The sequence below is a fragment of the Geobacillus sp. PLS 41 genome (assembly GCF_056494105.1).
Map to the genome: position 1 here is coordinate 1837373 of NZ_CM151395.1, position 228343 is coordinate 2065715.

At 53.8% G+C, this 228343-nt stretch carries 221 protein-coding genes, 5 tRNA genes, 2 rRNA genes, 12 pseudogenes and 1 riboswitch (2 of these 241 cut by a window edge); of the genes and pseudogenes, 200 read left to right on the plus strand and 40 right to left on the minus strand.

The annotated features are described in order from the left end of the window. The 34 genes and pseudogenes from ACVX3G_RS09165 to ACVX3G_RS09330 form a co-directional block, all read left to right on the plus strand. Window positions 1-1444, plus strand: the 3' portion of a protein-coding gene (locus ACVX3G_RS09165; protein WP_014196240.1) for a cytochrome c biogenesis ResB family protein. Its footprint begins 221 nt before the window's first position; only the last 1444 of its 1665 coding nucleotides appear in the window; its start codon lies beyond the left edge, outside the window; it ends in the stop codon at window positions 1442-1444. Next, on the plus strand, window positions 1431-2618 hold the full coding sequence (ccsB, locus tag ACVX3G_RS09170; protein ID WP_011231762.1) for a c-type cytochrome biogenesis protein CcsB: 1188 nt from the start codon (window positions 1431-1433) through the stop codon (window positions 2616-2618). The genes ACVX3G_RS09165 and ccsB overlap by 14 nt, the downstream gene beginning before the upstream one ends. Before the next feature lie 78 nt (window positions 2619-2696). Next, complete coding sequence (locus ACVX3G_RS09175; protein ID WP_479454605.1) at window positions 2697-3440, plus strand: response regulator transcription factor; 744 nt, start codon at window positions 2697-2699, stop codon at window positions 3438-3440. After that, a complete protein-coding gene (locus ACVX3G_RS09180) occupies window positions 3440-5233 on the plus strand; it encodes an ATP-binding protein (protein ID WP_014196238.1) in 1794 nt (597 codons plus the stop codon). The genes ACVX3G_RS09175 and ACVX3G_RS09180 overlap by 1 nt, the downstream gene beginning before the upstream one ends. Before the next feature lie 139 nt (window positions 5234-5372). Beyond that, the gene (gene nagA, locus ACVX3G_RS09185; RefSeq protein WP_014196237.1) at window positions 5373-6575 is read left to right on the plus strand and encodes an N-acetylglucosamine-6-phosphate deacetylase; all 1203 of its coding nucleotides are present in this window, start codon (window positions 5373-5375) and stop codon (window positions 6573-6575) included. Beyond that, entirely contained in the window at window positions 6566-7327 is a 762-nt protein-coding gene (nagB, locus tag ACVX3G_RS09190; protein ID WP_014196236.1) for a glucosamine-6-phosphate deaminase, read from the plus strand. The genes nagA and nagB overlap by 10 nt, the downstream gene beginning before the upstream one ends. Continuing rightward, window positions 7324-8055, plus strand: coding sequence for a GntR family transcriptional regulator (locus ACVX3G_RS09195; protein ID WP_014196235.1), 732 nt, complete (start codon window positions 7324-7326; stop codon window positions 8053-8055). The genes nagB and ACVX3G_RS09195 overlap by 4 nt, the downstream gene beginning before the upstream one ends. Next, window positions 8055-8153: pseudogene (locus ACVX3G_RS09200) on the plus strand (PTS transporter subunit EIIC); the annotation flags it as partial. The gene ACVX3G_RS09195 and the pseudogene ACVX3G_RS09200, both read left to right, overlap by 1 nt. A gap of 140 nt (window positions 8154-8293) precedes the next feature. After that, complete coding sequence (locus ACVX3G_RS09205; protein ID WP_190304854.1) at window positions 8294-9541, plus strand: RNA-guided endonuclease InsQ/TnpB family protein; 1248 nt, start codon at window positions 8294-8296, stop codon at window positions 9539-9541. Window positions 9542-9604: 63 nt separating this feature from the next. Further along, window positions 9605-10306 (plus strand): annotated as a pseudogene (locus tag ACVX3G_RS09210) (glucose PTS transporter subunit EIIB); the annotation flags it as partial. Between the two features lie 49 nt (window positions 10307-10355). Then, complete coding sequence (locus ACVX3G_RS09215) at window positions 10356-11273, plus strand: DUF7916 family protein (protein WP_014196233.1); 918 nt, start codon at window positions 10356-10358, stop codon at window positions 11271-11273. Window positions 11274-11499: 226 nt separating this feature from the next. Further along, window positions 11500-11892 carry a sensor histidine kinase gene (locus ACVX3G_RS09220; protein WP_014196232.1) on the plus strand — a complete coding sequence of 131 codons (393 nt, stop codon included), beginning with the start codon at window positions 11500-11502 and terminating at the stop codon, window positions 11890-11892. Next, window positions 11876-11986 carry a helix-turn-helix domain-containing protein gene (locus ACVX3G_RS09225; RefSeq protein WP_227016043.1) on the plus strand — a complete coding sequence of 37 codons (111 nt, stop codon included), beginning with the start codon at window positions 11876-11878 and terminating at the stop codon, window positions 11984-11986. Before ACVX3G_RS09220 ends, ACVX3G_RS09225 begins: the two co-directional genes overlap by 17 nt. After that, on the plus strand, window positions 11986-13275 hold the full coding sequence (locus ACVX3G_RS09230) for a hypothetical protein (protein WP_025039354.1): 1290 nt from the start codon (window positions 11986-11988) through the stop codon (window positions 13273-13275). The genes ACVX3G_RS09225 and ACVX3G_RS09230 overlap by 1 nt, the downstream gene beginning before the upstream one ends. Before the next feature lie 81 nt (window positions 13276-13356). Continuing rightward, complete coding sequence (locus ACVX3G_RS09235) at window positions 13357-14262, plus strand: acetamidase/formamidase family protein (RefSeq protein ID WP_011231752.1); 906 nt, start codon at window positions 13357-13359, stop codon at window positions 14260-14262. A 13-nt stretch (window positions 14263-14275) separates the two neighbouring features. Then, window positions 14276-15640, plus strand: a complete 1365-nt coding sequence (locus ACVX3G_RS09240) for an APC family permease (protein ID WP_011231751.1) — start codon at window positions 14276-14278, stop codon at window positions 15638-15640. A 184-nt stretch (window positions 15641-15824) separates the two neighbouring features. After that, complete coding sequence (locus ACVX3G_RS09245; RefSeq protein WP_020278285.1) at window positions 15825-16439, plus strand: PH domain-containing protein; 615 nt, start codon at window positions 15825-15827, stop codon at window positions 16437-16439. Window positions 16440-16776: 337 nt separating this feature from the next. Further along, window positions 16777-16975, plus strand: a riboswitch (cobalamin riboswitch). A 141-nt stretch (window positions 16976-17116) separates the two neighbouring features. After that, window positions 17117-18076, plus strand: coding sequence for an ABC transporter substrate-binding protein (locus tag ACVX3G_RS09250; RefSeq protein WP_011231749.1), 960 nt, complete (start codon window positions 17117-17119; stop codon window positions 18074-18076). Further along, complete coding sequence (locus tag ACVX3G_RS09255) at window positions 18042-19097, plus strand: FecCD family ABC transporter permease (RefSeq protein ID WP_011231748.1); 1056 nt, start codon at window positions 18042-18044, stop codon at window positions 19095-19097. The genes ACVX3G_RS09250 and ACVX3G_RS09255 overlap by 35 nt, the downstream gene beginning before the upstream one ends. After that, on the plus strand, window positions 19094-20566 hold the full coding sequence (locus ACVX3G_RS09260; RefSeq protein WP_011231747.1) for an adenosylcobinamide amidohydrolase: 1473 nt from the start codon (window positions 19094-19096) through the stop codon (window positions 20564-20566). Before ACVX3G_RS09255 ends, ACVX3G_RS09260 begins: the two co-directional genes overlap by 4 nt. Next, a complete protein-coding gene (cbiB, locus tag ACVX3G_RS09265) occupies window positions 20563-21537 on the plus strand; it encodes an adenosylcobinamide-phosphate synthase CbiB (protein ID WP_011231746.1) in 975 nt (324 codons plus the stop codon). The genes ACVX3G_RS09260 and cbiB overlap by 4 nt, the downstream gene beginning before the upstream one ends. Further along, entirely contained in the window at window positions 21494-22564 is a 1071-nt protein-coding gene (gene cobD, locus ACVX3G_RS09270; RefSeq protein ID WP_025039355.1) for a threonine-phosphate decarboxylase CobD, read from the plus strand. Before cbiB ends, cobD begins: the two co-directional genes overlap by 44 nt. Then, a complete protein-coding gene (locus ACVX3G_RS09275) occupies window positions 22561-23118 on the plus strand; it encodes a bifunctional adenosylcobinamide kinase/adenosylcobinamide-phosphate guanylyltransferase (protein WP_011231744.1) in 558 nt (185 codons plus the stop codon). Before cobD ends, ACVX3G_RS09275 begins: the two co-directional genes overlap by 4 nt. Beyond that, window positions 23115-23903, plus strand: a complete 789-nt coding sequence (locus tag ACVX3G_RS09280; RefSeq protein ID WP_011231743.1) for an adenosylcobinamide-GDP ribazoletransferase — start codon at window positions 23115-23117, stop codon at window positions 23901-23903. The genes ACVX3G_RS09275 and ACVX3G_RS09280 overlap by 4 nt, the downstream gene beginning before the upstream one ends. Next, a complete protein-coding gene (locus ACVX3G_RS09285) occupies window positions 23861-24493 on the plus strand; it encodes a histidine phosphatase family protein (RefSeq protein WP_014196225.1) in 633 nt (210 codons plus the stop codon). The genes ACVX3G_RS09280 and ACVX3G_RS09285 overlap by 43 nt, the downstream gene beginning before the upstream one ends. After that, on the plus strand, window positions 24445-24861 hold the full coding sequence (locus ACVX3G_RS09290; protein ID WP_014196224.1) for a bifunctional adenosylcobinamide kinase/adenosylcobinamide-phosphate guanylyltransferase: 417 nt from the start codon (window positions 24445-24447) through the stop codon (window positions 24859-24861). Before ACVX3G_RS09285 ends, ACVX3G_RS09290 begins: the two co-directional genes overlap by 49 nt. Window positions 24862-24875: 14 nt before the next feature. Then, window positions 24876-25454, plus strand: coding sequence for a cob(I)yrinic acid a,c-diamide adenosyltransferase (locus ACVX3G_RS09295; protein ID WP_011231740.1), 579 nt, complete (start codon window positions 24876-24878; stop codon window positions 25452-25454). Continuing rightward, the gene (locus tag ACVX3G_RS09300; RefSeq protein ID WP_014196223.1) at window positions 25451-25939 is read left to right on the plus strand and encodes an ECF transporter S component; all 489 of its coding nucleotides are present in this window, start codon (window positions 25451-25453) and stop codon (window positions 25937-25939) included. Before ACVX3G_RS09295 ends, ACVX3G_RS09300 begins: the two co-directional genes overlap by 4 nt. Further along, window positions 25932-26648 (plus strand): AIR synthase family protein, encoded by a 717-nt coding sequence (locus tag ACVX3G_RS09305; RefSeq protein ID WP_014196222.1) that lies wholly within the window; start codon window positions 25932-25934, stop codon window positions 26646-26648. The genes ACVX3G_RS09300 and ACVX3G_RS09305 overlap by 8 nt, the downstream gene beginning before the upstream one ends. 113 nt (window positions 26649-26761) lie before the next feature. Beyond that, window positions 26762-27307, plus strand: a complete 546-nt coding sequence (sigX, locus tag ACVX3G_RS09310) for an RNA polymerase sigma factor SigX (RefSeq protein ID WP_011231737.1) — start codon at window positions 26762-26764, stop codon at window positions 27305-27307. After that, a complete protein-coding gene (locus tag ACVX3G_RS09315; RefSeq protein ID WP_011231736.1) occupies window positions 27285-28379 on the plus strand; it encodes a GerMN domain-containing protein in 1095 nt (364 codons plus the stop codon). Before sigX ends, ACVX3G_RS09315 begins: the two co-directional genes overlap by 23 nt. 193 nt (window positions 28380-28572) lie before the next feature. Further along, window positions 28573-28971, plus strand: a pseudogene (gene tnpA / locus ACVX3G_RS09320) (IS200/IS605 family transposase). Between the two features lie 4 nt (window positions 28972-28975). Further along, window positions 28976-30031 (plus strand): RNA-guided endonuclease TnpB family protein, encoded by a 1056-nt coding sequence (locus ACVX3G_RS09325; RefSeq protein ID WP_479454534.1) that lies wholly within the window; start codon window positions 28976-28978, stop codon window positions 30029-30031. Between the two features lie 421 nt (window positions 30032-30452). After that, window positions 30453-31265, plus strand: a complete 813-nt coding sequence (locus ACVX3G_RS09330) for a histidinol-phosphatase (RefSeq protein ID WP_011231732.1) — start codon at window positions 30453-30455, stop codon at window positions 31263-31265. A 261-nt stretch (window positions 31266-31526) separates the two neighbouring features. Here the strand turns inward: ACVX3G_RS09330 and serA are convergent, their stop codons facing one another. The 3 genes from serA to ACVX3G_RS09345 all read right to left on the minus strand — a co-directional run bounded on the left by serA (window position 31527) and on the right by ACVX3G_RS09345 (window position 34239). Then, on the minus strand, window positions 31527-33101 hold the full coding sequence (serA, locus tag ACVX3G_RS09335) for a phosphoglycerate dehydrogenase (RefSeq protein ID WP_012820732.1): 1575 nt from the start codon (window positions 33099-33101) through the stop codon (window positions 31527-31529). A 221-nt stretch (window positions 33102-33322) separates the two neighbouring features. Then, window positions 33323-33826, minus strand: a complete 504-nt coding sequence (locus tag ACVX3G_RS09340; RefSeq protein WP_011231730.1) for an inorganic diphosphatase — start codon at window positions 33824-33826, stop codon at window positions 33323-33325. Between the two features lie 164 nt (window positions 33827-33990). Then, window positions 33991-34239, minus strand: a complete 249-nt coding sequence (locus ACVX3G_RS09345; protein ID WP_011231729.1) for a ferredoxin — start codon at window positions 34237-34239, stop codon at window positions 33991-33993. Window positions 34240-34492: 253 nt separating this feature from the next. Here ACVX3G_RS09345 and ACVX3G_RS09350 point away from each other — a divergent pair, with 253 nt between their 5' ends. The 5 genes from ACVX3G_RS09350 to ACVX3G_RS09370 all read left to right on the plus strand — a co-directional run bounded on the left by ACVX3G_RS09350 (window position 34493) and on the right by ACVX3G_RS09370 (window position 38690). Beyond that, a complete protein-coding gene (locus ACVX3G_RS09350; protein ID WP_025039222.1) occupies window positions 34493-35539 on the plus strand; it encodes a YpbB family protein in 1047 nt (348 codons plus the stop codon). After that, window positions 35527-37050: a RecQ family ATP-dependent DNA helicase gene (locus tag ACVX3G_RS09355; protein ID WP_014196219.1), complete on the plus strand. Its 1524-nt coding sequence runs from the start codon at window positions 35527-35529 to the stop codon at window positions 37048-37050. The genes ACVX3G_RS09350 and ACVX3G_RS09355 overlap by 13 nt, the downstream gene beginning before the upstream one ends. Beyond that, complete coding sequence (locus ACVX3G_RS09360) at window positions 37034-37618, plus strand: CPBP family intramembrane glutamic endopeptidase (RefSeq protein ID WP_011231726.1); 585 nt, start codon at window positions 37034-37036, stop codon at window positions 37616-37618. The genes ACVX3G_RS09355 and ACVX3G_RS09360 overlap by 17 nt, the downstream gene beginning before the upstream one ends. Next, window positions 37615-38145 carry a LysM peptidoglycan-binding domain-containing protein gene (locus ACVX3G_RS09365; RefSeq protein ID WP_011231725.1) on the plus strand — a complete coding sequence of 177 codons (531 nt, stop codon included), beginning with the start codon at window positions 37615-37617 and terminating at the stop codon, window positions 38143-38145. The genes ACVX3G_RS09360 and ACVX3G_RS09365 overlap by 4 nt, the downstream gene beginning before the upstream one ends. A gap of 98 nt (window positions 38146-38243) precedes the next feature. Then, a complete protein-coding gene (locus ACVX3G_RS09370) occupies window positions 38244-38690 on the plus strand; it encodes a YpbF family protein (RefSeq protein ID WP_011231724.1) in 447 nt (148 codons plus the stop codon). A 25-nt stretch (window positions 38691-38715) separates the two neighbouring features. Here ACVX3G_RS09370 and ACVX3G_RS09375 read toward each other — a convergent pair whose 3' ends face one another. Genes ACVX3G_RS09375 through ACVX3G_RS09385 form a run of 3 tightly spaced genes read right to left on the minus strand, consistent with a single transcriptional unit; the run spans window position 38716 to window position 39807 of the window. Then, entirely contained in the window at window positions 38716-39285 is a 570-nt protein-coding gene (locus tag ACVX3G_RS09375) for a manganese catalase family protein (protein WP_011231723.1), read from the minus strand. 34 nt (window positions 39286-39319) lie between these two features. Continuing rightward, window positions 39320-39580 (minus strand): spore coat protein CotJB, encoded by a 261-nt coding sequence (locus tag ACVX3G_RS09380; protein WP_014196218.1) that lies wholly within the window; start codon window positions 39578-39580, stop codon window positions 39320-39322. Continuing rightward, on the minus strand, window positions 39577-39807 hold the full coding sequence (locus tag ACVX3G_RS09385) for a spore coat associated protein CotJA (protein ID WP_014196217.1): 231 nt from the start codon (window positions 39805-39807) through the stop codon (window positions 39577-39579). The genes ACVX3G_RS09380 and ACVX3G_RS09385 overlap by 4 nt, the downstream gene beginning before the upstream one ends. 103 nt (window positions 39808-39910) lie before the next feature. On the opposite strand from ACVX3G_RS09385, the gene ACVX3G_RS09390 reads away from it, so the two are divergent. The 13 genes from ACVX3G_RS09390 to rpsA all read left to right on the plus strand — a co-directional run bounded on the left by ACVX3G_RS09390 (window position 39911) and on the right by rpsA (window position 51527). Next, window positions 39911-40303, plus strand: coding sequence for a hypothetical protein (locus ACVX3G_RS09390; protein ID WP_014196216.1), 393 nt, complete (start codon window positions 39911-39913; stop codon window positions 40301-40303). A gap of 157 nt (window positions 40304-40460) precedes the next feature. Continuing rightward, entirely contained in the window at window positions 40461-41051 is a 591-nt protein-coding gene (locus ACVX3G_RS09395) for a genetic competence negative regulator (protein ID WP_011231720.1), read from the plus strand. A gap of 160 nt (window positions 41052-41211) precedes the next feature. Continuing rightward, window positions 41212-42483, plus strand: coding sequence for a Glu/Leu/Phe/Val family dehydrogenase (locus tag ACVX3G_RS09400; protein ID WP_011231719.1), 1272 nt, complete (start codon window positions 41212-41214; stop codon window positions 42481-42483). A gap of 89 nt (window positions 42484-42572) precedes the next feature. After that, window positions 42573-43565 (plus strand): YpdA family putative bacillithiol disulfide reductase, encoded by a 993-nt coding sequence (locus ACVX3G_RS09405; RefSeq protein WP_014196215.1) that lies wholly within the window; start codon window positions 42573-42575, stop codon window positions 43563-43565. A 218-nt stretch (window positions 43566-43783) separates the two neighbouring features. Further along, entirely contained in the window at window positions 43784-44755 is a 972-nt protein-coding gene (locus ACVX3G_RS09410) for an asparaginase (protein WP_014196214.1), read from the plus strand. A gap of 88 nt (window positions 44756-44843) precedes the next feature. Continuing rightward, window positions 44844-45521: a glutamic-type intramembrane protease PrsW gene (gene prsW, locus ACVX3G_RS09415; protein ID WP_012820744.1), complete on the plus strand. Its 678-nt coding sequence runs from the start codon at window positions 44844-44846 to the stop codon at window positions 45519-45521. A 90-nt stretch (window positions 45522-45611) separates the two neighbouring features. Next, window positions 45612-46406 (plus strand): spore cortex-lytic enzyme, encoded by a 795-nt coding sequence (sleB, locus tag ACVX3G_RS09420; protein ID WP_011231715.1) that lies wholly within the window; start codon window positions 45612-45614, stop codon window positions 46404-46406. Between the two features lie 15 nt (window positions 46407-46421). Then, complete coding sequence (gene ypeB, locus ACVX3G_RS09425; protein ID WP_014196213.1) at window positions 46422-47765, plus strand: germination protein YpeB; 1344 nt, start codon at window positions 46422-46424, stop codon at window positions 47763-47765. 153 nt (window positions 47766-47918) lie between these two features. Next, window positions 47919-48587: a flagellar brake protein gene (locus ACVX3G_RS09430; protein ID WP_014196211.1), complete on the plus strand. Its 669-nt coding sequence runs from the start codon at window positions 47919-47921 to the stop codon at window positions 48585-48587. A 53-nt stretch (window positions 48588-48640) separates the two neighbouring features. Then, window positions 48641-48820, plus strand: a complete 180-nt coding sequence (locus ACVX3G_RS09435) for a YpfB family protein (protein ID WP_011231712.1) — start codon at window positions 48641-48643, stop codon at window positions 48818-48820. A 99-nt stretch (window positions 48821-48919) separates the two neighbouring features. Continuing rightward, on the plus strand, window positions 48920-49594 hold the full coding sequence (gene cmk, locus ACVX3G_RS09440; protein WP_011231711.1) for a (d)CMP kinase: 675 nt from the start codon (window positions 48920-48922) through the stop codon (window positions 49592-49594). Further along, window positions 49591-50184 carry a lysophospholipid acyltransferase family protein gene (locus ACVX3G_RS09445; RefSeq protein ID WP_014196210.1) on the plus strand — a complete coding sequence of 198 codons (594 nt, stop codon included), beginning with the start codon at window positions 49591-49593 and terminating at the stop codon, window positions 50182-50184. The genes cmk and ACVX3G_RS09445 overlap by 4 nt, the downstream gene beginning before the upstream one ends. 179 nt (window positions 50185-50363) lie before the next feature. Continuing rightward, on the plus strand, window positions 50364-51527 hold the full coding sequence (gene rpsA, locus ACVX3G_RS09450; RefSeq protein WP_014196209.1) for a 30S ribosomal protein S1: 1164 nt from the start codon (window positions 50364-50366) through the stop codon (window positions 51525-51527). A gap of 174 nt (window positions 51528-51701) precedes the next feature. Here rpsA and ACVX3G_RS09455 read toward each other — a convergent pair whose 3' ends face one another. Further along, the gene (locus ACVX3G_RS09455) at window positions 51702-51836 is read right to left on the minus strand and encodes a YpzI family protein (protein WP_013144883.1); all 135 of its coding nucleotides are present in this window, start codon (window positions 51834-51836) and stop codon (window positions 51702-51704) included. Window positions 51837-51961: 125 nt separating this feature from the next. On the opposite strand from ACVX3G_RS09455, the gene ACVX3G_RS09460 reads away from it, so the two are divergent. From ACVX3G_RS09460 to ypjB, 36 genes and pseudogenes are all read left to right on the plus strand, one after another. After that, window positions 51962-52558: a YphA family membrane protein gene (locus ACVX3G_RS09460; RefSeq protein ID WP_014196208.1), complete on the plus strand. Its 597-nt coding sequence runs from the start codon at window positions 51962-51964 to the stop codon at window positions 52556-52558. Next, on the plus strand, window positions 52555-53457 hold the full coding sequence (locus tag ACVX3G_RS09465; RefSeq protein ID WP_025039224.1) for a YIEGIA family protein: 903 nt from the start codon (window positions 52555-52557) through the stop codon (window positions 53455-53457). The genes ACVX3G_RS09460 and ACVX3G_RS09465 overlap by 4 nt, the downstream gene beginning before the upstream one ends. Further along, window positions 53447-53632 (plus strand): capping complex subunit for YIEGIA, encoded by a 186-nt coding sequence (locus tag ACVX3G_RS09470; RefSeq protein WP_033007640.1) that lies wholly within the window; start codon window positions 53447-53449, stop codon window positions 53630-53632. The genes ACVX3G_RS09465 and ACVX3G_RS09470 overlap by 11 nt, the downstream gene beginning before the upstream one ends. A 208-nt stretch (window positions 53633-53840) precedes the next feature. Beyond that, entirely contained in the window at window positions 53841-55151 is a 1311-nt protein-coding gene (gene der / locus ACVX3G_RS09475) for a ribosome biogenesis GTPase Der (RefSeq protein ID WP_013144887.1), read from the plus strand. Between the two features lie 573 nt (window positions 55152-55724). Next, window positions 55725-56759: an NAD(P)H-dependent glycerol-3-phosphate dehydrogenase gene (locus tag ACVX3G_RS09480; RefSeq protein ID WP_011231704.1), complete on the plus strand. Its 1035-nt coding sequence runs from the start codon at window positions 55725-55727 to the stop codon at window positions 56757-56759. Window positions 56760-56940: 181 nt separating this feature from the next. Beyond that, window positions 56941-57144 (plus strand): DUF2768 domain-containing protein, encoded by a 204-nt coding sequence (locus ACVX3G_RS09485; protein WP_011231703.1) that lies wholly within the window; start codon window positions 56941-56943, stop codon window positions 57142-57144. Window positions 57145-57161: 17 nt separating this feature from the next. Further along, window positions 57162-57884, plus strand: coding sequence for a hypothetical protein (locus tag ACVX3G_RS09490; protein WP_025039227.1), 723 nt, complete (start codon window positions 57162-57164; stop codon window positions 57882-57884). A gap of 156 nt (window positions 57885-58040) precedes the next feature. Next, window positions 58041-59519: a stage IV sporulation protein A gene (gene spoIVA, locus ACVX3G_RS09495; protein WP_011231701.1), complete on the plus strand. Its 1479-nt coding sequence runs from the start codon at window positions 58041-58043 to the stop codon at window positions 59517-59519. Between the two features lie 529 nt (window positions 59520-60048). Continuing rightward, on the plus strand, window positions 60049-60321 hold the full coding sequence (locus ACVX3G_RS09500; protein WP_008879623.1) for an HU family DNA-binding protein: 273 nt from the start codon (window positions 60049-60051) through the stop codon (window positions 60319-60321). 128 nt (window positions 60322-60449) lie between these two features. Next, complete coding sequence (gene folE, locus ACVX3G_RS09505) at window positions 60450-61016, plus strand: GTP cyclohydrolase I FolE (protein WP_011231699.1); 567 nt, start codon at window positions 60450-60452, stop codon at window positions 61014-61016. A gap of 12 nt (window positions 61017-61028) precedes the next feature. Further along, window positions 61029-61253, plus strand: coding sequence for a trp RNA-binding attenuation protein MtrB (gene mtrB / locus ACVX3G_RS09510; RefSeq protein WP_011231698.1), 225 nt, complete (start codon window positions 61029-61031; stop codon window positions 61251-61253). Window positions 61254-61368: 115 nt separating this feature from the next. Continuing rightward, complete coding sequence (locus ACVX3G_RS09515) at window positions 61369-62148, plus strand: heptaprenyl diphosphate synthase component 1 (protein ID WP_015375274.1); 780 nt, start codon at window positions 61369-61371, stop codon at window positions 62146-62148. 4 nt (window positions 62149-62152) lie between these two features. Further along, window positions 62153-62857, plus strand: coding sequence for a demethylmenaquinone methyltransferase (menG, locus tag ACVX3G_RS09520; RefSeq protein ID WP_015375273.1), 705 nt, complete (start codon window positions 62153-62155; stop codon window positions 62855-62857). Between the two features lie 15 nt (window positions 62858-62872). Further along, window positions 62873-63835, plus strand: a complete 963-nt coding sequence (hepT, locus tag ACVX3G_RS09525; RefSeq protein WP_025039231.1) for a heptaprenyl diphosphate synthase component II — start codon at window positions 62873-62875, stop codon at window positions 63833-63835. Between the two features lie 98 nt (window positions 63836-63933). Then, window positions 63934-64383 carry a nucleoside-diphosphate kinase gene (ndk, locus tag ACVX3G_RS09530; protein WP_013524132.1) on the plus strand — a complete coding sequence of 150 codons (450 nt, stop codon included), beginning with the start codon at window positions 63934-63936 and terminating at the stop codon, window positions 64381-64383. Window positions 64384-64455: 72 nt separating this feature from the next. Then, window positions 64456-65226, plus strand: a complete 771-nt coding sequence (locus ACVX3G_RS09535; protein ID WP_015375271.1) for a CheR family methyltransferase — start codon at window positions 64456-64458, stop codon at window positions 65224-65226. A 100-nt stretch (window positions 65227-65326) separates the two neighbouring features. Continuing rightward, a complete protein-coding gene (aroC, locus tag ACVX3G_RS09540) occupies window positions 65327-66493 on the plus strand; it encodes a chorismate synthase (RefSeq protein WP_011231692.1) in 1167 nt (388 codons plus the stop codon). 2 nt (window positions 66494-66495) lie between these two features. Beyond that, window positions 66496-67635, plus strand: coding sequence for a 3-dehydroquinate synthase (gene aroB / locus ACVX3G_RS09545; protein WP_479454535.1), 1140 nt, complete (start codon window positions 66496-66498; stop codon window positions 67633-67635). Continuing rightward, entirely contained in the window at window positions 67592-67972 is a 381-nt protein-coding gene (gene aroH / locus ACVX3G_RS09550) for a chorismate mutase (protein WP_015375269.1), read from the plus strand. The genes aroB and aroH overlap by 44 nt, the downstream gene beginning before the upstream one ends. 234 nt (window positions 67973-68206) lie before the next feature. Then, a complete protein-coding gene (trpE, locus tag ACVX3G_RS09555; RefSeq protein ID WP_011231689.1) occupies window positions 68207-69733 on the plus strand; it encodes an anthranilate synthase component I in 1527 nt (508 codons plus the stop codon). Further along, window positions 69727-70746, plus strand: a complete 1020-nt coding sequence (gene trpD / locus ACVX3G_RS09560) for an anthranilate phosphoribosyltransferase (protein WP_015375268.1) — start codon at window positions 69727-69729, stop codon at window positions 70744-70746. The genes trpE and trpD overlap by 7 nt, the downstream gene beginning before the upstream one ends. Next, window positions 70739-71515 carry an indole-3-glycerol phosphate synthase TrpC gene (gene trpC / locus ACVX3G_RS09565; RefSeq protein WP_033005824.1) on the plus strand — a complete coding sequence of 259 codons (777 nt, stop codon included), beginning with the start codon at window positions 70739-70741 and terminating at the stop codon, window positions 71513-71515. Before trpD ends, trpC begins: the two co-directional genes overlap by 8 nt. Next, window positions 71502-72145: pseudogene (locus tag ACVX3G_RS09570) on the plus strand (phosphoribosylanthranilate isomerase). The gene trpC and the pseudogene ACVX3G_RS09570 overlap by 14 nt, the downstream one beginning before the upstream one ends. Before the next feature lie 359 nt (window positions 72146-72504). Then, complete coding sequence (trpB, locus tag ACVX3G_RS09575; protein ID WP_013524128.1) at window positions 72505-73719, plus strand: tryptophan synthase subunit beta; 1215 nt, start codon at window positions 72505-72507, stop codon at window positions 73717-73719. Further along, window positions 73703-74509 (plus strand): tryptophan synthase subunit alpha, encoded by an 807-nt coding sequence (gene trpA / locus ACVX3G_RS09580; protein ID WP_015375265.1) that lies wholly within the window; start codon window positions 73703-73705, stop codon window positions 74507-74509. The genes trpB (ACVX3G_RS09575) and trpA overlap by 17 nt, the downstream gene beginning before the upstream one ends. Before the next feature lie 31 nt (window positions 74510-74540). Further along, window positions 74541-75638 (plus strand): histidinol-phosphate transaminase, encoded by a 1098-nt coding sequence (gene hisC / locus ACVX3G_RS09585; RefSeq protein WP_060788370.1) that lies wholly within the window; start codon window positions 74541-74543, stop codon window positions 75636-75638. 87 nt (window positions 75639-75725) lie between these two features. Further along, entirely contained in the window at window positions 75726-76829 is a 1104-nt protein-coding gene (locus ACVX3G_RS09590) for a prephenate dehydrogenase (protein WP_013144904.1), read from the plus strand. A gap of 27 nt (window positions 76830-76856) precedes the next feature. Continuing rightward, complete coding sequence (aroA, locus tag ACVX3G_RS09595; protein WP_033012338.1) at window positions 76857-78140, plus strand: 3-phosphoshikimate 1-carboxyvinyltransferase; 1284 nt, start codon at window positions 76857-76859, stop codon at window positions 78138-78140. A gap of 288 nt (window positions 78141-78428) precedes the next feature. Beyond that, window positions 78429-79685, plus strand: a complete 1257-nt coding sequence (locus ACVX3G_RS09600; protein WP_033012346.1) for a tetratricopeptide repeat protein — start codon at window positions 78429-78431, stop codon at window positions 79683-79685. Between the two features lie 56 nt (window positions 79686-79741). Next, entirely contained in the window at window positions 79742-80275 is a 534-nt protein-coding gene (locus tag ACVX3G_RS09605) for a ReoY family proteolytic degradation factor (RefSeq protein ID WP_013144907.1), read from the plus strand. Window positions 80276-80363: 88 nt separating this feature from the next. After that, the gene (locus ACVX3G_RS09610; RefSeq protein WP_020278315.1) at window positions 80364-80819 is read left to right on the plus strand and encodes a YpiF family protein; all 456 of its coding nucleotides are present in this window, start codon (window positions 80364-80366) and stop codon (window positions 80817-80819) included. Window positions 80820-80963: 144 nt separating this feature from the next. Next, the gene (locus tag ACVX3G_RS09615) at window positions 80964-81473 is read left to right on the plus strand and encodes a Rieske (2Fe-2S) protein (RefSeq protein ID WP_011231677.1); all 510 of its coding nucleotides are present in this window, start codon (window positions 80964-80966) and stop codon (window positions 81471-81473) included. A gap of 3 nt (window positions 81474-81476) precedes the next feature. Beyond that, on the plus strand, window positions 81477-82151 hold the full coding sequence (gene qcrB / locus ACVX3G_RS09620) for a menaquinol-cytochrome c reductase cytochrome b subunit (RefSeq protein WP_011231676.1): 675 nt from the start codon (window positions 81477-81479) through the stop codon (window positions 82149-82151). 49 nt (window positions 82152-82200) lie between these two features. Next, window positions 82201-82965, plus strand: a complete 765-nt coding sequence (locus ACVX3G_RS09625; protein WP_011231675.1) for a menaquinol-cytochrome c reductase cytochrome b/c subunit — start codon at window positions 82201-82203, stop codon at window positions 82963-82965. A 78-nt stretch (window positions 82966-83043) separates the two neighbouring features. Beyond that, a pseudogene (lhaT, locus tag ACVX3G_RS09630) lies at window positions 83044-83663 on the plus strand (lipoprotein heptaprenylglyceryl N-acetyltransferase LhaT). A 348-nt stretch (window positions 83664-84011) separates the two neighbouring features. Next, window positions 84012-84800 (plus strand): sporulation protein YpjB, encoded by a 789-nt coding sequence (gene ypjB / locus ACVX3G_RS09635; RefSeq protein ID WP_013524124.1) that lies wholly within the window; start codon window positions 84012-84014, stop codon window positions 84798-84800. A gap of 137 nt (window positions 84801-84937) precedes the next feature. On the opposite strand, the gene ACVX3G_RS09640 is transcribed toward ypjB, so the two are convergent. Continuing rightward, window positions 84938-85810: a YitT family protein gene (locus ACVX3G_RS09640; protein WP_011231672.1), complete on the minus strand. Its 873-nt coding sequence runs from the start codon at window positions 85808-85810 to the stop codon at window positions 84938-84940. Between the two features lie 160 nt (window positions 85811-85970). Between ACVX3G_RS09640 and ACVX3G_RS09645 the strand changes: the two genes are divergently transcribed. The 18 genes and pseudogenes from ACVX3G_RS09645 (at window position 85971) to nth (ending at window position 101977) form a co-directional block, all read left to right on the plus strand. Then, window positions 85971-86306, plus strand: a complete 336-nt coding sequence (locus ACVX3G_RS09645) for a nucleotide pyrophosphohydrolase (protein ID WP_011231671.1) — start codon at window positions 85971-85973, stop codon at window positions 86304-86306. Next, a complete protein-coding gene (dapB, locus tag ACVX3G_RS09650; protein WP_013524123.1) occupies window positions 86303-87100 on the plus strand; it encodes a 4-hydroxy-tetrahydrodipicolinate reductase in 798 nt (265 codons plus the stop codon). The genes ACVX3G_RS09645 and dapB overlap by 4 nt, the downstream gene beginning before the upstream one ends. 31 nt (window positions 87101-87131) lie before the next feature. After that, complete coding sequence (locus ACVX3G_RS09655) at window positions 87132-87566, plus strand: methylglyoxal synthase (RefSeq protein ID WP_011231669.1); 435 nt, start codon at window positions 87132-87134, stop codon at window positions 87564-87566. A 5-nt stretch (window positions 87567-87571) separates the two neighbouring features. Then, window positions 87572-88282 (plus strand): bacillithiol biosynthesis deacetylase BshB1, encoded by a 711-nt coding sequence (gene bshB1, locus ACVX3G_RS09660; protein WP_033012340.1) that lies wholly within the window; start codon window positions 87572-87574, stop codon window positions 88280-88282. Beyond that, on the plus strand, window positions 88279-89415 hold the full coding sequence (bshA, locus tag ACVX3G_RS09665; protein WP_020278320.1) for an N-acetyl-alpha-D-glucosaminyl L-malate synthase BshA: 1137 nt from the start codon (window positions 88279-88281) through the stop codon (window positions 89413-89415). Before bshB1 ends, bshA begins: the two co-directional genes overlap by 4 nt. Then, window positions 89412-90626: a CCA tRNA nucleotidyltransferase gene (locus tag ACVX3G_RS09670; protein WP_014196193.1), complete on the plus strand. Its 1215-nt coding sequence runs from the start codon at window positions 89412-89414 to the stop codon at window positions 90624-90626. The genes bshA and ACVX3G_RS09670 overlap by 4 nt, the downstream gene beginning before the upstream one ends. Then, window positions 90584-91573, plus strand: a complete 990-nt coding sequence (locus ACVX3G_RS09675; RefSeq protein ID WP_015375256.1) for a bifunctional biotin--[acetyl-CoA-carboxylase] synthetase/biotin operon repressor — start codon at window positions 90584-90586, stop codon at window positions 91571-91573. Before ACVX3G_RS09670 ends, ACVX3G_RS09675 begins: the two co-directional genes overlap by 43 nt. 266 nt (window positions 91574-91839) lie before the next feature. Next, window positions 91840-92679, plus strand: coding sequence for a 3-methyl-2-oxobutanoate hydroxymethyltransferase (gene panB, locus ACVX3G_RS09680; RefSeq protein WP_011231664.1), 840 nt, complete (start codon window positions 91840-91842; stop codon window positions 92677-92679). After that, complete coding sequence (panC, locus tag ACVX3G_RS09685; RefSeq protein WP_014196191.1) at window positions 92676-93578, plus strand: pantoate--beta-alanine ligase; 903 nt, start codon at window positions 92676-92678, stop codon at window positions 93576-93578. Before panB ends, panC begins: the two co-directional genes overlap by 4 nt. Continuing rightward, window positions 93560-93943, plus strand: coding sequence for an aspartate 1-decarboxylase (panD, locus tag ACVX3G_RS09690; RefSeq protein WP_013144919.1), 384 nt, complete (start codon window positions 93560-93562; stop codon window positions 93941-93943). The genes panC and panD overlap by 19 nt, the downstream gene beginning before the upstream one ends. Window positions 93944-93990: 47 nt before the next feature. Further along, on the plus strand, window positions 93991-96720 hold the full coding sequence (dinG, locus tag ACVX3G_RS09695) for an ATP-dependent DNA helicase DinG (protein WP_020278322.1): 2730 nt from the start codon (window positions 93991-93993) through the stop codon (window positions 96718-96720). Window positions 96721-97056: 336 nt separating this feature from the next. After that, complete coding sequence (locus ACVX3G_RS09700) at window positions 97057-97227, plus strand: YpmA family protein (RefSeq protein WP_011231659.1); 171 nt, start codon at window positions 97057-97059, stop codon at window positions 97225-97227. 5 nt (window positions 97228-97232) lie between these two features. Then, window positions 97233-97708, plus strand: a pseudogene (locus tag ACVX3G_RS09705) (cell wall elongation regulator TseB-like domain-containing protein). A gap of 21 nt (window positions 97709-97729) precedes the next feature. Next, on the plus strand, window positions 97730-98911 hold the full coding sequence (locus ACVX3G_RS09710) for a pyridoxal phosphate-dependent aminotransferase (protein WP_020278326.1): 1182 nt from the start codon (window positions 97730-97732) through the stop codon (window positions 98909-98911). A 24-nt stretch (window positions 98912-98935) separates the two neighbouring features. After that, on the plus strand, window positions 98936-99076 hold the full coding sequence (locus tag ACVX3G_RS09715) for a hypothetical protein (protein WP_020278327.1): 141 nt from the start codon (window positions 98936-98938) through the stop codon (window positions 99074-99076). A 28-nt stretch (window positions 99077-99104) separates the two neighbouring features. Continuing rightward, a complete protein-coding gene (gene asnS / locus ACVX3G_RS09720; RefSeq protein ID WP_020278328.1) occupies window positions 99105-100433 on the plus strand; it encodes an asparagine--tRNA ligase in 1329 nt (442 codons plus the stop codon). Between the two features lie 67 nt (window positions 100434-100500). Beyond that, on the plus strand, window positions 100501-101202 hold the full coding sequence (locus ACVX3G_RS09725; RefSeq protein WP_020278329.1) for a DnaD domain-containing protein: 702 nt from the start codon (window positions 100501-100503) through the stop codon (window positions 101200-101202). A 103-nt stretch (window positions 101203-101305) separates the two neighbouring features. Further along, window positions 101306-101977: an endonuclease III gene (nth, locus tag ACVX3G_RS09730; protein WP_014196182.1), complete on the plus strand. Its 672-nt coding sequence runs from the start codon at window positions 101306-101308 to the stop codon at window positions 101975-101977. Between the two features lie 103 nt (window positions 101978-102080). On the opposite strand, the pseudogene ACVX3G_RS09735 reads toward nth, so the two are convergent. Both ACVX3G_RS09735 and recU read right to left on the minus strand, forming a co-directional pair. Next, a pseudogene (locus tag ACVX3G_RS09735) lies at window positions 102081-104772 on the minus strand (PBP1A family penicillin-binding protein). 33 nt (window positions 104773-104805) lie between these two features. Then, entirely contained in the window at window positions 104806-105408 is a 603-nt protein-coding gene (recU, locus tag ACVX3G_RS09740; RefSeq protein ID WP_011231652.1) for a Holliday junction resolvase RecU, read from the minus strand. Between the two features lie 224 nt (window positions 105409-105632). Between recU and ACVX3G_RS09745 the strand changes: the two genes are divergently transcribed. Together ACVX3G_RS09745 and ACVX3G_RS09750 are read left to right on the plus strand one after the other, a co-directional pair. Next, window positions 105633-105875, plus strand: a complete 243-nt coding sequence (locus ACVX3G_RS09745) for a hypothetical protein (RefSeq protein ID WP_020278332.1) — start codon at window positions 105633-105635, stop codon at window positions 105873-105875. Between the two features lie 116 nt (window positions 105876-105991). Beyond that, complete coding sequence (locus ACVX3G_RS09750; RefSeq protein WP_015375251.1) at window positions 105992-106375, plus strand: YppE family protein; 384 nt, start codon at window positions 105992-105994, stop codon at window positions 106373-106375. An 81-nt stretch (window positions 106376-106456) separates the two neighbouring features. Here ACVX3G_RS09750 and ACVX3G_RS09755 read toward each other — a convergent pair whose 3' ends face one another. Together ACVX3G_RS09755 and ACVX3G_RS09760 are read right to left on the minus strand one after the other, a co-directional pair. After that, a complete protein-coding gene (locus ACVX3G_RS09755; RefSeq protein ID WP_013144930.1) occupies window positions 106457-106627 on the minus strand; it encodes a hypothetical protein in 171 nt (56 codons plus the stop codon). Between the two features lie 120 nt (window positions 106628-106747). Continuing rightward, a complete protein-coding gene (locus ACVX3G_RS09760) occupies window positions 106748-106948 on the minus strand; it encodes a YppF family protein (protein ID WP_011231648.1) in 201 nt (66 codons plus the stop codon). Between the two features lie 192 nt (window positions 106949-107140). On the opposite strand from ACVX3G_RS09760, the gene ACVX3G_RS09765 reads away from it, so the two are divergent. Next, a complete protein-coding gene (locus ACVX3G_RS09765) occupies window positions 107141-107485 on the plus strand; it encodes a YppG family protein (RefSeq protein ID WP_013144931.1) in 345 nt (114 codons plus the stop codon). Between the two features lie 83 nt (window positions 107486-107568). Here ACVX3G_RS09765 and ACVX3G_RS09770 read toward each other — a convergent pair whose 3' ends face one another. After that, window positions 107569-107823 (minus strand): sigma-G-dependent sporulation-specific acid-soluble spore protein CsgA, encoded by a 255-nt coding sequence (locus tag ACVX3G_RS09770; RefSeq protein ID WP_015375250.1) that lies wholly within the window; start codon window positions 107821-107823, stop codon window positions 107569-107571. Further along, entirely contained in the window at window positions 107823-108008 is a 186-nt protein-coding gene (locus tag ACVX3G_RS09775) for a hypothetical protein (RefSeq protein WP_011231645.1), read from the minus strand. Before ACVX3G_RS09775 ends, ACVX3G_RS09770 begins: the two co-directional genes overlap by 1 nt. A gap of 83 nt (window positions 108009-108091) precedes the next feature. Between ACVX3G_RS09775 and ACVX3G_RS09780 the strand changes: the two genes are divergently transcribed. Next, complete coding sequence (locus ACVX3G_RS09780) at window positions 108092-108253, plus strand: hypothetical protein (protein WP_015375249.1); 162 nt, start codon at window positions 108092-108094, stop codon at window positions 108251-108253. A gap of 115 nt (window positions 108254-108368) precedes the next feature. Here the strand turns inward: ACVX3G_RS09780 and ACVX3G_RS09785 are convergent, their stop codons facing one another. Next, a complete protein-coding gene (locus ACVX3G_RS09785) occupies window positions 108369-108833 on the minus strand; it encodes an Hsp20/alpha crystallin family protein (protein ID WP_011231644.1) in 465 nt (154 codons plus the stop codon). A gap of 231 nt (window positions 108834-109064) precedes the next feature. Here ACVX3G_RS09785 and ACVX3G_RS09790 point away from each other — a divergent pair, with 231 nt between their 5' ends. The 7 genes from ACVX3G_RS09790 (at window position 109065) to ACVX3G_RS09820 (ending at window position 116284) form a co-directional block, all read left to right on the plus strand. Beyond that, window positions 109065-109187, plus strand: a complete 123-nt coding sequence (locus tag ACVX3G_RS09790) for a hypothetical protein (RefSeq protein ID WP_013524106.1) — start codon at window positions 109065-109067, stop codon at window positions 109185-109187. 167 nt (window positions 109188-109354) lie between these two features. After that, the gene (locus ACVX3G_RS09795) at window positions 109355-110029 is read left to right on the plus strand and encodes a response regulator transcription factor (RefSeq protein ID WP_033012343.1); all 675 of its coding nucleotides are present in this window, start codon (window positions 109355-109357) and stop codon (window positions 110027-110029) included. Further along, window positions 110026-111423: a HAMP domain-containing sensor histidine kinase gene (locus ACVX3G_RS09800; RefSeq protein WP_011231641.1), complete on the plus strand. Its 1398-nt coding sequence runs from the start codon at window positions 110026-110028 to the stop codon at window positions 111421-111423. The genes ACVX3G_RS09795 and ACVX3G_RS09800 overlap by 4 nt, the downstream gene beginning before the upstream one ends. A 17-nt stretch (window positions 111424-111440) precedes the next feature. Then, the gene (locus tag ACVX3G_RS09805) at window positions 111441-111596 is read left to right on the plus strand and encodes a hypothetical protein (protein ID WP_011231640.1); all 156 of its coding nucleotides are present in this window, start codon (window positions 111441-111443) and stop codon (window positions 111594-111596) included. A 15-nt stretch (window positions 111597-111611) separates the two neighbouring features. Beyond that, window positions 111612-112166 (plus strand): glycerol-3-phosphate responsive antiterminator, encoded by a 555-nt coding sequence (locus tag ACVX3G_RS09810; RefSeq protein ID WP_011231639.1) that lies wholly within the window; start codon window positions 111612-111614, stop codon window positions 112164-112166. 158 nt (window positions 112167-112324) lie between these two features. Beyond that, window positions 112325-113983 carry a glycerol-3-phosphate dehydrogenase/oxidase gene (locus ACVX3G_RS09815; RefSeq protein WP_020278340.1) on the plus strand — a complete coding sequence of 553 codons (1659 nt, stop codon included), beginning with the start codon at window positions 112325-112327 and terminating at the stop codon, window positions 113981-113983. Window positions 113984-114094: 111 nt separating this feature from the next. Then, entirely contained in the window at window positions 114095-116284 is a 2190-nt protein-coding gene (locus ACVX3G_RS09820; protein WP_020278341.1) for an alpha-galactosidase, read from the plus strand. Between the two features lie 58 nt (window positions 116285-116342). Here the strand turns inward: ACVX3G_RS09820 and ACVX3G_RS09825 are convergent, their stop codons facing one another. Continuing rightward, window positions 116343-117125 carry an EcsC family protein gene (locus ACVX3G_RS09825; protein WP_318549665.1) on the minus strand — a complete coding sequence of 261 codons (783 nt, stop codon included), beginning with the start codon at window positions 117123-117125 and terminating at the stop codon, window positions 116343-116345. A 200-nt stretch (window positions 117126-117325) separates the two neighbouring features. Between ACVX3G_RS09825 and ACVX3G_RS09830 the strand changes: the two genes are divergently transcribed. From ACVX3G_RS09830 to ACVX3G_RS09845, 4 genes are read left to right on the plus strand one after another with little or no spacing between them, the layout of a single operon-like run. Then, entirely contained in the window at window positions 117326-118510 is a 1185-nt protein-coding gene (locus tag ACVX3G_RS09830; RefSeq protein WP_144329657.1) for a galactokinase, read from the plus strand. Further along, window positions 118507-119493 (plus strand): UDP-glucose 4-epimerase GalE, encoded by a 987-nt coding sequence (gene galE / locus ACVX3G_RS09835; protein ID WP_011231634.1) that lies wholly within the window; start codon window positions 118507-118509, stop codon window positions 119491-119493. Before ACVX3G_RS09830 ends, galE begins: the two co-directional genes overlap by 4 nt. Window positions 119494-119495: 2 nt before the next feature. Next, window positions 119496-121022, plus strand: coding sequence for a UDP-glucose--hexose-1-phosphate uridylyltransferase (gene galT, locus ACVX3G_RS09840; RefSeq protein WP_011231633.1), 1527 nt, complete (start codon window positions 119496-119498; stop codon window positions 121020-121022). 56 nt (window positions 121023-121078) lie between these two features. Beyond that, window positions 121079-122101, plus strand: a complete 1023-nt coding sequence (locus tag ACVX3G_RS09845; protein WP_318549658.1) for a LacI family DNA-binding transcriptional regulator — start codon at window positions 121079-121081, stop codon at window positions 122099-122101. A gap of 16 nt (window positions 122102-122117) precedes the next feature. Here ACVX3G_RS09845 and ACVX3G_RS09850 read toward each other — a convergent pair whose 3' ends face one another. Together ACVX3G_RS09850 and ACVX3G_RS09855 are read right to left on the minus strand one after the other, a co-directional pair. Then, window positions 122118-122561, minus strand: coding sequence for an Hsp20/alpha crystallin family protein (locus tag ACVX3G_RS09850; RefSeq protein ID WP_011231631.1), 444 nt, complete (start codon window positions 122559-122561; stop codon window positions 122118-122120). A gap of 64 nt (window positions 122562-122625) precedes the next feature. Beyond that, the gene (locus ACVX3G_RS09855; protein ID WP_011231630.1) at window positions 122626-122916 is read right to left on the minus strand and encodes a hypothetical protein; all 291 of its coding nucleotides are present in this window, start codon (window positions 122914-122916) and stop codon (window positions 122626-122628) included. 709 nt (window positions 122917-123625) lie between these two features. Here ACVX3G_RS09855 and ACVX3G_RS09860 point away from each other — a divergent pair. From ACVX3G_RS09860 to ACVX3G_RS09900, 9 genes and pseudogenes are all read left to right on the plus strand, one after another. Then, window positions 123626-125183 (plus strand): 16S ribosomal RNA (locus ACVX3G_RS09860). Window positions 125184-125526: 343 nt separating this feature from the next. After that, a 23S ribosomal RNA gene (locus tag ACVX3G_RS09865) occupies window positions 125527-128456 on the plus strand. The 16S and 23S rRNA genes sit together here with 4 tRNA genes alongside, the layout of an rRNA operon. Window positions 128457-128512: 56 nt before the next feature. Continuing rightward, window positions 128513-128584, plus strand: a tRNA-Gly gene (locus ACVX3G_RS09870). 10 nt (window positions 128585-128594) lie between these two features. Continuing rightward, window positions 128595-128668 (plus strand) — tRNA-Arg (locus tag ACVX3G_RS09875). 102 nt (window positions 128669-128770) lie between these two features. Next, a tRNA-Gly gene (locus tag ACVX3G_RS09880) sits at window positions 128771-128841 on the plus strand. 177 nt (window positions 128842-129018) lie between these two features. Beyond that, a tRNA-Arg gene (locus ACVX3G_RS09885) sits at window positions 129019-129095 on the plus strand. A 923-nt stretch (window positions 129096-130018) separates the two neighbouring features. Then, window positions 130019-130581, plus strand: a pseudogene (locus ACVX3G_RS09890) (LysE family transporter). A 335-nt stretch (window positions 130582-130916) separates the two neighbouring features. Further along, window positions 130917-131201 carry a hypothetical protein gene (locus ACVX3G_RS09895; protein WP_011231627.1) on the plus strand — a complete coding sequence of 95 codons (285 nt, stop codon included), beginning with the start codon at window positions 130917-130919 and terminating at the stop codon, window positions 131199-131201. 233 nt (window positions 131202-131434) lie between these two features. Continuing rightward, window positions 131435-134248 carry a tetratricopeptide repeat protein gene (locus tag ACVX3G_RS09900; RefSeq protein ID WP_021321523.1) on the plus strand — a complete coding sequence of 938 codons (2814 nt, stop codon included), beginning with the start codon at window positions 131435-131437 and terminating at the stop codon, window positions 134246-134248. A gap of 103 nt (window positions 134249-134351) precedes the next feature. On the opposite strand, the gene ACVX3G_RS09905 is transcribed toward ACVX3G_RS09900, so the two are convergent. After that, on the minus strand, window positions 134352-135593 hold the full coding sequence (locus tag ACVX3G_RS09905; protein WP_011231625.1) for an aminopeptidase: 1242 nt from the start codon (window positions 135591-135593) through the stop codon (window positions 134352-134354). 321 nt (window positions 135594-135914) lie between these two features. Between ACVX3G_RS09905 and ACVX3G_RS09910 the strand changes: the two genes are divergently transcribed. Beyond that, window positions 135915-137351: a sodium/proline symporter gene (locus tag ACVX3G_RS09910; protein ID WP_014196165.1), complete on the plus strand. Its 1437-nt coding sequence runs from the start codon at window positions 135915-135917 to the stop codon at window positions 137349-137351. Window positions 137352-137496: 145 nt separating this feature from the next. On the opposite strand, the gene hpaB is transcribed toward ACVX3G_RS09910, so the two are convergent. Next, window positions 137497-138942, minus strand: a complete 1446-nt coding sequence (gene hpaB, locus ACVX3G_RS09915; RefSeq protein ID WP_014196164.1) for a 4-hydroxyphenylacetate 3-monooxygenase, oxygenase component — start codon at window positions 138940-138942, stop codon at window positions 137497-137499. A 475-nt stretch (window positions 138943-139417) separates the two neighbouring features. Between hpaB and ACVX3G_RS09920 the strand changes: the two genes are divergently transcribed. The 8 genes from ACVX3G_RS09920 to ACVX3G_RS09955 all read left to right on the plus strand — a co-directional run bounded on the left by ACVX3G_RS09920 (window position 139418) and on the right by ACVX3G_RS09955 (window position 146083). Continuing rightward, entirely contained in the window at window positions 139418-139933 is a 516-nt protein-coding gene (locus ACVX3G_RS09920; RefSeq protein ID WP_011231622.1) for a DoxX family protein, read from the plus strand. Window positions 139934-140170: 237 nt separating this feature from the next. Continuing rightward, window positions 140171-141838, plus strand: a complete 1668-nt coding sequence (locus ACVX3G_RS09925) for an AMP-binding protein (protein ID WP_020279268.1) — start codon at window positions 140171-140173, stop codon at window positions 141836-141838. Between the two features lie 58 nt (window positions 141839-141896). Next, a complete protein-coding gene (locus ACVX3G_RS09930) occupies window positions 141897-143444 on the plus strand; it encodes an acyl-CoA carboxylase subunit beta (RefSeq protein WP_014196163.1) in 1548 nt (515 codons plus the stop codon). 314 nt (window positions 143445-143758) lie between these two features. Then, window positions 143759-144043 (plus strand): autorepressor SdpR family transcription factor, encoded by a 285-nt coding sequence (locus ACVX3G_RS09935; RefSeq protein ID WP_011231619.1) that lies wholly within the window; start codon window positions 143759-143761, stop codon window positions 144041-144043. After that, a complete protein-coding gene (locus ACVX3G_RS09940; protein WP_014196162.1) occupies window positions 144030-144677 on the plus strand; it encodes an SdpI family protein in 648 nt (215 codons plus the stop codon). The genes ACVX3G_RS09935 and ACVX3G_RS09940 overlap by 14 nt, the downstream gene beginning before the upstream one ends. 22 nt (window positions 144678-144699) lie before the next feature. Then, window positions 144700-145482, plus strand: a complete 783-nt coding sequence (locus tag ACVX3G_RS09945) for a YhfC family intramembrane metalloprotease (protein ID WP_042382290.1) — start codon at window positions 144700-144702, stop codon at window positions 145480-145482. Then, the gene (locus ACVX3G_RS09950) at window positions 145479-145844 is read left to right on the plus strand and encodes a VOC family protein (RefSeq protein WP_014196160.1); all 366 of its coding nucleotides are present in this window, start codon (window positions 145479-145481) and stop codon (window positions 145842-145844) included. Before ACVX3G_RS09945 ends, ACVX3G_RS09950 begins: the two co-directional genes overlap by 4 nt. A gap of 101 nt (window positions 145845-145945) precedes the next feature. Continuing rightward, the gene (locus ACVX3G_RS09955) at window positions 145946-146083 is read left to right on the plus strand and encodes a hypothetical protein (RefSeq protein WP_011231615.1); all 138 of its coding nucleotides are present in this window, start codon (window positions 145946-145948) and stop codon (window positions 146081-146083) included. Between the two features lie 46 nt (window positions 146084-146129). Here ACVX3G_RS09955 and ACVX3G_RS09960 read toward each other — a convergent pair whose 3' ends face one another. Continuing rightward, window positions 146130-146312: a small acid-soluble spore protein H gene (locus tag ACVX3G_RS09960; protein WP_011231614.1), complete on the minus strand. Its 183-nt coding sequence runs from the start codon at window positions 146310-146312 to the stop codon at window positions 146130-146132. A gap of 206 nt (window positions 146313-146518) precedes the next feature. Between ACVX3G_RS09960 and bioF the strand changes: the two genes are divergently transcribed. Then, on the plus strand, window positions 146519-147691 hold the full coding sequence (gene bioF, locus ACVX3G_RS09965) for an 8-amino-7-oxononanoate synthase (protein WP_011231613.1): 1173 nt from the start codon (window positions 146519-146521) through the stop codon (window positions 147689-147691). A 92-nt stretch (window positions 147692-147783) separates the two neighbouring features. Here bioF and ACVX3G_RS09970 read toward each other — a convergent pair. After that, window positions 147784-147857, minus strand: a tRNA-Pro gene (locus tag ACVX3G_RS09970). Window positions 147858-148223: 366 nt separating this feature from the next. Continuing rightward, window positions 148224-148685 carry a Uma2 family endonuclease gene (locus ACVX3G_RS09975; protein ID WP_014196158.1) on the minus strand — a complete coding sequence of 154 codons (462 nt, stop codon included), beginning with the start codon at window positions 148683-148685 and terminating at the stop codon, window positions 148224-148226. Between the two features lie 147 nt (window positions 148686-148832). Here ACVX3G_RS09975 and ACVX3G_RS09980 point away from each other — a divergent pair, with 147 nt between their 5' ends. The 8 genes and pseudogenes from ACVX3G_RS09980 to ACVX3G_RS10015 all read left to right on the plus strand — a co-directional run bounded on the left by ACVX3G_RS09980 (window position 148833) and on the right by ACVX3G_RS10015 (window position 157150). Next, complete coding sequence (locus tag ACVX3G_RS09980; RefSeq protein WP_014196157.1) at window positions 148833-149408, plus strand: Uma2 family endonuclease; 576 nt, start codon at window positions 148833-148835, stop codon at window positions 149406-149408. Between the two features lie 165 nt (window positions 149409-149573). Beyond that, window positions 149574-150500 (plus strand): glutaminase A, encoded by a 927-nt coding sequence (gene glsA, locus ACVX3G_RS09985; RefSeq protein ID WP_021321807.1) that lies wholly within the window; start codon window positions 149574-149576, stop codon window positions 150498-150500. 13 nt (window positions 150501-150513) lie between these two features. After that, the gene (locus ACVX3G_RS09990) at window positions 150514-150918 is read left to right on the plus strand and encodes a hypothetical protein (RefSeq protein ID WP_014196154.1); all 405 of its coding nucleotides are present in this window, start codon (window positions 150514-150516) and stop codon (window positions 150916-150918) included. 432 nt (window positions 150919-151350) lie between these two features. Beyond that, a complete protein-coding gene (locus tag ACVX3G_RS09995) occupies window positions 151351-152667 on the plus strand; it encodes an ABC transporter substrate-binding protein (RefSeq protein WP_014196153.1) in 1317 nt (438 codons plus the stop codon). Window positions 152668-152849: 182 nt separating this feature from the next. Beyond that, window positions 152850-154157, plus strand: coding sequence for a carbohydrate ABC transporter permease (locus tag ACVX3G_RS10000; protein ID WP_021321806.1), 1308 nt, complete (start codon window positions 152850-152852; stop codon window positions 154155-154157). A gap of 13 nt (window positions 154158-154170) precedes the next feature. Beyond that, entirely contained in the window at window positions 154171-154998 is an 828-nt protein-coding gene (locus ACVX3G_RS10005) for a carbohydrate ABC transporter permease (RefSeq protein WP_014196151.1), read from the plus strand. A 268-nt stretch (window positions 154999-155266) separates the two neighbouring features. Continuing rightward, window positions 155267-155720: pseudogene (locus ACVX3G_RS10010) on the plus strand (MaoC/PaaZ C-terminal domain-containing protein). 134 nt (window positions 155721-155854) lie between these two features. Further along, on the plus strand, window positions 155855-157150 hold the full coding sequence (locus tag ACVX3G_RS10015; protein WP_021321804.1) for an MFS transporter: 1296 nt from the start codon (window positions 155855-155857) through the stop codon (window positions 157148-157150). 94 nt (window positions 157151-157244) lie between these two features. Here the strand turns inward: ACVX3G_RS10015 and iscB are convergent, their stop codons facing one another. The 3 genes and pseudogenes from iscB to ACVX3G_RS10030 form a co-directional block, all read right to left on the minus strand. Beyond that, on the minus strand, window positions 157245-158498 hold the full coding sequence (gene iscB / locus ACVX3G_RS10020) for an RNA-guided endonuclease IscB (protein ID WP_223812651.1): 1254 nt from the start codon (window positions 158496-158498) through the stop codon (window positions 157245-157247). Between the two features lie 222 nt (window positions 158499-158720). Beyond that, window positions 158721-159173: a GNAT family N-acetyltransferase gene (locus ACVX3G_RS10025; protein ID WP_014196147.1), complete on the minus strand. Its 453-nt coding sequence runs from the start codon at window positions 159171-159173 to the stop codon at window positions 158721-158723. A 30-nt stretch (window positions 159174-159203) separates the two neighbouring features. Beyond that, window positions 159204-159620, minus strand: a pseudogene (locus ACVX3G_RS10030) (RpnC/YadD family protein); the annotation flags it as partial. A 395-nt stretch (window positions 159621-160015) separates the two neighbouring features. On the opposite strand from ACVX3G_RS10030, the gene ACVX3G_RS10035 reads away from it, so the two are divergent. From ACVX3G_RS10035 to ACVX3G_RS10055, 5 genes are all read left to right on the plus strand, one after another. Next, window positions 160016-161029: a LacI family DNA-binding transcriptional regulator gene (locus tag ACVX3G_RS10035; RefSeq protein WP_014196145.1), complete on the plus strand. Its 1014-nt coding sequence runs from the start codon at window positions 160016-160018 to the stop codon at window positions 161027-161029. Between the two features lie 141 nt (window positions 161030-161170). Continuing rightward, window positions 161171-162250, plus strand: coding sequence for a Gfo/Idh/MocA family protein (locus tag ACVX3G_RS10040; protein WP_014196144.1), 1080 nt, complete (start codon window positions 161171-161173; stop codon window positions 162248-162250). A gap of 118 nt (window positions 162251-162368) precedes the next feature. Continuing rightward, on the plus strand, window positions 162369-163118 hold the full coding sequence (locus ACVX3G_RS10045) for a ThuA domain-containing protein (RefSeq protein WP_011231598.1): 750 nt from the start codon (window positions 162369-162371) through the stop codon (window positions 163116-163118). Continuing rightward, entirely contained in the window at window positions 163115-164269 is a 1155-nt protein-coding gene (locus tag ACVX3G_RS10050) for a Gfo/Idh/MocA family protein (protein ID WP_014196143.1), read from the plus strand. The genes ACVX3G_RS10045 and ACVX3G_RS10050 overlap by 4 nt, the downstream gene beginning before the upstream one ends. A gap of 35 nt (window positions 164270-164304) precedes the next feature. After that, window positions 164305-165276: a sugar phosphate isomerase/epimerase family protein gene (locus ACVX3G_RS10055; protein WP_014196142.1), complete on the plus strand. Its 972-nt coding sequence runs from the start codon at window positions 164305-164307 to the stop codon at window positions 165274-165276. A gap of 183 nt (window positions 165277-165459) precedes the next feature. Here the strand turns inward: ACVX3G_RS10055 and ACVX3G_RS10060 are convergent, their stop codons facing one another. The 5 genes and pseudogenes from ACVX3G_RS10060 to ACVX3G_RS10080 all read right to left on the minus strand — a co-directional run bounded on the left by ACVX3G_RS10060 (window position 165460) and on the right by ACVX3G_RS10080 (window position 168696). After that, window positions 165460-165936 carry a CBO0543 family protein gene (locus tag ACVX3G_RS10060; protein ID WP_014196141.1) on the minus strand — a complete coding sequence of 159 codons (477 nt, stop codon included), beginning with the start codon at window positions 165934-165936 and terminating at the stop codon, window positions 165460-165462. Between the two features lie 140 nt (window positions 165937-166076). Beyond that, window positions 166077-166427: a hypothetical protein gene (locus tag ACVX3G_RS10065; RefSeq protein WP_011231594.1), complete on the minus strand. Its 351-nt coding sequence runs from the start codon at window positions 166425-166427 to the stop codon at window positions 166077-166079. Window positions 166428-166529: 102 nt separating this feature from the next. Continuing rightward, a complete protein-coding gene (locus ACVX3G_RS10070) occupies window positions 166530-167585 on the minus strand; it encodes an RNA-guided endonuclease TnpB family protein (RefSeq protein WP_014196139.1) in 1056 nt (351 codons plus the stop codon). A gap of 4 nt (window positions 167586-167589) precedes the next feature. Continuing rightward, window positions 167590-167987: pseudogene (gene tnpA, locus ACVX3G_RS10075) on the minus strand (IS200/IS605 family transposase). 250 nt (window positions 167988-168237) lie between these two features. After that, entirely contained in the window at window positions 168238-168696 is a 459-nt protein-coding gene (locus ACVX3G_RS10080; protein ID WP_025039170.1) for a CBO0543 family protein, read from the minus strand. 198 nt (window positions 168697-168894) lie between these two features. Here ACVX3G_RS10080 and ACVX3G_RS10085 point away from each other — a divergent pair, with 198 nt between their 5' ends. The 5 genes from ACVX3G_RS10085 (at window position 168895) to tnpB (ending at window position 175552) form a co-directional block, all read left to right on the plus strand. Then, entirely contained in the window at window positions 168895-169221 is a 327-nt protein-coding gene (locus ACVX3G_RS10085; RefSeq protein WP_011231590.1) for a nucleoside triphosphate pyrophosphohydrolase, read from the plus strand. Beyond that, window positions 169214-171661 carry a DEAD/DEAH box helicase family protein gene (locus tag ACVX3G_RS10090; protein WP_025039172.1) on the plus strand — a complete coding sequence of 816 codons (2448 nt, stop codon included), beginning with the start codon at window positions 169214-169216 and terminating at the stop codon, window positions 171659-171661. Before ACVX3G_RS10085 ends, ACVX3G_RS10090 begins: the two co-directional genes overlap by 8 nt. 375 nt (window positions 171662-172036) lie before the next feature. Continuing rightward, a complete protein-coding gene (locus tag ACVX3G_RS10095; protein ID WP_011231588.1) occupies window positions 172037-172828 on the plus strand; it encodes a putative hydro-lyase in 792 nt (263 codons plus the stop codon). Window positions 172829-173066: 238 nt separating this feature from the next. Continuing rightward, window positions 173067-174230, plus strand: coding sequence for a tryptophan synthase subunit beta (gene trpB, locus ACVX3G_RS10100; RefSeq protein ID WP_014196133.1), 1164 nt, complete (start codon window positions 173067-173069; stop codon window positions 174228-174230). Window positions 174231-174439: 209 nt separating this feature from the next. After that, the gene (tnpB, locus tag ACVX3G_RS10105; RefSeq protein ID WP_011231586.1) at window positions 174440-175552 is read left to right on the plus strand and encodes an IS200/IS605 family element RNA-guided endonuclease TnpB; all 1113 of its coding nucleotides are present in this window, start codon (window positions 174440-174442) and stop codon (window positions 175550-175552) included. Between the two features lie 197 nt (window positions 175553-175749). Here tnpB and ACVX3G_RS10110 read toward each other — a convergent pair whose 3' ends face one another. The 3 genes from ACVX3G_RS10110 to ade all read right to left on the minus strand — a co-directional run bounded on the left by ACVX3G_RS10110 (window position 175750) and on the right by ade (window position 179782). Beyond that, window positions 175750-176664, minus strand: a complete 915-nt coding sequence (locus tag ACVX3G_RS10110) for an exosporium glycoprotein BclB-related protein (RefSeq protein ID WP_014196132.1) — start codon at window positions 176662-176664, stop codon at window positions 175750-175752. A gap of 19 nt (window positions 176665-176683) precedes the next feature. Beyond that, entirely contained in the window at window positions 176684-177838 is a 1155-nt protein-coding gene (locus tag ACVX3G_RS10115) for a tetratricopeptide repeat-containing glycosyltransferase family 2 protein (protein WP_014196131.1), read from the minus strand. Window positions 177839-178048: 210 nt separating this feature from the next. Then, a complete protein-coding gene (gene ade, locus ACVX3G_RS10120) occupies window positions 178049-179782 on the minus strand; it encodes an adenine deaminase (protein ID WP_014196130.1) in 1734 nt (577 codons plus the stop codon). Between the two features lie 194 nt (window positions 179783-179976). Between ade and ACVX3G_RS10125 the strand changes: the two genes are divergently transcribed. The 20 genes and pseudogenes from ACVX3G_RS10125 (at window position 179977) to ACVX3G_RS10220 (ending at window position 193648) form a co-directional block, all read left to right on the plus strand. Further along, a complete protein-coding gene (locus ACVX3G_RS10125) occupies window positions 179977-180606 on the plus strand; it encodes a YhbD family protein (protein WP_014196129.1) in 630 nt (209 codons plus the stop codon). Window positions 180607-180610: 4 nt separating this feature from the next. Continuing rightward, window positions 180611-181315, plus strand: a complete 705-nt coding sequence (locus ACVX3G_RS10130) for a polymer-forming cytoskeletal protein (protein WP_020278569.1) — start codon at window positions 180611-180613, stop codon at window positions 181313-181315. A 5-nt stretch (window positions 181316-181320) separates the two neighbouring features. After that, entirely contained in the window at window positions 181321-181890 is a 570-nt protein-coding gene (locus ACVX3G_RS10135; protein ID WP_307894757.1) for a polymer-forming cytoskeletal protein, read from the plus strand. Window positions 181891-182059: 169 nt separating this feature from the next. Beyond that, a pseudogene (locus ACVX3G_RS10140) lies at window positions 182060-182973 on the plus strand (MFS transporter). Between the two features lie 442 nt (window positions 182974-183415). Then, a complete protein-coding gene (locus ACVX3G_RS10145; RefSeq protein ID WP_014196123.1) occupies window positions 183416-183784 on the plus strand; it encodes a YidH family protein in 369 nt (122 codons plus the stop codon). Window positions 183785-184000: 216 nt separating this feature from the next. Next, complete coding sequence (locus ACVX3G_RS10150) at window positions 184001-185263, plus strand: glycoside hydrolase family 18 protein (protein WP_023633459.1); 1263 nt, start codon at window positions 184001-184003, stop codon at window positions 185261-185263. Window positions 185264-185720: 457 nt separating this feature from the next. Further along, on the plus strand, window positions 185721-186110 hold the full coding sequence (locus tag ACVX3G_RS10155) for a DsrE/DsrF/DrsH-like family protein (RefSeq protein WP_011231562.1): 390 nt from the start codon (window positions 185721-185723) through the stop codon (window positions 186108-186110). Between the two features lie 23 nt (window positions 186111-186133). Beyond that, a complete protein-coding gene (locus ACVX3G_RS10160) occupies window positions 186134-186379 on the plus strand; it encodes a glutaredoxin family protein (protein WP_013145011.1) in 246 nt (81 codons plus the stop codon). 46 nt (window positions 186380-186425) lie between these two features. Then, a complete protein-coding gene (locus tag ACVX3G_RS10165; RefSeq protein ID WP_014196120.1) occupies window positions 186426-187553 on the plus strand; it encodes an MBL fold metallo-hydrolase in 1128 nt (375 codons plus the stop codon). 88 nt (window positions 187554-187641) lie between these two features. After that, the gene (locus ACVX3G_RS10170; protein ID WP_014196119.1) at window positions 187642-188211 is read left to right on the plus strand and encodes a class I SAM-dependent methyltransferase; all 570 of its coding nucleotides are present in this window, start codon (window positions 187642-187644) and stop codon (window positions 188209-188211) included. An 89-nt stretch (window positions 188212-188300) separates the two neighbouring features. Next, window positions 188301-188693 carry a hypothetical protein gene (locus tag ACVX3G_RS10175; protein WP_014196118.1) on the plus strand — a complete coding sequence of 131 codons (393 nt, stop codon included), beginning with the start codon at window positions 188301-188303 and terminating at the stop codon, window positions 188691-188693. Further along, a complete protein-coding gene (locus ACVX3G_RS10180) occupies window positions 188660-188920 on the plus strand; it encodes a metal-sensitive transcriptional regulator (RefSeq protein WP_011231557.1) in 261 nt (86 codons plus the stop codon). Before ACVX3G_RS10175 ends, ACVX3G_RS10180 begins: the two co-directional genes overlap by 34 nt. 108 nt (window positions 188921-189028) lie before the next feature. Beyond that, a complete protein-coding gene (locus ACVX3G_RS10185; protein ID WP_013145016.1) occupies window positions 189029-189256 on the plus strand; it encodes a sulfurtransferase TusA family protein in 228 nt (75 codons plus the stop codon). 53 nt (window positions 189257-189309) lie between these two features. Then, window positions 189310-189792, plus strand: a complete 483-nt coding sequence (locus ACVX3G_RS10190; protein WP_013524024.1) for a DsrE/DsrF/DrsH-like family protein — start codon at window positions 189310-189312, stop codon at window positions 189790-189792. A gap of 15 nt (window positions 189793-189807) precedes the next feature. After that, window positions 189808-190173: a rhodanese-like domain-containing protein gene (locus tag ACVX3G_RS10195; RefSeq protein ID WP_014196117.1), complete on the plus strand. Its 366-nt coding sequence runs from the start codon at window positions 189808-189810 to the stop codon at window positions 190171-190173. A 12-nt stretch (window positions 190174-190185) separates the two neighbouring features. Further along, a complete protein-coding gene (locus ACVX3G_RS10200) occupies window positions 190186-190482 on the plus strand; it encodes a rhodanese-like domain-containing protein (protein WP_025039175.1) in 297 nt (98 codons plus the stop codon). Window positions 190483-190505: 23 nt separating this feature from the next. Further along, the gene (locus tag ACVX3G_RS10205; RefSeq protein ID WP_013145020.1) at window positions 190506-191075 is read left to right on the plus strand and encodes a sulfurtransferase TusA family protein; all 570 of its coding nucleotides are present in this window, start codon (window positions 190506-190508) and stop codon (window positions 191073-191075) included. A 48-nt stretch (window positions 191076-191123) separates the two neighbouring features. Then, window positions 191124-192260, plus strand: a complete 1137-nt coding sequence (locus tag ACVX3G_RS10210; protein ID WP_014196115.1) for an MBL fold metallo-hydrolase — start codon at window positions 191124-191126, stop codon at window positions 192258-192260. Between the two features lie 72 nt (window positions 192261-192332). Further along, the gene (locus ACVX3G_RS10215) at window positions 192333-193115 is read left to right on the plus strand and encodes a sulfite exporter TauE/SafE family protein (protein ID WP_011231550.1); all 783 of its coding nucleotides are present in this window, start codon (window positions 192333-192335) and stop codon (window positions 193113-193115) included. A gap of 149 nt (window positions 193116-193264) precedes the next feature. After that, a complete protein-coding gene (locus ACVX3G_RS10220) occupies window positions 193265-193648 on the plus strand; it encodes a DUF302 domain-containing protein (RefSeq protein ID WP_013145023.1) in 384 nt (127 codons plus the stop codon). A 174-nt stretch (window positions 193649-193822) separates the two neighbouring features. Here the strand turns inward: ACVX3G_RS10220 and desB are convergent, their stop codons facing one another. After that, entirely contained in the window at window positions 193823-194941 is a 1119-nt protein-coding gene (gene desB / locus ACVX3G_RS10225) for a Delta(10) desaturase DesB (RefSeq protein ID WP_014196113.1), read from the minus strand. A gap of 280 nt (window positions 194942-195221) precedes the next feature. After that, window positions 195222-195635: an EamA family transporter gene (locus ACVX3G_RS10230; RefSeq protein WP_025039176.1), complete on the minus strand. Its 414-nt coding sequence runs from the start codon at window positions 195633-195635 to the stop codon at window positions 195222-195224. A 132-nt stretch (window positions 195636-195767) separates the two neighbouring features. Here ACVX3G_RS10230 and ACVX3G_RS10235 point away from each other — a divergent pair, with 132 nt between their 5' ends. The 12 genes from ACVX3G_RS10235 to ACVX3G_RS10290 all read left to right on the plus strand — a co-directional run bounded on the left by ACVX3G_RS10235 (window position 195768) and on the right by ACVX3G_RS10290 (window position 209540). Then, window positions 195768-197333: a plasmid pRiA4b ORF-3 family protein gene (locus ACVX3G_RS10235; protein WP_014196111.1), complete on the plus strand. Its 1566-nt coding sequence runs from the start codon at window positions 195768-195770 to the stop codon at window positions 197331-197333. Between the two features lie 293 nt (window positions 197334-197626). Continuing rightward, window positions 197627-198478 (plus strand): Cof-type HAD-IIB family hydrolase, encoded by an 852-nt coding sequence (locus tag ACVX3G_RS10240; RefSeq protein WP_014196110.1) that lies wholly within the window; start codon window positions 197627-197629, stop codon window positions 198476-198478. 185 nt (window positions 198479-198663) lie between these two features. After that, on the plus strand, window positions 198664-200058 hold the full coding sequence (locus tag ACVX3G_RS10245) for a hypothetical protein (RefSeq protein WP_025039177.1): 1395 nt from the start codon (window positions 198664-198666) through the stop codon (window positions 200056-200058). A 319-nt stretch (window positions 200059-200377) separates the two neighbouring features. Further along, window positions 200378-201220 carry a citryl-CoA lyase gene (locus ACVX3G_RS10250; protein ID WP_014196107.1) on the plus strand — a complete coding sequence of 281 codons (843 nt, stop codon included), beginning with the start codon at window positions 200378-200380 and terminating at the stop codon, window positions 201218-201220. A 9-nt stretch (window positions 201221-201229) separates the two neighbouring features. Then, complete coding sequence (locus ACVX3G_RS10255; RefSeq protein ID WP_014196106.1) at window positions 201230-202657, plus strand: aldehyde dehydrogenase family protein; 1428 nt, start codon at window positions 201230-201232, stop codon at window positions 202655-202657. A gap of 17 nt (window positions 202658-202674) precedes the next feature. Then, on the plus strand, window positions 202675-203673 hold the full coding sequence (locus tag ACVX3G_RS10260; RefSeq protein WP_014196105.1) for a zinc-dependent alcohol dehydrogenase: 999 nt from the start codon (window positions 202675-202677) through the stop codon (window positions 203671-203673). Beyond that, a complete protein-coding gene (locus ACVX3G_RS10265) occupies window positions 203670-205433 on the plus strand; it encodes a thiamine pyrophosphate-binding protein (protein WP_020278591.1) in 1764 nt (587 codons plus the stop codon). Before ACVX3G_RS10260 ends, ACVX3G_RS10265 begins: the two co-directional genes overlap by 4 nt. A gap of 30 nt (window positions 205434-205463) precedes the next feature. Further along, the gene (locus tag ACVX3G_RS10270; RefSeq protein ID WP_014196103.1) at window positions 205464-206300 is read left to right on the plus strand and encodes a sugar phosphate isomerase/epimerase family protein; all 837 of its coding nucleotides are present in this window, start codon (window positions 205464-205466) and stop codon (window positions 206298-206300) included. 49 nt (window positions 206301-206349) lie between these two features. Next, window positions 206350-206637: a hypothetical protein gene (locus ACVX3G_RS10275; RefSeq protein ID WP_128723154.1), complete on the plus strand. Its 288-nt coding sequence runs from the start codon at window positions 206350-206352 to the stop codon at window positions 206635-206637. Continuing rightward, the gene (locus tag ACVX3G_RS10280; protein ID WP_020278593.1) at window positions 206570-207586 is read left to right on the plus strand and encodes a TRAP transporter substrate-binding protein; all 1017 of its coding nucleotides are present in this window, start codon (window positions 206570-206572) and stop codon (window positions 207584-207586) included. The genes ACVX3G_RS10275 and ACVX3G_RS10280 overlap by 68 nt, the downstream gene beginning before the upstream one ends. Before the next feature lie 79 nt (window positions 207587-207665). Continuing rightward, a complete protein-coding gene (locus tag ACVX3G_RS10285; RefSeq protein WP_014196101.1) occupies window positions 207666-208256 on the plus strand; it encodes a TRAP transporter small permease in 591 nt (196 codons plus the stop codon). Further along, window positions 208257-209540, plus strand: coding sequence for a TRAP transporter large permease subunit (locus ACVX3G_RS10290; protein WP_014196100.1), 1284 nt, complete (start codon window positions 208257-208259; stop codon window positions 209538-209540). Window positions 209541-209642: 102 nt separating this feature from the next. Here the strand turns inward: ACVX3G_RS10290 and ACVX3G_RS10295 are convergent, their stop codons facing one another. After that, window positions 209643-210959, minus strand: a complete 1317-nt coding sequence (locus ACVX3G_RS10295) for an MFS transporter (RefSeq protein ID WP_014196099.1) — start codon at window positions 210957-210959, stop codon at window positions 209643-209645. Window positions 210960-211462: 503 nt separating this feature from the next. Here ACVX3G_RS10295 and ACVX3G_RS10300 point away from each other — a divergent pair. From ACVX3G_RS10300 to ACVX3G_RS10325, 6 genes are all read left to right on the plus strand, one after another. Further along, complete coding sequence (locus ACVX3G_RS10300; protein WP_014196098.1) at window positions 211463-212221, plus strand: IclR family transcriptional regulator; 759 nt, start codon at window positions 211463-211465, stop codon at window positions 212219-212221. Window positions 212222-212233: 12 nt separating this feature from the next. Beyond that, window positions 212234-213007: a type I 3-dehydroquinate dehydratase gene (aroD, locus tag ACVX3G_RS10305; RefSeq protein ID WP_014196097.1), complete on the plus strand. Its 774-nt coding sequence runs from the start codon at window positions 212234-212236 to the stop codon at window positions 213005-213007. 24 nt (window positions 213008-213031) lie between these two features. Then, window positions 213032-214231 (plus strand): CaiB/BaiF CoA transferase family protein, encoded by a 1200-nt coding sequence (locus ACVX3G_RS10310; protein ID WP_014196096.1) that lies wholly within the window; start codon window positions 213032-213034, stop codon window positions 214229-214231. A gap of 174 nt (window positions 214232-214405) precedes the next feature. Next, window positions 214406-215434, plus strand: a complete 1029-nt coding sequence (locus tag ACVX3G_RS10315; RefSeq protein WP_033025632.1) for a LacI family DNA-binding transcriptional regulator — start codon at window positions 214406-214408, stop codon at window positions 215432-215434. 16 nt (window positions 215435-215450) lie between these two features. Further along, window positions 215451-216017, plus strand: coding sequence for a shikimate kinase (locus tag ACVX3G_RS10320; protein ID WP_014196094.1), 567 nt, complete (start codon window positions 215451-215453; stop codon window positions 216015-216017). Window positions 216018-216227: 210 nt separating this feature from the next. Further along, window positions 216228-219482: a hypothetical protein gene (locus ACVX3G_RS10325; protein ID WP_025039179.1), complete on the plus strand. Its 3255-nt coding sequence runs from the start codon at window positions 216228-216230 to the stop codon at window positions 219480-219482. 134 nt (window positions 219483-219616) lie between these two features. Here the strand turns inward: ACVX3G_RS10325 and ACVX3G_RS10330 are convergent, their stop codons facing one another. Beyond that, complete coding sequence (locus tag ACVX3G_RS10330) at window positions 219617-220060, minus strand: hypothetical protein (RefSeq protein ID WP_014196092.1); 444 nt, start codon at window positions 220058-220060, stop codon at window positions 219617-219619. A gap of 153 nt (window positions 220061-220213) precedes the next feature. On the opposite strand from ACVX3G_RS10330, the gene ACVX3G_RS10335 reads away from it, so the two are divergent. From ACVX3G_RS10335 to ACVX3G_RS10345, 3 genes are all read left to right on the plus strand, one after another. Then, complete coding sequence (locus ACVX3G_RS10335; protein ID WP_014196091.1) at window positions 220214-222250, plus strand: glycosyltransferase family 39 protein; 2037 nt, start codon at window positions 220214-220216, stop codon at window positions 222248-222250. 242 nt (window positions 222251-222492) lie between these two features. Continuing rightward, entirely contained in the window at window positions 222493-223455 is a 963-nt protein-coding gene (locus ACVX3G_RS10340) for a glycosyltransferase family 2 protein (protein WP_014196090.1), read from the plus strand. After that, window positions 223427-223831, plus strand: coding sequence for a GtrA family protein (locus ACVX3G_RS10345; RefSeq protein WP_014196089.1), 405 nt, complete (start codon window positions 223427-223429; stop codon window positions 223829-223831). Before ACVX3G_RS10340 ends, ACVX3G_RS10345 begins: the two co-directional genes overlap by 29 nt. Window positions 223832-223922: 91 nt before the next feature. Here ACVX3G_RS10345 and ACVX3G_RS10350 read toward each other — a convergent pair whose 3' ends face one another. Then, complete coding sequence (locus ACVX3G_RS10350) at window positions 223923-225167, minus strand: glutamate-5-semialdehyde dehydrogenase (protein ID WP_014196088.1); 1245 nt, start codon at window positions 225165-225167, stop codon at window positions 223923-223925. After that, window positions 225164-226288 carry a glutamate 5-kinase gene (gene proB, locus ACVX3G_RS10355; RefSeq protein ID WP_011231534.1) on the minus strand — a complete coding sequence of 375 codons (1125 nt, stop codon included), beginning with the start codon at window positions 226286-226288 and terminating at the stop codon, window positions 225164-225166. The genes ACVX3G_RS10350 and proB overlap by 4 nt, the downstream gene beginning before the upstream one ends. A 520-nt stretch (window positions 226289-226808) precedes the next feature. Between proB and ilvD the strand changes: the two genes are divergently transcribed. Continuing rightward, a protein-coding gene (gene ilvD, locus ACVX3G_RS10360; protein WP_023633537.1) for a dihydroxy-acid dehydratase crosses the window boundary here: on the plus strand, window positions 226809-228343 show its 5' portion. Its footprint extends 145 nt past the window's final position; only the first 1535 of its 1680 coding nucleotides appear in the window; it begins with the start codon at window positions 226809-226811; the stop codon falls past the right edge of the window.

Here is a 228343-nt window from a genome sequence, read left to right on the forward strand (position 1 = left end):
GCTCATCGCTTCGGCGATCGGCACGATTTTCCCTCAGCAAATGTATATTCCGCCGAACGTCGATCCGGCGGAGTATTATAAGCAGCAGTACGGCTGGGCAGGGAAGCTGTATTATGAGCTCGGCTTTAACAACTTGTACGGCTCATGGTGGTACATTTTGCTCATCGCCTTAATCGGCGTTTCGCTTGTCATTTGCAGCTTGGACCGGGTCGTTCCGCTTTACCGCGCCTTGAAGCGGCAAGGGGTGAAGCGCCATCCGCGCTTTTTAGAGCGGCAGCGGTTGTTTGGCGTCTCGCATGTGAGCGATCTCGACAAGACGATGGCTGTGTTGAAAGAACGGCTGGCTGCGCGGCGCTACCATGTCCGCGAGGAAGACGGGCATTTGCTCGCTGAAAAAGGGCGGTTTTCCCGCTGGGGGCCGTACGTCAATCATATCGGCCTCATCATTTTCTTGATCGGGGCGATGCTTCGTTCCGTTCCCGGCATGTACATCGATCGGGTGATGTGGATTCCGGAAGGGGAGACGAAAGAAATTCCTGGGACGAACGGCCGCTACTTTTTAAAGAGTGAAAAATTTATTTTTGAAACATATGAGAAAGGCAAAGACAACGAAGTGTTCAACGCTGCCATCGACCGCGTCGGCAACGGGATGATCGCCAAAAACTATCAAACAAACGTCGTGTTGTATAAGCGTGTCGGTCCTGTGATCCCCGGCGCCAAGCCGAAGCTTGAAAAAGTGAAGGAGTATCCGATTCGCGTCAACGAGCCGCTGGAGTTCGACCATTATGCGCTCTACCAAGTCGATTTCCGCTTGAATGAGCCGAAAGCGATGTCATTTCAGTTGGCGGACAAGCAGTCGGGGGAAACGTTCGGCACGGTGACGGTCGACTTGTATGATCCGAAAGAGTCGTACAATCTCGGACATGGGTATCGCGTTGAGCTATTAAGCTATTTTCCTGATTTTGAGTTTGATGAAGACGGCAATCCGTCAACGAAGTCGCGCGTGCCGAACAATCCGGCGTTCGTGTTCAAAATGTACGCGCCGGACCGTCCGAAAGGGGAAGTAAGCTTTGTCGCCATCCAGCAGACGATCGAACCGTTTGGCAACAACAAATACAAAATGGCGTTCGCGGGGCTTCAAACCCGCAATGTCTCCGGTTTGACCGTCCGCCGCGACTTTACGCTTTGGATTTTAGGGGTAGGCGGCGCGATTTTCATGATCGGGCTCATCCAAGGGATGTATTGGAACCACCGCCGCATTTGGGTGCAGCGGGTAAACGGTGAGCTATGGATTGCCGCGCACACGAATAAAAACTGGTTCGGCTTGAAAAACGAGCTGCGCCGTTTGCTTGACGGCACCGGCGTCATGATGCCGGCTGATCAGCTCGAAAACGACAAAAAAGCCGGACAAGGGGGACAAGTCCATGGACATGGTACAGCTTAGCAGCACGTTGCTATATATCGCGTTCGTTCTATATTTAATCGGCACGTTCTTTTTTGGCGGAGCCATTCGCGACAAGCGAAAAGAACGGCAAGAGAAGGATCGTTGGTCGCAGCTTGGCATCTCCGTGACGATCATCGGCTTTCTCGCCCAAGTCGGCTATTTTGTGACGCGCTGGATCGCCGCCGGGCACGCGCCCGTGAGCAACTTGTTCGAGTTTACGACCTTTTTCGGCATGATGCTGGTTGCTGCTTTCATTATTATTTATTTCATTTACCGGCTGAGTGTGCTCGGCTTGTTTGCGCTGCCGGTCGCGTTGCTTGTGATTGCTTACGCAAGCATGTTTCCGCGGGAAATTTCGCCGCTCATTCCCGCCTTGCAAAGCGATTGGCTGCACATCCATGTGACGACGGCGGCGGCTGGTGAAGCGATTTTGGCCATCAGCTTTGTCGCTGGGCTCATCTATTTGATTCGCGTCGTCGATCAATCGAAGCCGTCGAAACGGACGTTTTGGCTCGAAGTGGTCATGTTTTGCTTAATTACCACGCTCGGCTTTGTCATCGTTTCGACAGCGTTCGGTCTTTCTGGGTATGAAGCGAAGTTCACGTGGGTGGACAAAAACAAGCAGACGGTTGAGGTCATCTACGATATGCCGGCGCTCGTTGGGCCGCACAAAGGGGAGCTTATGAAAGAAAGCGCCGGCCGCATGGAGCCGCTTGTTGAGATGCCGGCGATCATCAATGCAAGAAAGCTCAATACGGTCATCTGGTCGCTCATAGCCGGAACGGCGCTGTACATCATGCTTCGGCTTCTCTTGCGCAAGCGCGTTGCCGCCGCGCTCAAGCCGCTCGTGAAGAACGTTAACTTGGATTTGACCGATGAGATCAGCTATCGGGCGGTGGCGATCGGCTTTCCGGTGTTTACGCTCGGGGCGCTCATTTTCGCGATGATTTGGGCGCAAATCGCCTGGACGCGTTTTTGGGGCTGGGACCCGAAAGAAGTATGGGCGCTTATCACTTGGCTGTTTTACGCTGCCTTTTTGCACCTTCGTTTGTCAAAAGGCTGGCATGGTGAAAAGTCGGCATGGCTCGCCGTCATCGGCTTTGCCATTATTATGTTTAACTTAGTGGCGGTCAACCTCGTCATTGCGGGATTGCACTCGTACGCCGGAACATAATGGAAAACAACCGGATGCTCTGTTGGCGAGCATCCGGTTTTTCGGTAAACTAGAAAATAGGGAGTATTTCCATTGATGATGGGAGGGTGCAAAGCATTGGAAAAACAAGAAAAAACCGTCCGTATTTTAGTGGTTGACGATGAAGAGCGCATCCGGCGGCTCTTGAAAATGTATTTGGAGCGGGAAAACTATGTGATCGATGAGGCCGGTGACGGCAATGAAGCGTTGGAGAAGGCGTTGACGAATGATTATGATGTCATTTTGCTCGATCTGATGCTGCCGGGCAAAGATGGAATTGAGGTGTGCAAAGAAATCCGCGCGCAAAAAACGACGCCGATTATGATGTTGACGGCAAAAGGCGAAGAATCCAACCGCGTGCAAGGGTTTGAAGTCGGCACGGATGATTACATTGTCAAGCCGTTCAGTCCGCGCGAAGTCGTGCTGCGCGTAAAAGCGCTGTTGCGCCGCGCGGCGAACGCCGCCTACGCGCCGGTGGAGACGACGGCGAAAGACGTGCTTGTGTTTCCGCATTTGACGATTGACAACGATGCCCACCGGGTGACGGTCGACGGCAAGGAAGTCAGCTTAACGCCGAAAGAATATGAGCTGCTTCTCTTTCTGGCCCGCTCGCCCGACAAAGTGTTCGACCGCGAACAGCTGCTCAAAGAAGTATGGCATTACGAGTTTTTCGGCGACTTGCGCACGGTCGACACCCACATTAAACGGTTGCGCGAAAAGTTGAATAAAGCGTTGCCGCAGGCGGGAAAAATGATCGTCACCGTCTGGGGCGTCGGCTACAAATTTGAGGCAGTGAGCGACTAATGTGGCTGTTTCGCAGCGTCGTCGGCAAGCTATGGTTTACGATTTTGTTGCTCGTTTCGTGCGTGCTGTTTATTTTAAGCATTTTGCTTATTAAATTTTTGGAAGATTATTATGTGCAGGAAGCGGAAAACGACTTGACCCGCCTGGCGACAAAAGTGGCCGAGGTGATGCACGATTACCGCGACGAGCAGCTTGCCCGCTCGATCGCTTGGACGCTTGTGGACAATCGAACGAAAGCCGTCATCGTCGCCGATGAGTCGCACTATTGGTATTCGCCTGGCGATGCTGGGTTGGACAATATGCCGCTGTCGTCGATTCGCCAAGATCGGGACTTGCGGCGTGTGCTGACAGATGGGAAAACGGTGAAAAAGCGTTTGTATATGCCGGAGCGGCATCCAAAAGAAAAGCTGCCCCGTGATATGATCATTGTCGGCGTGCCGATGTCGATGCCGGATGGCAGCCGAGGAGCTGTGTTTATCTATCAGTCGCTCGAGGCGATCGCCGACGCGACGGAGCGGACGAAAGAGTTAATTTTTCTCGCCGCGTTTATCGCCATTGTCATGACGACGTTTTTTGCCTTTTTCTTGTCGACGCGCATCACCGCTCCGCTCCGGAAAATGCGGCAAGCCGCGTTCGAAATGGCGCGGGGCCATTTCGATATGAAAGTGCCGATTTTAACGAACGATGAGATCGGTGGGCTGGCGATGGCGTTCAACCAAATGGGACGGCGTCTGCAGTTTAACATCAACGCCTTAAACCAGGAAAAAGAACAGCTCGCCAGCATTTTAAGCAGCATGGCCGATGGCGTCATTACGTTTAACCGCGACGGGGAAATTTTGATTACGAACCCGCCGGCTGAGCGGTTTTTGCAGGCGTGGTATTTTGAGCAAGGGAACGACGCGGAAGCGATGGCGCCGTTGCCGCCGCAAGTGAAAGAGCTGTTTGCCCGCGTCGTTCGCGAGGAGAAGGAGCAATCGACCGAAGTGACGCTGCAGGGGCGGACGTGGGTTATTTTAATGACGCCGCTGTACGGCAAAACGATGGTGCGCGGCGCGGTGGCTGTTTTGCGCGACATGACCGAAGAGCGGCGGCTTGACAAGCTGCGCAAAGACTTTATCGCCAACGTTTCGCACGAATTGCGCACGCCGATTGCCATGCTCCAAGGCTACAGCGAGGCGATCATCGACGATATCGCGGCGAGCGAAAAAGAGAAGAAAGAGATGGCGAAAGTCATTTATGACGAGTCGCTGCGCATGGGCCGCCTTGTTAACGATCTGCTTGACTTGGCGCGCATGGAAGCTGGCCATATCGAGCTAGAGTACGAACAAGTCAAGCTTGTTCCTTACATCGAGCGGGTGATCCGCAAGTTTTACGGGCTGGCGAAAGAAAAGCAGATTGAGCTGACAGCCGAGTTTCGCGATCGGGACATCGAAATCGCTCTCGATCCGGATCGGATCGAACAGGTGCTGACGAACTTAATTGACAACGCCATCCGCCATACGGAATCGGGCGGCACAGTTCGCCTCATCATCGAACCAAGCGGCGACGGCGTGACGATCCATGTCCAAGACTCTGGTTCCGGCATTCCCGAAGAGGATTTGCCGTTTGTGTTTGAACGGTTTTACAAAGCCGATAAAGCGCGCACGCGCGGCCGTTCCGGCACCGGGTTAGGCCTTGCCATCGCCAAAAACATCGTCGAAGCGCATAAAGGGCTCATTACCGTTCACAGCAAACTGAACGAAGGAACGACGTTTTCGTTTTATTTGCCGGCCCGCGGACCGAAAGGAGCGTAGCGCCGTTTGGAAGAGCGGGGAAGCCACGGCTTCCCTGCTTCTTTCATACTGAAGCGAACTGGTTGACGGATTTGTTTTAGTGGTATAGACAACTAGAATATATAATGTTATAATGAGAGACAGAAAGTGGGGAATCGCGATGAAGCGGTGGATATTGAAAAATGCCGCGGTGTATGCAGAAACAGGAAACATTGAACAAGGGTATGTGCTGATCGAAGGGGAAAAAGTGGCCGCGATCGGGCCGATGTCGTCGTGCCCAACTGATGCAGGGGCGGAAGTGATCGAGCTTTCCTCACGGTTTTCCATCGTGCCGGGATTCATCGATGTCCATATTCATGGGGCGGCTGGGGCGGATGTCATGGATGCGACCCCGGAGGCGCTTTACAAGATGGCCAACGCCTTGCCGGCGGAAGGGACGACGAGCTTTTTGGCGACGACGATGACAGCGCCAAGCGAACAAATCGAAGCCGCGCTTCGCAACGTCGCTCGCTATATGGCGGAGGCGAACAGGCCGGGAGCCGCCGAAGTGCTCGGTGTTCATCTGGAAGGACCGTTTTTGTCGCCGAAGCGCGCCGGAGCGCAGCACCCGCGCCATCTCGCCGATCCGGACATCTCACTGTTCCAGCACTGGCAAAAGGCGGCGGGCGGCCATATCCGCCTTGTCACGCTTGCCCCAGAGCGGAACGGGGGGCTGGAACTTGCCTCCTACTTGAAACAGACGGGTGTGATCGCTTCGATCGGCCATTCCGATGCCGTTTACGACGAAGTAAAAGCGGCGGTCCATGCAGGGGTGACGCATGCGACCCACCTGTTCAATGGGATGCGCGGCATCCATCACCGTGAACCGGGTGTCGCCGGTGCTGTGCTTATGTTTGAAGAAGTGATGTGCGAGCTGATCGCCGACGGGTTGCACGTTGCGCCGCCGATGGTCCGCTTCGCTTACCGGAATAAAGGAAGCGATGGGCTCATATTAATCACCGATGCCATGCGGGCGAAATGTCTAGGTGATGGGCGATATGAACTTGGCGGCCAAGAGGTGACTGTTCGGAGCCAAGAGGCGCGGCTTGCCGATGGCACGCTGGCGGGAAGCGTGCTCAAGCTTGGCGAGGCCATCCGCCGTGTGCTCGACTATACGGGTTGCACGTTGGAAGAGGTGATCCGCATGGCGAGCTGGAATCCGGCGAAACAGCTTGGCGTGCTTGATCGGAAAGGCAGCTTGCGGCCCGGCAAAGACGCCGATGTCGTCGTGTTGAATGAACGATATGAAGTCATGATGACGTTTTGCCGTGGCGCCCTTGCCTATCGCAAGCAGGATGAAAGGGGTGAAGAGCGATGGCTTTGAAGCTTTTGAAAGCTGCTGACTACGCAGAGATGAGCCGCCAAGCGGCGGACATCATCATCAAACAAGTCAAGGAAAAGCCGACCGCCGTTCTCGGCTTGGCGACCGGCTCGACGATGCTCGGCGTGTACCGCGAATTGGCCGCCGATCATCGTCAGAATGGGACATCGTATCGGCTCGTGCGCACGTTCAATTTGGATGAGTATGTCGGGCTCGGTCCGGATCATCCGAACAGTTATCGCCATTATATGAATGAGCATTTGTTTTCAAAGCTTGACATCCCGCTTCACGAGACGCATGTGCCGAACGGCTTGGCCGCTGATCTTGACGAAGAATGCCGCCGCTACGAACGGCTCATCGATGAAGTGGGCGGCATCGATTTGCAGCTCTTGGGCATCGGCCGCAACGGCCATATCGGGTTCAACGAGCCTGGGACGCCGTTTTCGACAGCCACCCACGTCGTCGAGCTGACCGAGTTGACACGGGAAGCGAACGCCCGCTTTTTCCCATCGCTTGATGACGTGCCGCGCTATGCCATTACGATGGGGATTGCGACCATTTTGCGCAGCCGCCGCCTCGTGCTGTTGGCGTCAGGGGAGGAAAAAGCGGAGGCCATGGCCCGGCTTCTCGAAGGCGTTGTCACACCGGACTTGCCGGCTTCAGCGCTTCACCTTCATCCGGACGTGACGATCATCGCCGACCGAGAGGCGCTCTCGCTCATTCCGAAGGAAAAGCGGCGGGTGGATGCGCCATGATCGATAAACAATCGCCGATTCCGATTTACTATCAGCTCGAGCAATATATAAAAGAAAAGATTGAAAAAGGAGAATGGCAGCCGGGCGAGATAATCCCGTCTGAGCGCGAGTTGGCGGAAATGTATGACATCAGCCGAATGACCGTTCGGCAGGCGGTCAACAATTTAGTGAACGATGGCTATCTCATCCGCCGGCGCGGGAAAGGAACATTTGTCGCCGCCCAAAAAATCGAGCAGCCGCTGAAAGGGCTGACGAGCTTTTCCGAAGATATGCGGGCGCGCGGCATGGAGCCCGGCACGATCGTCCTTAGCTTTGAGACGGTTCCGGCTTCCGAGAAGCTCGCTGAAGGACTTGGCGTCGCGGAAGGCGATGACCTTTACGAAGTCCGCCGCCTTCGGTTGGCCGACGGCTTGCCGATGGCGCTCGAGACGCTCTATATCCCTGTCTGTCTTGTTCCGGAACTGACGCGTGATGTTGTAAGCGGTTCCGTCTATGAATTTATCGAAAAAGAAAAAGGTCTGGTCATCGGCTCTGCAGTTCAAACATTGGAAGCCTCGGTCGCCCGCCAGGTGGAGGCGGAGCATCTGAAGATGAAAGAAGGAGCGCCGGTGCTGCTGCTTGAGCGCCGCACGCAACTTGTCGACGGCCGGCCGCTTGAAGTCGTCAAATCGGTGTACCGCGGCGACCGGTACAAATTTATGATTGAGATGAAAAGGGGAGGATCATGATGTTAGGGTTTTTGCAGCGGCTAGGAAAAGCGTTAATGCTGCCGATTGCCGTATTGCCGGCGGCGGGATTGCTGCTTCGGCTCGGTCAGCCTGATTTATCTTAATTAGGCGAGAAGACTCCCACTTCAACGAAGCGAAGCGGAGTAAGTGGGAGATGAATCGCCTTAACTATATTTTGCTGAAAATAGGATAGATTCAGTAAAATATAGTATCATATAGTTAGATGGGAGGTGAAAACATGTATTTTTGTATCAAACAACAGCTAAATGGTTTGACCAAAGAAGAATACTTGACTCTTCGAGAACTGTGCCATATTGCCAAGAACATGTACAACGTCGGATTGTACAATGTCAGACAATACTATTTTGAACACAAGGAATTTCTTAATTATGAGAAAAACGATCATCTTGCCAAAACTAACGAAAACTATAAGCTGTTAAACAGCAACATGGCACAGCAAATTTTAAAAAAGGTCAATGAAGCCTTTAAATCTTTCTTTGGTTTGATCATTCTTGCCAAACAAGGAAAATATGACCACAAGGCTATCAGTATTCCAAAATATCTTAAAAAAGATGGCTTTCATTCACTGATCATTGGCCAGATTCGTATAGACGGCAACAAATTCACGATACCGTATTCTCGCCTATTTAAAAAGACTCACAAGCCTATCACGATAACGATTCCGCCTGTGTTACTGGACAAAAAGATTAAGCAGATTGAAATCATTCCTAAGCATCATGCCAGGTTCTTTGAGATTCAGTACAAATATGAAATGCCTGAAGATCAAAGAGAATTAAATGACCAAAAAGCACTGGCAATTGATTTAGGATTAAACAATTTTGCCACTTGTGTCACATCAGACGGCAGATCATTCATCATTGATGGGCGGAGATTAAAAAGTATAAATCAATGGTTTAACAAAGAAAATGCCAGACTTCAAAGCATAAAAGATAAGCAAAAAATCAAAGGCACCACTCGTAAACAGGCTTTGCTTGCTATGAATCGCAATAATAAAGTGAATGATTATATCAACAAGACTTGCCGTTACATCATTAACTACTGTATTGAAAATCAAATTGGCAAACTTGTCATTGGCTATGCGGAAACATGGCAACGCAATATTAATCTAGGAAAAAAGACAAATCAAAACTTTGTCAATATTCCTCTCGGTAACATAAAAGAAAAACTAGAATATCTTTGTGAATTTTACGGCATTGAATTCTTGAAACAGGAAGAATCATATACGTCTCAAGCCAGCTTTTTTGACGGCGATGAGATTCCTGAATATAATGCCGACAATCCAAAAGAATATAAGTTCAGCGGCAAACGTATTAAGCGCGGCTTGTATCGAACAAAGTCTGGCAAACTAATTAATGCTGATGTCAATGGCGCATTAAACATCTTAAAGAAAAGTAAAGCTGTAGACCTGAGTGTCTTATGCTCTAGCGGCGAAGTGGACACGCCTCAAAGAATAAGGATTGCTTGAAGCAGTCAAACTTCTTTGGAAGCCCCCACTTCAAATTTTCGCTAGAAAATTAAGTGGGGGTAGTTCACGGCCGGCTTCTTCCCGATCATGATGTTTGGCCTGCCCGCGGCAGCGCTGGCGATGATCGCGGCGGCGAAAAAAGAGCGTCGCAAAGCGGTCGCCGGCGCGCTCCTTGGCGTGGCGTTGACGTCGTTTTTAACCGGGATTACGGAGCCAATTGAGTTTCTATTCATGTTTTTATCGCCATTGCTCTACGTTGTCCATGCCGTGTTGACCGGCTTGTCGCTCGCAGTGGCGACAATGCTTGACATCCACCACGGGTTTACGTTCTCGGCCGGGGCGATTGACTTTTTCTTAAACTACGGCATTGCGAAAAAACCGTATTTGTTGATTGTTCAAGGTCTTGTATATGCTGTCGTCTATTTCGTCGTCTTCTATTTCCTCATTACGAAGCTCGATTTGAAAACGCCGGGGCGTGAAGATGAGGTAGAGGGAGAGTTTGCCGACAGCGGTGCGGCGCAGTTGGGCGTCAAATACGAGGACCTTGCTGCAAAATATATCGAGGCGTTAGGAGGAAAAGATAATCTCGCGCAAATTGACAATTGTGTCACACGCTTGCGCCTAAAAGTGAAAGACATGTCAAAAGTCAACGAAGCAGAATTGAAACGTTTGGGAGCGAAAGGCGTGCTTCGCCTCAACCAAACGGATTTGCAAGTGGTCGTTGGCACGGATGTCGAATTTCTGGCCAACGCTATGAGAAAATAAGGAACAACGAAGCCGTTCTTTTAAGGGACGCCAGAAAGGGGGAGCTCCGGTGAAGCGGCTGTTGGATTGCAACGCCTCCGATTTTCGTCGGATGACAGGAAAACAGTTAAAACAATCGATTCAAGCGTCAGAAGGCAGGGTGATCGTCGCGGAAGTCGTCGGGGAATTCGCGCCGCTGTATCCGGCGGTCACCAACGCTGAACTGGCCACGGCGTTTGGGGCGGATTTGCTGTTGTTGAATTGGTTCGATGTGTTCCGGCCGGTTGTGAACGGGTTGGACACGAACGAACCGAATCAAATGGTGGAACGGTTAAAGCAGTTGACAGGGCGCCCGGTTGGCGTCAATTTGGAGCCGGTTGACCCAAATGCAAAACAGCTTGAGGAGCTTGCGACGCTGCCAAAAGGGAGAATGGCAACGGCCGAGTCGCTGCAACAAGCAAAACAGCTAGGATTTGATTTTGTTTGCCTAACCGGAAACCCGAAAACAGGCGTGACGAATGATGAGATTGTGAAAGCCATCGAAACGGCGCGGTCCATTTTAGGCGAGGATGCTCTCGTGATGGCTGGGAAAATGCACGCGGCAGGCGTTGCCGATGAAGCGGGAAGCGGGATCGTATCGGAAGAAGTGGTGGTGCGTTTCATTCACGCTGGTGCGGATGTCGTTTTGATGCCGGCTCCTGGAACGGTGCCGGGGGTGACATTAGACAAGACAGAGAAGCTTGTTCAGGTGGCGCATGAACATGGGGCGCTTGCGATGCTGACGATCGGCACAAGCCAAGAAGGAGCTGACGAGAGTACGATTCGTCAAATCGCGCTTGCAAGCAAAATGGCTGGGGCGGATCTACATCATATCGGCGACGCTGGCTATCATGGCATCGCTGTTCCAGAGAATATTATGGCGTATTCGATCGCCATTCGCGGCAGACGCCATACGTATATTCGCATGGCAAGATCGCCGTTGAGATAAAGTGGAATATGATCAGTCGGTCCCAAAAGCATTCGCTTTTGGGGCGTTTTTTTTGCCGGGAGAGGATAGGATGGGAGCCAAGATGATGGAAAAATAAGTTTGCGGATGTGGGAAACATTTGCCTTGTACCGCCGCCTCTATTTATTTTGTGATCAAATGAAAGAACAAATTTGTGATAAAATGAAAAAACAAATGGGAAAGCATTGCGAGTGGCGGGGAGAATATGATGATTGCCGAGCCATTATTTCATCTCATTCTCATTTTCAGCGTATTGTTGCCGCTTGTATCGTTGACAGTGTTGGCGCTGTTGGGGGTAGCAGAAAAAGAAGTGGATTATTGGCAGTTGGAACATGCGCGCCTTCGATTGGAAAAAGAACTTCAAGAAAGCAAGTATATGCAGCTCCATCAACAAATCCGACCGCATTTCTTTTTCAATGCGTTGAACGCTTTCTTATCCTTGGCGCGCTTAGGAAAAAATGAAGAAATGATTCGGGGAATGGAGCATTTTGCGCTGTTTTTGCGTGATAGCTATGAGACGAAACAGCCGCTTATTCCGTTCAAACAAGAATGGGCGCATACAAGCAACTATCTAAGCGGGGTCCATGGCACGCATTGCTGAGGAGACAGGATTTTCCAGTCAACATCATTTCAGTCATTTGTTTCGAAAATATGTCGGCATCCCGCCTACGAAGTATAAGGAGACCAATGGATAATGGACTGGTATATGCTTTTATTCATGGCATGCGTACTGCTGCTTGCTGCTGTGCCGCATATTGGTCGCCGCAGTTTTATCGGAGCGGAGGCGCTTGGATTAAGCAAGGGGGTCAATGCTCTGTTACTGCGTTTTGCATCCGGGGAGCTGCTGTTGTTTGGATGCTATGCTTTTATTCATGGCGGAGTGGCGGCGGGGGTGGTGACGGCTATGGCGGTATGGGCCGCCGTTTTTGTGCTTTGGCGTTCAGCAGCGGCCGTGCGCTATCGTTCCCTAACAAAGGAAGGGGATCGCTGGCCGGACTGCTGTTTTACGGCGCGGGCTTTGTTTTTCTTTCGGTTTTTTGTTCGCCTTCTTTCGATCGGCCGGCTGCTTACCGTTGTCGTGTTATGTGCCTATTTGTTGCAGCAACTCTTTCGTTTTTCTCCGACTTTTTTATTCATTTGGTTCGTCTATGTGTACGTGTTTACCGTGCTCGCCGGTTGGTTGGGGATGCGGAAAATCGGAACGGTTCTGCTATACATTGTTTATATAGTGATGGGAATGGTTCCGTTTGCCTATTATCTAACGGGCGGTGTGGCGCGGCAATATGAGATGATTGTACGAACTGTCCCAGCTTCCCTCGATGTGAACATGGTTTCGTTGTTCGTGTTGTTTTGGGCTGTGCTGGCGGCGGCTGCCGGGCAATGGTTGGCCGACGAGTATGTATGGGATATTGCATCAATATTGAAAAAAGAACGCGTTGCGCTGACGTTTTCTATGGCCGCGTTTTGCCTTGCTCCGCTTCCGTTGGCCGTTGCAGCCTTATGCGTCCCGTATGCGGCGGCCGCTTCGACTGCCGCCATACTGAAACGGTGGCTGCTTCATTCTTCTGTCTTGATTGCTTGGCCGCTTACTATTGCCTTGCTGGCGGCGTTGTCACTCAGCTTATCCCTTTCCTTGCATTCCGTTGTGCAAATTTTTTGGCACAGGTGGAGCAGGCATCTCTCATGGACATATGTCATCTCTTTTTTGCTTGTACTAGCCCTCTTTTTTATTGCTCCTCTTCTTCCGATGCGGATGGTCATGTTTTCGACCGCCTTGCTTGCCTCCTCGTGTTTTGGGTTGGCTGCTTTACGGACAGGAGAGAAACCGATGGGGGTTATAGGCATGATCGGATGGGTATGTTTGTTTGCTATCGCCTGGCGATGGGGAATGCGCCATAATGTGCTGGAGGCCATAGCATGGAATGGGATTGGCGGTTTCTTGTTTACTCAGATTTATCTATTAATTCAAAAAATAAAGAAGTAACAAAAATGAATCAAAAAAATGCAAAACAGTTTGTTTGCTCCCTGTTATAATGAGACAAAAACGAAAGGGAGGAAAGCGGACATGTCATTTGTTCCATGCACAACGGCCATTTATTCATTTAGCAAAAACCACCAACCGGTTCGAACAGTCCAGTCAGGGGAAACGTTTGTCATCGAAACGTACGACTGTTTCCAAAATCAAATTACTTCAAGCGAAACGCCGTTTGACTCGATCGATTGGAATCATATCAATCCGGCGACCGGACCGATCTATATTGAAGGGGCGGAACCCGGTGACATTTTAGCGGTAAAAATTGAACAGATTCGCCTCAAAGGACAGGGGGTCATGGCTGTCGGCCCAGGGCTCGGGGTGCTTGGCGACCGGATTCCGCAGTTTGAGGCAAAAATGATTCCAGTAGAAGAAAACCGGGCCGTATTTGACGAGCATCTTTCTATTCCATTAAATCCAATGATTGGCGTCATCGGGGTAGCGCCGAGCGGTGAGGATGTGTCGTGCGGAACGCCCGGGCCGCATGGCGGCAATATGGATACAAAGCTCATTACAACAGGGGCAACCGTTTACTTCCCGGTTTTTGTCAAAGGGGCGTTGTTCGCATTAGGCGATTTGCATGCGGCGATGGGGGACGGCGAAATCGGCGTGTCTGGTATCGAAATTTCGGGGGAAGTGACGGTCACCGTCCGGGTGATGAAAGGATATTCGCTTAACCATCCACTGTTGCAAAACGATGATGGCATTGCGACGATCGTCTCGGCCAAAACGTTGGATGAGGCGGTCAAACAGTCGGTTGAGGAAATGGTTAATTTGCTGTTGCCGCACACTCCGTTGACGCTGAACCATTTGACGATGGTGCTTAGCGCTGCCGGTCAGACACAAATCAGCCAAGTCGTTGACCCGCTCGTCACGGCGCGTTTCTTTGTACCGCGATTTGTGCTTGAAGCGTATGGCATCCGCCTGTTTGAGGATTGAGGAGGGAACGGCGATGGCGCAACTTGAAACGAACACATCGGTCGAGTCGCTTGGTTATAAACAGGAATTAAAACGGTCGCTCACATTTGTTGATTTGTTGATTTACGGAATGGTGTTCATGGTGCCGATCGCTCCTTTCGGCATTTACGGGTATGTAGCGCAAGGGTCAAAAGGGATGGTCGCCTTAGCATACTTAATCGGAATGGTGGGGATGATTTTCACCGCCTTGAGCTACGCCAGAATGGCCGAGGCGTTTCCAATCGCTGGTTCCGTGTATTCCTACGCCCAGCGGGGAATGAATGAATATGTCGGTTTTATGGCAGGCTGGGTCATTTTGCTTGATTACATTTTCGTTCCGGCTCTTCTCTATTTGGTCAGCGCTGCTGCCTTAGCCGATATTGTGCCGCAAGTGCCGATTTCCGTGTGGCTCGTTCTGTTTATTGCCATGAATACGGTCATTAATATTCTCGGGATCGAGATGACGGCCAAAGCGAACAAAGTGATTGTTGTTTTAGAGCTCATCGTCCTTGCAGTGTTTGTGATCACAGGAATTATTGCGATTATAAAAGGTGTCAATGGAGCGCAGTTTACGTTCAAACCGCTGTACGATCCTAATCATTTCAGCGCGGAGACGGTGATGGGGGCGGTGTCGGTGGCCGTCTTGAGCTTCCTTGGTTTTGATGCGGTGTCGACGCTGGCTGAGGAAACAAGGGACGGGAAATCATCGATCGGCAAAGCGATCATTTTCGCTTTGCTCGTTGTCGGTGCGCTTTTCATCGTGCAAACATGGGTCGCCGCTCTCATTTGGCCTGATTATACGACGTTTAAAAACGCGGACGTGGCGTTTTATCAGATTGCGGAGCTGGCAGGCGGACCATGGCTGAAATGGACAACGATCGTCGCCACCGCGCTTTCGTGGGGGATCGCGAACGCGCTCGTCGCCCAAGCAGCCATCTCCCGCATTTTGTACAGCATGGGTCGCGACCGTAAACTGCCCAGTGTGCTGGCTAAAGTGCATCCGAAATTTCAAACGCCATACGTCAGCACATTGCTTGTCGCTGTGATTTCGCTCATTGTCACGACGGTGTTCGCCTCACAAATTGATAAACTCGCTTCGCTTGTCAACTTTGGCGCCCTGACGGCTTTCCTCTTTTTGCATGTGTCGGTGATGAACTATTTCTTGCGCAAACAAAAGAGTAACGATTATATTAATCATCTCTTGTTTCCGCTCATCGGTTTTGTTATCATCGGCTATGTATGGATGAATCTGGACCCGCTCAGCAAAAAGCTAGGATTGATTTGGATCGCGATTGGACTCGTTTATCTGGTCTTTTTGCGACTCACGAACAAAGACTCCCGTCTAAGCGGGGAACTGTAGTTGCTTGTAAGGCCTGACGCCGTCATAAAAGGCGTTGGGTCTTTCGTTTTTTGCCGACGATGAAACATTTTTTCGATCGCGACGTATTACGAATGAGAGTACGGCGCCTTGTTAAGGCAAAACACCGTTCATCCGCAATAGGCGGGCGCCGATAAAACATGGAAGGAGCCGGGGGAACATGAGCATGTTTGGAAAAGTCGCCGCCGATGTGCTTGGGCTAAGCGACATCGGCTCGGTTATTCAACCGAAAGACTATGACAAAGTAGATGCCGATGATTATGTGATGCACGAGGATGGAGAAAAAATCTATTTTCTTATCAAATCGAAATCGGATGAGTATTGCTTCACCAACCGCGCGCTCATTCATCTGGACGGCACGAGCGCTGCGAGCAAAAAACGGACGCTGCGCCGCTACGATTACTATAAGCATCCGATTTCCGACGTGTCGCTCGAAACAGCCGGGACGGTCGACTTGGACGCGGAAATCAAATTTAAAATCGGGTCGCACTGCTATTCGATTGATGTGCATAAAAAGCATATTGAGGAATTGAAAGATTTGTATAAATCGCTGCTGGCGATCGCGGAGATTTGCCATGAAAACGAAATGAAATTCCACTATGCTGAGCGGAGTTTGGAACTGGCGGTCAAGGTGTTTGCCAACATGCGCGGCGACGGCGTCAATGTGTCGGCGGATTTTCAGGCCGTGAATGAATACGCTTTTTGCTGGCTGACGGAAGCGAAAAAGAACTATACGGTGAAGGATTTCGGGTTTGTGTTTGACAAATATATTCAACAGTGACGAGATGAAGGTTGTATCGGGGAAAGACGCCGTGCCAGAGGTGGGGCGTCTTTCCTAATTTTTTTAGCGACATATGGAAAAGGAACGTTTCTCCGCAGCCGGAAGAAACTCAAAAGATGAGGTTTGTGGGAATCGATGAATAGGCAACATGGCGGCATTTGACATCGCGGAGCTCGATGCAACGGCGCATGCGGCGTTCCGTACAAAACACGGACACTGGAGCCGAGCTGCCTGACCGCAAAAGTGATCGATGACCGCCTGCCGCCAGCCCACTGTAAATTCACAGTTGTCAAATGCCAGGCCTTGCTTTAATATAAAAATGTCCATATCCGATAACTAAATCAACTCGCAGCAAGGCGCCGAAAAGGCTTAATAGGGAATCCGGTGGGAATCCGGAGCTGTCCCCGCAACTGTCAATGCGGACGAAATGAAATCGCCACTGTACGGACGGATGGCTTGCGCTGTTTTCCGTACGGGAAGGCTTCAGAGTAGGATGAAGCATGAGCCAGTAGACCTGCCTTGCTTGCCGCAGTTTCCGAATCTTCGGGGGGTGAGACGCGGAAACAGTCGCATAGGGCATTGTTGTGCCCATTGGCGGTCTGTTTCGCGCTCATTCCCAGATTTAGGCGGAATGGGCGTTTTTTATTGTACATACATCACTGAAGGGGGAATGACGGATGAAACGTTGGACATGGCCGGCGGTGGTGGCGGTGTTCTTCCTTCTGGCCGCCGTGCTGGTCGGCTGCAGCGGTGGAGCCAATAGCAACGCCCAGCCAGCGAAAAAAGAAGAACCGAAAACGGAACAAGCGGCGTTTCCGGTGACGGTGAAAGACGGGCTTGGCGAGGATGTCACGATCAAAGCGGAACCGAAAAAGATCGTCTCGCTCATCCCAAGCAATACGGAAATCGCCTATGCGTTGGGGTTGGGCGATAAGATCGTCGGCGTCAGCGATTTTGACAATTACCCGGAAGACGTCAAAACGAAAACGAAAATCGGCGGCATGGAATTCAACGTCGAGAAAATCATTTCGCTCAAACCGGATCTTGTCTTGGCCCACGCGTCAAGCGCCCATAACTCGCGCGATGGCCTCAAGCAATTGAAAGACGCCGGCATCACCGTGCTTGTCGTGAATGACGCGAAGTCGTTCGACGATGTGTATGCGTCCATCGAATTGATCGGCAAAGCGACCGGGGCGTCGGACAAAGCGAAGCAAGTGATTGATGAGATGAAAGAGAAGCTTGCGCAAATTCAAGAAAAAGCGAAACAAATCCCGGCGGACAAACAAGCGAACGTCTGGATTGAAGTGTCGCCGCCGCCGCAGCTGTATACGGCCGGCAAAGGGACGTTTATGGATGAGATGCTTCAAGTGATTTCAGCGAAAAACGTCGCCGGCAGCTTGGAAGGCTGGCCGATGGTGACGGAAGAAAAAGCAGTGGCCTATAAGCCGGATGTGATCATCACGACATACGGCGGAGCGAAGCAAGTGTTTGCGCGCGCTGCTTGGAAAGACGTGCCGGCGGTGAAAAACAAGCGGGTGTATGACGTCAACACCGACTTAGTAAGCCGCCCGGGTCCGCGCCTTGTCGAAGGGGTCGAGGAACTTGCCAAAGCCGTTTACCCGGATGTGTTCAAGTAAAACGTGGATGTATATATTGGCCGTCACGGCGGCCATGTTATCGTTGCTCGTAGGGATATCGACAGGATCGCTGTCGATTCCCTTTTCTTCTATTGTTCGCATTCTTGCGTCCGAATGGTTTGGTATGCCGCTTCCGTCTGACATTCCGGCCGATTGGGTGCCGATCGTGATGGCGATCCGCTTGCCGCGCGTCGTGCTCGCTTTTTTGGTCGGGGCGTCATTGGCGCTGGCTGGCGCGGCGTTCCAAGGGTTGCTGAAAAATGCGCTCGCCGATCCGTACACGCTCGGCGTCTCGTCCGGCGCCTCGGTCGGGGCGGTGCTCGTCATCTTTCTCGGCTGGCAATGGCCGCTCTTTGGCACGTTCACGCTGCCGATCGTGAGCATTTTATGCGGCATGGCGACGCTTGTCGCCGTTTTGGCGTTCACTCGCGCGGTTGAGCCGCAGCTGTCGGTTGAGACGATCATTTTAGCCGGCATTATCTTCGGCGCGTTTTTCAGCGCCTTCATTTCACTGATGATCGCTTTGACCGGGGAAGAATTGCGGCAAATCATCTCATGGCTGATGGGAAGCGTCGCGATGCGCGGCTGGAAATACAGCGGGCTTTTGTTGCCGTTTTTTCTCATCGGCGCGGCGGTGCTTCTCGCCAACGGCCGCGAGTTGAACGCGTTTGCTTTTGGCGAGGCGGCGGCGCTTCATGTCGGCGTTGATGTTACGCGCCGAAAAGTCATCATTTTGACGGCGGCGGCGCTGCTCACCGGCGCGGCGGTGTCGGTGTCCGGGACGATCGGTTTTGTTGGGCTCGTTGTTCCGCATATGGTTCGGCTTGTGTGCGGGCCAAACTATCGGGTGCTGCTGCCGCTGTCTCTCTTGTATGGCGGTGCGTTTCTTGTGCTTGCCGATGTGGCGGCGCGGACGATCATTGAACCGCGCGAACTGCCGATCGGCGTCATCACCGCGCTGATCGGCGCCCCGCTATTTGCCGTCTTGTTTTTCCGAAAAATGAAGCGAAAGATGGGATGATGATGCTTGAGGTGCGGGCCGTATCGCATCGGTATGGACCAAAGCAAGTGCTTGATCGTGTGACGTTTTCCGTGGAAAAAGGGGAGCTGTTTGGCATCGTCGGGCCGAACGGCAGCGGAAAAACGACGCTGCTGAAACTCATTTGCAAAGAGCTTCCGCTTGCCAGCGGTGAGATCAAGATTCATGGCCAGCCGCTTTTGGCGCTGTCTGCGAAGCAATGGGCGCGGTTTGCCGCTGTCCTGCCGCAGACGGCGGAGGCGGCGCCCGGCTATACGGTGAGAGAAACGGTGGCGCTCGGCCGCTACGCCCATCAGCGCGGCTTGTTTCCGACGTGGACGAAAGAGGATGAAGCGGCGGTTCAAGAAGCGCTTCGTGCGGTCGGCTTGGCTGACAAAATCGATGAGCCGCTTGAGCGGCTAAGCGGCGGCGAGCGGCAGCGCGCCTATTTGGCGCGGGCGCTTGCCCAAAAGCCGCAGCTGCTCTTGCTGGATGAGCCGACGAACCATATGGATGTGAGCGGCCAAGTCCGGCTTTTGGACCGGCTCGCGGAAGCTGCCCGCTCCCGCGATTTGACGGTCGTCGCCGTCTTTCACGATATGAACGTCGCTAGCTTATATTGCGACCGGGTGCTTGTGTTAAAAGAAGGAAAAACAGCGGCGCTTGGAACGCCGACAGATGTGATGACGCCGGCGCTGCTTGAGGAAGTGTTTGCCGCGCCGATTGTGCGTCTGGCTCATCCGGCGGCGGCAAAGCCGATGTTTTCGTTTGTGCCGAAAGGGAAACAAGAAGAATCGTCGGCCGGCGGGCTGCGTTTGTCCTTTCTTGATGACGCCGCTGTTCTGGCCTCCTGCCAGCCGCTTCGCGTCCTGTCCTCGGCATTGATCGGCGCTGGGTTTCAATGGGCGACCCATTTTGTCAACCGCCAAGTCGGGTTGGATTACGATTGCGGCGATGCGGAAGGAGACATGCGCCGCTATTTGGAGCAGCACGGGTTTTCGCCGGAACGAACGATCGGCATGATGACGGCGGTTGACGTCCATGATGCCGTTTGGCTTCAGAAAGAAGGGGAAGCGTTTTCGGTTGCAATCATGACGACCGCTGGCGTCGGCAATGCGGTTGATGCCGCTCGGGCGTGGCAGCATAAGCCGCTTGCGGCAAGGCCGGGAACGATCAATATGGTGATTGTCATTGACGGAGTGCTGACGGAAGCGGCGTTTGTCCAGGCGATGATGACAGCGACGGAAGCGAAGGTAAAAGCGCTCGCCGACTGTTCGGTTTGCGACCTGGAAACAGGGACGCTTGCCACCGGCACGTCGACCGATTCGCTCGCCGTGGCGGCGACGCAAACCGGGCGGACGTTTGCCTATGCCGGAACGGCGACGGAACTCGGGCGCGCGATCGGTCGGCTCGTGTATGAAGCGACGATCGAGGCGCTTGACCGCTACAAGCGGCGGAGGGGGCGGCGATGACGCATTTGCTGGCAATGACGTTGGCTTTGCTGTTGGATGCGCTGCTTGGCGACCCGCGCTGGCTGCCGCACCCTGTGCGCGGGATGGGAACGCTGATTGCGTGGCTTGACCGCCGCTGGAATCAAGGAACAAAGCGGCGGGCGAAAGGGGCGGCGGCCGTGGCGGTCGTGTTGGCCGCTGTTTACGGGGTATCGGCGTTGGTCGTTTATGTGGGCTACGCGCTGTCCGTATACGTGGGGGTGGCGATCGAGGCGGCGCTCATTTTCACCACCATTGCGACCAAAAGCCTCGCTGAAGCGGCTGAGGATGTGCGCCGGCCGCTTGAAGCGGGCGATCTTCCCGAGGCGCGGCGGGCGCTGTCGATGATCGTTGGCCGCGACACCGAGCGGCTCGATGAGGCCGGCATCACCCGCGCCTGCGTCGAAACGGTGGCGGAAAATACGAGCGACGGCATCACGGCTCCGCTCTTTTACGCGGCCTTGGGCGGCGCGCCGCTTGCCATGCTGTACCGGGCAGTGAACACGTGCGATTCGATGCTCGGCTATAAAAATGAAACGTATCGCGAATTTGGCTGGGCGGCCGCCCGGCTGGACGATGCGCTCAACTACATTCCGGCGCGGCTGACGGCGCTCGTGATGGTGTTGGTTTGCGGCGGCCGCCGCCTTCGTTTGGCGCTGTCGATCTTGTTTCGCGATGCCCGCCGCCACCCAAGCCCGAACAGCGGCTGGCTCGAGGCGGCGATGGCTGGATTGCTTGGGGTGCAGCTGGGCGGGACGAATACATATGGCGGCGTCGTCTCTGAGCGGCCGACACTCGGCGATCCCGATGTTCCGCTGCGCTCGGTTCATATTCGCCAGGCGGTCGGCATCATGATCAGAACGGTGCTCGCCTTTACGTTATTGCTGCTATGGATCGGGGGGATGATCGTTGCGTTGGCCGGCGCATGGGGCGAATCCGCTCGTGTTGTATGAGCAATGCGGATTGGCCCCTCCAGACGAATACATTGATTTCAGCGTCAATACGAACCCATATCGCCTGCCGCCGTCGGCTTGGCCGAACGGCGAGGAATGGATTCGCTGGGCCGGTGAGTATCCGGATTCGGAAGCGAAGGCGCTCAGGGAGCTCGTTGCCAAGCAGGAGCAGATTCGACCCGGACAAGTGCTGGTGACGAACGGGGCAGCGGAGGCGATTTATTTGTTGGCCGCGCTGCTTGCCGGCCGGCGCGTCGGCATCTTGGAGCCGACGTTTTCCGAGTATCGGCGCGCCTGCCTTGCTTACGGATGCGAAGTCAAGTCTTTGCTGGCAGAGGAAAGCCGCGGTTTTTCGTACGACATTGACCAAGCGGCGGCATGGGCGGCGGAATGCGACGCGGTTTTTTTCTGTCATCCGAACAATCCGACCGGAACCGTGATGCCGGAGCGTGATCTCCGCTCGCTCGTCGCTGCAGCGGACCAAGCGGGGACGTATATCGTGGTGGATGAGGCGTTCTATCCGTTTTGGCGCGGCGGATTTACAGCCATGCGTTGGCTGGATCGCTATCCGCGCCTCATTGTGCTTCGATCGTTGACGAAAATTCATCATCTGGCCGGCGTGCGCCTTGGTTATGTCGCTGCCGACGAGGCGGTGATCGCTTCGCTGAAAACGCATCAGCCGCCATGGAGCACAAACTGCATCGCCCAACAATTGGCGCTTCGTTTCATGGCGATGGAATCGTTTGTCAAGTGGACGAAAGAACGGATCGCCGCCGAGCGGGAGCGCGTGTTTCGGTCGCTGCCGGCCGGCCGGTATGCCGTCTCGCCGTCGGTCGTCAATTTTTACTTGCTGCGTCCGCTCTCCGGACGGACAGAGGATTTGTTTTTCTATTTATTGCAGCAAGGAATCGTCCCGCGGCATACAATGAATTTTCCTGGACTGGACGGACGTTACGTGCGGCTTGCGGTCAAAACGCAGGTGGAAAACGATCGGCTTCTTGAAGCGCTTGCGAGGTGGAGCGGATGATGGTGTTTGTCAGCGGCGCCGCGCGCAGCGGAAAAAGTGAAGCGGCGGAAATATGCGCCATCCGGCTTTCTCGCGGCGGTCGGCTTCACTATATCGCCACCGCGCAGGCAATGGATGAAGAAATGACGGAGCGCATCCGCCGTCATCAAGAGCGGCGCGCGGCGCAGGCCGCGCATTGGACAGTGTGGGAAGCCCCGTTCTCTTCTCAGGAGATTGCCGCTTCCTTGCACCCTGATGATGTTGTTCTGCTTGATTGCTTGACCACATGGCTCGCCCACGAGCTGTTCTTTGGTGAAAATTGGAAAACAGACGCAACCGCTCAAGCTGTTGCTTGCCGCATGCTCGATGAAGTGCGGGCGTGGGCGGATGCCTGCCGTGCGGTCGTGATTGTATCGAACGAGCTGTTTGCCGGGGGTGTTCCGGATGATCCTGGCACATTTCGCTACATGAAAACGCTTGGCTTGCTTCACCAACAGTTGGTCGCGGAAGCGGCGGCCGCCGCGGTCGTTGAATGCGGCCTTCTCCGCGTGAAAAAAGGGCGGTGGCCGGGATGAAGCAAGCATGGAACGGATGGTTGTTGGCGCTGCAGCTGTTTACCACGATCCCGATTCGGCGCTCGATCGCATGGAACGCCGCCCATGTCCGCTGGCTCGTGCGCTGTATGCCGCTTGCGGGGGCGCTGATCGGGGCGCTTTCGGCCGGAGTGTATGCACTCTTTTCCACGTTTTCATTCAGCTCGCCGCTTGTTTGGGCGCTTCTTCTTCTTTGGCTCGGCATTTGGATGGCCGGGGGGATGCACGCTGACGGCTTTATGGATGTGAGCGACGCGTTTTTTTCGTACCGCGACGTCAAGCGGCGGCAAGAGATCATGTCCGATCCGCGCGTCGGCGCGTTTGCGGTGTTGTCGCTTATTTGTTTGTTGTCATTTCGTTGGCTGTTTCTGTACGAATCGCTCCAGACAGGCATTCCGCCGGCGCTGTTCGCCGCCGTTCCGCTGTTGTCGCGGGCCGGGGCTGCCTGGCTTCTTTCCGTCGGCAAGCTGGCAAAGCCGACAGGAATGGCTGCATCGCTTCGCGAATATAGTTCATGGCGTGATGCCATTTGGGCGCTTGGACTCGCTTTTGTATTGCTTTCGCTTCTTTGTGCATCCACCGCCATTTCGGTGCAAACAGGGGCGGCGCTGGCTGCAGCGGCTGTCGTTTTGGCGGCGGCGGCAAAGCCGTGGGCGGAAAAACAGTTTGGCGGCATCACCGGTGATGTGCTCGGCGCGCTGATCGAAGGAGGAGAGACGGTGCTATGGGGCGTCATTTGGCTCTTACACTCATCCGTCATGGGATGACGGAACAAAACCGACGTCGGGCGTATATCGGCTGGACGGACGCGCCGCTTGCGGCCGCGGAGCGCAATCGGTTGTGCCGCTTGCAGCTTGAGCGGCCGTATCCGGTCGACTGCATGGTTACAAGCGACCTTCACCGCTGTCGAGAAACGGCCGCCTTGCTGTTTGGCGGACGCGGGGCAGATTGGTGCACCAGCCGTTGGCGCGAGCTTCACTTTGGCGCTTGGGAAGGAAAAACGTTTGCTGAGCTGGAAGCGGAGCCCGCCTACCGCCAATGGCTTGCGTCGCCCTTTTCTGCGGCGCCGCCCGGCGGGGAGCGTTATGCCGACTTTCAAGCGCGCATCAAACAGGCGCTTGCGGAGACGATTGCTTTCGCTGAGCGGGCGGGCGCCCGTCATGTGGCTGTCATCACCCATGGCGGCCCGATTCGCCTCCTGCTCGAGCAGTATGCGCCCGATGCTCGTTCGTTTTGGGAATGGGAGGTGCCATTTGCCGGCGGATATACATTGGAATCGACGATCGAGCGTTGGAAAGGGGGAGAGCGGTGCATTTCGTTATCGGTGGTGCGTTTCAAGGAAAACGAAAATGGGTGAGGGAACGGTATGGAATAAATGATGGAGTTCATATTGTATGGAATAACGGTTATGTGGAGCCGTATAGGCCGCCGGATGGCATCGAAACGGCAAAAACGGTCGTCTTTGACGGGTTGGAAGCCGCCATCCGCCCCCGTCCGGACCCAGACGAGTGGGAATCCTATTTCCGCGCTTGGCAGCGGTGGGAAGCGGCAGCGCCTAACCGCACGGTCGTTTGGATCGGCACCGATGTGACGCAAGGCGTTGTTCCGGTTGATCCGCAAGAGCGGCGCTGGCGCGACGCCGTGGGAATGTGCTACCAGCGACTAGCTTCCTTGTGCTGCCGCGTCGACCGGCTTTGGTGCGGACTGGCGGAACAATTGAAATAAGGGGGAGAGGAACAGTGAAATTGTATACGCGAACAGGAGACCAAGGGAAAACGAGTTTAGTCGGCGGGCGCGTGGACAAAGACCATTTGCGCGTCGAGGCGTACGGAACGATTGACGAGGCGAATTCGTTCATCGGATGGGCGCTTGCGTTATTGGCCGGCGATGAACGGTTTCGCGACCTTTGCGCTGAGCTGCAAAAAATCCAGCACGAGCTGTTTGACTGCGGCGGCGACCTGGCCATCGTCAACGGCAAGCTTCCGTATAAGGTGACCGAGGCGATGGTCACATTTTTAGAAGAGCGCATTGATGCGCACGTGCAAGAAGCGCCGCCATTGCAAAAATTCATTTTGCCGGGCGGCTCCAAGGCGGCTGCGGCGCTCCATATGGCGCGTACGGTGGCAAGACGGGCGGAGCGGTGCATCGTTTCCTTGCAAAAAGCGGAGCCGATCAACGATGTTGTGCTCAAATATATGAACCGCCTGTCCGATTATTTGTTCGCCGCTGCCCGGGTCGTGAACGCGCGTTTAGGGGTGAAGGACATCGAGTATGAACGGAGCGCGATTGTGTTCCGCGACAAGGAGGAGAAACAATGAACCGCCGCTTGGCTTGGACGGCCGTTTGTTTGGCGCTTTCGGCGATCGGATCGTTCATCAAGCTGCCGACGTTTGTCGGCAGCATCGCTTTGGACAGCGCACCGGCGCTTGTCGCCGCCGGGGTTCTTGGCCCGCGCGCCGGAGCGGCGGTCGCTGGGCTTGGGCATTTGGTTTCGGCGTTGATCGGCGGTTTTCCGCTCGGCCCAGTTCATTGGTTTGTCGCTCTTGAAATGGCGGGGCTTGGCGCCCTGTTCGCCGTGCTGCATCGGCGGGGATGGAAAATAGGCAGCGCTGTCGTCTTTTTCATCGGCAATGCGTTTTTGGCGCCGTTGCCGCTTGCCGTTTCGTTCGGCTGGCCGTTTGTTTTTGCCGTCATTCCGCCGCTTTCGGTAGCCGCGGCGGTCAACGTGTTGATCGCTTTGGCCGTCATGCCGGTTGTCGTCCGGTTGGCGGCGAAAGCGGGGGTGGAGGCGCCGCATGCGTGATGTGCTTTTCCTTCCGTTTGCCGACGGCATGGAGCTCGCCGTTGCGGCCGACGGTTCGGCGGCGGTCGGGGACAAGCCGGGTGATGTGGTGTCCGTCTCGGTGGATGTTGTTGCGTATTTTTCCGCCCGCGTTGCCTTGATGGAGCTGTTGAGCGTCGGAGCGGAAGCGAGGGTCGTCGTGCTGCAAAACTTCATCGCTGATGACCGGTGGGAAGCTCTTTGCTGCGGTATCAGGAGAACGTGCCGCGAGCTGGGGATCGATCTCCCGATCACCGGCAGCACGGAATCGAATTTTCCCACCGTGCAGTCGGCGCTTGGAGTGACGGCCATCGGGACGGTGGCCAACGAACGGAAACGAATCGGCATCACGCCCGAAGAGGCGAAGTTTGCCGTCATCGGCCGTCCTCTCGTCGGCTCGGCCGTGCTTTCACATCCGGAATGGGTTGCGCCGCTTCCGCTGTTTGCCGCGCTTCTCCGCACACCATACATTTACGAATTGATTCCCATCGGCTCGAAAGGTATTTATTACGAATGGACACAGCTGTTAGCCGCTAACGGCCGCCAAGGGCGGGCCTGCGCATGCCCGCTTCCGCTCTTTTCCTCCGGCGGCCCGGCGACGTCGGTGCTTGTCAGTTATGATCCAGATGGCGAACGTGAAATCAAAAAGCAAGCCGGCTCTCTCTTTTTTCCACTGCACGTCGAGTGGTAAAAGCCGGCTGCTTTTGGTGAAAAAATCATTCCCTTTTTCGCTCGGACCCGTTATCATGAAGATAATGGGATTTTTTTGTCGTGGTCCATGGAGGAGATAGGGGGAGAGAAGCGATGGACCCCGTCTTTGAACAGTTGTATGAAAAGTACCATCATGATTTGTTTAATTTTTTATTCTACATGGTGCGGAATCGAGAGCAGGCCGAAGATTTGGTTCAGGAAGTGTACGTCAGAGTGTTGCGCTCATACAAACGATTTAAAGGGCAGTGCAGCGAAAAAACGTGGCTGCTGTCCATTGCGCGCCATGTGGCCATTGATTTTTTTCGCAAGCAAAAACGCCGACGCCAATGGGCTGGTTCGGCGGAATGGAGCGAGGAACAAATCGGCGCCGACGAGCCGATTCCTGAGGAAATGGCGATTCAAAAAGAGGAAATTCAGCTTATGTACCGTGGTTTGGCGCGCTGCACGGTTGATCAGCGGCTTGTGCTCGTCCTTCGATTCATCCAGTCGCTGTCGATCGCGGAAACGGCGGAAGCGCTCGGCTGGACGGAAAGTAAAGTGAAAACGACGCAGCACCGCGCACTAAAGGCGCTCAAGCAATATATGGAGGAAGAGGCAAAACAGGAGGGGTGGCGGTGTGAAAAAGCTCAATTGGAATGAGCGATGCATTGAACATGGCCTTGAACAGTTGCCCGTCATCAAAGACCGGCGCACGAAAGAAGAAGTGTATGTCCGGCTGGTGCGCGCTCAGCGGATGGCGCGCTGGAAGCGGCGTTGGCTCCCAGCGGTTGCATCGGCGGCCGTGCTTGCATTGGCGGTTTATGCCGGTCCGCATTTTATCGTTCCAACACGTTCGGACAAAAACGAGGCTTCCTCATCCCCTGTTCAGACGCTAGAGGCGGATGGCGCTTCCTCTCACCCAAAAGCGATGATGGCCGCCAGCGAACCGGCGAATGCAGTGGTGATTGCCTTGCCCGATGAGCGAATCGGCCAAGTGGTGCCAGTGGTTGTTCCCCTTCCTGGCCGTTTTGCGCCGAAAGAACGGCTGTCCGCGGCGCTCGGTGAGCTTGCCCGTTCCCCGTTGCGTGAGGCGTCCGCGTGGCTCGACGGTGTGAAGATGGCCCCGGCGGCAGGCGATGGGCGCGTATGGGTTGTTCGCGTTCCAGCGAGCCATCGCGTGTTTGCCGCCAGCCATGAGGAACAGCGCCTCTTTTTCGACGCGGTCATGGAAACAGTGCGGCAGATGGGCGGGCGAAGCATCCGCTTTTTCACTGGGGAGGAGGAGGGGCTCGATTTGCCAGTGTTGGGTCGTCTAAAAACGACAAAAATCAATGAGCAGAAGCGAATGTATTATCAAAACCGCTCCTCCTCCTTCGGCTATCCGGTGCTCATCCCGGCGCTAGGCAGCGCCCGCTCGTTTCCTGAGGCGCTGCAGCAGATGAAAAAATCGACGATCCACGGGCTTGAGCCGGCCATTCCACCAGGGGTGGAAGTTGATTCGGTCGATGTCGATGCGCGCCATGCTACGGTCCGGCTTCATTTGTCCGCTCGGCCAAGCGCGGAAGAAGCGGCGAGCATGGCGGAGGCCGTGCTGCTGACGGCGAAAGAGTTTGGGCTGCTTGACGTCACATTCGAATCGAGCGGGTTATCGACTCTTGGCCCGTATCCGCTTGGGAAGCCGATCAACGTGCCGGCCGGACCGAACGCCGCGTTGCTGGCAACCGGCCCGTAGCCGCCAGCGTGAGCTCTTAGCGGTTTTTAGACGGTATCATTTTGTTACAGAAAATGCCGTCTGAAAGCCCACGGTTTGAATCGTGGGATGAAAGACGGCGTTGCTCGGTAATCTCTTCATGGGATTGCTTAGAGCAACCATTTTTTATCTTTAATTGTTTGAGTATGACCATTAAACTGATACAATTAATAATATGGAACAAAAATATCGAAGAACGAAAACAACTGTATCGTTGATTCACTATCATTTTGTTTTTTGCCCGCGTTATCGAAGAAACGTGTTAGTGAACAAAGTGGAAGAGCGATTCAGGCAGTTAGTAGAAGAAATTTGCCAAGAGAATGATTGGATCATTCTTGCTATGGAAGTGATGCCTGATCGTTGTCATTTGTTCTTGAATGGCCTCCCTTCTGATTCTCCATCAGATATGATGGCAAAAGTGAAAGGAGTGACTTCCAGACGATGAAGGGAAGAATTTCAACACTTGTCTCATCTGCCAAGTCTTTGGACACGCTTTTTCTTCGTTAGTACAGCAGGGAATGGATCAAGCGAAACCATCAAACATTATGTGGAATCTCAAAAGAAAAGGGGGTGAACCCATGCCGACGATCACACTAAGGCTGGAACTGCACAACCCAACGAAAGTCAAACAGGAAATGTATGAACGGATGACAGAAGTGAATACAGAGTTTGCGAATTGGCTGTTGGATCATCCAGAACTGAATCAAGCGACGAGCAAAATTTTTAAAGAGTTTTCGTCGCAGCGGTTTCCTTCCGCCGTCGTGAATCAAACGATTCGAGAAGTGAAGTCCCAAAAGAAAAACCAGAAAACAAAGAAGTTTCGAACATTCTGGTGTTGCTTTAACAATCAAAACGTGAAGGTGGAAAAGAAAGGAGCGTTCTACACGGTTTCCTTCCCCACACTGGAGAAGCGAATTGGCGTGCCGGTCGTCACGCACCCCTATCAAGAAGCATGGCTGAATCGGCTGCTTAACGGAACCGCCAAACAAGGGGCCGCCAAGCTCTACAAAAAGAGAAAGAAATGGTGCTTGGCTGTTGCGATCACAGTTGAAGTCCAACAACGGGAAGAAACGAAGGTAATGGGCGTTGATTTGGGACTTCGTTATATCGCTGTGGCCAGCGTGGGAACGAAATCGTTGTTTTTCAAAGGGAGCCAATGCGCCTTTGTACGCCGACGCTATGCGGCTTTGCGGCGAACGTTGGGCAAAGCGAAGAAGCTCCATATGATTCGCAAAATCGGCCGCAAAGAGTCCCGCTGGATGAAGGACCAAAATCACAAAATCAGCCGTCAAATCGTCAACTTTGCGCTCGCCAACGGTGTTGGCGTGATTCGGATGGAAGATTTGACGGGCATTCGGAAACGGGCAACATCGGCCAAAGAAGCAGGACGAAGCCTTCACTCTTGGGCGTTTCATCAACTGCAAACGATGATTGCCTATAAAGCGGAAATGGCGGGCATTCGGGTGGAGTGGGTGAAGCCGACCTACACGAGCCAAGCATGCCGATGCGGGCATCGAGAGAAAGCAAATCGAAACGGCATCCGCTTCCAATGTCAAAAATGCGGATATGCGATTCATGCCGACTTGAATGGCGCGATCAACATCGCCAAAGCGATTTCGGGCTTCGCCGCCTAACCTAGCGCACTGGTCACAGGTGCGCCGCCCATCGGGGTACATTCTAACCCGATGGGACGGGGTGATGACACACCCCTGATCTTGGGCGTGGTCTGAACCAGAAATGGATGAGGACGTGAGCGACCCAAGAATCCCACGGCTTTAGCCGTGCGGAGTGTCAAATTTTTGGTAATGTCGACGCGAGGCCGTTCTATCGGCGTTCGTTTTGACATAAGACATATATGGTGTGACATAGGCAAGGAGGGATGGAAATGGGCGATGTGATGAGACGCCTCTTGGCGGTGGCTGGTGTGGCGGTATGCGTCGGACTGTTGTTTCTTGTCGGCGCCAACGGATGATTGGATGAATATTCGCAAAACGGTTGTCCTTTCTTGCGGTAATGCGTTATAATGAGAAAAACAGCAGGAGAGGAGAAACACCGATGTTGACCGATTATCATAACCATTTGGAACGAGGGGCGTTGACGCTTGATTATTTGCGCCAGTTCACGGATGCAGCGGTCAAAAAAGGCATCCAGCATTTCGGCATTTCCGAGCACGCGTACCATTTTTACCAAACGAAAAACATTTTGTCCAACCCGTGGGTCGACGCGCGCCGCTGCTACGATATGGACGATTATGTCCGGCTGTTCCACGAAGCGTGGGATGCGGGCCTCGATGTGAAAATGTCGATCGAAATGGATTATACGCCGGGCAAACACGAGGAAATGGCCGCCTTTATCCGCTCATACGAGTTTGACTATGTCATCGGTTCGATCCATTGGGTCGACGATTTCGGCATCGACTTAGCCGAATATCGCCACGAGTGGGAACGGCGCGATTTGTACGATACATACCGCAAATATTTCGATCAAGTCGTGACGCTCGCCGAGTCGAATTTGTTTGACATTATCGGCCACCTCGATTTGGTGAAAATTTTTAAATACGTCCCGGAAGATGAGGAATTTTTGCTTGAACAATACGATCGGGCGACAACAGCGCTCGCCAATTCGAAAACGTGCGTCGAAATCAGCACCGCCGGGCTGCGCAAGCCGGTTGGCGAACTGTATCCGGATCCGCGCCTGCTCCAAATGTGCTATGACAAAGGCATTCCGATTGTGTTGTCGTCCGACGCGCACGTGCCTGAGCATGTCGGCGCCGATTTTGACAAGGCGGTGGAACTCGCCCGCAGTGTCGGCTACACCGAGCTGATGACGTTCTCGAAAGGCGAGCGGAAGGCGGTGCCGCTCGGCTGAACGGAACTGACAAAACACGAGGGTGTCCCAAAAGGATCGGGACACCCTTTCTTAGTATGTAGGCGTAAAACAATCATGAAGAAACGATGCATTGTGTTTGGTTTAAGGAAAAACAACCTTTTGGGTCATGATCATCGCCTTTTCGCAAGAGGGAACTATACGATGCGAATGGCTGCTGTGGGGCTTGCTCGAACGAAAAACGCAGGCTCCTTTCTGGGAAGGCCTGCGTTTTTTGTATGATCTGCCCGCAGAAGCGGGTGGTTACGCTTCGAGCCGCTTCACCGTTTCGATGTCATCAATTTGCGCCAACGCCTGCAATACCTCATCATCAACCGGTTTGTCAAGCGATAAGATCATCATCGCCTTGCCCCCCGCTTCTTGGCGGCCGACTTGCATGGTGGCGATGTTGACATCGTGCGCCCCAAGCACGTTCCCGACTTTGCCGATCATCCCCGGCCGGTCTTGGTGCTGGATATACAGGAGATGGCCTTCCGGGGCAAAGTCGATGGCGACGCCGTCAAAATGGACGATGCGGTCGCCGTAGTTCGGCACGTGCGTCCCTTTGATGGTGAACGTTTTGTTTTCGCCATGGACGGTGAGCGAAATGCAGTTCGCATAGCCGTGCGTTTCATCGGAAAATTTTTCGCCGTATGTGATGCCGCGCTCTTTGGCGACCATGGCGGCGTTCACCTCGTTGACGGTTGAGGCGACGCGCGGCCGCAGGAAGCCGGCGAGCAGGCTGCGGGTGATGTACGTCGTCTCCAGATCAGCGACCGTGCCGGCGTAGGTGACCGACAGCTCTTGCACCGGGATGTTCATAAACTGCGATGCAATCAAGCCGAGCTTCCGGCCTAAATGATAGAATGCTTGAATTTTTTCATAGACGTCTTTCGACAACGCCGGCAAGTTGATCGATGAGGTGACGGGCCGCCCTTCAAAAAAGTGGAGCAGCTCTTCCGCGACTTGGGTGGCGACGTTCAGCTGCGCTTCGACGGTCGACGCCCCTAAATGCGGCGTAACGATCACATTGTCAAACGCTAAAAGCGGATGATCCCCTGGCGGCTCTTGTTCAAAGACGTCGAGGGCGACGCCGGCGACATGCCCGCTTTCCAAGAACGGGATGAGCGCCTGTTCGTCGATGATGCCGCCGCGGGCGCAGTTGATCAAATAGACGCCCTTTTTCGTTTTCGCCAAGTTTTCCGTGCCAAGCAACCCGCGCGTTTCTTTCGTGAGCGGCGTATGAACGGTGATGATGTCAGCCACGGCCAGCACTTCGTCAAGCGAGTGAATCGAGACGCCGAGTTTTTCGGCGCGTTCTTTCGTTAAAAATGGGTCGTACACGTGCACGCTCATGCCAAAGGCGCGCGCCCGTTTGGCGACTTCCGAGCCGATGCGGCCGAAGCCGATGATGCCCAATTTTTTGCCAAACAGCTCGTTGCCGACAAACGCCGAGCGGTTCCACTCCCTCGATTTGACGGAAATGTGCGCCTGCGGGATGCGTCGGACGAGGGCGGCCATCATGGCAAAGGTATGCTCAGCGGCCGAAATCGTATTGCCGTTTGGCGCGTTAATGACGACGATGCCGCGTTTCGTCGCTGCATCGACATCAATGTTGTCGACGCCCACCCCGGCGCGGCCGATAATTTTTAAGTTCGGCATTTTTTCCAATAGTTCTTCCGTCACTTTGGTGGCGCTGCGCACGAGCAAAGCGTCAAAGGTGTGCAATTCCTCTTCCGCTTCGGTTGTTTTCTTTTGCACGATGTCGATCTGCGCCGATGCGCAGAGCGGCGCCAACCCTTCTTCACTGATGGCGTCGGAAACGAGTACGCGAAACACAGTGGGTGCCCCTTTCTGTTTCAAGGATGTTAAATTTCTGATAATTTAACATGCGAAAGCGGTTTCTGTCAATGGGGGAAAAAGAAGTCATACCAATGAAAACGTTTTTTTGAGAAGGAATGTTCGGGGTTTGAAAAAGAAAAGCGCCCATATCAAACGACATGGGCAAAATTGTTCGGAAATAGAAAAACGGCGTCTGGTGAAATGAGATGTTGGACGGATTACTTGTTTTTCTGTTCGTTGTAGCGGGCGATGCATTCGTCGATCAATTTGGCGGCTGCTTCCGGCCCCTCCCATGTGCCGATTTCCGTCCGTTTCCCTTGCAAGTCTTTGTAGCGTTCAAAGAAGTGGGCGATTTCTTTCAGTTTGTGCTGCGGGAGGTCTTCAATCGATCTCACTTCGTCAAAGCGCGGATCTTCGACCGGAACGCCGATCAATTTCGCATCTTCTTCGCCGCTGTCGACCATGTTCAAATAGCCGATGACGCGCGTGTCGATGACGCAGCCCGGGAACGTCGGGTTTGTCGTGATGACCAAAATGTCGAGCGGGTCGCCATCCAGCGCCAACGTATTTTGCAAATAGCCGTATTCAGCCGGATAAAACATCGGTGAATATAAGACGCGGTCGAGCTTGAAAATGCCCCGTTCTTTGTCGAATTCGTATTTGTTTTGGCTCCCGGTTGGAATTTCGATAAACGCTTCGACAATTTTATTTTCGAATGCCATAACCCGTTCCTCCTTTGTTGGTTATGTATACATGAAAACTTGTCCACCCAGCAGGCGCGGCGGACAAGCCAATCTTATTGTAGCACGTTCGTTCAAGATGCGCCACTTGTGATTTCACGCTTGCATCAAAAAACCCTCTTGCCGGCAAGGCAAGAGGGGGAATGTCAGTCGAATTTATTCGGATCGCCGTCAAACGGCTCGTCAGCAACTTTGATCGATTCAGTCGGACAGCCTTCGAAGGCGTCCATCATATCGTCAATCAAAATCTCCGGCACTTCGACGATGCCTTGGTTGTCATCAAGGGTGACGTAGGCAATGCCGTCCTCGTCGTAGTCGTAAATGTCGGGAGCGGCGGCGCCGCAAGCTCCGCAGGCGATGCAAGTCTCTTTATCCACAATCGTATACTTTGGCATAAAAATCGAACCTCCCCAAGTTTATTGGAAACGGACGGGCCATCTCCGTGTTGCCTGCTCGGAAATGAACTTTTCACTTTTAATAATAAGACCGTACGGCCGGCTTTTCAACAAAAAAATCGCTCTCTTGTATTTTTACACATATGCATCTTATTTAGTTTTGTTATCATATGGCGGAACTGTCAACCGATCGATTTTTCTGCCGACCGGTTGGGCGATTTTTGCTACAATAGAGGCGAGGGAGGAACGCAGGATGCGGCATGGCTATGCCTCATTTTTGCTCGCCCATTGCTTGCGCCGCTTCAACGGCGAACGGACGCTGGCGGCGGTGTATCATTTATTTTCGGGAAAAAAATCGGCGCAGACGCTCCAAGACAGCAAATGGTTTCAGCTTGAGCCGCTGTTTGGCACATGGAAGAATGTGACGATGGCGGTGCTCGAGGAAGCGGCAATGGCGCTTGTCGAACAGCGACTCGCTTTATCCGCGAAACAGCGGACATACACGTTGACCGCGGCAGGGGAAGAATGGCTTGCCGAGCAAGCAGCGCTTTTCCCCCGCCATCTGAACGGCTGGCGCTATCATGAGGCGGAACCGCTGTTTTGGCAGCGTCTTTCCTTGATCGGGCAGACATTGTCAAACCTCGTCTATGGGCGGCGTTTTGCACCGATTTGCCGCGACGAGCGGACGCTTCAATGGGTGAAGCAATATTTGCTTGCAAAAGGATCGAGCCAGATGTTGGCCGAGACGCTGTATCAAGAGCTCATCCGGCTGCTTGAAGCGGTTTCGGAAGAGGCGGCGGTGATCTTTACGCTGCGTTTGACGAGCGCGGTCCGCATCGGCTGGACGATGGAGCAAATCGCGGCCTATTTGCAAAAGGACGCGCTCTACGTGCAGTTTCAATTCCGCAACGTGCTTCATTACATCATGGCGGAAGCTGAGGCTGGACGCGTTCCGATGATGGCCGAATTGATGAGCGGACTGACGCCGGCGGTGCTGACACAATCGGCGCAAAAAACGTACGAATGGCTGCGGAAAGGAAAAACGATAGAAGATATTTCCAAGATTCGCCGCTTGAAGCGAAGCACGATTGAGGATCACGTTGTCGAAATCGCTGCCAATGTGTCCGGTTTTTCGATCGCCCCGTTTGTCGACGATGAAAAGGCGGCGGCCATTCGAGCGGCGGCGCAGGCGCTTAGGACGAGGAAATTGAAAGAGATTCGCGAGGCGCTTGATGGCAAAGTCAGCTATTTCGAAATTCGGCTCGTGTTGGCAAAGGAAGTGGGACGTTGGACGAGTTGACGAAAACGCTGCGCATGAAGTTCGGACATGCTTCATTCCGCCCGGGTCAGCGGGAAGTGGCGGAAGATGTGCTTGCTGGGCGCGACGTGCTGGCGATGCTGCCGACCGGAAGCGGCAAGTCGCTTTGCTATCAGCTGCCAGCGTATTTGCTTCAAGGCAGTGTGCTGATCGTTTCGCCGCTTGTGTCGCTCATGGAGGACCAAGTCGAGCAGTTGCGCCGGCGCGGGGAAAAGCGAGTGATTGCTTTTCACAGCCTGCTTGATGCCGAAGAAAAATGGCAGGCGCTCGCTTCGCTTGCGGAGTTTCGCTTTATTTACGCGTCGCCGGAGATGCTGCAGTCGGCAAAATTTTTAACGGCGCTTCGGCGCGTATGCATTTCGCTTTTTGTCGTCGATGAAGCGCACTGCATTTCTCAATGGGGATATGACTTTCGCCCGGACTTTTTAAAGCTTGGGGAGATCCGGCGCGCGCTCGGGGCCCCGCCGTGTTTGGCGTTGACGGCGACGGCGCCGCCCGAGGTGCAGGAGGATATTATTCGCACGCTCGGGATGGATGGCGCCCGCCGCCATATTCATTCCGTCGATCGTCCGAACATCGCCTTGTGCGTGGAGCATTGTTCATCAACGGAGGACAAAGCGGCGCGCTTGGCCGATTATGCCAAGCGTCTCGAAGGCCCGGGAATCATTTATTTTTCGAGCCGTCAATGGGCGGAAGAGATGGCGCGCCGGCTCGAACAGTGCGGCGCGGGGCGGGTCGCCTATTACCATGCCGGCATGGACGGGGAGCAACGGCTGCTCGTGCAGCAGCAATTTGTCTACGGTCAGCTTGACATCGTATGTTGTACAAGTGCATTCGGCATGGGCGTGAACAAAGAAAACGTCCGATTTGTGCTTCATTTTCATATGCCGGCCCAGCTCGAGGCGTACGTGCAGGAAATCGGGCGCGCGGGGCGCGACGGAGCGCCAAGCCTTGCTGTGTTATTTTATGCGGACGGCGACCGGGCCATGGCCCAGGCGGTGGCGGAGGCCGAGCTGTTAAGTCCGCGCGAGCTGCGTGAGTGGTGTTGGCGGCTGCCGGAAGGAGCCGGATGGGAAGCGGCGATGGCGACGCTCGAGGCTGCCGGATTCACCGACGTACAAAAGCGGCTGTTGGCGTATTTTTTAGAACGGGAACAACGGGCGATGCCTGGTTGGCTGACAGCGGAGGCGAAAGAGCGGCTGTACGGCAGGATGGCAGCCGCCATCGAGGCGCGGCGGCGTTGGAAGCGGAAAAAACTGCAGGAAATGGATGAATGGGTGCACTTGTCTTCGTGTCGGCGTCAAGCGCTTGTCCGCGCGTTTGGCGAGGAGCTGACGGATCAGCAGAATGTCTGCTGCGATCGCTGCGGGCTTTCGCTTGACGGCTATGAACGAGCCGTCCGCCGTCCGGAGGAGGCGCCGGTTCGCCATTGGCGCGAGGAGTTGTGGGACATGCTTTTTGGCGGGGGGCGGACGAATGAAACGGCAAAGTGAACAAATCCGGCAGATGACAGAGCGCGAGCTGCTTTTTCATCTTTATGTAACGCAAGGGTTGCTGCTTCTTGCCGCCGGCGGCTGTTCGCTCTTTTTGTTCGATTGGGCGGAGTGGCGCCGGCTTTGGCGGTTCGATCTCACCGATGTGCTGCTATACGGAGCGGGCGGGGCGGCGCTCGTGCTGGCGGTCGATTTTTTGGCCATGCGCTATTTGCCGGATGATTGGCATGACGACGGCGGGGTGAACGAAAAAATATTCCGCGGCCGCTCGATTCCGCATCTCTTTTTTTTATGTGCGCTCATCGCTGTGACGGAAGAATGGCTGTTTCGCGGTGTTGTGCAGACGCATTGGGGGCTTGGAGCGGCAAGCGTCATTTTTGCTGTGCTGCATGTGCGCTATTTGGAAAAATGGTTTTTGTTTCTGATGGTTGTGCTCATCAGTTTGTTTCTCGGTGCGCTTTACGAACAGACCGGGAGTTTATGGGTGACGGTTGTCGCCCACTTTTTGATCGATGTGGTGCTCGCTTTGCATATTCGGTTGCAGCGGGAGGAAGGGGTGAAGCGATGAAAGGAACACAGGAGCGCCGAGCTGGGCGGCGCTTGCGGATCGATGAGAGCGCGCCGTCCTCGCGCATCAAACGGCGGAGGGAAAAAGAAGAACAAAAGCGAAAATACGTCCCGGCCCGCCTGCTCGTGTTCTTGTTTTTGGCGTTGCCGGCAGTCGTGCTGGCCATCCACCATGTCCAATCGAAGTCCGACACGGTCACAGTCGTTCGTCATGAAGATCAAAGCGGCCGCGAGACGGTGCGCATTATTCAAGACGACGAAGTCAAGAGGACAGAACAGGCGGCCAAATCGAAGCAGAAGAGCGCCGCCGACCGAGGAAGCGTCGGCGGCCGGGAAAAGAAGACCGATGATGAACAAGGAAAAATCATCACCCATGTCGTCGCAGCCAATGAGACGCTCTACAGCATCGCCATGAAATATTACGGCACGCCTGATGCGATCGATCTCATTAAAAAGGAAAACGGCTTGTCGACGGGCCGCCTTCAGCCAGGGCAAACGCTGCGCATTCCGCTTGACGAAAACCATTGAGCGAAACAAAGCATTGTCTGCCGCTCCCCTTTCTTTGTTCTAATGCTGCCTTCTGCGGCATATGATGGACAATAAAAACAGGACAAGGGGGAGAGGAGATGGTCCATTTTCCAGATGAATTTCCCCTCGATGAAGTGGCGAAGGAAATGTTGATGGCCGTCATCGAAAAAAAGAAAAAATGGGAGCGGCTCGAAAAGCGGACGTTGCTCTTGCAGGCGGCCGCGTTTTCCGGTTTGGCCGTTTTCCTGCTTTATCTTTTGGCCAAGGCGGCGGCTTTCGGGACGTGGGGAGAGCGGATCGCCTGGTTTTTCGCTGCGCCTGCCCATGTGTTGATTCTGCTTCTTTTAAGCACCGTTTATTGGGCAGCCGTCTACTACAAAGGAAAAAGCGAAAAGGCGGAAGACGATTTTCACGCCCTCCGCTGTGAGATCATTCAAAAAAGCATCGATTTATGGCAGGACCAAGAACAGTGGAACGGGCGCCATCGGCTGTTTGAATGGATGAAGCGGGAGTATGGCATCAATCTTTATTATGAACAAAGTTGAGCGGGGGTTCCGCTCAGCTGCTGGCTTAGAAAACCTTTTTATGGTTGCGCTCCTCTTTTAAAATTTCCACCGCTTCACGGAACCGTTGGGCATGGATGATTTCCCGCTCGCGCAAAAAGCGGAGTCCGTCGTTTAAATCCGGGTCGTCGCTCATATTGATGATCCACTGATATGTCGCGCGCGCTTTTTCTTCGGCCGCGATGTCCTCATACAAGTCGGTGATCGGGTCGCCTTTCGCTTGGATGTACGTCGCCGTGAATGGAACGCCGGCGGCGTTATGGTAAAAGAGGGCGCGCTCATGGTCGACGTAATGCGGCTCCAGCCCGGCTTCTTTTAGCTGCTCAGGCGTCGCGTCTTTCGTCAGTTTGTACACCATCGTTGCGATCATTTCAAGGTGGGCGAGTTCTTCCGTACCGATGTCGTTTAGCAGCCCGATGACTTTCGGCGGCAGCGTATAGCGCTGGTTTAAGTAGCGGAGCGCCGCTGCCAGCTCCCCGTCTGCCCCGCCGTATTGCTCGATCAAATATTTTGCCAGCCGCGGATTGCACGTGCTGACGCGGACCGGGTATTGCAATTTTTTTTCATAAATCCACATGATCCGTTCCCCCCTTGCGTTCGTGATGGATCGGCTACACTTGCCAAGGCCATGGCGTGTCGTCCCAGTTCCACGGGTAGTTGGAATAGCTATGGCCAAACTGTTCAAGCGGACCATAGGCGGCTTCAAATTGTTTTTTCAGCTGTTTCCGTTTTTTGGCGAGTTGGTTAAATTGTTGAATCGCTTGATAGTCGGTCGGATGGGTGTCCAAGTAGAGTGTCAGTTCGACGAGGGCAAAGTCGACGGCTTGCAGCTCTTCAAGCTGTTCATAATACTCCTTTGGCATTTGTTTCATGAGCCATCACCTTTTGTCTTTGTTTCGTAAGGGCTGTAGTACGGATCGTAAAACACTTGCCAAAGCGTCCCTTTCATCAACGCTTCACGAAGAGGGAATTGCGGCAAGTTGGGCGGCTGGAATCCGACGTATAAGTTTGGTGCGGTGACGTATGTTTTCACGCGGATCGGCGGGCATGGGTCAAACGGGCTTGTATACGGCTCATATTGTTTGCGCGTTGTAAACATGAAACCCCTCCTTTTTTGGCAAAGTTCAGTCTATATTATGATAGAGCAGTACCGTTCATGCCTGTTTGTCATGGCGAATCATGGCAATAATAAGGAGGAAAAAATGGGCCGCCTATGGATGATCGCCTTTGTCGCTGTCTTGTGCACGTATTTGTTTTTTCGCTGGCTGCCGCCCCTTGAGCCGTTTTCCCCAAACTTGTTTTTGACGCAGCTGTTGTTTTCCCCGTTTCGAACATGGCTTGCTTTTGCTTGTTTTTTGCTCGGCGTCGCTGCCAACGGGGCGCTTCTTAGCATCGCTGTAACCGGGACGGTGCGTTTATTGTCCGGTCGGCGGCTCCGCTTAGGCCAATGGTTGCTCAGCTTGGCGGCGCTCGGCCATTTTTATTGGGCGTTTCAGTTCCATTGGCGGCTGGCGGCGCTTTTTTTCGTTTTTTCCTTTTTTTATGGTATGATGACGTTGAGAAGCCGCCAGACGATGCCGCATCGCTGGCCATGACAGGAGGAAGTATGCTGATCGGGGAGCAACCGAGAAAAAATGCTTGTCTAAAACGGGGAAAACGATGTAAACTCATTAATAACAACAAACGAACCAATTGCCGCTTGCGTCATACAATAACGGTAAGAGATGGCTCTGTAGGTAAGGAGGGGTGCCGATGCGTCTTGAGCGCTTGACCCACAACAAAATCAAAATTTTCCTGACGTTTGACGATTTGCTGGACCGCGGGTTGACGAAAGACGATTTATGGAAAGATACGTTTAAAGTCCATCAGCTGTTCCGCGATATGATCGAGGAAGCAAGCGAAGAGCTCGGTTTTGAAGTGAACGGATCGATCGCGGTCGAAGTGTACTCTTTACCGGCGCAGGGCATGGTCGTTATCGTTACGAACGAAGGCGACTACGACGACATGGAAGAAGAATTCGCCGACGATTATATCGAAATGCAAGTAACGCTCGATGAGAGCGATGACATATTTTACGAATTCCAAACGTTTGAAGATGTCATCCAGCTCGCTCATCGCCTGCATGCGGTCGGCTGCCTCGACGGCACGCTTTATTCCTATCAAGGCCGCTTTTACTTGCATGTTCCCGAAGAGCCCCCAATTCCGCTCGACAACTTTGTCGCCTTGCTGGCCGAGTTTGGCAACCCGGCTACGATAACGATACATCGTGTGCAAGAATATGGGAAGCGGCTGATTGAACGCCGCGCGATCGAACAGCTCGTTCGTTATTTCCGCGCCAATTAAAGGTATAGAAAGGCTCCTTGAAATGGACAAGGAGTCTATTTTTTTGCGCCAACTGTTCGACGCCGCTTCGCCATTTTTCCTTTGCATCCGGCCACAGAAGGTGTATACTATGACATGAAAGGCGACAAATTATTATAGCGAGCTTATAGGAGGTTTACGTATGGCAGCCGATAAGCATACGGAAGAGAAAGAACAACAATACGACGTGCTGGCGTCGACACAAATTGTTATACATAGAGCGTTGGAAAAGCTCGGCTACCCGGAAGAAGTGTATGAGCTGTTAAAAGAGCCGATCCGCGTGTTGACAGTCCGCATTCCGGTGCGCATGGACGACGGGTCGGTGAAAATTTTTACCGGCTACCGCGCGCAGCATAACGATGCGGTCGGTCCGACGAAAGGCGGCGTGCGTTTCCATCCTGATGTGACGGAACGAGAAGTGAAAGCGCTGTCGATTTGGATGAGCTTAAAGTGCGGCATCGTTGACTTGCCATACGGCGGCGGCAAAGGCGGCATCGTCTGCGACCCGCGCACGATGTCGTTCCGCGAGCTCGAGCGGCTAAGCCGCGGCTACGTGCGCGCCATCAGCCAAATCGTCGGACCGACAAAAGACATTCCGGCGCCGGATGTGTTTACGAACTCGCAAATTATGGCGTGGATGATGGATGAGTACAGCCGAATTCGCGAGTTTGATTCGCCAGGGTTTATCACCGGGAAGCCGCTTGTCCTCGGCGGTTCGCACGGCCGGGAAACAGCGACGGCCAAAGGAGTGACCATTTGCATCCGCGAGGCGGCGAAAAAACGCGGCTTGTCGCTCAAGGGAGCGCGCGTCGTCGTTCAAGGGTTCGGCAACGCCGGCAGCTATTTGGCCAAATTTATGCACGACGCCGGGGCGAAAGTCGTCGGCATTTCCGATGTGTACGGCGCGCTGTACGACCCGAACGGGCTCGACATCGACTATTTGCTTGAACGGCGCGACAGCTTTGGCACGGTGACGAAGCTGTTTAAAAATACGATTTCGAATCAAGAGCTGCTTGAGCTCGATTGCGATATTTTGGTGCCGGCGGCCATCGAAAACCAAATTACGGCCGAAAACGCTCCGCGCATTAAGGCGAGCATCGTCGTCGAGGCGGCGAACGGGCCGACGACGCTTGAGGCGACGGAAATTTTGACGCAGCGCGGCATTTTGCTCGTTCCGGACGTGCTTGCAAGCGCTGGGGGCGTGACTGTGTCGTACTTCGAATGGGTGCAAAACAACCAAGGTTACTATTGGACGGAAGAAGAAGTGGAACAGCGGCTTGAAAAAGTGATGGTCAAAGCGTTCAACAACGTGTATGAAATGGCGCAGACGCGCCGCGTCGACATGCGCCTTGCCGCCTACATGGTCGGCGTCCGCAAAATGGCGGAAGCGTGCCGGTTCCGCGGCTGGGTGTGAGGCGAGCAAGCGCCGATGTTTGCAAGCTTTGGTGAAATCCCCTATCATAAGATAGGGGATTTTTTGCTTCATGCGAGGTGGCAAAAACGATGAAAGAGGAGAAAATCATTATTGTCGGCGGCGGTCCGTGCGGGCTGGCGGCGGCGATTGCTTTGCAAGACGCCGGATTTTCGCCGCTGGTGATCGAGAAAGGAAACATCGTCCATTCGATTTACCGTTTTCCGACGCATCAGACGTTTTTCAGCACGAGCGACCGGCTCGAGATCGGAGGGGTGCCGTTTATTACGGAAAACCGGAAGCCGACGAGAAACCAGGCGCTTGCGTATTATCGTGAAGTCGTTGTCCGCAAACAGCTTCGCATCAATACGTTCGAAGAAGTGAAAGCTATTAAGCGCCAGGAAGACGGGACGTTTCTCGTTGAAACCTCAAAAGCGCTATATCGGGCCCGATACGTGGTCGTGGCCACCGGCTATTACGACCATCCAAACTATATGAACGTGCCGGGGGAAGAGCTGCCGAAAGTGATGCATTACTTTAAAGAAGCGCATCCGTACTTCAACACCGACTGCGTTGTCATCGGCGGCAAAAACTCGAGCGTCGACGCGGCGATGGAGCTCGTCAAAGCTGGGGCGCGCGTGACGGTCCTCTACCGGGGCGGGGAATATTCCAAAAGCATTAAGCCGTGGATTTTGCCGGAATTTGATGCCCTTGTGAAAAAAGGCGTCATTCGCATGGAGTTTCATGCCCATGTGAAAGAGATCACGGAAGATGCGGTCATTTACGAAGTGAACGGGGAGACGAAAACGATCAAAAATGATTTCGTGTTCGCCATGACCGGCTACCATCCGGATCATCGCTTCTTGATGAACATCGGGGTGCAGATCGACCCGGAAAGCGGCCGGCCGCATTATGATTCAGAGACGATGGAAACAAACGTGCCGGGGGTGTTTATCGCCGGGGTGATCGCCGCTGGCAACGATGCGAATGAAATTTTTATCGAAAACGGCCGCTTCCATGGAGACGCTATTGCCGCCTGCATCGCCAAGCGCGAACGGGAGGGGTCGGCCAAGCAGCTGCAGTAGCGCTTCTTGGCCAATACATCGACTGGGCATATGACGGCATGCCCTCCTCGAACAATGAACGCCTTGCGGGCAAATGACATTTGCCCGCCGGCGTTCTTGTTCGAGGGAAGAGGCAGAAAAGCGTGTGTTCAGCCATACCATTCTTTGTTTTTTAGTAAAATAATGGATAATCAACATTCGTGTAATGATGCTAAAGCGAGAAAGCGAGGGTGGCTTGCGTGACGAAACGGAAAGTGGTGCTCCTGACAACCGGCGGCACGATTGCGAGCAAGCGAAACGAACGCTCCGGCCGCCTGCGGGCCGGGGCGCTAAGCGGTGAAGAACTTGCGGCGATGTGCCATTTGCCGAAAGAAATTGAAATCATCGTGGAAAGCGTATTTCAATTGCCAAGCATGCATTTGACGTTTTCGCATTGGCTTGAGCTGAAAAAACGGATTGAGGCGCATTTCACCGATCCATCCGTTGATGGCATCGTCGTCACTCACGGAACCGATGCGCTCGAAGAAACGGCCTATTTCCTTGATTTGACGATCGATGACCCGCGGACGATCGTCGTCACCGGTTCGCAGCGGGCGCCGTCTGATTTGGGCAGCGATGTGTACATCAACATCCGCCATGCCATTTACGCCGCGTGCGCCGAGTCGTTGCGTGGGGCGGGGGCGGTCGTTGTGTTCAATGAACGCATTTTTGCCGCGAAATACGTGAAAAAAGAACACGCCTCGAACATTCAAGGATTCAACGCTTTCGGCTTCGGCTATTTAGGCATCATTGACAACGATGAGGTGTGCGTGTACCAAAAGCCGATCCGACGCGAATATTACAAGCTTGTGCGCCCGCTTCCGCCGGTGGACATTGTGAAATGCTACTTGGAGGCGGACGGCAAGTTCATTAAAGCGGCTCGAGAAAGCGGCGTCGCTGGCATTGTGCTCGAAGGGGTCGGCCGCGGGCAAGTGGCGCCAAAAATGGTCGATGAAATCGTCAAAGCCATCGAAGCGGGGATCAAAGTCGTTGTGACGACGAGCGCCGAGGAAGGGGCGGTGTATACAACGTACGATTACCCCGGCAGCGCCTACGATTTGCATAAGAAAGGGGTTATTCTTGGCAGCGACTACGATGCGAAAAAGGCGCGCATCAAGCTCGCTGTCGCTCTTGCTGCCGACGCCGCCGTTGATGGCTTGTTCGCTTATTAGGCAACAAGCGGCCCAGCAATTCCTCTTTTTTTCTCCCCTGTTTCGTGGTACGATGAAGTTAAAAATGCCAAAGAAACGGGGATCGAGGATGTTTTCGTTGATTTCCGCCGGCGTCGCCCCCGGGGTGGCGCTGCTTAGTTATTTTTATTTAAAGGACGAGTATGAGGCTGAGCCGCTTTCGTTTGTGTTGCGCATGTTTTTGTTCGGCGTCTTGCTTGTGTTTCCGATCATGTTCATCCAATACGTGCTGGCGGCAGAAGGGATCGTCGCGTCGCCGGCCGCCGAGGCGTTTCTTTCCGCTGCGCTCCTTGAGGAGTTTGTCAAATGGTTTGTCGTTTATTTTTTTGTGTATGACCACGACGAATTTGACGAGCCGTATGACGGCATTGTGTACAGCGCCAGCGTCTCGCTTGGGTTCGCGACGCTGGAAAACATTTTGTACTTGTTGGCCAACGGAGTGGAGACGGCCATTGCCCGGGCGCTTTTGCCGGTGTCCAGTCATGCGCTCTTTTCCGTCATCATGGGGTTTTATTTCGGCAAGGCGAAGTTTGCCGTAAAAAAGCGCCGCTATTATTTATGGGCGTCGTTTTTGTTGCCGTTTTTCCTTCATGGCGTCTATGACTGGCTGTTGCTCGCCAAAGAGCGATGGGGCTATTACATGGGGTTGTTTATGCTCGCCTTATGGTGGGCGGCGTTGCGCAAAGTAAAACAAGCGAAAGGATACGCCCGCCCTCAAGCGGTGCCGCCTGTGAAAAGCCAAGCGTAAAAGCTTTGGCTTTTTCTTTTTTTCGCATAAAAAAGGGAAACGGAAGGAAAATAGGGGTAAAAACGGTGAGTGTTGACGGGAGGTTCACATATGGCAAGAAAATGGGTTCTATTCATCGCATTGGCTGTTTGGACGTGCATTTACCCATCAGGCCATGCTTTCGCGTTTTCCCCGCAAGTGATTCAGCGTGGAGCAGTTGGCGATGATGTCATTGAACTGCAGGCGCGGCTGCAATACCTTGGGTTTTACAACGGCAAAATTGACGGCGTGTTTGGCTGGCGAACGTATTGGGCGCTGCGCAATTTCCAATACGAATACGGCTTGCCGGTCGATGGACTAGCCGGATCGGAGACGAAACGGAAGCTTGTGAACGCTTCAAAATATTACGAGCAGTTTGTGAAAGAGCAAATCCGCCAAGGAAACGATTTCACCCATTACGGCGGCATTCCGCTCAGCCAGCAGGTGAAAAAACGCGGCGGAGGATCGTCGCGGGCAGCGAAAACGACGGCGTCGAACGTGCCGAAAGGGTTTTCGCAAAACGATATTCGGCTGATGGCAAACGCCGTTTACGGGGAAGCGCGCGGGGAGCCGTACATCGGACAAGTGGCGGTTGCCGCCGTTATTTTAAATCGGCTGGAGCATCCGTCGTTTCCGGATACGGTCGCCGGGGTGATCTTTCAGCCAGGCGCGTTTACCGCGGTCGCCGATGGGCAAATTTGGCTGACGCCGAATGAAACGGCGAAAAAAGCGGTGCTTGATGCGATCAACGGCTGGGACCCAACCGGCGGAGCGATTTACTACTTTAACCCAGCCACGGCGACGAGCGCTTGGATTTGGAGCCGCCCGCAAATCAAGCGGATTGGAAACCATATTTTTTGCAAATAAAAGGAGGGAGACGAGATGGTGCGAAACTTACTGATTGCAGCGCTTGTCGTCGCTGTCGTCGGCACTGGTTACTGGGGCTACCGGGAGCATCAGGAAAAAAACGCGATCTTAATTCATGCGGAAAACAATTACCAGCGCGCGTTCCACGATTTGGCCTACCAGATCGATTTGCTGCATGACAAGCTTGGAGCGACGCTGGCGATGAATTCGCACGCCTCATTGTCGCCGGCGCTCGCCGAAGTGTGGAAAATCGCATCTGAAGCCCATTCCGATGTCGGCCAACTGCCGCTGTCGCTTTTGCCGTTTAACAAGACGCAAGAGTTTTTATCGAAAATCGGCGAGTTCAGCTACCGGACGGCCGTGCGCGATTTGGAAAAAGAGCCGTTGACCGAAGAAGAGCACAAGACGCTCGAGGCGCTGTACAAAAGCGCCGGCGCGATCCGCCAAGAATTGCGCAACGTGCAGCATTTAGTGCTGGAAAACAATTTGCGCTGGATGGACGTCGAACTGGCGCTGGCGACGAACGACGAGAAAGGCGACAACATCATTATTGACGGCTTAAAAGCGGTGGAGAAAAATGTTGATACATTCTCAAGTTCGTCCGAGTTCGGCCCGTCGTTCATCGGCCTCGCCAACGAGGAAAAAGGCTTTGTCCGCGCGAAAGGGCGCCCGATTTCCAAAGACGAGGCGAAACGGATCGCCCGCGAGTTTCTCGGCTTAAAAGGAACAGAGAAAATCAAGGTGACGGACAGCGGCAATGGGGCGGATGAGCGTTTTTACAGTTTAACGATTCACGATCCGAAAACAAAGGGCGACATTTATATGGATGTGACGAAAAACGGCGGATATCCGATTTGGGCGTTAAACAGCCGGCCAATCGGCAAGCCGAAGATCAGCTTGCATGAGGCGGCCAACCGTGGGATGGCGTTTTTGCGACGGCATCAATTCACCGGCTTTGAGTTGTACGACAGCACGCAATACGATAATGTCGCCGTGCTGACGTTTGTCAAAAGCGAAAACGGCGTCCGCATTTACCCGGAAGCGATCCAAATGAAAGTGGCGCTTGACAACGGCCATGTCGTCGGCTTTACGGCGCGCGACTATTTGTCATCGTCCATTCCGCGTCCGTTGCCCAAACCGACGCTCACCGTCGAGGCGGCGAAGAAAAAGTTAAACCCACATTTGAAAGTGATGGAAGAGCGCCAGGCGGTCATTATGAACGATTTGCAAAAACCGGTGCTTTGCTATGAGTTTTTAGGAACGCTTGGCGATGAAACGTATCAACTGTTCATTAACGCCGCAACCGGCCTTGAAGAAAAAGTCGAGAAGCTCGAAAGCGTGGAGCCGAATTACAGATGAAAACAAGGGAGGAAAAGCTGGCGCTGTCGGCTTTTCCTCTTTTTTTGGTCAAAGGCAGTCGGGCGGTATGGTATAATCGTCATGGGACATCATGCGGGTCAGCGAAACGATCGCCGGTTCGGCAGCTGACTGAAAAGGAGAAAAGGAAACATGATGATCAAAATCGGAGATTCGATCCGGCTTGAGCCGTCGGACGGCTCAGCGCGGCAATACCGAAGCAAAGCGCTCGCTGTTGCTGACGGGGCGGTTCATATCAGCTATCCGATCGATGAACAGAGCGGAAAAACCGTTTATTTGTTGAACGGGATGCAGTTTAAAGCGACTTTTGTCGGGCAAGACGGCGGTTTATACATGTTTGATACCGAAGTGAAGGGGAAAATCCGCGATCCGTTGCCGATGGTCGTCTTGGCTTACCCGGGCGAGGAATACGTCGTGCGCATCCAGCGCCGCCGTTATGTACGGGTGAAAGCGAATGTCGATGCGGCCGTCCATCCGTCTGACAGCGAGTTCGCTCCGTTTGTGACGATGACGGTGGATATCAGCGCCGGCGGCGCCGCCCTCCTTGTGCCGCCGGCGCACGCTCCGCTTCTTCGCCCCGGCATGGCGGTCGAGCTTTGGCTCGTGTTGGCGATGCGCTCCGGCGAATACCATTACGTGCAAACGAAGGCGTCGATTGTGCGCATGGCTGATGACGAACGCGGCATGGCGAAAATGTCGGTGGAGTTCACAAACCTCGCCCCCCAAGACCGCGTTCGGCTCATTCGCTACAGCTTTGAACGGCAGCTTGAGGAGAGAAAATGGGAGAACGAACAGAATAAATGAGCTGGGCGCGTGGAATACTGCTAGAAAAAATGGGAAAGCAGGAGGCTTGCGCCATGAAACGGATCGAACAGCTGTTGTGGAAGCTTGTCGTCATCCAGACGATTTGCCTGTTGATCGCCCAATGGCTTGTGTTGTACACGCCAGCGGCGTTGTATATCGGCAAGGTGTATGAATACGAAGGTGTAGCCAAGCCAGAAAAAACGAAAACAGTTGAAACGGCCGTCGACCGTTGACGGCGGATATGGTACAATGAACATGGAGACATGCAGGGTTTTCCTGCATTTTTCTTTGTGCACTCATCAAGCGATTTTCGGTAAAGCTAGGAGGAAATGATGAAACGACGAATCAGCATCGCAATCGACGGACCCGCCGCGGCGGGGAAAAGCACGGTCGCCAAACGGATCGCTGAGCGGCTTTCCTACGTATACATCGATACCGGCGCCATGTATCGCGCGCTGACGTACCGGGCGCTTGCATGCGGCGTCGACATCCATGATGAGCAGGCGCTCCTGTCGCTGCTTCGCGATACATCGATTGAGTTGAAACCGTCGCCGCATGGACAGATCGTCCTAGTCAATGGCGACGATGTGACCGACATCATCCGCGGTGAGGCGGTGACGAATGCGGTGTCGCTTGTTGCGAAGCATCCGCTTGTGCGCGAGGAGATGGTCGCCCGCCAACGCGCCTTGGCGGAAGGGGGCGGCGTCGTCATGGACGGGCGCGATATCGGAACGCATGTGCTGCCAAACGCCGAAGTAAAAATTTTCCTGAAAGCTTCGGTCGAGGAGCGGGCGCGGCGCCGGCATGAGGAAAATCTCGCGCGCGGCTTTCCATCCGATCTTGAAAAGCTGAAAGAAGAGATCGCCCGCCGCGACCGGCTCGATTCGGAACGGGAGACAGCGCCGCTTCGCAAGGCGCCGGATGCGGTGGAAATCGATACGACATCGCTGTCGGTTGAGGAAGTGGTGGAGCGGATTATGGAGATTGTCAACGAAAGGATTGGATGACGGTGGACTTTTATTCATTCGCCAAGGGGATCGTCAAGGGAGTGCTCACCCCTTTTTACCGCATTCAAACGATCGGGATTGAACAATTTCCAAAGGAAGGCGGCGTGCTTCTTTGCGCCAACCATATCAGCAACCTAGATCCGCCGGTCATCGGCATTACGGCGCCGCGGCCGATTCGGTTTATGGCGAAAGAAGAGCTGTTTCGTGCTCCGGTCGTGAAAACGCTCGTCAAAAGCTTGCATGCCTTTCCGGTCAAGCGCGGCATGAACGACCGCCAGGCGCTGCGCACGGGGCTTGAGGTGCTGAAGCAAGGCGAAGTGCTCGGCATTTTTCCGGAAGGGACGCGCAGCAAAGACGGCCGGCTGAAAAAGGCGCTGCCCGGCGTTGGCTTTTTCGCTTTGCGCACCGATGCCGCCGTTGTCCCGTGCGCCATTGTCGGCCCGTACCGTCCGTTTGCGCCGCTTAAGGTTGTGTACGGAGCGCCGGTCGATATGGCGCCGCTGCGCGCGCGGAAAGCGAGCCCAGAAGAAGCGGCCGATTACATTATGGATCATATCCGCCGGCTGCTGGAAGAGCATCAGCGAGCATGAAAGGAACATGCTGTTCGATGCATCCCTTCCGCCGCCTCAATGAGCATTATAGTACATGTTGATTGAGAAAATATGGTATACTAACTAGAAAAGCGTCCTTATTTTGCCGACAGCCGGCCGCGGCCTCGGCGCGAGGCGCGCTTTTGACAGTTGTCAGTCGATGAAGGAGGGTTTTTGCGATGACAGAAGAGATGAATGTGCAAGTCAATGTGTATGAAGTGGGCGATATCGTCCGCGGCAAAGTGGTGAAGCTTGAGGACAAGCAAGTGCTGGTCGAGGTGGAAAACAGCAAGCAAAGCGGCATCATTCCGATCAGCGAGCTGTCGAACTTGCATATTGAAAAACCGAGCGATGCCGTCGCTGTCGGCGATGAAGTGACGGCCAAAGTCAAAAAAGTGGAAGAAGGAAAAGACGGGGAAGAAGGGTTGCTCATTTTATCGAAAAGAGCGGTGGACGCCGAGCGGGCGTGGGAAGATCTTGAGCGCAAATTTGCAAGCGGCGAAACATTTGAAACAGTCATTAAAGACATCGTCAAAGGCGGTCTTGTCGCCGATGTCGGCGTGCGCGGCTTCATCCCGGCGTCGCTTGTCGAGCCGCATTACGTCGAAGATTTTTCCGATTATAAAGGAAAAACGCTCTCCGTGAAAGTCGTCGAGCTTGACCGCGAGAAAAACCGCGTCATTTTGTCGCATCGGGCGGTCGTTGAGGAAGAACAAGCGCGGCAGCAAAAAGAACTGCTCTCCCGCCTTGAGCCGGGGCAAGTGTTGGATGGCGTCGTCCGCCGCATTGCCGATTTCGGCGTCTTTGTCGATGTCGGCGGGTTTGATGGGCTCGTACATATTTCCCAGCTTTCCCATACGCGCGTCGCTCATCCGTCGGAAGTGGTGAAAGAAGGCGATGCGGTGAAAGTGAAAGTGTTGGCCGTCGATCCGGAGAACGGGCGCCTGTCGCTGTCGATCAAAGAAGCGCTGCCGGGCCCATGGGAAGGCCTCAGTGAAAAAGTGAAACCGGGTGATGTCGTCACCGGGACGGTGAAACGGCTCGCTTCGTTCGGCGCGTTTGTGGAAGTCTTCCCAGGCGTCGAAGGATTGGTGCATGTGTCGCAAATCGCCAACCGCCGCATCGGCTCGCCGCATGAAGTGCTGAAAGAAGGCGACGTGGTGAAGGCGAAAGTGCTCGACGTCAACGAAGCGGATCACCGCCTTTCCCTCAGCATCCGCGCGCTGCTTGAGGAAGAGGCGGCCGCGCCGGCCGAGGATTACAGCCAATACACAAGAACGTCGGAAACGCGCGGCTTTCAGCTCGGCGAAGTGATTGGCGAGCAGCTGAAAAAATTAAAGTAATGTAGAGCCACAAGATCAACTAGCTGTCAAAACAAAGCGAAAGCTCCCTTCTGTCCGATGGCTTGAGCCATCTGGACGGAGGGAGCTTTTTTGCTTGATTCATTGCAGTAGGGTGCGGCTGTTGCTCGCATCGGGACAAGAGCGGCCGCAAGGGAAGATAAGGACCGCTTTTTCTTAATGGCGGTTCCGTTCCCGCGCTTCCTCCGGCGTGTCGAGCCGAGCCGCTCCTTTATAGGAGAGGGACTGATCCCGGTCTGACTCGACGCGCCGCGATTGCTTCAGCTTTTTTTCCTGTCGATCTTTTCCCATTTCGCCATGGCTCCTTTCTGCTTCGGTACAGCGATCATTTTTACTATGAACGAATGCTGTTTTTTCTATACAGGAATGAACGTTCATAAAAGATGACATAATGAACATAATAAGGAGTGGAAAAGATGGAAGGAGCTTATTTTTATTTCTTTTTTTGGGCGTTATGGATTGCAGCGACATTTTTGATGAAAAAGACCGTCGAGCAGACGAAGCTGGCTGCATTTTCGCTTTTCATGATCAGTTCGGCCTCGATGACGGTGAAGATCAGTCCCATTCATATGGCGGCGTCCTTTTTTGTGCTTTTTTTCTCCTCTTGTTACGTGGCGGTCACACAGCGGCCATGCGGATGGCTGCGGATGGCGCTGTCAGCGTCCGGCTTGGCGTTTGCCTATGCCGCTTTTCGTCTGCTTGCCTTGTTTGATCCGGTCTGGATTTGGCTTGATGGCCAATGGATGCTTGGCTGGTGGATGGCCTTGATCAGCAGTCTGTTCCACCGCCGCATATCCGCCCGCCTTCTTTGTCTGGCGCTCGGCGGCTGTCAAGGGGAAGTGGTGTACGCCATGTCCATCTTGCGCATGGCGCCGGGTTATGTGCTTGGGTCGTTTTCCTTTTTGGATGCGCTCGCCATTAGCGCATCATCTTTGCTCGTTTGGGAATCGATCCGCTTCTTCTCGCTGCAGCTTGAGGAAAAACGGCCTGTAAGGAGGACGAGGCAGCCGTGAACGAATACACGTTTCCGATTTTATACGGTGTTGCCGCTGGGGTGTTGACGCGGATTTATTTGTTGCGCACCGATTACCGGCAATACCCGACGTATTTGCACGGTCGGACAATCCATATCGCCTTAGGGGCCATTGCCGCCGGCCTGGGAACGGTCGCCGTGCCGGCGATTATGGAAAAAGAGTTCGCAGCGATCACGTTTTTGGCCTTGGCCGCCTCACAATTTCGCGACGTACGCAATATGGAGCGCAATACGTTGAACGAGTTGGATCAGTATGAGCTGGTGCCGAGAGGAAAAACATACATCGAAGGCATCGCGATTGTGTTTGAAGGGCGGAACTATTTAGTCATTTTCGTCTCCTTTTTATCGACGCTCTTTTATTTAGTATGGGACATTTGGGCCGCGCTTGCCGCCAGTATCATCGGCCTTATGACGGCGCGGCGGTTTATGAGCGGAAGCCGGCTGAAAGACATTGCCGAGGTCCAATATGTCAAGCCGCATTTTGAAGGGGCAGGGCTGTATGTTGACAACATCTATATCATGAACATCGGCTTGCCGGCGCGGCGCGAAGAAATTTTGCGCTATGGAATGGGGTTTATTTTAACGCCGAAAAATTTCAACGCCCGCACGACGATCGCCAATCTTGGGCAGCGGCAGGCGATTTTGCATGATGTATCGACCGCCCTCGGCATTTACCGCGACTCGGGAATGCCGGCGCTCGTGCCGCTCGCCAAGCGCGATTTGAATGACGGACGCGTCGGCATTTTTATTTTGCCGCAAGTCGAGGATGTCGAGAAGGCGAAGGCTGTCATCGAAAACGTGCCGGTGCTTGAGAGCGCCATCCGCATGCCGAAGAAACGGCGTTGGAAGCGGAAGGGGTGGAGCGGCGATGATGCATGAAAAAATAATTTTGGCCGTCATTACGATGAACGGCGGGCGCGTCGCCGGCGGTGCGCCGATCTTTATTTGCCAAACTAAAGAGGAAATGGAACAGATCGCCGCGAATTTAGAGGCGATTTTGGATGGCATCGCCCATGAAGTGGGCGAGGGGCTTCTTATTATCGTCAAACATTAGTTGTTGAGCGTTTCGCTTTTTGATAAAATAAAGCAGTTGTAGCCTACCCTGGTTCATCGCTAAAAGATGCACTTGATTGGCAAAAAGTCATTTCCTTCCTAGCCTCGCAGTCAAGTGCCCTTGGCGTTGATGGACCGATGCCCTTCCGAAAAGGGCGTTTTTTTTCAGCGACAAAGGTAAGGAGAAAACGAAGATAAAGGGTGGTAGCATGGCAAATCCAGTCGTGGCCATTGTCGGCCGTCCAAATGTAGGAAAATCGACGATTTTCAACCGTATTGTCGGGGAACGCATTTCCATCGTCGAAGACGTGCCTGGAGTGACGCGCGACCGCATTTACAGCCGAGCCGAATGGCTGAACCATTCGTTTTATTTGATCGATACCGGCGGCATTGACATTGGCGACGAGCCGCTGCTTGTGCAAATTCGCCAGCAGGCGGAAATCGCCATCGATGAGGCGGATGTCATCATCTTTATGACGAACGGCCGGGACGGTGTGACTGCGGCTGATGAAGAGGTGGCCAAGCTGCTCCGCCGGTCGAATAAGCCGGTTGTGCTCGCGGTGAACAAAATCGACAATCCGGAAATGCGTGATTTGATTTACGACTTTTACGCTCTGGGCTTTGGGGAGCCGTATCCGATTTCCGGAGCTCATGGGACAGGGCTTGGCGATTTGCTTGATGCTGTTGTCCGTCATTTTCCAAAGGGCGGTGGACAAGAGTATGAAGAAGACGTCATTAAGTTTTGCCTCATTGGCCGGCCGAATGTCGGCAAATCGTCGCTTGTCAACGCCATTTTAGGTGAGGAGCGGGTCATCGTCAGTGACATCGCCGGTACGACGAGGGACGCCGTCGACACCTCATTTGTGCGCGAAGGGCAGGAATATGTTATCATTGATACGGCAGGGATGCGCAAACGAGGGAAAATTTACGAAAGCACGGAAAAATATAGCGTCTTGCGCGCGTTAAGGGCCATTGAGCGCTCGGACGTCGTGCTTGTTGTGTTAAACGCTGAGGAAGGCATCATCGAGCAGGACAAAAAAATCGCCGGATACGCGCATGAAGCGGGTCGCGGTGTCATTCTTGTCGTCAATAAATGGGATGCGATTGAAAAGGACGACAAAACGATGGTCGAATTTGAGCGGAAGATTCGCGATCATTTTCCGTTTTTGGACTATGCGCCGATTTTGTTCGTATCGGCGAAAACGAAGCAGCGGTTGCATAAGCTCTTGCCGCTCGTCCGGCTTGTGAGCGACAATCATGCGATGCGCGTCCAGACAAATGTGCTCAATGAAGTCATCATGGATGCGGTGGCGATGAATCCGACGCCGACGCATAACGGGCGGCGTCTGAAAGTTTATTACATGACGCAAGTCGCCGTCAAACCGCCGACGTTTGTCGCGTTTGTCAACGACCCGGAACTGATGCATTTTTCATATGAACGGTTTTTGGAAAACCGCATCCGCGATGCATTCGGTTTTGAAGGCACGCCGATTAAAATCATCGCCCGCCCGCGGAAATAAGAAAAGCGGAGGCCGCGCGCCAAGCTCCCGAGGCAAAATGTTCTCCGCGCCGAGAAGTGCTTGCACTTCGAGGGCGGAGGTTATTTTGCGGAAGGGAGCTAGCGGCCGGAGCTAGACAGGAAGAAAAGCGGAGGCGAGCGGTTCGCCGCGACGGGCAAATGTTCTTCGCCTGGAGGGATTTACAATCCCGAAGGCGAAGGTTATTTGACCCCGAGCGGCGGCGAGCCGCAGCTAGACAGAAAGAAAAGCGGAGGCGCCGAGATTAGCTCTCGAAGCCAAATGTTCTTCACCCGCAGGGGGGCCTGCCCCCCGAGGGGGAAGGTTATTTGGCAGAAGAGAGCTAGGCGCCGCAGCTGGACAGAAAGAAAAGCGGAGGCCGCGCGCCCATCGGCGATACGCGTTGCGAGGCCGGCGAAGAGGCTCGAACCAAGGAAAGCTTGGTTCTGTGTGGGTGGTGTCACAGGAGCGTAAGCCATGTGTCGCCGCCGCGAAAGTCGGACGAACAGGAGCGAAGAGGCGGCGCGATTGCTATTTTTCAAGGTTGCGACAATCGGATAAAGGAAGTGGAAAACGATGGAGAACATCGCCGTATTGGGGGCTGGAAGCTGGGGAACGGCGTTGGCGCTCGTGCTGGCTGACAATGGGCACCACGTCCGGCTCTGGGGTCATCGGACCGAGCAGATCAGCGAAATCAACGAAAAGCGGACAAATGAGAAATATTTGCCAGGCGTTCGCCTGCCGGACGCCATTATCGGCTATGACGACCTTTGCGCTGCGCTTGACGGCGTTGCGATCGTTGTGCTCGCCGTGCCGACTAAAGCGATCCGCTCGGTGCTTGCGGACGTGCGCGCCTGCTTGGCCAAGCCGATCACCATTGTTGCCGTCAGCAAAGGAATCGAACCAGGGACGCATAAGCGGGTGTCGGAAATGGTCGCCGAGGAAATGGGGGAATGGCTTGCAGATGTTGTCGTTCTCTCCGGGCCGAGCCATGCCGAGGAAGTCGTGCTCCGCCACCCGACGACCGTGGCGGTATCGTCGCCAAATATGGAAGCGGCGCGCCGCATTCAAGACATCTTTATGAACCATCACTATTTTCGCGTGTATACGAACCCGGATTTAATCGGCGTCGAAGTCGGCGGGGCGCTGAAAAATATCATCGCCTTGGCCGCTGGAATCAGCGACGGGCTTGGCTATGGGGATAACGCCAAAGCGGCCCTCATCACGCGCGGGCTCGCCGAGATTGCCCGCCTCGGCTGCGCCCTCGGCGCTAATCCGTTGACATTCGCTGGTTTGACGGGAGTCGGCGATTTGATTGTCACGTGCACGAGCGTCCATTCCCGCAACTGGAGGGCCGGCTACATGCTCGGCCAAGGAAAAAAGCTGGACGAGGTGCTTGAGAGCATGGGGATGGTCGTCGAAGGGGTGCGAACGACAAAAGCCGCCTATGAGCTGGCGAAAGAGCTTGGTGTGAAGATGCCGATCACCGAAGCTCTCTATGACGTATTGTTTGCGGGAAAAGACCCGAAAGAGGCGGTCGATTCGCTCATGGCGCGCGGAAAAAAAGAGGAAATGGATGACTTAAACAACATTTTTGCCGAACAAGAATGATGAAAATAGGCCAATGGCGGTACAAGTCGTCTTCGTTCTGCATACAATATGGCGAACCATCATCGGCTTGAGCTTCCGGAAGGGTATGAGGGGATGCTGAAGTAAAGAAAGCCCCGCTTTACTTCAGCTTTTTTTTTGCCAATGCTATAATGATAGTTGTCGAAAAAAAGGAGGAGCGTCCATGTCACCGGCGTTAGCGAAAATGTGGATCGCCATCGCCTCGATGGTGTTTATGTTTATTTCCGTCGGCTTCATTTACTTAAGCCGCTACAAAGTCAAGATGAAATGGCTTCGCTTTCTGTTGGCGCTCGTCGCCTACATTCTTTTGATTTTCGCCGGCATCATCATCATTTTCGTCGTATTCAGCGGACCGACACCGCAATAGGCAAAAAGGTGGGAAAGATGAAACGAATCGCTCGCTTGTTGTTGTCATGTATATGTTTGGCGCTGCTTTCCGGCTGCTTGTATCCACAAGAGCGGCTGAAACAAAACCAAATTCCTTACAAAGACCAAGTGGCGGCCGTCCAATCGGCGGTGGATGAGTACCGGAAGGCGACCGGCGGGCTTCTGCCGATTAAAACACGCGACATGAACACGCCGATGTATTTGAAGTATCCAGTCGATTTTCAAAAGCTCGTTCCCCGCTATATGCAGGAGCCGCCGGGAAACGCCTATGAAAGCGGGGGCGTCTTCCAGTATATGATCATCGATGCGGAAACGAACCCGACGGTCAAGCTGCTTGATCTGCGCTTAGTCGAACGCATCCGTGATCTGAAGCTGCGGCTTAGCATGTACACGGACAAGCATAAATATCCGCCGTTTCAAGACGTCGTTGCGCCGGGCGTATTTACGCTCGATTACAAAAAGCTCGGCTATAAAGAGCCGCCTTATGTCGTCAGCCCGTTTTCCGGCAACAACTTGCCGTTTGTCATCGACGGGAATGGAGAAATTTACATTGACTACCGTTCTGATTTGTATGCGGCGTTGAAAAAATATCCGCACCACTACAAGCCGGGTGACGATATTCGCCCGATTTTGACCGACCATTCGCTGTTTGTGCCGGCGTATTCGTTGCCCTATACGATCGACGCCAAGACGAATGAACCGATTTTTTTTACAAAATGAGTCATCTTCCCTTCTCTAGGAAAATACATTCTAGAGAAGGGATTTTTTCTATTTTAGTCATAACCGAATCGGACAACATCATATGCATATAGTGTCCGACTATGCTAGCTCATTCCACTGTTTCTTATAACGACCGAAGGACTGGAGGGGAGTCATTTGGAAAAGGTCGATATTTTTAAAGATATCGCCGAGCGGACCGGCGGCGACATTTATTTAGGGGTCGTCGGCGCCGTCCGCACCGGAAAATCGACGTTTATTAAACGGTTTATGGAGTTGGTCGTGATTCCGAACATTAAAAACGAAGCCGATAAAGCGCGCGCCCAAGATGAACTGCCGCAAAGCGCCGCCGGCAAGACGATCATGACGACAGAACCGAAGTTCGTGCCCAACCAGGCGGTGACGGTGAAAGTCGACGAGGGTCTTGAAGTCAACATCCGGCTTGTCGACTGCGTCGGCTACGCCGTGCCCGGCGCAAAAGGATATGAAGACGAAAACGGGCCGCGGATGATCCACACGCCTTGGTATGAAGAGCCGATCCCGTTCCAAGAGGCGGCGGAAATCGGGACAAGAAAAGTCATCCAAGAACATTCGACGATTGGAGTCGTCATTACGACGGACGGCACGATCGGGGAAATTCCGCGCCAAGACTATGTCGAAGCGGAAGAACGGGTCATTAGCGAGCTCAAAGAAGTCGGCAAGCCGTTCATTATGATCGTCAACACCGTTCGGCCGCACCATCCGGAAACCGAGGCGCTTCGCCGCGAGCTCGCCGAAAAGTACGACATTCCGGTGCTCGCCATGAGCGTGGAAAGCATGCGCGAAGCCGACGTGTATAACGTGCTTCGTGAAGCATTATATGAATTCCCGGTGCTTGAAGTGAACGTCAACTTGCCGAGCTGGGTGATGGTGCTGCGCGAAGATCATTGGCTGCGCGAAAGCTATCAAGAAGCGGTGCGCGACACCGTCAAAGACATCAAACGGCTGCGCGACGTCGACCGGGTTGTGCAGCAGTTTGCCGAGTACGATTTCATCGAAAAAGCGGCGCTTGCCGGCATCGAAATGGGGCAAGGGATCGCCGAAATTGACTTGTATGCACCGGATGAGCTGTACGATCAAATTTTAAAAGAAATCGTCGGCGTCGAGATTCGCGGCAAAGACCATCTGCTTCAGCTCATGCAAGACTTCGCCCATGCGAAAGCGGAATATGACCAAATCGCCGACGCGCTGAAAATGGTCAAACAAACCGGCTACGGCATCGCTGCGCCCGCTTTGTCTGACATGAGTCTTGACGAACCGGAAATCATCCGCCAAGGGTCGCGCTTTGGCGTCCGTTTGAAAGCTGTGGCGCCGTCGATTCATATGATCAAAGTTGACGTCGAATCGGAGTTTGCCCCGATCATTGGCACGGAAAAGCAAAGCGAAGAGCTCGTCCGCTATTTAATGCAAGACTTCGAAGACGATCCGCTGTCGATTTGGAACTCTGACATTTTCGGCCGCTCGCTCAGCTCCATCGTCCGTGAAGGCATCCAAGCGAAACTTGCGCTCATGCCGGAAAACGCCCGCTACAAGCTGAAAGAAACGCTTGAGCGCATCATCAACGAAGGCTCCGGCGGCCTCATCGCGATTATTTTATAGAAAAGCGGAGGCCGCGCGCAAGCTCCCGACAAGGGAGCTTTTTTTGATGCCATTTTTTCAGTTGCTAAGCGGCAAAGGGAAAAAATCGCCAAAACCCTTGAGAAATCAGGATTGGCACTTGATTATAGGCATGGCGTTATGGTAATCTTTTATCTGAAATCGTTGTTTTGGTGAAATATGCCTAAAATTGGCCGTTTTTGCGAAAAAAGATGTTGAATTTCCGCGGTCAATTGGTTAAGATTAGGCATGTCACCGCCTGTTGGCGGGAAGAAGGCGGTTTTCCTCGCCCTTGGCTTCGTTTGCGCCCGGCGAAAACAGGAGGAGCCCAAACTGTTGGGAAGGGGCTTCAGCCGGCGGCATAGGCGCATCTTAGGCGGACTGTCGCGAGGCAAACATAGAATGATTGGCTGCGCCGGCGCGGCGCGCGGGCCTTCTTGCCGCTGGAATTGGATGTCTATGTATAGAAAAGCAGAAAAGTGTGCACAAATGGTAGTAAACAAGACCAGCCCCTTGGGAGGAGGTGAATGGCATGAACAAAACGGAATTGATCAACGCGGTCGCTGAAACAAGCGGTCTTTCCAAAAAAGATGCGACAAAAGCCGTTGATGCGGTGTTTGATTCGATTACAGAAGCGCTGCGAAAAGGCGATAAAGTGCAATTAATCGGTTTTGGAAACTTTGAAGTGCGCGAGCGCGCCGCCCGGAAAGGACGCAACCCGCAAACGGGCGAAGAAATGGAAATTCCGGCAAGCAAAGTTCCTGCATTCAAACCGGGCAAAGCATTGAAAGATGCCGTCAAGTAAGCCTACATAGCAGGAGCGCAGGAGGGAAGGGCAGGTGATCCACCGGCCCTTCTTTTTTGTTTTTTTTGGCTCCCTATGCTAGAATCGGATTACATGCAGCTTTTATGATGCAGGAGGATGTTGTTTGTATGCCAGAGATCAATTTTGCGCAAATTGAATATGCGGTCCGCCTCATTCTTGAGGCGATCGGGGAAGATCCAAACCGCGAAGGGCTCGTCGATACGCCGAAGAGGGTGGCGAAAATGTATGCCGAGGTGTTCGCTGGGCTGCAGGAAGACCCGAAGCAACACTTTCAAACCGTATTCAGCGAGGAACATGAGGAGCTTGTGCTCGTCAAAGATATTCCGTTTTATTCGATGTGCGAACACCATTTAGTGCCGTTTTTTGGCGCTGCCCACGTCGCCTATATTCCGCGGGAAGGGAAAGTGACCGGGCTGAGCAAGCTCGCTCGAGCCGTTGAGGCGGTGGCGCGCCGCCCGCAGCTGCAAGAGCGCATCACGGCAACGATCGCTGATTCGATCGTCGAGGCGCTTGAGCCGCATGGGGTGATGGTCGTTGTTGAGGCGGAGCATATGTGCATGACGATGCGCGGGGTGAAAAAACCGGGGTCCAAAACAGTGACGACAGCGGTGCGCGGCGTGTTTGAAACAGATGCCAACGCTCGCGCTGAAGTGCTTTCGTTAATCAAAGCGTAAGGAGGGAAGAGGATGTACACAAACAGCGATTTTGTCGTCATTAAAGCGCTCGAAGACGGGGTGAACGTCATCGGGCTGACGCGCGGCGCGGACACAAGATTTCACCATTCGGAAAAGCTTGACAAAGGCGAAGTGTTGATTGCTCAGTTCACGGAACATACGTCGGCGATCAAAGTGAGAGGAAAAGCGTATATTCAAACGCGCCACGGTGTGGTTGAATCGGAAGGGAAAAAGTAAACCAGCAAATTTCTAGCAAACTAGAGCGTTTTCGACAAAATTATGTTATAATGGAGTCCGTCATGGCGGTGCGGATATTTTTTGGGGGACAAGGGTGAGAAGAGTGAATGACATCATGGTGAAATTGGCGTCATTGAAGGAACAAATCGAACGGCTGCTTGACCATTCGTATTTGCGCGCGCATGTGCCGGCGCCGGCTGTTGATGAAGACCGGCTGCTGCTTTCGCTGTCGATGATGATGGATGCTCCGGCGGCGCCAAATGAGCCGGACCGGTGCATCATCGCCATGATGCTCATGCAAATCGCCCTTGACACCCATGATCAGGTGACAGACCGCGGCGGCGATTTGCGGACGCGGCAGCTTGTCGTTTTGGCCGGCGACTTGTACAGCGGGCTTTATTACGACTTGCTGGCGCGCTCGGGCGATGTTGCGCTCATCCGTTTGTTCGCCGAAGCGGTCCGCGAGATGAATGAGCAAAAAGTGCGGCTGTATGAAAAAAAGGTGGAGCGGATCGAGACGCTGTTCGCCGCGGTCGGCACGATCGAGTCGGCGTTGCTTGCGAAGCTTGCCGAGCGCATCGGGGCGCCGCAATGGGGGCGATTTTCCGGCCATTACTTGCTGTTGCGGCGCTTGCTGCTCGAGCAGGAAGCGTTCGTCCGCACGGGGTCATCCATGCTGTTTGAGCAAATGGCGCATATCGCCTTTCCATGGGCCAAAGGGCTGACGAAAGAACAAAAGCGGCATTTGCTTCGCCTTTGCGAGCGTTATATTGACCATTGCAAGGAAGCGCTGCTGGCGGCGAATTTGCCGATGAACGACCTGCTGCGGTTTCGCATGGCGGAACTTGCCGGCGGATTTCAAGCCATCGTCAAAAAGTCGGTGGAAGAAGGGTAGAACGATGCATCAATCGAAAGAAGAGCGAGTCCATCGCGTATTTGAAAACATTTCTGCACATTATGACCGGATGAATTCTGTCATCAGCTTCCGCCGCCATTTGAAATGGCGCGAAGACGTCATGCGGAGGATGAATGTGCAAAAAGGGAAAAGGGCGCTCGACGTTTGCTGCGGAACGGCCGACTGGGCGATCGCGCTGGCTGAGGCGGTCGGGCCGGAGGGGGAAGTGTACGGCCTTGACTTCAGCGAAAACATGCTGAAAGTCGGCGAACAAAAGGTGAAGGCGCGCGGCCTCGGCAATGTCAAGCTCATTCACGGCAACGCCATGCAGCTGCCGTTTCCCGACAATTCGTTCGATTATGTGACGATCGGCTTTGGCTTGCGCAACGTTCCTGATTATATGACGGTGCTGAAGGAAATGCACCGCGTCACCAAGCCGGGCGGCATGACCGTCTGTCTGGAAACGTCGCAGCCGACGTTGTTTGGTTTCCGCCAGCTTTACTATTTTTATTTTCGGTTTATTATGCCGCTGTTTGGCAAGCTGTTGGCGAAAAGCTATGAGGAATACTCGTGGCTGCAGGAATCGGCGCGCGAATTTCCAGGGCGGGACGAGCTGGCCGAGATGTTCCGCGAAGCCGGTTTCGTCGATGTCGAGGTCAAACCGTACACGTTCGGCGTAGCGGCCATGCATTTAGGCTATAAACGATGAGTCAAGGTGAACACCATGAAGTTAAAGGCGATGTATTCGTTTTTAAGCGATGATTTGGCGGCGGTCGAAGAGGAGCTGGAGCGGACGGTCCGATCCGAATACGGGCCGCTCGGGGAAGCGGCGCTCCATTTATTGCAAGCGGGCGGAAAGCGCATCCGTCCCGTTTTTGTCTTGCTGTCCGCCCGCTTTGGCCATTATGATTTCGAACGGATTAAACATGTAGCCGTAGCGCTCGAACTCATCCATATGGCATCGCTCGTTCACGACGATGTCATCGATGACGCCGACGTGCGGCGCGGCCGGCCGACGATCAAGGCGAGATGGAGCAACCGCTTTGCCATGTATACAGGCGATTACCTCTTCGCCCGTTCGCTTGAGCGGATGGCGGAGCTTGACAGCCCCCGCGCTCATCAAATGCTGGCGAAAACGATCGTTGAAGTGTGCCACGGGGAAATCGAGCAAATCAAGGATAAATACCGATTTGATCAGCCGCTTCGCACGTACTTGCGGCGCATCCGCCGAAAAACGGCGCTATTGATCGCCGCCAGCTGCCAGCTTGGCGCCCTTGCCGCCGGCGCGCCGGAGGCGGTGGCCAACCGGCTGTATTGGTTCGGCCATTACGTCGGCATGTCGTTTCAAATTACCGATGACATTCTCGATTTCACCGGCACGGAAGAGCAGCTCGGCAAGCCGGCCGGAAGCGACTTGCAGCAAGGAAACGTCACCCTCCCCGTGCTGTATGCCCTTTGTGATGAACAGGTGCGGGCAAAAATTACGGCCGTCAACGCGGACACGGATGCCGAGGAGATGGCGGCGGTGCTAGCGGCCATTAAACAGACAGACGCCATCGAACGATCGTATGCGCTAAGCGACCGCTATTTGGAAAAGGCGCTTCGCCTGCTTGGCGAGCTGCCGGCCAACGAAGCGCGCACGCTGCTTCATGATCTCGCCCTCTACATTGGGAAAAGGGATTATTAGCGCTTTCAAGGACGCTGTTGCCAACGGCGGAAAACAATGATACTATGATGGGTGGGAATCCGTTTCCCAGTACATACGACAGTAGAGGTGGAGAGCGAATGGCAGAACGGACATTCATCATGGTAAAACCGGACGGGGTTCAGCGCAATTTGATCGGCGAGATTGTCGCCCGTTTTGAAAAAAAAGGCTTCCAGCTTGTCGGCGCGAAGCTGATGCAAGTGTCGCGCGAACTCGCCGAGCAACATTACGCTGAACATAAAGAGCGCCCGTTTTTCGGCGAGCTTGTCGACTTTATCACCTCGGGGCCAGTGTTTGCCATGGTGTGGGAGGGCGAGAACGTGATCGCCGCCGCCCGGCAAATGATGGGGAAAACGAATCCGCAGGAGGCTGCCCCTGGCACGATCCGCGGCGATTTCGGCTTGACGGTCGGCAAAAACGTCATCCACGGCTCCGACTCGCCGCAAAGCGCCGAACGCGAAATCAGCTTGTTCTTTAAAGAAGAAGAGCTCGTCAGCTATTCGAAACAGATCAATGCATGGCTGTACTGATGCGAAGACCGGCCGCCATTCGGCCGGTTTTTGCCGTTTTTGTACATTGACAGGGGAGAGGGACAGGCGACGATGGACGATTATGCGCAGTTCATTGCCAAAGTAAAGCGAAAAACAGGCATTGACTTATCGCTATATAAGGAAGCCCAAATGAAGCGGCGTTTGGCGTCGTTGTACATGAAAAAAGGGCTAAAAAGCTTTGCCGAGCTGTTTGCAGCGATGGAGAAAGAGCCGGCGCTATGGCATGAATGCTTGGATCGGATGACGATCAACGTCTCGGAGTTTTACCGGAACGCCAAGCGTTGGGAGGTGCTTGAGCACACCATTTTGCCGCGGCTATTGGCGGAAAACCCGCGCCCGAACGTGTGGAGCGCTGCCTGCTCAACGGGCGAGGAGCCGTATACGCTCGCGATGGTGCTCGCAAAACGATTGCCGCTTCACCGCGTGTCGGTGTTGGCGACCGACATTGACGATAATGCGCTCGCCCGCGCGCGCCTCGGTTTGTACAGCGAACGGTCGCTTGTAGAGCTGCCCGAGGAAATGAGAAAAAAGTTTTTTACGAAAGAAGGCGAATATTATAAAATAGACGAAAAGATTAAACAAACGGTCAAGTTTCAAAAACACAACTTGCTCGCGGATCCGTTTCCGCGCAACATGGATTTGATCGTCTGCCGCAACGTGCTCATTTATTTTACGGAAGAGGCGAAGCGGATGCTGTATCGCAAATTTCACGACGCGCTCCGGACGGGAGGCGTGCTGTTTGTCGGCAGCACCGAGCAGATTTTCAATCCCGGCCTGTACGGTTTTGAAGTCGAAGAGACGTTTTTTTACCGAAAAAAATAGCTCCGCGCCGGCTTCTTTTTTTCCTGAAACTATTTTCATTTTTCGAATTTATGATATATTTTTACTTAAACGCGTTAAAGACCTGAAGGGAGAGACAAACATGCGGTATTTGACGGCAGGGGAATCGCATGGGCCGCAATTGACGGCCATTTTGGAAGGAGTGCCGGCCGGGCTTGAGCTGCGCGCCGAGCACATCAATAAAGAGCTGGCGCGCCGGCAAAAAGGATACGGACGCGGCCGCCGCATGCAGATTGAAAAAGATGAAGTGAAAATCACAGGCGGCGTTCGGCACGGGAAAACGCTCGGCTCGCCGATTGCGCTCGTTGTCGAGAATCGTGATTTTAAACATTGGCAAACGATTATGGCGGTTGAGCCGATTGATGACGAAGCGGAAGTGAAGCGGAAAGTGACGCGTCCGCGCCCAGGGCATGCCGATTTAAACGGCGCCCTGAAATACGGACATCGCGATATGCGCAACGTGCTGGAGCGCTCGTCGGCGCGTGAAACGACGGTGCGCGTGGCGGCTGGAGCGGTGGCAAAACGCATTTTGGAGGAGGTCGGCATCCGCGTCGCCGGTCATGTCATCGAAATCGGCGGCGTGCGCGCAAAGAAGCTCGATTATCGTTCGCTTGAAGAATTGCAGGCAGTGACGGAAGAATCACCGGTGCGCTGCTTTGACCCGGAGGCGGGGCAAAAAATGATGGAAGCGATCGATTGGGCGAAGAAAAACGGTGATTCGATCGGCGGCATCGTTGAAGTGATCGTTGAAGGTGTTCCGGCCGGAGTGGGCAGCTACGTCCATTACGACCGAAAGCTTGATGCGAAAATCGCGGCCGCGATCGTCAGCATCAACGCGTTTAAAGGCGTTGAATTCGGGATCGGCTTTGAGGCGGCGCGCCGCCCGGGAAGCGAAGTGCACGATGAAATCATTTGGAGCCCAGAACAAGGCTTTTCGCGCCGGACGAACCGGGCGGGCGGCTTTGAAGGCGGGGTGACGACCGGGATGCCGATCGTCGTGCGCGGAGTGATGAAGCCGATCCCGACGCTGTACAAGCCGCTTCAAAGCGTGGATATCGAGACGAAAGAGCCGTTTGCGGCAAGCATTGAGCGATCGGACAGCTGCGCCGTGCCGGCGGCGAGCGTTGTCGCTGAGGCCGTTGTCGCCTGGGAAGTGGCGGCGGCGATCGTTGAGCAGTTTGGGCAGGATCGGATGGACTTGATTAAGGAAAATGTGGAACGCGCCCGCCGCTATGCAAAGGAGTTTTGACGATGATCGAACGGACGATTGAAACGGCGACGAAGCGCTATCCGCTTCTTTTGGGCGATGGGGTGGCCCGCGTGTTGCCAAGCTTGCTTCGGTCGCTCTCCTGTCCGCCAGGGACAAAACTTTTCATCGTTACCGACGATACTGTGGCGCCTCTTTATTTGGATGAGGTGCGGGCGTTGCTTGCCGCCGCTGAGTATGACGTGTACGCCTACGTCATTCCAAGCGGGGAGGCGGCCAAGTCATTTGATCATTATTACGCTTGCCAGACAGCGGCATTGCAGTGCGGCCTCGACCGCCGCTCGGTTATCATTGCGCTTGGCGGCGGCGTTGTCGGCGATTTGGCTGGGTTTGTCGCCGCCACCTATATGCGCGGCATCCGTTACATTCAAATGCCGACGACGCTTTTGGCCCACGACAGCGCCGTCGGCGGCAAAGTCGCCATCAACCATCCGCTCGGCAAAAATATGATCGGCGCCTTCCACCAGCCGGAAGCGGTCGTCTATGACACCGCCTTTTTGCGCACTCTGCCCGAGCGCGAGCTTCGGTCCGGGTTTGCCGAAGTGATCAAACATGCGCTCATCCGCGACCGCCGCTTTTACGACTGGCTGCGCGCGGAAATCAAGACGCTCGCCGACTTGCAGGGCGGCAAGCTCGCCTATTGCATTGAAAAGGGCATTGACATTAAGGCGTCCGTCGTGCGTGAGGATGAAAAAGAAACCGGGGTGCGCGCCCATTTGAATTTCGGCCATACGCTCGGCCATGCGCTGGAAAGCGAGTTAGGCTACGGCGCGCTCACTCACGGGGAGGCGGTTGCGGTTGGCATGCTGTTTGCCGTCTTTGTCAGCGAACGGTTTTACGGCCGGTCGTTCGCTGAGCATCGATTGGCCGACTGGTTCGCCGGATACGGCTTCCCGGTGTCGCTGCCGACAACGGTTCAGACGCGCCGCCTGCTTGAGAAGATGAAAGGCGACAAAAAAGCGTACGCCGGAACAGTGCGGATGGTGCTTCTCTGTGAGATCGGCGACGTGGAAGTGGTGGAACTCGAAGACGACAACCTGCTCACGTGGCTGGACGAGTTTGCCAGACAGGGGGGAAAGGATGATTCGCGGCATTCGCGGAGCGATTACAGTGGATCGAAATGACGCCGAGGAAATCGTGGCGGCAACGGAAACGTTGCTTCGTGAAATGATCCGCGCAAACGATGTCGCCGCTGCCGATGTGTCGTTTGTGCTCATTTCCGTCACTGACGACATCACCGCCGCGTTTCCGGCGCAGGCGCTGCGCCGTTTGGACGGCTGGACATATGTGCCGGTCATGTGCACGAGGGAAATTCCGGTGCCAGGTTCATTGCCGCGCTGCATTCGCGTCATGATGACGGTGGCGACTGAGAAACAGCAAGAAGAGATCTGCCACGTGTATTTAAAAGGGGCGGTCGTGTTGCGCCCGGATTTGTCGTTGACAAAAAAAACAGAAATGTAATATAGTGAAAATAACCTCTTTGCCCCCTGAGACATCGGGGGCGTTAGAAGTGGAGCGAGAGTGGAGAGCGAGCGTAGGGTAGATGAGAATGAGCGAGTTTAGCTGAGGTGAGCGTTTTTTCATTCGCCGACATCTGCCCAAAGACGGTCGTCTTTGGGCGTTTTCTTTTCCCTCTCTTTTTTCGCCTCATAAACCCTCATTCTCCGCCCGCTGATCATGAAGGGAGGAGAAGTGATGTCTGCTGATGGGCTGGCCGCTTTTTTGACGGAAGCGAACGAATTTCGAACCATCCCGATTGTGCGCAAATTTGTAGCCGATGTCATTGAGCCGCTCGGCGTGTTTGCCAATTTGCGCGAGGAAGCCGTGTTTTTGCTTGAAAGCAAGGATGACGAATCACCGTGGGCGCGCTATTCGTTCATCGGTGTGGCGCCGTTTTTGACGCTGGAGAGCGAAACCGGCGAAACGTTTTCGGTGAAGGACGAAAACGGGAACGAACAAATCACCGCACCGACGCTGAAAGAAGCGTTTCAATGGGTCGAGCGGACGCTTGCCGTCAAGCCGCTTGCCGAGACGGTGCCGTTTACAGGCGGTGCAGTTGGGTTTTTAGGCTACGATTTCATTTCCGCCATCGAAAAAGTGCCGCGCCACAAAAACCGCGATGTGCCGATGAAGACGGCCTATTTCGTGTTTTGTGAATCGCTGTTTGCGTTTGACCAAAAAAAGCGTGAGTTGCTCGTCATTCACTATATTCGGTTGAGCGGCAACGAAACGGAGGAAGAGAAAATCGAAGCGTACCGCGCGGCCGAACGGCGCATGGCCGATCTCGCGGCGAAAGCGGCCCGCCCTCAAGCCGAGCAGCCGCTCTTGCCGGCGGAAAGCGAATCGGGGCGGACCGCCTCGTTTGCCAAAGCGGTGTCCAACTATGACAAAAAACAGTTTTTGCGCGATGTGGAGGCCGTGAAACGGTACATCGCGGCCGGCGATGTGTTTCAAGCGGTTCTGTCGCAGCGCTTCTGCGTGCCGGTTCAAGCCGGAGGCTTTGCCATTTATCGTCTGCTCCGATACATCAACCCGTCGCCGTACATGTTTTATTTCCAGCTTGACGGTGTGGAAATTGTCGGCAGTTCGCCGGAAAAACTGATTCAAGTGCACCGTCGGCGCGTTGAAATCGATCCGATTGCCGGCACACGGCGGCGCGGCCGATCGCCGGAGGAAGACGAGAGGCTGGCTGATGAGCTGTACCACGACCCGAAAGAACGGGCTGAGCATTATATGCTTGTCGATTTGGCGCGCAACGACATCGGCCGGGTCGCCAAGTACGGAACGGTCGAGGTGCCGGTGTTGCTTCAGATCGGCAAGTTTTCACACGTGATGCACTTAATTTCCAAAGTCGTCGGTGAACTGGACGACAACGTCCACCCGATCGATGCACTCCTTGCCGCCTTTCCGGCTGGAACGGTGAGCGGGGCGCCGAAAGTGCGGGCGATGCAAATTTTGCAGGAACTCGAGCCGACAGCAAGGGGGCTGTATGCCGGAGCGATTGCCTATATCGGGTTTGATGGCAACATCGATTCGTGCATCGCCATCCGGACAGCGGTCGTGAAAGACGGCTATGCCTATGTGCAAGCCGGCGCCGGCATTGTCGCCGACTCCGTTCCGGAACTGGAGTGGAAAGAGACGCGCAATAAGGCGAGCGCCTTGATGAATGCGATTGAACAAGCGGAACGACTATTTGCGAAAGGGGAGAGGGCCGTATGTTGAAGCAGCTGCTTGTAAAATGTGCGGAAGGGAAAGCGTTGACGGAAGACGAAGCGTATGCGGCGATGAATATCATCATGTCCGGCGAGGCGACGGACAGTCAAATCGCAAGTCTGTTGTCCATGCTCCGCCTGCGCGGAGAGACAGTCGATGAGCTCGTCGGATTTGTGCGGGCGATGCGCGACCGGATGACTGCCATTGAGGCTAGTGATGATGTCATCGATACGTGCGGCACGGGCGGCGATGGGGCGGCGACATTCAACGTTTCCACCGCCGCGGCGATCGTCATTTCATCGCTTGGCGTCAAAGTCGCCAAGCACGGCAACCGCGCTGTTTCGTCAAAAAGCGGCAGCGCTGATGTGCTCGAGCGGCTCGGCATCGACATTCAAACGTCGCCGTCGGCCGCCAAACAGGCGTTGGAAACGAAAGGGCTGGCGTTTTTGTTCGCCCCGCTCTATCACGCGGCGATGAAACACGCCGCCGGGCCGCGGAAGGAAATCGGTTTCCGCACCGTTTTCAACTTGATCGGCCCGCTCGCCAATCCGGCGCGCTGCAAGCGGCAAGTCGTCGGCGTCTATTCGACCTGCTACGCTGAGAAATTGGCGGAGGCGATGCGCCGCCTCGGCTCGGAACATGTGTTGTTTGTCACCGGGCGCGATGGGCTTGATGAATGCAGCATCGCTGCAGAAACGGATGTCGTGGAGTTGAAAGACGGTGCGATCCGCCGCTTTGTCATCGCACCAGAAGACGCCGGCTTGCCGCGCGGCGAGCTTGCCGATGTGCAAGTGCGCGATCCGGAAGAGAGCGCCGCGCTTCTTGAGGCGGTGATGGCGGGAACAGCGCCGGAGAGCGCCATCAATATCGTTGCGCTGAACGCCGGCGCCGCCCTGTATGCCGCCGGCAAAGCTGAAACGATTGCCGAAGGAGTGGCGATGGCGAAAGAGGCCATTTTGTCCAAAACCGCATACGAACAACTGCAACGCCTGCGGGCGAAGGAAGTGATTCATGATGCTTGAGCAAATTTTAGCAGCCAAACGGGAAGAAGTGGAAACGTTGACGCTGCCGGCGCCATTGCCAGAGCGAAAGCGCCGGCCATTTGCGGCGGCGCTCCGTCGGCCGCGGCGGATGCTTGGCTTGATCGCTGAAGTGAAAAAAGCATCGCCGTCAAAAGGCATCATTCGCCCGGATTTTGACCCGGTGGCCATCGCGAAAGCATATGAGCGCGCCGGTGCCGACGCGATCAGCGTGCTGACGGATGAACGGTATTTCCAAGGGCATCGCCGCTATTTGCGAGCGGTGAAAGAAGCGGTTAACGTTCCCGTGCTGCGCAAAGATTTCATCATCGATCGGCGGCAAGTCGAGGAAAGCGTCCGACTCGGGGCGGATGCGATTTTATTGATCGGCGAGGCGCTCCCGCCGGAAACGCTCGAGGAGCTCTATCATGAAGCGTACAGCTTGGGGCTCGAATGTCTGGTCGAGGTGCATGCGAAAGAGACGCTCGAGCGGATTTTCGATCGGTTTACGCCGGAGATCGTCGGCATCAACAACCGCGACTTGCATACCTTTGTGACAACACTTGAGGCGACCAAAACGCTCGCTCCGCTCATCCCGCCATCGTGCGTCATCGTCAGCGAAAGCGGGATCGGTTCCTTCAATGATGTGAAGACGGTCAAATCGTACGGAGCGCAGGCCATGCTCGTCGGCGAGTCGCTCATGCGCCAAGATGATGTGGAGCGAGCGGTCTACCGGCTGTTTGGGGAGGAAGATGGGGATGATTCGAATTAAATATTGCGGCAACCGTTCGGCTGAAGACGTGCAGGCCGCTATCGCGAGCGGGGCTGATTACCTCGGCTTTATTTTCGCCGAAAGCAGGCGGAACGTCTCTCCGAGTGAAGTGCAGCAATGGCTTGAGCCCCATAAGCTTGGCGCAAAGCAACTTGTCGGCGTCTTTGTCAACGCCCCCGTTAGGCGGATCGCCGCTGTCGCCGCCGAGCTGCCGCTTCATGTCATCCAATGCCACGGCCGTGAAACGCCGGCGGAGCTGGCGGCGGTGAAAGAGGCGGTGCCGCTTTCCGTCTGGAAGGCGATCCACCATGGCGACGGTGCGCTTGCGGCGATGAGGCAGTACGCTGGCATTGCCGATGGCTACGTCGTTGACAGCCGCGCCGCCGGCGCCTGGGGGGGACGGGCGTCGCTTTTGATTGGGAGGCGGTGCCGCACTATTTGGAAGAGGCGGCCCGCCAAGGCGTGCCGTGCTTCATCGCCGGCGGCATCACTCCGGACAATATCGAGCGGCTGCTTGTCTACCGCCCGGATGGCATCGATATCAGCAGCGGCATTGAAACGGACGGACGCAAAGATCCAACGAAGATGAAACAAATCGAAGAAAAAATAAAACATCACGGGTGTCGATGATCCGTTATGTACGAAAAAACACAGAATGATATGGCTGAACACAATTTTCTGCCTCTTCCCTCGAACAAGAACGCCGGCGGGCGAATGACATTTGCCCGCAAAGCGTTCATTGTTCGAGGGGGCATGCGGCAGCATGCCCGGTCGGCAAGCGAGCCGCTTGCCGACTACGGCAGAAAAGCTCGGACTAGAGCCTTCTCGACAGACTTTTTATTGGTTCATCAACACACCTGATAAAAAAATAACAAAACGAAGGGCCAAAAGACGGCGCTGACGCTCGGACGGTTAACAAACACAGGCACTTTGAAGAAATGCGGCTCTTCGTCTTTCAACTTTTATGAAGGAGAAGGTGGGGTTAGATGATGGAACGCGTTCCGAATGAATACGGCCGGTTTGGCGATTTCGGCGGCAAGTTTGTCCCTGAGACGCTCATGCTTCCGCTTGAGGAAATCGAAGCGGAGCTTGACAAAGCGCTTGCCGATGAATCGTTCAAACAAGAATACATCCGCATTTTGCAGCATTACTCCGGTCGCCCGACCCCGCTCACGTTCGCGCCGAATTTGACACGGCAAGTCGGCGGCGCGAAAATTTATTTAAAGCGCGAAGATTTAAACCATACGGGCGCCCATAAAATCAACAACGCGATCGGCCAGGCGCTTTTGGCAAAACGGATGGGCAAGAAAAAGCTGATCGCTGAAACCGGAGCCGGCCAGCACGGCGTCGCCGCGGCGACGGTGGCCGCCCATTTCGGCATGGATTGCATCGTTTTTATGGGCGAAGAAGACATCAAGCGGCAGGAGCTGAACGTGTTTCGCATGAAACTGTTGGGCGCCGAAGTCGTGCCGGTGTCAAGCGGCAACCGAACGTTGAAAGATGCGACGAACGAAGCGATTCGCTATTGGGTCGCCCACTGCGACGACCATTTTTACATGATCGGCTCGGTCGTCGGTCCGCATCCGTACCCGAAAATGGTGCGCGAGTTTCAGCGCGTGATTGGCGATGAAGCGAAAGAACAGTTTCTCGCCCGTGAAGGGAAGCTGCCGGATGTCATCGTTGCCTGCGTCGGCGGCGGCAGCAACGCCATCGGCATGTTTTACCCGTTTTTGCAAGATGACGTCCGCCTCGTCGGCGTCGAGGCGGCCGGCAAAGGGATCGACACTCCGCACCATGCGGCGACCATCACAAAAGGGACGAAAGGGGTCATACACGGGGCGATGACCTACCTGTTGCAAGACGAGTACGGACAAATTCTCGAACCGTATTCGATCTCAGCCGGCCTTGATTACCCCGGCGTCGGCCCGGAACATGCGTATTTGGCGAGCATTGGCCGCGTCCGCTACGAAAGCGCGACCGATGACGAGGCCGTCGCTGCGTTTCAATTGTTGGCGCAAACGGAAGGCATCATTCCGGCCATCGAGTCGGCCCATGCGGTGGCGAAAGCCGTCGAGCTCGCCCGCGAGATGCCGCCGGATGAAACGGTGCTCATTTGCCTGTCCGGCCGCGGAGATAAAGATGTGCAAACGATGATGCGCCATCTTGGTGCGAGGGAAGGTGAAGACATTGCCACTGTCCGTTAATCCGCCGCTATTTATCCCGTTTATCGTTGCCGGTGATCCGGCTCCCGATGTGACGATCGATCTCGCCTTGGCGCTTGAGGAGGCCGGCGCTGACATATTGGAGCTTGGCGTGCCGTACTCCGACCCGCTCGCTGACGGACCGACGATTCAACGCGCCGCCGCAAGGGCGCTTGACGGGGGCATGACGCTGCCGAAAGCCATTCAGCTTATTGGCGAGATGCGAAAAAAAGGGGTAAACATTCCGATTATTCTCTTTACGTATTACAATCCTGTGTTACAATTAGGAGAAGAATCCTTTTTTGCTTTAGCGCGGGAAAATGGCGCCGACGGCGTGCTCATTCCCGATTTGCCGTTTGAGGAAAGCGGTCCGCTCCGCGAACTTGGCGAACGGTTTGGTCTCCCGCTCATTTCGCTTGTTGCGCCGACGTCGAAGCAGCGGATCGAGCGGATCGCTTCGGCGGCGCAAGGGTTTTTGTATTGCGTCTCCTCGCTAGGCGTTACAGGCGTGCGTGAGACGCTGCCGGAGACGCTCGGCGATTTCCTCCGCGAAGTGAAGCGGCATAGCCGCGTCCCGGTCGCCGTCGGCTTTGGCATTTCGGCGCCGGAGCAAGTCGCGATGTTGAAAGAGGTGTGCGACGGCGTTGTCGTCGGCAGCGCGCTCGTGCAAAAAGTCGAGCAGCTGGCTCCGAGGTTGCAGGCGCCGGACGAAAGGGAAGCGGCCGTCGCCGAGTTTGCTGCCTACGCCCGTTCGCTTGCCGCGCCGCTTCGAGAAGCCTATTCTTCGCGCTAAAAGTTCCGAATTGAAGGAGTTGGCGACAATCATGCAAGTAAAGGAATCGCTCCGGGGTCTTTCTCCGTACCAGCCGGGAAAATCGATCGAAGAAGTCAAACGGCAATATGGCTTGCCTGAGATTATTAAACTTGCTTCTAACGAGAATCCGTACGGTTCGTCGCCATCGGCAAAAGCGGCCATCGCCGCTGAGCTTGACCGCCTCGCCGTCTATCCGGACGGCTGCGCCCGCACGTTGCGCGAAAAGGTGGCGAAGCATCTTGGCGTCAAGGAAACACAGCTTCTGTTTGGCAACGGTTCGGATGAGGTGGTGCAAATTCTTTGCCGCGCCTTTTTAGAGCCGGGGGCGAATACAGTGATGGCGGCGCCGACATTCCCGCAATACCGGCACAATGCCATCATCGAGCGGGCCGAGGTGCGCGAAGTGCCGCTTGTTGATGGGCGTCATGATTTGGAGGCGATGCTTGCGGCGATCGATGAAAACACGCGCATCGTCTGGATTTGCAATCCGAACAACCCGACGGGCACGTATGTGAATGACACCGAGCTGCGCGCCTTTTTGGATCGCGTGCCGCGTCATGTGCTTGTCGTCGTGGACGAAGCGTACTACGAATATGCGACGGCGCCCGACTACCCGCAAACGGTGCCGCTTTTAAACGAGTACGAGCAGCTTGTCGTCATGCGCACGTTCTCGAAAGCATACGGGCTCGCTGCGCTCCGCGTCGGCTACGGCGTGGCGAGTGAGACGCTCATCCGCGCCGTCGAGCCGGCGCGCGAGCCGTTTAACACGTCGACCATCGCCCAAGCGGCCGCGGCGGCCGCACTTGACGATCAAGCGTTCATCCGCGCCTGCGTCGAACGAAATCGCGCCGAGCTTGAGCGGTATTATCGCTTTTGCGAGGAGAACGGCCTGAAGTATTACCCGTCGCAGACAAACTTTTTGTTCATTGATTTCGGGTTGGATGGCGACGAAGTGTTCCGCTATTTGCTGGAGCGCGGCGTCATTGTCCGCTCGGGCCAAGCGCTTGGGCTGCCGACCGGCGTGCGTGTGACGGTTGGCACGAAAGAGCAAAACGACCGGGTGTTGGAACTCGTTTCGCAACTGCTTCGGGAAAAACAGCTCGCCTGACCGTTCAGCGGCGGGATGGATAGAAAAGATCGGCCCGTTGCTTTTCAAAAGCAGCGGGCGCACGTTTACATAAAGTAGGTGGGACGATTGGAAGGAAAAGTGTTCATTGTCGGCCTCGGCTTGATCGGCGGATCGATTGCATTGGCGATTAAAAAAGCGCATCCGGAGGCGATGATCATCGGCTACGACGTCAATGAGCGGCAGCTCGGCTTGGCGCGTTCGCTCAAGGTGATCGACGAAGCCGCCCGTTCGCCCGAAGACGGATACGGACAGGCGGATTTGATCGTTCTGGCCGTTCCGGTCATGCAGACGGAGGCGCTGCTTTCATCGATGCCGCTCGAGCGGTTGAAGCGCGGCGTTATCGTTACCGATGTCGGCAGCACGAAGCAGCGCATCGTCCAAGGCGCCCGCCGCCTGTTGGATCATGGCGTAGCGTTCATCGGCGGCCATCCGATGGCCGGGTCGCATAAAAGCGGTGTGGCGGCGGCAAGGGCTCATCTGTTTGAAAACGCCTTTTACATTTTGACGCCGACGGACGATGTGCCGCCGCAGCAAGTCGAGGCGTTGAAACAGTGGCTTGCGGGAACGAAAGCGCAGTTTGTCATCTTAACGCCCAAAGAGCATGACCGCATCACTGGCGTAATCAGCCATTTTCCGCATTTGATTGCGGCGAGCCTCGTTCATCAGGCGCGCGAATACGAGTGCGAAAACGCCCTCGTCAGCCGGCTGGCGGCCGGCGGCTTCCGCGACATCACCCGCATCGCGTCGAGCAATCCGGAAATGTGGCGCGATATTTTTATCCATAACAAGCATGAACTGCTTGCGCTCTTTGACCGCTGGATCGCCGAAATGGAGCGGCTGCGTTCGTTTGTCGAAGAAGAAAACAGCATCGCTATTTACCATTACTTTTTGGAGGCGAAACAGTTTCGCGACGGGCTGCCGTCGAGAACGAAAGGAGCGATTCCGTCGTTTTACGATTTGTATGTCGACGTGCCGGATTATCCGGGCGTCATCTCCGAAGTGACCGGCTATTTGGCCGAAGAAAACATCAGCATCACGAACATCCGCATCATTGAGACGCGCGAAGAAATTTACGGCGTGCTCCGCCTCAGCTTCCAAAGCGAAGACGATCGGGCGCGGGCGAAAGCGTGCCTCGCCAAACATACGAACTATGCCACCTATGAAGGGTAGCAAGGAAAAACAATGGAGGGATTTTGCATGCAGTTGCCAACCAACGTGTCGTCGCTCCGAGGAATGATCGAAGTCCCTGGCGACAAATCGATTTCCCATCGCGCCGTCATGCTCGGGGCGCTTGCTTCTGGACGGACGGTAATTGACCATTTTTTGCCTGGGGCGGACTGTTTAAGCACGATCGACTGTTTCCGGAAACTCGGCGTTGACATTCGCCAGGACGGGACGACAGTCGTTGTCGAAGGAGCCGGCCCCGGCGGGCTGCGCGAGCCGGCTGCGGTGCTTGATGTCGGCAACTCGGGAACGACGGCGCGCCTGTTGCTCGGCATTTTGGCCGGCCAGCCGTTTCACGCCTGCCTTGTCGGCGATGAATCGATCGCCAAGCGACCGATGGGGCGGGTGACGAAACCGCTTCGCGAAATGGGAGCGCGTATTGACGGGCGTGAGGGCGGCAATTATACGCCGCTTTCCATCCGCGGCGGCGCGCTTCGCCCGCTTTGCTACACTTCGCCGGTGGCGAGCGCGCAAGTAAAATCGGCCATTTTGCTCGCCGGCTTATTCGCTGACGGCGTGACGTCTGTTGCTGAGCCGCACCGCTCGCGCGATCATACCGAGCGGATGGTTCGGTTGTTTGGCGGTGAAGTGAATGTGGATGGCTTGACCGTCTCGGTGGCCGGTCCGCAACGCTTGCGCGGGACGCACATTTACGTTCCCGGCGATATTTCGTCAGCCGCCTTTTTCCTTGTCGCCGGCGCCATTGTGCCGAACAGCGAAATTACGCTGAAAAACGTCGGCTTAAATCCAACGCGGACCGGCATCATCGATGTGCTTACACAAATGGGGGCGGATATTGCGATTGACAACGTCCGCCACGAGGAAACCGAGCCGGTCGGTGATATTACGGTCCGCACGTCGACGCTTCGGGCGGTCGAAATCGGCGGGGATCTGATTCCAAGATTGATCGACGAAATTCCGATCATTGCCTTGCTCGCGACGCAGGCGGAAGGAACGACCGTCATCAAAGACGCGAGCGAACTGAAGGTGAAAGAGACGAATCGGATCCATACGGTCGTCACCGAGTTGAAAAAACTCGGCGCTGACATCGAAGCAACCGACGACGGCATGATGATCCGCGGCAAAACGCCGCTTTATGCCGACGGGATTGTTGTCGACAGCCATGGCGACCACCGCATCGGCATGATGCTCGCCGTTGCTGCCTGCATCGCCAAAGGGACGATCCGCCTCGAGCGTTCGGAAGCGGTCGCCGTTTCCTATCCGGCGTTTTTTGCCGATCTCCGCTCGCTGCTGTAAAAGGCCTCCCGCCCCAAGCGGGCGGGCGGTCATATTTTGCGTTGTTCGTTCATATATTGTCAGTGAGAGGAATTGGCTTCGCATTTTTTGAAAGCGGGTACATTCCCGGTTTCCGGCCGAAAAACGGCGCACCTTCCAGACAGCGAGCGGTTTGGTTGCGGAAACGGCCATGATCGATTATCATCATTCATGTTCCCGTTGTAACGGTACATAACGATTTGAATGGCAAAGGCGGATGGGCTCCTGTGGGCGCCCGGCCGCCTGCCGCAAGAGAGGGCTGACGAAACCATGACACGCGTCGAACAAATCATTCGCTTAGTGGAAAACGGAAACGTCGACCAAGCGTTGGCGCTCGTGCCGAAAGTGAAAAAATATGGAAGTGATGAAGAAAAATACGCGCTTGCCGACTGCTTGTACGGATGGGGAATGCCGGAAGAGGCGAAGGAGCTGCTTGAGGAGCTGACTGCCCGCTATCCGGATGACGGCGACATTCGCCTGTTTTTGGCGGAAGTGTATACGGAGCTTGAAGCCGAAGAGGAAGCGCTCGCCATTTTGTCGGAGATCGACGAAGACGATCCGCAGTTTGTCCGCGCGTGCCTTCTTGCCGCCGATTTGTACGAAATGCAAGGGTTGGCGGAAGTGAGCGAGCGGAAGCTGCGTCAAGCGTACGAGAAAGCTCCAGATGAGCCGATCGTGCAGTTTGCGTTGGCTGAGTTGTATTTTTCGCACGGTGAATACTCAAAAAGCGTGCCGCTTTATGAACAGGTGCGGAAGACGAATAAGGAGATGGCCGGCGTCTTGATCACCGAGCGGATCGCTGAGGCGCTCAGCCGTTCCGGGGAATTCGAGGCGGCGCTTCCGTATTATGAGGAGGCGCTCAATGAAAAAATGGACAGCCGGACGCTGTTCGCCTACGGATTCACCGCGTTGCAGGCCGGCTATACACAAACGGCCATCGATAAGCTCAGCGCTTTAAAAGAGCTCGATCCGGACTACACTCCGCTTTACCTTTATTTGGCGAAAGCGTATGAACAAGAAGGACGGCTCGTGCAAAGCTATGAGACGGCGCTTGAGGGCATCGGCGTCGACGAATGGAACAAAGAGCTCCGCCTTTACGCAGGCAAGCTGGCGCTCAAGCTGAACAAGCCGGAGGAGGCAGAGGAACATTTGAAAAAAGCGCTTGAGATCGATGGCGGGTACATCGAGGCGCTCACGGTTTTATCGGCGCTTTGGCTAAACGAACAGCGCTATGAGGATGTCGTCGCGCTTCTTGAGCAGGCGATGGCCGATGGCGAGTACGATCCGCAGTTTGAATGGGACCTTGGGCGCGCCAAACATCGGCTTGAGATGTACGACGATGCATTAAATCATTACGGCGAGGCATATAATTTCTTTAAGCACAATGTCGAGTTCCTCGAAGAGTACGGATATTTTCTCATCGAGGAAGGAAATCGGGCGGCGGCGAAAGAAATATTTCAACAGATCGTCCGTCTCGACCCAACCCATACGGAGGCGGCGGAGATGCTGCTTGAGCTCGAAGAGTAGGGGAGAAGCGGTGGCCCAACCTCTTTCTTGGAAACCGATCGAGGGGGAAGCGCACAATGACGCACGTATCCGTCAATGAGAAAAAAGAGTTTATCCGTTGGTTTTTAAGCCACTATCAGTTGAAGCGGCGCGAGTGTGTCTGGATTTTAAACTATTTGATGAGCCATGACCAGCTCATGCAAAAGGTGCATTTTGTCGAGAATGCCCAATATTGCCCGCGCGGCATCATTATGTCGACTCACTGCGTCGACGATGTGCCGTTCCGTTTTTACAAAGGCAATGTGATGACAACCGATGCAGAGAAATCGTTCCATGACATCCGTTTAAACCGCGACGAAGATATTTACATTCAACTGAATTTCCGCGCTTCTTTTCACTCGCCACAATATGTCGCTGTGCTTGAGGAAAACCCGTATGCGCCGAAGCAGGCGCAAGTGAGCGAAAACGACCAGCGCCTCGCCGAGCAGTTTTTGGAACGCTCCATTTACGAATTCCGGCGCGGGCGGCTCATGAAGCTGATCGATGAGGCGCTTGACCGCCATGATGAAGAGGCGTTCCGCCGCCTGACCGATGAATTAAACAAATTGTAAAAACCTTGCCGCCGGCAAGGTTTTTCTTTTGCCGAAAAATATGGTATGGTGATGAAGGGAAGAAACTTTGAGGAAAAGGAGAGTACGAATGAAGTGGACAGGCGAGGACGTCGCCCTCTATGAACGAGAGCGCGACTACATCGACACGGCGCTCCTTCCGCTTTTGCCGGTGGCTTTCGGCCAAGGAGCGAAGCGGCTCGCTTCCGGCGGGGAGCTTGTCGGGCTCATCGCGGCCGAGGTCGAGCGGCAGCTGAAGGGCCGGTTGTTTTTGATGCCGTCGTTTGTGTATTTTGCCGATGAGCCGCGGGCGCTGCTTACCGAAAGGCTGGCGGATTGGACCAACCGGCTTAGGCGGGAAGGAATGAAGCATCTGTTTTATGTGACGTGCGACCGTGCGTGGCAAGAGGGCGAAGAAGCTGACCGCGTTTGGTTCATTCCGGTTGTTCCGCTCGAGAGCATGGGTGAATCGTACAAGCACGAGCTTGTCAGAGAGCAGACCGCCGAGCTGCTCCGCTTTCTCATCGGTCGATGGGCGCAAGAGTAGATGCGGCAAAGTCCGACGTTTTGCCGCCTGCGATATTGACCTTGTCCAGCAATTGAGCTATCATTAGAATGTCCTAGTTTTCCATATGTGTTATACATACAATCGTCCGGTGCGGACTTGATTTTGCATAGAGGGGGGAAGACGATGAGCGACAACAAACATCGTGTAACGAGACGTCAGTTTTTAAACTACACGCTGACCGGCGTCGGCGGTTTTATGGCGGCAGGAATGCTGATGCCGATGCTCCGTTTTGCTTTCGATCCGATCTTGAAGGATGAAGCAGGGACGGAGATGGTCGCGGTAGCAGACGTCAAAGAGATTACGACCGAACCGAAGCGCTTCGACTTTAAAGTGAAGGTGAAAGACGCTTGGTACGAGTCGGAAGAGCCAAAATCAGCATGGGTGTATAAAACGGACAAAGGGGAGATCATCGCCCTGTCGCCGATCTGCAAACACCTTGGCTGTACGGTCGACTGGAACACGGACAAAGAGCATCCGAACCAGTTTTTCTGCCCATGCCACTATGGGCGCTATGAGAAGGACGGCACGAACGTTCCGGGGACGCCGCCGCAAGCTCCGCTTGACCGTTACGAGTACAAAGTGAAAGACGGCAAGCTGTATTTAGGCAAGGCGAAACCAAGAAAGGAGGCGTAATGCGTGTTAAACAAGCTGTATGACTGGGTCGATGAACGCTTAGATATTACGCCTTTATGGCGGGATATCGCCGATCACGAAGTTCCGGAGCACGTCAACCCCGCCCATCACTTTTCCGCCTTTGTCTATTGTTTCGGCGGGCTGACGTTTTTTGTCACGGTCATTCAAATTTTGTCAGGCATGTTTTTGACGATGTACTACGTCCCGGATATTAAAAACGCGTGGGAATCGGTGTATTACTTGCAAAACGAAGTGGCGTTCGGCCAAATTGTGCGCGGCATGCACCACTGGGGGGCGAGCCTTGTCATCGTCATGATGTTTTTACATACGCTGCGCGTCTTTTTCCAAGGGGCTTATAAAAAGCCGCGCGAAATGAACTGGATCGTCGGCGTATTGATCTTTATGGTGATGATGGGTCTTGGCTTCACCGGCTACTTGTTGCCGTGGGATATGAAAGCGCTGTTTGCGACGAAAGTTGGTTTGCAAATCGCGGAAGCGACGCCACTCATTGGCCCGGCCATTAAGACGCTGTTAGCTGGGGACCCAGAAATTGTCGGCGCGCAAACGTTGACGCGCTTCTTTGCCATTCACGTCTTCTTCTTGCCGGCCGCTTTACTCGGCTTAATGGCAGCGCACTTTTTAATGATTCGCAGACAAGGCATTTCCGGTCCGCTATGATCGGTCGGCCCGCGTTTAGAGGCGATAGAAAAAAGGAGGGAACCACGCAATGCATCGCGGAAAAGGAATGAAATTCGTCGGCGATTCCCGTGTTCCCGCGGTGAGAAAACCGAATATTCCAAAGGACTATTCGGAATATCCCGGGAAAACGGAAGTGTTTTGGCCGAACTTCCTGCTTAAGGAATGGTTGGTCGGATCGGTCTTTCTCGTCGGTTTCTTATGCTTGACGGTCGCCCATCCGTCGCCGCTTGAGCGGATCGCCGACCCGACGGACACGACGTACGTGCCGCTGCCTGACTGGTATTTCTTGTTCTTATACCAATTGCTCAAATATTCGTATGCGTCTGGTCCGTATACGGTCGTCGGCGCGATCATCATCCCAGGGTTGGCGTTCGGCGCGCTCTTATTGGCGCCGTTTTTGGACCGCGGCCCAGAGCGCCGTCCTTGGAAGCGTCCGGTCGCGACCGGGATGATGCTGTTGGCGCTTGCGGCGATGATTTATTTGACATGGGAAGCGGTCGTCACACACGACTGGAAAAAAGCGGCTGAACAAGGGAAAATTCGGGCGGAAGTGAAAATTGACACGAACGCGGAAGGCTATAAAATCGCCCAAGCGAACACATGTACATCGTGCCACGGACAAAACTTGTCCGGCGGCGCTGGTCCGTCGCTCATCGGCACCGGCTTGAAACCGGAAGAAATCGCGAAAATCGCGAGAGAAGGGAAAGGCAACATGCCGCCCGGCGTCTTTAAGGGCACGGATGAAGAGTTGAAAAAACTGTCCGAATTCATCGCCGGACTGAAAGCGGAATAATCGTTTCGACACGAAAAAGCTGACTCGCGTTAGTCAGCTTTTTTCGTGCCAACATGAAACCGAGGCGAGGTGCAGATGATGGCATGGCTTTATGCGCTGTTGGCTTCCCGGCCGGTTGTTTGGCTGCTCTTGTTCGTCAACGCGGCCGGCACCATCTATGGATATTATTGGTATCGTTATCAACTTGCCGATACGCCGCCCGTCTTTTTGCCGTTTGTTCCCGACAGTCCGACGGCGAGCCTTTTTTTCTTGTCGTCCTTGTGGCATGGCTTTTCGGCAGGTCGGCGCCGCTTTTTGAAGCGTTGGCTTTGGTGACGCTTGTTAAGTATGGAATTTGGGCGGTCGTTATGAATGTGCTCGTTTGGCGCGTCACCGGCACGCTCGATTGGGCCGGCTGGATGCTCATCGTTTCGCACGGGGCGATGGCGATCGAAGGAATGCTGTACGCCCGGTTTTATCGATTCCGCTTCCTTCACCTTATGCTGGCGGCCGTGTGGACGCTGCATAACGATGTCATCGACTACGTTTTTGGCATGATGCCGCGCTATAGTGTGCTGGCTGACTACGCCAACGAAATCGGCTATTTTACGTTTTGGTTGAGCATCGCATCGATTGCCGCTGCGTACCAGCTTGGCGTCCGCCTCCGGCGCCAGCCGCTTCTGCCGGGCGGCATGTCTTTCCGGCAGGCATCAGAGTAGAGCGTTGAACACAAGGAGGAACGTTGGGCGGCAGCTTTCTATATAGATGCAACGAAGAAGTTTAACATATCCTTGACGGAAAAGCGGTTTGTCCATTTTCGACTGTCGAAGGCAAGCCACAGGCTTGCCTCCGTCACGCCAAGGCGTGACGGAAGACCGAACAACCGCCTGCCCCACAGACCCATATATGGGTCTGGAAGCGGCGTTGTTCGGTCCCCCGACAGTCGATCAAATACTCGGTAAAAGCTGCAAATGGTAAAGCTTCGAATTGCATCTATATAGCAGTTGCCTGGTCTACTCTTGTCCACTCCTTCATACATTGTACTAGTGGATGAGGGAGGGACGATGATGAAGCGAATCGGGCTAGCCATGTTGTTGTCGCTCGCCTTTTTATGGCCAGCGCCCATTGGCGCGGCTGGACAAACAAACGGTTGGGAGCAGTTGGACGATATTTCCGACGAGGCGCTGCAATTGGCGAAAAACGGTCGTTTTGCCGAAGCAAAAGAAGTGCTCCGCTATTTTTCCGAGCGGTTTTTCGCCCTTGGGGCAAAAGAACGGTTGAAATCGGCCGATGAATTGCGGGCGGTGACCGTGACGCACGAGCAGGCAGTCAAGGCGATGACGGCGCCGATCTCCGCGGAAGACAAAGTGGCGGCGATCACCCAGTTTCGCCTTGTTGTTGACGCCATCCATTCGACATACCAGCCGCTTTGGACGGAGATGGAGCCGGCTGTCATGGAGGCGTTTGCCGCGGTCGAAAAGGCGGCACAACAAGGCGAGCAGAAAGCGTATGCCGCTGCCCTCCGCCAGTTGCTTGACCGCTATACATTGATCGAGCCGAGTGTGAAAATCGACGTGCCGCCGGATATCGCGACAAAGGTCGATGACGATCTTGAGGCGTTGCAGGCCGCCGCGTTTTGGCAACGCGGCGAAGACGAGCAGCGTGAGCAACTCGCCGATGCGCGTCAAGATCTTGAAGCGCTGTTTGCCGGGGTGAAAAAGGACGAAGCTGATCCGTCGCTGATTTGGGTGATGATTTCCACTGGCGGAGTGATCGTGTTGACGCTGACGTACGTTGGCTGGCGGAAGTACAAAGGAGAAAAGGAAGAGAAGCGGGCGCGGCAGCCGGAAGACTAAGCACCGGCGCTTTTTGCGAGGGGGAAACATTTCCCCCTCTTTTTTGTTTTCCCGTCGCTTTGTGCAAGCACCGCCCCGGCACTTTCAAGCGGCGCTTGCCGGGCTTGTCCCGGTTGGGCTTTCGCGCCAGCGGCTTTTCATGGTTCCAGCGGCCGCTTTTGTTCATCGAGCGTAAACCCTTCGCCGAGCACATCATGCACATCGGTGACGGCGACGAACGCATGCGGATCAACGGATATAATGACACTTTTTAAGCGCGGCAGTTCGTTTTTGGCGACGACGCAATACAAGACGTCGCGGTCGCGCTTCGTATATGAGCCGCGCCCTTTCAGCACGGTGACGCCGCGCTCCATCTCTGTCAAGATCCGGTTGGCGATCTCTTCGCTTTTTTCTGAGATGATGGTCGCCCCTTTTGCCGCATAGCCGCCTTCCTGCAGAAAATCAATGACCCGGGCGGCGATAAAGACGGCGACCAACGTATACATCGCCTCGCGGTATGACAGGTAAAGAAGAAGCGACAACGTGATGACGGTGGCGTCAAAGGCAAACATCGTTTTGCCCATGCTGATGCCTTTATATTTATGGACGAGGCGGGCGATAATATCGACGCCTCCGGTTGTGCCGCCGTAGCGGAAAATAATGCCGAGGCCGACGCCGATAAAGACGCCGGCAAACAAGGCGGCGAGCGTCATGTCATGTCGAAGCGGCATATGAATCATGTAGCGTTGAAAGATGGACAAAAAGACGGAAACGGCGACCGTGCCGATGACGGTATAGAGAAACGTCTGGCGGCCGAGCAGCTTCCAGCCGATGAAAAAGAGCGGAATGTTGAGCGCCAAGTTGGTGATCGCTGGATCCAGTCCGAACAAAAAATAAAGAAGAAGCGTAATGCCGGTAAACCCGCCTTCCGCCAAATTGTTTTGCATGTTGAAATGAACGAGCCCGAAGGCGAAAATGGCGGCGCCAAGCAAAATAAACAGGCAGTTTTTGATCTTTAGTCCAAAAATCATACCGTCCCTCCGTCCGCAAAAATAGTCGGCGCCCTTAATTATAGAGGAACTTGTCCATATAGGCAATGACGAGCGAAAACGGACGGAATTGACAGCGGGCGAAAACATTTGTCAAATGCGCCGCTTTTCGCTAACATGAAAACAGGCGAGGTGACAAGCCATGCAGGAGAAAACGATGAAACAAATGCAACAGGAAGTGGATGACTATATCAGTCAATTCAAAGAAGGCTATTTCAGCCCGCTCGCCATGCTGGCGCGGCTGACGGAAGAGCTCGGCGAGCTGGCGCGCGAGGTGAACCATTACTACGGGGAAAAACCGAAAAAGGCGACCGAACAAGAAAAAACGGTGGAAGAAGAGCTGGGCGATTTGCTGTTTGTGCTCATTTGCTTCGCCAATTCGCTCGGCATTGATTTGCAGGCGGCGCACGACCGGGTGATGGACAAGTTTCGCACCCGCGACCGCGACCGCTGGACGCGGAAGGAGGAAGGATCATGACGATTCGCATTGTCATCGCGGGGCCGCGCGGCCGCATGGGCCGAGAAGCGGTTGCGCTCGTGCAGCAAACCGATCACTTTGAACTGGCTGCGGTCATCGACCGCCGTTACGATGGACAAAATTTAGCGGAGATCGACGGATTTTCCGGCGTCAACGCCCCGATTTACACCGATGCGGCCCGCTGTTTTGCCGAGGTGAAGCCGGATGTATTGATCGATTTGACAACGCCGGAAGCCGGAAAGCGGCACACCGAGCTGGCGCTGCGTTACGGCGTTCGTCCGGTCGTCGGCACGACTGGATTTACGCCGGAAGATATCGAGCGGCTCACCAAGCTGGCGGAAGAGAAAGAAATCGGCGCCATCATTGCGCCGAACTTTGCCGTCGGAGCGGTGTTGATGATGAAATTCGCCCGCATGGCGGCCAAATATTTCACTGATGTGGAAATCATTGAATTGCACCATGATCAAAAGCTTGACGCACCGTCCGGAACGGCGTTGAAGACGGCGCAGCTCATTGCCGAAGTGCGACCGTCGAAAAAGCAAGGCCACCCGAACGAAAAGGAAACGCTTGCTGGCGCGCGCGGCGCGGAATATGACGGCATCCCGATCCACAGCGTCCGTCTGCCGGGCTTTGTCGCTCATCAAGAAGTGATTTTCGGCGGCAACGGCCAGACGTTGACGATCCGCCACGATTCGTTCGACCGCCGCTCGTTTATGTCCGGGGTGAAGCTGGCAGTGGAAACGGTGATGCATTTACATACGCTTGTCTATGGGCTGGAGCATATTTTGGAATAGTGTGCAAACTGCGCAAACGGGGGAGAATGGAATGAAAATCGCGTTAATTGCCCATGACCAAAAAAAGGAAGAGATGGTCGCATTTGCGACCGCCTATGCGCCTGTGCTTGCCAACCATGAATTGTACGCCACCGGCACGACCGGCTTGCGCATCCAGGAGGCGACCGGTCTTCCCGTTCATCGCTTCCAATCAGGGCCGTACGGAGGCGACCAAGAAATCGGGGCGATGATCGCCCGCAATGAAATGGATCTGGTCATTTTTTTCCGCGATCCGCTCACCGCCCAGCCGCATGAGCCGGACATCAGCGCATTGATGCGGCTTTGCGACGTCTATGCCGTGCCGTTGGCGACGAACATCGGCACGGCCGAGCTGCTCATCCGCGCGTTGGAGCGCGGCGATTTGGCATGGCGCAGCATTGTGCGCGGCCAAACAAAAGGCGGGGAGGAATCGAAAACAGAAAGGTGACAGCGATGAAGGAAACGTGTGACTTGTTGGCGTTCGGCGCCCATCCGGATGATGTCGAAATCGGCATGGGAGGGACGATCGCCAAATACGTACGCCGTGGGTACCGTATTGTCATTTGTGACTTGACGCAAGCCGAGCTGTCGTCCAACGGCACGGTCGACGAGCGGCAGAGAGAGGCGGCCGAGGCGGCCCGCCGGCTCGGTGTATCCGAGCGGTTCAATCTTGGGCTGCCTGACCGCGGCCTTTATGTCGAGGAAGAGGCGATCCGCCAGATCACAGCGGTCATCCGCCGCTGCCGGCCGCGCCTTGTATTCGCCCCCTATTGGGAAGATCGACATCCGGATCACGGGCGATGCGCCCGCCTTGTCGAGGAAGCGGTCTTTTCCGCCGGCATCCGCCGCTATGGCGCCGGAGAGCTTGGCGATGCGCACCGCGTTCGGGCGGTGTATTATTATATGATCAATGCCTTTTGCCGCCCGCATTTTCTCATCGATATTAGCGAAACGATCGATGACAAGCTGGACAGCCTGCGCGCGTACGAAAGCCAGTTTCAAAAACGGCCTGGCTCGGTTGACACCCCGCTGACCAACGGCTACATCGAGATGATTGAAAGCCGCGAGCGCTGGTTCGGTCAACAAATCGGCGCGGCGTATGCGGAAGGGTTTTTGACGAAAACGCCGATTCATCTTTCCAATTTGTTTGAGGAGGAGCGATGAAGCTGAAAATCGGGATTGTTTGCTATCCGACGGTCGGGGGCTCCGGAGTGGTCGCCACTGAGCTTGGCAAGCTGCTGGCGGAGCGGGGGCATGAGATTCACTTTATCTCATCGAGCATGCCGTTTCGTTTGAATAAAGTGTACGGCAACATTTATTATCATGAAGTCAGTGTCAACCAATATTCCGTCTTTCAATACCCGCCGTACGATTTGGCATTGGCAAGCAAAATTGCTGAGGTGGCAAAGCGGGAACGGCTCGATGTGCTTCATGCCCATTACGCCGTTCCTCATGCCGTCTGTGCGGTGTTGGCGCGGCAAATGGTCGGCGAGCTGCCGATCATCACGACGCTGCACGGCACGGATATCACCGTGTTAGGCTATGATCCGTCGCTTTCCGATATGATCAAATTTGGCATCGAGCAGTCGGATATCGTTACGGCGGTGTCTGACGCCCTTGCCCGGCAGACGTATGAACTGCTCGATGTGCAAGCGACGATCCATACCGTCTACAATTTTGTCGATGAACGCGTCTACCGTCGCCGGGAAGCGGGCCATTTACGGCGCGAGTACGGCATTCGCGACGATGAACGAGTTGTGATCCATGTCTCGAATTTCCGGAAAGTGAAGCGTGTGCCTGATGTAGTGAGAGCGTTTGCCATCGTGCGCCGGCACGTGCCAGCCAAGCTCTTGCTTGTCGGCGACGGTCCGGAAATGACCGTCGTCTGCCGGCTTGTGAAAGAGCTTGGGCTGCAAGATGATGTCCGCTTTTTAGGAAAACAGGATAAACTCGAAGAGCTGTATTCGATCAGTGATGTGATGATGCTTTTGTCGGAAAAAGAAAGCTTCGGGCTCGTATTGCTTGAAGCGATGGCGTGCGGCGTTCCGTGCATCGGCACGGCCATCGGCGGGATTCCGGAAGTGATTGAGGATGGGAAAACCGGGTTTTTATGCCCGCTTGGCGATGTCAAAGAGGCGGCAAGACAGGCGATGGCGCTGTTGACAGACTGCCGGTTGCACTCTGAGATGGCAAGACAGGCGGTGCAAACGGTCGAGCGCAAGTTCCGCTCGGCCGACATCGTCGGCCAGTATGAACAGCTGTACGCTTCGCTTGCGGCAAGGAAGGTGAAACGATGAAACCGCCGTTTGAACAGGCGCTCGGCATTATCCGACAATTGAAGCGGCATGGCTATGAGGCGTATTTTGTCGGCGGCGCGGTGCGCGACTTGTTGATCGGGCGTGCGATCGGCGACGTCGATATCGCGACAAGCGCTCTGCCGGAAGAAGTGATGCGCTTGTTTCCGAAAACGATCGACGTCGGTTCGAAACACGGCACGGTCGTCGTCGTGCATGAAGGAACGGCGTACGAAGTGACGACATTCCGCACGGACGGCGATTATGAAGACCATCGCCGTCCGGAGTCGGTGACGTTCGTTCGTTCGCTTGAGGAAGACTTAAAGCGCCGCGATTTCACGATGAACGCCATCGCCATGGATGAACGCGGAACGATCATTGATCCGTTTGGCGGACAAGAGGCGATCGAGCGGCGGCTCATTTGCACGGTCGGGGCGGCGGACGAACGGTTTCGCGAAGATGCGCTCCGCATGATGCGGGCTGTTCGCTTCGTCAGCCAACTTGGATTTGCCCTTGCTGAGGACACGAAGCGGGCGATCGTCCAAAACGCACCGCTTATGGCCCACATTTCTGTCGAACGGATGACCATGGAAATGGAAAAACTGCTCGCCGGTCCGTTCGTTGCCGAAGCACTGCCGCTGTTGGCCGATACCGGGCTGTTCGCTTATTTGCCTGGGCTGGCCGAAAAAGAGCAGCTGCTGCGCTCGGCCGCCGCCTTTCGCTGGCCGTGGCTTACAAAGCGCGAAGAGCGCTGGGCGCTTCTTTGCCGCGCGCTTGATGTCAAAGACATTCGTCCGTTTTTGCGCGCCTGGAAGCTTCCCAACAAAGTAATCGATGAAGCTGGCGCCATTTTGGCGGCGCTCGATGATGTCCCTAGGCCGGAGGCGTGGACGAACGAACAGTTGTTTTTGGCCGGCCTCGAGCGAGCGCTATCGGTTGAAGCGGTGCGCGCCGCGCTTTGCGGCGCGCCGTCTGAACCTCATCATGAGGAGCTCCGCCGCCGCTTTGCGGCGCTGCCGATCAAAACGAAAGGGGAGCTTGCCGTCAACGGGAAAGACGTCATTCGCTGGGCTGGAAAACCGGCCGGTCCGTGGGTGAAAGAGACGCTGGATGCCATCTGGCGGGCGGTCGTCAGCAGCGAAGTCGAAAATGAGAAGGAGCGGATTTACGCATGGCTCATGGAGCGCAATCGGACACACGAAAAAAACTGTTAGAGTTGTTTGCCGAAGCGAACGGCGAGTTTTTGTCCGGGCAAAAAATCAGCGAACAGCTCGGCTGTTCGCGGGCGGCGGTATGGAAGCATATCGAGGAGCTGCGCAAAGAAGGATTTGAACTCGAAGCAGTGCGCCGCCTTGGCTACCGGATTATCAGCACGCCGGATAAAGTGACGGCCAACGAAATCCAGCTCGGCTTAAAAACGGAAAAACTTGGCCACGCGATCCACTTTTTTGACGAAGTCGATTCGACGCAGCGCATTGCGGCAAGGCTCGCGTATGAAGGGGCGCCGGAAGGAACGCTCGTCGTCGCGGAAGAGCAAAAGGCCGGGCGCGGGCGTTTGGATCGGAAATGGTTTTCCCCAAAAGGGACGGGCATTTGGATGAGCCTCATTTTGCGGCCGGCCATCCCGCCGCAGCGGGCGCCGCAGCTGACACTGCTTGCCGCGGTGGCCGTCAGCCAGGCGATTCAGGAAGTGACCGGGCTTGTCCCAGACATTAAATGGCCGAATGACATTTTGCTTGACGGCAGAAAGTGCGTCGGCATTTTAACGGAGCTGCAAGCCGACCCTGACCGCGTCCATTCGGTCATCATCGGCATCGGCATCAACGTCAACCAAACGATCGAGCAGTTTCCGGAGGATATCCGGGCCATCGCGACATCGCTGGCCATTGAAAAGGGCGGGCCCGTAAAGCGCGCCCCGCTCATTCAAGAAATTTTGTTCCGGCTTGAGCGGCTGTATGAGCAATATTTGGCGCATGGCTTCCGTCCGATTAAGCTTCTTTGGGAAGGGTACGCCGTTTCGATCGGCAAGCCGGTGACAGCGAGAACGCTGAACGGCGTGATTCGCGGCATCGCCCGCGGCATCACTGACGACGGGCTGCTCATCCTTGAAGATGAGCAAAAGAACATCCATTACATCCATTCTGCCGATATTCAGTTCTAATTTGCCACTAGAAAAATTGTAACAATTTTGTTAAAATACAAAGCGAGGAAAAGGGCAGTATCTTTCGCAAGAAGAACTGCACCGAGGCCGACAGCACGAATAGGTGAAGGAAATGATCTGCCTTGATCCTTTTTTGAAGGACTAGGACAGAGGGATGAACGAAACCGACGGCGGTTTTATGGCGTCCTTCTTTCTCAAGGCGGGAAAGAAGGACGTTTTGTTTCGGGCGGTTCATCTCCTCTGCAGTCAAAGAGGAGGGAACGAAAATGAAAGCGAAAACCGATTTTTTCCACATGAAGCAGGCGGGCGAGCCGATCGTGATGGTGACCGCCTACGATTTTCCGTCCGCGAAGCTTGCCGAGCAAGCCGGCGTCGACATGATTTTGGTCGGCGATTCGCTCGGCATGGTTGTGCTCGGGTATGATTCAACGATCCCGGTGACGGTCGATGATATGATCCACCATACGAAGGCGGTTCGCCGCGGTGCGCCGAACACGTTTATTGTCACCGATATGCCGTTTATGTCGTACCATGCGTCCAAAGAAGAGGCGCTGCAAAACGCCCGCCGCATCATGCAAGAGTCAGGGGCGAACGCCGTTAAAGTCGAAGGGGCGGATGAAGTCGTCGACATGATTGCCGCGCTGACGAAAGCCGGCGTGCCGGTCGTTGCCCATCTCGGGTTGACGCCGCAATCGGTCGGCGTTCTTGGCGGCTATAAAGTGCAAGGCAAAGATGCCGAAAGTGCGAAAAAGCTGCTCGATGATGCGAAACAATGCGAGCAGGCGGGAGCGATCGCCCTTGTCTTAGAGTGTGTTCCGAAGCAGCTCGGGGCGGCCATGGCCCGGGAACTCACCATTCCCGTCATCGGCATCGGCGCTGGGGCGGAAGTCGACGGTCAAGTGCTCGTGTATCACGATTTGCTTGGCTACGGTGTCACCCGCGTGCCGAAGTTTGTGAAACAATACGCGTCCATCCAAGAGACGATCGTCGAGGCGTTAGCCAACTACGTCGCTGATGTCAAACTGCGCCAGTTCCCGGAGCCGGCGCACACGTTTACGATGAAGGAAGAAGAATGGGTGGCGCTTTACGGAGGAAAGCAAGGATGATCGTGATGGATCAGATTGCAGCGATGCAGGCGCTCATGCGCCAATATCGCCGTGAAGGAAAGACGATCGGGTTCGTTCCGACGATGGGCTATTTGCATGAAGGGCATACCTCCCTCATCGATCGGGCGCGCGCGGAAAACGACATCGTCGTCCTAAGCGTTTTCGTCAACCCGCTTCAGTTCGGACCGAACGAAGACTTTGCCCGCTATCCGCGCGATTTCGAGCGCGACCGGCGCATCGCCGAACAGCATGGAGTCGACGTCTTGTTCCATCCGGAAGCGGACGAGATGTATCCGGAGCCGCTTACCGTACGAGCGATCGTTCAAGCGCGCGCCGACGTGCTGTGCGGACGGTCGCGCCCCGGCCATTTTGACGGCGTGGCGACGGTGCTCATTAAGCTGTTCAACATTGTTATGCCCGACCGCGCGTACTTTGGGATGAAAGATGCCCAACAGGTGGCGGTCGTCGACGGCTTGATCCGCGATCTCAATTTTCCGATCGAGCTCGTGCCGGTGCCGACGGTCCGCGAGGCGGACGGGCTGGCGAAAAGCTCGCGCAACGTCTATTTGTCGCCGCAAGAACGGAGTGAGGCGCCGGCGCTGTATGCAGCGCTTCAAGCGGCCGCTTCCGCCGTCGAACGAGGAGAGCGGAGCGCAGCGGCCATCCGCCGGATGGTTAGAGAGCATATTGAAGCGCATACGCACGCTGAGATCGATTATGTCGAAGTATGTTCATATCCGGATTTGACGCCGCTTGAGACGCTCGCCGGGACAGTGCTGATCGCTGTCGCCGTCCGATTTGCGAGCGCCCGGTTGATCGACAATATCATGATTGAGTTGCCCAAAACCGGCGAACAAGGGGATGGAAAGGGGGAGCAAGCATGTTTCGCACGCTCATGAACGCCAAAATTCACCGCGCTCGTGTAACAGAGGCCAATCTCGATTACGTCGGCAGCATTACGATCGATGAAGATATTTTGGATGCCGTCGGCATTGTGGCTAATGAAAAAGTACAGGTAGTGAACAATAATAATGGAGCCCGTTTTGAAACATACGTCATCCCCGGTGAGCGCGGCAGCGGCGTCTTTTGCCTAAACGGCGCCGCCGCCCGCCTTGTGCAAAAAGGGGACGTTATTATCGTCATCTCATATGTGCTCGTTCCAGAGGAAAAAATCGCCGCCCATCGACCGAAAATCGCGATTATGGACGAAAACAACCGGATTGTGCAGCTCATCGCCGAAGAGCCGGCGCATACGGTTTTATGAGGGCAAAAAGGGGCTTTCCGCCCCTTTTCGTTTTGAGGTGATCGTTTATGGCAACGCGCTTTGTCATCATTGACTTGGAGACAACCGGAAATGGGCCGAAAAAAGGCGATCGGATCATCCAGCTCGGCATGGCGGTCGTCGAAGATGGCCTGATTGTCGAACGGTTTGCCAGCTTTTTTAACCCGGAACGGCCCATTCCGCTGTTCATTCAGCAGCTGACGAACATCAACGAACAGATGGTCGAAGGAGCGCCGCTGTTTGCTGACAAGGCGGGCGAGATCGCCGCCTTGATGCACGGTGCTTACTTTGTCGCCCATAACGTCGACTTTGATTTGCCGTTTTTGCAGGCCGAGCTTGAACGGGCTGGCTGGCCGCCGTTTTCCGGTCCGACGATCGATACGGTCGAGCTCGCCCGCATCGTGTTGCCGACTGCCGAAAGCTATAAGCTCGGCGATTTGGCGAGGCAGCTCGGCCTCCACCACAATCGTCCGCATCAAGCGGACAGCGATGCGGAAGTGACCGCCAAGCTGTTCATTGCCTTGCTCAAGCGGCTCTCCCGTCTGCCGCTTATGACGCTTGAGCAACTGCGCGGTCTTGCCCGCCACTTGAAAAGCGATATTTACTTGCTCCTTGATGCGGTCATCGCCAAAAAGCGGAACAAGGCGCCGGCCGACCGCGCTGTCGCCGTATACCGAGGCATTGCGTTGAAACAACCGGCGCCGGAGCCAGATGAGAGCGATCGGCGCCCCGCTTTGGCTTCGTTCGCTGCCTTTTGCGAACAGGAGCCGCCCCTTCCGCTTCCCGGCTACAAGCGGCGCGCGGGGCAGTGGGAGATGATGCGGCTCGTTTATGAGGCGCTGTCGACGTCCCAGCACGCGCTCATTGAAGCAGGGACCGGACTTGGCAAATCGCTCGCCTATTTGATTCCCGCTGCTTTTTTTGCCTGTGAGCAGCAAGAGCGGGTCGTCATCAGCACGCATACCCTCCAGCTGCAGGAGCAGCTCATTCGCCGCGATTGGCCGGTATTGCGGCAAATCGCGCCGTTTCCGCTCCGCGTTGCCGTTTTGAAAGGGAAGCAAAATTACTTATCCCTTGACAAGTTCGCTTCGTTTTTGTCGGAGCCGTCTGACACGTACGATGCGGCTCTCTTGAAGTGCCAGGTGCTCGTTTGGCTGCTTGAGACCGACAGCGGCGACTTGGACGAATTGAATGTGTCATCCGGCGCCCGTCTCCTATTGTCCGCGCTTGCCATCGGCGAAGAGGAAGACGGCGGGCGGCATCATTTTTTCGCCCGGGCGAAAGAGCGCTCCGAACGGGCGGATGTGGTCATTACCAACCATGCGCTTTTGCTTCATGATTTGACCGGCCCGGCGCCGCTTTTGCCGCCGTTTCGCCATCTGATCATCGATGAGGCGCATCGGCTTGAAGATGCCGCCGCCCGGTGTTTTGGCGAGCAGATTGGCTATGTGTCGTTTCGCCTGCTGACCGCCAAAATCGCGCAGACGATCGCGAAATGGGTAGAAGCAGAACAGGACGCACCGAATGGGGCTCTTGTCCGTTGCCAGCAACGCCTTGAGGAGCTGCAGTTTGAAGGGGACGAGCTGTTCCGCCTGTTGCGCCGCTATGCGTTGGACAAAAAGCCGGCTCGCGCTGGACGTTGCCGCTATCGCTTTTCGCCGACGGACGAACAGAGCCGGGCGTGGCAGGCGGCGGTGGAGTTATGCTGGCGCCTGCGCGATTTGGCGGCGGCGCTATCCGCTGAAGCGAAGCCGCTTCTATCCGCTGATACGAGTGGCGATTTCCCACCATCCGCCTTGCTGTCGGCTGATTTGGCGGCTCTCAACCGGCAAATGGCTGCGCTCGTGCGTTTGCTGACCGAAAAGGAGCCGGGTGTCGTCCGGTGGATCGAAGCGGACGAAAAAGGGGCGGCGAACGCTGTCCGCCTTTACTCGCAGCCGGTTGACCTTGCTGACTTTTTCGCCGATCAACTGTTTATGAAAAAACGGAGCGTCGTTTTGACGTCGGCGACGCTCACTGTCCGCGGCCGGTTCACGTATATGGCGGCGCGTCTCGGTCTTGAGGATTTTTATCCACTTTGCCGCTCGTTTCCGTCGCCGTTTCGTTACGAGGAGCAGGCCGCGCTCTTCGTGCCGGCGGACATGCCGCTCGTTTCTGCCGTGCCGCTTGAAGATTACGCCGAAGCGGTCGCCGCTTCGGTGCTTGCGATCGCCCGACGCCTCGGACGGCGGGTGCTTGTGTTGTTCCCTTCGTATGAACTGTTGAAACTGACGGTTGATGCGTTGAAGACGGAGGAAGAAGGCGAGCCGTTTGTTTTGATCGCTCAAGGGGTGCAAAGCGGCAGTCCGGCAAAGCTCTTGCGGACGTTTTTGCAGTTTGAGCATGCGGTGTTGTTTGGGACGAGCAGCTTTTGGGAAGGGGTCGATCTGCCAGGTTCAGCGCTCGATGTGCTTGTCATCGCCCGCTTGCCGTTTGCGCCCCCGGACGATCCCGTGATGGAGGCAAAAAGCGAGCGCATTCGCCTAGAAGGCGGCGATCCGTTTTCCGAGCTGGCGCTTCCTGAGGCGGTGCTTCGTTTTAAGCAAGGGTTTGGGCGCCTCATTCGCACTGAAGACGACAAAGGAGCCGTATTTGTGCTGGATCGGCGGCTGATGGCTTCCCCGTACGGCGCGGATTTTCTCGCTTCCTTGCCGCCGCTTTCGATGCATGAAGGCGCGCTTTCTGAGCTGCTCGACAAGGCGGAAACTTGGCTTTCTTAAAGCGCGCTTTATGTTTCATAAAGATGGACGAAACGGCGCAATCTAAAGGTGTCAGGCGGCAAAAAAACCCGCATGAAGCGGGGGCAAAGAAGCAAATTGGCGTTGACGGTGTAGGCGGGCAAATTTGTTATGAAATGATCGGACAAACCTGCTATAATAGGGAAGAAGCACAACTGCGATGACAGTTTGCGCCTTGCCGTTTGGATTTGTCGGCTTGGCCGCAGAGGTGCGAAGAAGCACGCCTTTGATGTCACCTTCGCTGTATTTGTATTGTTGCCGGAGCCGCCGGCGTGTATAAGTAACAAAATTTGCGCCGCACAGGAGGAAACGACGAAAATGGAAAGCAAAATCGAAGTGCTCGCTACCGTCAAAGTTCAGCACTCCGACGACTTGTACAAAATTGTCGACTGCTTGAACCGAACGCTAAAGCGCGACAATTTGATGTTTGGCCTTGCCTTGGATGAAAACGACAAGCGCCAGGCCATCTTTACGATTTATCGGACGTGATCACGATGAAAAAGTGGGGTTGGTTCACTCTGCTTTTTTTGGATTCCTCATTTGGCAGGCATGGTCGATTTATGACGAGGCGATGGCGCCCAAACGGCTGATGGTGGAACATGCGTTGGCGCGGGCGAAGGAAGCCGCCGGGCTTGCTGATGTGAAGAAAGTCTATACATATTATGGCGACGAAGCGTGCACCGTATTCATCGGAAGAACAAAACAAGGGAAAGCGGTCGTCGTTTGGGTGCCTGAAAAAGAGGAGAATGTCGTCGTCAAGGGCGTGGACAGCGGCATCAGCGAGGCGGAAGCGCGCGCCATTTTGCAACGCGACCGCCGACCGCGGCGCATCATCGACGCGACGCTTGGCATGGAAAAAGGCGTGCCTCTTTGGGAGTTGACATATATTGATGCGGAAGGAAGGTATTCGTTTTATTACCTTCACTTTGCGGATGGGGCCTTCCTGAAGAGGTACAGTTTTCAACAGTGAGGACGTGAGGGGGAAGAAGCGATGAAACTGGCAAAACGGGTGGCGTCGCTGACGCCATCGGCGACATTGGCCATTACGGCGAAAGCAAAGGAACTGAAAGCGGCCGGATACGACGTGATCGGCCTTGGGGCCGGCGAACCGGATTTCAACACGCCCCAGCACATTATCGCGGCGGCCATCAAGGCGATGAATGAAGGGCATACGAAATATACGCCATCAGGCGGGCTGCCGGCGCTGAAAGAGGAAATCATCAAAAAGTTTGCCCGCGATCAAGGGCTTTCGTACGAGCCGGCGGAAATCATCGTCTGTGTCGGGGCGAAGCATGCGCTTTATACGCTCTTTCAAGTGCTGCTTGATGAAGGCGATGAGGTCATCATTCCGACGCCGTATTGGGTGAGCTACCCGGAACAAGTGAAGCTGGCTGGCGGCGTTCCGGTTTACGTTGAAGGGCTGGAAGAAAACGACTTTAAAATGACGCCGGATCAGCTGAAACAGGCGATTACCCCGAAGACGAAGGCGGTGATTATCAACTCCCCGAGCAATCCGACCGGCATGATTTATACGGCCGAGGAGCTGAAAGCGCTCGGGGAAGTATGCTTGGCGCATGGCGTGTTGATCGTTTCGGACGAAATTTATGAAAAATTGATTTACGGCGGGGCGAAACATGTGTCGATCGCCGAACTGTCGCCGGAGCTGAAGGAGCAGACGATCATCATCAACGGCGTATCGAAATCGCACTCGATGACAGGGTGGCGCATCGGCTACGCGGCTGGACCGAAAGACATCATTCAAGCGATGACCGATTTAGCAAGCCATAGCACATCGAATCCGACATCGATCGCTCAATATGCGGCCATTGCCGCCTACAGCGGGCCGCAGGAGCCGGTCGAACAAATGCGCCAAGCGTTTGAAAAGCGGCTTGACATCATTTATAACAAGCTTGTGCAAATTCCAGGCTTCACCTGCATCAAACCGCAAGGAGCGTTTTATTTGTTCCCGAACGCCCGAAAGGCGGCGGATATGGCCGGATGCCGCACGGTCGACGAGTTCGTCGCCGTCTTGTTGGAGGAAGCGAAAGTCGCGCTTGTGCCTGGTTCTGGGTTTGGGGCGCCAGATTACGTCCGCTTGTCGTACGCGACCTCGCTTGAGGCGCTCGAGACAGCGATCGAACGCATCCGCCGGTTTATGGAGGCGCGGGCCTAAGGCGCTTTGCGCCAAGGTGTCAGAGTGGAAAGAAAAGGGCGGCTTTGTTTGGCGCAAAGCCGCTTTTTCCGCGTCGGTCTGTCGGCTGGCTCCGGGCGGCTGCGCCGAAGGGCGATTGGTGGGGGCAGCATCGTTTTGCGCTGCTTTGGCTGGTCGTTGCCGTGACGCCGACGGAACGGTATAATAGCGAATGATGGACGTGTCGATTATTGGAGGGAATCAGTGCGTGAAAACGACGACGATTGCGGAAGTGAATCAATACGTAGGACAACAAGTGACGATCGGCGCTTGGCTCGCGAACAAGCGCTCAAGCGGGAAAATCGTCTTTTTGCAGCTGCGCGACGGCACTGGCTTTATTCAAGGCGTCGTCGAAAAGGCGAACGTCTCGGAAGAGGTGTTTCAACGCGCAAAAACATTGACGCAAGAAACGTCGCTCTATGTGACGGGCACGGTGCGCATCGACGAGCGCTCCCCATTTGGCTACGAGCTGTCGGTTGCCGATTTGCAAGTCATTCAAGAAGCAGTTGACTATCCGATTACGCCGAAAGAGCATGGCGTCGAATTTTTGATGGACCATCGCCACCTTTGGCTTCGGTCGCGGCGCCAGCACGCGATCATGAAAATTCGCAACGAAATTATCCGGGCGACGTATGAGTTTTTCAACGACCGCGGGTTTGTGAAAGTCGACGCCCCGATTTTGACTGGCAGCGCACCGGAAGGAACGACCGAACTGTTTCATACGAAATATTTTGATGAGGATGCCTATTTGTCGCAAAGCGGCCAGCTCTACATGGAAGCGGCGGCGATGGCGCTCGGCAAAGTGTTCTCATTCGGCCCGACGTTCCGCGCCGAAAAATCGAAAACACGCCGCCATTTGATCGAGTTTTGGATGGTGGAGCCGGAAATGGCGTTTTATGAGTTTGAAGACAATTTGCGGTTGCAAGAAGAGTACGTCTCCTACCTTGTGCAGTCGGTGCTCGAGCGCTGCCGGCTTGAACTCGGGCGGCTCGGGCGCGACGTGTCGAAGCTTGAGCTGGTCAAACCGCCGTTTCCGCGCCTAACGTATGATGAGGCGATCAAGCTGCTTCATGAAAAAGGATTGACCGACATCGAGTGGGGCGATGACTTCGGTGCGCCGCATGAGACGGCCATCGCCGAAAGTTTTGACAAACCGGTGTTCATCACCCACTATCCGACCTCTTTGAAGCCGTTTTATATGCAGCCGGACCCGAACCGCCCCGACGTTGTGCTATGCGCCGATTTGATTGCGCCGGAAGGATACGGGGAAATCATTGGCGGCTCGGAACGGATTCACGATTATGAGCTGCTCAAGCGCCGCCTTGAAGAGCACCATTTGCCGCTTGAAGCGTATGAATGGTATTTGGATTTGCGCAAATACGGTTCTGTGCCGCATTCAGGGTTCGGGCTCGGCTTGGAGCGCACTGTCGCTTGGATTTGCGGCGTCGAACATGTGCGCGAGACGATTCCGTTCCCGCGGCTGCTCAACCGGCTTTATCCGTAAAAAACCCCCTGCAAAAAGGGGGTTTTTTCGCCGCCGTCATGTTATACTATAGTTGAGGTGCATCGGCATGGAAAAGAAAAAGGTGGCCGAATGGCTGGCGCAAGGAAGCATCGCCGTCCCGAAGCTGTTGCTTGGCCACTACAAGCAGCTTGGGTTGGGCGAGGGGGAGCTCGTCTTGCTTTTGCATATGCAGTCGTTTTTCGAAGAAGGCGTCTTGTTTCCGACGCCGGCCGAGCTGGCCGAAAGAATGACGGTCTCGGCAGCGGAATGCATGGAGATGGTGCGTCGGCTCTTGCAAAAAGGGATGATCGCGATTGAAGAGCATACGGATGAACAAGGCATTCGCAACGAAAAATATACGCTTGAACCGCTTTGGGAGAAGCTCGTGCATCATTTGTACACCCAGGCGGCTCAACAGGGGGAACTCGGCCGGCAGGAGGAAGAGGAGAGCTTATACACCGTTTTTGAGCAGGAGTTTGGCCGCCCGCTCTCCCCGTTCGAGTGTGAAACGCTTGCGATGTGGATCGATCAAGACGGCCATGAGCCGGCCATCATTAAAGCGGCGCTGCGCGAAGCGGTGCTGTCGGGGAAGTTGAATTTCCGCTACATCGATCGCATCTTGTTTGAATGGAAAAAGAACGGCATTCGCACGATTGAACAGGCGCACGACTACGGCAAAAAGTTTCGCAAGCCGTCCTCCCGTTCGGCGAAACAGACGGCGGGAGAATTTAAACAGACGATCCCGTTTTTCAATTGGCTCGACTCGTAACGAGAGGCGCTGTCTCTCGTTTTTGTTTGTCCAAAAATGGCCAATCGAACCGGTAAAAGGCGTCGTTTTGTTCGGGCCAATATGGCAATAAGGAGGAGACGAGGTGCTGACAAAGCAACAAATCCGCTACTGTTTGGATGAGATGGCCAAAATGTTTCCAGATGCGCATTGCGAGCTTTTGCACCGCAATCCGTTTGAGCTGCTGATTGCGGTTGTTTTGTCGGCGCAATGCACCGATGCGCTCGTCAACAAGGTGACGAAACGGCTGTTTGAAAAATATCGGACGCCGCACGATTATATTGCGGTGCCGCTTGAGGAGCTCGAGCAAGATATCCGCTCAATCGGCTTATATCGGAACAAAGCGCGAAACATTCAAAAGCTGTGCGCGATGTTGATTGACAAGTACAACGGCGAAGTGCCGCGCGACCGCGATGAGTTGATGAAGTTGCCGGGCGTCGGGCGGAAGACGGCGAACGTCGTTGTGTCCGTTGCGTTCGGCGTGCCGGCCATCGCTGTTGATACACACGTCGAGCGCGTCAGCAAACGGCTTGGCTTTTGCCGCTGGGACGACTCGGTTTTGGAAGTCGAGAAGACGCTGATGAAAATCATTCCAAAAGAAGAATGGTCGATCACCCACCACCGAATGATTTTTTTCGGCCGCTACCATTGCAAGGCGCAGTCTCCGCAATGTCCGTCATGTCCTCTTCTTCATTTATGCCGTGAAGGAAAAAAACGGATGCGAAAACGGGAGGAAAAAGCGGCAAATCAGAAGTGAACGGAACCGCGAAAGGGCTTGGTGAAGAAGGGCCAGCAGCATGCCGGTCGGTCATGAAAAAACGGATGGCGCAAAAGCCATCCGTTTTTTGGGAATGCAGCTGTTATGGACGGGTGCCAAGACCCGCTCCGGATCCGTTTTTTAACGGCGGGGAGACAGGCGGCGTTCCGCTGTTTGCACCCGTTCCACTGTTCGTTCCGTTCGTTTGGCCGCTGTTGTTCGTTCCTTGGTTGTTTGTTCCATCCGTTTGGCCATTGTTTTGGTTGGCCCCGCCGCTGTTGCCATTTTCTTGTCCGCCGCTTGCGCCGCCGTTTTGTTCATTGTTGTTTCCCTGACCGTTTTCGTTTCCGTTATTCCCGCTGTTGCCTTGATCGGTGCCGCCGTTTTGCCCGCCGCTGCCTTGGCTGTCATCCCCCGGTTGTTGTGGCACGGGAGTTTGATCTTCTCCGCCGGGGACATGAACGCTGGCTATGGCCGGTTTGCTCATTCGTTCGCCGTCTTTTGCGTACACGGCGATTGTGTACGTCCATCCTGGCGTCGGATTGGAAATCGTGATCGAACGGTCTTTTGTGGTGATCGTATTCGTTTGACCTTGGCCATCTTTGACGCGCACCTCGAAGATCGTCTCATCGGTTTGCTCATCGTATGACCACGAAACCGAGATGGCGTTCGCCGCTTGGTCGTACACAGCGGTCAACCCTTTCACCGCCGGCAGTTCTTCCGGCACGTCGTTCGCCGTCTCCGTCGGCTCAGTGCCGCGCACGAACAATTCATACGTAATTTCGCTTTCCGGCGTGTATTTGCCGGCGAGCTTCGGCGGGTTTGTGCCTTTTTTGATCGGCAGCTTGACGACGCTGTCCGGCTGTTTGAATTCCCCACTACCGTCATCGATGTGGGACATGATGTCTCTGAGCAAATATTTCGGGATTTTCTGCTCATATTTATCAAGCTTTGCCGTGCTGCTTCGCTTGCTGAAGCCGACCCAAATGGCCGCCGTATAGTTTGGCGTATAGCCGACAATCCAGCTGTCCGGCACATCGTCCCGGTCAAGGCCGAATTTTGCTCCATCTTTCCCATAGTTCGTCGTCCCTGTTTTGCCTGCGAGCTCAAGTCCTGGAACATTGGCCAATTGACCTGTTCCGGAGCGGATGACAGACTTCAGCACGTCCGTGATCATGTAGGCGGTATAGTCGTGCATCACTCGTTTTGGTTTGGGTTGCAAATCCATTTCCGTGCCGTCCGGGAAGACGATTTTTGTCACGGCATATGGCTTCGTATAGACGCCGTTATTACCAAAAGCAGTGTACGCTCCAGCCATTTGCAGCACCGATACGTAGCGGGATACTCCGCCGATAGCGTAAGGCTCATATACTTCATCAAAGCCCATGCCGAGTCGGTTAGCGAACTCCATCGCCCGCTCTTTGCCGACGGCTTGATAGGTTTTGAGAGCCGGAATGTTGTATGACCACGTGAGAGCTTTGCGCAATGTCACCGGCCCAGCGTATTTTCCGCCGGCGTTGCGGATCGGCGTGCCGTCCGAATACGTATACGGCTCGTCAACAAGAATGTGCGCGGTTGACCATTTTAAATATTCAATCGCCGGGCCATAGTCCAAAATCGGCTTGATCGTTGAACCGGGCTGGCCGACCGGTTGGATTGCGTAGTTGAAGCCGAATTCGATATTGTCGCGATGGCGACCGCCGCCTAACGCGCGAATGGCGCCTGTTTTGGTGTCGACGACGGCGATGCCGGATTGCAAATCCTTCTTATTGGTAAAGTATTTGTCAGAGTTTAATAGCTTTTCTACGTATGTTTGAACGTTTTGATCGAGCGTTGTATAAATTTTCAGCCCATCTTCAAAGACGTTGACGTTCGCTTTGTCGGTCACTTCTTTGATTACTTCGTCAATGAAGGCGTCATATGGTACATCATTTTGCGATTTTTTCCGTTTTGTCAGCATCGATTGAATCGGGACTTGTTTCGCTTTTTCCGCTTCTTCCTGGCTGATAAAGCCATGTTTCACCATAAGCGACAATACCGTATCGCGCCGTTTTTTTGCCGCCTCTGGATGGTCATACGGATTATACCGGTTTGGACTTTGCGGCATGCCGGCAAGCAAGGCTGCTTCCGGAAGAGTGAGCTTTTTCAAGTCCGTCTTGCCAAAATAATATTCGGCGGCGCGAGCGACGCCATAAATGCCGTCTGAATAATAAATTTTGTTCAAGTACATTTCCAAAATTTCATGCTTCGAATATTTTTGTTCCAGCTGCAGTGCCAGCCAAGCTTCTTGCGCTTTCCGTTCCAGCGTTTTTTTGGATGAGAGAAACGTCATTTTGACGACTTGCTGGGTGATCGTGCTGCCGCCTTCTGCACCAAATCCTTCCTTGATGTTGGCGAGGACGGCGCCGGCCAAGCGGACGATGTCGATCCCGTGGTGTTCATAAAAGCGGGCGTCCTCTGTTGCCAAGACGGCATCTTCAAGCACTTTCGGCACGTCTTTATACGAAATGTACGTTCGCTTGTAGCCGCCAAGCTCCGCTACTTGTTTTCCATTCATATCGTACAAGACGGAAGAAAGCGGATCTTTAATTTTGGCCTCATCCAGCGGAGGAGCGTCCTTAACGAAATAGGCGAAAGTGGCAATACCCCCGATGGCGCCAAGGACCATCATCAGCAATATCGCAATGGCGATGGTTTTTTAACCACGATCTTCCTCGTTTCGTTTTCGCTTTCTTCTGTTTCGTTTGTTTCGCTGCCTGCTTTCGTTCTACGCGAGAACGATATTCACCAGACATAAGCAAATCCTGCCTTTCTTACAAGTTTTCACTTCAACGGGTGAAGTACACGTTGTCTACTACACTAATATAATCAATTCTCGGCTGGTAGCCAAGCGGAATGGAATGTCCATGCCGTTCGATCTCTTGTTTCGGAATCGACTTTCGTCCGCCGGCTTCCTGTTTGTTCCACCAAGCGATCAAATGAGAGGCGTCAAGCAAATACGTTTCATTGAGCAAAGAAAAACGCAAAATCGCAAAACAAATGCCGCCGTGGGCGACGACTTGCTCCATATGGCGGATTTGATGAGCGTGGAAATTTTTCAGCGGAAACGCCGTTTTGTTTTTTGTCTCTTTCGCCTCAAAGTCGATGTACTTGCCGCGGTACACACCGTTGTAGTCGGTCGTCGACGCTTGCCGGAAGTAGGCTTCGGTAATGACGGCGGCGCTCCGTTTCGGATAGTCGACGCGCACGATTTGCACCGGGGTCGGCTTTTTATGGATGACCGCGATGCCGCGTTCCCGGTAATATTCATTCGTCGCGTTTAAGTCGTCTTCGAGCGTCATGCCGCGATTGGCATAATCGGCCGCCGGCCGGCGCGCGGCGTTCGGCTTGTTTCCGCGATACTCTTTTCCGCTCGGGTATTTGAGTGCCATCGCGTTCATCTCCTTTGAATGGTTTTTATTATACCATACGCTCCGGTCATATGCGCTCTTTTTCTTTTCCTCCTTTCGACTGAAGGCAAGCGAAGGAGGTCAATGTCGAATGGCGGCTGCTTGCCACTTTCTTTGCCGAATTCGTTCTACTTTTGTCGCCGCAGCAGGAGTCGTCCTTCCCGCCGCGAATGGAATATCATCATGCGAGAAATGGGGGAGAGGGAATGGAAAAACGGCTCGTGAAAAAAGAGGAGATCGAAAAGCAGCTGCAGGAAATAGTTGCACTCATCGAGCAGGTCGATGCGAAAATGGAAAAAGTGATCGCCGATGTCATCGAAGAGCGTTATGCGCAAAATCAAGCGCAGCTCGGGCGCCTTGAAGGGCAGATCGCCGGCGTGGAACAGCGGCTTGAGAAGGAGAAGCAGCGTGCTGCACTTCCGCTTTCGTCGAAACTGTATTTGGTGTGAGCCGGTCGGTATGGTATCATCAAACAGAAGCGCATCGCGGCAAAACGCATCCGTTCTCCGGGCCATAGGGCACAGGGCAAACCGGATTTGCCGGCATGGATAAAGGAGGAGGCGCCATGGAAAAAGAGCTTAAGGCGTTGACGAAGCGCCTGCAACAATACAACGAACAGTTGCTTTTGATCGCCCGGCGCGCCCGCGAGCAGAACGAGGAGCCGGATTTTTTTGGCGACGTGAAACCGATGGCCGAAGAGGTGCAGGCCGTTGCCGAACGGTGGAAGGACGCCGCTTCCCGCTGGGTCCGCCATGCGCGGCCGAAATATGTCCATGAGCGGCAAATTGAGGCCGCCGCCGACCATATGGCGAAGCTGTGCGTTGAGGCATTTTATCCATCCGTTCCTGAGCGCCGCATCAAGCAATACAGCCAGGCCGTCGCTTATACGCTGGCGCTTGTCAAGGAACGGCTTGACGACACGAGCGAAGCAGGCAAGGAGAGGTTTTGACGGGGCAGGAGAAAGCGGCCGCACGGAAAAAGGGGCTGACCCAAAACGCGAGTGCGTTTTGGATTAGCCTCCTTTTTTGTTTTATGTGTCTTTGCCTGTTGTGATCGAGACAGGGCCGCCTTCTGCAGTAGCGACGGTGTTGATCTCGTATTCGACCCGCTCCGTATGCTTGGGCGGCGCTGGTTTTCCATGTTTCGGCTTTTCATGGTCATGGCCTTTCAATTTATGGTTAAAGTGGACGCCTCGACCCATCGCCAATCCCCCCTTGTACGACAATTCCTCTTGCCTCTTTAGGGTGGGAAGAAACATCGTTTTTTATGCGTCTTGAGGAACAGGGGCAAAAAAAAAGAAGGGAAAAGCTCCCTCATCGTCCTACAGCCCAGCGTATTCCCCTGCTTCATCCGGCTGAGAGGCGCCGGCTTTTTCGAGCTCACGCACGAGATCGCGGTACTCGGCGAGCGAAATTTCCCCGCGCAAATACAGACGGCGGGCAAAATCAAGCAGTTCGTTCGCCTCAGCCGGTTCGCAATGTTTGACCGCCATAAACTTATGCTTTAACTCCGTCACGTTCATTGATGCTTTTCCCCCTTCCCCTTTTTTACATCGTACCATGAAAATAGGGAGAAAGAATGATTTCGGAAAATTAAAACTTCCGACAAGAGGTGACATGTCCGCACACGTCGTCAGGCGTTTGCACATATACTAGTGGCAGCTCGCCTCCTTAGCCTAGGGGGAATCGATTATCAAACATGGGGGAGAGGAGACATGCACCGTTATCCGCGCCCAGTTTCGCCGCCGGTTTATGGACCATACGGCTCAGGCGGCCATTATAGTCCTTATTTTCACTATGGGGTTTCATCCTTCCCATCGGCGCCGGTTCACTGGCCTCATCTTCCGTCCGGCCATGCCGCGCCTCCCTCGTATCCGATGCCGTATCCAAAGCCAGGACCGCTTTTGCCGCCGCCGCGCCCGTCGTTTCTCGCCCAGTTTAAAAACAGCGACGGAACGTACGATATCAACAAAATGATGAGTACCGTGGGGCAAATGATCAATACGGTCAATCAAGTGAATGGCGTGTTGAAAGGATTGCTCGGTACGTTTAAAAAATGAAACCGCGTCATGGCGCGACGGTCGAGCGCGCTTGAAAAAGGGAAACCGCTCCGCCGTTTGCACGGGGAGCGGTTGTCACGTTGTCAAATGAGCAACTCATACACTTCATTGAGCTGATACACGCGCTCATAATCGCGCTCATCCATCGCATAGCGGATTTCATGGGGCAAAATGCGGTCCAAAAAGGCGCTTTCTTCTTGCGTTAAGTCGCGGACAAATTCCCCTTCGCCTCGGTATGGTTTGCTGATCAGTTTTTTGTAAATGCGTTTTGGGGTGTCGCTGTGGTGATCCAAATAGTTGGACAGCACTTCGCGCAAGTAAGCGAGTGTTTGTTCCATCATCGTCCGCCCCCTTCAAAAAAAGAGACAAACTCTTTGCTTGTGTTTGTGCGGCCTTGGACGTACGGATTTTCTTCCGTCACGCGGTCCGGGTCGAGGTTTGTTTTGATGACAAGCATCGGCTCATCCGACGGCTCGTTGATCAGTCGGTCGTTCAATTGTTTGAAATCGGGCAGTTTCGCCATTCGTTTTGCACCTCCTATCAGTAGCGTAGCTTGTCAGCCGAGAAAGTATGTATGCATCGTTTTGACCGCGGCAAGGCAAGCAAATGGCAAACAATAAGGGGGCGGCGGTGACAGACTGCAACGACAACTGGAAGCGGAAAAACAAATACACGAACAACCGTGAGGAAATCGCCAATGAATGGGTGATCAAAAAAGGAACGCCGGAAGAGGGCGAACGTTCCGGAAATTCACTCCATAAACAATAGAAGATGGACAAGAAACAAGCCGCTCCCCATGCAGGGAACGGCTTGTTTCACGCCCAAGCGCGGCGCTGGCCGTTGCCAAAATGGTTTTTGAACGCACACACAGGCTGGATCGTCTTCAATCGATATCGATATATTTCCGTTTTTGCGGCAGCTGGATGGTGAGCGTCCCATTTTGAAACGAGGCTTTCACCTCATGCTCAGCGACCGGATACGGAAACGGAATCAGCCGCGCCACGCGCCGCCGTGCGTGGCGGCGTTCGTATACATGGCCGTGATGATCTGCCGATTCAATGGTTTCATTGTGATCGACGATCAGCTGCAGCCCATCTTCCTGCCATTGCAAGCTGATTTGTTCCCTTTTGATGTCAGGCAGCCGGACAATGATTTGGTAATCGTGCTTCGTCTCTTTCACCTCGATCGGAATGTACGCGGCAGCAAACGTTTGTGCGAAATAGTCATCGAGCGTTTCAAACAGTTTTTGCAGCGGCCGTTCATCAAACCATTGATTCATCATTTTCCGCAAATGATGGAACGGGTGATGGCCTCCCCCATTGGCTGGTGGTTGAAACGATTCATTCATTGCGCTTCCCTCCCTTTTTTCAAAACAGCGAAATGACTCTGTCGGGACGCTGCCGATTGGCAAGGCGATTCACTGTCAATGTATGTACGGAGCGAAAAAAAAGCTACTCCGTACTTTTTTAGGGAGTTTTCATCTTGTTTTAACCCAGATGGAATATAATGACACCACCATCCATGAGATGCACATCAATAACGCTGTCGGTTGCCCGGCGGCGGGAGGAGGGATGGCGCGATGCATTGGGTTCATTGGTTGGTGACATTGTTTTTTTCTGGAACAGCCGTGTCGCTTCTTTCCTATCAAGCGTTGGAAATCGTTCAAGCCATTGTCGATTGGATCGTTGACCGCCACTCGTAAACAGCTGCCTGCGCCGCTTTTGGCCGATTCATTTTTGAGGGCGTCTCGAACAGGCGCCCCATTCCTTTTTTGACTGCTGGCTGTCCGTTGGCGGTGGACGATTTGTTGTGTATAGTGAAAGATGTATAAAATGAAAGCAAACAGCCGCAATGGAGGAGGAGCAGCTGATGAACGGACGTATTTTATTGATTGAAGATGAAGCCGGGCTCGCCCGGTTTTTGGAGCTTGACTTAAAGCACGAAGGCTTTGACGTGCATGTATGCGCCGATGGACGCGAAGGGCTCGAGCTCGCTCTTTCGGAGCAGTGGGATCTCATTTTGCTTGATGTGATGCTGCCGCGTTTAAATGGCATGGAAGTATGCCGCCGCATCCGGGCGGCGAAATCGACGCCGATCATGATGATCACAGCGCGCGACAGCGTGTTTGACCGCGTCATGGGGCTCGATAACGGGGCCGATGACTACATCGTCAAACCGTTTGCCATTGAAGAGCTGCTCGCCCGCATCCGCGCCTTGTTCCGCCGCGTTCATCCGGAAGCGAACGCCCAAGTGTTGACGTTTAAAGATTTAGTCGTTGACGTGCAGGCGCGCACAGTGAAAAAAGGAGACGAATTTATTGAGCTGACGAAGCGCGAATACGATTTGCTCGTCGCCTTTATGCAAAACATCAATGTTGTCTTGACGCGTGATGCGCTCCTTGACAAAGTGTGGGGGTTCGACGCCGAGGTTGAGACGAACGTCGTTGACGTCTACGTTCGCTATTTGCGGCAAAAGCTTGACGAACACGATAAAGAGCGGTATATCCAAACGGTGCGCGGCACGGGATATGTGATGCGGCCATGAAGAGGGAGGCGATTCGCCGGCTTTCGCTGAAAGGGAAGCTGACCGTTTTGTCGGCCGGGGCGATTTTCATTACGTATTTTGTGTTTACGTTTTTGCAATATCATATGGTCAAACAATGGCTGCTGAAGGAAGAAGAAAAAACGATGGAACAAACGGTGGCGGAAATTGAAACATATTACGCGGAAAAACGTAATCTATCATGGGAAGGGATTCGCCGCAGCCGCGCGTTTTTGGAAAAGCTGAATGAACGCTACCAGCTCATTCGCGTTACGGATGAGAAAGGAAACGTCATCGTCTCCGTTTCAAATGGGGCGGCGGTGTCGCTATCGCCAAGCGAGATGCCCGACAAGCGGAAGATGGATGAGCATTTCATCAACAATGAACGGTTTTTGCTGCTCCGTCAGCCGCTGCATATCGGCAACTTGCATGGAACGATCGAGATCGCCCGTCGGCTGGCGAGGTTCCAGCAAGTGACCAACACACTCTTTCTCATCATGACGGCGATCGGCTTTTTGGCCATGGCGGCAAGCGCTGTCGCCGGCCGGTTCGTGGCGCAAAGCTTCGTCCGGCCGTTGCAAACGCTGGCCAAAACGATGGCGGACATTCAAAACAACGGGCTGAAACGGCGCATTGATGTGCCTCCGGCGCGCGATGAAATCGCGGAACTGATGGTGATGTTCAACGGCATGATGGATGAAATTGAGCGGTCGTTCGCCATGCAGCGGCAATTTGTCGAGGATGCGTCCCATGAACTGCGCACACCGCTCGCCATTTTGCAAGGCCATCTTTCGTTGCTGCAACGATGGGGAAAGCACAATCCAGAGATTTTAGAAGAATCGCTCGAGGCGGCGGTGAAAGAAGCGGAGCGGCTGAAGCGGCTCGTTCTCGAGCTTCTTGACTTGTCGCGCGCCGAGGCGATCACGGTGCCGGATGAGGTCGCGCCGATGGATGCCGCGGCGGCTGTCGGACAAGTCGTCAAAAATTTCCGCGTCTTGCACCCGGATTTCCAATTTCTGATTGACCAGCCGGATAAGCCGATTGCGCGCGCGGCGATGGCGAAACATCATTTTGAACAATTGCTGTTCATTTTGCTTGACAATGCGGTAAAATATTCTCAGCGAGTGAAACAAATCGCGATTTCCTTGCGCGAGGAAGGGCCGTTTGTCATCGTGTCCATCCGTGATTATGGCATTGGCATCCCAAAAGAGGAGCTGAAAAACGTCTTTTTGCGCTTTTACCGCGTCGACAAGGCGCGCAGCCGCGAACAAGGCGGCGCCGGGCTCGGCCTTTCGATTGCCAAGGAGATCATCGATAAGTACGGCGGGCAAATTGCGTTGGAAAGCGAAGTTGGGAAAGGAACGACGGTGGAGCTCGCCATTCCGAAAGCGGAATAGGAGAGGAGCGTGAGGCAATGGGACATCCCCATGAGGAAGAGGCGGCAAGCAAAAAAGTGATTCATCACCTCGTTGAAAAATTCCGCAAGCGCGGGGTGAAAATCGCGACATGCAAACCGCGGACGATGATGTCACTGTCATGCTTAGATGAGATCGACAAAATGAGAGGATGAATCGAAGAAAAGAAAATGGAAGCGAAACAGCGCATCATTCCGGCCATTAAAACGATGAAGCAATTTGACGCCTTTTTGTCAAGCGGTTACACGGTCGGCGTGTTGCTTGAGGTGCATATTGCCCAGTTAAAAAGCATCTTTGCCTATGCGCGCCGGCATGGCAAGGAGTTGATCATTCACGTCGACTTGGTGCAAGGGCTGAGTCATGATGAACATGCGGCGGAATACCTTTGCCAAGAGTTCCGCCCTCATGGCCTCATTTCCACGAAAGCGGGCGTCATTATGAAGGCGCGTCAAAAACGCGTCTTGGCCGTGCAACGCATCTTTTTGCTCGATTCCCACGCTTTAGAGAAAAGCTACCAGCTGATCGCCAAAACGAATCCGGATTGCATTGAAGTCATCCCGGGCGCCATGCCGCACATCATCCGCGAAGTGAAAGAACGGACCGGAAAACCGATTTACGCCGGCGGGCTCATCCGCACGGTCGATGATGTCGAGCGGGCGCTTGCAGCTGGGGCGGTGGCGGTGACCACGTCAAACGAAACATTATGGCGCCACTACAATGGATAATGCGTTGAGCTGGTCAAATCGGCCGCAGTCTGCTACAATAAAGGTAACAAGTTAATCATCAGTCAGGAGACAGGGAGAGACCATGCATGCATGGTAGGCGAAAGGCTTATCGTGTTTGCAATGGTCTCTTTTTGTCTTTTTCAAAGGAGGAATCATGCATGGCGTTCTCAAGCAAACATCGGAGCGATGTTCTTCAAGCGATGAGCGAAAAACAATATGATCTTCTGATCATCGGTGGAGGGATCACCGGCTCTGGCATCGCCCTGGATGCCGTCTCGCGCGGCATGACGGTCGCGCTTGTCGAGATGCAAGATTTTGCCGCCGGCACGTCAAGTCGGTCGACGAAGCTCGTTCACGGCGGCTTGCGCTACTTGAAGCAGTTCGAGGTGAAGCTTGTCGCGGAAGTCGGGCGCGAACGGGCGATTGTGTATGAAAACGGCCCGCACGTCACCACACCGGAGTGGATGCTGCTGCCCATTTATCGCGGCGGGACGTTTGGCAAATGGAGCACGTCGGTCGGCCTTTGGCTGTATGACCGGCTGGCTGGCGTCAAGCCAAGCGAGCGGCGCACGATGCTTGATGCCCGGCAGACGTTGGAAAAAGAGCCGCTCTTAAAGCGCGATGGCCTCCTTGGCGGCGGCTATTACGTCGAATACCGGACCGACGACGCCCGCCTGACGATCGAAGTGATCAAAAAAGCGGTCGAGCTTGGCGCCGACGCCGTCAACTATGTAAAAGCCGAACAGTTTTTGTACGACGAGCGCGGCCGCGCGATCGGCGCCCGCTGCCGCGACCTGATCGGCGGACGAGTGTATGACATCCGCGCCAAAAAAGTCGTCAATGCCGCTGGACCATGGGTGGATGCGCTGCGCGACAAAGACGGATCGAAAACCGGCAAACGCCTCCAACTGACCAAAGGCGTCCACATCGTCATCGACCAAAAGCGGTTTCCGCTCAAGCAGGCAGTCTATTTTGACACCCCGGACGGCCGGATGGTGTTTGCCATTCCGCGGGATGGGAAAACGTATGTCGGCACGACCGATACATTTTATGACGATGATCCCGCTCATCCGGCCATGACCGAAGAAGACCGTGATTACTTATTGCAGGCGATTCACTACATGTTCCCGTCCGTCGGCGTCACTGCCGACGATGTCGAGTCGAGCTGGGCTGGCGTCCGTCCGCTCATTTATGAAGAAGGGAAAGACCCGTCGGAAATTTCCCGCAAAGACGAGATTTGGACATCGCCATCCGGCCTCATTACGATTGCCGGCGGCAAGCTGACCGGCTACCGGAAAATGGCCGAGACCGTCGTCGATCTTGTCGCCAAGCAGCTGGAGAAAGAAGAAGGAAAAGCGTTCGGACCGTGTCGAACGAAACAATTGCCGATCTCCGGCGGCGATGTCGGCGGCTCGCACCGCCTCCCTGCCTTCATCGCCGAAAAAGCGGACGAAGCGGTGCGCTATGGATTGACGAAAGAAGCGGGAGCGCGGCTGGCGAGACAATACGGCACAAATGTCGACCAGCTGTTTGCTTTAAGCCAGCAATACGACCGTTCATCTGGCTTAACGCGCGAAACGTTCATCCGCCTCGTCTACGCCATGGAGGAAGAAATGGCGGCCAAACCGGTCGACTACTTCATCCGCCGCACCGGAGCGCTGTTATTTGACATCGATTCTGTCCGGCGGGAGAAAGAGGCGGTTGTGGCGTTTATGGCGCGGTATTTGGGGTGGACGGGGGAAGAGCGGGACGTGTATGAGAAAGAACTTGACAAGGAACTGCGACGAGCGGTGTTGGCAGAGGAAGGAGCGAAGTGAACCAATGATCATGAAGGAAATGATGAGCGCCTGAATCCAGGCGCTTTTTTGATGGATCTTTTCGTAAAAATTAAGTAAAATTTAAATAAAAAATCAAAGTGAGGGAAGAGGATGGCAGTTACATACAATCCGCAAACGAAGCAGTTTCATTTGCGGGCGGGCAAGGCAAGCTACGTGATGCAGCTTTTCCGCTCCGGCTATTTGGCGCATGTCTATTGGGGAAAAGCGGTGCGCGATGTTCGGGGGGCGCGGGCATTTCCGCGGCTGGATCGCGCGTTTTCCCCCAATCCCGCCCCATCCGACCGCACGTTTTCGCTCGATACGCTGCCGCAAGAATATCCAGCCTATGGGAATACCGATTTTCGTTCTCCGGCGTATCAAGTGCAGCTTGAGAACGGCTCGACCGTGACCGATTTGCGCTACAAAACGCACCGCATTTACAAAGGGAAGCCTAGACTTAACGGACTGCCGGCGACATACGTGGAGCATGAACAGGAAGCGGAGACGCTCGAAATTGTCCTTGGAGATGCGCTGATCGGTCTAGAGGTCACGTTGCAGTATACGGCGTATGAAAAATGGAACGTCATCACGCGCGCGGCCCGTTTTGAAAACAAAGGCGGCGAGCGGTTGAAACTGCTGCGTGCGCTCAGTATGAGCGTTGATTTCCCAACTGCTGACTATGATTGGATCCATCTCCCCGGAGCGTGGGGGCGCGAGCGCTGGATCGAGCGCCGCCCGCTTGTGACCGGCGTGCAAGCGGCGGAAAGCCGCCGCGGCGCGAGCAGCCACCAACAAAACCCATTTATCGCGCTCGTCGCCAAAAACGCCGATGAACACCAAGGCGAAGTATACGGGTTCAGCTTTGTGTACAGCGGCAATTTCCTCGCCCAAGTCGAGGTCGACCAGTTTCACACCGCCCGTGTCTCGATGGGAATCAACCCGTTTGATTTCACATGGCTATTGGAACCGGGTGAGTCGTTCCAAACGCCGGAAGTGGTCATGGTTTACTCCGACCAAGGGTTGAACGGGATGTCGCAAACGTACCACGAACTGTACCGCACCCGCCTGGCGCGCGGCGCATTCCGCGACCGCGAACGCCCGATTTTGATCAACAACTGGGAAGCAACGTACTTCGATTTTAACGAAGAAAAACTCGTCAACATTGCGAAAACGGCAGCGAAACTAGGCATCGAACTGTTTGTGCTTGACGATGGCTGGTTTGGCGAGCGCGATGACGACCGCCGGTCGCTCGGCGATTGGATCGTCAACCGGCGCAAGCTTCCGAACGGCTTGGACGGGCTGGCAAAACAAGTAAACGAACTTGGACTCCAGTTCGGCTTATGGGTCGAACCGGAAATGGTGTCGCCAAACAGCGAACTGTACCGGAAACATCCCGACTGGTGTCTCCATGTGCCGAACCGCCCGCGCTCTGAAGGACGAAACCAGCTTGTGCTCGATTATTCCCGCGAAGACGTTTGCGACTATATCATCGAGACGATCTCGAACGTCCTCGCAAGCGCGCCGATCACGTACGTGAAATGGGACATGAACCGCCATATGACGGAAATCGGCTCGGCTGCCCTGCCGCCCGAGCGCCAGCGCGAAACGGCGCACCGCTATATGCTTGGGCTGTACCGCGTCATGGACGAGATTACCTCGCGCTTTCCGCACATTTTGTTTGAAAGCTGTTCGGGAGGCGGGGGGCGGTTTGACCCGGGGATGCTGTATTATATGCCGCAAACGTGGACGAGCGACAATACCGATGCCGTCTCGCGCCTGAAAATTCAATACGGCACGAGCCTCGTCTATCCGATTAGTGCAATGGGCGCCCACGTCTCGGCGGTGCCGAACCACCAAGTCGGGCGGGTGGCGTCGCTCAAGACGCGCGGCCATGTCGCGATGTCAGGCAACTTCGGCTATGAGCTCGATATCACGAAATTGACGGAAACAGAAAAACAAATGATTAAGCAACAAGTCGCGTTTTACAAGGACGTGCGCCGCCTCGTCCAGTTCGGCACGTTTTATCGGTTGTTAAGCCCATTTGAGGGCAATGAAGCAGCATGGATGTTCGTCTCTGCCGACCGCTCGGAAGCGCTCGTCGCCTACTTCCGCGTTCTGGCCGAAGCGAACGCGCCGCTGTCATACCTGCGCTTAAAAGGGCTTGACCCGAATCAAGACTACGAAATCGAGGGACTTGGCGTTTACGGCGGCGACGAGCTGATGTATGCCGGAGTGGCCTTGCCGTACCGCTCTGGCGATTTTATCAGTATGATGTGGCGATTGAAAGCTGTTCAACGATAAGAAGGGATGCTGTCGCTCGAGCCTATGCACCAGTCATAAACGAATTGAACCCGGTGTCTTAGATGCCGGGTTCAAACTGTTTGAGCTTCTCGATGATGCGACGCTTCCGATAGAGCATCTTCCCGGTTTCGGCGATGTCTTCCATAAACGATTTGTTAAACAGCGAACCGAAAATGACGCCGATGATCGGAACGGCTTGAAACAGCTTTTTCCATCCGTATTGGTCGCGGAACGTCATCATCACTTCCCGCCAGCCTTGCAGTTCGGAAAAGACGCGCCCGCGTTCATGGGAGAACGACGAAAGTTCGTCCAAAATCGCTTTTTTCCCGACAATGTCCGCCGCGGCAAACTGAAGGCATTTGACGACAAACACGCGCTCCTCTTTTTCCTTCGGGTCATATCCGTACACGATGGCGATCTCTTGCAGCGTTTTCAGCGCTAAGCCGAGAAGCGCCGGAATGTCCACCGCCAGCGTCAGCGCCCCGCCAATTCCAGTTGCCGCCCCTTGCAGCTGGGCGAACGTGACGCGCGCATCGATCAATTCATCGCAGACGCGATCCATTGTCTCAAGCGGCAAGTGCGGCACTTGCGCAAGCGACGATACCCCGAGCCGAGTGAATATTTTCTTTTCATTCACTAAATATTGCCCGCCGCTTTGAATATAGCTGCCCAACTCATCAAGCAGCTGCCCGAGTTTTCGATGGACGACTTTTGGCGTCAGCTTATCCAGCACTTGAAATGGCAAGCGGCCAAGCTTTTCCCAAAACCATAGGTCTTTTTGGGAGTGTTCCCACTGTTCGATTTGCTTTAACTCTTTTTGTAGCTGCAGTTTGGCGTCCATGTTTGGGCCTCCTGTTCCTTCTTAAATGTTAATGTTTAGGATAGGTTGATTTTAACGAATTATACGGACAAGGAGGGCATTTTGTTTCTGACAAGAAGCCTGCAGTCATGAACAAACATCAAAGTAGGAGTTTTTCATTGACGAATAGTAAAATTTTAACTAAAATATTTATTATAAGATGATCTTAAGGAGGCTCTTTCATGATTACAACCTTAAAACAACAATTTATCGAACTTTTCGGCGGCTTAGGCGAAGGCATCCGCACTTTCTTCGCCCCCGGCCGCGTCAATTTGATCGGTGAGCATACGGATTACAACGGCGGGCATGTGCTGCCGTGCGCGCTCGAGATCGGCACGTATGCGCTTGTCCGGCAAACGGATGAGCCGTTTGTCCGCCTTTACTCCCAAAACTTCCCGGAAACGGGAGTGATCACTGTCTCTTACGATGACTTGTCATACCGGAGCGAGCACGGCTGGGCGAACTACCCGAAAGGGATCTTGGCTGCGTTTCAAGCGCTCAGCCCGCTGGAGACCGGATTGGACATTTTGTATTACGGCACGATCCCGAACGGCGCAGGACTGTCGTCATCCGCGTCGATTGAGCTCGTGACCGCGGTCATGCTCAATGAACTGTTCAGGCGCGGGCTTGACCAGCTGGAACTTGTGAAAATGAGCCAAACCGTAGAAAATAAATACGTTGGCGTCCATTGCGGCATTATGGATCAGTTTGCCGTCGGCATGGGGAAACAAGATTGCGCCATTCTATTGAACTGCCAGACGCTCGAGTACCGCTATTTGCCGCTCGTGCTCAACGATTGTTCGATTGTCATCGCGAACACAAACAAAAAGCGCGGCTTGGCGGACTCGGCGTACAACGAGCGGCGGGCGACGTGCGAGGCGGCTCTCGCGAAGCTGCAAAGCGTGCGGAACATCGCCTCGCTCGGCGAGCTGACAAGCGCAGAGCTGGCCCGTTATGAACATCTTCTTTCCCCGCTTGAGCAAAAACGGGCCCGCCATGCGGTGACGGAAAACGAGCGGACTCTTGAAGCCGCCCGGGCGCTTGAGCGCGGAGACCTGATCCGCTTTGGCGAGTTGATGAAACAGTCGCATTTGTCGCTGCGCAATGATTACGAAGTGACAGGTGTTGAACTCGACACGCTCGTTGAAGCGGCATGGTCGCACGAAGGAACGGTCGGGGCGCGCATGACCGGAGCAGGATTCGGCGGCTGCACGGTGAACATTGTGAAAAAGGCATGCGTTCAAGATTTCATTGAACGGGTCGGAAACGCGTATGCCGAAAAAATCGGTTATGAAGCAAGCTTTTATGTCGTTGAAGTTGGTGACGGGGCGAGAGAACTCACGGAACTGGAGGAGATGAGCCGATGATTTTGGTTTGCGGAGGGGCAGGGTATATCGGCAGCCATGCGGTGTACCGTCTGCTTGAAAAAGGGGAGCGCGTGGTCGTGGTGGATAACTTGCAGACGGGGCACCGGGAGGCGGTTCACCCTGATGCGGTGTTTTGCCAAGGCGATATTCGCGACCGCGATTTTTTGCGCGAGGTGTTTCGCCAGCACGACATTGAGGCGGTCATTCATTTTGCGGCGAACTCATTGGTCGGCGAAAGCATGGAAGAGCCGCTGAAATATTACGACAACAATGTGTACGGCACACAAGTGCTGCTTGAAGTGATGAGAGAATTTGGCGTCAAGCAAATCGTCTTTTCTTCAACCGCCGCGGTGTATGGGGAGCCGAAACAAATCCCGATCGTCGAAACCGACCCGACGGAACCGACGAACGCGTATGGAGAAACGAAGCTGGCGATGGAAAAAATGATGAAATGGGCGGACCGCGCCTATGGCATCCGCTCGATTTCGCTCCGCTACTTTAATGTCGCCGGGGCGTACGGCACGACAATCGGTGAGGACCACAACCCGGAGACGCATCTGATTCCATTGATTTTAAAAGTGCCGCTTGGCCAGCGCGAGGAAATCTACATTTTCGGCGATGACTACGACACGCCCGACGGCACGTGCATCCGCGACTACATTCATGTGCTTGATCTCGTCGATGCCCATTGGCTGGCGCTCGAGAAATTGCGGAGCGGGGCAGACAGCGATGTATACAATTTAGGCAACGGAAATGGATTTAGCGTCAAAGAAGTGATCGAAGCGGCTCGGCAAGTGACCGGACACCCGATCCCCGCCCGCGTCGTGGCGCGGCGCCCGGGCGATCCGGCGAGACTTGTCGCTTCATCGGAAAAAGCAAAGCGCGAGCTCGGCTGGGAGCCGAAATACCCGTCCATTACGGATATCGTCGCGTCGGCATGGGAATGGCATCAAGCGCGGCCAAACGGATATCGGGGTGTGTAAACATGGAAACGATTTTTGCGGCGATTGAACAACTGATCCGTTATGCCGAGCAACGCGGCCTTTTAGCGCCGGAAGATGTTGTGTACGCGCGCAACCGCCTGCTGGCAACGCTCCGACTCACGGAATGGCAGCCGGCCGAGGTCAAGGACGTTCCCTTGGCCTCGCCGGCCCCGGTATTGGACGCTATGATTGATTGGGCGTATGAACAAGGATTGTTGGAAACGAATACAACGACCGAGCGCGATATATGGGATGCGAGACTGATGGACTGCGTCATGCCGCGGCCGTCGGAAGTGATCCGCGCCTTTTACGAGCGATACCGCCGCGACCCGCAGGAGGCGACGGACTGGTTTTATTCGTTGAGCCAAGCGTCCAATTACATTCAAACGGCGCGCATCGCCAACAATCAGCACTGGAAAGTGTCAACCATCTATGGAGAATTGGATATCACCATTAACTTGGCGAAGCCGGAAAAAGACCCGAAGGAAATCGCCAAATTAAAAGAGATGCCGTCATCCTCGTATCCAAAATGTGTATTATGCAAAGAAAACGAAGGGTATGAAGGAACGTGGCGTCATCCAGCCCGTTCCAATCACCGTGTCATCCCGATCACGTTATTGGATGAACAGTGGTATTTCCAATATTCTCCCTACGTGTACTATAATGAACATTGCATCGTCTTCCACGCCGAACATGTGCCGATGAAAATGGAGCGGAAGACGCTTGAGCGTTTGCTCGATTTCGTCGAAAAGTTCCCGCACTATTTCATTGGCTCGAACGCCGATTTGCCGATTGTCGGCGGCTCGATTTTAGTGCATGACCATTTCCAAGGCGGGTGCTATACGTTTGCGATGGAAAAGGCGGAGATCGAAGAGTGTATCCCGCTTCCATCGTTTCCGTCGGTCACAGCCGGCATAGTGCGCTGGCCGATGTCCGTCATCCGTTTGACTGGACCAAAAGAGGACGTGTTGGATGCGGCTGCCTTTTTGTATGAAACATGGCGGACGTACAGCGACTCAAGTGTCGAGATTATGGCCTACAGCGGCGATGTTCCGCATAACACGATCACCCCGATCGCCCGGCGGCGCGGCGATTTGTTTGAGTTGGACATTGTTTTGCGCAACAATCGGACATCAGCGGAACATCCGTACGGCATTTTCCATCCGCATGAAGAATTGCATCATATTAAAAAAGAAAATATCGGCTTGATCGAAGTGATGGGGCTGGCGGTGCTGCCGGCACGGCTTGCCGTGGAACTGGAGACGCTGGCCGATTATCTCGTGCATCGGACAAAAAAAGAAGACTGGGACGAGTCGATGCATAAACATTGGGATTGGTGCGAAGCCATTCACTCGGCCTATCCGGACATCACGAAGGACAACGTCCATGACATTTTGCGGCACGAAGTCGGGCAACGGTTTGTGACCGTGTTGGAACATGCCGGGGTGTTTAAGCGGGACAAGCGAGGGAAGGACGCGTTTCGCCGCTTTATGCAGCACGCTGTGGAGCGCATGTCGTCTCTTGTTTAAATGCGGCGAAAAAACGCGTTTCATATGAAACATAAGGAAGGGATTGCAAACAGACTATGGCTACGTTAAAAGAAATCGCGGAAAAAGTCGGCGTTTCGGTCGCGACGGTGTCGCGCGTGCTTAATTACGATGCGACGCTGTCCGTTTCCGATGAAACGAGAAGGCGCATTTTTGAAGTCGCCCAAGAGCTGAACTACAAAACATTGCGGGAACGAAGCCAGCAAGCGCGCGAATCGTTTCGCTTCGGGCTCATTCACTGGTATTCGGAGCGCCAGGAAATCGATGACCCCTATTATATGGCGATTCGCCTCGGAGTGGAAAAAGAGTGTTTTGACCGCGGCATCGAACTCGTCAAATTGTTTAAACAGCACGGCGCCTATCCGATCGAACGGATGGAGGCGCTCGATGGCATCATCGCCGTCGGAAAATTCGGGCCGAAGGAAGTCGAGGTTTTTGCCGCCGGGGCCAAACAAATTGTGTTTGTCGACTGTTCGCCTGATGAGCATCGGTTTGATTCAGTCGTCATCGACTTGCGTCAAGCGACGGTGACAGTGCTTGATTATTTGCTTCGGTTGGGGCATACGAAAATTGGCTATATCGGCGGCCGTGAATATGTCGACGGGGAAACGCCGATCCGCGATGAGCGCGAAGCGGCGTTTTACGAATATTTGTATGTCAAAGGGGTGTATGATTCCCGCTATGTATGGATCGGTGCCTTCACTGCTGAAGATGGCTATCGGCTGATGAAAGAGGCTGTTTCAGGCGGCGACTTGCCGACGGCGTTTTTCATTGCCAGTGATTCGATGGCGATTGGCGCCCTGCGTGCGCTGCATGAAGCCGGGATCGCTGTTCCGGAAGAGGCGGCGATTGTCGGATTCAATGATATTCCGACGGCAGCATTTCTTCACCCGCCGCTTTCGACGGTGAAAGTATACACAGAATTTATGGGTGAAACAGCGGTTGAGCTGCTCATCGAACGGTTGACGACGAAACGAGCGATTTGCAAAAAGGTCGTCGTGCCGACAGAGCTCGTCATCCGCTCAAGCAGCGAGGGCAACGAAAAGGGGAGCGGTCGATAAGCCGCTCCCTTCTGCATTAATGGAACTCGATATCAACGCGTTTTTTCGTTCCTGTCGTTGTTTTCGGGATATGAATGTCAAGCACGCCGTTTTTGTACGTCGCGCGAATGTTTTCCGTCGCCGCATCCGCCGGCAGGGTGATCGAACGCTGGAAGCGACCAAAGAAGCGTTCGCGCCGGTGCATTTGTTCTTCTCTTACATCGTGGTGGCGTTGAATCGTGCCGCTGATGGTCAACATGTTGTTCTGCACGTCAATGTGCACATCCTCTTTCCGCTCCAGCCCCGGTAAATCGCACGAAACGACGTATTCGTTGGCCGTTTCATGCATGTCGATGCGCGGCATCCAGTGCTGCTCATCCATATGAGTGAACAGCGATGGAAAATCACTAGCAAAAAAGCGGTTCATATCCCGGCGAATCGATTCCAAGTGCCGGAACGGGTCATACGGAATTAACGCCATAACTGCCATCCTCCTTAACAAGAAATGTTTTTTCGCTCAGTAGTGTGAACCGGATTCGTCTGTTTTATGTATGATTGGCTTGCAATTGTTCCATCACCGTCAAATACGCTTGAATGAGTGCTACTTTCATGCCATCCGGCAAGTCAGAAGCGGCCACCCGCTTAACGGCGTAATAAAACTTCACTTCGGACGATTGCCGCACGCGCGGATGCGTCCATTCATCGCGCAACTCTTGCCTTATCGTTTCATACAAAAGAGTTTGGCTTTCTTGTTCATCAAGCGGTCCGGCCGCCAGCGATCGGTTCGGCCAAAGTCGGCGGTAGCCGTCAAGCAGTGCAGAAAATGGATAGGTCACGGCTGTTTCCCTCCTTAAAAAATATACATAGCGATCCTCGAGGTCTGCTCCTTGCAACATATTCTTTTTAAGAAATTATATCATACAGCAGTCGAAGCGATTCGGGAGGCCAAGTCGAATGTAGATAGTGGGGGCTGGTTTCGTTTGCTGTCGTTGTAAGGCAGCCCAACCGTGGGACGCACGGGGATGGCTTGGTTGACAGCCTGCCGTGGGGCGGGTGTTCCCAAGAATCTCCCACCTCTAAGCGTTAGCGTAGGTGGGAGAGCGTTCAACCTAAAAAAGTAGTTGACATAAGGTGAGATAGTGTATAAAATAAAAATCGCCGCTTCGACGGAATGTCGGAGTGCAACGATCGAACAATCATGAAATAAAAAAACTATTGACAAATAGTTAACACTGCGTATAATGAATAATTGCCGCGACGAAATGAACGCGGTAATAATTAGAAGAGAATCAGTAGTTGACATTTTTGAAAGATTGTTTATAATAGTAACTGTCGTTCCTTGAAAACTGAACGAAACGAAGCGCGAAAGAAAAGCGAAGGCCGCTTTGGCCGAAGCTGGACAATACGGAAAAGCTGAGGCCCGCGGGTCGCCGCGATGGGCAAATGTTCTTCGCCTGCAGGGATTTACAATCCCGAAGGCGAAGGTTATTTGACCCCGAGCGGCGGCGGGCTGAAGCTGGACAATGCGAAAAGCCAATCAACTTTCTTTTGGAGAGTTTGATCCTGGCTCAGGACGAACGCTGGCGGCGTGCCTAATACATGCAAGTCGAGCGGACCAAATCGGAGCTTGCTCTGGTTTGGTCAGCGGCGGACGGGTGAGTAACACGTGGGCAACCTGCCCGCAAGACCGGGATAACTCCGGGAAACCGGAGCTAATACCGGATAACACCGAAGACCGCATGGTCTTTGGTTGAAAGGCGGCCTTTGGCTGTCACTTGCGGATGGGCCCGCGGCGCATTAGCTAGTTGGTGAGGTAACGGCTCACCAAGGCGACGATGCGTAGCCGGCCTGAGAGGGTGACCGGCCACACTGGGACTGAGACACGGCCCAGACTCCTACGGGAGGCAGCAGTAGGGAATCTTCCGCAATGGGCGAAAGCCTGACGGAGCGACGCCGCGTGAGCGAAGAAGGCCTTCGGGTCGTAAAGCTCTGTTGTGAGGGACGAAGGAGCGCCGTTCGAAGAGGGCGGCGCGGTGACGGTACCTCACGAGGAAGCCCCGGCTAACTACGTGCCAGCAGCCGCGGTAATACGTAGGGGGCGAGCGTTGTCCGGAATTATTGGGCGTAAAGCGCGCGCAGGCGGTTCCTTAAGTCTGATGTGAAAGCCCACGGCTCAACCGTGGAGGGTCATTGGAAACTGGGGGACTTGAGTGCAGGAGAGGAGAGCGGAATTCCACGTGTAGCGGTGAAATGCGTAGAGATGTGGAGGAACACCAGTGGCGAAGGCGGCTCTCTGGCCTGCAACTGACGCTGAGGCGCGAAAGCGTGGGGAGCAAACAGGATTAGATACCCTGGTAGTCCACGCCGTAAACGATGAGTGCTAAGTGTTAGAGGGGTCACACCCTTTAGTGCTGCAGCTAACGCGATAAGCACTCCGCCTGGGGAGTACGGCCGCAAGGCTGAAACTCAAAGGAATTGACGGGGGCCCGCACAAGCGGTGGAGCATGTGGTTTAATTCGAAGCAACGCGAAGAACCTTACCAGGTCTTGACATCCCCTGACAACCCAAGAGATTGGGCGTTCCCCCTTCGGGGGGACAGGGTGACAGGTGGTGCATGGTTGTCGTCAGCTCGTGTCGTGAGATGTTGGGTTAAGTCCCGCAACGAGCGCAACCCTCGCCTCTAGTTGCCAGCACGAAGGTGGGCACTCTAGAGGGACTGCCGGCGACAAGTCGGAGGAAGGTGGGGATGACGTCAAATCATCATGCCCCTTATGACCTGGGCTACACACGTGCTACAATGGGCGGTACAAAGGGCTGCGAACCCGCGAGGGGGAGCGAATCCCAAAAAGCCGCTCTCAGTTCGGATTGCAGGCTGCAACTCGCCTGCATGAAGCCGGAATCGCTAGTAATCGCGGATCAGCATGCCGCGGTGAATACGTTCCCGGGCCTTGTACACACCGCCCGTCACACCACGAGAGCTTGCAACACCCGAAGTCGGTGAGGCAACCCTTACGGGAGCCAGCCGCCGAAGGTGGGGCAAGTGATTGGGGTGAAGTCGTAACAAGGTAGCCGTACCGGAAGGTGCGGCTGGATCACCTCCTTTCTAAGGACGAAGAAAAGCGGAAGCGCCGCGTTTGGCTCTCGAAGCCAAATGTTCTTCACCCGCAGGGGTGCTTGCACCCCGAGGGGGAAGGTTATTTGGCAGAAGAGAGCCAGGCGCTGGAGCTAGACATCAGTCGTTATTCAAAGCAAAACGCGCTTCTGTTTCGTTCAGTTTTGAAGGAATGAGAAATTCCTTCAGTTGCTTTGCGTCTGCGTCTACAAGTGAATTCAGAGAAGCTGGATTCCTCGGCGCAAAGCTGCAAAGAAGCAGACTCAAGGCAGCAGCTTCGTTCCTTGAAAACTAGATAACCGATAAAGCAAAGGAAGAAGCCGAGAGCGCAATAGGTTAAGCTGGAAAGGGCGCACGGTGGATGCCTTGGCACTAGGAGCCGATGAAGGACGGGGCAAACGCCGAAACGCTTCGGGGAGCTGTAAGCAAGCGTTGATCCGGAGATGTCCGAATGGGGGAACCCACTGTCCGTAATGGGGCAGTATCCATGCCTGAATCCATAGGGCATGGAGGGCACACCCGGGGAACTGAAACATCTTAGTACCCGGAGGAGAAGAAAGCAACCGCGATTCCCTGAGTAGCGGCGAGCGAAACGGGAACAGCCCAAACCAAGAGGCATGTCCTCTTGGGGTTGTAGGACCGCTCACGATGGGAGTGAGAAAGGGACGGGGTAGACGAACCGGTCTGGAACGGCCGGCCAGAGAAGGTGAGAGCCCTGTAGTCGAAACTTCGTTCCCTCCCGAGCGGATCCTGAGTACGGCGGGACACGAGGAATCCCGTCGGAAGCAGGGAGGACCATCTCCCAAGGCTAAATACTCCCTAGTGACCGATAGTGCACCAGTACCGTGAGGGAAAGGTGAAAAGCACCCCGGGAGGGGAGTGAAAGAGAACCTGAAACCGTGTGCCTACAAGTAGTCAGAGCCCGTTGATGGGTGATGGCGTGCCTTTTGTAGAATGAACCGGCGAGTGACGATGGCGTGCGAGGTTAAGCCGAAGAGGCGGAGCCGCAGCGAAAGCGAGTCTGAACAGGGCGTGTGAGTACGTCGTCGTCGACCCGAAACCAGGTGATCTACCCATGTCCAGGGTGAAGGCCGGGTAACACCGGCTGGAGGCCCGAACCCACGCACGTTGAAAAGTGCGGGGATGAGGTGTGGGTAGGGGTGAAATGCCAATCGAACTTGGAGATAGCTGGTTCTCCCCGAAATAGCTTTAGGGCTAGCCTCGGGTTTAAGAGTCTTGGAGGTAGAGCACTGATTGGGCTAGGGGCCCAAAACGGGTTACCGAACCCAGTCAAACTCCGAATGCCAATGACTTATGCCCGGGAGTCAGACTGCGAGTGATAAGATCCGTGGTCGAGAGGGGAACAGCCCAGACCGCCAGCTAAGGCCCCGAAGTGCACGTTCAGTGGAAAAGGATGTGGAGTTGCCGAGACAACCAGGATGTTGGCTTAGAAGCAGCCACCATTTAAAGAGTGCGTAATAGCTCACTGGTCGAGTGACTCTGCGCCGAAAATGTACCGGGGCTAAACGTGCCGCCGAAGCTGCGGGATGACCGTTGGTCATCGGTAGGGGAGCGTTCTAAGGGCAGAGAAGCCAGACCGGAAGGACTGGTGGAGCGCTTAGAAGTGAGAATGCCGGTATGAGTAGCGAAAACAGAGGTGAGAATCCTCTGCGCCGAAAGCCTAAGGGTTCCTGAGGAAGGTTCGTCCGCTCAGGGTTAGTCGGGACCTAAGCCGAGGCCGAAAGGCGTAGGTGATGGACAACAGGTTGAGATTCCTGTACCACCTTCTTCCCGTTTGAGCGATGGGGGGACGCAGGAGGATAGGGCGAGCAGGCGGCTGGAAGAGCCTGTCCAAGCCGTGAGGCTGATCCGCAGGCAAATCCGCGGATCATAAGGCCAAGCGGTGACGGCGACGGATTGATCCGGAAGTCCCCGATTTCACACTGCCAAGAAAAGCCTCTAGCGAGGGAAGAGGTGCCCGTACCGCAAACCGACACAGGTAGGCGAGGAGAGAATCCTAAGGCGCGCGGGAGAACTCTCGTTAAGGAACTCGGCAAAATGACCCCGTAACTTCGGGAGAAGGGGTGCTCTTTGGGGTGAAGAGCCCTGAAGAGCCGCAGTGAAAAGGCCCAAGCGACTGTTTATCAAAAACACAGGTCTCTGCGAAGCCGAAAGGCGACGTATAGGGGCTGACACCTGCCCGGTGCTGGAAGGTTAAGGGGAGCGCTTAGCGGAAGCGAAGGTGCGAACCGAAGCCCCAGTAAACGGCGGCCGTAACTATAACGGTCCTAAGGTAGCGAAATTCCTTGTCGGGTAAGTTCCGACCCGCACGAAAGGTGTAACGACTTGGGCGCTGTCTCAACGAGAGACCCGGTGAAATTATACTACCTGTGAAGATGCAGGTTACCCGCGACAGGACGGAAAGACCCCGTGGAGCTTTACTGCAGCCTGATATGGAATTTTGGTATCGCTTGTACAGGATAGGTGGGAGCCTGGGAAGCCGGAGCGCCAGCTTCGGTGGAGGCGACGGTGGGATACCACCCTGGCGGTATTGAAATTCTAACCCGCACCCCTTAGCGGGGTGGGAGACAGTGTCAGGTGGGCAGTTTGACTGGGGCGGTCGCCTCCCAAAAGGTAACGGAGGCGCCCAAAGGTTCCCTCAGAATGGTTGGAAATCATTCGGAGAGTGCAAAGGCACAAGGGAGCTTGACTGCGAGACGGACAGGTCGAGCAGGGACGAAAGTCGGGCTTAGTGATCCGGTGGTTCCGCATGGAAGGGCCATCGCTCAACGGATAAAAGCTACCCCGGGGATAACAGGCTGATCTCCCCCAAGAGTCCACATCGACGGGGAGGTTTGGCACCTCGATGTCGGCTCATCGCATCCTGGGGCTGTAGTCGGTCCCAAGGGTTGGGCTGTTCGCCCATTAAAGCGGTACGCGAGCTGGGTTCAGAACGTCGTGAGACAGTTCGGTCCCTATCCGTCGCGGGCGGAGGAAATTTGAGAGGAGCTGTCCTTAGTACGAGAGGACCGGGATGGACGCACCGCTGGTGTACCAGTTGTCCCGCCAGGGGCACCGCTGGGTAGCTATGTGCGGACGGGATAAGCGCTGAAAGCATCTAAGCGTGAAGCCCCCCTCAAGATGAGATTTCCCACCGCGCAAAGCGGGTAAGATCCCTCGAAGATGACGAGGTCGATAGGTCCGAGGTGGAAGCGTGGCGACACGTGGAGCTGACGGATACTAATCGATCGAGGGCTTGACCTATAAGCGGCTTCTTCCGACGGTTATCTAGTTTTGAAGGAATGAATTCTTCTCATGATGCGGAAGTAGTTCAGTGGTAGAACACCACCTTGCCAAGGTGGGGGTCGCGGGTTCGAGTCCCGTCTTCCGCTTTTCCATCATGCGCTCGTAGCTCAATTGGATAGAGCATCTGACTACGGATCAGAAGGTTAGGGGTTCGAATCCTCTCGAGCGCGTTTATTAACTAACTTCAAAAAAAGATATTGACAAAAAAAACAATTAGCGATTATATTTTTATTGCAGTCGTTTCTAAGACAAGTCCTAATGATATTGATCATGCGGGTGTAGTTTAATGGTAAAACCTCAGCTTCCCAAGCTGAAGTCGTGGGTTCGATTCCCATCACCCGCTTTCCTTTATTTTATCGTGAATATCGTATGGATATTGTTCCAGCAGCTCAGCTGGATAGGGCAACGAGCAAAGTCATCTTCGAAATGGCTACGAGTTGTCCTGATGCACCAAGCTTCCTTGAGTAGGCTTGTAGAGGAAGGGGCAGCGGAATAATGAGAGTGTCATCATGATTACTATGTCCCAGTAGCTCAGTAGGATAGAGCAGCGGCCTTCTAAGCCGTCGGTCGGGAGTTCGAGTCTCTCCTGGGACGCCATTTCCATACAAAAAGAACGCGCAAAAGGCGCTGGAACGAAGTTCTCCGATCGCCAGGAAAGAAGATTGATTCCATGTGCGAGAGGGGAATTTTTTATTTGGTTATAAGAGCCGACAGTGGGAATATTGGAGTGTTCTGTCGATGATGTCCCAGCAGCTCAGCAGGATAGAGCAACGAGCAATAGCTTCTTTGAAACAACTGCGAGTTGCCCCGACGCATCCATCTTCTTCGAGTAAGCTTGTAGAGGAAGGGGCAGCGGCCCTAAGCCGTCGGTCGGGAGTTCGAGTCTCTCCTGGGACGCCACTTACATACGATTCGTTCCGGTTAAAATCCTCAAAACCCTTGATACGATCGCGTTTGCGGTCGTTTTTCATTTTTTGGGAATCCCGAAAAAAACGATAGGATCCGAAAAAATTTTGCACGAATTTTGCACGGTGATCACAGGGCATTATAGAGTTCCATCATGGTTTGATCTACCTGCCGCGATTCTTTTTGTTCCTTCTCGTCTATGATGTGAGAGTAGAAATCTTCATTTGAAAGAGCGTGCAAACGTTCCGAAAGAATGTGCAAAATCCAGAATAATCCGTAAAAATTTTGCACATGATTTCCGAATCCTCCTGAAATAATTTGAAAAAGGGATTCTGAAATAATGTGCTAATTTACATGAAGAGAATGTTAATTATATTTGTATTATAATTATAAATATTGAATAAAAAAATGATTAGTGTTATTATTTGTATTGAAGGAAATATTAAGTAATTTTGGGAGGCGGTTCTATGTTAACTAAGACAGGAATTGCTCTAGATCAGGTCGAAATGAGGTGTCCATTAAAAAAGGAGAGATGAATATATGCTAAGTAGTTTTTTGCTTCGGTTCTTCTTGGCTTATCTTTATCAATTCCGATTGGTCCTATTAACATAGAAATGGTGAAGCGGGGAATAAAGTACGGATTTTTTCATTCATGGGTTGTCGGATTGGGAGGAATGTCAGCGGATATAGTACTAATGTTTGCCATCTTTTTTGGCTTATCCGTTTTTTAACAAAATCTGTTGTACAGCTCATCATGTGGTTTTCTGGTTTCTTCATTTTGTGTTATTTGGGTTATGATAGCATAAAGGAGGCATTTAAAAAGGTTGAAATAACCGGAGAGGTTAACAAAGAAGGTTTATTCAAATCATATCTTTCTGGCTTCTTTATAGCTATATCGAATCCACTTAATATTGTTTTTTGGGTTAGCATCTATGGATCTGTATTAGCGATGGAATTGAATTCTATTGAAAGGTATCATGCACTTGCTAAAAGTAGTGCGATATTTCTGGGGATCGCATTATGGGATTTTACAGTAGCACTCTCTGTACATTTGGGAAGAAAAATGATAAGTCAAAAGTGGCTAAAATGGTTATCTGTTGCTGCAGGGATTTCTTTGATTGGATTTGGTATAAGCTTTGGATATAGAGCCTTTAAAACGTTGCTACATATGATATAATTTTTGGCATCAAAAGATACCTCGATCAATACGATTACTTGATTGTGTTCTGTTTGAATTTCCCATACTTTTGGCCACGCTAGATATGCGAACAACGGTGTATTTTAAAGACGGTATAGCTGTCATACAAGCTAATGATACTGGCGAAATTGTTAGTATTGTTACTAGAAGCCCGGTGAAAAACGGGGCGTTGCGGGCAAATCAACGGCGTTGGATCAGAATCGCAAGCCCGTTTGTCAAAGTTTCTCTAATTGAAAAATAGGTGGGCCATCAACCTTCTTCACTAAATCACCAGCTTTCTAGAAAGAATCCAAAAAAAGATTGGAGGGAAATCGATGGATGATTTGTTGCAGTGCATCGAAGACGATCTTGAAGGAAATTTGCCGCCAGAGCAATTTTCTTATGATTTTCCTGCTATATATGCATCTTATTTCGATGATGGAGATTTAGACGAAAAGTACATCGACGCGTTTGATGATATTTCGGAAGCGTGCGGCTGGTATGAGCCTAACCCTCTTCATAGAGAGGACGACGATGAGTATATCGGAGAAGAAGAGCTGAGGAACAAAGTAGAGGAAAAATATCAAACGATTAAGAAATTGTCGACGAGAAGCACTTAACCTACTCGAATGGTTACGTGCTTTTTTATTTTCCCTCGTCTTTTTAGCATTTGTAGACGTAAAAGAACAAAGTGGTTCGTGGCCGTAACCACCATTGAAAGTTCCTTTGGTTGGCCTCATCGCATATTGGGTCGAATTTTGTCTCGCAAATGAAAACAAATTGAAACGTTCATGGCGGCGAAAGTTTGTTAAAATGTATAGGATAGAAATAAAATTAGAAAACGTGCCATACAATGAACATGCATGGCAAATATACGAGTCAGGTGATCGACATGGGGTTTGAACAGCAACTTGTTCATAAAACATTTTACGAGACGCTCGTCGAGGCGGGGGAACGCGACGTTGTCAGCGCGCTTGGCGATATGTTTTTCACGGCGCATCGGGATGGCGCTGATTTGTCGTCGATTCGCTTTGCCCAAGGGGAAGTGTATTTCCACCGCCGCGACTACGAAGCGGCGATCTTGAAATGGGAACAAGTCCATCACGACGATTTGCGTCCGTGGGCGCAAAAAAATATCGCCGACAGCTACTATGAGCTTGGACGGCTCGAGCTGGCCGAGGAGCTGTACCGTTCGATTGAGACGGAAAGCGAAACGTTGCATGCGGAAATCATTTTGCGCCTGTTTTCGCTCTACCGTGAGTTGGGGGAAAACGCGAAAGCGGATGATATGATTAAGCGCGGTGTGACGTTGTATCCGGATTATCCGAACATGACCGAATGGGCGCGCGCCTTTTTCGAGGAGCAAGGTGATTGGGAAAGCGCCGTCGAGCTTGCTTTAGGAGAGGCGGTGCGGACGTCGGCGCGCCGCTGGGCGGACATCTTGACCGGTTATGTGGAACAAGGACATGCGCGAACGATGGCGCCTGCGCGGTTTTCACGCTGCCTGGCGCTGTTGTACGAAACGGATCGGGTGAAGTTTGAACGGCTTGTGCAGGCGCTATGGAACGGTTATCGGGATGGTGACCTCTATTTTTCGTGGCTCGCGGAGTGGAATCGCCTCTATGATGAGTTGTCGATCGGCCGCGACTACGACTGGAAGCGAATTCCCGGCCTTTTAGGGGAAGCCTATGCAGGATTGATGAAAGGCCCGTACCGATTGAAAGAGTTGGTGGAAGTGGTGCCACCGCTTGTCAAAAGCTGGGTGAGTTTAGCCGACGGTCCGGAGACAGCGGTGGCCGCGGCTGCCTTGTTGGCTTGGAGTGAGAAATTTCCTGAGGCGTTTGAAGAAGAGACGGTCAACGACGCCGCTAAGCGGCTCGTCCATGCGAAACGGCAAGCTGGGGAAGCTGGTGTGTCGCTATTTGAAGAAATTGCCGATTGGGCGGAAGAGCAGCGGGCGGGCTCGCATTTCCGCTTCCGCTGGTTCGTGCGGCAGCTGTCTGATTCGCGGACGCATTTCGTTTTGGTCGCTGGGGCGTCGCGCCATGAGCGGTTGGCGTTTTTGCGGACGTTGGTCGGCGAGGCAGCGTTGGCGGCGCCATCTGCGCCGGTGCTTGCGTGGAGAAACGGCGGGGAGATGGAAGTGGCGAAAATCAGCGACGACCAGTTTACCGTTTTTTCGAGCATTGACGAATTTCAACAGGCAACGGGCGGCCGCGGAAGCCGATTCTCCGATGACGCTGTCATTGAATGCACGGCGCCGTTTTCACTCGTGCCGCAAGGGATTGTCTTGTTGGATATCGGCCCGCTCGGCGGGCGCGCTTCATCCGACCATGAAGCGCTTGTGTCGTTTTCGCTTGCTGACAGCATTCTTTTTCTTCTCAACGGCGAGGATCCGTTTTCTAGCGCCGATGAACAGTTGATGCTGCAGCTTCGCGAGCGGGCGCCGTCTGCGCCGATGTACGTTTTGCTTCCTCCGGGCGACGGGATGGTGGATGAAGAGGAGACGGCGAGAATCGTTGAGGAAGTGGAAGCGCACGTTCGTACGATCGTTCCGGAGGCCAATGTCATGGTCTATTCGCCGCATGCGCCAAGCCGCAAGCAGCAGCAAGCCCTCGTCGGCTGGCTTGAGGAGATGCGCCGATGCGTGTCCCCTGTCCGCCGCGAGGAAGCGATTTTAACGACGATCCGCCAGTTCATCGCTCATTTGTTCCGGCAGCGAGCCGAGGCGGAAAGTCGACTGGCGGAGCTGGTCGTATGGAAAAAAGAAATGGCGGCCAAACTCAGCGGCGCCATTCATCAGCTTGGCGACCTGCAAGAGGAGAAAACGGCCAAAACGGCAAAGTCGTTCCACACCGTCTTGGCGGAAATGCGGGGCGAGCTGTTGACGGCGATTCCCGATCTGTTGCGCAGCATGGCGGATCTTGTGAGCGAAGACAGCGATTTTTCCCGCTTGCATCTTGAACTGAACGACAAAGCGAACGAACGGCTTCGCGCTTACCTTGATGAAGAGGCGCTGCCAAAGCTGCGCCGCGCCATGGAACAGTGGATTGCAGCGACGGAAGACGAATTCAACGAATGCCAGGTGTTTTTGCATGAAATGGGCGAAGGGTTTAACGCCATGTTCGGCCAGGAACGGCTCAAGCTCGAATGCGATTTTCGCCTTCTCGCCGATTGGCGGCGCGATACGGATCGGTTGATCAACGGGGTGCAAATTGACAAGGTGAACGTTTTCTTGCGGAGAACGCCAAGCCAGCTGCTGTTGAAAGGGGCGGGCAAACTGCTCGGTGCCTTTGCGCAAAACAAGGCGATGCTGGCGCAAAAGTATAAGCAGTTTATCCAGACGCAAGATTACGCTGAGGTGGTGGAGGCGATCATCCAGCAGTTGTTGCTGCCGTTTGAATGGTTTGCCAAATCGCTTGAGCGTGATGTCACTCAATTTTTCCATGCGCCATTGACGGCGCTCGATGAAACGTTGAAACGGCTGGAGCTGGAGATCGCTGCCCAGGAAGGCGAGCTCAAACATATGCGCAAAAACCCTGAGGCGTACCGCGACCCGCTCGTGCTCTTTGGCATTCGTTTGCGGCAATGCGAGCAGCTGGCGCAGGCGGCATCTGCCGCTGTGCAATTGCGGCAGGATGAAAACAAACCAATCAGTTCGGTCTAATGGTTCCGTGCAAAACCGTGCTTGAACGGAATAAGGCTGCGCCAACGGTCGGGTCTGGCCGCTCGTTTGGCGCAGCCTTATTGTTTAGAGCTGGCGAAACCGATTACGCCAGTTCGAATGCCCAGTTGCCGCTGCGGAAAATCGGCTCTCGCTTCCCGTCTTTCGTCACGCCGTCAATGTTCAGATCAGCTGAGCCGATCATAAAGTCGACGTGGACGAGGCTGTCGTTGACGCCGCGACGGTCGAGTTCGTCTTTGGACAATGAAGCGCCGTTCTCGATATTGGTCGGATACGCCTTGCCGAGCGCCAAATGGCAAGCGGCGTTTTCGTCAAACAGCGTGTTGTAAAAAATGAGATTGGACAGCGACACCGGCGATTGGTGCGGCACGAGGGCGACTTCCCCGAGGCGGCGCGCCCCGTCATCGGTGTCAAGCAAATGCTTAAGCGTCTCATATCCTTGTTCGGCGCTGAAGTCGACGACTTGACCGTCTTTGAACGTGAGCGTAAACCCATCGATCACGTTGCCGTTGTAATTGAGCGGCTTCGTGTTGCGCACCGTGCCGTTGACGCCGTCTTTATGCGGCATGGTAAACACTTCTTCGGTCGGGATGTTGGGATTGAAGCGCACGCCGCTTTGACTCGTCGCCGCGCCGCCGTGCCAGACGTGCCCGTCGACGAGTTCGACCGTGAGATTGGTGCCGGGCGCTTCGTAAACGAGCTGTTTGTATTGCTTGTTGTTTAAGTAATCGACGATGCGGGCGAGCCGGTCGTTATGTTCGCGCCAGGCAGCGATCGGATCGTCATGATCGATGCGGGTGATGCGGAAAATCGCTTCCCATAATTTGTCGATGGCTTCTTCATCGCGCAGATCGCCAAATACTTTTTGCGCCCACGCCGGTGTGGGGACGGAAATGAGCGACCAGCAGTTCCGATCGGCCATAATGGCGCTCCGGTAGTTGGCGAGCGCTTGGGCGGCCGTTTTATTGGCGGTGGCGATCCGCTTCGGATCAACATCTTTCAATAAGTCCGGGTTCGGGGCGTAAATGGATAAAAAGGCAGCGCCTTGTTCGGCGAGTTCTTCCATCGCTCTCGCCCGCCACATCGGATACTCGGAAAACGCTTCCTCTGGGGCGTAGTGAAATTTAATGTAAGTAAGCGCCTCGTCGTTCCACTCGACATACACGTGTTTCGCCCCGGTTTCGTACGCGGTTTTGGCGATTTTGCGGACGAGCGGCGCCGCCTCGAGCGGGGCGTTGACGAACAGCGTTTGCCCAGGCTGAATGTTGACGCCGACTTTCACGGCCAATTCAGCGTATTTGTGTAACTCGTTTTCCCAGCGATCCATATCGTTCACTCCTTTTTTTGGTGTCAAGTCCACTTTATTACATGACGATGCGTTTCGCAACTTTTTGAACAACGAAACGTGATGACTGCCTAAGGAAAAGAAAGGTGACAACGAGTTGAGTTAGGATTTAAAAAAGCAAACCGGCATAAATCGCTTCTTATCGTCATAATGGTAGTAATGAAATAAATAAGTCATGAAGCTGCACTTTTATTGGCTGCACCGGCATTGTCGTCTTCGTTCGATGGCAATGTCGGTTTTTTTACGGGGGAAACGGTGGGCGGTGGTGTCGTGAGGCAAACAATATAGCGAGGGGGAGAAACAATGAATGGCATCATCTTGGCGGAACTCGTGCTGTATTGTCTTGTGATGGCAGCGCTTGGCTATTGGTATGGGAAAAAGGAGATGAGCCATTCCGACTTTTTGCTTGGCGGAAAAAAACTTCCCGGCTGGGCGCTCGCGTTTTCCGAGCGGGCGACGGGCGAATCGGCATGGCTGTTGCTTGGCTACACGGGGTTTGTGTTTGCGAGCGGTCTTTCCGCGATTTGGGTGGCGGTGGGCATTGTGATCGGCATTATCGGCGCCTGGCTTTTTTTGGCTGACCGGTTTCGCCAAGAGGCGGAGCGGTACGGCGCGCTGACCTTGCCCGGCTATTTGGCGAAACGGTTCGGCGCGCATGGGCAAACGATTTTATGGCTTGCGACCGTCCTTATTTTTAGCTTTATGATGTTTTATTTCAGCGCACAAATTGCCGGAGCGGGCAAGACATTGTTTACCGTTTTCCATATCGACCCAGCGCTTGGCATGGTCATCAGCGTGGCGATTGTCATTATCTTGTCATACACCGGCGGATTTGTCAGCGTCGTCTGGACGGATATGATTCAAAGTGTGCTCATGCTGGCGACGCTCGTGATTTTGCCTATCGTGGCAGTGGTGGAAATTTACAGTGGTGGCTTGTCGATCAGTGAAGCGCTCCATCACGCAAAACCGGGCCTCGATTCATGGACGGGGGGAGTCACTGGATTTGCGCTCGGGCTATTGCTGTTTAACAATTTTGCCTGGTTTTTCGGCTATCTTGGCGGACAGCCGCAACTGAGCGTCCGCTTCATGGCGTTGAAAGACGCCCGCGAGGCGAAAACGGCCAAAACAGTGGCGATCGTTTGGACATTATTGGCGTATGGCGGAGCGTTTTTGATCGGCCTTGCGGCGATTGCCCTTTACCAAGGACAATCATTCACCGATGTCGAGACCGTGCTGCCGAAAATGGTGTTGGACTTGTTGCCGCCATGGTTGGCCGGGCTGCTGTTATCCGGCATTTTGGCCGCCATCGTGACAACGGCCGATTCGCAGCTGCTGGTGATCACGAGCTCCATCAGCGAAGATATTGTCCGCCGCTCGCTGCGCCTCCGCCTGTCGGAAAGGCAGCTTGTCGCCCTTTCCCGCGCGGTGGTGGTCATCGCCGGGTTGCTTGGCTTGGTGCTGGCGATGACATCCGAATCGCTTGTGTATTTCATTGTCAGCTGGGCGTGGGCTGGAATCGGCTGCACGCTGTCGCCGGCGATTTTGCTTTCTTTCTTCTGGAAAAGATATTCCGGAATCGGCGCCATCGCGACCATTGTTGCCGGTTTTGTCAGCACGGTCATCTGGATTTCCTCGCCGCTTGAGGCTATCATCAGTTCACGGTTTACGACGTTTGCCATTGCGCTGGTGGCCGGGGTGCTGTTCAGCTTGTTGTTTCCTGATCGTCAGCGGACGATGTGATCGATCACGTCAATGCGTTAGCATGAGGGTGTCCCGAAAGAGGCGGGACACCTTTTTTCTAGACGGAACGCTTGATGATATCCAGCCTCTTTGAAGAAAAGGCGGGCGTTTATGCCGGCCTGGTGCTGTGTTGGTTGCCGTTTTGTCAACGTTGTTCGCTGTCCAAAAACCGTCGCACCATTTGGGCGCATGCCTCCCGGTCGTAACGATGGTAAAAGGTTGTCGCAAACCGGGCCGGATCGCCGAAGAAAAACCGTTCGTACAGCGTCTGCCGCGTCCCGAAGGCGCTCATCGCCAAATCCCAGGCGAAGCGGAATAGCTGCACCCGCTGTTCGGCCGGAAGCGTCGCTGCCTGCAAATACCGCTCCAAATCCGGTCGGAGCGGAGAGGAGAAATCCGCTTCCGTTGGCAGACAAACAAGCCCGCTGGCGCCAAGCAGCTGAACGATGTCGACAAAACGCGGGTACAAGCGCGGGTATAAAAAGGCAGCGGCGTAAAGCGGGGCAGGATCGGGCACCATGGTGCCGCGCCGGTCCGGTTTCGCTTGGAGCTCGGCAGCGAGAAGCATCGCCCGAAGCGCTTCAAGGGCGGCGGCGATTTCCCCGATTTTTTCTTGCACATGCTGGTATCCGCCAATTTGGATGGCCTCGCTGAGCAGCTCCACCGTTCCAAGGAAAAACTCGGTTTTCACGATGCGCCGCGCCAGCACTTGGTGCAGCAGCATGATCGCCAAATGGGTTTCTTCATCTAGTTCTTTGGCCACCCATGCGTCTTTGTAGAAAAATACCCGATCCCATGGAACGAGCACATCGTCAAATACAACAATGGCGTCGATTTCATCAAAGTGCGCGCTGAGCGGGGCGTCAAACGAAGAGGCGCCAGCAGCAAAAGAAGGGCGGCAGATGAACTTCAACCCCGGCGTGTTGCTCGGAATCGAAAACGCGTACATGTATTCATCGCCAAGAAGCGTCCCGCCGGCTGGCAAAACGAGAAGTTCGTCAGTCATGCCGCCTTGGGTGGCGAGCAGGCGCGCGCCTTTGATGACGAGTCCGTCTGTCGTTTCGCGGATCACTTTGGCGGCGATCGGCTCGCCGTCTTCTTCCATATAGCCGAGGGAACGGTTCACTTGCGGATTGACAAACGTATGGGTAAACGACAAGTCGTTGTTGATCGCCCGCTCATAGAGGCGTTCGATATGTTCGGCGTAGGACGGGTGCTGCTGTCCGAAAAAGTCGGCCGCGGAAGCGAGCGCCATCACGGCGGTGTTCATGTAGTCGGGAGATCGACCCATCATCCCCGCTGTCAAGCGCGCCCATTCTTGGAACGCCAGGCGCCGGTGTTCGAGATCGTCTTTTGTCGTCGGCCGCAAAAACGCCGCGCCGGCCAGTTCCCCCGTCGATGTGCGGAACGTCAGCACCGGCTGTTTGTTTGGATTGTGCTGGGCGTCATATAAGCGGGCTTGGCTTCGGATTACGCCGGCGAAGGCCGGGTGCTCCGACAGTTTTCCCTCGACCTGCGCACCGTTGATCCATACATTTGATCGAAGATTGTCAATGCGCTCGATATACTCGGTTCCGTTACTAATGGCCATAGTCCTCATCCCTTTTTCCGTAAAAACCGTTTATGGCCATTGTATGCGCGCCTAGAAAAAAGGGGAGGGGGATTCACTCATGAACAAAGCAGGCCACTTCTACTCGGTTGCGCCCGTTTTGTTTAGCTCGGTAAAGCGCCTGATTGGCAAGGGAAAAAAAGCGTCTTAGCGTGTTCATCCGGCTACGGGATGGTTATGGCGGCTCTAACACTGACGGTGACGTAACTGGCAGCGGGCAATGAACGGTACGGAATGGCCAGCCGTTCAACGTCCACCCGTACTGCTTCGACGGCCGCTGTTGCCCCCTCATGAAACGCGGGGGTCGTTTATATTTTGCGAGCAGCAGCAATTCGCCATTTCGCCACAACTTTTCGAACATATTGTGAAATAGTGAACAAATCCATTTCATTTAGCGGAAAAAGGAGTACGATAAAAGTGTAAGGAAGATCTTCCAAAATGAAAGGGGAGGAACAAAATGGTTGTCAAATGGTTGCGCGAACACATCACGGCGTCGGCGTTGATGGTGGTGTTAAGGTTGTATTTAGGGTATGAATGGATGACGGCGGGGTGGGAAAAACTGACGAACGGTTTTGATGCCTCAGGATTTTTAAAAGGGGCGCTGGCGAATGCCACGGGCGAACACCCGGCTGTGCAAAGCTGGTGGGCGGGCTTTATCGAAAACGTAGCACTGCCGAATGTCGGATTGTTCAACTTCCTCGTGCCATGGGGTGAATTTCTCGTCGGGATCGCGCTCATTCTCGGATTGTTTACGACTTTTGCCGCACTCATGGGAGCTGTCATGAACTTCGCCTTCATGTTCTCGGGCACGACGAGCACGAACCCGCAAATGGTGCTGCTCACCGTCTTCATCCTCGTCGCCGGAGCCAATGCCGGACGCTACGGTTTCGATCATTGGGTGCTGCCATATCTCCGCCATTGGTGGACGGATAAAACGCATCGTCCACATCGCCCGGCCGCAGCGCATAAATGACCGCCGTCAAGCCGCGTAAGCTGCTCCGGCTTTCCTCCTTTTCCTAACGGCTGCTCCTTCTCCAACGTGGAAGGGGGCGGCCGTTTGTCAGGGCGGCGAAAATGATGGGTCGTTCAAAAAAGGAAATCGGCGAATGACGGCGAAATTATTTCATATGGATGAAGCAGAGGACATGAACAATTGGGAGAAAGCGTTTTCTAAGCGAAAAATACTGACCATTCAGTATTCTGTCGAAGGATGGTGAAACAGGTGAACCAAACGCCCCCGTATTGGCCGAGCAGATTGCCGAAGAAGCTCCACTATGTGCTCGGCGAACAGCCGCTCTATCATTATTTGCGCCATCGCGGCGAACGCGAGGAAAACGAGCCGGCGTACATCTTCTACAACAAGGTGGTCACTTGGGGAACATTGCTGGATCACGTCCGCCGGTTTGCCCGCTATTTGCAGGAAAAAGGGGTGAGGAAAGGGAGCTATGTCGCCTTGTACATGCAAAACTGTCCGCAATACATCATCGCCCACTTCGCCATCCAGCAGTTAGGCGGCGTCGTCGTCCCGCTCAACCCGATGTACCGGGAATCGGAGCTCGCCTATTTTTTCGCTGAAGTGCCGCTTGTCGGCATCATCGCTGGGGAAGAAGGATTATCCCGCATTCAACAAGCTGAACAACAAACGGCGCCTCTGTCGTTTATCGTAACGTGCCACTACGGCGATTACGCCGATCCGGCAGGGGGCATCCCGCTTTGCGCCGAGCTTGTGCAACCGAAAGAGGCGATGAGCGCCGCGGACGATTTTGCGGCCATCATCGCCGCCTATCCGCCGCTTGATGAGACCGCTTCTATTGACTTATGGAACGATGTCGGGTTGATCATTTTTACATCGGGTACGACCGGTCGGCCGAAAGGAGCGATGCTCACCTATGGCAATGCGCTATTTAAGACGGCCGCATCCGCCCAGGCGAACCGGCTGACGGAAAAACGCGAACAGCTTATGGCCCATTCCCCGCTTTGCCATATTGCCGGCATGGTGATGGGACTGAATACGCCGGTGTACACGGGACATCCATGCGTGCTGTTTACCCGCTTTGATCCGATGGCGACGATCAAAGCCATCGAAACGTACAAAGTCACGGCATGGTACAGCATCGCGCCGATGAATGCGGCCATTTTGCAAGTGCTGTCAACCACCTCTGCCGACTTGTCAAGTTTAAAACGCAACTTGGCGACGAGCTTCGGTCTGCCGGTGACGAAAGACCTTGCCGAGCGGTGGGCGGAAGCGACCGGCGGCTGCCTGTTGTACGAAGCCGCCTACGGGCTGAGCGAGACGCATACGTGTGACACGTTTATGCCGGATGACCGTGTGAAATTTGGCTCGTGCGGCATCCCGACGTATGAGACGGACATTCGCATCATCGATCCGGAAACGAAACGGGAGCTTGGGCCCGGACAGTCGGGGGAAATTGTCGTCAAAAATCCGGGGGTTTTTCAAGGCTACTTCCGCCGCGATGACGCGACGAGCGAGACGCTGAAAGATGGGTGGGTGTACACTGGCGATATCGGGTATGTCGATGAAGACGGCTATTTGTATTTCCAAGGGCGGTTGAAAGAAATGATTAAAGTGTCCGGCTACAGCGTCTTTCCGGAAGACGTCGAGGCACTGTTGAACGAACATCCGGCCGTCAAGCAATGTGCGGTCATCGGCGTGCCTGACCCGATGAAAGGGGAAGTGCCGAAAGCGTTTGTCGTTCTCCATGATTCGTACAAAGGAAGGGTGGCGCCGTCTGACTTGATCGAATGGGCGAAAACGCATATGGCGGCGTTCAAGTATCCGCGTTATATCGAGTTCATTGATGAATTGCCGGCGACGCCGTCAGGCAAAGTATTGCGAAAGCTGCTGCCAAGAGAATAACATAGCGGCGGGGTTTGATGCGGGCCGCCCCGCCTTTTTCTGCCAAAGGGGGATCGCGATGAAACATTTGCGGCAATTAACAGACGAACTGATGGCGAAAAAAGCGCGCGCCGCGCTAGGCGGCGGAGAAGAGAAAATCGCCAAGCAGCACGCGAAAGGGCTCCTGACGGCCAGAGAGCGGATCGACCTGCTTGTGGATGCCAAAACTTTTGTCGAGTTCGGACAGCTGAACGCGTCCGACCAACCCGGTTTGGAAGAAACGACGTATGGAGACGGGCTCGTCGCCGGCATCGGTAAAGTGAATGGCCGCCCGGCGGTCATCATCGCCGGGGATAAAACGGTGCTTGCTGGAACGGAGGGGAGCGTTCATTTGCGCAAGTCGCGGCAAATGCATGCGTTGGCTGTGCGCAATGGCTTGCCGATGTTTTTCCTCCATGAAGGCGGCGGGTTGCGCATGCCGGACGGGATGGGGTCGGACGGGATCAGCGACAAATTGTTTCCACGCGAGCTGCTCACCCACCACCGGAAAGTGCCGACGATGGCGGCGATTTTGGGGGACAGCTACGGTGGGCCGACATGGACGGCGGTCAGCTGCGATTTTGTCACGCAACTGAAGGGGACATGCATGGCGATCGCTGGGCCGCGCATGCTCGAGCTGGCAAACGGGCAACGCGTTTCTCCAGAAGAGCTTGGGGGCGTAGACATTCATCACCAGTATACAGGGCAAATTGACGCCGATGGCGAGACAGAGGCAGAATGCATCGAGCAACTAAAAAGGTTTTTTTCATACATGCCGCAAAACGAGAACGAGCGGCCGCCGATGCGGAAGACGGACGATGACCCATACCGGATGGTTGAGGAAGTGTTTTCAATTTTGCCGGACAAACGTAGCCGCGTCTATGATATGCGAAACATCATCGCCTGCCTTGTTGATGAAGGGGACTATTTTGAGTACCAGAAACAATTCGGCAAGGCGCTGATCGCCGCTTTGGCGCATCTGAACGGTCATGTGGTCGGCATCATCGCCAATCAGCCCAACCAATATGCAGGAGCGCCCGGGCCGCAGGAATGCCAAAAGGCGACGGAATTCATTTGCTTGTGCGACTCGTATCATATTCCGCTCATCTTTTTGCATGACACGCCGGGGTTTCGCATCAGCGTGGAGGCGGAAAAAGCGAAAATGGCGACGAAAATCATGGTGTGGAATCAGGCGCTTGCTCTATCAACTGTCCCGAAAATTTCGGTTGTCATCCGCAAAAGCATTGGCGCGGCGTACGGCAATATGTGCGGACCGGGGATGGGAGCGGATGTGGTCGTCGCTTGGCCGAGCGCGGAAATCAATTTCACCGGTCCGGAAGTCGGCGTCAACGTCGTATACGGCCGCGAGCTTGAACGCGCCGACAACCCGCATGAGCGGCGTCAGGAGCTGCTCAAGCAGTGGTCGTTTGACAGCTCGCCGTATGGGGCGGCGCGCAAACATTTGATCGACGATGTCATCCATCCGGCGGAGACGAGAAAATTCCTTTGCCAGACACTTGAATATTTGCTTACATCCAAGCGCGAAAAAAGCGAGCGCTTGCTCGCCGCTTGGCCGACGGGGTTTTAACGGAAGTCATTGGGAAGCCAAGCTCCACGTTACCATGGACTCAGGGGGTTGCGCCTAGTTGTGCCCCCTCCTTTCCACTGATATCTACGTGGGAAAGCCAGAAAAGACATTGACAGTCGAATAGAAATGGAATATTCTTTAATTAATATCGAATCGTTTATTCAATATTTAGATGTTTTTCTAAACATCTAACTATATACATGTATGAAAACCTGTTCACATTGGCGCATAAGAAGCAACGACAAATGAAAGCTCTCCCGGTGGCCTCCCCCCTTAAGACGCATCCAAAAATCGTTCACAAGGTGGGATCACCCATGTCATTCAACGAAGCGTTTAAAGCGATCGCCGATCCGACGCGCCGGAAAATTTTATCCTTGTTGCGAACAGGGGATTTGACGGCAGGAGAAATCGCCTCGCATTTCGATATGCAAAAACCGAGCGTATCGCATCATTTGAAAATTCTCAAGCAGGCTGATTTGGTGCAAGACCGGCGTGAGGGACAGCATATCTACTACTCTCTGAACACGACGGTGTTTCAAGATTTGCTTCGCTGGTTTTACGATTTTGTCGAAAAGGGGGAGAGACATGGTGAACGTTAGCCGGCTGACGATCGTGTTGACGGTTCTCGCTTATTTCTTGAGTTTGGCCGCCCTTCCGTATTTGCCGGATCAAGTGGCGATCCATTGGAATGCATCAGGGGAAGCTGACGGCTTCAGCAGCAAATGGTTTGGCGCGTTGTTGCTGCCCGTTCTCATGACGGTGTTCACGTTTTTGATGGCGGTCTTGCCGAAGCTCGACCCGAAAAGAGAAAATTACGCCCGATTTCAAACAAGCTATCGTATGGTCAATGCGGCGCTTTCCTGCTTTTTCTTGGCGCTGCATGCCGTGACGTTGGCGTACAATCTTGGATTTTCCATCGATGTTGGGGCGGTCATGCCGCTTGGCATCGGCGGCCTGTTTCTTGTCATCGGAAATTATATGCCGAAAATCAAACACAATTATTTCATTGGCATTCGCACACCGTGGACATTAGCGAGTGAGACGGTTTGGCACAAAACGCACCGTCTTGGCGGCAAAGTATTTACCGCGATGGGGATTTTGTCGATGCTCACCGCGTTTTGGCGCGGAGAGATGAGGGCTGTTTTGTTTGTCGTCATCATCGTTGTCGGCAATTTGTATCTCATCGTTCGATCGTTTCTTTATGAGCAGCAAGAACAGCGCAACCGTTCCTAAATAAGCGGGAGGGGGAGAGGACGTGGGAGTGATCGGTGCGGCGGTGCAGCTCGCCATTTCATTGTTTGTTCCAGTTGGTCTCGCATGGTACGGAAGAAAAAAAGGATGGCTTTCATGGAAAGCGCTCGGCGTCGGGGCAGTTGTGTTTCTCGTTTTCTCACAAGTATTGGAAAAAGCGCTGCACATCGCTGTGCTCGAACCGGGCCGGCCGGCGTTAAAAGGAACAGGCAGCGTTTGGCTCTTTGTCCTGTACGCGGCGCTTGCCGCTGGCGTGTTTGAAGAACTTGGCCGCTATGTCGGGTTCCGTTGGCTGCTAAAGCAACATCGCGGATATGGCGATGGTTTATCATTCGGGCTTGGGCACGGCGGGACGGAAGCGGTATTGCTCGGGGTGGTTGGCGCGGTCAACGTCATCGTGCTTGCGAGCCTGATTCAATCCGGATCATTCGACAAAACGATCGCCCCATCGCTTCCGGCAGGACAGGCGGAGCTGATCAAGGAGCAAGTGTTGCACACGCCGTTTGCGATGTACGTGTTGGGCGGCTTGGAACGGCTGTTTGCTTTGGCGGTGCATGTGGCGCTGTCGCTCCTCGTTTTGCTTGGCGTGCGCCAGCGGCAGTTCCGTTATGTCCTGTACGCGATTTTGCTTCACGCGGCGATGGACGTCTTGCCCGCGCTTTATCAAGCGAAAGTGGTCAAAAACATTTGGGTGGTCGAGGGAGTGCTGCTCATTTGGGCGGTTGCTGCAGTTTCGTTCATCCGCCGGATCAAACCGGCATTCGGACAGGGGGGAGAGGAACGATGATTCGTGTAAAACGGCTTGACCATGTGCAAATTTGCATTCCGTTTGGCGCCGAAGACGAAGCGCGCGCCTTTTACACCGGTGTGCTTGGTTTTCAAGAAATCGAAAAGCCGGAATCGCTGAAAGGAAACGGTGGACTTTGGTACAAAGTCGGCGATATCGAGCTCCATATCGGAGCAGAAAACCGCGACGGCTACAACAGCAAAAGCCACCCGGCGTTTGAAGTGGAAGATGTCGAAGCCGCGCGCCGCTATTTGGAATCACAAGGCGTCGTGACGCAAGACGAAAAACCGATCCCAGGGGTGAAGCGGTTTTCCTTTCGCGATCCGTTTCACAATCGGATCGAGTTGTTAGAAAAAGGATAAGATCGTTTCATAAGCCGTCCGATCGGGCAGTGCTCTTTTGCTCCTTCGCGATAGTAACCTCTTGTCATTCAGGGCATGCTAGAGACGAAGGAGGAATCGAGATGGAGAGAAAAGCGAACAACAAGCGCAACGACAAATCTGTCCGCACCGCTGATGCCCGGACGGCAGGCCGAGCAGCGATGAAGGAACAAACGGTGCAAGAGGCCTACAAGCAACGGGAAGAGCTGACGGCCGATTAAATCAAAAAGCGGGAGAAAGGACGCGTCCTTTCTCTCGCTTTTTTCGTTACGAATGCTCCTCTAAGCTTGCGACCGGCACGCTTTGCTTTTGATTCGGGTTGTCAAGCGGGTGAATCGTTGCTACGCCTTTTTGCTGATCGACATGCTCAATGTAAATGCGCTGGCCGTTGTACGTGACGTTTGCCATCACCGGCGACGACGCGATTTCTTGCGCCCGACGGACATCCATTTCCAACACCTCCTTTTTGCCGATAACACGTATAGTATGACATTTTTGCGATTTGACTATGCATGCGGTCGAGGGTGGAAATGAATAATTCACAGAACCATGTGCTAAATAATCAATAAACGAAACTGATCATCTTTTCCTAGCCGATTTGCGGATTTTAATGTAAACTATTTTTTATGAACAGTTTACATAAAAGGGGGATAGGGATGAAAACCGAACTGACCGTCAAACTGCACGAATGGGAACAAAAAGCGCAAAAACGCCAGCTGCGCCGGGCAGAGGCTTCAGGCGCTACGGTCATCCTGAACGGAAAGCCGATGTTGAATTTAGCGTCCAATAATTATTTAGGGTTGGCGGATGATAGGCGGCTCATCGAAGCGGGCTGCGAGGCGATGAGGGCATATGGGGCCGGAGCGGGCGCGTCGCGGCTCGTCGTCGGCAATCATCCGCTCTATGAGCGGGCGGAAGCCGCGTTGAAACAGTGGAAAAAAGCAGAGGCGGCTCTTATTTTCAACAGCGGCTACACGGCCAACATCGGCGTGTTGACAGCTTTAATTGGCCGAGATGATCTTGTCTTTAGCGATAAGTTGAACCATGCGAGTTTAATTGATGGCATCCGCTTGAGCAAAGCCGCCTGTTTCCGCTATCGACATCATGACATCGATCAGCTGGAATCATTGTTGAAGCAATCTCCGCCCGCGAAGCGGAAATGGATCGTCACCGATGCCGTCTTCAGCATGGACGGCGATATGGCGCCACTCGAGGAGCTGGTTGAGTTGAAGCGGCGTTACCGTGCCGTTTTGCTCGTTGACGAAGCGCACAGCGGCGGCGTGTTCGGACCGAACGGTGAAGGGCTGCTTCACCATTTCGGGCTTGAGAAGGAAGAGGATGTGATCGCCATCGGCACCTTCAGCAAAGCGCTTGGCAGCTTCGGAGCGTATGTAACGGGAGAGCCGTGGCTGGTCGACTATTTGATCAACAGCGCCCGCAGCTTGATTTTTACAACCGCCTTGCCGCCATCGGTCCTTGCCGCCAATGAGGCTGCCATTCATATTGTCCAAGCTGAGCCAAAGCGGCGCGAGCGGCTGCACGCCCTAAGCGAAAGATTCCGCACCAAGCTGAAGCGGCTTGGGTTTGACACAGGCGGCAGCGAGACGCCGATCGTTCCCGTGATCGTCGGTCCGAACGACCGGGCCGTGGCCATGAGCGAGCAGCTGCAAGAAGCTGGCATCGCGGCCGTCGCCATCCGGCCGCCGACCGTCCCTGAGGGGACAGCGCGCATTCGCTTTTCCATCACCGCCGCGATGACGGAAGAAGACATTGATATGGCCGTTGACTGCATCGCTTTGGCGGGGAAGCGGATTGGACTGATTTCGTAGGAGGAAACAGCATCATAATGATGGAACTGATGGAACGCGGGGGAAGAAAAACAAAAAACCAGCCGAACGTTTTTTCGGCTGGTTTCCTTCGATCGGGATGACAGGATTTGAACCTGCGACCCCACGCACCCCATGCGTGTGCTCTACCAAGCTGAGCTACATCCCGAAATGGATGGTGAGACATTTCCGATTATACAAGAAAAGCAGGACAAAATCAATGGCGAATTTTGCGTTGAGTTGGAAAAGGATGCCGTTGAAAGACTAGCGGCATCCTTGTTGCTGACAAGTCTGTTTTTTTCTGTTTTCATGCTCCTTTGAACGTATCTTCCTCTGTCTACCCGCCCCTGCTTTTGCGACAGAGAATTCGCCATTGATTATACGGCAAAGCATGCAAGATGTCCCGCTAAAGAACTCGTGATTGGAAACGAGTTGTTCAGCAGAGACTCTTTTTAAGTTGAGAAACTTTGCAAAATCGACTCGCCTTCCGCCACAAAAACCGCCGATAGGCCGAAAAGAATTGTTTTCCCGTCTTCTACACGCCTTGGAACACGAGCGCGGTGTCAATCGTTCCGATAACAGAATCGAACGTTTCTCCGCAGGCGATGATCGTCTCGGCGTATCGATCATGTTCGAGTGTGCACTGACGGATCGTTTTGTTGTATGGGTCGGCGATCCAGTATTCTTCCACTCCGTAGGCACAGTACAAATCTTTTTTCAGCGTCACATCAATTTTGTAGGTTGACGGGCTGACAACTTCGATGACGATGAGCGGCCGCCCCTTATAGCCGCCGATGATTTTTTCCGGCCGTTCGCAATAGACAGCGACATCCGGCTGGATAAACTCGTTCATCACTTTTCCGTTCTTTTCGAGTTTCACGGACAAGTTTGAAATCGGTTGACATGGGCTTTTTCCTTTGATCATGGAAACAAGATTGTGGCAAACGATTTGATGTTCCCATGACGGGGACGGGGACATGTTGATGGCTTCTTGCATGCTCCTCACCTCTTTTTCATTTCTTTTTCATTATACTTGAAACCGTTCTCCCTTGCCTACAACAGGTTGTTGAGAAAAAAGAAAACGCTAGGTTGCCGGGCAGCGTTCAAGTATACTAAAAAGAAAAGAGGAAAGGAGGCCGTTTTGATGCCGATGCCGGAAAAAGGGCAGCCGTTCACCTATGCGCAATACATGATGCTCGACGAAGATGTACGATATGAGGTCATTGACGGCCAAGTCTTCAACATGTCTCCCGCTCCGACGCCGAAACATCAGGCAGTGCAACGTGAATTGTTGGTGGAATTTGCGACATATTTGCGGGGGAAAGAATGCACCGTATTTGGCGCTCCGATCGACGTTTGTTTGGCGGAGAGAGATGATCCGGAACAAATTCGCGAATGGGTTGAGCCGGATCTTGTCGTTGTCTGCGACAAAAACAAAATTCGTGAAAAACGAATTGTTGGCGTGCCGGATCTCGTTGTGGAGATTATTTCAAAATCAACGGTGCGCAAGGATAAAATCGTCAAATTTCACCGTTACGAGCGGGCAGGGGTGAAAGAATATTGGATTGTCGATCCGATGAATGAGACGATTGATGTCTATGTGCTCGAAGAAGGGAGATTCCGCCACCAAGGGATGTATGTCCGCGATGATACGATTCCTGTTCGCATGTTTCCCGGATTTGTGATCGAATTGAAAAACGTATTTGCCGAAGAAGAATAAGAAAAACGGCTGCTGTTCAAACAGCAGGTTCAGGCTGTCGTCTTGAAGAGGAGTTGTTTTTCCGGCGGTCCGCTTGGCGAGGCAAAGCGCCCCCGTCGGAAACCTCAGCTGTTTGAAGCGTTTGGGCATAGAAACGGAAAAAATAGGCGATACTAACCATCGGTGATGCTTGTGTACAACCAAGAAGAACTGGTCCGCTTTGTCGAAGAAGCGAAGCAGTACGCCCGCTACGGAAAAGTAGCCGATTACATCCCCGCCTTGGGCAAGGCCGATCCGAACGAGCTGTCCATTGCGATCTACACGCCGGATGGGCGGGTCGTGGATGCTGGCGATGTGACAGTCAAGGTGACGCTGCAAAGCATTTCCAAAATTATTGCGCTCGCCCTTGTGCTCATCGACCGGGGCGAGGATGAGGTGTTCCATAAAGTCGGCATGGAGCCGACGGATTATCCGTTCCATTCCATTGCCAAATTAGAGGAAAAGCCTGCCAAGCCGCTGAATCCGATGATTAACGCCGGCGCGCTTGTCGTCACGTCGATGATTCAAGGCAGCTCGGTGTCCGAACGGCTGGAACGGCTGTTAGCGTTCGTCCGCCGTCTCGCTGGCAACGAATGCATTTCGTACTCCGACGAAGTGGCCCGCTCCGAATTTGAAACCGCGTTTTTGAACCGTTCGCTTTGCTATTTTCTCAAGCAGCATCGTATCATTGATGAAGATGTCGAAGAGCTGATGGAATTGTACACGAAACAGTGCGCCATTGAGATGACGTGCATCGACTTGGCGCGCATCGGCTTGGTGCTCGCGCTTGATGGACGCGATCCGCATTCGAGTGAGCCGCTCATGCCGCTTGATGTCGCCCGCATTTGCAAAACGTTCATGGTCACGTGCGGCATGTACAACTCATCAGGTGAATTTGCCATCAAAGTCGGCATTCCGGCGAAAAGCGGCGTCTCGGGCGGCATTCTCGCTGCCGTGCCCGGGCGGTGCGGCATCGGCGTTTTCGGCCCGGCTCTCGATGATAAAGGGAACAGCTTGACCGGGGTGAAACTGCTCGAGCGGCTGTCAAAAACGTATTCATTAAGCATTTTCTAAGGAGGAAATCACGATGAAAACATTTACGGTCCAGTTTCACCGCGAAGACGACGTCGAAGCGATGAACGTCGGCAAGTTGAGCCAAGAGGATTTTGACAAGGCGACCGAAGGCGGGACGCGGCATCTGTTTGACCTTGACACGAATATCGGCTATTTCGTCTTTTTTGACGCCGAGGACAACGAAGGCAAGGTATCGTATTTAATGCTTCAATACGAAGAAGACAGCGAAGACCCGAGCGCGTGCTACAGCTTTGAGCTGAAAGACTTTTACGAATTTATGGCGCTTTACTTAAACGACCTTGAATTCGCCGACGAAGAAGAAATGACGGAAGACGGCGAAGAGGAATACGGACCGATCCACCACCTGGCGCATTTGCTTTATCATATCGTCGAGGAAGGGAAGACGGTGGAGGTGTGAAGGAACATCCCAAGCGAGTTTGCTTGGGGTTCTTTGTTTATAAAGCAAAAAAAGCATTTAGGGACTTGACGAACGATTTTTCGGCAATGTAAGATGATTTTGTAATCGATTACATAACCAAGGTGCAAAAAGAAGCTGGCAAAGCGGGCAGGGTGACCGACGGCCTAGACAGGTTGCTTTGGTTGAACAGGGAAGCATGGGAACACTGCACGTTTTCAGCTTCGAGAGGAAAGCAAGAAAAAAGCGGACATGAGGGTGTTCATCGTTTTGTATGTAATCGATTACAAAGAATGTGTATAGACAAGCAGTGGGGGATGCCAAGTCAAAAGTCAATGGATGTCATGTCCAGGAGGTGATTGGGGCAGTCGAAGCAACCACTATACGCGATGCCATGCGGTGTTTGACAAATCCAAAATTTAAAGGGGGAGAATCATGGTGAAAAAGACACTCAAAACATCGGCTGTTTTGTTAGCGCTTACGATGGGGCTCGCGGCATGCTCCGGCGGCCAAAGCGAGAGCCAGACGGGCCAAGACAGCAAAAAAGAAGCAGGAAACACGGGCGAGTCGGAAAAAGTGAAAATTGTCTATGCCCGCGGCCAAGATTCGACGAAAGCGACCGAAAAAATCATCGAAGCGTTCGAAAAAGCGCATCCGAACATCAATGTTGAATTTCGTGAAATGCCGGCTGACACCGGGAAGCAGCATGATGCTTACGTTACGATGTTAAATGCGCAGTCATCGGAAATCGATGTCATGGATCTTGACGTCATTTGGCCGGCGGAGTTTGCACAAGCGGGTTATACGCTGCCGCTCGACCGTTTTATTGAGAAAGACGGCATTGACCTCAGCAAATACAACCAAGGGGCGCTTGCGGCCGGCAACTTTAATGGCAAGCAATGGGCAATGCCGAAATTTATTGACACCGGTATGCTGTTTTATCGCACCGACCTCGTGCCTGAGGAGAAAGTGCCGAAAACATGGGATGAATTGTTAAAGACGGCAAAAGAGCTGAAAGGAAAAGGCGGCACGAAGTTCGGTTATTTGATGCAGGCCAAGCAGTATGAGGGGCTCGTCTGCAACGCGGTAGAATTTATCGCTTCGTATGGAGGGAAAATTGTCGACGAAAACGGCAACGTCGTCGTCAACAGTCCCGAAGCTATTAAAGGTTTGAAAAAAATGGTCGAAATCGTTCAATCGGATGTCGTGCCGAGCAACGTGACAACGTTTATGGAACCGGAATCCCATACCGCGTTCATTGAAGGGCAGTCGCCGTTTATCCGCAACTGGCCATACCAGTACGCTTTAGCCAACGATCAAGAGCAATCGAAAATCGTTGGCAAAGTCGGCGTCGCGCCGCTTCCAGCCGGCGACAAAGGGTCGGCTGCTGCGCTGGGCGGCTGGATGACCGCCATTAACAAATATTCGAAACATCCGAAAGAAGCATGGGAATTTGTCAAATTTATGACGGGGCCGGAGGGGCAAAAAATTTCTGCGATTTATGGCGGTTTAGCGCCAACGCTTCCGGAATTGTTTAAAGATCCGGATGTCTTAAAAGCCAATCCGTTCTTTGCGGAAGAAGGATTTGTCAATGCGTTGAACGCCGCTGTGCCGCGCCCGGTCGTCCCGAACTACCCGGAAATTTCGGAAATCATCCAAATTAACGTATCCAAAGCGCTGGCCGGGGAGCTGACGGTCGAACAAGCTGTGGCCAATATGGAAAAAGAAATGAAAGCAGCCTTGAATAAGTAAGGCGAATGACTGGGCCGGCGCGCCGCAGCCGATCCGAATCCGGCCAACGCCGGCCAATGCCCCATCAGCCAAACAAAGAACGCAATTTTGTTTGACCATTTTCGGTTCATTAGCCTTCAGGCCGCCATCTGCCCGGTGCTGAAGGCTAATATCCTTTTCCAAGCAGAAGGGAGAGAACAGCGATGAGGAATGAAAAGCGAATGGAGCGCCTATTAGGCTATTCGCTTGTCGCGCCGGCCATGCTGCTCATTTTGGCGATTGCCATTTGGCCTGTCATCCAGTCCTTTTATTACAGCTTGTTCGACTATCGGCTCAACGACCCGACCAAATCGTCGATTCACTGGAGTTACAGCCTCGATCTGGAAGGATATCTACAAAACTATCCGTTCCTCAAAAGCGCTCTTAAGCAGGAAATGGCGGCTGCGGATGGACAAACGAAACAAACGTTGGCGCAAATCGAACAAAAACTCGCGAAACTGGACGAGGCGATCCGTTCCAACGATCAAGTGGCGAAGCAATATGACAAAGTGAACGAAGTGCTCGACAATTTCGAGACGCCAAGCGATGAGCTGAAGATCGCCGAGCTGGACAAACAGACGGCCGAGCGGCTGACCGACACGGTTCATGATGTCGTCCGAGCGCTGAAGGAGATGAAAAAAGCGGGCGAACTGCAGCAGGCGGATAAAGTCGTCGGCTTGGCCGAAGGGCTCGAAGGGGTCGTGATCGAGCCGAACTTTGTCGGCCTCAAGCATTATAAGGACAGCTTCAGCGACATGCGCTTATGGAAGGCGTTATGGAATACGACGTTCTTTACGGTGGTGTCGGTCGCCATTGAGCTAGTGTTAGGGCTCGGAATTGCGTTGCTCATCAATAAGGCCTTTTTTGGACGAGGGGTGGTGCGGGCGACGATTTTGATTCCGTGGGCGATTCCGACTGCCGTATCGGCGCTGATGTGGAAATTTTTATATGATGGACAAAACGGCATTGTCGCCAAATATTTCGAAACGGTCGGCCTTGTCGACCGGATGGGGGATTTGTTGACGACGGAAGCGGGGGCGATGTTTGCGGTCATTTTTGCCGATGTATGGAAGACAACCCCTTATATGGCGCTTTTGCTGCTGGCCGGGCTGCAAACGATTCCGAGTTCGTTGTATGAAGCCGCCTCGATCGACGGGGCTACCAAATGGCAGCAATTCACCCAAATCACGCTGCCTCTGTTAAAATCAAGCATTTTAGTCGCATTGTTGTTCCGCACGCTCGATGCGTTCCGCGTGTTCGACCTGATTTACGTCTTAACCGGCGGAGGGCCGGCGAACTCGACGGAGACGATTTCGATTTTAGCGTATAAAGTCATGTTCTCGCAGACGAATTTCGGCGCGGGGTCGGCGCTGGCGGTCGTTGTATTTCTCTGCGTAGCCATCATTTCGATGATTTATATTAAGTGGCTTGGAAAGGATTTGCTGTCTGACAGCGCGAGTGTGAAACGATAAGCGAGGTGGGATCATGACGAAAAAAGCAGGTCCGCTCTTTTACGTGTTTTTAGCCCTGTTTGTGTTCTTTGTGATGTTTCCGTTTTTATGGGTTTTGCTCAGTTCCATTAAGCCGCTTAGCGAATTGTTTGGCGACAAAGCGTTCGATTGGTTGACGAGCCATCCGACCTTAAAATCCTATGTATCGGTCTTTGTCAATTACCCGTTTTTGCGCTATTTATGGAACAGCACGGTCGTGGCGACCATTACGACGGTGTATACGGTCTTTGTCGCCGCGTTTGCGGCTTATGCGATCGCGCGCTTGGAGTTTAAGGGCAAGACGGTCATTCTCGGCTTGGTGTTGGCTGTATCGATGTTTCCGCAAATTGCCACCATTTCTCCGATTTACATGTTTGTGAAAAAGTTCGGGTTGACGAACAGCTACTTGGGATTGATCATTCCGTATACGACGTTTGCCTTGCCGCTCTCGATTTGGCTGCTTGTCACCTTTTTCCGCAAGATTCCGTTTGACTTGGAAGAAGCGGCGAAAATGGACGGGGCGACGCCGATGCAGACGTATTTTAAAATTATTTTGCCGCTCGCTGTGCCGGGGGTGTTTACGACGTCCATTCTCGTCTTCATTGCCGCATGGAACGAATTTTTATTTGCTTTAACGATCAACACAGCGGAAACATACAAAACCGTTCCGGTCGGCATTGCCATGTTCCAAGGCCAGTATACGATCCCGTGGGGCGAAATTTCCGCGGCCACCGTGATTGTGACGATCCCGCTCGTCATCATGGTGCTGTTGTTCCAGCGCCGCATCGTCTCTGGGCTCACGTCCGGCTCGGTAAAAGAATAAGGAACGAACGTGAAAAAGGATGCCAAGCGAGCATCCTTTTGTTTTTTGGGGTAATGCCCATTTTGAAACACGAAACAGAGGAGGAGCAGTTCTATCCGCTCCACTCCGTTCATATGTTAATGACAGACGGCTAACGGGGAGGGATGCGTAAAGGCCAAAGATGATATGATTAATATTCAGAATATTAACAAAATGGACGGTGGCAGCCGTGAAAGGGGGTGGAATTTGTTTTTACTCTTTTTTGCACCAATCAAGGGGAGGGGAAGGCGTGCGATTTGACCGTCCGTTTGAACAGTATGCGCTTGGCGAGCGCCACCGTTCGCGCGGGCGAACGATCACCGAAGCTGGTATTGTGCAGTTTGCCGGCGTTTCCGGAGATTTTTACCCGCTGCACATGGATGGGGAATACGCCAAGCGGACGCCATTTGGCGAGCGCATCGCATGGGATGTTGACGCTGTCGGCGGCGACGGGGCTGTGGATGATGGAGCCGGGAGTGGTTCTGGCGTTTTATGGCATCGATTCACTCCGTTTCGTTCGTCCCGTCAAGATCGGCGATACGATTTACGTGGAATCGGAAGTGAAGCGGTTGACGGAACGGGGCGAGGAAGCCGGGCTCGTCACGGTGCATCAGCGGATCGTCAACCAGCGGGAAGAGACGGTCGTCGATGCCGTTGTGCATGTGCTTGTTGCGCGGGAAGGAAATGCCTCTGCAAGAGCTTAGCGGCAAATGGGAAGTTTCGAGAATCGGTTGTAAGCGGTTTCAAAGAAGGGTAAAGATGATTCTTGAAAAAAATGGGCCTTATTGATCGATTTTTTCCTGCTGTCAGATCAAATGAACGGGAAGGAGTGTTGCCGATGGCGATGTCAACGATGGATGCGGCCGAATTGAAACGCCAAAAAAAGCGGGCGGCGATTTCCAGTGTAGTCGGCACGACGATTGAATGGTACGATTTCTTCCTTTACGGGACGATGGCCGCGCTTGTGTTTCCACAGCTCTTTTTCCCGCAAAGCGACCCGTACGTAGCGCTTATGCAGTCGTTTACAACGTTCGCCTTAGGGTTTGTTGCCCGGCCGGTCGGGGCTGCGATTTTCGGCCATTTCGGCGATAAAATCGGCCGGAAGGCGACGTTGGTCGCCACTTTGTTGTTGATGGGGCTGGCGACAGCATTGATCGGCTTGATGCCAACGTACGAACAAATCGGCTTATGGGCTGCAGTCTTGGTAACTATACTCCGTCTTATTCAAGGCATCGGGGTCGGCGGGGAATGGGGCGGCGCTATTTTGATTGCGATGGAGTGGGAAGAAGGAAAACGGCGCGGGCTGATGGCTTCCCTGCCGCAAATGGGCGTGCCGTTTGGGTTGTTGTCCTCTTCGCTCGTGACGACATTGATGCTCGCGACTGGCGGCGACAGCTTTTATGCGTGGGGGTGGCGTGTTCCGTTTCTGCTTAGCTTCCTGTTGATTGCCGTCGGGCTATATATCCGGCTGAAAGTGCTCGAATCGCCGCTGTTCCAAGAAGCGATGAAAAAACAAGAAACAAGCAAGATGCCAGTCGGCGAGGTTCTCGCCAAACACCCGCGTGAAATTCTTTGGTCCGCGCTTGCGCGGGTGATTGAAAACGGGTCGTTCTACATTTTTGTCACGTTTATCGTCAGCTATGGGACGACCTTTTTGAACATGGAAAAAAGCATTTTCGTCAATGCGACGATTATCGCTGCCATCATCAATGCACTTGCCATTGTGTATTCCGGCCATTTATCCGACCGATGGGGGCGGCGGCGCGTCTACATGACAGGAGTCATTTTGCTTATGCTTTGGGCGTTTCCGTACTATTGGCTCGTCAACACAAAAAGCGTAGGTCTGATCATGTTGGCGACGATCATCGCCATGGTGTTCCACGGCATGTTGTATGGCCCGCAGGCGGCCATGATCGCGGAAAACTTCCCGACGCGCTTGCGCTACAGCGGCGCTTCGCTCGGTTACCAGTTGGCATCGATCATCGCCGGCGGCCCAGCGCCGCTCGTGAGCACATGGCTGCTGCACAAATATGGCAGCGCCACGGCCATCTCCTTCTATATCGTCGTCATGGGCTTGATCTCGCTGGCCGGGGTGAAAATGCTGCAAGACCGTGCGCGCCAGGCGATTGATTAGATTAATCGGACTGAACTCCATTATGGGCGCCTTTGCGTTCGGGCAAAGGCGCCTCTTTAAACGTTCATCTTCTTTGGCGAGGAGACCCCGACTTCTAAGCGAGAGCGAAAGTCGGGGAGGAATCGCCCTTCCTCCTTTCAATTAACAATGTACTAGCATGCTCAACTCTTTTTAACTTTTTCCAGCTTGCTGAAGCATGCACTTTTGTGCCATCTAACAGCCGAAGGTCAAAATAACCACTGCTTCTTCTGCCAAATATAAAACATTCTTTCCTTTCGTATACCACCTTGTCAAACAGTTGAAACCCTTTGACAAATCGTGGAGCTTTGTTTGATTTTCGTTTTCCGCCTTTTAAGATGGTTGCTTTATGCAATTGACGGTTGTTTTTTCGAACGAATTTTAGAAGATAAACCGTGCCACTTGGCTTGGCTAGTGGATTTCCACTAATACAACGAGCATCCACCATATGAGATTTAGACAGTCCATTAGCAATGCGAATACATTTGGTGATATACCCGTATGTGATATTTGCATGCGAGTATTTTTCTCTTATCCTACTAAACATTGCCCATCGCATGGCGGTCATCTGACTAGCATCCCTCATAGGCGGTCGTTTGCGTTGAAATATATGCTCAAGCCCTTTTTCGTGAATTTCATGGTGGCATGTTTTGCATAGAGTGATCAGATTATCTGGTGAATCACCTCCTGTCTTTCGACTTTCAATATGATGCACTTGGAGAACAGGGTCTTTCTTTTTTCCTTTGCAATATTGACAAGTATGATTGTCTCTGTATAGAACATACTCTCTAACATTCCAAAACCCCATTTGTTCTCCTTGTTGATATTCCACCCCTCGGATATTTAGGTTTTTTAATTTCTGTGTATCGAATGCTGCTACCTCAATAGTGACAGATGTGACAGGGAGAATATTGTGAACTAAGTCAATCAACTTTATATGCGAGTTGATTTTGTGTTGAATAGATGGTGGTAACCATCCCTCTGGTTTTCTTCTGTTAAGAAATCTGGCTTCTCGGTAGCGAGTCTTTCTGTTTCTTCGACTTCTACGGAACTGTCTCCGTATAGCAAGTAATTCCACAATATCTGTTCGAAGTTGCGCTTCCGCTTCAAACAGCACATCTTTCTTTGTTGTTGCAGAAATTCCTACATGTCGTGTCCCCATGTCAACACCCAATGACACGGGTTGTTTGTAACCACTGCTACCATATAAAAGCTGGATGGTAAAAGGTGTCCTTCTTACTACTTTTGCTTTCTTCTGTTTTAGCAAAAGTCTTGCTTTCCTTGGTGAGCATGGCATGAGTGGTTTTCCATGCTTATTGATAATGTACACGAACAAGACGTGTACCTCCTTTCAGGAGTGAGTTCCTCCTCCCCAATGTTGGAAGGGCTTGTTCGGCAGACAGCACCGCTCCTACCCATCAGAGCTTTTAACCATCTGCGACAGGGTTACGGACTGGAGGAGCATCCGTAAGTGTCATGACCCTTCCAACGTAGCCATTGAATGGCTGAGGGTAGTCAACTAGGGCTTGCCAAGCCCCCACTTCAAAAGCCGTTAGGCTTTAAGTGGTGGGTAGTTGACGCTCATGATAATGGTTTTCTGCTTGAATCCGAATGTTTCATACAGTTTCATCGCTTGATTTCCTGCATATACACGTAAACGAATCTCTGAATATCCATCCTGTTTAAGATGTTCGATGCCAGCTTCTATTAATTTCCTTGCAATTCCCTTTCCCCTAAATTCTTCTAACACAAACAATTCGTAGATAAATCCATATATTTTCTCAGTGAGCGGGTCTTGGCTTGCTCCGATTAAAATCCAACCCATGAGATGATTGCCTTCCGTTGCGATCAAATAATAGCTTCCTTTCTGCAATAATGGCTCAATCAGTTGTTTGGCTTTTTCATCCGACGGTTTTGCCTCGCCTAATGTGCCATCGAATAATGCTTGTGGTGTGAGTGATAAAATCTTTTTGTATTCCAAATCGTTTGGTTTTCTAATTTCCATGGAGTTCTCCTCACATCACTATTTATTTTCCTATTCTTCAAGCAATGCCCGAACATCTTCCACTGGAAGATCCACCAACTGAGCAATGTCTTTCTCCGTCATTCCTTTGCGCGCCATGTTACGGATCAGTTGCTTCATTCCCTGTTTCATTCCTTGCTTGATCCCTTGTTGAAGCCCACGTTTCATCCCTTCTTCCCATCCCGCTTTCCTTCCCTTTTGCTCATAGGAAATGATCAGCTCCAACACTTTCTCTCTTTCTTTCGTTTCCATCGCCTTCACCTCTCTTTGCAGTTGTTGCTCTTCCTCCTCCGACAGCTTCACATATGTTTCAAAAAAGCCCAACAGCAGCCGCTGCCTCGCTTCATCCAGCTCCAATCGCACCAACATGCGCAAAAACTCTTTTTTCAACTCGACTTTCTCACTTTCAGTATACCCCATTTTGCCAAGATTCTGTTTTGTATTGGCTTCCCGTCATCCAAGCACCGACCTGCCAGCACCACAAATGTTCCTGAACTTTTGGTTCTTGTCGAAAGAGCGGGGGTGCGCTAGTCTTGGACAATGCTTGGATTCATCATGTGATACGTCTTTTATAGAGACGAAGTGTTGAACGCTGTCCCACCTGCGCTTGCGCTTGAAGGTGGGGGCATCGATTCATCCCATACTTACGCTTATGCGTGGAAGTGGAGGTCTTCCCGGTGCGGGATGATAAAAATCCATTTCTTTATATGAGAAAGGGGCAAACCATGTCTAAGACGGATCGAAAAAACAACGCTTGACAACCGCCCTGTCTTTCATATACGATGAAGATGTAATCGATTACATAACTGAGAGGACTATAACGAATGGCAAGCATAAAAGACGTGGCGAAACGGGCGAACGTATCGACGGCCACCGTGTCGCGCGTGCTGCGCAACGCGGGCAACGTCACTGAAGAGACAAGGCAGCGCGTGCTCGAAGCCATTGAAGCGCTGAATTACCAGCCGAACGTGCTCGGCCGGTATTTGCGGCGGATGGAGACCGAGACGGTGCTCGTCGTCGTGCCCGATATTACGAATCCGTTTTTCTCGAAGGTGCTGCGCGGCATTGAAGCGGTCGCCCTCAAGCACGGCTATCAGGTGCTGCTTGGCGATACGCAAAACGATGTCCGGCTTGAGGAGCAGTATTTGAATTTGCTGCCGCAGCGGCAAGTCGACGGGATGATTTTTTTGACCGCCCGCATCCGCAAAGAGCTGGTGGAAGAGATGGCGCGGCAGTTTCCGATCGTCTTGGCGTGCGAGTATTTGGAAGGGGCGGACATCCCGACCGTTTCGATCGACAACATCAGCAGCGCCCGCAAGGCGACAGAACACTTGATCCGCCTCGGCCATTGCCGCATTGCCCACCTGTCCGGGCCAATGAACATCATTTTAAGCCGCGATCGGCTGCGCGGCTACCAACAGGCGCTGGCCCAGCATGAGCTTGAGGCGGACGCTGCGCTCGTGCAGGAAGGCGATTTCACCTATGAGTCCGGATATAATTTGACGCTGAAGCTGCTCGCTCTTGAGAAGCCGCCGACCGCGATTTTCGCCGCCAACGATGAGATGGCGATTGGGGCGATCAAAGCGGTTCGCCATCGAGGCGGACGCGTTCCCGACGATGTGGCCGTTGTCGGATTTGACGACATTCAAATGGCCTCGATTTTTGAACCGAGCCTCACGACGATCGCCCAGCCGATGTTTGAGATCGGGCAAAAGGCGATGGAATTGCTGCTTGCGCTCATTGAAGGAACGAGCGCGCGGCGGCGTCAGCTTGTTCTTCCCGATCGGCTCGTCATTCGCGATTCGTGTGGAGGAGAGCGCTCTGAGCAAAGGGGCTGACAGCGCTCTCTGTTCGGTGCGGGGGAACGGGCGGATTTTTTTGCACGGTGATGTAATCGATTACATCACTTAGAAAACGGACGGCGAATCGGTGGAGCATATGGGACAGAGAAAACAAATGAGCGCAAGGGGGAAAAGGACATGGGAAACACACTTCCAATCCGCCTCGGCTTGATCGGAGCCGGAGGGATTTCCAATGAACACATCAAGGCGGCGCTAAACCTTTCGGAGCGCGCCGTCTTGCAGGCGATTTGCGACGTCAATGAACAAGCGGCCGCGGAAAAAGCGAAAACGTACGGCATCCGCAACGTGTACCGCGACTACAAAGAGCTGCTCGCCTCTCCTGATGTCGATGCCGTCATCATCACGGTGCCGAACTTTTTGCACGCCCAAGTGTCGGTCGACAGTTTGCGGGCCGGAAAACACGTTCTTTGCGAAAAGCCGATGGTGACGAAAGCGGAAGAGGCGGACGCCATCATCCGCGCCCGAGACGAATCAGGCAAGCAGTTTATGGTGGCGCTGAACAACCGCTTCCGCCAAGCGGCGCAATGGCTTCATGAGCGAATCCAATCTGGCGCGTTCGGTGAGATTTATTACGCGAAAACGGGTTGGGTGCGCCGCCGCGGCATTCCCGCATGGGGGGCGTGGTTTTTTGACCGCGAACGCTCCGGCGGCGGCCCGCTCATCGATTTGGGCGTCCATATGCTCGATGTGACGCTTTGGCTGCTCGGGAACCCGAACCCGGTCGCGGTGACGGGGAAAACGTACGCGAAGTTCGGCCCGCGCCGCCAAGGGGCATGGCCGGGAACATCGTTTGCGCCTGATGCCGCCTATACGGTCGAAGATTTCGCCTCGGCGTTCATCCAGCTCGAAAACGACGCGACGGTGCTGCTTGAGACGAGCTGGGCGTCGCATATTGAAGAAGAGCGGGCATATGTCGAGTTTCTTGGCACGGAAGGCGGCGTGCGCTGGGAGTGGAATATCGCCGGAAACCGCCAAGAAGTGAAATGGTTCCGCAACGAACACGGCGTTCCGGCCGATGTCACGCTTCATTTTGATGATCAAAGCGAACGGGTGGCGCTCCTTGACCATTTCTTGACGAGCATCGCCGAGAACACGCCGCCGCTTTGCACCGCTGAACAAGGGCTTACGATCGCCAAAGTGTTAGAAGCGATTTACGAATCGTCCGACCAAGGGCGGCAAGTTCGCATCGAATGGTGAGAAACGCTCCATGAATCGCACTGGCGTCCCAACGAGTCGCGAACATGGGGAAACATTCCAAAAAACACTCGGCCTAGCCGCATACAGGCAGGCCGAAAGAACCAAGGGGGATTCATGAATGACCACACCCATCCGCGTTGTCGTCTGGAACGAATTTCGCCATGAAAAGAAAGATGAACAGGTAAGAGCGATTTATCCGGAAGGAATGCATACCGTCATCGCGAACTACCTAGCCGAAGCAGGGTTTGACGCCGCGACCGCTGTGCTCGACGAACCGGAGCACGGCTTGACCGACGAGGTGCTCGACCGGTGCGACGTCCTCGTCTGGTGGGGGCATATCGCCCATGATGAAGTGAAAGATGAGGTTGTCGAACGCGTCCACCGCCGCGTGCTGGAAGGAATGGGGCTCATTGTCCTTCATTCCGGCCATTTCTCGAAAATTTTCAAAAAGCTGATGGGGACGACATGCAATTTGAAATGGCGCGAAGCCGATGAAAAAGAGCGTCTCTGGGTCGTCGCCCCGGGCCATCCGATCGTCGAAGGGATCGGGCCGTACATCGAGCTTGAGCAGGAAGAAATGTACGGCGAGTTTTTCGACATTCCGGAGCCGGACGAAACGATTTTCATCAGCTGGTTTGAAGGCGGAGAAGTGTTCCGCAGCGGCTGCACGTTTACGCGCGGGAAAGGGAAAATTTTCTACTTCCGCCCTGGCCATGAAACGTACCCGACGTACCATCACCCGGATGTGCTGAAAGTGATCGCCAACGCCGTCCGCTGGGCCGCGCCGGTCAACCGCGGGGAAATCGTCTTCGGCAACGTCAAGCCGCTGGAGCCGATCAAAGCGAAACAAGGAGGAGTGACGCAGTGAAACCGATCAACGTCGGCATTATCGGCACGGGCTTTTCCGCTTCTTCCCATATTGAGGCGCTCCGACGCCTGCCGTTGGTGAACATTGTCGCCATCGCCTCAAGCAGCCAAGAAAAAGCGGAGGAAGCCGCGCGCCGATTCGGGATTCCGAAAGCATACGGCGACTACCGCGCTTTAATTGACGACCCGGACGTCGAAGCCGTTCACAACTGCACGCGCAACGTTTCGCATTTTCCCATCAACAAGGCGGTGCTTGAGGCGGGAAAACATTTATTGTCGGAAAAGCCGCTCGCCATGGACAGCGAACAGTCGGCGGAATTGAAGCGGCTCGCTGAACAAAGCGAAAGCCTTAGCGCGGTCTGCTTCAACTACCGCCACTACCCGCTCGTTGTCGAGGCGAAAGAGCGGCTTGCCCGTGAGGCGAAGCGCGTCCATTTCGTGTACGGCGGCTATGTGCAAGACTGGCTCTTGTATGACACCGACTACAACTGGCGGCTTGAGCCGGCGCAAAACGGCCCGTCGCGCGCCATCGCCGACATCGGTTCGCACTGGTGCGACACAGTGCAATACGTGCTCGGAAAACGCATCGTCGAAGTGTTCGCCGACTTGCGCACCGTCCATCCGGTTCGCTACAAGCCGAAACAGGAAGGGAGCACGTTTACATCCGGCAGCAACCAAGACGCGGAGCCAGTCCAGATTGACACCGAAGACGGCGGCAGCGTGCTCGTCCATTTTGACGACGGCACCCATGGGGCGTTTACGATTTCCCAAGTGAGCGCTGGCCGGAAAAACCGGCTCTATTTTGAAATCGCCGCCGATGAGATGACGCTCGCCTGGGACCAAGAGCACCCGAACCGCCTCTGGGTCGGGCGCCGCAACGGCCCGAACGAAGAAATCGTCCGCGACCCGGCACTCTTGTCGCCGCAAGCCGCCGCTTACGCCCATTATCCAGGCGGCCATGAGGAAGGCTGGCCGGACGGGCTGAAAAACTTGTTCCTTGATTTTTACAGGGCCATTCTCCGCCAGCGTAGCGGCGAGGCGCTCGGGGAGCTTCCGTTTGCGACGATCGCCGACGGCCATCATACGATGACGATCGTCGACGCCATTTTAGAAAGCCATCGGACAAAACGGTGGGTGCCGGTCGCGAAATGACCGGCATCTCTCCGCGCTAAGGGGGAGGAAAGACGATGAAATTAGGGGTTTTTACCGTACTGTATCAACAATTACCGTTTGAGCAAATGCTCGACAAAGTCGCCGCCATGGGCATCGAAGCCGTTGAGCTTGGCACCGGGAATTACCCGGGCAGCGCGCATTGTGATCCGGATGCGCTCCTTGACCAGCCGGACAAAATCAAAGCGCTGAAAAAAGCGGTGCACGACCGCGGGCTTATGATCAGCGCGTTAAGCTGCCACGGCAACCCGCTCCATCCGGACAAAACGTTTGCCAAACAATCGCACGAAACATGGCGGAAAACGGTGCGGCTCGCCGAGCAGCTCGAAGTCCCGGTCATCAACGCCTTCTCGGGCTGCCCGGGCGACCATCCCGGCGCCAAATACCCAAACTGGGTCACGTGCTCTTGGCCGCCGGATTACTTGGAAATTTTAAAATGGCAATGGGAAGAAGTCGTCATCCCGTACTGGCGCGAAGAAGCAGCGTTCGCCAAGGAGCACGGCATCACGCAAATCGCCTTTGAAATGCATCCGGGCTTCGTCGTCTACAACCCGGAAACGCTCCTCAAACTGCGCGAACACGTCGGTGAAGCGATCGGCGCCAACTTTGACCCGAGCCACTTGCTTTGGCAAGGCATCGACCCGGTTGAGGCGATCAAACTGCTCGGCCGCGAAAAAGCGATTTTCCACGTCCATGCGAAAGACACGTACTTAGACGAAGCGAACATCCGCAAAAACGGCGTGCTCGATACGAAACATTACAGCCAAATTCTCGATCGCTCATGGGTGTTCCGCACCGTCGGCTACGGGCAAAGCGAAAAAATGTGGCGCGACATCGTCAGCGCCCTGCGCGCCGTCGGCTACGACTACGTGCTGTCAATCGAACACGAAGATATGCTCGCTTCGATCGATGAAGGGCTGTCAAAGGCCGTCGCCCTCTTGAAAAAGGTGTTGTTCAAAGAAGAACTGCCGGAGATGTGGTGGGCATAAAAAGAAGGCGGCAAGGAGCTAGGGGCTCTTTGCCGCCTGTATGCTTGCTTTGACATCTGCCGCCAAGAGATCTCACGTTTTCGACATAGGGGCTTCATGCGGACATTCGTTCGGCCGCAAACAGTTTCTTTTGGAAAGCCAACGTTGTCTCTTGTCCGTTCGGGCGCTTCTGTGACGAAGCGGTCATGAACGCCAGCGGACGGACTCTTCCCAGCGGTTGATCAGCTTCATCAGCATCCGAACGGAAAACGACAGAAGAAAGATCGTGACAAACGAATGCATCCATGTCCACGTATGGTACGTGATCAAATTTGTATACTTTTCATAAAGAACTTCTATGAACGTCAAAGCGGCTGTATACAAGGCGCATTGTCCGACAATGCCGAAAAAGCTCGAATGGTACGACGTTCGATAAAAATACACGCACATGATCGGATACAGAAAGTATTCAAACAAGATGCTCGTGTCGAAGTATTGCCCCAAAAACCTCACGGGATAGTCGAGCAAATGCTTTTCGACCACAATGACACCGAAAAAGGTGGAAAAATAAGCTTTCAATAAAAACACGAGAATCACGTCTTTAATGGGCGGTTTGCGCAAGCTGAAAACCAATAGGATGAGGCCCAGCGCCAGCAACACCCATAAGTGGATTCGATCCATGTCTCGTCAGGGGTTCTGTTGTCCAGCCTGTGCTGTGCGGCCGATCAGAATGTCATAGATCCACCGGGCGTTTGATCAGGCATGGGCGCAAGCGCGGCTGTAGACCGATTCATGCAGGGCACCCAAGGCGCAGCCCCCGTTTACATCGCGTGCGCCGTCTCACGGCCGATGCGCCCTTTCATGAACAGTAGCCGATGCCCATCCACCGTCAAATCGATCATCGCCCCGTTCAATATGTCTTCGCCTGATTTCCGCCCGTTCGCCTGCAAATACTTCACTCGATACCATTTTCGTCCATATTCAAAATAGAGATACTGTCCGCGCTGGAAATCGATCCAAAACTTCACCCGCTCGCCGTTCACGGTCTTCCATACATACCCCCAAGCCCGGTCTTGGCGGATCGGCGCCATTTTCGGGCGCGCGGAATTGATGGCTTCTTGACACTCCGCACGGCTAAAGCCATGGGATTCTTGGGTCGTTCGCGTCCTCATCCATTTCTGGTTCGGACCACGCCCAAGTTCAGGGGTGTGTCATCACCCCGTCCCATCGGGTTAGAATGTACCCCGATGGGCGGCGCACCTGTGACCAGTGCGCTAGGCGCTCAAGCCCGAAATCGCTTTGGCGATGTTGATGGCGCCATTTAAGTCGGCGTGGATGGTGTATCCGCACTTTTGGCATCGGAAGCGGATGCCGTTTCGGTTCGCTTTCTCTCGATAACCACATTTACACGTTTGGCTCGTGTAGGTCGGCTTCACCCACTCGACCCGAATGCCCGCCATTTCCGCTTTATAGGCGATCATCGTTTGCAGTTGATGAAACGCCCAAGCATGAAGGCTTCGCCCCGCTTCTTTGGGCGATGCCGCCCGTTTCCGAATGCCCGTCAAATCTTCCATCCGAATCACGCCAACACCGTTGGCGAGCGCAAAGTTGACGATTTGACGGCTGATTTTGTGGTTGACATCCTTCATCCAACGGGATTCTTTACGCCCGATTTTGCGAATCATATGGAGCTTCTTCGCTTTGCCCAACGTTCGCCGCAAAGCCGCATATCGTCGGCGTACAAAGGCGCATTGGTTCCCTTTGAAAAACAGTGATTTCGTTCCCACGCTGGCCACAGCGATATAGCGAAGCCCAACGTCAACGCCCATCACCTTTGTTTCGTGCCGCGGCTTCACGTCAAAGGTGATCGCGATCGCCAAGTACCATTTCTTTCTCTTTTTGTAGAGCTTGGCGGCCCCTTGTTTGGCGGTTCCGTTAAGCAGCCGATTCAGCCATGCTTCTTGATAGGGGTGCGTGACGACCGGCACGCCAATTCGCTTCTCCAGTGTAGGGAAGGAAACCGTGTAGAACGCTCCTTTCTTTTCCACCTTCACGTTTTGATTGTTAAAGCAACACCAGAATGTTCGAAACTTCTTTGTTTTCTGGTTTTTCTTTTGGGACTTCACTTCTCGAATCGTTTGATTCACGACGGCGGAAGGAAACCGCTGCGACGAAAACTCTTTAAAAATTTTGCTCGTCGCTTGATTCAGTTCTGGATGATCCAACAGCCAATTCGCAAACTCTGTATTCACTTCTGTCATCCGTTCATACATTTCCTGTTTGACTTTCGTTGGGTTGTGCAGTTCCAGCCTTAGTGTGATCGTCGGCATGGGTTCACCCCCTTTTCTTTTGAGATTCCACATAATGTTTGATGGTTTCGCTTGATCCATTCCCTGCTGTACTAACGAAGAAAGAGCGTGTCCAAAGACTAGGCAAATGAGATAAGTGTTGAAATTCCTGCCTTAATCGTCTGGGAGTCACTCCTTTCACTCTTGCCATCATATCTGATGGAGAATCAGAAGGGAGGCCATTCAAGAACAAACGACAACGATCAGGCATCACTTCCATCGCAAGGATGACCCCATCATTCTCTTGGCAAATTTCTCTACTAACTGCTTGAATCGCTCTTCCACTCTGCCTACTAACACCTTTCTTCGATAACGCGGACAGAAAACAAAATGATAGTAAATCAACGATACAGTTGTTTTCGTTCTTCGATATTCTTGTTCCATATTATAGATCGTATCAGTTTTAATGATTATACTACAACATCTAAAGAGAAAGATGGTGGCTCTAAGCAATCCTCTTAAGGGATTACCGAGCAATGCCGTCTTTCATCCCTCGATTGAAACCGTGGGCTTTCAGACGGCATTTTCTGTAATACAGGCGGTGTTTGATGTCAAACAGCACCATCCTATTCGCCTCCTTTTGGACAACTATACTATATGTATAGCGCCAACTAGGAGAAATAGACATGCCAGCTCACCCGTTTTCTTTCAGCAGCCGTCCCGCCATCACCCGAACCGCGAGCGTCACGACAAACATCGAGACGAATGAATATCCCCACTTCCACGTATGGTATTCGATCAGGTCGGTGTGCCGCTCCAACAGGATCTCGACCGCCGTCATCCCCCCTGTATAAGCGGCGCACTGCATCCATATCCCCTTCCAGCCCGAGCGGCGCGATGTCCCGTAAACGTACACACTGACAACAGGGTAAAGCAAGTATTCAAAGATCACGCTGTCGTTCGTATAATCTGGAAACAGCCGCACCGGATAGGCAAGCATTCCCGCCCCGCTGACGATCAGGCCTGCCAAACTGGAAATATACGCATTCAGCAAAAACGAAAGCCATACTTCCCTTGGTGAAAGAAAGCGGAAGCTGAGCCCCAGCAAACCGATGCCCACCGCAGCAAGCAGCCAAAGGATCGAGTGTTCCATCATAGCCCCCAAGCGCGAATTATGTCGATTTTTCTTAGTATGGGATGAAAGAGGGGGGAGTATGTGAAATTTTTGGTGTTTTCATTTTGCAACAGGCAATAGGCCTTAGAAACGGCGGTCTTCTGTGTGTTCTTTCCTATGAAAAAAAGGCGAAATTTTGTAAAATGGTAGTATAGTTTTGTAAATGGAGGAATGGACATGCCGATGTACAACAAACTCGTTCGCGACCGCATTCCAACCATTATTGAACAAGCGGGAAAAACGTTTACAACCCGCATACTTGACGATGAAGAGTATAGGAAAGAACTGCAGAAAAAAGCGTTTGAGGAGCTTGAGGAATACGTCCAAGCGGAAACGGATGAGGCGGCTCTTGAAGAGCTCGCAGACGTGTTGGAAATTATCCATGCTTTGGCTGAATGCCATGGCGCTTCGATCGAGCAAGTGGAACAAATCCGCGCCAAAAAGGCAGAGAAGCGCGGTGGTTTTCGAGACAAAATTTTTTTGATCGAGGTTCACGATGAGTAAGGTGGAGTTGATTTCCAGACGTCTTCTCGACAAGTTGCAGGAACAGATGAGCCGCTCGTCGACGATATACATACTGACATCGTTTGCCATGAAGTCCGGGGTTCGCTTATTGAAGGACAGTTTGCGGGCAGCTGCAGAGCGGGGGGCGGATATCAAAATTTGCGTTGGTGATTACTTGTTTGTCACTCAGCCAGAGGCGCTGCGCGAGCTCATATCCATCCACCCGGACATCGAGGTCCGCTTGTATCGGAGTGAGGGAATTTCCTTTCATCCGAAAGCGTACCTATTTGAAGATACAGAAGGCGGCTACTTCATTGTCGGTTCTTCCAACTTGTCCCGTTCGGCGCTCACTGACGGTGTCGAATGGAACCTTGGGCTGGATAAGAGCGTTGATGAGGATGTATTTGCCGAAGCAATGGAGCAGTTTTTAAAGCTGTTTTACGCTCCGGAAACCGTGCCGGTCAATGCCGAAACGGCCGCTGACTATGAAAAGCAGCATCAAGACTATCATCAGCGGCACCCCAATTTAGCCCGCATATGGGCGGAGAATGAAGAAATCGAGTTGATGCTTCCGACGGAAACGGAGAAGAAGCAAGAGGGAGAGACGGCGGACAAGGTTGATGTTGTCCATGAAACGGCGGCGCCATATGGAACGATCCAGCCGCGCTTTGCCCAAGTTGAGGCGTTGGAGCGGTTGGAAGCTGCCTATGAAGAAGGGTACGACAAAGCGATGGTTGTCATGGCGACCGGGCTGGGAAAAACATACTTGGCCGCTTTTTTTGCCCGCCGTTTTTCGCGGGTGCTGTTTATCGCCCATCGCGAAGAAATTCTTCGCCAGGCGAAGCAGTCGTTTGAACGCGTGATTCCTGATCGAACAGCAGGACTGTACGATGGCAATCAAAAAGAAGGAAATGCCGACATGGTGTTTGCCTCGATCTTTACACTAAGCATGAAAAAACATTTGCATTCGTTTCGTCCCGACGCATTTGACTTGATCATTGTCGACGAGTTCCACCATGCGGCAGCCCGCTCGTACGAACGCGTCCTTTGTTATTTTCAGCCGAAATTTTTGCTTGGCATCACTGCTACTCCAGATCGGAGCGACAACAAAGACGTATACGCCCTTTGCGACGGAAATGTCGCGTATCGCATCGATTTTATCGAAGCGGTGCAGCGCGGTTGGTTGGCTCCCTTCCATTATTACGGGGTCTACGACGACACAGACTATTCGCAAATCAAGTGGCTTGGCAATCGCTATGATGAGGAAGAACTGCTTCAAGTGCAGCTTCGCGAGGAGATGGTGGAGAAGATTTTGCGAGCGTGGGAGAAGTATAAGAAAACAAGGACGCTTGTCTTTTGTTCATCGATCAGGCAAGCTGATTTTCTGTCCGAATATTTCCAGCGTCACGGCTACCGGACGGTCAGTCTCCATTCGAAGCAGACGGCTATTTCGCGCAAGCAGGCCATTGCCATGTTGGAACGCCGTGAACTGGACGCCATTTTCACCGTCGACTTGTTCAATGAAGGGGTCGATATTCCTTCTGTCGATACACTTTTGTTCGTGCGGCCGACGGAATCGCTGACCGTCTTCATCCAGCAAGTCGGGCGCGGGCTGCGGCTGTACAAAGGCAAGGATTATTGCGTGATTATTGATTTAATCGGAAACTACCGGAATGCGGATGTCAAACTGCGCCTGTTTGATACACAGCGGGGCGAAACGAAGAAAAAGGCGCGGGAATCCGTTGTGCCAACGGTTCCGGAAACGTGCGAACTGCATCTCGATGTTCAAGCCATCCATCTTCTCGAAGAGATGCAGAAAAAACGCCAACCGCGCAAAGAACGGCTGCTTGCTGATTATCGGGAGCTGAAACAGGAGCTTGGCAGACGGCCGACGTATTTGGAACTGCATCTCCAAGGCCGAAGTGAAGCGGCGGAGTACAAACAAGAGTTCGGATCTTATGTCGCCTTTTTATATTGGGCGGGGGAGTTGTCGGAGCTGGAAAAGGAAGTGTTTCTAAAACACGAGCCGTGGCTTGTTGAAATGGAACGTACGGTGATGTCAAAAAGCTACAAAATGGTTGTTCTAAAAGCCATGCTTGAACGTGGACCGTCCGGATGGCACCAACCAATTACACCGCAGGAGGCTGCCCCGTTTTTCCATCGGTATTTAACGGAAAAAGAATACCGAAAGCGCATCGATTTTTCCGACGGAGAAACGAAGCGCCTCTGGGAATATGACCAGGAAAAGGTGAGCCGGTTGATCGCCCGCATGCCGATGACGAAATGGAGCGGCAGTTCGAATGGGCTGATTTCCTTTGCAAATAACGTTTTTGCGCTCCAATTTGCCATTGAGAACGAGCATGAAGAAATATTGCACAACTGGACAAAAGAGATTTGCGAGTATCGGTTGCATGTGTATTTTGAAAGGAAGGGGGGATGAGAAAACTCCTCTCTTTTTTATGGTAGTTTACGGTGATTGCAAGAAAATACTGTCGGGCATCAGATTCGGGCAAGTTAGGCGGCCAGGCATGGATATGATTTATGATTTAGTATAGAAACGATGAGAAAAGAGCGGCTTAGGTTACTCGATAGAGGGACTGTTATCGTTTATTACTGATCCATTTTTGGTGGTTGATGCGAAGGAAAATATTATTCACGTAAACTCTGCAGCAGAACGATGGATAAAGAAATTAGACTTAGAAATGCTAATGAGGTATTCTTTGGCGCACGTGTATCGGGGAACGTGATTTTGGGATAGAAACTAATACCCTTAATCGGAGATCGTGATATTGAATAACCAAGGAGGGAGATTGCGATGACTTTCGCCGCACCAATGAGCTCCAAAGAAGCACGGCAAATGATTCGGAACAATGAATGGGTGAAACCGACAGCGGGTGTCGCAAACGGCTATACACAGGCTAATTTAGTTGTGCTGCCGAAGGAGTTGGCGTTTGAATTTCTTCTGTTTTGCCAGCGCAATCCGAAACCTTGTCCGGTATTAGATGTGACCGAGCCGGGATCATGGGAGCCAAGCATGGTGGCGCCAGGAGCAGATTTGCGTGTAGACTTGCCGAAATATAGGGTTTATCGAAATGGCGAACTGACAGAGGAGCGGACGGATATCATCGATCTTTGGGATAAGGACATGGTCGGCTTTCTGCTCGGGTGCAGCTTTACGTTTGAACATGCCCTGGTGAACAATGGCATCCCGGTTCGCCACATTCAAGAAAATTGCAATGTCCCGATGTATAAAACGAATATCCCGTGTGTAAAAGCGGGAAGATTTGAAGGGCCGATGGTTGTAAGCATGCGCCCGATTCCCCATAAGGATGTTGTCAGGGCGGTTCAAGTCACGAGCCGCTTCCCGTCTGTTCATGGTGCCCCTATTCATATTGGCGACCCGAAACTTATAGGGATTCATGATATTTATAAGCCTGATTTTGGGGATCCGGTCACCATCCGTGAGGGGGAAACCCCGGTATTTTGGGCCTGTGGGGTCACCCCTCAAGCGGTTGCTATGGAAGTAAAGCCGGATATCATGATTACGCATGCCCCAGGACATATGTTTATTACCGATCTGCGCGATGAGCAGCTTGGGGTTTTATAAGCCGAACTGCCTGCTCTGGTTGGTGAATATCCGAAGTAGGAAGCTGTGAGGGTGCGGCTGCACGATGGCTTTGCAGCAGCACCTGCTCACCCCACTAGCGGTGAATGCTTCGCGTATGGTTATGCGGTGGACCATTCCTTTTTTAATGTTTTGAAAAATAAAAATTATTGATTGACTTGCTTGCCAAAACGGTTTATGCTAATTTTATGACTTTCAGAAAGCAGAGGAGAGATGAGCCATGAGTGTAGTCCAGGAAACGAAAGGCTATTTCGGCGAATTCGGCGGCAGCTTCGTTCCGGATGAATTGCAGGAAGTGCTTGATTATTTGGAGGAGCAGTTTCTGAAATATAAAGATGACCCGGAATTCAATGAGGAGTTTCGAACCTATTTGCGGGAGTATGTCGGCCGTGAGAGTCCGCTGACGTTTGCGGCGCGGTTGACGGAGCGGCTCGGCGGGGCGAAGATTTATTTGAAACGTGAGGATTTAAACCATACCGGTTCGCATAAAATCAACAACGTGATTGGGCAAATTTTATTGGCGAAGCGGATGGGCGCGAAGCGGGTCATTGCGGAGACAGGCGCAGGCCAGCACGGGGTGGCGACCGCTACCGCATGCGCCATGTTTGGCATCGATTGTACCATTTATATGGGAGAAGAAGATACGAAGCGCCAGGCGCTCAATGTGTTCCGCATGGAGCTGTTAGGGGCGAAAGTCGTGTCGGTCTCGAAAGGTCAAGGACGATTGAAGGATGCCGTGGACGAGGCGCTGAACGATCTTGTGCAAAACTATAAGACTACATTTTACTTGCTTGGTTCGGCGGTTGGTCCGCATCCGTACCCGTCGATGGTGAAACATTTTCAGTCGGTTATTAGCGAAGAGAGCAAGCGGCAGATTGTAGAGAAGGAAGGACGTCTTCCGGATGCGGTAGTGGCCTGCGTCGGCGGGGGAAGCAACGCCATCGGGGCGTTCGCCCACTACTTGGATGAACCGAGCGTGCGGCTCATCGGTGTCGAGCCGGAGAAGGCAGCGACGCTAACGAAGGGCGTTCCGGCCGTGTTGCATGGATTCAAGTGTTTGGTGCTCCTTGATGAAAATGGAAACCCGCAGCCGACATACTCGATTGCCGCCGGGCTTGATTACCCGGGCATTGGTCCGGAACATAGCTACTTGAAAGTGTCCGGGCGGGCTGAGTATTATACGGTCACGAACGAAGAAGTGCTTGAGGCGTTTCAACTGCTGTCTAAAACAGAAGGAATCATCCCAGCTCTCGAGAGCGCCCATGCGGTGGCGTACGCTATCAAGCTTGCGCCGACGTTAAGCAAAGACCAAATCATCATTGTGAATTTGTCGGGGCGCGGGGATAAGGATGTTGAGCAAGTGTTTTCCATGTTGCAATCGTGAAGAAAGCAGGCGGTTGTTCACGACGGTGTTCGCGTGAAGCCGCCTGCTTATTTGTAATCATCTTCCGCCGAGAAAATCTCGCTTTTACCCGTAAATGTAAGTCGGGATGAATCCGGGCTTCCTTTGCGAATCTCCCTATTGCCCCCAATGGGCAAAAAGTATACAATGGATGTAAATAGAACAAACGTTCTTTTTGAGGAGGGAGGGCTATGCACAAAGCCTATCGCTTTCGGCTGTATCCCACCCGAACACAGGCAAAACTCCTCAACGAGACGATTGGGTGCTGCCGATTTGTGTACAATCACTTTTTGGCCGAGTGGAAGGAGACGTATGAAACCACGGGAAAAGGACTCGGCTACAACGAGTGTTCCAAACGATTGACAGCTTTGAAGAAAACCCTTCCATGGCTGAAAACCCCTGATTCAACCGCCTTGCAAAACGCACTGCAGCAGTTGGCCGAGGCGTTTGACCGGTTCTTCGAGGGAACGGCGAACGCTCCCCGCTTCAAAAGCAAAAAACACCCGAACCAATCGTACACCGCCCAGTGCAACTACCCAAAGAACGGACGCCCTACGATCGAAGTGGACGGCCATCGGTTGAAACTTCCCAAGCTCGGATGGGTGAAGTTCGCCAAAAGCCGCGAGGTGGAAGGCCGCATTCTCTCCGCCACGATTCGTCGAAATCGAGCGGGGAAGTATTTCGTCTCCATTCTCGTGGAAACGGATATTCCCCCATTGCCCCAAACCGACAAGAAAGTGGGCGTCGATTTGGGGTTGAAACAGATCGTAGTGCTTTCCACAGGCGAAACGATCGAACACCCCCGGTATTGGCGCCGGTATGAAGAAAAGCTCGCCTACTGGCAGCGGGTGATGGCTCGTCGAAAGCCAGGCGGTTCGAACTGGGAGAAAGCCCGTTTGAAAGTGGCCAAGCTTCATGAAAAAATCTCCAACTGCCGGAACGATTTCCTGCACAAACTGTCCACCCGCCTCATCCGCGAAAACCAAGTGGTGTGCGTGGAGGACTTGCGTGTTAGGAACATGCAAAAGAATCGCAAGCTGGCTAAATCCATTTCCGATTCCGCGTGGGGGAGTTTTCTTCGCATGCTCGAGTATAAAGCGACATGGTACGGGCGGACGGTGGTTCGTGTTGCGAGCACGTTTCCCTCGAGTCAATTGTGCTCGTGCTGCGGGCATCGGCACGTCGAGGTGAAATCGCTTGGCATTCGCGAGTGGGTGTGCCCCGCCTGCGGAGCCGAACATGACCGGGACCATAACGCTGCCCGGAATATTCTAAATGAAGGGCTTCGACTGCTGTCGTTGTAGGGCGGCTGAACCGTGGGACGCACGGGGATGGCTTGGCGGACATCCTGCCGCGGGGCGGGTGTTCCCAAGAATCTCCCACCTCGAAATGCGGGCGGGAGAGCGTTCAACTGAACGGAGAGGGATTATAAGGCCGCTTGTTTGCAGCGGCCTTAGTTGAGCGCTTCAATGAGCCGCAGCCTTGGTATCACAGTGAGGCGCTAACTAATCGCCACTCCTGCGCTCGCATATCCCGTGACGGAAGCGGCGATTGAAAGGCCGGAAGTGGTGATGAAAAACGCCATGAGCAGCCGGTCGCCAGTATTGACAGGCACGTTTAATCCTGTGATGATGCCGCTGGCGTTTTGGGCTAGGGAGATGGGAAAGGTGATTGATGGCGTTAATGTAATGAGCGTGCCTGGAATAGGCGAAAATACGTTGCTGGATGGAGAAGTGGCGATATACAATTGAGCGCGGATCGTAGCTGTTCCTAAAAGCGCTGTGCCTGTTGTAGCGGAAAAATTGGCTGCGACAGCAGTAATGATTCCTGAACGCGGGATGGTAAAGGAAAAATTCGATGTGCCGCCAAGGTTTATCGTTCCTCCCACTAAACTGATGCTTGAAGCAGCGTTTCCAAATCCGATCAAACTTGTGGTGTCGGCCAACCCGGCTATAGTGGCGGTCAAGACAACCGTTGTTCCTGAAGCGAATGGAATGATGGCTCCTGCTCCAGCCGGTCCCGTCGGCCCTGTGGGTCCTTGAGGTCCTGTGGGTCCAGTCGGCCCTGTAGGTCCTTGAGGTCCTGTGGGTCCGGTCGGCCCTGTAGGTCCTTGAGGTCCTGTGGGTCCTTGAGGTCCGATGGGTCCCGTGGGTCCTTGAGGTCCAGTCGGTCCTGTAGGCCCTGTGGGTCCTTGAGGTCCTGTGGGTCCGGTCGGTCCTGTAGGTCCTTGAGGTCCGATGGGTCCCGTGGGTCCTTGAGGTCCGATGGGTCCCGTGGGTCCTTGAGGTCCAGTCGGTCCTGTAGGCCCTGTGGGTCCCGTGGGTCCTGTTGGTCCGGTATAGATTTTTACAATCGGCGGCCATGTTCCGCATAAAGGGGAAAGACATTTTACTCGAATAGGACGTCGGTCAGACAAGCGGCATAACCTCCCTTCATCACGATTCATCGGTTTGGTGGAACGTGCTTTCGGCGGCGAGAATGGATTGCAGCAAACATTCGTTGTGCAAAACCGCGGGATGATGAGGAACGTATTGTTTGGCTTTTTCGTTATGTTGGTATGCTAACTCGTACTCGCCCATGTAAAAGTAACATACACAAAGCTGCAAGTGGGGAAGCCAAGTCCAGCAAGCATGATGAACAAATCCCCAGCTGTCGGAAGGCATTGTGAGTTGAGTGGCTAAATGGTACCAAAAGGCGGCAAGACGATATTGCTTGCGCTGAAGGAAGTAATAGCCCAGCCGGCAGCAGCATTCAGCCCGAGGGGTATCGTATTCGAACGATCGGAGCGCATATCGCAATGCCTGTTCTTCATCACCAAGCGCATCAAAACAATCCGCTACCTTTCCGCAGGCGGCGATGCAATCTTCCACCCACCCTTTTTTTGTCTGCAAAAACTGTTCATAATACTGAATGGCCCGCTCGTATTGTTGATGGTCGAACAGTTCGTTGGCAAAGTAAAACAGATCTCTTGGGGAAAATTCTTTTCCTTGTGCCAACTGTTTCTCATAGATTTGCAAATTTCGATCTGAAGCGCAGCGATTGGGTTGATGAATAATGGTAATATCGCTGTTGAGAATCGTTCCCCATACTTCTAGATATTCATGAACCATCCCATGCCATCGGAAGCCGTTGGATCGTTTGACGAGACGATTTCGGCGGACGCTCGAGATCGTCTTTCCATATTCATCTTGGGCAAGGCTGTAAATCATGGTGACGGAGTCGATGTCAGAAGAAAGGGTGCGCTTCAATGTGAGAAATTTGGTCTGCTCTTCTGCCGGCAAGATGTCGTCTGCGTCCAGCCAAAAAATATAGTCCATGGTGGCGTGGGAAAAGGAGAAGTTTCGCGCCGCCGAGAAATCATCGCTCCAAGGAAAGTCGATGACTCGTGCGGTGTAGGAGCGGGCGATTTCTTTCGTGCGATCCGTTGATCCTGTATCCACAATCACGATTTCGTCTACGAGATGTTGGACGCTGTCCAAACAGCGGGCAAGGACGTCTTCTTCATTTTTGACGATCATGCAAAGACTGATGGTGATCAATTTCCTTGCACCTTCCTTTCGGCCATGTTGCTGTTTCACTATATGCATCATGCGGGAACGTGCTTATGCCAATGCCGCATGGCGCTGTGAAAATCGAGGAAAAAGGGCGGAGTGAAGAAAATCCCTTCATCCCCGCAATCAATGGGGGATGAAGGGACTGATTTGCTTCGCGGTTGACCTTAGTTGTGAATGAGCGCCCTGCTGTAAGGCGGTGCTCCCGTAATCCTCTTGCTTTGAAACGCCAGCCTCAATCGGGAGGGGTTACACCGCTTCAACAGGAATAAATTCCCATTTATTTACATCAAATAATCCTTGGTCGGTCAGCTTGAGCTCTGGGATGACCGGCAAGGCGAGGAAGGACAATGTGATGAATGGGTTGAACGAGCCATTGGCGCCGATGGCTTTAAGGGCTTTGTCAATCTGCTTCAATCCGCTTAGCACCTCGGTATAGTCTTTTCTTGTCATTAGACCGCCGATCTCAAGCGGCAGGCTGGCAAGCACCGCTCCGTCTTTGATGACCGCCAAGCCGCCGTGCTGCTCGCGGAGCTGTTCGATGGCGGCGGCGAGGTCGCGATCGTTTGTTCCGGCGGCGATGATATGGTGTGAGTCGTGCGCGATCGAAGAAGCGATGGCGCCTGCCTTGAATCCGAAGCCGCGGACGATGCCAAGGCCGATGCCGAGGCCGCGATGGCGTTCGACGACAACAAGCTTCAGCAAATCCCGCTCGATCGACGGGCAGAAAGCCCCTTCCTGGACATCAACGTCCGTGATGAGGTGGTTCGTATGCAAATGGTTCGGGATGATCTCGATGACATGGGCTTTCGTTCCTCTTTTCATCGGGATGCGAAGATCGGTTTCGTCCACTGCTTGGCAACGGATGGAGTGAAGCAATGGCTGTTCAAGGCTTTCTGCCGATCGTTCGGCCGGAAACACCGTCTGTCCATGTTGGGCCACTAGTCTTCCCGCTTTGAAGACGTGGGTGATGTTCAATATTTCCAAATCGTCAACGAACAAAAAGTCGGCGTCATATCCTGGAGCGACAGCGCCTTTTGTCGGCAAACGGTAGCACTCTGCGGCGTTCAGCGTGGCCATTTGGATGGCCAGAAGCGGGTCGAGGCCGGCCTGAATGGCGAGCCGCACATTATGGTCGACGCTTCCTTCGAACCATAAGTCATCAAGATGTTTGTCATCCGTGCAAAACAGAAAGCGGCGCGCGTTGTGCTCAGTGACGGCAGGAAGAAGTTTTTCGAGGTCTTTAGCGACTGATCCTTGGCGAATGAGCACGTACATGCCGCGGCGAATGCGTTCAAGCGCTTCGTCGACGGTGACGCATTCATGATCCGTATGGATGCGGGAGCTTCGGTAGACGTTGATGGCGTTGGCATCAAGGCCGGCCAAGTGGCCGTCGATCAGGCGGTTGGCGTTTGCCGCGAGCGCCAGTTTGTCGAGCATCGACGGGTGTTGTTCCCTTAATGACGGATAGTCCATCACTTCCGCCAATCCGAGAACGCGTTCATCGTTGAAAAACGGCGCCAGTTCCGCGGCGGATAAGACGGCTCCGGCATGTTCAAATGAGGAGGCCGGCACGCACGACGGCAACATCATATACACATCGAGCGGCGTCCGTTTCGCATCATCGAGCATAAACTGGATGCCGTGGATGCCGGCGACGTTCGCGATTTCGTGCGGATCGGCGATCACCGTGGTGACCCCATGCGGGAGAACGACGCGGGCGAATTCGCTCGGGGGCACCATTGATGATTCGATATGCACGTGTCCGTCAATCAGCCCCGGGCATACATAACGCCCTTCGGCATCGATCGTTTGCTTTCCCTCATAGCGGCCAATGCCGACGATCATCCCCTCAGCAATGGCGAGATCCCCTTCGATGATTTCGCGCGTAAACACGTTGACGATTTTTCCGTTTTTGATGACGAGATCGGCCTTCGTTTGTTTTGCGGCGGCGGCGATTTGCTTCTGTAATGTCGAATGCATGTGGCTCATTCTCCTTTCTTCATGCTGCTCCTCTGATCGCCGGTGAAAGTTGGTTTCATTGTAATGAGCTAGATGGCAAGTTGTCAACCGCTTTGGTTCGTTTTTTGACATATGTATGGCACTGCTGTTTTCACACTCTTTACAACGTAACAATGTTATGTTACGCTTATGGTGGTGAAGGAGGTGAGCGGCTCATGGAACAAGAATTGATTTCGAAAAAAGAACTGCTCGAGCTGACTGGCATTTCGTACGGCCAGCTGTACCGCTGGAAGCGGAAAAAGCTCATTCCGGAAGAATGGTTTATTCGAAAATCGACATTCACCGGGCAAGAGACGTTTTTCCCGAAAGAAAAAATCTTGGCGCGCATTGAGAAAATCAAAGAATTAAAAGATGAGCTGTCGCTTGATGAGTTGGCGGGCATGTTTGCGCCTGACCCGGCAGCGGTCGTCTTGACGAAAGAGGAAGTCATAAAACGTCACATTGTTTCGAATGTTGCGCTGCAATGGTTGAGCGACCAGTTGGGTGATCGCCAGGACGTTTCGTTTGGGCAGCTTCTTTCCCTTTACATCGTTGACCGGCTTCTTCGTTCCGGTGAGATCAGCATAGAAGAAGGAAAGAACATATGGATGATGTTCGAGAGTCATTATCCAAAATTGCAAGGGAAATCATGCGAGCTGGTCGTGCTTCGTAAAATGGGGGTGACGGTCTGCCTTCTGCTGGAAGAAGCGGCCGGCTTGTATGTGGAAGAAGGGGCGAAGCTCGTTGCGCGGCTGCACGTGCCAACGTATATTGAAGAGTTGAAACTGGCCATTTCGGAGGGATAAAAGGATGGAGCGTCGAGATTTGGTCATTGCCGGGACGGGTCATGCGTCCGGCGGGCTGTACAATTTGGTGAAATTGTCGGGAAATGGGAAGCTGTACGGCGACATCGACTGCCTCGAGCTGCAGGTGCAAGGAAACGCGGCCGTGGAAGGGAGCGTGAAAGCCAACACGGTTCATATTGCCGGGAAAGGAAATGTGGCAGGCGGGGTGGAGTGTGAGTGGATGAAAGTGAGCGGGAGCATAAGAATTGAAGAAAATGTGCAATGCCAAGAGGCGACCGTTCGCGGCCGCGGGGAGGCGAAAGGTTCATGGGCGGCGGAGGTGGTTCGCGTCCATGGCGAGCTCAATATCGGTGGCGATTGCTCGGCTGAGCGGATGGAGGTGGAAGGGCATTTTGCGGTCGGCGGGCTGCTGAACGCGGACTATCTCGAAGTGAAGCTGTTGGGCCCGAGCCGCGTAAAGGAGATCGGCGGAGAGACGATCGTCGTCAAGCGGCAAGGAAGTTCGCTGTTCAAAAAATGGTTTTTTCCAGCGGAGTTGACCGCCGATGTCATTGAAGGGGATTCCGTCCATCTCGAACATACGAGCGCGAAAATGGTGCGCGGCAATCGCGTCGTGATCGGGCCAGGGTGCGAGATCGAGCGAGTCGAATACCGAGAAAAGTTGGAATGCGATGAAGAGGCGAAAATCGGCACGATCGAGAAAGGGTGAAAACGATGGCGGAACGAAACTTGACGGTTCATGGATCGGCGCTTTCTGGAGGCGGTGTGTTCCATCACGTCACGATTCGCGGCGATGCGACGATTCGGGGCGACATCGAGTGCGACCGCTTGAAAGTGTTTGGCGCAGCCGACATGAAAGGAGCAGTTGCGGCCCGCACGTTTCGCCTATTTGGCCAAGCGAACGTGGACGGTCCCGTACAGGCGGAGAAAATGGGGGTGTTCGGGGAAGTGGACATCCGGGGACACGCCCGCCTTGGGCATCTTCAGCTGCGCGGGATGGCGCAAGTCGAGGGGGGCATCGAAGCCGATGTCATCCGCGGTTACGGCGAGCTGTCGGTGTCGGGAAGTTGCGAGGCGGAGAGCGTTGCGTTGACCGGAGTTGTGCACATTGGACAGACGTTGAATGCGGAGCAGGTGGAACTGTCGCTCTGTTTTGCCGACAGCTCGGTCAAGGAAATCGGGGGGGCGGACGATTTCCATCACCCGCAGCAAAAAATGGAGCGCGATTCATTGGTTGAGCCGTTTTTCTTCTTCGCCCGCCGTATTGGCAGCGGATGTGATTGAAGGAGATGAGATTTATGTGGAGTATACACGAGCCGCGGTCGTCAGGGGGGATCGGGTGACAATCGGTCCGGGCTGCGACATTGGGCTTGTTGAATATCATACAGCCTTTGCCCAAGACAAGAAGGCTGCGGTGAACGAAAAAAGACAGAGATAGAGGGAGATGGAACGGATGGAGAGGAAGGAAACGAAGACGGGATTGGTCGTGATCGCGCTGTTGCTCGGCATTTTTGTCGCTTCCATGGACAATACGATTGTGGCGACCGCCATGGCGACGATCGTCGCGGATCTCGGGGGCTCAAGCAGTTTGTTTGGGTGACGTCAGCGTATATGGTGGCCGAGATGGCCGGGATGCCGATTTTTGGGAAACTGTCCGATATGACGGGAGGAAGCGATTTTTCTTATTTGGCATCATAGTGTTTTTGCTTGGTTCGATTTTGTGCGGCATGGCGCAAACGATCGTCCAGCTCAGCATCTTCCGTGCCATTCAAGGCATCGGCGGCGAGGCGCTGGTGCCGATTGCGTTTACGATTATGCTACCGCAACGTGATGTTCGGGTTTATGCTCTTGTTTGCGGCCGGGATCGGGCTGTTTGGCACGATTGATGAACAGACCACGCGTCTTGTCGTGACGTTGTACATGATCATTGTCGGATTAGGGATGGGCGCTTCGTTTTCCGTCCTCGGCATGGCGGCGATCCATCATTTTTCCGAAGCGGAGCGGGGCGCGGCCAGCTCGACGAATTCATTTGTCCGGTCGCTCGGCATGACCGTCGGCATTACGGTGTTTGGCATCATTCAGCGCAACTTGTTTACGGATCAATTGGCTGAGCAGTTTCACGGCATGGCGCAAGGAGCGCCTGGAGCGAACATTCACGACCCGCGGGCGATGTTGTCGCCAGAAGCGCGGGCGCACATCCCGGCACCGGTGCTCGATCGGTTGACGGAAGCACTGGCTTCTTCGATCGCCGATACGTTTTTATGGGCGCTCATTCCCGCGGCGCTCACGATCGTTTGCGTGCTTTTGATGTCCAATGATCGGCTCGCCTCGTGGACGGGTGCGCGGGAACGAGCAAGTGAGAAATAAAAGGGGCATGATTGGAAGAAAAATAGAGTCTATGCAGCGGACGGTGCTCATCATGCGGTTAGGGTGCGCCGTCCGCTTGTGGTTTATGCCGGGCTTTTGGCGAGATGTTGCAATTTCACTTCTTCCCGATGGAATTGCTTAAACAGCGTTATTACATCTGCTGTACGTTGAAAGTGATAACGAATCGGGCGCCTCGCCAATAGCGGCAAGGTGTTTTTTGTGTGCAGATTGACAATAGAATAAACTGAGGGCTAATATACCTGTGTGGGTAGTCAGATCGCATTGGTTTCGATCATTCTAAGCATGAAAATCCGCTATTGGTTGTCAGTGTTGTTGCATCAGTGGATGTGATCTAAAAAATAGTGGAACCGATGAGTGATGATTGGATCATCGATCATAAAAGAGACGATCCGGCAAGTTCGTGAAAAGGGGGAAAAGGTGGATGAAGGAAGAAAGACCAAAACCGACAGAGGACTCCAAATATATTCAGCAGCACTTAGCCAATGAACGGACGTTTCTCGCCTGGATTCGCACCTCGATTGCCATTATTGGAATTGCTTTTTTAATGATTAATTTGCATGAAAAATCAACGAGCAACGCATTGTCCACGGCCATTGTCCAATTGATCGGAGCATTAGCTGTGGTCATTTCCATCTGCACGATTGTGTTTTCCACCATTAGTTATGTCATGAAGACCAAACAAATTAATGAACAAACGTTCCGGCCGTCGCGCCCGCTTATTTGGTTTTTGGCGTCCTTGTTGCTGCTGATCACCGGATTGTTTGGATATTATTTTTTTACCTTGCTTTAACAGCGGCTTTTTGGCCGCTTTTTATCATCCTGAACCGAGAAGACACCCGCTTCCACGTGTGAGCATTGGTGTGCGTGGAGGACTTGCGCGTTAGGAACATGCAAAAGAATCGCAAGCTGGCCATGTCAAGACAAGGTGCGGTTGCGGTCGATAAGCATATATATATTTATCATGATGCCAGCGCCGAAGCTTTGTTGATTCAACGGGGGGATGGTCATGTTTATCCACATTGTTCAACCTGGAGATACGCTTTTTTCAATCAGCAGGCGATACGATTATCCGCTGGAAAGTCTGCGCCTTGTCAATGGCTTAGTTGAAACGAATATTGTTCCTGGTCAAGCATTGCTTGTTCCCAGCTATACGTATACAGTGCAGTCAGGGGACACACTAAGCGCCATCGCACGGAAAGCATTTGTGACGGTCGAACAGTTGCGGGCAGCCAATCCGGCGGTGGATCCGTACAGAATGCATCCGGGAATGAAAATTTATATTCCTGATATTTCCTGGTATCAAGCCATAACGTTAGCCTATTACACTCTCCGCGAACCGAACTTAGATCGGACGCTCGTGCGAGATTTTGCCCCCTATTCATCGTACATTGCCCTGTTCGAATATCGCTTTGCCCCTAATGGCGACATTGTCACTACGCGGGATGACGCCGCAGCGATTGAAACAGCATGGCAAAACCGCGTGACGCCCATTGCGGTAGTGACGAACCTAACATCGGAAGGATTTAGTACGAGACTGGCAAGCCAAGTGCTGAACAATCCGGAAGCAAGGGCGAATTTGGTCGAGAACATCTTTTATTTAGTGTCACGAAAAGGCTATGGTGGCGTCAATATTGACTTCGAGCAAGTTCGCGGCGAGGATCGTGATTTGTTTACTGGCTTTTTGCGTCAGTTGCGCGATCGGTTAAAACCGGCTGGATATGTTTTGACGATCGCCGTTCCAGCGAAAACGAGCGAGGAGATCCCTTGGCTAAGAGGCTACGATTACGGCGGCATTGGCGCTGTCGTCGACTATATGTTTATTATGGCGTACGATTGGCACCATTTAACAAGTGAACCTGGCCCAGTTGCACCAATTGGTGAGGTGAGATCGACGCTTCAGTTTGCCGTCGAGCGCGTGCCCCGAAAAAAAATCTTGCTCGGACTCCCGTTATATGGATACGATTGGATCATTCCGTACCGGCCTGGGACATTGGCGGATGCTCTCTCCAACCAAGAGGCGGTTTTAACCGCCATGCGTTACCAATCACCGATTCAATATTCGTTTCAATATGAATCGCCGTTTTTTCGATATACTGATGAACTTGGAAACATTCATGAGGTATGGTTTGAAGATGTCAGAAGCATGGGACAGAAAATGAAATTGGCCCGCCAATTTCAGATTGCAGGCGTTGGGGCATGGGAGTTGAAGTTAAGATTTGCGCCAGGGCCATGGTTGTTGAGGAAATTTTTCACTGTAAGAAAGGTATAATGTTAAAGATGGGAAATGGTTTTGACAGTCATGAGAAGGTTGGGCGAAAGCCGCTTTTTTGCTAATAACTCGGAGCAGAAGGTAGGCGGATGTTTCCTTATAATGCACAGAAGTAAAATATTTACAGGTAGGTCCTCGGTATGGATCTCTGATAAAGGGGGATGAACTTATGTTTGATGTTGCATTTAAGGGTCACCAAGTGAATCACTGTCAAACCCGAGGCAAAAATATGGAAAACAATTTTGCACGCTTTGAAAGCAGCCTTTGTTTTGCTGCTTTTTTATTTTTTTAGAATTGGATGCGTATTTTCCTGTTGACAAAAGACAAACAATTCGATAATATTATATCTGTAACATACATATACACGTATATGTATATAACAAAAACGTGTATATGTGTATAAATTTGAGGCAGACAATAAAACATAATTAACGAAAAACATAAGGAGGTTGTTTGCATGAAAGTGGCAATCATTGCAGCAAACGGCGGGTTGTTTGATGCGTACAAGGTGTTCAACATCGCGACAGCTGCTGCGGCGGCAGACGCGGAGGTCGGGGTGTTTTTCACATTTGAAGGGTTGAATCTCATCCATAAAGAAGCGCACAAACAATTGCCGATTCCTGAAGGGAAAGAACATTTTCAACAAGGGTTCCAAAAAGCGAACGTTCCATCGATTGCCGAATTGCTTCAAATGGCGCAAGAGATGGGTGTGAAGCTGATCGCTTGCCAAATGACGATGGATGTCATGGGGCTTGACAAAGACCAATTCGTCGATGGCATTGAGGTGGCGGGGGCGGCGACGTTCCTGCAGTTTGCGAAAGACGCCGATATTACATTGGCCTTTTAATAAGGGAGAGGAGGAAGGAGAATATGGCACAAGTCACTGTCTATACAACAACGACATGCCCGTATTGTGTCATGGCGAAAAACTTTTTGCGCGCTCAAGGGATTCCGTTTAAGGAAGTGAATGTCGAGCTCGATCCGGAAGCGGCGCGGAGGCTGGTGGAAACGACCGGGCAAATGGGCGTGCCGCAAATCGAGATTAACGGCCGCTGGGTGCTCGGGTATGATCCGGATGCCATTATGGCATTGTGGAATCAGGCGAATCATCGTTGAGAATAACGGACCATTGACGAAACTATGAGATCAGGAGGGGATATCGTTGGCAAAAACGATTTCGGTCAAAGAGATCGCCAATAAGATCATTCGCGGTGAGGAGCTGTTCATTGTGGACGCTCGCAACCCCGAAGATTTTGCTGACTGGCGGATTGAAGGGAGACATGTCGAGGTCGTCAATATTCCGTATTTTGAAGTGTTGGATGGCATTGAACCATATTTGGACCGTTTGCCAAAAGATAAAAGCAAAACGATTTATGCCGTTTGCGCGAAGGGCGGCTCGTCGGAGTTTGTGGCAGAACAGTTGGAAGCGGCGGGCTATACGGACGTTTATTCAATCGAAGGTGGCATGAAGGCATGGAGCGAACATTTGGAACCAGTGAAAATCGGCGAGCTGAAAAGCGGAGGAACGATTTACCAATTCGTCCGCCTCGGCAAAGGGTGTCTCTCGTATCTCGTCGAATCGAACGGCGAGGGGGCGTTGATCGATACGAACCGCATGACTGACGCATACGTCCGTTTTGCCAACGAACACGGCATTACAATCAAGCATGTGCTCGATACGCACTTGCATGCCGACCATATTTCTGGCGGGCGCAAGTTGGCGGAAGAACTGGGTGCAACGTATTACTTGCCGCCGAAAGACGCGGAAGAGGTGACGTTTACCTACACACCGATTCAAGATGGCGACCGCATCCGCGTCGGCCATGTCGTGATTGAAGCGTTGTATTCGCCGGGGCATACGATCGGCAGTACATCGTTTATTGTGGACGATCAATATTTGTTAACCGGTGATATTTTATTCATCGACTCGATCGGGCGCCCGGATCTTGCTGGGAAAGCGCAAGACTGGGTCGATGATCTGCGGGAGACGCTTTACCGACGTTACAAACAGCTTGCAGATGATTTGATTGTATTGCCGGCGCACTATATGGGGCCGAATGAAATGAATAAGGATGGCAGCGTGGCGGAACGGTTGGGGGTTCTTTATGAAAAGAATCATGGTTTAAATATTTCTAGCGATGAAGAATTCCGCCGAACGGTCACGGAGAACTTGCCGCCGCAGCCGAATGCTTACAAGGAAATTCGGCAGACCAACATGGGGAAATTGCATCCGACGGAAGAGGAACAACGGGAGATGGAAATCGGTCCAAACCGTTGCGCCGTTCGGTAGGGAAAAGGAGCCGGCGTTTTCCAATGCCGGCTTTTTTCCTCTCTTTACGAGTATAATGAAATTGAAGTGAGGAATAGGAGGGAAAAGGATGACAGGGCATCGTTTTCATTACGAACATGCTGAACGATTATTGGATCCGAAGCGCAAGGAATGGATCGACCCGCAACAGGCGATTTCGATGTTGTCTGTGAAACCGAATGACACGATCGTGGATCTTGGCTCGGGGAATGGCTATTTTACGATTCCTCTCGCGCAGGCGACAAACGGAAAAGTGTACGCGGTCGATGTGCAGCCGGAAATGATTGAATTGTTAAAACAGCGAGCCGAGAAACTAGCGATCACCAACATCGAATATCGGGTGGCGGATGTCGCCTCGACCGCCTTGCCTTCCCATTCGGTGGACAAAGGAATCATGGCGTTCGTCTTTCATGAAGTGGAACGAAAAGAAGCCGCCATTGACGAAATTCGCCGCGTGATGAAGCCAAAAGGGCAGTTTCTGTTGATCGAATGGGAAGCGATTGAAAGCGAAATGGGGCCGCCGCTCCATGAGCGGATTCCGTCGGATGAACTGTTTTCCTATGTGAAACAAAAGGCGGGCAACGTGGAACTTGTCCGTTTTCACCCGGCTGTCTATGGTCTTTTGATTCGCTGGGAATAACCAATTGTTGAGGAAAATATTTCTTATTGTCATTATACCGTATAGAGTATATAATGATCGTGCATAGGGTGAATAGAGGGGGTGAACCGTTGATCGTCATCAGTTTGTTATTCTTTCTCATTCTTTTGGGCGCAGCGTTGTATCGACGCTACTATCCTGTAAAACATATCCCATGCCTTCCGGTAGAAGAGGTACCGGACGGCTTGCTTCTTCTTGACTTGCGCGATTATAATGAAAGCAACGGCTCCATATTTGGCCAAGCGTTGCATATTCCGGTGGCGTATTTGAAACGGCATGTTCGGCATATCCCGCGAAAGCCGCTTCATATCATTGCCCAGGATGCCATCGAAAAAAACGTCGGCATCCGGCTGTTGCGCTGTTATGGCTATGAGGTGAAAAGCTATTCGGTCACGGCTTGTGATTGTCAAGAAAGGGGGCGAACGAGCCGATGGAATATAACAAAGAGATCAAAAACCGCTTAAAACGGATTGAAGGACAAATTAAAGGCGTCCTTGGCATGATGGAACAAGGGAAAGACTGCAAGAGCGTCGTTTCCCAGCTTTCAGCGGCGCGCAATGCCATTGACCGCGCCATTGCGGTGATCGTCAGCACCAATTTGGAACATTGCCTGCGGGAAAACATGGAAAAAGGAGAAAACACAGATCACCTTGTCAAAGAAGCCATCGAACTATTGGTCAAAAGTCGTTAACACGTTGCTCAACAAAAACAAAAAGGTGTTGACAACGTTCTTTTTCTTGTAGTAACATACCCATAGGGGTAATGGTAATAAAAATCTATTGTGAAGGAGGTCATCATCATGAACGTAGCGAAAGTATTGGATGCGAAAGGATTGGCTTGCCCGATGCCGGTGGTGAGAGCCAAAAAAGCGATGGACGAATTGCAATCGGGAGAAGTGCTGGAAGTGCAAACGACCGATAAAGGGGCGAAAAACGATTTGCCGGCATGGGCGAAAACAAGCGGCCATACGGTCATTGAGATGAAAGAGGAAAACGGTGTGTTGACGTTCTGGATTCAAAAAGGATAATTTTTTAGATTTTAATATACCCATATATGTATATTTAGAGAGGAGGCAGCCAGATGACACAGCCGAAGAAAAAGACGACGATCATTTTGTTCAGCGGCGACTACGATAAGGCGATGGCGGCTTACATCATCGCCAACGGCGCCGCTGCCTACGACCATGACGTGACGATCTTTCATACGTTCTGGGGGCTGAACGCCTTGCGGAAAGAGGCGCCGGTTCCCGTGCAAAAAGGGTTTCTTGAAAAGATGTTCGCGAAGATGATGCCGCGCGGCGCGGACCGCATGGGGCTGTCGCGCATGAATTTTGCCGGCATCGGCCCGAAGTTGATCAAAAAGGTCATCAAAAAACATAACGCCATGCCGCTTCCGCAGTTGATCGAGATGGCGAAAGAACAAGGCGTGAAACTCGTCGCTTGCCAAATGACGGTCGATTTGCTTGGGCTGAAGCCGGAAGAATTGATCGACGGCATTGAGTTTGCTGGCGTCGCCGCGTATTTGGCTGATGCGTCGGAAGGAAATGTGAACTTATTTATTTAAAAATGAGGGAAGGGTATGTCACAAACCATCATCAACATCGTATTGTTCGTTTTGCTTGCTTGGTTTCTTGCCAGCCGCTTCATCCCGCCGAAAGGGGTGCGGATGATCACAACAGCGGAATTGAAACGCCGGTTGAAAGAACCTGGCGTGCAATATATTGACGTGCGCACTCCGATGGAGTTTCGCTCTTTCCACTTGCCGGGCTTTCGCAACATCCCGCTGCACGAATTGACAGCACGCGTTCACGAACTATCCAAAGAAAAAGAAGTGGTGGTCATTTGCCAAAGCGGAATGAGAAGCCAAAAAGCAAGCAAGTTGTTAAAGAAAATGGGATTTCAGCACGTAACGAACGTCAAAGGCGGTTTAAGCGCCTGGCAATAGAGGAGGATGATGATGAAAACGATCACGCCAAAAGAGGTAGAAGAGCGGCTTCGCGCGGGAGAATCGCTTCATATCATCGATGTGCGCGAGCCGGAGGAAGTCGCTGCGGGCAAAATTCCAGGAGCGGTCAATATTCCGCTCGGTTTGATCGAGTTTCGCATGCATGAATTGGACAAAAATGAGGAATACATTCTCGTCTGCCGTTCCGGCGGCCGCAGCGGCCGTGCCGCGGAGTTTCTTGACAGCCGCGGTTACCGCGTCGTCAACATGACAGGCGGCATGCTCGCCTGGGAAGGACCGATCGAATAAACCATCAAGGAGGGAATCTGCCAATGATTAAAGTCGATATGACGGTAGACGCGAAAGGATTGTCCTGCCCGATGCCGATCGTCCGCACGAAAAAAGCCATCAATGAGCTGCAGCCAGGCCAAGTGCTGGAAGTGCAGGCGACGGATAAGGGATCCAAAGCCGATATCAAAGCATGGGCGGAAAGCACAGGGCATCAATATTTAGGAACGATTGAAGAAAATGGGGTTTTGAAACATTATATCCGCAAGTCAGCGGAAAATGAAACACGCAAAGAAACGACATTCCCTCATGTCGTATCGAATGAAGAATTGCAAGAAAAACTTCACGATCCTGATTCGTTTGTCTTGGATGTCCGCGAACCGGCGGAGTATGCGTTTGGCCATATTCCGGGCGCCGTTTCGATTCCGCTTGGGGAGCTCGAGAATCGGATGGCTGAGCTTCCGAAAGACAAAACGATTTACGTCGTGTGCCGCACAGGGACGCGGAGCGATTTGGCCGCGCAAAAGCTGGCCGAAAAAGGATTTGACCGTGTGCGCAACGTCATTCCAGGCATGTCGCAATGGAACGGGCCGCTTGATTCCGCTCAATCGTAATGAGCGGCCTTTTTCAACAATCAAATATACATTAGGGGGTATGGTAATATGGTGAAAGAAATGACCGTGCAACAAATGACGGAAAAGGTGTTAAACAAAGAATCGTTGTTCATCTTGGACGTCCGCAACGAAAGCGATTTTCGCGATTGGAAAATCGAAGGGGAAAACTTCGCGTATTTGAACGTGCCGTATTTTGAATTGATTGATGGAGTTGACTCGATTGTCGACCGTCTTCCGAAAGACCAAGACATCGTCGTTGTGTGCGCGAAGGGCGGATCGGCGGCGTTTGTCGCCGAACAGCTGACGGAAGCCGGGGTTGACAACGTTTATACGCTCGCTGGCGGGATGCAGGCGTGGAGTGAGCATCTCCATCAAGCCAAAGTATACGAAGATGATCAGTTGAAAATTTACCAATTCATCCGCGTCGGCAAAGGATGCCTGTCGTATATGGTCATCTCCGGAAGCGAAGCGCTTGTCGTCGATCCGTTGCGGTTTATCGATGTGTACGAACAAGCCGCCCAACAAGAAGGGGTAAAGATCACGCATATCGTGGACTCGCACTTGCATGCCGACCATCTTTCCGGCGGCAAGGCGCTGGCCGAGCGGACCGGAGCAACGTACTACTTGATGAAAAGCGAGGGAGCGGTGTTTGATTTCGAGCCGCTCGAGCAACATGAAACGATCGACTTCGAAAACGTTCATCTTGAAGTGCTGGCGGTGAAAACACCGGGGCATACGCCAGGCAGCGTCTCGTTCTTTGTCAACGGCAAATGGCTGTTCTCAGGTGACACGATTTTTGTCGGCGGTCTCGGGCGGCCGGACCTCGGCGGCAAGGTGGCGGAATGGGCGGAAGATTTGTATCACACCGTATATGAAAAAGTGGCGGCTATGGCGGATGATGTGATCGTCTTGCCGGCTCACTACGCGAACTTAGACGAAGAAATCAACGCGGAGGGGTATGTCGGCGATACGTTAGGCCGCATCCGCGCCCGCAATGAGATGATGCAAAACAAACCAAAAGACGAATTTATCGATCTTGTCATCCAAAGCGCCAATACCGAAACCCCGCCGAACTTTGAAGACATTGTCGCCATCAACCGCGGGCTCAAAACCGTTGATATCGAAACGCAACGGGAGCTTGAGATCGGCCCGAACCGCTGCGCGCTGCATCATACCCATGCCTAAAGAAGCGGCACAGATTGGCAGGGGACGGGGGCGTGCCTCGTCCCTTTTGAAAACAAAAGGGAGGGATGGTCGATGGATGTTTCGCTCGCGTTTCTCATTGTCATCTTTTTAATCGGCTTTGTCGGTTCATTTATTTCTGGGATGGTGGGGATCGGCGGGTCGATTATTAAATATCCGATGCTTCTGTATCTTCCGCCGTTGTTTGGGCTGGCGGCGTTCAGCGCTCATGAAGTGTCGGGAATCAGCGCGGTGCAAGTGTTTTTCGCCACGATCGGCGGCGTGTGGGCGTATCGAAAAAGCGGCTATTTGAACAGATCGCTCATTCTCTATATGGGCGTGAGCATTCTTGTTGGCAGTTTTGTCGGCGGCTATGGCTCGAAGCTGATGAGCGAGGGAACGATTAACGTCGTTTACGGCATCTTGGCGGCATTGGCGGCCATCATGATGTTTGTGCCGAAAAAAGGGATCGATGACATTCCGCTTGACCAAGTGACGTTCAACAAAGGGGTGGCGGCCGCCTTGGCGTTTCTGATCGGCGTCGGGTCCGGCATCGTCGGGGCGGCGGGGGCGTTTTTGCTTGTGCCGGTCATGCTCGTTGTCCTGAAAATCCCGACGCGAATGACGATCGCTACGTCTTTGGCCATTACGTTCATTTCCTCCATTGGCTCTACGTTCGGGAAAATCGCCACCGGCCAAGTCGATTACATCCCGGCGCTCATCATGGTCGTCGCGAGCTTGCTTGCCTCTCCGCTAGGGGCGAAAGCGGGGCAAAAAATGAACACGAAAGTGCTGCAAGTCATCCTTGCCGTGTTGATTTTGGCGACGGCGGTGAAAATTTGGGTGGATATTTTATGATCGAAGCGCTTGAAAGGCGACGGGTCACGGGAAAAGACATGTGAATGCTGGAACTGATCATGTGTCGCCGTCCGTTTTCTGCGTGATGGTGAGCGATCGATTTGAGCATGCTAAACAACGGGAAAACATAACGAAGGGAAGAATGAGCGATGTTCCATTACACGGTTGACGTGTCAACGGGCATGAACGAAACGATCGAGCGTTTGGAAGAAAGCTTGAAACAAGAAGGATTTGGCGTGCTCTGGCAGTTTAGCGTAACCGAGAAGCTGCAAGAAAAGGGGCTTGATTTTTCCACGCCGATGGTCATTTTAGAAGTGTGCAACCCGCAAGAAGCGGCTCGGGTGCTAAACGAAAACCTCTTGGTTGGCTACTTTTTGCCGTGCAAACTCGTCGTCTACCAAGAAAACGGCACAACGAAAATCGGCATGCCGAAACCGACGATGCTCGTTGGCATGATGAACGATCCTGCTTTGAAGGAAATCGCGGCCGACATTGAGAAGCGGCTGGCCGCTTGCCTCGATCGCTGCCGCTGATGGGCAATGAAAAAAGGTGTCCCAAAGTGATGGGGCACCTTTTGGTTGTGCGCACATACACGGAAACGCAGGTTTGCAGAAAGAAAAGCGCTCTTTTCCCTTCTCCGCCGCTTCTTGATCGATGATCCAAAAGGAGAATCACAAGGTGACTGATTGTTGCAAAGCCAATCCTTTCTACAAATTCCCTTGCCCCGCCGCTTTTTTGGTTTTTGCCCGTTTTTTGGCTGAGCGCGGCTGTTTTTCTGTTTCCAGCTCGCGATGCACAATCCGGTCGGGATCCAACCCATTGCCAAGCGTGCCGTAAACATGGCCTTGCTTTGGCTCGATGAGCTCATTGTGCTCGTAGTAGACGCGCGGCGTTTTCCAAAGGGCGGCCAACGCTTTTCCCATCGGCATTTCGTGGTAGCGGTCGGGCCACATTTGTTTGATGTATGTTTTCACGAGCGGATAGTACTTCGAACTCATCGCTGGAAAGAGATGATGTTCGGTATGGTGCGAAAAGTGGAAGTGAAGGATATCCACCCACTTTGGCACCGTGACGGACAAGCTGTTGGCCAACGGATCGTTGACCGGCACTAACGGATTGAGACGGTGGTTTGTTGAGATATAGCTCATGACGATCGTGTTGGCGACGAGCAGCGGAAGCAAAAAGGCGAAAAACCATTTTTCCCAGCCGACAAGCCATAACAGCCCGAGCCATGTCGCCCAAGGCAAGAAAAATTGAAACAGGACAACCGCGCGGTTCTTCCGGCGGAAGTCTTTGAAAAAGTAAAACAGCATCCGGATCGAGTGAACGGTAAACATCACGGACAAGGAGCTAAAAGCGAAAGAAGCGCGAATCGGAAACGGGATGCGGTATACCCAAGAGAGCAGGCGGCTTTTCGCTAATTTCTCCATGCTTGGCCACGCGTCCGGGTCTTTTTCTTCATGCTGGGTATGCACATGGTGGCTGGCGTTATGCCATTTTCTCCACAACTTCGGGCCGGTGCAAAGCGGCCAAAAGGCGATTGCGCCGAGAAGATCGCGCAGCCAAGGTGTACGGACGACGGTGCCGTGCAAAATTTCATGTCCTAAAAATCCTAACGCAGCAAAACTGAAACCAAGCACAACCGAGATGAGGAGGTTCCATACAGGATGGAGGTGGAAAAGGGACACAGCGAGGATGCCGGCGATGACGAGCCCTACATAAGCCAGACCTCCAAACAAGCGGGACTTCACGGGTTGAAACGCTTTTTTCGGCAAATGCGGGGCCATTTTCGCCGCGTACCAGCCGAACGGGTGAAAATCATTCATTCAGTGATCTCCTTTCAAACTACTCTCCGTTTGACAAGCAGCGGCGAGGCCATTCACACACTCTTGGTCGCAACGAAGACCTTATTTCATAAAGTGATTCCAAAAGCTGTCCTCTATGCCGAAATGATGTGGAGGGGCGAGAAAAGCTCTTGGTCACTATAAGAATTATTGTAACATCTTTTGGATCGTCCTGTCTATAGGCTTGATGGAAAAATACCAAATTTGGGCATGATGGCAATGCTTCCAGAAGAACAGGCTAGACGCTTGAGCAGGCGGCTGGCTAAAACATCATGATCAATGTCCCGATGGTAATGAGCAGCACCCCGATCACCACTTTCGCGGACAGCGGTTCGCCGAGAAACATCGCCGCAAACAAGATCGTCAGCACCAAGCTCGACTTGTCAATGGCGGTGACGCGCGAGACATCGCCGAGCTGGATCGCCCGGTAAAAGCAAAGCCACGACAATCCGGTTGCTGCTCCCGAAAGGCAGAGAAACACCCAGCTTTTCGTTGAGAGGGTTTTGACGCCTTGATGGGCTCCTGTCATCCAGACGATCAGCCATGCGAGCGCGAGCACGACAATGGTGCGAATGGCGGTCGCTAGATGGGAGTTCACGTTCTCAATGCCGATTTTCGCCAGCACCGATGTCAGCGCCGCAAACACCGCCGCCAGCAAAGCATACACGATCCACATGCACACCCCTTCGCTTTCATTGAGAATTTTTTCATCTATTATACTACGAAAAGAGGGAAGATTTCATCATGTTTCCGTTGATCTGTTATAATAGAGGACAAGACAAGCCAATGAGAAAGGAAGAAGAAGAGAATGATTTATCAACTCAAAGTGCAATTGAAGCATACGCGCCCTCCCATTTGGCGTCGGTTGCTTGTGCCGGGGGAGATGACGTTCGCCGAGCTGCATCGCGTGTTGCAAGCCGCATTCGGCTGGATGGACCAACATTTGCATACGTTTTACATGACAAAGGTCGGCGGAACGGCGCGGCTGGGCATTGAAATCGGCAACGAAGCGGCTGGATGGGACGGCGCCGATTACGATGAGCGGGAGGAAAGGATTGGGCAATGGTTTGTCGAAGAAGGCGACCGCGCCCAATACGTGTATGATTTTGGAGATATGTGGGAGCATGACATCGTTTTGGAAAAGATCGTCGATCCAGTTCCCGACGCGTTGTATCCGTGCTGTATCAAGGCCGTGCGAGTGGGTTTGAAAGAGGACAGCTGGGGAGAAGTGCAAGCCATAGAGGAAGAGATGAGCACAGCGGAGCTGACGGCGAACGTGAATGTGGCGCTCGCCCCGTTTCAACGAAAAGTGGTGAAGGAAGAAGGTGAGGCGAAAAAAACGAAACGAGCCGCAAGCAAAGGCAGAGTCGAAGAAGTGGAACAGGATGTATGGAAAACGCTGTTCGATCAAGCGCTCGCCTACAGGGACTTGGCCCCGTGGACATGGATGGACGATGATCAAATTTTTGCCGTGGTGACTCCTGATGGGGAATCGTTGTATTGTACGGTGATCGGGGCGCTTGGCCAGGAGTACGGCCTTGTCATTTACATCGGTGAGGAAGGGTATGCATGCTTGCAAGATATTTTATCTGGAACGTTGCATCCAAAAGACGCTGTGTTTAAAGAGCGCGCATTGCTCGTGTCGTTCGCGCCCCGAAACGACTTGGAAAGAGACGATAAAGCGATGTTGCGGAAGTATCACATTCCTGTGAGTGGAAAACAGCTGTTGCCGATGTTCCGCAGTTTTGCCCCTGGATATTATCCATGGTTTCTTTCGGAACAGGAAGCGGCATGGGCGGCTATGGCATTGGAACAAGCGGTCGTTGTCGCCGAGCGGCTGCGCGATGGCGAGCTGTCCCTAGCTTTGTCCGCTCGCGGCAACCGATTGTTTGCCCGGATTGCCGAACGGAGAGAAGACGGGCTTCATTGGCGCGACGGCTGGGTGTCGCGCCCGAAGGCGAAGAAAAAGGAAACACCGGTGCTTGAAATCGGAACGGACGAGTTGGAAAAGGTCAAGGCGCTCGATCGCGCCCCGCTGTTTGCGGAGTTTTCGATCGCTTATGTGAACAAGCCGATTCAGGAGCGACGCTGGGAGCGCCCGTATTTTCCGCTGCTGGCGCTGGCTGCCGATGCAGCGAGCGGAGTCATTTTGCATCACCAAGTGTTTCGCGGCCAGCTGGAGGCGAAGACGCTGCAACAAAGTTTTCTTGAATTTGCTCGCGCGCTCGGGCGTGTACCGAGCCATGTGCGCGTCACGAAGGAACACGGTCCGCTGCTGGCCCCGCTTTTGCGCGAGTTGGGTGTGAATATGAGCACAGGTCCAACCCCTCGTTCCGATGAAGTGAGGGAATTGTTTGAACAGTTTGCGATCTAAAGGTCTAGTGATTTAGTAGAAAACACTGTTAGTTCCGGTTGTTTCTTAATTAGAAAACCTTGCGAAATCAGTCTTCTTTTTTGGTGAAATGCCGCTGATTTGCGCGTGGCAACTGTTTTTCACCGGAATTCTAAGAAGAAGCCGATCGTGATGCCGAACAGGAGATGATGGGGGCAGGCGCTGGGGTACGGAGTGAAAAGCGCAGGAATTTCCGGCTTTCCACTAGCCCGCTGCTTCTGCCAGGATTCCGTTTTTCTAAGAGCGCTTTGCACGACGCAGAAAGAGGGATGAACATGTTGATTGCACTCGATATGGACGGAACGCTATTAAACGGGGAAGGAAAAATCAGTGAACGAAACCGGGCGGCCATCACCGCGGCGCAGGCGCAAGGCCACATCGTCGCTGTCGTGACAGGGAGAGCGCGCAAAGACGCGCTCGCCCCGCTTCGCGAGGCGGGCATTATCTGCCCGATCGCAAGCTTAAACGGCGCGGTCGTTTCGCTCGAAGACGGCACGGTCATCAGCGAGGCGCCGCTCGAGCGGGAAATCGTTCGTCCGGCGCTTGAGTGGGTGCGCGAACAGTCCGATTTGTATTGCGAGACGTACACGGGCGATGCGGTCTATGTCGGCCTGCACAACCGCGCCCAATGGGAGGCGCTCGCTTCCGGGATGGCCGATGCGGCGCCAGAGGTGAAGTGGCTCGTGAACAAGCAGTTCCAGCAGGCGCGGGTGATGTATGTCGATGACATCCGCACGGTGTGGGACGACCCGCAGACGGTGATGTATAAGCTGCTGATTTTCGCCCTCGACCGCGAGCGGCTGCGTGATGCAGCGTCGCGATTCGCCGCGCTCCGTAGCGTCACGGTCACCTCGTCGCACCCGCACAATATTGAGATGAACAACGAACGGGCGACAAAAGGCGAGGCGCTCAAACAGCTCGCCGCCCATTACGGCATCGATGTGCGCGACACGGTCGCCTTTGGCGACAGCCATAACGATTTGTCGATGTTTAAGGTCGCAGGCTATCGCGTGGCGATGGACAATGCCGAGCCGGAGCTGAAAGCCATCTGCGACATGGTGACGTCCTCCCACGAAGAAGATGGGGTGGCGGCGGGGCTTGAGCGGCTGCTTGCGAAACGGGTGTAGCGGCACCCGTTTTTTTCGATTGGACGTTCACCACATCGCTTTGGATGTAGAGAGGCTCAGGTTTCCGGTGCTTGCCCCGTCTGCTGAAACGTGAATATGTGCTGTCGGAGAGGGGAATCGTTTTCGCCGCTTATGGACAACAGTCGCATCATCATCTCAACGTATGGCAACGAAAGGGGAGAACAATGACGCACGATCGCATTCAAGACTGGATTGGAATGTGGCGGGTGCCGGTGTATACAGCGGCGGTGGCGCTGTATATGGTGGCCCAGTTTGTCGAGACGGCCCCCGTTCACTATGCTATGGGAGCTGCAGCGCTGTCAGCGTTTATTGTGTCCGCGTTTTTCGCCCGCGGGGTGTACCAGGTGTCGGGAGCTCTGTTTTTTGCATTTGGTGTTGGATTGTTTTTGTTCTATGGCGATGCATGGCCGACGTTTGTCTTGCATTTTGAACGGGTGTTGGGGCTGTTGGCGCTGTTTTTTGTGCTTCCGTTCATGAATACGCTTATTCGCGTCGGGCGGTATGATCAGAGTTTGAGCGAATGGCTGAAGCGGAACGTCGGGGGCGTTTCGTCGCTGTACCGCCGCAGTTTCAGCGTTTGTCATTTGCTTGGGTTGTTTTTGAACATTGCCACGATTCCGCTTCTTGTCAAATCGTTGCGCACCGCGCTGCGAAATGTAGGAGGACGGAAGGCCGAGTCGTTTTATGTTCGGAATTTGCTGCGGGCGTATGCGCTTTGTTTGACGTGGAGCCCGATGGAAGTGATGATCAGCACGACGATTGATTTCACCGGTGTGCACTATTATGAAGTGGCGCTGTTTTTGCTGCTTCTGGCTTTTACGATGGCGATGATCGACTGGGGAACGGCCGCTGTTTCGTACCGATCCATCCCATTGGACAACGGCGAGGAAGCGGGGCGGGAATCAGCGGTTTCGATCGGGAAAAAGGCCGCCCAGCTGCTAGTGGTGCTCGTCGTGTTTACGGTGCTCGTGTCGCTCGTTCAGCGTTGGCTTGGCAAAGGATTTTTGTTTTCGATCGTCTTATTGCTTGTCCCGTTTTGTTTCGGATGGGCGCTGCTTGTGCGCCGGGTGAAGCGGTATGCGGTGATGGCGCTCTGCCATTGGAAAGAGCGGACAGAGGGATTGGGAAACTACTTTTTCATGTTTTTAGGAGCCGGGTTGTTTGTCGAGATGCTGGCCCGGTCTCCGCTGCTCGCTGGGCTTGGAGGCTGGTTTCGCGTCGGGGCGGAACATTCCGTCTGGCTGTATGGAATGATTGCCGTTTATTTTTTCGCGACGTCGTTTGTTGGGTTTCATCCGTTGGTCAGCTTGACGCTGCTCATGCCGCTGCTTGAGCCGGTGCGGCTGCTTGTTCCGGCGGTGCCGTTGTCGATTGTGCTCGTTTGTTGCAGTTTGGCGACGGTCATGTACAGCCCGTACAATATTTCTGTTTCTTTGCTGGCGGAGGAGCTGGGGGACAATCCGTATCGGATCGGCAGGAGGAATGTTCCGTTTGCGCTCGGTTATATGGCCGTAGGAATCGGCATTGCGCTGTTGGCGGAGCGGCTGTTTTTCGGCTGATATCTATGGCGTTGTGGGGTCGTTTCCTTCTTTTTTTTCAAAGAAAGAAGATTTTTAGGTTGACAGCGTTTTCAGCGGAACGATATAATGAGATCGAATCGATTGAATTGTTTGTCATTTCTTTTTTTAGATCGATCTAATAAATAGGCGTGCCTAGTTGGTGCGCTCGGGATCGTCTGCTTAAAAATGGAAACAAAGAAGATTTGTTCTGGAGGTTTTTAGATCGATCTAATCTTCATTCTTTTGTTTTAGATCGATCTACTAAAATTCCATTCTTTTAGATCGATCTACAAAGAGCGGCAAAGGGGGATCGACTCGGATGAAGCAGCGAAGTGCGCTCGATATGTACGCCGATGGAGGGGCGTGGTGGGAGACGTCGATCAGCGACGTCCGCAAAAATGAAATTCTCATTCGCGGCTATCCGATTGAGGAATTAATCGGCAATGTGTCGTACACGCAAATGTTGTACCTCTTATTATGCGGGGAGATATTGAGCGAGAAAAAGGCGAAGTTATGGGAAAGCGTCCTTGTCGCCGGGGCGGATCACGGCCCGCGCGCCCCGTCGATTGCGGCGGCCCGCATGGCGGCGACATGCGGCATTTCGTTCAACTCGTGTGTGGCGACGGGCATCAACGTGCTTGGTGATGTGCACGGGGGAGCGGTGGAGAAGGCGATGGCGCTGTTTTACGAGACAAATGAGCAAATCGAAATCCGCGGCGGGGAAGGTGCGATGGCCGATGTGATCGGCGAGCGGTTTGAACAGTTTCGCCGTGAAGGGCGGAAGCTGCCGGGATTTGGCCATCAGCTTCATGATGACGACCCGCGCGTCAGACGGCTGTATGCATTGGCGGGCGAACTCGTGGAAGAAGGGGAGATCAGCGGGCGGTATTTAGCGATCGCCGAAGCGTATCGTTCCCATTTGGAGAAGACGAAAGGGAAGCGGATGACGATGAACATCGACGGGGTGGCGGCGGCGATCCAGTGCGAGCTCGGCGTGCCGGCGGCGGCGGCGAAAGGTGTGTTCGCTCTGTCGCGCGGGATGGGCATTGTCGCCCATGCGTTTGAAGAGTGGCAAAACGGCGTGCTGATCAAAGGACCGTGCCCGAACCGCGATGATTTAGTCCGCTATACCGGACCAGCCAAACGTCATTTGGAAAAGTAGGTGATCAAGATGAGAAAAGCACAGCTGTATATTAACGGGACATGGATCGAAGAACCGCGTGCGGCGGAGCCGGTGAAAAACCCGTATACCGGGGAAGTGATCGGCGAACAGCAGCTGGCGACGCCGGAAGATGTGGACAGGGCGCTTGCCTGTGCGTTTGAAGCAAAAAAAGAGATCGCGAGAATTCCGTCCTATGAGCGGGCGCGCATCTTAAAAAGGGCGTCGATGCTGCTGGAGGAGCGGAAAGAAACGTTTGCCCGCTGGATTTCGGAAGAGCTTGGAAAGCCGCTGAAAAACACGTTGGATGAAGTGTCCCGCTCCATTGAAACGCTTGAGCAGTCAGCTGAAGAAGCGAAGCGTCTGTTTGGGGAAACGATCCCGGGCGACGCCTCGGCGCGCGGGACGAAAGCGGTGGCAGTGACGTTTCGCGTGCCGGTCGGCGTCGTGGCGGCGATTACGCCGTTCAACGCTCCGCTCAATTTGATTTGCCATAAAGTCGGACCCGCGTTTGCGGCGGGCAACGCCGTTGTGTTGAAACCGGCGCCGCAGACGCCGCTCATTGCGGCAGAGCTGTTGAAGCTGCTGCTGGAGGCCGGTCTTCCGCCGCGCGCCATCAACATGGTGCTTGGCGGCGCCGAGGTCGGGCAGCAAATCGTCAAAGACGACCGCGTCAACGTCATTTCATTTACTGGCGGCGTCGTGGCGAGCCGCAACATTTGCGCGTTGGCCGGCATGAAAAAAGTGCTGCTGGAGCTTGGCGGCAATGCGGCGACGATCGTCCATGAAGACGCCGATTTGAAACGGGCGGCCGCCCTGTGCGCGAAAACCGGCTACAGCAACTCCGGGCAAAGCTGCATTTCCGTTCAGCGCATTTACGTGCATGAGTCGGTCGTTGGACCGTTCACCGAGTTGCTCAAACAGGAAGTGGAAGCGTTGAAAGTCGGCGACCCGCTCTTGCCCGATACGGATGTCGGCTGCATGGTCGATGAGCGGGCGGCGGATCGGGTGATGAGTTGGATTGATGAAGCCATCGCATCCGGCGCGACGCTGGTGTGCGGCGGAAAACGGCGCGGGGCGACGGTGGAGCCGACGGTGCTCTTCAACCCGCCGAAGCGAAGCAAAGTCGTTTGTGAAGAAGTGTTCGGCCCGGTCGTCAGCGTCATCCCGTACCGGACGATTGACGAAGCGATCGCCGAGACGAACGATTCCGCCTTTGGCCTGCAAGCCGGGCTGTTTACGAACCGGATGGACATCGTCTATCAAGTGGCGGAGGCGCTTGAGGTCGGTGGAGTTGTCATTAACGGCACCTCGAATTTCCGGTTGGATCATTGGCCGTACGGCGGTGTGAAAAACAGCGGCATCGGCCGTGAAGGTCCGCGGTATGCGATTGAGGAAATGACGGAAATGAAGATGATTGTATGGCAGTTTCCACAGTGATGATAGGTGGTGGCAACATGTTAGCGCTTTATGTGGCAAAGCCAAATGAATTAGAACTGCGGCGCCTCGAGACCGTCCGTTCTCCTCAAGGGGATGAGGTGAAGATCAAGCTCATCTATGGCGGAATTTGTGGGTCGGATCTTGGGGTGTTGAAAGGAAAACTTCCGCACGCGAACTATCCCGTTCGCGCTGGGCATGAGCTCGTCGGCGTCATCATTGAGAAGGGCGAACAAGCCGCCTACGACATCGGGACGCGGGTCGTTGTGCTGCCGAACACGTATTGCGGCGCGTGCGACTTGTGCCAAAAAGGGTTGACGAACATCTGCCGCCATAAACAATCGCTTGGCATCAACACGGACGGCGGGTTTTCGCAGGAATTCGTCATCTCATCCAAGTACGTGCTTCCTGTTCCGGATGATCTCTCGGATGAAAAGGCGGTGCTCGTCGAACCGTTCGCCGTTGTCGTGCATGCCTTGAGCAAAGCGCGGATCGAACCCACCATGCGCGTAGCGGTGATCGGATGTGGCAATGAAGGGATGATGGCGGCCGTCCTCGCCCGCCATTTCGGAGCGGATGTGACGGCGGTCGATGTGAATCCGTTGAAGCTTGAGACGGTGAAAGCGATGGCCGACATCCGTACGCTTGCGCCCGCTGCACTTTCGGGGGAAACGTTCGATGTCGTGATCGAGGCGGCGGGAACGCGTGAGGCAGTGGAGCAGGCGGTCGAGCTTGTCGCCCCAGGTGGTCACCTTGTGTTGATCGGTTTCGCGAATGAAGCGACGTTTCCGGTCGTGCGCCTCGTTCGCAATGAAGTGACTGTGCATGGCTCGATCATCTATCGCTTCCCGGATGACTATTTGCAAGCGATTCATTATTTGCGGACGATGCCGCATCCGATCGAACGGGTCATTTCCCGCATTTTCCCCGTCTGCGACTATGAGCAGGCGTATGAGTTGGCGTCATCCGGCAATGCCGGCAAAGTCGTCTTAAGCTTTCGAGAGGGGGAAGAACAATGAAAAAACAAGTGGCTGAACAACTCGTGCGGTATTTAGAAGACCGTGGCGTCACACATATTTTTGGGCTTTGCGGCCATACGAACATCGCCGTGTTGGCAGCGCTCGAGCATAGCTCGATCAAGTTCGTCAACGTCCGCCACGAACAAATTGCCGCCCATATGGCTGACGGCTATGCGCGGGCGAAAAAGGAAACGGCTGTCGTTCTCTGCCACGTTGGCCCGGGGCTGACGAATGCGGCGACAGGCGTCGCCAATGCGGCGCTTGATTCCATTCCAATGGTCGTCATCGCCGGCGATGTGCCGAGCCACTATTATGGAAAGCATCCGCACCAGGAGATCAACTTGCACGCCGATGCGTCGCAGTATGAAATTTATCGTCCGTTTGTGAAGCGGGCATGGCGAGTTGATCGGCCGGACTTGTTCCCAGAGATTTTAGAAAAAGCATTCCAGCTGGCGGAGAGCGGCCGCCCGGGGCCGGTGCTTGTCTCTGTGCCGATGGACATTTTCTCCAAAGAAGTGGATGTAGCGCTGTTTGAAAAGCAAAAGCGGCATACGAAAACGTTGCACAAACCGTCGATTGACGATGAAACGGCGAAACGGATCATTGAGAAGCTGATGCAGGCGGAACGTCCGCTTGTATACGTCGGCGGCGGGATTATGCTGGCGGATGCGGCGGAAGAATTGAAAACGTTTGTCGAACATTTCGATCTCCCCGTTGCGCACACGCTGATGGGCAAAGGGGCGCTGCCGGATGACCATCCGCTGACGCTGGGCATGAGCGGGTTTTGGGGGACGAAATTCGTCAATGACATGTGCCGCAACGCGGATGTTATTTTGGCGTTGGGAACGAGATTTTCCGAAGCCGATTGCAGTTCATGGGAATCGGAGTATACGTTCAACATTCCGGAAACGAAGCTCATTCATATTGATATCGATCCGAATGAAATCGGGCGCAACTACCCGACGGAGCTCGGCATCGTCGCTGATGTCAAGCAGGCGCTTACGGTTCTAAACCGTGTGGCGAGACAAACCGTGCCGCAGGGGCGGACGGATGAGGCGCTGAAAGAACGGATCGCTAACTATAAGGAGGAATTCCGGCGGCAAAACGCGCCGCACATTCAAGACGACAGCTATCCGATGCGTCCGGAACGCATTTTGCATGAGGTGCGGGAAGTGCTGCCGAAAGATGCGATCATCACGACCGATGTCGGCTGGAACAAAAACGGGGTCGGCCAACAGTTCCCAGCGTACGGTGCAGGAACGATTTTGACGCCAGGCGGTTATGCGACGATGGGCTTTGGCGCTCCGGCCGCGCTCGGGGCGAAAATTGCCTGCCCGGACCGCGTCGTCGTGTCTCTCGTTGGAGATGGCGGATTTGGCCAAAACCCAGCGGTGTTGGCGACCGCCGCCGAGGAAAATATCGCCGTTGTTTGGATCATTATGAACAACTACGCCTTTGGCACGATCGCCGGGCTCGAGAAGGCGCATTTCGGCACGACGCACGGGACGGTGTTCCAAAAGGACGGCCAGCCATACTCGCCGGATTATGCGGCCATTGCCCGGGCATACGGCGTTGAAGGAGTGAAAATCCGCTCGGCGGAGGAGTTTAAACCAGCGCTCGAGCGAGCCATCCAAGCGAACAAACCGTTTGTCATCGATGTGGAAATGATCAACGTCCCGACGCCGACGTCCGGACACTGGAATATTATGGACATCTATTCCCCGGGCAAACGCGTCCACCATGTGGCCGTAGAGCGGTAAGGAGAAACCTTCAAGATCGGGGGGACGGATATGGCGAGAACGTTTTCCTTGGCCCATTTGACGGTACTCGGCTGCCCGCCGCCGGAGATGGCGCATATCGCTGCCCGGGCAGGGTATGATTACGTCAGCTTTCGGATCATCTACATGGGGCTTCCGGGCGAGCCGAACTATGCGTTGGCGGAAAATCCGCAGCTGTTGCGCGAGACGAAGGCGGCGCTGCGGGACACCGGCGTCAAGCTGCTCGACATCGAACTGGCCCGCATTGATGCTGATATTGACCCGAAACGATACGAATCGGCCTTGGAAGTGGCGGCTGAGCTCGGCGGCCGCCACGTCTTAAGCAGCATTTGGACGACCGACCGCAGCGCTTACATCGAGCGGTTTGCCGAGCTGTGTGAACTGGCGAAGCCATATGGGCTGACCGTTGATTTGGAATACGTGCCGATTGCGGCAGTGACGAATTTGGCCGGAGTCATCGATGTGTTAAAGACGGTAAAGAAAGACAATGCTGGCGTTATGATTGATTTGCACCATTTCCACCGCGCCGGCGATTCGCCGGAAGCGTTGGAGGCCGTGCCGCGGGAATGGTTTCATTTTCTCCATCTTTGCGACGCGCCGGGCGAAATTCCGGCGTCAAAAGAAGAGATGACGAGAATTCTCCGCGAAGAGCGGCTGTATGTCGGCGAAGGCGGGATCGACATTGCCGGCATTGTCCGCCGCATTCCAGAAGTTCCTTGCTCGATTGAGCTGCCGAACATCAAGCGTGTCAAGGAGCTCGGCTACGAAGAACATGCGCGCCGCTGCCTGCAGTCGGCGAAAGACTATTTTGCCCGTCATATTGCAACGCAAAGCGATCGATCGGCGTGACTAGTCAACAGAGAAATATGGCAGCGCTTCCGATACGGGAGGCTGCCTTATGGACATTCTTAATTATCAGAAAGTTTTATATATTAATTCCATTGTTAGAAATAAATGGTTTGTTCATTTGGTTGTTTCCCGCATGGCTGGCTGCGGCCGAGAGAAACAGGATGGTCTGCGGCAAAACGGGAATGCGGGTTCAACATACAACGATGCCAGCCCGATCCGTTCGGCTGCATCAACCATTGCACTATGGAGGAAAGAAGGGGGAAAACGGAATGAAAAAGATGTTGGTGTTGTTGTTGGCCTGCCTGTTCGTAATTGCGGGGTGCTCATCGAAATCTGAACCGCAAGGGGGCGGAGCGGCGAAGAAGGTCGAACCGAAAGTGATGAAAATGGCCGTTGCGACATCGAAGGATCGTTCGCTGACGAAAGGATTGTACAAATTCGCGGAAATCGTGGAAAAAGAAACAAACGGCTCGATCAAAGTGGAAGTGTATCCGGATGGACAGCTCGGGGGAGACGTAGCCGTGTTTGAAGCGCTGAAGATGGGTACGATTCAAGGATCGACGATGTCGACCGGTCCGATCGCTTCATTCGCTCCGCGCATCGGGGTGCTAGACTTGCCATTTTTATTCAAAGACCGGGAAACCGCTTACAAAGTGCTGGATGGGAAAATCGGCCAAGACTTGCTCAACGATTTGCCGTCTGTCGGCGTGATCGGCTTGAACTATTGGGAAAACGGCTCCCGCCATTTGACGAACAATAAGCGGGAAGTCAAGAGCGTCGACGACATTAAAGGGTTGAAAATTCGGACGTTGGAAAATGACCTTCATATTGATTTGTGGAAAGAGTTGGGCGCCACACCGGTGCCGATGGCATTTACGGAGCTGTTTACCGCTTTGGAGCAGCACGTGGTCGACGGCCAAGAAAACCCGGTCGGGAATGTGGCGATCAATAAGTTTTACGAAGTGCAAAAATATTTGACGAAAACCGGCCACGTCTACAACGCAAGTCCGTTGCTCATCAGCAAAAAGTTTTGGGACACGTTGACGGACAAGGAAAAAGACATCATCAAAAAAGCCGCGGAAGAAGCGAGAGACTATCAGCGCAAGCTCAACCAAGAAGAAGATGAGAAAATGTTCGACTATTTGAAACAGCAAGGCATGGTCATTACCGAACTCTCTCCGGAGGAGAGGCAAAAATTTGTCGAAAAAGTGCAGCCCATCTATCAAAAATACGCGCCGAAATTCGGCCAAGATCTCGTGAACGAATTGGTTAACGCAGGAAAATAACCGAATGGCAAAGCCGGCTCTTAAGGGGAGTCCACCCCTTAAGAGTTCTTCCATTCTTGCAGACTTGGAGGGGACAGCGATGAAAAGGATCGGAGCCGTACTGGAGAAGGCGCTGAATGCCTTAATGGCGTTCTGCCTCGCGTTTATGTCCATTCTTGTATTCGGCAACGTCGTGCTCCGCTACGCATTTAACTCCGGCATCACGTGGTCGGAAGAAATGTCGCGCTTTCTGTTCATTTGGATGTCGTTTTTAGGCGCGGTCGGTGCTTTGAAAGACCATGACCATCTAGGCGTCGATACATTGGTGCGGAAGCTGCCGACCGGCGCCAAGCGCGTCGTGTTTGTCATCAGCAATGCGATCGTGCTGTATGTTCTCTATTTGCTTTTGGATGGAAGCTGGAAGATGACAATGAGCGGATTGGAAAGCAAAGCCCCGGCCACCGGCCTGCCGATGGCGTTCATCTACGGAACCGGGCTTGTCGTGAGCATCGGCATGAGCCTCATTATTTTGTACCATTTGTATCAGGCGCTGTTTCGCCCCGGGGCGATTGAGGAGCTGACGAGAATGAAAGAATCGGAAGAAGAAATCATGACGGCCGCTCCCGTCGAGCACGAAGCGGCAGAATGGGCGCACGGGCGAACGCAAGGCGCCGCTGGAGGTGAGCGGTAAATGGCGTTGGTCGTTTTTATCGGGTCGCTGTTAGGGGTCATGGCGCTCGGGATGCCGATCGCGTTTGCGCTCTTGGTCAGCGGCGTCGCCTTGATGTTTTATTTGGACATTTTTGATACGCAAATCATCGCGCAAAACTTGATCAGCGGCGCAGACAGCTTTCCGCTGATGGCGATTCCGTTCTTTATGCTCGCCGGGGAGCTCATGAACGCCGGGGGCATTTCGAAGCGGATCATCCGCTTTGCGATGGCGCTTGTCGGCCATATCCGCGGTGGGCTCGGGTATGTGGCGATCATCGCGAGCGTGTTGTTCGCCGGGTTGTCGGGGTCGGCGGTGGCCGATACAGCGGCGCTTGGGGCGATTCTCATCCCGATGATGGTCAAAGCTGGGTACAACCGCAACCGCTCAGCCGGCCTTATCGCTGCCGGCGGCATCATCGCCCCGATCATCCCGCCGAGCATTCCGATGATCATTTTTGGGGTCACAAGCGGCGTGTCGATCACGAAGCTGTTTATGGCCGGCATTGTTCCCGGGATTTTGCTTGGCATTTCACTGGCCATCTGCTGGTGGTGGGTGACCCGAAGAGATCAAGTGGAAGTGCTTCCACGTCAGTCGGCGAAAGAGATTTGGCGGGCGACCCGCGAGGCGTTTTGGGCGCTGCTGCTGCCGGTGATCATTGTCGGCGGGCTGCGCGGAGGGGTGTTTACGCCGACCGAGGCGGCGGTCGTGGCCGCGTTTTACGCGTTGTTTGTCGGTCTATGCATTTACCGCGAGCTGAAAGTGAAAGACTTGTTCCACGTGCTCGTGGCCGCGGCGAAAACGACAAGCGTCGTCATGTTTTTGGTGGCCGCCGCCATGGTGTCGGCCTGGCTCATTACAGTCGCCAACATTCCGTCGATCGTGACAGATGTGCTCGCGCCGCTCATCGACCATCCGCTCGCGCTGCTTTTGGCCATTAACGCCTTGGTGCTGTTGGTTGGAACGGCGATGGACTTGACGCCGACAGTGCTCATTTTGACGCCGGTGCTGATGCCGATTATTGAAAAAGCGGGAATCGATCCGGTGTACTTCGGGGTATTGTTTATTTTAAACAACTGCATTGGGCTGCTCACGCCGCCGGTTGGCACGGTGCTGAACGTCGCCTGCGGGGTGGCGAAAATCAACATGGAGGACATCATGAAAGGAGTTTGGCCGTTTTTGCTGGTGGAGACGCTTCTGTTGCTTCTGTTGATTTTCTTCCCGTCCCTTGTGACTGTGCCGCTTGGGTGGTTTACGGGGCATTAAACGGATGGATGTTGCGTTGAGGCGGCGAGAAGCTTGATTCACCGCAAAGCCGCAGCATGGAAAGACGCCTTCGCCGCGTTGGACGAAGGCGCTTCTCTTTCGCTATCGCACTTTTATGTGTCCGATGCTTGCGTTTTGCGTTGTGTCCGGCCGAGCCATCGGTTCGATCGGCTCTAAATCGGTCAGCAGGAACAAATAGCTGAAAATGCCGGCGAGCAAAATGAACGCCGCAACGAGAAACGCGTACATAAACGAGCCGGTCGCTTGAACGATAAAGCCGGTGACGATCGGTGCGACAATTGCCATCGAGTTGTTGCCGAACGTCAAAAGGCCGGTTAATGTTCCAACAGTTCCTTTAGGAGCAATAAATGTCGGGATGCTGTAGGCGATCGAGGATGTGATGACTAGGCCGCCAAGGGCAATTGAAATGCAAAGGATCGCGATGTTCGGGTTTGTCGTGAAAGCGGCGCCGATGACGGACAGCCCAAGCAGCATGCCGATGACCAAAAACGTTTTTCGCACGCGCGTTGAATGGCCTCCTTTGTTGATGAGCCGGTCGACGAGCCATCCGCCGATCGCGATCTCCGAAATCGTGCCGACGATCCACGGAATCGAGGCGTACCAGCCTGATTTCAGCACCGACATGTGCATTTCCGTCGCCAAATAGCCGGGAAGCCACGTGAGAAACAAAAACCACGAGTAGCCGTAGGCGGCAAACCCGATCAATGTCGCCCACACTTTTTTCTTCGTCAGCAAATACCGAATCGTCTCCCAAACGTTTCCCGATGTTTCATCCGACTTTTGCGCTCCGCCTTGGACAATGTAGTCATATTCTTCTTTCGAAAGCTTCTTGTCCTCATGCGGATCGCGGTACGTTGCCCAAAAAATGATGGCATAAATCAAACTAAGTACAGCGGTCACGTAGAAGCCGGCCCGCCATCCCCATTCGGTGATGATCCACGCGATGATCGGGGTGCCGATGGCGTTTGACAGCTTCGACTGGGCGTCGTAAAGGGAAATCGCGGTCGCCCGCTCATGGCGCGGGAACCATTGCCCGACTGCTTTGGCGGCTGACGGGAAATACGGCGCTTCCCCGATGCCCAACAAGACGCGTGACAACATGACGAGCCCTTGGCCGCTGGCGATAGCGGTCAAGAAACACGCGATTGTCCAAATGATCGTCCCGATGCGCGTCACCCATTTGACGCCAATTTTATCCAAGATGACGCCGGCCGGGATTTGCAAAATGGCATAAGACCAGGCAAACGCAGACAGCAAAATGCCGAGCTGCCCGGGCGTGAGGCCGAATTCTTCGGAAAGCGGCTGGATGCCGACGGACATGTTGATGCGGTCGAAATAGTTGATGATGACGCCTAACGCGATCAAAAACGCCATCGCCCAACGTCGTTTGTGCTTCATCTTTGTTCACCATCCTTGGTATTGATGTAAGAAAGCGTATGCAGTATGAGAACGAAAAAATAGCGAGTTCCCTTTCATTGGACATCGCGTTTTGATGTTCGATCATTCCATGAAGTGATCGGTTCTCAAATGTTCGCTGATCATCCCCCCTTTTTTTGTTCCATTGTATGTAACTTGTTTTCTTTAAATGGAATTCTTGAATGGATTATAACAAAGTTCGCTTTCGTTTGTCCATAACTTACTGAAAAATTTGAACTGTTTATGCAATCCGTTCAGACAATGGACGGGCAGGAAGACAGGCCTAACGCAGCATATGTCCCTTCACACAGACGTTTAAATGAAAAAAGGCTTCGCCGCCCTTTCTCTTGTTGAAAGCAAAAAGGAAAGAAACGCGAAAAAAAGCTTGAACGGCGGTGAATGAAGATGCTAAAATGGGAGTAAGGTTCCACTAAAAGAAATGAAATTCCGTTGAACGGAACATAAGGAAGGGGGGAGACAAACAGGTGCAGGAAGAAAAAAAACACGAAGCCGGCTTGCGCACGGTGCAGCGGGCCATTGACATCTTGTATTGTTTTACCCTCGAGGAACAAGAGCTATCACTCACGGAAATTGCGAAAAAGATTTCGCTCGCCAAATCGACGACGACGCGCCTGCTCGCCACGCTGGAGCAAAACCGCCTTATCGTCAAAGATCCGGAGACGTTAAAGTACCGTCTTGGACAAGGGGTGTACTATTTAGGATACATTGCCGGCAAATCGATGGAAGTGCGGGAAATCGCGCGGCCGGTGATGGAGCGGCTGCGCGACGAGACGCGGGAGACGGTGAACTTGTACGTGCTCGAACAAGACGCCCGCGTTTGCATCGAACAGTGCGAAGGGCTTCAAGCGCTGCGCCATATGGTGAGAATCGGCGAGCGGCTGCCGCTTTGGGCGGGGGCGGGGGGAAAAGTATTGTTGGCCTATCAATCGCCCGAAGTTCAAGAGCGGATTTTTGCGCAAGTGCCGACAAAGGAACGATTGGATCGTCTGACGGCGGAGCTTGAGGCGATTCGCGAGCGCGGTGTGGCATCCAGCGTCGATGAACGGGAAGTCGGCTCTGCGGCTGTTGCGGCGCCCATTTTCGACATCCGCGGGGAAGTGGGCGCCTGCTTGTCCGTCTCTGGGCCGGCGCATCGATTTACACGGGAAGTGATGGAACAATTCGAGAGGCTCGTAAAAGAAGGAGCACAAGCCATTTCCGAAAAACTAGGTTATCGACCATAAGGGGGAGAGCATATGGCGATTGCAAAGCGTGCTGTCCGTGTGCGCAATGTCTTGATCGGGGGAGACGAACCGTGCATTTGCGCCCCGGTCGTCGGAGCGGACGCGAAGCAAGTGTTGGAGGAAACAAGGCAAATCACGGAGAAAAAGCCGCATCTCATTGAATGGAGGGCGGACTTTTTCGAGGCGATTCGGGACGAACAGGAAGTGGCGGCCACATCGAGAAAGATGCGGGCGATTGCCGGAGACATCCCGATTTTGTTTACGGTTCGTTCCGAACAGGAAGGCGGGCAACCGATTTCGTTGACGGAAGAGGAAAAGATTCGGTTGTTTGAAACCGTCTGTGAAAGCGGGGCGATCGATTTGCTTGATTACGAGCTTGCCCATGGGCCGCGCATCCCGATCGTCCGGGAGCTGACGCGCCGCTATGGAGTGCGCCTTGTGTTGTCTTACCACAATTTTGATCATACGCCATCGAAGGAAGAGCTTGTCGCGAAAATGCGTCAAGCGGAACAATGCGGCGCCGACATCGCGAAAGCAGCTGTGATGCCGAAAACGCGGGGGGATGTGCTCACGCTGCTGCAGGCGACGGAAGAAGCGCGAAAAGAGGTGGACATCCCGCTGATCACGATGTCGATGGGGGCATTGGGCGCCATCACCCGCCTGGCAGGCGGATTGTTCGGCTCTGCCGTCACCTTTGCAGTCGGACGGCAAAGCTCGGCGCCGGGGCAAATTCCGATTGAAGACGTCCGGACCGCGTTGTCGGTCATCATGACATACGGACAATAAATCGAAATGGGGGAGGAGATTGTCATGGCGCGTTTGCCGCTGGAAGGCGTCAAAGTGCTCGATGTGTCGACAATGATCGCGGCGCCGTTTGGGGCGGTTTTGCTCGGTGATTTTGGCGCCGATGTCATCAAGGTGGAATTGCCAGGAAAAGGGGATACGCTCCGCCATGTCGGGCCGTTCAAGGATGGGGAGCCGCTCCGCTGGCCCGGACTGGCGCGCAATAAACGGTCGCTCACGTTGGATTTGCGCAAAGAAGAAGGAATGAATATTTTTAAAGAGCTTGTCCGCCACGTCGATATTGTCATCGAAAATTTCCGCCCCGGCACGCTCGAAAAATGGGGCGGCGGATATGAAGAACTGAAGCGGATCAATCCGAAGCTGGTGATGATTCGCGTCTCGGGCTACGGGCAAACAGGTCCGTTTCGCGAGAAAGCCGGATTCGGCACGCCGGCGACGGCGTTCAGCGGGTTTACGTATTTGCAAGGGTATCCGGACCGTCCGCCGGTCAGCCCGTCGTTCTCCTTGACGGACTACATTACCGGCATTTATGTGGCGTTTGCGGCGGTGACGGCCATTTACCACCGCGATGTCCTTCCGAACGGCGAAGGGCAGATGGTCGATATCGGCCTTTACGAATCGGTGTTCCGCATGATGGAGTTTTTGGTGGCGGAATATGACCAATTGGGCAAAGTGCGCGAGCGGTCGCCGGGATTGTCCGGCCATTCGAGCCCGGCGGGCACGTTTATGACGAAAGACGGGCATTGGGTCGTGCTTGTCACCAGCACCGATTCCACATTCGAGCGGCTGGCGAAGGCGATGGGGCGGGAAGATCTGTTGACGGATGAGAAATTTTGCACAAACGAACGGCGGCTCGCCCATCATGAAGAGACAAACGGCATCGTCGCCGACTGGATCCGCACGAAGACGCGCGATGAATTGCTTCACATTTTGGATGAGCATGGCGTGCCGGTCAGCCCGATTTTGAGCATTAAAGATATTTTTGAGCATCCGCATTACCAAGCAAGGGAAAACATCATCGAAGTCGCCCATCCGCGCCTTGGCAAAATTAAAATGCCCGGCATTGTGCCGAAATTCGAAAAAACACCAGGCGCCATCCGCCGCACTGCTCCGGATTTAGGCGAGCATACCGAAGAGATTTTGCAAACGATGCTTGGCATGTCCAAGGAAGACATTGAGCGGCTGCGAGAAAACGAGATCATATGAATGAACGAACGGCGGCTTGCCGCCTTCCCGGCTCCTTGCCTTGTGCGAGGCTGCCGGGTTTTTTTGTTTCGAAGTTTGTTTTCCCGGCAGCCCACGCCTTGCATTGACACTGCTTGCCGCCAGCCTTTATACTTTTGATAGGTGAAAGCGACGGTAAAGCAGGTGATTCGAACGGTGTCAGATAAAAAGCGTTCCCGCGTGACGCTCGAACAAGTCGCCAAACACGCCGGCGTGTCGCGGGCGACCGCCTCTCTTGTCGTCCGTGGGAGTCCGAATATTTCGAAAGAAACGCGAAAAAAAGTGCTCCAAGCGATGAAAGAGCTTGGCTACGTCTATGACCGCGTGGCGGCCAATTTGCGTTCGCAGCGTTCGTCGACAGTTGGTCTTATTATCACCGAACTTGACAACCCGTTTTTTTCCGAATTGCTCGTTGGCGTCCATGAGGCGCTCGATCAGGAAGGATATACGGTCATTTTAGGCACGACGTTTGACCGGCCGGAAAAACAAGACGACTTATTGTCGACGATGCTGGAGCATCGGGTGGGCGGTGTGATCATGAGCCCGGTTCCTGGATGTTCGGCAGAGATGCTCGAGCGGCTGCGGCAGTGGGATATTCCTGTTGTATTGTTTGCCCGTGATGAACTTCCGGCCGGACAGTTTGATTATATTGGGATCGATAATATAGCCGGCGGGCGGATGGCGGTCGAGCATTTGCTCGAAGGCGGCCATCGGCGCATCGCCTTTATCGGTGGGTCTCCGCAATCGTCCGTATGGAAAGCGCGCCGGTCGGGGTACAGTGAAGCGTTGCGTGCGGCGGGCATCGAGATGGATGACACGCTGCTTGTGCCATCGGCGACGACAAGGCAAGGCGGGCGGATGGCGGTCAAACGCCTGTTGCAGCACCCGAACCCGCCGACAGCGCTCTTTTGTTACAACGATGTCGTCGCGTTTGGGGCGATGCTTGGCTTAAAAGAGGAAGGGATCGTTCCAGGGCGCGACATCGCGGTCGTCGGGTTTGACAATATTCAAGAATCGGCGCTGTTTCAGCCGCCGCTCACAACTGTCGCCGCGTTTCCTGAGAAGATCGGCGCCTATGCGGCCAAGCAGCTGCATGAACGCATGAAAGGGGATGCGAGTGCACCGAAACGGACGATTTTGCATCCGGAGCTTGTCATCCGCCAGTCTTCCGGAAAGAGAGAGTAAAAAGAGGTGAAGCAGCGTGGAGAGGCAGACGGTCATCCCGCTTCGCGAGCGAAATATCATTTTGATCGGCTTTATGGGAGCGGGGAAAACAACGATCGGGCAGCTCGTGGCAAAGAAGTTATACCGCGACTTTATCGATGTCGATGCGGAAATCGAGCGGAGGCACGGGATGTCGATTCCGGAGATGTTCGCGCAAAAAGGGGAAGCGTATTTTCGGCAGGTTGAGCGGGAGCTGATCGTTGATTTATGTACGAATACGAGGTTGAAAATCCTTTCGCTTGGCGGCGGTGCGTATTTGCAGGAAGACGTGCGGCGCGCCTGTTTGGCCCACGGCATCGTCTTTTTCCTTGACTTGTCGTGGGAGCATTGGAAGGAAGAGCGGCTGCCGCTCATTGTCGACAGCCGCCCAGTGTTGAAAAACAAAACGTTGGAAGAAGTCGAACAGCTCTTTTTCCAGCGCCAATCAGCCTATGCGCTCCATCATTCCCGCGTCATCATCAATGAGCTCGAGGCTGAACAGGCGGCGGACCAAATTGTTCAGTCGATTAAATGGACGTGGGATGTGTACGAGCCGAACCGTTGAGAGGATTTAGCCGCGGGCAAGCAAGCTCCTAGGCAAAGGGGCTTGCTTTTTTGATTTCCTCATTGGCAAGGGTTGCCGCCACTTGATTGGAAATGGACTTCGGTTGACCAAAAAAGAAATTTCGAATGCCGCATCCGCCTGTTCTTGCCGGACAATCGTTTCGTTTGTTATAAATAGGGGAAATAGGTGAAAGATTGGGAGAGTGGGGAGATGGAGAAGCGGGTGTTCAGCTGGCTTTATGTGTATATGGTCTTGGCAGTGCTGGTTCTGTTCGCGCCCTATTGGCTTTGGTGGCTGAAACCAGAAACAAAGCTTGATTTGCTCATTGTCGACAAAACGGTGCCCGATCGGTCGTATCGCGAGCATCAAGGGCTCGTTTGGGTCTTGAATCAGCAAAAATACGTCCACGGCAACGGAGAGCGATACAAAGCTGCGCGCGATTACGCCGGGTTTGCGCCGAAACAGGATGAAACGTACGAGGTGCGGCCGCTGCCAAAGGAGATGGCACGGTACGATGCGGTCTATATCGTTGACACATATGGGGTATATGAGGAAGAGTTTGTCCACAAGCAAACGGACGGCGCGCGGGCGAAAGTGTACGGCGGGCTTGAGCGGCAGGAGATGGAGTCGCTTTGGCGGTTTGCCCGCCAAGGCGGGAAAACGTTGATCGCCGAGTTCAATTCGATGGCCCATCCGACAGAAAACGAAGTGCGCGCCTCGTTTGCCCAGCTGTTCGGCCTTGAGTGGACCGGCTGGATCGGCCGTTATTTTCCTGATTTGAACAGCCAGGAAGTGCCAGTGTGGGTGAAAGAAAACTACAAAGCGCAATACGGAAAGGCGTTTTCGTTCCGCGGGCCGGGTATGGTGTTGGTCGATGAGTCGGATCGGCTTCTTGTCCTCGATCGGCGCGACCTTGGCGGCGGTGGCGTCATGTTTTCCTCCACAAAAGTGGGGGAAGCCCGTTGGGGCGGCAAGATGCGCACATCGTATTCGTATTGGTTTGACATCGTCAAGCCGCTTGATGAGCGCATGGTGCTCGCAACGTACACGCTGTCGCTGTCTGAGCGCGGGAAAGAGAAGCTGCGGGCGATCGGGCTGCCGTTTTCCTTTCCGGCCGTTGTCCGCTATGAGACAAAGACGTATCAGTCGTATTACTTTTGCGGCGATTACGCTGATCAAGGGGAACTGCCTTCCGTTTATCAGACCGTGGGGCTGGATGTATGGCGCAAATGGACGGAGGACGGCCGCTCGGACAACGGCGCGGCCTTTTACTGGAAGGCGTACGTGCCGATGATGAAAGCGATTTTGCGGGAAATCAAGGCATATAAGGAAGATGGCAAGCTGCAGGACGCCGTTCAAACGGTGGAACAAAGCGGCGTCCGCTTGGCGGGAACGGTCGGGCGCGACTATTTGCAAGTATACCGCAACGGGAGATGGGAGCCGCTGCTCATCAAAGGAGTCAACCTCGGCATCAGCAAACCCGGCGCGTTTCCGGGAGAGGCGAAGATTACGAAGGAAGAATATTTCCGCTGGCTGCAGTACATCGGGGCGATGGGGGCGAATGCCATCCGCGTCTATACGATCCATCCGCCGGCGTTTTACGAGGCGCTTTACGAGTACAACCAAATAGCGAAGCAGCCGCTTTATTTGTTCCATGGCGTCTGGATCGATGAAGGGACGATGCTGCGGACGAAGGATGTGTGGGCGCCTGAGGTGAGTGAGGCGTTTCGCACGGACATTCGCCGTACGATTGACCTCGTTCATGGCAAGGCCCGCATTGCGAAACGGCCTGGGCATGCCGGCGGGATGTACCGATACGACCTTTCTCCGTATGTTCTCGGCTGGATTTTCGGTGTCGAGTGGGATCCGGACGTTGTGGCGGCGACGAACGAAAAACACCCGAAGCAGGGCGACTACCGCGGCAAATACGTATACACGAAAGGAGCCAGCCCGTTTGAGGCATGGCTGGCCCGTATGATCGACGAAGCGGTGGCGTATGAAACGGAAACATACGGCTGGCAGCGGCCGGTCAGTTTTACGAATTGGGTGACGACCGACCTCCTCCGCCATCCGGCCGAGCCGCTTGTCAAAGAAGATCTTGTCTCCGTCAACCCGAATGTCATGTACGCCACTGACGAGCTGCGCGCCGGGCTGTTTGCGTCATACCATATTTATCCGTATTACCCTGACTTTTTGAATCGTGAGGAAAAGTACGTCAGCTATGTTGACCAACGCGGCGAGCAGAACAGCTATGCCGGCTACTTGCACGACATGAAGGCGGCGCACCGGATGCCGATTTTGGTCGCTGAATTTGGCGTTCCTTCTTCGCGCGGCATGGCGCATCGAAATGTGCACGGGAAAAATCAGGGGTTTTTGTCGGAACAAGAACAAGGAACGATCGACCGGGAGCTGTTTGAGGACATCGTCCATGAGTGGATGGCGGGAGGGCTGTTGTTTTCCTGGCAGGATGAATGGTTCAAGCGGACATGGAACACAATGGATTATGACAACCGGGACCGCCGCCCGTTTTGGCTGAACGTGCAGACGAACGAACAACATTTTGGATTGCTTCGGTTTGAGCCAGGTCCAAGCGCAGCCGCGATGATGAAGGTCGACGGCCGAAAAGACGATTGGACATTCAACGGAATCCGGCCGGCTTGGACAGAGGGCAAGCGGGCGCTGTACGTCACAAGCGATGAAGGGTATTTGTATGTGCGGCTTGACAGCGGACGCATCACCGATCGGACGACGGTCTACATGGCGTTTGACACGATTCCGAACCAAGGGCAATCGCTCCTGCCCGGCCTGTCTGGCGTCCGGACAGCGGGAATTGACTTTGCCTTGGTCATTCATGGAGAACAGAGCGCCCGGCTGCTTGTCGACAGCTACTATGACACGTTTTACTTCCATTACGGAAAAGAGCTGCATATGATGCCGGCGGCCCCGTACGCCAATCGCAAAGATAACGGCGTCTACCACCCGATTCGCCTGACGTTGAACAAAAAATTGGAGGAAGCCCGCGGCAAGGCTGTGCCGTTCGACTCATATGAAACAGGGGTGTTGCGGTTTGGCACGGCCAACCCCGACGATGAGGCATACGATTCACTCACGGATATCAGCGTCAGCCGCGATGGCGATATGTACGAAATCCGCCTGTCATGGGCGCTTTTGAACGTGACCGATCCGAGCCGGCGCGAGGTGATGGGCGACATGTGGTCGAAAGGCGGGCTCAAAAGCCGTGTCATCGTTGAAGGCATTCGTCTTGGTTTGTACGTTGAGGATGGAGACGATTCGTTTTCTTTCCCGGCGATGAACGGGAATGTGCTGCCGGCCGCGCGATTTTATGAGTACACGTGGCCGGTGTGGGAGGCGCCGCGCTATCATGAGCGGCTGAAGCAGTCGTATGAGGTGATGAAAGAGGCGTTTTCACGCGTGGACATCGCAAAGCAGCAGGGAGTGGAATAAAAAGAAAAGGGCTTGCCTCCTCTCGACATCATGATCATTCATCAAAGCAGGCGCCTGTTCAAACAACAGAAGGCAGAAGCCAAACCGATCGTCAAGCAGGAAAGTGCCGGCGGTCGGTTTGGCTTTTTTCGTTTTTAAGAGATTTCGCTTTGTTCAGCCCGGGAACGGAGTTTTCGTTCATGTTGGAGGGTTTTGCGGGCGAGGAAGTCGACGGTTTCCTGCGTTTCGGACCATTCAAGACGCCAATAGTTCATTTTCGTTTCTAAACGTTCAAATCGAGCGTCAGTGCGTTTTTCCAGATCCAAGAGTTTTTGGTGCAATCGGTCTTCCGTCTCGCGAATTTTGGCATACAGCCGATTTTCTGTATCTTGGATCTCCGCGCGCAGTCGGTTTTCCGTGTCTTGAATTTCAGCGCGTAGCCGGCTTTCCGTATCTTGAATTTCAACACGCAGTCGGTTTTCTGTATCTTGGATTTCGGTGCGCAGCCGATCTTCCATTTCCTTCATTTGTTGTTGGATTTTTCCGGAATGCAAGTCGAGCGCCTTTAAAATTTGTTGCACGATGGTGGCCCCTTCCACACGATTCACCTCCTTTCGCCTTTTATCATAGCACACGTCTGCGGCCAGCGAACTGAAAACCTTGTCCATTCGCTCGATTTTTTCACCAAACTTTCACCAACACGGGGTAACGTAACGGTAGGAGACGAAGAACATGACGGAAAGGGAGAGTCGATGAAGAAAATACAATGGAAATGGGATGGATGGATTACGGCGATCATGGCTTGGTCAGCCTTTTTGCACTTCTATCAAATTGGAAACAGCGGTTCCAATGTGTATTATACAGCGGCGGCGAAAAGCATGGCTGCAAGTTGGAAGGCGTTTTTCTTCGCTGCGCTTGATCCGGAGGGATTCATTACCGTTGATAAGCCGCCGGCGGCGCTTTGGCTGCAGGCGTTGAGCGTGAAAGTGTTCGGAGTGAGCGATTTTAGCGTGCTTCTTCCGGAAGCGTTGGCGGGGGTTGCCTCGACGTGGATGATGTACGTGATCGTCAAGCCATGGGCGGGGCGGATAGCGGCGCGCTGGGCAAGCTTCGTGTTTTCCTGCACGCCGGTTTTTGTTGCCGTGGCGCGTACGAACAACATTGACGCCGTATTGGTGTTTACGCTGCTTGTCGCGGTTTGGATGTTGATGAAAGCCGTCATGACCAAGCGGCTCGCATGGCTGATCGGCAGCTTTGCGGTCGTTGGCGTGGGGTTTAATATGAAAATGCTGCAGGCGTATATGGTGTTGCCGGCGTTTTATTTGTTCTATTGGATGGCGGCGAAAACATCGTGGAAAAAACGGATGGGCTATTTGACGATGGCTACGGTCGTGCTGCTTTCCGTCTCCCTTTCGTATGCGGGAGCTGTCGCTTTGATTCCGGCCGATAAACGCCCATACATTGGCGGCAGCAAAACCAATTCGGTCCTGGAGCTGGCCCTTGGCTACAACGGCATTGAACGGCTGACGGGGGAGGCCGGACCGGGCGGCAGAATGGGGGCGGATTTGAATGGGAGAGAGAGAATGAGTGACATCACTGCACCGCCAAACGGTGGAGAGAATGGCGCATTTCCTTCAGAAGGAGCGCCGCCTTCGATGTCCGGAGCGCCAGGCGCCCCTCCTTCTGCTCCAGGAGGCGGCATGGGCGGCATCGGCCGCGGCGAGATTGGCGATCCCGGCGTTTTGCGGCTGTTTCAACTCCCTTTAGCCGGACAAGCGAGTTGGCTGCTGCCGTTTGTGATGGTGGTAGCTGTCGGATGGGTGGCTGATGTATGGCGCCGCCGCCAAATGACATCGTTTCATCGTTTCTTACTCTTTTGGCTCGCTTGGCTTGGGCCGATGATGGTGTTTTTCAGCATCGCGGGTTTTTACCATCGTTACTATTTAAGCATGCTGGCTCCGGCGATCGCAGTGTTGGTGGGAGCCGGAGGAACGATGCTCGCTTCGTTTGGAACCGGTGGACGTCGAATGACATGGCTGTTTCCGACAGCTCTTTTGGCTACTTATGCGTTTGACACATGGATGGCTTGGCAATATCACGAGTCATTGTCAGCGGTGTGGCCGATGGCAGTTGGATTTTACGGACTGGCGGTCGTTTGCCTCTGGTTGGCGATGGAAGGGCGCGAGCGTTGGCGGCGGATCATCTATGCGGCTGCGTTGCTTGGTTTGCTTGTGCTGCCGGCGTATTGGTCACTGACGCCTGTGTTGTACGGAACAAACAGCACGATTCCATATGCAGGGCCCGATTTGCGCGGGGAAAGAGGCGCCATGCCGACCGCAGGGTTGCCGGCGGGGCAGGACGGGCGCTGGCGGCAAGGGCAAAGGGATGTGCGGTCGGATGAAGGGACTGAGCTTGGAGGCCGCCATTCATTGGCCGCTTTAGTGGCTTATTTAGAGCAACACGCTGGAAAAGCCAAATACTTGGCCGCGACCATTCGAGCCACCGAAGCGGCGGAGATGATGCTTCATACCGACCGCGCGGTGATGGCGATGGGGGGATTTGGGGGCACCGATCCAGTGTTGACCCCCGCGAAGCTGGAGAAGATGGTCCAAAACGGTGAAGTGAAGTATTTCCTTCTCTCTGGAGAGGGACGGGGCAACAATGAGCTGGTGCAATGGATCAAAACGCATTGCCAAGAAGTGCCGTCGTCACAATGGGGCGGGGGGCAAAGCGAGACCTTTGGCGGCATGGGCCGCGGAGGAATGACGCTGTACGTGTACAACGGCTAGCCATCCGGTGCTCGAGTATGTTGGCGAATACTTCGATCACGTTTTTTCACTTGCAACGGGAGCGCCGCGCGGTCTTTCCACGAGATTATGAGATGTCGCATAGGAAAAGCTGTGCCGCCATCGCGAAGGTGCAAAAACGATGCGGTTTGGAGCGCTCTTTTTTCGGAGAGCAAAGCGAAAAGCGTGTGGTAAGCTGCCCTTTCGCAGAAAAAACGCAAGAAGCAAACAAGGAGGGAGCATGCATGGCGACCTATTCTGTCATTATCCCTGTATATAATGAGGCGCTGGTCATCCGCGAGACGTACCGGCGGCTGAAAACGGTGATGGAGCAAACGTACGAACCGTATGAATTGTTGTTCATTAACGACGGCAGCACGGATGAGACGCTGGAGATCTTAAGGGAATTGGCTGTAAAGGATGACACCATGAAGTACATTGACTTTTCCCGCAATTTCGGCCACCAAATCGCTATTACTGCGGGGATGGACTATGCCTCGGGTCAAGCCATCATCGTGATCGATGCCGATTTGCAAGATCCTCCTGAGCTCATTTTGGAGATGATCGAGCGCTGGAAGGAAGGGTATGAAGTGGTGTATGCCCGGCGCGTCAAGCGGAAGGGCGAGACGGTGTTCAAAAGATGGACGGCTTACGTGTTTTACCGGTTGCTGCGGGCGGCGACCGAAATCGACATTCCGGTCGATACAGGCGATTTTCGCCTTATTGACCGGAAGGTGTGCGATCAGTTACGCTATATGAGAGAGCGGAGCCGGTTTGTTCGGGGGCTGGTAAGCTGGGTCGGCTTCCGGCAGACGGCGGTTGAATACGAACGGGAGCCGCGTTTCGCCGGCGAGACGAAATACCCGCTCAAAAAGATGATTCGGTTTTCGCTTGATGGCATCACCTCGTTTTCATACAAGCCGCTGAAGCTGGCGAGTTGGCTTGGGTTCTTGTTGTCGGCGGCCAGCGTTGTAGGGATGTTCGTTGTCCTTTATCTTAAATGGTTTGCTCATTCAACGGTCGCTGGCTGGGCGTCATTGTTGATGGTCATGCTGCTTGGCAACGGGGTGACACTGCTCATGCTCGGCGCGATTGGCGAATATATCGGCCGGATTTACGATGAAGTGAAAGAGCGTCCGCTCTATATTGTCAACGAAACGTGGGGAGTCGGAACGAAACATGAACGAAAGCCTTCGTATATTCCGTAAAGAAAAACAAGCCGTATGGCGGTTTGGCCTCGTTGGGGTGAGCAATACCGCGGTGGACTTCGCCGTCTTTTTTTTGTTGACTGCTGCAGGCGCTAAGGCGGCGGTTGCCCAAGCCGTTGCCTACGGCGCCGGGATGGCGAACAGCTACATTTGGAATCGGCGTTGGACGTTTCAAGTCAAACGGAAAGCCAATATAAAGGAAGTTTTGCGCTTTCTTGTCGTCAACGGGCTGTCGTTCGGTGCATCGCTTGCCGTTTTGCTGGCCGCGGAACGGTTTGCATCGCTCTGGCTGGCGAAACTGGCGGCGACAATCGCCGGGATGGCGGTGAACTTTATCGGCAGCCGCTATTGGGTGTTTGTGGAAATGGAAAAATAAGAAAACGATCCGGAAGCCATGCGTTGGGTCCGGATCGTTTTATGCTTTAGAAACTTAGTGAAAAAGGAAGCCGTCTTCGTTGCAGCCATCGTTATGACTCCCGAATTTGCCCCGTCCCGTACACGAGCGATTTTGTCGTCGTGATGGCGACAAGCCCCATCGGACCGCGGGCGTGCAGCTTTTGCGTGCTGATGCCGATTTCCGCTCCGTAGCCGAACTGCTCTCCGTCCGTGAAGCGGGTGGAGGCGTTATGGTACAAGACCGCTGCGTCGACCGCCTGGAAAAAGCGGCGGACGTTCACCTCGTTTTCCGTGATGATCGCTTCCGAGTGCTTCGTCCCGTAGCGGCGGATGTGGCCAATCGCCTCGTCGACATCGGCGACCAGTTTGACCGCTAAAATCGGCGCCAAATATTCCGTGTACCAGTCATCTTCTGTTGCCTCGCTGATAAACGGATAGGCGGAGGCAAGACGTTGGTCGCCGCGCAATTCGACGCCGCGGGCGTGAAGCGTCTCAAGCAAGTCGGCGGCATATGGCCAACGCTCATGGATGAGCACCGTTTCGACGGCATTGCAGACCGATGGGCGCTGCAGTTTGGCGTTTAGGACGATCTCGATGGCCATTTGCCGCTCGGCTGATTCATCGACGAAAATATGACAGTTGCCGACGCCGGTCTCAAGCACCGGCACGGTGGCGTTTTCGACGACCGAGCGGATGAGCCCGGCTCCGCCGCGCGGGATGAGCACATCCAAGTAGTTGTTGAGACGGAACATACGCTGCGCCGTTTCCCGGCTCGTGTCTTCGAGCAGCTCAATGGCTGTTTCCGGGATGGCCGTTGTGCGAAGCGCCTCTTTCATAACGGCAACAAGCGCTTTGTTCGAATGAAGCGCTGATGTGCTGCCGCGAAGCAGGACGGCGTTGCCCGTTTTCAAGCAAAGGCTCGCCGCATCGACCGTCACGTTCGGGCGCGCTTCGTACACCATGCCAATGACCCCAAGCGGCACGCGCACCGTTTGGATGCGGAGCCCGTTCGGCCGCGTCCACTCTGCGATGATTTCTCCGACCGGGTCAGGCAGCGAGGCGACTTGGCGGACGCCGTCGATGATTTGGTCCAGGCGTTCATTGGTGAGTTGGAGCCGGTCAAGCAAAGCCGGCGACAGCCCTTGTTCGCGGCCTTGGGCCATATCTTTCTCGTTTTCTTGCAAAATGAAGGCGCGTTCGCGGTCAAGGGTTTGGGCGATCTGTTCCAACGCCTCATTTTTTTCCTCCGCTGACAGCATGGCGAGCGTTTGTGAGGCGGTTTTCAACCGTTCGGCTTTTTCGAGCAGTTCGCTCATTTCGATACACTCTCCTTTCGCAACGTGACCCAATTGTCGCGGTGGATGACTTCCGGGCGGTGAAGGTAAGAGTATTGCCGGGCCTCTTCGCTCGGCCGCCCTTTCACTTTTTTCAAATCGGCGGCGGCGTAATACACTTGGCCGCGTCCGATCGTGATCCCTTTTTCATTGACGACATCCACGACATCCATCGCATGGAAGTCGCCGGAAACCGCTGTTACGCCAGCAGGGAGCAAACTTTTCCCACGCATAAGCAACGCTTCTTCAGCCCCGCTGTCGACCGTGATCATGCCGGCGACAGGAGCATGATAGGCAATCCATTGTTTGCGCATTTGCATTTGTTTCGGAAACGGAACGCCGATGTACGTGCCGTCTCCTTTTCCAGCTAAAATATCAGCCAGTTTTTCTCGGCCGCTTCCCGTGCCGATGAACACGCTGACGCCAAACGAAAGTGCTTTTCGAGCCGCGAGAAGCTTCGAGCGCATCCCGCCGGTGCCGACGGCTGAACCGATGCCGCCGGCGGCTTCGATCATCTCATCGGTGATTTCCGGCAAAAAGGCGTATTTTTTCGCCTGCGGATTCGTTTTCGGATTGGCGTCATACAACCCGTTAATGTCCGTAAGCAAAATGAGCGCATCAGCGTGCAAAAAGCCGGCGACAAGCGCCGAAAGCATGTCATTGTCGCCAAATGTCAATTCTTCGATGGAAACGGAGTCGTTTTCATTAATGATCGGCACGGCGCCGTTCTCAAGCAGTGTGGTGATTGTGGCAAACAAGTTGCGGAACCGCTCGCGGCTGTAAAAGTCGCTGCGCGTCAACAACAGCTGAGCGGCCGTAAAGCCGAATTGGGCGAACGCCGAGCTGTACGCCTGCATGAGCAAACTTTGCCCGACGGCTGCGGCTGCCTGTTTCCCAGCGATTGTCGTCGGGCGCGCCGGGTAGCCTAAAGGTCCGAAACCAGCGGCGACAGCGCCGGACGTGATGAGAATGACGTCATGGCCGAGCTGTTTGAGATAAGCGATCGCCTCAACGTGATCGAACAGTTTGTCATGGCAAAGGCCGCCTTTCGGATCGGTGAGCGAGCTGCTGCCGATTTTGACCACCACGCGCTGCCGTTTCATCGCGTTCCTCCCTCCTTTGCGTGTTGAATGGCATGAGTTGGATCGCCTAGCCGCTCTGCGAAGCGGCCGGCCAATAAAAAACGCTTTTCCTCCTTTTTTGCAAAAGGACGGAAAAGCGTTCCGCGGTACCACCTTTTTTGGCGCACAAAGCGCCCACCTCTGGCCTGTAACGCAGGCGTGCGGCTTATGTTTGCATAAGCGGCCGTCTAGGGCAGGTTCAACCGGCTTCCCGCGAGGAACCTTCCAGCCTGTGGGTTCCACTCTCTGGCGCGTTCCCTCGGTTTACTAATCCCGTGCCGTTCTCGTTGTTTCATTGTCAAGGATAGACTTGCGATTTATAATTTGTAAGAAATTATGACGCCAAATGCTCCGGTTGTCAAGAGGAGCGGCTGATTTTTCTGACTCATTTTCGCAGAGTAGATCATGAAAACGCATTCAGAATAAAGATAATTGTCTTTTTATTAGAAAAAGTGGTACAATACTAGCAACCTAGCAATCTGCACGATGGAGGGACCAGAATATGAAAAAGCGGCGCAGCGACATGATCAAAAAAGGATTTGACCGCGCCCCGCACCGGAGTTTGCTGCGGGCGGCCGGGGTGAAAGATGAGGATTTTGACAAACCGTTCATCGCGGTTGTCAATTCGTACATCGACATTATTCCGGGGCACGTTCACTTGCAAGAGTTTGGGAGAATCGTGAAAGAAGCGATTCGCGAAGCAGGCGGCGTGCCGTTTGAAATGAACACGATCGGCGTTGATGACGGCATCGCCATGGGGCATATCGGGATGCGCTATTCGCTTCCGAGCCGGGAAATCATCGCTGATTCGATCGAAACGGTCATCTCGGCGCATTGGTTTGACGGCATGGTATGCATTCCGAACTGCGACAAAATTACGCCAGGGATGATGATGGCGGCGATGCGGCTCAACATCCCGACGATTTTTGTCAGCGGCGGGCCGATGAAAGCTGGTGTGACGAAAGACGGGCGGAAAATTTCGCTCTCGTCCGTGTTTGAAGGGGTCGGGGCGTATTTAGGCGGAACGCTCGATGAGAAAGGGCTCGAAGAACTCGAACGCTACGGCTGTCCGACGTGCGGATCGTGTTCGGGCATGTTTACGGCCAATTCCATGAACTGTCTCGCTGAAGCGCTCGGGCTCGCTTTGCCGGGCAACGGCACCATTTTGGCGGTTGACCCAGCGCGCAAAGAGCTTGTCCGCCAATCGGCAAAGCAGCTGATGTATTTGATCGAACATGACATCAAACCGCGCGACATCGTAACGGAAAAAGCGATCGACAACGCGTTCGCGCTCGATATGGCGCTCGGCGGCTCGACGAATACGGTGCTGCATACGCTTGCGATCGCCAACGAAGCCGGCATCGACTACTCGCTTGAGCGCATCAACGAAATCGCGGCGCGGGTGCCGCATTTGGCCAAACTCGCGCCGGCGTCGGATGTGCATTACATTGAAGACTTGCACGAAGCCGGCGGCGTCTCGGCGGTGTTGAACGAGCTGGCGAAAAAAGAAGGCACGCTTCATTTAGATACGCTGACTGTCACCGGCAAAACACTCGGTGAAAACATCGCCGGCTGCCAAGTGAAAAACTACGATGTCATCCGCCCGATTGACAACCCGTATTCGGAAACGGGCGGGCTCGCCATTTTGTTCGGCAACTTAGCGCCGGACGGCGCCGTCATCAAAACCGGCGCGGTCCAAGGCGGCATCACGCGCCATGAAGGTCCGGCGATCGTGTTTGATTCGCAGGAAGAGGCGCTTGAAGGCATCGCCAGCGGCAAAATCAAGCCGGGTCATGTCGTCGTCATCCGCTACGAAGGACCAAAAGGCGGCCCAGGGATGCCGGAAATGCTTGCGCCAACGTCGCAAATCGTCGGCATGGGGCTCGGTACGAAGGTAGCGCTTGTCACCGACGGCCGCTTCTCCGGCGCCTCGCGCGGCTTGTCCGTCGGCCACGTTTCACCGGAAGCGGCGGAAGGCGGACCGATCGCTTTCATCCAAGACGGCGATATCATCGAGATCGATACGGTGAAACGAAC

Bases quoted from the DNA above. Each gene is read 5' to 3' on its own strand.
- ccsB (WP_011231762.1), top strand. From the start codon at position 1,431: ATGGTACAGCTTAGCAGCACGTTGCTATATATCGCGTTCGTTCTATAT.
- ACVX3G_RS09175 (WP_479454605.1), top strand. From the start codon at position 2,697: ATGGGAGGGTGCAAAGCATTGGAAAAACAAGAAAAAACCGTCCGTATT.
- ACVX3G_RS09180 (WP_014196238.1), top strand. From the start codon at position 3,440: ATGTGGCTGTTTCGCAGCGTCGTCGGCAAGCTATGGTTTACGATTTTG.
- nagA (WP_014196237.1), top strand. From the start codon at position 5,373: ATGAAGCGGTGGATATTGAAAAATGCCGCGGTGTATGCAGAAACAGGA.
- nagB (WP_014196236.1), top strand. From the start codon at position 6,566: ATGGCTTTGAAGCTTTTGAAAGCTGCTGACTACGCAGAGATGAGCCGC.
- ACVX3G_RS09195 (WP_014196235.1), top strand. From the start codon at position 7,324: ATGATCGATAAACAATCGCCGATTCCGATTTACTATCAGCTCGAGCAA.
- ACVX3G_RS09205 (WP_190304854.1), top strand. From the start codon at position 8,294: ATGTATTTTTGTATCAAACAACAGCTAAATGGTTTGACCAAAGAAGAA.
- ACVX3G_RS09220 (WP_014196232.1), top strand. From the start codon at position 11,500: ATGATTGCCGAGCCATTATTTCATCTCATTCTCATTTTCAGCGTATTG.
- ACVX3G_RS09225 (WP_227016043.1), top strand. From the start codon at position 11,876: ATGGCACGCATTGCTGAGGAGACAGGATTTTCCAGTCAACATCATTTC.
- ACVX3G_RS09230 (WP_025039354.1), top strand. From the start codon at position 11,986: ATGGACTGGTATATGCTTTTATTCATGGCATGCGTACTGCTGCTTGCT.
- ACVX3G_RS09235 (WP_011231752.1), top strand. From the start codon at position 13,357: ATGTCATTTGTTCCATGCACAACGGCCATTTATTCATTTAGCAAAAAC.
- ACVX3G_RS09240 (WP_011231751.1), top strand. From the start codon at position 14,276: ATGGCGCAACTTGAAACGAACACATCGGTCGAGTCGCTTGGTTATAAA.
- ACVX3G_RS09245 (WP_020278285.1), top strand. From the start codon at position 15,825: ATGTTTGGAAAAGTCGCCGCCGATGTGCTTGGGCTAAGCGACATCGGC.
- ACVX3G_RS09250 (WP_011231749.1), top strand. From the start codon at position 17,117: ATGAAACGTTGGACATGGCCGGCGGTGGTGGCGGTGTTCTTCCTTCTG.
- ACVX3G_RS09260 (WP_011231747.1), top strand. From the start codon at position 19,094: ATGATGATGCTTGAGGTGCGGGCCGTATCGCATCGGTATGGACCAAAG.
- cbiB (WP_011231746.1), top strand. From the start codon at position 20,563: ATGACGCATTTGCTGGCAATGACGTTGGCTTTGCTGTTGGATGCGCTG.
- ACVX3G_RS09275 (WP_011231744.1), top strand. From the start codon at position 22,561: ATGATGGTGTTTGTCAGCGGCGCCGCGCGCAGCGGAAAAAGTGAAGCG.
- ACVX3G_RS09280 (WP_011231743.1), top strand. From the start codon at position 23,115: ATGAAGCAAGCATGGAACGGATGGTTGTTGGCGCTGCAGCTGTTTACC.
- ACVX3G_RS09285 (WP_014196225.1), top strand. From the start codon at position 23,861: ATGGGGCGTCATTTGGCTCTTACACTCATCCGTCATGGGATGACGGAA.
- ACVX3G_RS09300 (WP_014196223.1), top strand. From the start codon at position 25,451: ATGAACCGCCGCTTGGCTTGGACGGCCGTTTGTTTGGCGCTTTCGGCG.
- ACVX3G_RS09305 (WP_014196222.1), top strand. From the start codon at position 25,932: ATGCGTGATGTGCTTTTCCTTCCGTTTGCCGACGGCATGGAGCTCGCC.
- sigX (WP_011231737.1), top strand. From the start codon at position 26,762: ATGGACCCCGTCTTTGAACAGTTGTATGAAAAGTACCATCATGATTTG.
- ACVX3G_RS09325 (WP_479454534.1), top strand. From the start codon at position 28,976: ATGCCGACGATCACACTAAGGCTGGAACTGCACAACCCAACGAAAGTC.
- ACVX3G_RS09330 (WP_011231732.1), top strand. From the start codon at position 30,453: ATGTTGACCGATTATCATAACCATTTGGAACGAGGGGCGTTGACGCTT.
- ACVX3G_RS09340 (WP_011231730.1), bottom strand. From the start codon at position 33,826: ATGGCATTCGAAAATAAAATTGTCGAAGCGTTTATCGAAATTCCAACC.
- ACVX3G_RS09345 (WP_011231729.1), bottom strand. From the start codon at position 34,239: ATGCCAAAGTATACGATTGTGGATAAAGAGACTTGCATCGCCTGCGGA.
- ACVX3G_RS09350 (WP_025039222.1), top strand. From the start codon at position 34,493: ATGCGGCATGGCTATGCCTCATTTTTGCTCGCCCATTGCTTGCGCCGC.
- ACVX3G_RS09360 (WP_011231726.1), top strand. From the start codon at position 37,034: ATGAAACGGCAAAGTGAACAAATCCGGCAGATGACAGAGCGCGAGCTG.
- ACVX3G_RS09365 (WP_011231725.1), top strand. From the start codon at position 37,615: ATGAAAGGAACACAGGAGCGCCGAGCTGGGCGGCGCTTGCGGATCGAT.
- ACVX3G_RS09370 (WP_011231724.1), top strand. From the start codon at position 38,244: ATGGTCCATTTTCCAGATGAATTTCCCCTCGATGAAGTGGCGAAGGAA.
- ACVX3G_RS09375 (WP_011231723.1), bottom strand. From the start codon at position 39,285: ATGTGGATTTATGAAAAAAAATTGCAATACCCGGTCCGCGTCAGCACG.
- ACVX3G_RS09380 (WP_014196218.1), bottom strand. From the start codon at position 39,580: ATGAAACAAATGCCAAAGGAGTATTATGAACAGCTTGAAGAGCTGCAA.
- ACVX3G_RS09385 (WP_014196217.1), bottom strand. From the start codon at position 39,807: ATGTTTACAACGCGCAAACAATATGAGCCGTATACAAGCCCGTTTGAC.
- ACVX3G_RS09390 (WP_014196216.1), top strand. From the start codon at position 39,911: ATGGGCCGCCTATGGATGATCGCCTTTGTCGCTGTCTTGTGCACGTAT.
- ACVX3G_RS09395 (WP_011231720.1), top strand. From the start codon at position 40,461: ATGCGTCTTGAGCGCTTGACCCACAACAAAATCAAAATTTTCCTGACG.
- ACVX3G_RS09400 (WP_011231719.1), top strand. From the start codon at position 41,212: ATGGCAGCCGATAAGCATACGGAAGAGAAAGAACAACAATACGACGTG.
- ACVX3G_RS09405 (WP_014196215.1), top strand. From the start codon at position 42,573: ATGAAAGAGGAGAAAATCATTATTGTCGGCGGCGGTCCGTGCGGGCTG.
- prsW (WP_012820744.1), top strand. From the start codon at position 44,844: ATGTTTTCGTTGATTTCCGCCGGCGTCGCCCCCGGGGTGGCGCTGCTT.
- sleB (WP_011231715.1), top strand. From the start codon at position 45,612: ATGGCAAGAAAATGGGTTCTATTCATCGCATTGGCTGTTTGGACGTGC.
- ypeB (WP_014196213.1), top strand. From the start codon at position 46,422: ATGGTGCGAAACTTACTGATTGCAGCGCTTGTCGTCGCTGTCGTCGGC.
- ACVX3G_RS09430 (WP_014196211.1), top strand. From the start codon at position 47,919: ATGATCAAAATCGGAGATTCGATCCGGCTTGAGCCGTCGGACGGCTCA.
- ACVX3G_RS09435 (WP_011231712.1), top strand. From the start codon at position 48,641: ATGAAACGGATCGAACAGCTGTTGTGGAAGCTTGTCGTCATCCAGACG.
- cmk (WP_011231711.1), top strand. From the start codon at position 48,920: ATGAAACGACGAATCAGCATCGCAATCGACGGACCCGCCGCGGCGGGG.
- ACVX3G_RS09445 (WP_014196210.1), top strand. From the start codon at position 49,591: ATGACGGTGGACTTTTATTCATTCGCCAAGGGGATCGTCAAGGGAGTG.
- rpsA (WP_014196209.1), top strand. From the start codon at position 50,364: ATGACAGAAGAGATGAATGTGCAAGTCAATGTGTATGAAGTGGGCGAT.
- ACVX3G_RS09455 (WP_013144883.1), bottom strand. From the start codon at position 51,836: ATGGGAAAAGATCGACAGGAAAAAAAGCTGAAGCAATCGCGGCGCGTC.
- ACVX3G_RS09460 (WP_014196208.1), top strand. From the start codon at position 51,962: ATGGAAGGAGCTTATTTTTATTTCTTTTTTTGGGCGTTATGGATTGCA.
- ACVX3G_RS09470 (WP_033007640.1), top strand. From the start codon at position 53,447: ATGATGCATGAAAAAATAATTTTGGCCGTCATTACGATGAACGGCGGG.
- der (WP_013144887.1), top strand. From the start codon at position 53,841: ATGGCAAATCCAGTCGTGGCCATTGTCGGCCGTCCAAATGTAGGAAAA.
- ACVX3G_RS09480 (WP_011231704.1), top strand. From the start codon at position 55,725: ATGGAGAACATCGCCGTATTGGGGGCTGGAAGCTGGGGAACGGCGTTG.
- ACVX3G_RS09485 (WP_011231703.1), top strand. From the start codon at position 56,941: ATGTCACCGGCGTTAGCGAAAATGTGGATCGCCATCGCCTCGATGGTG.
- ACVX3G_RS09490 (WP_025039227.1), top strand. From the start codon at position 57,162: ATGAAACGAATCGCTCGCTTGTTGTTGTCATGTATATGTTTGGCGCTG.
- ACVX3G_RS09500 (WP_008879623.1), top strand. From the start codon at position 60,049: ATGAACAAAACGGAATTGATCAACGCGGTCGCTGAAACAAGCGGTCTT.
- folE (WP_011231699.1), top strand. From the start codon at position 60,450: ATGCCAGAGATCAATTTTGCGCAAATTGAATATGCGGTCCGCCTCATT.
- mtrB (WP_011231698.1), top strand. From the start codon at position 61,029: ATGTACACAAACAGCGATTTTGTCGTCATTAAAGCGCTCGAAGACGGG.
- ACVX3G_RS09515 (WP_015375274.1), top strand. From the start codon at position 61,369: ATGGTGAAATTGGCGTCATTGAAGGAACAAATCGAACGGCTGCTTGAC.
- menG (WP_015375273.1), top strand. From the start codon at position 62,153: ATGCATCAATCGAAAGAAGAGCGAGTCCATCGCGTATTTGAAAACATT.
- hepT (WP_025039231.1), top strand. From the start codon at position 62,873: ATGAAGTTAAAGGCGATGTATTCGTTTTTAAGCGATGATTTGGCGGCG.
- ndk (WP_013524132.1), top strand. From the start codon at position 63,934: ATGGCAGAACGGACATTCATCATGGTAAAACCGGACGGGGTTCAGCGC.
- ACVX3G_RS09535 (WP_015375271.1), top strand. From the start codon at position 64,456: ATGGACGATTATGCGCAGTTCATTGCCAAAGTAAAGCGAAAAACAGGC.
- aroC (WP_011231692.1), top strand. From the start codon at position 65,327: ATGCGGTATTTGACGGCAGGGGAATCGCATGGGCCGCAATTGACGGCC.
- aroB (WP_479454535.1), top strand. From the start codon at position 66,496: ATGATCGAACGGACGATTGAAACGGCGACGAAGCGCTATCCGCTTCTT.
- aroH (WP_015375269.1), top strand. From the start codon at position 67,592: ATGATTCGCGGCATTCGCGGAGCGATTACAGTGGATCGAAATGACGCC.
- trpE (WP_011231689.1), top strand. From the start codon at position 68,207: ATGTCTGCTGATGGGCTGGCCGCTTTTTTGACGGAAGCGAACGAATTT.
- trpD (WP_015375268.1), top strand. From the start codon at position 69,727: ATGTTGAAGCAGCTGCTTGTAAAATGTGCGGAAGGGAAAGCGTTGACG.
- trpC (WP_033005824.1), top strand. From the start codon at position 70,739: ATGCTTGAGCAAATTTTAGCAGCCAAACGGGAAGAAGTGGAAACGTTG.
- trpB (WP_013524128.1), top strand. From the start codon at position 72,505: ATGGAACGCGTTCCGAATGAATACGGCCGGTTTGGCGATTTCGGCGGC.
- hisC (WP_060788370.1), top strand. From the start codon at position 74,541: ATGCAAGTAAAGGAATCGCTCCGGGGTCTTTCTCCGTACCAGCCGGGA.
- aroA (WP_033012338.1), top strand. From the start codon at position 76,857: ATGCAGTTGCCAACCAACGTGTCGTCGCTCCGAGGAATGATCGAAGTC.
- ACVX3G_RS09600 (WP_033012346.1), top strand. From the start codon at position 78,429: ATGACACGCGTCGAACAAATCATTCGCTTAGTGGAAAACGGAAACGTC.
- ACVX3G_RS09605 (WP_013144907.1), top strand. From the start codon at position 79,742: ATGACGCACGTATCCGTCAATGAGAAAAAAGAGTTTATCCGTTGGTTT.
- ACVX3G_RS09610 (WP_020278315.1), top strand. From the start codon at position 80,364: ATGAAGTGGACAGGCGAGGACGTCGCCCTCTATGAACGAGAGCGCGAC.
- ACVX3G_RS09615 (WP_011231677.1), top strand. From the start codon at position 80,964: ATGAGCGACAACAAACATCGTGTAACGAGACGTCAGTTTTTAAACTAC.
- ACVX3G_RS09625 (WP_011231675.1), top strand. From the start codon at position 82,201: ATGCATCGCGGAAAAGGAATGAAATTCGTCGGCGATTCCCGTGTTCCC.
- ypjB (WP_013524124.1), top strand. From the start codon at position 84,012: ATGAAGCGAATCGGGCTAGCCATGTTGTTGTCGCTCGCCTTTTTATGG.
- ACVX3G_RS09640 (WP_011231672.1), bottom strand. From the start codon at position 85,810: ATGATTTTTGGACTAAAGATCAAAAACTGCCTGTTTATTTTGCTTGGC.
- ACVX3G_RS09645 (WP_011231671.1), top strand. From the start codon at position 85,971: ATGCAGGAGAAAACGATGAAACAAATGCAACAGGAAGTGGATGACTAT.
- dapB (WP_013524123.1), top strand. From the start codon at position 86,303: ATGACGATTCGCATTGTCATCGCGGGGCCGCGCGGCCGCATGGGCCGA.
- ACVX3G_RS09655 (WP_011231669.1), top strand. From the start codon at position 87,132: ATGAAAATCGCGTTAATTGCCCATGACCAAAAAAAGGAAGAGATGGTC.
- bshB1 (WP_033012340.1), top strand. From the start codon at position 87,572: ATGAAGGAAACGTGTGACTTGTTGGCGTTCGGCGCCCATCCGGATGAT.
- bshA (WP_020278320.1), top strand. From the start codon at position 88,279: ATGAAGCTGAAAATCGGGATTGTTTGCTATCCGACGGTCGGGGGCTCC.
- ACVX3G_RS09670 (WP_014196193.1), top strand. From the start codon at position 89,412: ATGAAACCGCCGTTTGAACAGGCGCTCGGCATTATCCGACAATTGAAG.
- ACVX3G_RS09675 (WP_015375256.1), top strand. From the start codon at position 90,584: ATGGCTCATGGAGCGCAATCGGACACACGAAAAAAACTGTTAGAGTTG.
- panB (WP_011231664.1), top strand. From the start codon at position 91,840: ATGAAAGCGAAAACCGATTTTTTCCACATGAAGCAGGCGGGCGAGCCG.
- panC (WP_014196191.1), top strand. From the start codon at position 92,676: ATGATCGTGATGGATCAGATTGCAGCGATGCAGGCGCTCATGCGCCAA.
- panD (WP_013144919.1), top strand. From the start codon at position 93,560: ATGTTTCGCACGCTCATGAACGCCAAAATTCACCGCGCTCGTGTAACA.
- dinG (WP_020278322.1), top strand. From the start codon at position 93,991: ATGGCAACGCGCTTTGTCATCATTGACTTGGAGACAACCGGAAATGGG.
- ACVX3G_RS09700 (WP_011231659.1), top strand. From the start codon at position 97,057: ATGGAAAGCAAAATCGAAGTGCTCGCTACCGTCAAAGTTCAGCACTCC.
- ACVX3G_RS09710 (WP_020278326.1), top strand. From the start codon at position 97,730: ATGAAACTGGCAAAACGGGTGGCGTCGCTGACGCCATCGGCGACATTG.
- asnS (WP_020278328.1), top strand. From the start codon at position 99,105: ATGGACGTGTCGATTATTGGAGGGAATCAGTGCGTGAAAACGACGACG.
- ACVX3G_RS09725 (WP_020278329.1), top strand. From the start codon at position 100,501: ATGGAAAAGAAAAAGGTGGCCGAATGGCTGGCGCAAGGAAGCATCGCC.
- recU (WP_011231652.1), bottom strand. From the start codon at position 105,408: ATGGCACTCAAATACCCGAGCGGAAAAGAGTATCGCGGAAACAAGCCG.
- ACVX3G_RS09745 (WP_020278332.1), top strand. From the start codon at position 105,633: ATGGAAAAACGGCTCGTGAAAAAAGAGGAGATCGAAAAGCAGCTGCAG.
- ACVX3G_RS09750 (WP_015375251.1), top strand. From the start codon at position 105,992: ATGGAAAAAGAGCTTAAGGCGTTGACGAAGCGCCTGCAACAATACAAC.
- ACVX3G_RS09755 (WP_013144930.1), bottom strand. From the start codon at position 106,627: ATGGGTCGAGGCGTCCACTTTAACCATAAATTGAAAGGCCATGACCAT.
- ACVX3G_RS09760 (WP_011231648.1), bottom strand. From the start codon at position 106,948: ATGAACGTGACGGAGTTAAAGCATAAGTTTATGGCGGTCAAACATTGC.
- ACVX3G_RS09765 (WP_013144931.1), top strand. From the start codon at position 107,141: ATGCACCGTTATCCGCGCCCAGTTTCGCCGCCGGTTTATGGACCATAC.
- ACVX3G_RS09770 (WP_015375250.1), bottom strand. From the start codon at position 107,823: ATGGAACAAACACTCGCTTACTTGCGCGAAGTGCTGTCCAACTATTTG.
- ACVX3G_RS09775 (WP_011231645.1), bottom strand. From the start codon at position 108,008: ATGGCGAAACTGCCCGATTTCAAACAATTGAACGACCGACTGATCAAC.
- ACVX3G_RS09780 (WP_015375249.1), top strand. From the start codon at position 108,092: ATGGCAAACAATAAGGGGGCGGCGGTGACAGACTGCAACGACAACTGG.
- ACVX3G_RS09785 (WP_011231644.1), bottom strand. From the start codon at position 108,833: ATGAATGAATCGTTTCAACCACCAGCCAATGGGGGAGGCCATCACCCG.
- ACVX3G_RS09790 (WP_013524106.1), top strand. From the start codon at position 109,065: ATGCATTGGGTTCATTGGTTGGTGACATTGTTTTTTTCTGGAACAGCC.
- ACVX3G_RS09795 (WP_033012343.1), top strand. From the start codon at position 109,355: ATGAACGGACGTATTTTATTGATTGAAGATGAAGCCGGGCTCGCCCGG.
- ACVX3G_RS09800 (WP_011231641.1), top strand. From the start codon at position 110,026: ATGAAGAGGGAGGCGATTCGCCGGCTTTCGCTGAAAGGGAAGCTGACC.
- ACVX3G_RS09805 (WP_011231640.1), top strand. From the start codon at position 111,441: ATGGGACATCCCCATGAGGAAGAGGCGGCAAGCAAAAAAGTGATTCAT.
- ACVX3G_RS09810 (WP_011231639.1), top strand. From the start codon at position 111,612: ATGGAAGCGAAACAGCGCATCATTCCGGCCATTAAAACGATGAAGCAA.
- ACVX3G_RS09815 (WP_020278340.1), top strand. From the start codon at position 112,325: ATGGCGTTCTCAAGCAAACATCGGAGCGATGTTCTTCAAGCGATGAGC.
- ACVX3G_RS09820 (WP_020278341.1), top strand. From the start codon at position 114,095: ATGGCAGTTACATACAATCCGCAAACGAAGCAGTTTCATTTGCGGGCG.
- ACVX3G_RS09825 (WP_318549665.1), bottom strand. From the start codon at position 117,125: ATGGACGCCAAACTGCAGCTACAAAAAGAGTTAAAGCAAATCGAACAG.
- ACVX3G_RS09830 (WP_144329657.1), top strand. From the start codon at position 117,326: ATGATTACAACCTTAAAACAACAATTTATCGAACTTTTCGGCGGCTTA.
- galE (WP_011231634.1), top strand. From the start codon at position 118,507: ATGATTTTGGTTTGCGGAGGGGCAGGGTATATCGGCAGCCATGCGGTG.
- galT (WP_011231633.1), top strand. From the start codon at position 119,496: ATGGAAACGATTTTTGCGGCGATTGAACAACTGATCCGTTATGCCGAG.
- ACVX3G_RS09845 (WP_318549658.1), top strand. From the start codon at position 121,079: ATGGCTACGTTAAAAGAAATCGCGGAAAAAGTCGGCGTTTCGGTCGCG.
- ACVX3G_RS09850 (WP_011231631.1), bottom strand. From the start codon at position 122,561: ATGGCGTTAATTCCGTATGACCCGTTCCGGCACTTGGAATCGATTCGC.
- ACVX3G_RS09895 (WP_011231627.1), top strand. From the start codon at position 130,917: ATGGATGATTTGTTGCAGTGCATCGAAGACGATCTTGAAGGAAATTTG.
- ACVX3G_RS09900 (WP_021321523.1), top strand. From the start codon at position 131,435: ATGAACATGCATGGCAAATATACGAGTCAGGTGATCGACATGGGGTTT.
- ACVX3G_RS09905 (WP_011231625.1), bottom strand. From the start codon at position 135,593: ATGGATCGCTGGGAAAACGAGTTACACAAATACGCTGAATTGGCCGTG.
- ACVX3G_RS09910 (WP_014196165.1), top strand. From the start codon at position 135,915: ATGAATGGCATCATCTTGGCGGAACTCGTGCTGTATTGTCTTGTGATG.
- hpaB (WP_014196164.1), bottom strand. From the start codon at position 138,942: ATGGCCATTAGTAACGGAACCGAGTATATCGAGCGCATTGACAATCTT.
- ACVX3G_RS09920 (WP_011231622.1), top strand. From the start codon at position 139,418: ATGGTTGTCAAATGGTTGCGCGAACACATCACGGCGTCGGCGTTGATG.
- ACVX3G_RS09925 (WP_020279268.1), top strand. From the start codon at position 140,171: ATGGTGAAACAGGTGAACCAAACGCCCCCGTATTGGCCGAGCAGATTG.
- ACVX3G_RS09930 (WP_014196163.1), top strand. From the start codon at position 141,897: ATGAAACATTTGCGGCAATTAACAGACGAACTGATGGCGAAAAAAGCG.
- ACVX3G_RS09935 (WP_011231619.1), top strand. From the start codon at position 143,759: ATGTCATTCAACGAAGCGTTTAAAGCGATCGCCGATCCGACGCGCCGG.
- ACVX3G_RS09940 (WP_014196162.1), top strand. From the start codon at position 144,030: ATGGTGAACGTTAGCCGGCTGACGATCGTGTTGACGGTTCTCGCTTAT.
- ACVX3G_RS09950 (WP_014196160.1), top strand. From the start codon at position 145,479: ATGATTCGTGTAAAACGGCTTGACCATGTGCAAATTTGCATTCCGTTT.
- ACVX3G_RS09955 (WP_011231615.1), top strand. From the start codon at position 145,946: ATGGAGAGAAAAGCGAACAACAAGCGCAACGACAAATCTGTCCGCACC.
- ACVX3G_RS09960 (WP_011231614.1), bottom strand. From the start codon at position 146,312: ATGGATGTCCGTCGGGCGCAAGAAATCGCGTCGTCGCCGGTGATGGCA.
- bioF (WP_011231613.1), top strand. From the start codon at position 146,519: ATGAAAACCGAACTGACCGTCAAACTGCACGAATGGGAACAAAAAGCG.
- ACVX3G_RS09975 (WP_014196158.1), bottom strand. From the start codon at position 148,685: ATGCAAGAAGCCATCAACATGTCCCCGTCCCCGTCATGGGAACATCAA.
- ACVX3G_RS09980 (WP_014196157.1), top strand. From the start codon at position 148,833: ATGCCGATGCCGGAAAAAGGGCAGCCGTTCACCTATGCGCAATACATG.
- glsA (WP_021321807.1), top strand. From the start codon at position 149,574: ATGCTTGTGTACAACCAAGAAGAACTGGTCCGCTTTGTCGAAGAAGCG.
- ACVX3G_RS09990 (WP_014196154.1), top strand. From the start codon at position 150,514: ATGAAAACATTTACGGTCCAGTTTCACCGCGAAGACGACGTCGAAGCG.
- ACVX3G_RS09995 (WP_014196153.1), top strand. From the start codon at position 151,351: ATGGTGAAAAAGACACTCAAAACATCGGCTGTTTTGTTAGCGCTTACG.
- ACVX3G_RS10000 (WP_021321806.1), top strand. From the start codon at position 152,850: ATGAGGAATGAAAAGCGAATGGAGCGCCTATTAGGCTATTCGCTTGTC.
- ACVX3G_RS10005 (WP_014196151.1), top strand. From the start codon at position 154,171: ATGACGAAAAAAGCAGGTCCGCTCTTTTACGTGTTTTTAGCCCTGTTT.
- ACVX3G_RS10015 (WP_021321804.1), top strand. From the start codon at position 155,855: ATGGCGATGTCAACGATGGATGCGGCCGAATTGAAACGCCAAAAAAAG.
- ACVX3G_RS10025 (WP_014196147.1), bottom strand. From the start codon at position 159,173: ATGGAAATTAGAAAACCAAACGATTTGGAATACAAAAAGATTTTATCA.
- ACVX3G_RS10035 (WP_014196145.1), top strand. From the start codon at position 160,016: ATGGCAAGCATAAAAGACGTGGCGAAACGGGCGAACGTATCGACGGCC.
- ACVX3G_RS10040 (WP_014196144.1), top strand. From the start codon at position 161,171: ATGGGAAACACACTTCCAATCCGCCTCGGCTTGATCGGAGCCGGAGGG.
- ACVX3G_RS10045 (WP_011231598.1), top strand. From the start codon at position 162,369: ATGACCACACCCATCCGCGTTGTCGTCTGGAACGAATTTCGCCATGAA.
- ACVX3G_RS10055 (WP_014196142.1), top strand. From the start codon at position 164,305: ATGAAATTAGGGGTTTTTACCGTACTGTATCAACAATTACCGTTTGAG.
- ACVX3G_RS10060 (WP_014196141.1), bottom strand. From the start codon at position 165,936: ATGGATCGAATCCACTTATGGGTGTTGCTGGCGCTGGGCCTCATCCTA.
- ACVX3G_RS10065 (WP_011231594.1), bottom strand. From the start codon at position 166,427: ATGAGGACGCGAACGACCCAAGAATCCCATGGCTTTAGCCGTGCGGAG.
- ACVX3G_RS10070 (WP_014196139.1), bottom strand. From the start codon at position 167,585: ATGCCGACGATCACACTAAGGCTGGAACTGCACAACCCAACGAAAGTC.
- ACVX3G_RS10080 (WP_025039170.1), bottom strand. From the start codon at position 168,696: ATGGAACACTCGATCCTTTGGCTGCTTGCTGCGGTGGGCATCGGTTTG.
- ACVX3G_RS10085 (WP_011231590.1), top strand. From the start codon at position 168,895: ATGCCGATGTACAACAAACTCGTTCGCGACCGCATTCCAACCATTATT.
- ACVX3G_RS10090 (WP_025039172.1), top strand. From the start codon at position 169,214: ATGAGTAAGGTGGAGTTGATTTCCAGACGTCTTCTCGACAAGTTGCAG.
- ACVX3G_RS10095 (WP_011231588.1), top strand. From the start codon at position 172,037: ATGACTTTCGCCGCACCAATGAGCTCCAAAGAAGCACGGCAAATGATT.
- trpB (WP_014196133.1), top strand. From the start codon at position 173,067: ATGAGTGTAGTCCAGGAAACGAAAGGCTATTTCGGCGAATTCGGCGGC.
- tnpB (WP_011231586.1), top strand. From the start codon at position 174,440: ATGCACAAAGCCTATCGCTTTCGGCTGTATCCCACCCGAACACAGGCA.
- ACVX3G_RS10115 (WP_014196131.1), bottom strand. From the start codon at position 177,838: ATGATGCATATAGTGAAACAGCAACATGGCCGAAAGGAAGGTGCAAGG.
- ade (WP_014196130.1), bottom strand. From the start codon at position 179,782: ATGCATTCGACATTACAGAAGCAAATCGCCGCCGCCGCAAAACAAACG.
- ACVX3G_RS10125 (WP_014196129.1), top strand. From the start codon at position 179,977: ATGGAACAAGAATTGATTTCGAAAAAAGAACTGCTCGAGCTGACTGGC.
- ACVX3G_RS10130 (WP_020278569.1), top strand. From the start codon at position 180,611: ATGGAGCGTCGAGATTTGGTCATTGCCGGGACGGGTCATGCGTCCGGC.
- ACVX3G_RS10135 (WP_307894757.1), top strand. From the start codon at position 181,321: ATGGCGGAACGAAACTTGACGGTTCATGGATCGGCGCTTTCTGGAGGC.
- ACVX3G_RS10145 (WP_014196123.1), top strand. From the start codon at position 183,416: ATGAAGGAAGAAAGACCAAAACCGACAGAGGACTCCAAATATATTCAG.
- ACVX3G_RS10150 (WP_023633459.1), top strand. From the start codon at position 184,001: ATGTTTATCCACATTGTTCAACCTGGAGATACGCTTTTTTCAATCAGC.
- ACVX3G_RS10155 (WP_011231562.1), top strand. From the start codon at position 185,721: ATGAAAGTGGCAATCATTGCAGCAAACGGCGGGTTGTTTGATGCGTAC.
- ACVX3G_RS10160 (WP_013145011.1), top strand. From the start codon at position 186,134: ATGGCACAAGTCACTGTCTATACAACAACGACATGCCCGTATTGTGTC.
- ACVX3G_RS10170 (WP_014196119.1), top strand. From the start codon at position 187,642: ATGACAGGGCATCGTTTTCATTACGAACATGCTGAACGATTATTGGAT.
- ACVX3G_RS10180 (WP_011231557.1), top strand. From the start codon at position 188,660: ATGGAATATAACAAAGAGATCAAAAACCGCTTAAAACGGATTGAAGGA.
- ACVX3G_RS10185 (WP_013145016.1), top strand. From the start codon at position 189,029: ATGAACGTAGCGAAAGTATTGGATGCGAAAGGATTGGCTTGCCCGATG.
- ACVX3G_RS10190 (WP_013524024.1), top strand. From the start codon at position 189,310: ATGACACAGCCGAAGAAAAAGACGACGATCATTTTGTTCAGCGGCGAC.
- ACVX3G_RS10195 (WP_014196117.1), top strand. From the start codon at position 189,808: ATGTCACAAACCATCATCAACATCGTATTGTTCGTTTTGCTTGCTTGG.
- ACVX3G_RS10200 (WP_025039175.1), top strand. From the start codon at position 190,186: ATGAAAACGATCACGCCAAAAGAGGTAGAAGAGCGGCTTCGCGCGGGA.
- ACVX3G_RS10205 (WP_013145020.1), top strand. From the start codon at position 190,506: ATGATTAAAGTCGATATGACGGTAGACGCGAAAGGATTGTCCTGCCCG.
- ACVX3G_RS10210 (WP_014196115.1), top strand. From the start codon at position 191,124: ATGGTGAAAGAAATGACCGTGCAACAAATGACGGAAAAGGTGTTAAAC.
- ACVX3G_RS10215 (WP_011231550.1), top strand. From the start codon at position 192,333: ATGGATGTTTCGCTCGCGTTTCTCATTGTCATCTTTTTAATCGGCTTT.
- ACVX3G_RS10220 (WP_013145023.1), top strand. From the start codon at position 193,265: ATGTTCCATTACACGGTTGACGTGTCAACGGGCATGAACGAAACGATC.
- desB (WP_014196113.1), bottom strand. From the start codon at position 194,941: ATGAATGATTTTCACCCGTTCGGCTGGTACGCGGCGAAAATGGCCCCG.
- ACVX3G_RS10230 (WP_025039176.1), bottom strand. From the start codon at position 195,635: ATGTGGATCGTGTATGCTTTGCTGGCGGCGGTGTTTGCGGCGCTGACA.
- ACVX3G_RS10235 (WP_014196111.1), top strand. From the start codon at position 195,768: ATGATTTATCAACTCAAAGTGCAATTGAAGCATACGCGCCCTCCCATT.
- ACVX3G_RS10240 (WP_014196110.1), top strand. From the start codon at position 197,627: ATGTTGATTGCACTCGATATGGACGGAACGCTATTAAACGGGGAAGGA.
- ACVX3G_RS10245 (WP_025039177.1), top strand. From the start codon at position 198,664: ATGACGCACGATCGCATTCAAGACTGGATTGGAATGTGGCGGGTGCCG.
- ACVX3G_RS10250 (WP_014196107.1), top strand. From the start codon at position 200,378: ATGAAGCAGCGAAGTGCGCTCGATATGTACGCCGATGGAGGGGCGTGG.
- ACVX3G_RS10255 (WP_014196106.1), top strand. From the start codon at position 201,230: ATGAGAAAAGCACAGCTGTATATTAACGGGACATGGATCGAAGAACCG.
- ACVX3G_RS10260 (WP_014196105.1), top strand. From the start codon at position 202,675: ATGTTAGCGCTTTATGTGGCAAAGCCAAATGAATTAGAACTGCGGCGC.
- ACVX3G_RS10265 (WP_020278591.1), top strand. From the start codon at position 203,670: ATGAAAAAACAAGTGGCTGAACAACTCGTGCGGTATTTAGAAGACCGT.
- ACVX3G_RS10270 (WP_014196103.1), top strand. From the start codon at position 205,464: ATGGCGAGAACGTTTTCCTTGGCCCATTTGACGGTACTCGGCTGCCCG.
- ACVX3G_RS10275 (WP_128723154.1), top strand. From the start codon at position 206,350: ATGGACATTCTTAATTATCAGAAAGTTTTATATATTAATTCCATTGTT.
- ACVX3G_RS10280 (WP_020278593.1), top strand. From the start codon at position 206,570: ATGAAAAAGATGTTGGTGTTGTTGTTGGCCTGCCTGTTCGTAATTGCG.
- ACVX3G_RS10285 (WP_014196101.1), top strand. From the start codon at position 207,666: ATGAAAAGGATCGGAGCCGTACTGGAGAAGGCGCTGAATGCCTTAATG.
- ACVX3G_RS10290 (WP_014196100.1), top strand. From the start codon at position 208,257: ATGGCGTTGGTCGTTTTTATCGGGTCGCTGTTAGGGGTCATGGCGCTC.
- ACVX3G_RS10295 (WP_014196099.1), bottom strand. From the start codon at position 210,959: ATGAAGCACAAACGACGTTGGGCGATGGCGTTTTTGATCGCGTTAGGC.
- aroD (WP_014196097.1), top strand. From the start codon at position 212,234: ATGGCGATTGCAAAGCGTGCTGTCCGTGTGCGCAATGTCTTGATCGGG.
- ACVX3G_RS10310 (WP_014196096.1), top strand. From the start codon at position 213,032: ATGGCGCGTTTGCCGCTGGAAGGCGTCAAAGTGCTCGATGTGTCGACA.
- ACVX3G_RS10325 (WP_025039179.1), top strand. From the start codon at position 216,228: ATGGAGAAGCGGGTGTTCAGCTGGCTTTATGTGTATATGGTCTTGGCA.
- ACVX3G_RS10335 (WP_014196091.1), top strand. From the start codon at position 220,214: ATGAAGAAAATACAATGGAAATGGGATGGATGGATTACGGCGATCATG.
- ACVX3G_RS10340 (WP_014196090.1), top strand. From the start codon at position 222,493: ATGGCGACCTATTCTGTCATTATCCCTGTATATAATGAGGCGCTGGTC.
- ACVX3G_RS10345 (WP_014196089.1), top strand. From the start codon at position 223,427: ATGAACGAAAGCCTTCGTATATTCCGTAAAGAAAAACAAGCCGTATGG.
- ACVX3G_RS10350 (WP_014196088.1), bottom strand. From the start codon at position 225,167: ATGAGCGAACTGCTCGAAAAAGCCGAACGGTTGAAAACCGCCTCACAA.
- proB (WP_011231534.1), bottom strand. From the start codon at position 226,288: ATGAAACGGCAGCGCGTGGTGGTCAAAATCGGCAGCAGCTCGCTCACC.